This is a genomic window from Cedecea selenatireducens (assembly GCF_042138895.1).
In the GTDB taxonomy this organism is placed as follows: domain Bacteria; phylum Pseudomonadota; class Gammaproteobacteria; order Enterobacterales; family Enterobacteriaceae; genus Cedecea; species Cedecea selenatireducens.
This window is the reverse complement of the sequence record NZ_JBHIKW010000006.1, coordinates 1-230686: the sequence shown is the minus strand read 5'-3', so window position 1 is coordinate 230686 and position 230686 is coordinate 1. Positions and strand designations below refer to the sequence as shown.

Below are 230686 nucleotides of genomic sequence, written 5' to 3'. Positions count from 1 at the left end.
GAAAAGAATGTTAATTAACGCAACTCAGCAAGAAGAGTTGCGTGTCGCCCTTGTAGATGGGCAGCGTCTGTACGATCTGGACATTGAAAGCCCGGGACACGAACAGAAAAAAGCAAACATCTATAAAGGCAAAATCACCCGTATTGAACCAAGTCTGGAAGCGGCGTTTGTTGATTATGGCGCAGAAAGACACGGCTTCCTTCCTCTGAAAGAAATCGCCCGCGAATACTTCCCTTCGAATTACGCTTCCCACGGCCGTCCGAACATCAAAGACGTTCTGCGCGAAGGTCAGGAAGTCATAGTCCAGATTGATAAAGAAGAGCGTGGTAATAAAGGTGCGGCCTTAACGACCTTTATCAGCCTTGCGGGTAGCTATCTGGTTCTGATGCCAAACAACCCTCGCGCCGGCGGCATTTCACGTCGTATCGAAGGGGATGACCGTACCGAATTAAAAGAAGCGCTTTCTTCCCTTGAACTGCCGGACGGTATGGGCCTTATCGTACGTACCGCAGGCGTGGGTAAATCTGCAGAAGCGCTGCAGTGGGATCTGAGTTTCCGCCTGAAGCACTGGGAAGCTATCCAGAAAGCCGCTGAAAACCGCCCTGCTCCTTTCCTGATTCACCAGGAAAGCAACGTTATCGTTCGCGCCTTCCGCGACTACCTGCGCCAGGACATCGGCGAAATCCTGATCGACAACCCGAAAGTGCTTGAGCTGGCTCGCCAGCACATTGCCGCGCTGGGTCGCCCGGATTTCAGCAGCAAAATTAAGCTCTACACCGGTGAAATCCCGCTGTTCAGCCACTATCAGATTGAGTCGCAGATTGAGTCCGCCTTCCAGCGCGAAGTCCGTCTGCCGTCCGGTGGTTCTATCGTCATTGATACCACCGAAGCCCTGACCGCCATCGACATCAACTCCGCGCGAGCAACCCGCGGCGGCGATATCGAAGAAACCGCCTTCAACACTAACCTTGAAGCGGCCGATGAAATTGCCCGTCAGCTGCGCCTGCGCGACCTCGGCGGCCTGATTGTTATCGACTTCATCGACATGACGCCGGTTCGCCACCAGCGCGCGGTTGAAAACCGTCTGCGTGAAGCGGTGCGTCAGGACAGAGCACGTATCCAGATCAGCCACATCTCACGCTTTGGCCTGCTGGAAATGTCACGTCAGCGTCTGAGCCCGTCTCTTGGCGAGTCCAGTCACCACGTGTGCCCTCGCTGTAGCGGTACCGGCACCGTACGTGATAACGAATCCCTGTCGCTCTCCATTCTGCGCCTGATCGAAGAAGAAGCGCTGAAGGAGAACACCAAAGAAGTTCACGCTATCGTGCCTGTGCCGATTGCCTCTTACCTGCTGAACGAAAAACGTGATGCGGTAAGCGCGATTGAAAAACGCCAGGGCGGCGTGCGCGCGATTATCGTGCCAAACGATCAGATGGAAACGCCACATTACTCCGTACTGCGCGTGCGTAAGGGCGAAGAAACCCAGACTCTGAGCTACATGCTGCCTAAGCTGCATGAAGAAGAGATGGCGATGCCTTCTGAGGAAGAATACATCGAACGTAAGCGTCCTGAGCAACCGGCTCTGGCGACCTTCGTGATGCCAGAAGTGCCGCCTGCGCCGCAGGAAACCGCCGCGGTTGAACCTGCAGTAACGGCCGTGAAGCCGGCCGCAGTCAAACCAAAAGCAAACGTAGCCGAGCAGCCTGGTCTGGTTAGTCGTTTCTTCTCTGCACTGAAAAAACTCTTCGCCGGCGACAGCGCCGTGGCCGAAGTGAAAGAAGTGAAGGAAGAAAAAGCGACTGAATCTGATACCCAACGTCAGGATCGTCGCAACAATAACCGCCGTCAGAACAATCGCCGCGATCGTGGCGATCGTAATGAGCGCGGTGACCGCAACAACCGCGATCGCGATAACCGTGACAATCGTAATAACCGCGATGACCGCAGCGGTGAAGGCCGTGAAGCTCGCGAGCCGCGTGAGGGTCGTGACGACAACCGCCGTAACCGCCGTAACGGTCAGCAGCAGAATACGGAATCCCGTGAAGTTCGCCAGAACGTTGCTACTGTCGTAGACGATGCTGAAAAACAGCAGAAGTCCCGTGACGAGCAGCAGCCGCGTCGTGAGCGTAACCGTCGTCGTTCTGATGAAAAACGTCAGGCTCAGCAGGAAGTGAAAGCGCTGCAGCAGGACACTAATGTTGTTGAGCAAGAAGCCGAGCAGGAAGAGCGTTCCCCGCTGATGCAGCGCCGTAAGCCGCGCCAGCTGAGCCAAAAAGTTCGCTTTGAATCTGCTGATGCACCTGTAGTAGAAGAAACTCAGGCTGCACAGGTCATCACCGAGCAGGCTCCGATTGCACTGCCAGCGGTTGTTGAAGCTCCGGTTAATGCCGAGCAGCAGGATGAAAACGCAGAAAACCGTGAAACTACCGGCATGCCGCGTCGTTCACGCCGTTCTCCACGTCACCTGCGTGTGAGCGGGCAGCGTCGTCGTCGTTACCGTGACGAGCGTTACCCGGCGGTATCTCCAATGCCGTTAGCAACCGCCTGCGCATCTCCGGAGCTGGCGTCTGGTAAAGTGTTCATCACCTACCCTATTGCTCGTCCACACGATCAGGTTGCTCAGGAAGAAGTATTCCAGTCTCACGAAGAAGTTCAGCACACCAACGTTGCTGAGGCCGCGGCCATTGAAGCCGTAGCCCCTGTCGCCGACGTGCAGGTTAGTGAGCCTGTGAAAGCAGAAGAGACCGTTGTTGCGCCAGTCGCGGTTGAAACAACGCATCCGGAAGTCATCGATGCGCCTGTTACCGAACAGCCACAGCTGATTGCCGCTGCGGATGAAGCCGTCGCCGAAGAAACCGTTGCACAAGCTGAACCTGTCCAGGAAGAAGCTGCCCAGGCGGTTTCGCAGGCAGCTGAAGTTAGCGAACCTGCTCCGGTTGCTGAAGAAGCGCCAGCGGCAGCAGAAGCGCCGGTCGCGGTGGTTGAAGAAGTGAAGCCCGTGGTTGAAGAAGTGAAACCTGTGGTTGAAGCGGCACCTGCGGTAGAAGCAGAGCCGGTGAAACAGGCGGTTAAAACCGAAGCAGCAGTCGCCGTTAAGCACGCTACGGCGCCTATGACCCGAGCTCCGGCTCCGGTATACACCCCTGAAGCACCTCGCAATAGCGAATGGGTTCGCCCGTCCTTCGAGTTCAGCGGTAGAGGTTCTGCCGGCGGCCACAGCGCGAGCCAGCAGGCTACTGCGCCAGCGACACGCCCAGGCAAAGCGGACTAACTTCCGCGCAGCATACTAAGCCGGTCAACTGACCGGCTTTTTTTTGCCCTTAATTCAGTACTTATAACGTGGTAGCTATCTACCCACTAAAGATGCATTTGAAATGCACATTATGATAAACGCCACGCCAATTTGTATGATGTAATACCTGCGGAACTTGTTGAGGAGAAACACCATGCTCCCGATCCCCGCCAACTGCATTCACACCCGCTCGTCCCCTTTCTGGGATAAAGAGTCTGCTCCGGCAGGTCTTTTTCAACGTCATCTGGACAAAGGCACCCGTCAGGGCGTCTATCCGCGCCTGACCGTCATGCGCGGTAAAGTTCGCTATCTGGGCTATGCCGATGAGACCACGCCCGAGCCGGAAACAGAACTGATAATTGAAGCCGGCCACTTCGGCGTTTTCCCGCCGGAGAAATGGCACCACCTCGAACTGATAACCGAGGATGCGGTATTCAACATCGACTTTTTTGTGGCCCCGGAAGTTCTCCGTTCACTGTAACGACAGAAGGAACCTTATTATGCTGACCATCCCACAAACCTATCTGCATACCCGTGCAACGCCGTTCTGGACCAAAGAGACGGCGCCTGCCGCGTTGTTCACCCATCACAACACCAAAGCCGGGGTTTTTGGTCGGCTTTCGGTGATGCAGGGTGCGGTGAAATACTTTGGTTTCCCGGATGCGGATGCCACGGTTCCCGACGTGGAAATCGTGATTGAAGCCGGAGCCTTTGCTATCTCTCCGCCGCAAAAATGGCATCGTATTGAGCTTTTGACCGATGATACTTATTTCAATATCGACTTCTTTGCCGCGCCTGATGCCAAGCTGGAAGGCACCGGCCTGGGTAAAGTGGTGAACAGCCAGAGGAACGCGTAATGGGCAAAGCAACGTATACCGTCAGCGTGACCAACAACAGCAACGGCGTTTCGGTCGACTACGAGACCGAATCCCCCATGACGCTGCTCATCCCGGACGTGGCCGCCGAAGTAGTGAAAGACCTGGTAAATACCGTGCGCGCCTACGACACGGAAGACGAACACGAAGTGTGCGGCTGGTGAATTTTCGCTAAAAAAAAGCCCGCTCCGGGGTGCGGAAGCGGGCATATAAAGCGCGTTCAGTTTCATAACGCGCCCAAAACGGTAAAGCCTATCGACTATTCAACTGGAAAAGCGACATGCCTTGCATATCGGTGAAGACTTTATAAGAGGCCTGTAAGGCGGCCTGCTGCTGCACATAGTTAGACACGGTTGCGGTCCAGTCTGCGCCCACCAGTTGACTCATCTGATCGGTCTGCGCCAGCGCTCGCTCACTGCCTAAATCATCCAGCTTGCTGAGCTCATTCAGCTGGGTACCTAACTCCGCACGCACGGTCGACACATTGCTCAGGGCATTCCCCAGGCCACGGTTTGTTTTGGCGACAGCGGCATCAAGGGCTTTTTTACCCGCATCATCCAGCCCGGCTGTCGGCGTTTTCAGCGCCTTGATAGCAGAGTCCAGCATGTTGAAGATATTGGTCTCGCTCGGTGAACCATCAGGTTCAGGCGTCGCGTTACTGGAGATATGGTTAAAGACTTCATCGCCGGTATGACCGATAGTCATAGTACGCGCGGAGTCAACCTGCTGGGTAATCGGGATAGTCCCGCCGTTGTAGGTCACACTCCCCGCCGCCCCGGTAAACGGTGCTGCCTCGGTTTTATAACCGGCAAAAATATAGCGACCGTTGCCGTCAGTACTGTTAGCCAGGTTTAAGATTTGATTGCGTATACCTTCGAGATCGGTTGCCAAAGACGCCCGATCGTCATCACTCAACGTCCCGCTGTTTGCGGCATAAACAATCTTTTCCTGCGCGCTTTGTATTGAAGAGACCGTTTGCTGAAGCACGCTCTCTTCCAGGGAGACCTTCTGAGTTGCAAACGTCCTCGCCAGTTTGTACTGGTCATTCATGGACTGCGCCTGGGAAAGCACTACCGCCTGAGAAGCCGCGATCGGATCGTCCGACGGGCGGTTCACTCGGTTACCGGTGCTCATCTGCTCGCCATAGCTCAACCATAAACTCTGCGAGTCGCTAATGCCGCGCATGTTCTGGTCATACAACATTTGGGTACTGATACGCATGACGCTGGCTCCCGTTAACGAATATTCAGCAAGGCATCAAACAGCGTTGACGCAGTCTGGAGGACCTGGGCGTTGGCCATGTAGTACTGCTGATAACGCTGCAGGTTGCCGTACTCTTCGTCGAGGTTAACGCCTGAGATAGACTGCTGCTGCTTCGTTAGCTGCGTAACCACGTTGCCCTGAGTGGTGCTGGTGACCTTCAGGCTGGCCGTTTTATTCCCCACGTCGCTGACCAGGGTAGCGTAGGCGTCATTGAAGGTCTTATTGCCTTCAATCTGCTTCGAGTTTTGCAGATCAAGCATCGCCTGAGCATTACGGTTATCGCTCTTGCCCGAGGCAGGATCGCTTGCCAGCGCCAGCTTAGCTTCGTCTTTGATGGCCAGGTTCATGTTCACCACGGCATCAGAAACCGGTTTTACGGTAAAGCTTTCATTGTTGGCAGGCGTGCCGCTCACGCCAACTTTCAGCCCGTCAAAGTTCAGGCTTACGTTGCCGCCTGCGTCCGTGGTGGTGCCCGGATTGATATTGGCATTGTCAGACAGGCGGGTCACTTTCCAGCTACCGCTCACGAACTCAACCTTATAATCGCTGGCCTGTACCTGCTTGCTGTCGGTGATGGACGCCGTCAGTTGCGTACCGCTGGTATTACGGCTGTTGCTCAGTACGGTTGGGCCGCCAATCGTGAACAGGTTGGTGCCTTTGTCTCCGTTAGCATCATAACCTTGGGTATGCTGGCCGTTCATGGCCGCCGCAAAAGCCTGTGCCATCTGGCCGAGACGGTTACGCGCGCTGTCCAGGTCCTGAGAACGGAAGGTAAACAGGCCGCCAAGTGAGCCGGAGTTCAGCTGGCTTTCCGGAATTTCAACTTTACCGGCGACAGGATCGACAAACGCAACGGTCGTGCGGGAGGGATCCGCGCTGGAGTTAACCGCAGCCAGCTGGTTAGCGGTATCGCCCTGCACCAGCGTCAGGCCATTGCCGATAGACACGTTATAGGTGCCGCCGTCCTGCACGCTGACTTCGACGCCGACGATTTGGTTGAGCTGGCTGACAAGCTGATCGCGCTGATCCAGCAGGTCATTCGGCGCTGAACCCGCGCCCACGCCCTTCAGGCGCGAAATCTGGTCATTCAGGTTGGCAATCTGTTTGGCGTAGGTGTTGATTTGGTCAACGCTGCTGGTGATAGACAGGTTTACCTGCTTATCCTGATCGCGCAGATACTGGTCGGTCACCTTAAACTGGTTTACCAGGCCATCCGCTTTACCCAGCAGAGCCTGACGTGCCGCCGGATCCTGAGCATTACTGGTCAGCGTCTGCAGGCCAGAGAAGAAATCCTGCATGGTTTTGGACAACGAGTTAGTCGTCCCGGACAGGATGTTGTCAATTTTTGACATCTGCTGGTACTGCGTCGTCAGCCCGCTGCTTTGCGTTTGTGCCGCTCGCAGCTGGTTGGTGATAAACGAGTCATATTCACGCTGTATGCCGTTAACATACACGCCATTGCCCACATAGCCGCCCCCGGTCAGGGTGCTTTTTGACTGGGACAGAATCGTCGTCTGGCGGGTATAACCGTTTACGTTATAGTTAGAAATATTGTTGCCGACGGTGCTTAATGCTGCCTGGGCAGCACTCAGGCCGCTCATGGCGCTGTTAATCAGGCTATTGGACATGAAGGTTCCTTCATAGCGTGTGGTCAAAGGTTCTGCTGTTTATTATCGGCAGCAGGCCACGAGACTTGAGTCTCTTCAGAACAAATTTGACAAATCGGTGCTGTAGGCTTTGGAAACCTTGTCGCTCATTGATTTCAGCTGCTGGATCATGCCGGTCAGCTTACGGGCGTAATTAGGATCCGTGGCGTAACCGGCGTTTTGCAGCGCCTGAGCGCCCTGCTCTGCGGAAGCTGCGTTCGTCACGGCAGCGTAGCGCGGGTTTTTCGTCAGCAGGCCAACGTAGTCCGAAAGCGCTTCAAGGTACGAGCTGTAAACGCGGAACTTCGCTTTGACCTTCTTCGCCTCACCGTTTTCAAACTCGGTGGTGGTGATTTCGGTGGTCGCCCCTTTCCAGCCCGGCGTCGCTTTGACGCCAAACAGGTTAAAGCTAGGCTCGCCTTTTTCGGTACGGATTTGCCTCTGCCCCCAGCCGGACTCCAGCGCCGCCTGCGCCAGTATCAGGTGATGAGGGATGCCGCTCGCCTCACTCGCCAGACGAGCCGGGAGCGAGAGCTGCGCCAGGAAGTCTTTGCTGTCTCCGCTCATCGGCTCTTCGTTTGAAGGCGCGCGCGGCACGGCCTGACGCACCATCTGCGTCAACGTCTGATTTTGATAGCTGGTAACGGTTTGCGGATCGAGCTTCATTGGGATCTGGCCCGCCGTCTCGGACGGATCGGCCTGCTCACCGCCCATTTGTTTGACCATCGCATCCGCCAGCCCCAGCCCTTTCGCGCTAAGCTGCTGGGCAATCTGCTGGTCATACATGCTGGTGTACATACGGGTGGATTCGCTGCTGAAAATTCCGTCTTTCGGCAGCGCCTCACGCATGCTTTTCAGCATCATCTGCACGAACATGCCCTCCACCTGATGAGCCACCTCTTTCAGGTGCCCTTTCGGATCCTGTCCGGCCTTCGCCTTTAAATCATTCAGCGAGTTAGCGTCAAAAGCGGCATTGGCAAGTGAACGGGCATCAGTAAGCATCAGATGATTTCCAGTTTCGCGCGCAGGCAGCCTGCGCTTTGCATTGATTGCAGGATAGACATCAGATCGATTGGCGTGGCACCCAGCGCGTTCAGCGCGCGGACGACATTGTTCAGGTTGGCGCTGGAATTCACGCGCTGTACCGAGCCACCGCTCTGACGCAGATCGATCTGCGTTTGCGGCGTTACTACGGTCTGACCGCCGCCAAATGGCGTATTAGGCTGGCTGACCTGGTTTTGACGGTTCACCGTGACGGACAGATTTCCCTGCGCGACGGCGCAGTTATCCAGCGTCACTTCACGGTTCATGACCACCGAGCCCGTACGGGAGTTAATTACCACGCGGGCATCCTGAACCGGCATGTTGACCTCAAGGTTCTGGATATCTGCCAGCAGGCGAACCTGCGAGCTGCCGCCGCTTGGCACGCGAATTTGAATGGTACGGCCGTCCAGCGCCGTGGCGCTGCCAAAGCCGCGTGAACGGTTAATGGTGTCGGTAATCTGCTGCGCGAGGCTGAAGTCATCGTCGTTAAGCTGCAGATTAAGGGTATTGCCATTGCCAAAGGTACCGGCCAGCTCGCGCTCGACGACCGCGCCACCGGTGATACGCCCGCCGTTAAGCTGGTTCACCTGCACGCTGCTGCCGCCTGCGGCAGCGCCCGCGCCGCCGACCAGCACGTTACCCTGCGCCAGGGCATAAACCTGGTTATCAACGCCCTTAAGCGGGGTCATTAACAGCGTACCGCCGCGCAGGCTCTTGGCGTTACCCATTGAGGAAACGACAACGTCGATGTTCTGCCCCGCCCGCGCGAACGCCGGATATTTGGCGGTCACCATAACCGCCGCCACGTTTTTCAGCTGCATATTGGTGCCGGTCGGCACGGTGATGCCCAGCTGGGAAAGCATGTTGTTCAGGCTTTGGGTGGTGAACGGCGTTTGCGTCGTCTGGTCACCGGTGCCGTCGAGCCCGACGACCAGGCCGTAGCCTATCAGGGAGTTTTCACGCACGCCCTGCACGGTCGTCAGGTCGCGGATACGGTCAGCTGATGCATACGCCGTTACCAGCAGCACAACCAACCCAAATAAATATTTAACCATGGTACCCCTCGCTTACATCGGCGATACGTTAAGGAAGAAGCGCTGCAGCCAGCCCATGTTCTGCGCTTCATTAATGTAGCCGTTACCGACATACTCAATTCGGGCATCCGCCACCTGGGTCGACGCAACGGTGTTGCTGCCGCTGATGGTGCGCGGGTTCACTACGCCAGAGAAGCGGATAAATTCGGTTCCCTGGTTGATGGCTATCTGTTTCTCACCCACGACGTGCAGGTTACCGTTCGCCAGCACCTGGTCGACGGTCACCGTCAGGGTGCCGCTAAAGGTGTTGCTGGCATTGGCGCCGCCTTTGCCGTTAAAGCCATTGCTGCCAGAGGCATTCAGGTCAGCTTTCCCATTCCCCAATAGCCCTGCGGCGAAGGTCGGCACGGTATCAAAGCCAAGGGCCGATTTGCCGTCGCGGCTGGCATTCGCCGAAGAACTTTTACTGGCGCTAACATTTTCCTGAAGCTGGATGGTTAAGGTGTCGCCGATATTACGCGGGCGACGGTCTTCAAACAGCGGCTGATAGCCGTAGTTCATCGGCTGTGCGGTCTGGAAAATTGACCCGTTGATCGCTGGCGCAGGGCCAGGCACCGGCTGGGCGGTAGTCGCACCTTCAACCAGCGGTTTAGTAGGCACAAGGGCGCAGCCGCTTACGGCAAACACCAGACTCAGGACAACAGGACGGAGCACCATTGGGTTTTGCATTGCTTTCATCTTCAGGTCACGGCAGCCGGCGCGCTTTCACGCGCCGGCACACGCCTTACATTTGCGTCAGTTTTTGCAGCATCTGGTCGGTCGTGGAGACCGCTTTGCTGTTGATTTCGTAAGCGCGCTGAACCTGGATCATGTTCACCAGTTCTTCAGCAACGTTGACGTTTGAGGTTTCAACGTAGCCCTGATACAGCAAACCTGCGCCGTTCAATCCCGGCGTGGAATCGTTTGGCGCACCGGATGCCTGGGTTTCGGTGTAAAGGTTCTCACCGATACTTTCCAGGCCGGTATCGTTCATAAAGGTCGTCAGGTTAAGCTGGCCAACCTGCACCGGAGCGGCCTGCCCCTGCAAGGTTGCGCTCACCACGCCGTCACGGCCGATAGTCAGGCTCAGGGCGTTTGCCGGCACGGTTATCGCCGGCTGAACCTGGAAACCGCCCGCCGTTACCAGCTGGCCGTTCTGGTCAACCTGGAAAGAACCATCGCGGGTGTAAGCAGAGGTGCCGTCCGGGAGTAAGACCTGGAAGAAGCCTTCGCCTTTGATCGCCACGTCCTTGCTGTTGTCCGTTTTAGACAGGTTGCCCTGGCTGTGCAGACGCTCGGTTGCGACCGGGCGAACGCCGGTACCAATCTGCAAACCTGACGGCAGCGTTGTTTGCTCAGAAGACTGGGCGCCCGGCTGACGAATGGTTTGGTAAAGCAAATCTTCAAACACGGCGCGTTGACGCTTGAAACCGTTGGTGGAGACGTTTGCCAGGTTGTTGGCAATCACATCCATATTGGTTTGCTGTGCATCAAGACCCGTTTTGGCAATCCATAAAGAACTGATCATGGTTGAATCCTGTAATAAGTGAGCCGGACGTTAGGTCATTTGCAGCAGCGTGTTAGCGCGCTGTTCATTGTCATCAACGTTCGAGATAACTTTCATCTGCATCTCAAAACGACGGGCGTTGGCTATCATGTCCGCCATCGCTTCCGCCGGTTTGACGTTGCTGCCTTCCAGTACGCCGGACATCACCTTAATGGTAGGGTCCGCCTGCAGTACCGCACCGCGTGTAGCCTGGGCGGTGGCGTTTAAACGGAAAAGTCCGTCATCGCCGCGCACCACTTCCTGCTGCGTGGCTTTCACCAGCTTCAGTCGGCCAATCGGTGACACGGTATTCGGCGGGTCGCCGGGGTTCAGCGCGGAGATGGTTCCATCCGCGGCAATGGTCACCTGCGAGCCTTCCGGCACCGCGATAGGGCCACCGTCGCCGATAACAGGCCGGCCGCCGATGGTCAGCTGACCGGCAGGGCTTACCTGAATGTTACCGTTACGGGTATAGGCTTCCCCGCCCTCCTGCGTCTGCACCGCCAGCCAGCCATCCTGCTGTAAAGCAACGTCCATCGGGCGCGAGGTGTAGTCCATTTGACCCGGCGTCATATCTGCCCCTGGCGTTGAGGCAATGACGAGGGTACGGGTTGGCAGAGAAAGCCCTTCAACCGGAACCGCACGCAAAGCGTTAAGCTGCGCGCGGAAGCCCGGAGTCGAAGCGTTCGCCAGGTTGCTCGCCGTGACTGACTGTTGATTCAGCGTTTGGCTGGCAGCGCCCATGGCGGTGTAGATTGCATGATCCATTAAGCCGTTCCTTCAGGCGCTTAGCGCAGGTTAACCAGGGTGTTGAGGATCTGGTCCTGGGTTTTGATGGTCTGCGCGTTCGACTGATAGTTACGCTGCGCGACGATCATGTTCACCAGTTCTTTACTCAGATCCACGTTCGAAGACTCCAGCGCACCGCTGGTCAGCGTCCCGAAGTTACCGGTGCCCGCGAGGCCCAGCAGCGCAACGCCGGAGGAGTTGCTCGCGGTCCAGACGTTATCGCCCTGAGACTGCAAACCTTCAGGGTTAGCAAAGTTGGACAGCACAATTTGCCCCAGGAGCTGGTTCTGCTCGTTGGAGTAGTTGCCGACCACGGTGCCATCATCGTTAATCTGGTAAGAAACCAGGTCACCCGGCTTATAGCCGTTTTGCAGGGTGGCAACGATGTTGTTCGCGCCGGTGTTCTGCTGCATGGAGTTCTGGAAGCTCAGCGCAAAGCTGGCAGGCGTTGCGCCGTTGGTCACGCCGGTCGTCACGTTGATGCTGGTTGGCAGCGTGTTCGGGTTTGGAATCGGGTCGGCGGCGTTGGCAGTAATACCCTGCAGGTTGCCGTTATTGTCGAAACGCATAAACCCTGCTGGAGTTGCCGTTGAACCCGCAACAGAGGAATCCTTGGTATAAACTGCCCAGGTATTATCCGCGCTCTTCACGTAGTAAATGTCCATGCCGTGGGCGTTACCCTGGCTGTCATAGACGGTTACCGTGCCCTTCTTGTTGTAGCTATCCGCTTTGGTCGGATCAAACGGCGTAGTGGCTGGCAGTTTGTCGGTAGAGTTGAGGTTGATCTGCTGGGACGCCGTGGTGGTGGATTTTGCCGCCATCAGGGTATTCGGCACAGACAGCCCTACCGGGTTTGCGCCCTGCTGAATGGTTGGCGGGGTGCCGGTGGCCGGGTAACCGGTCAGCTGCAGGCCCTGCATGTTCACCAGGTTGCGGTTTTCATCCAGCTTGAACTGACCGTTACGGCTGTAAAAAACGGAGCCGGAGCTGTCGACCAGGCGGAAGAAACCGTTCTGGCTGATAGCCACGTCCAGGCCACGGCCGGTGCTGGTGGTTGTGCCGTCGCCAAAGTTTTGGGTCACGCCCGCAACTTTAACGCCCAGGCCCACTTTAGAGCCTGCAAACATGTCGGCAAAAGAGACCGAGCCGGATTTAAAACCGTAGGTGGCGGAGTTGGCAATGTTGTTACCAATCACGTCCAGGTTGGTGGCCGCAGCATTTAAGCCGCTGACCGCTTGAGAAAACGCCATGTCTTACTCCTGCTAAGGTTATAGGCTTAAATAATTTGCCTGATTGCATCAAGGGTCGTGGAACCGTAGGTTCCGAGATCCAGCTTCGCGCCATCTTTGCCGTTGATAACGCCGTTCACCATGGCGAAGTTCAGCGGCTGAGCCACCAGCTGCGTCCCGCCGTTGGTAGCATTGATTGCTACGGTATAAGAGCCGTCCGGCACGTTAGTGCCGTCGTTGGCGCTGCCGTCCCAGGTAAAGGTGTGAACCCCGGCGCTCAGGCCGCCAATCTCGATGGTGCGGACCACTTTGCCGTCCTTATCAGAGATCGTCGCGGTGACTTTATCCGCCGCCTGCTGCAGCTCAACGCCAAACGGCGTGGTGCTGATGGTGTTGGTTTTGGAGTCCGTGCCTGCCAGCACTTTGTTGCCGGGGATCATGACGCCGTGACCAATCAGGGCGCTCGCCTGCAGAGACTGGTTCTGGTTCAGCTGGCCGGAGACAGAACCCAGCGTGGTGTTGAGTTTTTCGATGCCGCTCACGGTACTGATCTGCGCCAGCTGCGTGGTCAGTTCGTTGTTCTGCATTGGGTTGGTCGGATCCTGGTTTTTTAACTGCGCCACCAGCAGGGTCAAGAAGCTCCCCTGCAGGTCTGCCGCGCTGTTGCCCGTCAGGCTGTTTTTGGATGCGCCAGCCGTAGGATCAACATTGTTAGTCGGATCGTTCATTTTGACTGCAAGGGACATATAGGCTCCTGTTACTGACCGAGAGTGAGCGTTTTCATCATCATGCCCTTCACGGTGTTGAGCACCTCGACGTTGGCCTGGTAGCTGCGGGAGGCAGACATGCTGTTCACCATCTCGCCGACCACGTCTACGTTAGGCATACGCACGTAGCCGCGCGCGTCTGCGAGCGGGTTGCCCGGCTGGAAAACCAGCTTGTCCGGCGCATCGCTCTCCACCACTTTGGTCACTTTAACGCCACCGGTCGCTGCACCAGGTGCTGCGTCCACCTGAAAAACGACCTGTTTTGCGCGGTAAGGCTGGCCGTCTGGCCCGGTCACGCTGTCGGCGTTGGCGAGGTTACTTGCCGCCACGTTCATACGCTTGGACTGGGCGGTCATAGCCGAACCGGCGATGTCGAAAATATTGAGTAAGGCCATCGATTATCCCTGTAGCACCGACATCATGCTTTTGATTTGCCCGCCAAGCACCGTGAGGTTTGTTTGGTAATTCAGGCTGTTATCGGCAAACTGCGTACGTTCGCGGTCCATATCGACGGTGTTGCCGTCCATTGCAGGCTGGTCTGGTACGCGGTAGAGGAGATCGAGCGACGGAGTGGAGTGGGTCTGGGCCGGAATATGGCGAGCCGAAGTCAGCGCAAGCGACATGCCGCCCCCTTCAACGCGTCCGCGCTCCATCACTTTTTTCATTTCACTGGCAAAGTCGATATCGCGCGCCTGAAAGCCCGGCGTGTCGGCATTGGCGATATTCGCGGCCAGGATCTCTTGACGCTGGGCACGCAAATTAAGCGCTTCCTGCTGAAATCGCAGTGCGGCGTCCAGTTTATCGAGCATGCTTCCTCCATGGTCCATAGAATTAGGAATCGTCCGAAAGCTTAAAGCGCCTTACGCGTACGCGATGGGTGGAATAAGCGCAAAATACGTCGCTATTTGTCGCCTTGATCAAAACGACTCACGGTTAAAATCACCGCAACCTGAGAACGGAGAAGCGCGATGATAAGCCTGAAAATCTGGAGCGGCGTAGCAAGTTTGCTGGTCAGCCAACTGGCCCTGGCGGGTACGCTCGATCTGCCGCTGACGCAGTATTTCCAGCAGCGGCTGGCGGGGATCAGCGATGACGTCAGCGTCAACGTGAAAACGCCAGACGGCCAGCTTCCCGCCTGCCCTCAGCCCGAATTCTCAACGCCGGGAAATGCAAAGCTGTGGGGTAACGTGAGCGTCATGGCGCGCTGCGGCAGCGACAAACGCTTTATCCAGGTTCAGGTCATTGCCACGGGCGATTACGTCGTCGCCAGTCGGGCAATCGCGCGCGGCGCAAGAATCGACCCCGGCAGCGTAGAGTTAAAACGGGGCCGCCTTGACCAACTCCCCCCAAGAACTATGATGAGTCTCGACCAGGCCACCGAGGCGGTGTCACTGCGGGACATTGCCCCCGGGCAGCCGGTTATTCAGTCGATGGTGCGCCAGGCCTGGCGGGTAAAAGCCGGCCAGCAGGTTCAGGTGATTGCCTCCGGCGAGGGCTTTAGCGTCAACGGTGAAGGTAAAGCGCTGAACAACGCCGCGGTGGCACAAAATGCCCGCGTTCGTATGTCTTCAGGGCAGGTGGTAAGCGGGAAGGTTGATGCTGATGGGAATATTCTGATTAATCTATAATCTTTTTAAAGATTCCGCGGCGACTGCCGATAGTACTATCAATTAATAATACTGACTGGCTCTTACGCCGCGAGCCCCTCGATGAGGAGAGAACAATGAGCATTGATCGCACGTCGCCACTGAAACCGGTAAGCACCGTACAACCGCGTGAAACCAGCGATCCACAGACGCTGAAAAGCCGTCTGGAAAAATCCGCAACCGCCAACAGCACCAGCGTAAAGTTAAGCGATGCGCAGGCTAAACTGATGCAGCCAGGCAGCGGCGATATCAACATGGAACGCGTTGAAGCCCTGAAGACGGCTATTCGTAACGGCGACCTGAAGATGGATACCGGCAAGATCGCCGATGCGCTGATCCAGGAAGCCCAAAGCTATTTGTCGAGTAATTAACGGTGAGTCGTCTGTTAGAAGTGTTGGACCAAATGACCGCAGTGCTGAATTCACTGAAAGAGGTGATGGACGCTGAACAGCTGCAGCTTTCCGCAGGCCAGATAAACAGCAATGCGCTGCAACGTATAACTGAAGATAAAAGCTCGCTGCTGGCTACGCTGGACTACCTGGAGCAGCAGCGTCGTGCGGAGCAAAATGCCGGGGCGGTCACCAGCCTGGACGTCAGCCAGCGCTGGCAGACGATTACGCAAAAAACCCTGCATTTGCGGGACATTAACCAGCACAACGGTTGGTTACTGGAAGATCAGATGGCCCGCAATGAGCAGGCTATTGCCGTGTTAAAACCGCATCAGGCGCCGGACTTCTATGGTGCCGACGGGCAGGCAACGTCGCAGGGCAACCGCGGCGGTAAAAAAATCACTATCTGATTTTCCCACCAGATGAAAACTGCTGGTCAACGCTCTCCTTGACCAGCAGATTGTTTATTTCAGCGATTTCAAGACTTTTACCGTAGCCTCAATATCAATCTCATCTTCTGAGAAGAGATGCGTTTCGCCCTGGAACGTGGTGACGGCCAGTTTTTTCACCGTACGCATTTCACCCTCTTTTTTCTCAGCCTTCGGGCGAATACTGTTCATCAGCAGGCCAACCGACAACACCGCGTTTTCTTTATCGATCTTGCCGTCTGCCGGCTGCTCTTCGCTGTACACCACGTAAGATTTGATCGAGGTGATTTTAAGACGCTCGCCGGCGATAAAGAGATGCTTGCTCTCCGGCTCAACCTTCACGGCAAAGGCCGACAGCCCTTTGTTATTGGTTCCCGGCTCGAAGGTCACCGACGCATCCTTTTTGATAAGCTCCGGATTGGCGACTTTAATCACATGGAAGTAACGGTTCTCGCCGTTTTCATCTTTGATAAATCCGAAGCCTTTGTCTTCGAACCAGGTTGTGATTATTCCTCTCATCGCTCTTTCACCTAATTAACCTTTCAACATATAAAGAATAGGGTGACCTGACGAAAGCGTCATCCACCCAGAAAAAATCAAAGCGTGCGGCGGGCGAAATCTTTCAGCCTGAAGCCCAGCAGCAGCAACGTCGCAAAATAGGCGACCACGCCCGCCACGACAACCGCCATCAGCCGCAGCAGTCGATAAGGCATATTGCCTAAATCCCAGGCAGGCATGACGTACATCAGCCCAACCAGCACCGCGGACATCACCACCACCGCTGCCACCAGGCGCAGTAGGAACGGCGCCCAGCCCGCCTGCGGCTTGAAGATATCCTGTTTACGCAGCTGCCAGTAAAGCAGCGAGGCGTTAATACAGGCCCCCAGACCAATCGACAGCGAAAGCCCGGCGTGTTTCAGCGGGCCGATAAACACCAGGTTCATCAGCTGGGTCAAAATCAGCGTCACGATGGCTATCTTCACCGGCGTTTTAATGTCCTGCCGTGAATAGAAGCCCGGCGCCAGCACTTTCACCACGATAAGCCCCATCAGGCCGACGGAGTACGCGACCAGCGCGCGCTGGGTCATCAGGGCATCAAAAGCAGAGAATTTGCCGTACTGGAACAAAGACACGGTCAGCGGTTTGGCCAGGATACCCAGCGCCACGGCGCTCGGCAGCGCCAGCAGGAAACAAAGGCGCAGGCCCCAGTCCATCAGGCGCGAGTATTCATCGTGGTTGCCGGTGGCAAAGCTCTTCGCCAGCGACGGCAGCAAAATTGTGCCTAACGCCACGCCCAGCACCCCAGAAGGGAACTCCATCAGGCGGTCGGCATAATACATCCAGGAGACCGAGCCGGACACCAGGAAAGAGGCAAAAATGGTATTGATGATCAGCGAAATCTGGCTGACGGAAACGCCAAGAATCGCCGGCCCCATCTGCTTGATAACCCGCATCGCACCGGCGTCTTTAAAGCTGATGCGCGGCAGCACAAGCATGCCGATTTTCTTCAGGTGCGGCAGCTGGTAGGCCAACTGCAATACGCCGCCCACCGTTACCGCCCAGGCCAGCGCCAGAATCGGCGGGTTAAAGTGCGGGGCAGCAAACAGCGCAAAACCAATCATGCTGAGGTTGAGGAAAGTCGGGGCAAACGCCGGGACCGAGAAACGGTTCCAGGTATTCAGGATGGCCCCCACCAGCGACGCCAGCGAAATCAGCAAAATATACGGGAAGGTGATACGCAGCAGGCTTGAGGTCAGCGCGAATTTATCCGCAGTGTCGGCAAAGCCCGGGGCGGTAACCAGAATAACCCACGGCGCGGCGAGCATGCCGAGTACGGTGACCAGCGCCAGCGCCAGGGTCAATAGTCCCGAGACGTAGGAGACAAACACGCGGGTAGCGTCTTCACCCTGTTTACTCTTGTATTCGGCCAGAATCGGCACAAACGCCTGAGAGAAAGCGCCCTCGGCAAAGATACGGCGCAGCAGGTTCGGCAGCTTAAATGCCACGAAGAAGGCGTCCGTCGCCATTCCTGCCCCAAATACCCTCGCCACAATAGCGTCGCGTGCAAAGCCAAGCACGCGTGAAAACATGGTCATCGAGCTGACGGCCGCCAGCGATTTTAATAGGTTCATTTATTCTGTTATTCCACAAACATGAACGCCTGCAATGCAGGCGTACATGGATGATGACAAGTCGGCATAGTCTACCGATACGGGGCCGAATTGCTACCGTGATATGTTACAGCTTATTCGTTAATCGCCTCGCGCCAGAGCTTGTCCACGACGCGCTGCGCCAGCAGGGCCTGCTCGCCGGAGGTTTCCGGAACCGTCTGATTCGCCACGCAGTCGATAAAGTGACGGGCGCAGCCTGCAAAACCGCGCTGTTCCAGCGTTGTTTGCCAGCCCGGAATCGGCTGTTCGACTATCCCTGCCCCACGCTCCTCCTGCCACTGGCGCATGTCGGTGACTTCATACAGCCCGCCGTCCGTCACCGCCTGAACCCACTCGCGCTGGCTCCCGGCCCGGCGATGCATGCTGGTCGTTATCGTCAGATTGCCCTGGCTGAAATGGTGCTCGGCATACAGCATCTGCCCCAGCTCGTTGGTCTGCAGCGTCCCGCTTTGCAGCTGGGCATTTCCGCCCCCAAGCCACAGCGCGGTATCCACCACGTGGAGATAGTCATCCAGCAGGGTGAAGCGCAGATCGTTCGGGCCAACGCTGTCGCTGCGATGTTTATCCATGCGAAGGGACGCTGCCCCTGCGGACAGCTTTTCTTTTAATTGCTGATAGCGCGGGGCAAAACGGCGGTTAAAGCCCACCATCAGGGTAAGTTTTTTACGTGCGGCAAGCTCCACCAGCCGCTCGGCATCGGCCAGGTTTTCCGCTAAAGGTTTATCCACGCAGACGTTAACGCCGGCGTTGAGCAGCTCGCTTACCACCGCAAAATGCGAACTGGTGGCGCTATGCACAAACACGGCATCGCACCGGGCTGCCAGGTTGCTCAGCGAGTCGATATAAGGAATGCGCCAGGTTTCACACACCGGCAATGCTTTTGCTTTGGTCGGCGAAAATGCCCCCACCAGCGACCAGTCGTTGGATGCGCCAAGAACCGGCAGCCAGGCTTTCTGCGCGATACCGCCCAGCCCCACCACGCCAACGCGTAATTTCGTCATCGTTAATCTCCCAGATGCGCGAGCAGGGAATCCAGCCGCTGTTTTAGTTCGGCAACTTCAGCCTCCAGCGCGTCCACTCTCGCATGGAGCGAGTCTGAAACCGGACTTACGTTTTGCTCCGCCATCGCAGAAGCATCGACCTCCCCGCTAAAGAGATGCATATAACGGCTTTCACGCTTCCCCGGCTCGCGAGGCAGACGCACAACAAACGGCCCGTCATCACGGCCTGCAAGCCCTTCCAGCGTGGCTTCTACCTGAGCCATATCGGTGAACTCAAACATTCTCCCGGCACGGCTGCGCAGCTCACCCGGCGTTTGCGCGCCCCGCAGCAGCAAAGTGGTGATAACCGCCACTTCCGCCGGGTTCAGCTTCAAATTACCAAACTCTGAATTGCAAAAGCGTTGTTCGTATTTGGTCACGCGGTTGCCAAACCCGCTCACGGTGCGCAGATAATGATTTTTCAGCAACACATCCAGCGTGTCCTGGACGTCGTGCTCTTTCAGCTCCATCACCGGTTCACGGTTGGTTTTCTGGTTGCAGGCGGTGACGACGCCGTTGACCGACATGGGATACTGCTCTGGCGTAGTGATTTGCTTTTCCAACAGGCTGCCAATCACGCGGGCTTCAACCGCCGTTAACTGATATTTCATTTTTAAACTCCACGACCTGGGGTCCAGTCTTTATTGACGAGCGCGGTCAGAACGTGGTCCCGCCACACGCCGTCAATCAGCAAATAATCCTTGGCGTAGCCTTCTTTCTCAAAGCCCAGGCGCGTCAGCAGGTCACCGCTTCGCTGATTATGCGGCATATAGTTGGCCATAATGCGGTGCACGTTCTGGCTACGTTGCATATAGCGAATAGCGCTGGTCAGCGCCTCATGCATTAACCCCTGCCCCTGCCATTTTTCGGCGATGGAGTAACCGAGGTAGCAGGCATGGAACGAGCCGCGCACAACGTTGGAAAAGTTAGCCACGCCGATGACTTCTTTTTCTTCCGGATCGAGCAGCGCAAAGTAATACGCGCTGCCCTGCTTGTGCATTTCATTGATCATGCCAAGCCTTGCCTGCCAGCCTGACGGATAACAGTAGCTTTCATCCCGAATGGGTTCCCAGGGTTTCAGAAATTGGCGATTTTCGGTGTAGTAATCCGCCATACGCCAGGCATCTCGCTCATAAACCAGACGCACCACCAGTCTGTCGGTCACCAGGCGAACTTTCGGTGCATTATTGCGGTAGCCAAACATGTTTATCCCACTCCTTCATCCCGCTTCTCGGGGCTCATCTTATTACTATACCTGTGCCTGGCCGCCGAGTGAAAACAACAACATGAAGCAACATCATTTTTTTCGATTAAAGAGTTAAATCAAACTCGTTGCACGATAAAAAAATATTGTCCTGCACCTTGTGTCAAAAGCTCGGACGGCAGGCGAGAATAAGTCTCTGTCACGTTTAATTAAGTTCCCTGGAGGGGAGATGTCCCGGGTGGCGCAGGCAAGGAGCCTGGGTAAATATTTCCTGCTGCTTGATAACATGTTAGTGGTATTGGGCTTTTTCGTTGTCTTCCCTTTGATTTCCATCCGCTTCGTTGACCAGTTAGGCTGGGCCGCATTGATGGTCGGGATTGCCCTGGGTCTGCGTCAGTTTATCCAGCAGGGGCTGGGCGTCTTTGGCGGCGCTATTGCCGACAGGCTCGGTGCTAAACCGATGATCGTCACCGGCATGCTGCTGCGCGCCGCCGGGTTTGCCACCATGGGGATCGCCACCGAACCGTGGATGCTGTGGCTCTCGTGCCTGCTCTCCGCCATCGGCGGGACGTTGTTTGACCCTCCCCGCTCGGCGCTGGTCGTCAAACTGGTTCGCCCTCAACACCGGGGCCGCTTCTTCTCGATACTGATGATGCAGGACAGCGCTGGCGCGGTTATCGGCGCCCTGCTGGGGAGCTGGCTGCTGCAGTATGATTTCCGCCTGGTGTGCGCCGTGGGTGCGGTGATGTTCGTGCTGTGCGCAGCGCTTAACGCCTGGCTGCTTCCTGCCTATAAGCTTTCGACCATCCGCACGCCAATGCGTGAAGGCATGGGGCGCGTATTCCGCGACAAACGCTTTATTACCTATGTGCTGACGCTAACCGGCTATTACATGCTTGCGGTGCAGGTCATGCTAATGCTGCCGCTGATGGTGAACGATATAGCCGGTACCGCATCGGCGGTGAAATGGATGTACGCCATTGAAGCGGCGCTTTCGCTGACGCTGCTCTACCCTATCGCCCGCTGGAGCGAAAAGCGCTTCCGCCTTGAGCAACGCCTGATGGCCGGGCTGGTTTTGATGACGGTCAGCCTGATGCCTATTGGCCTTACCTCGAGCTTACAGCAGCTTTTTGCCCTGATTTGTACCTTCTATATCGGCTCGATTATTGCCGAGCCCGCCAGGGAAACGCTGAGCGCCTCGCTGGCCGATGCCCGCGCGCGAGGCAGCTATATGGGGTTCAGCCGTTTAGGGCTGTCGCTGGGCGGCGCGCTGGGCTATACCGGCGGCGGCTGGCTGTTTGATGCGGGGAAAGCGCTGCAGCAGCCGGAGCTGCCCTGGGCGATGCTCGGGATTATCGGCTGTATTACCCTTGCCGCGCTCTGGTGGCAGTTCAGCCTCAAACCGGTTGAACCGACGATGTTCGAGCCCGGTGGCCAGGGGTAAATCCCCCCTTTCATCTTTTTCCTGTAGCCGCTAACGCCGGGCCGCATTATGCTGATTAACGCAAGGCACGGCATTGGAGCCGCTATTTTGAGGAAGCCTATGAAGAAGATTGTTTTTGCCGCAGCATTGATGCTTAGCGGCCTGCTGTCAGGATGCAACCAGTTAACGCAGTACAGCGTGAGTGAACAGGAGATCAACCAGTCGCTGGAAAAACACAATAACTTCGCAAAAAACATTGGCCTGCCCGGCGTGGCAGATGCCCACGTAGTGTTAACCAACTTAGTCAGCCAGATTGGGCGGGAAGAGCCGAATAAAGTCACCCTGACCGGCGACGCCAATCTGGACATGACGTCGCTGTTTGGCAATCAGAAAGCCACCCTGAAGCTGAAGCTGAAAGCGCTGCCGGTGTTCAATAAAGAACAAGGCGCTATCTACCTGCAGGAAATGGAAGTGGTGGATGCTCAGGTTGAGCCGCAAAAAATGCAAACCGTGCTGCAAACCATCGTGCCTTACCTGAATCAGTCTCTGCGCAGCTACTTCAATCAGCAACCGGCCTATGTCCTGAGTGAAGATCGCAGCAAAGGCGAGTCACTGGCGAAGAAATATGCCAAAGGCATTGAAGTGAAGCCCGGTGAAATAATCATTCCTTTAACGGACTGATAGCCTCCCTCTCAGGGCAGTTTTCTGCTCTGAGAGTTTTGTACAACATAAGTGGTGCAAACGATAACGTTTCCCCTTATCCTTAGTGCCCGGCATAAAACCAGCCCTTGATGACTGATTTTCCCTCTCACGCCGGAGCACATTCATGACCGCATTACCTCAGGTATTAAAAATCCGCCGCCCAGATGACTGGCATATCCACCTTCGCGATGGTGATATGCTGAAAACCGTGGTGCCTTACACCAGCCAGACGTATGCCCGCGCGATTGTGATGCCCAATCTTGCGCCTCCTGTTACCAGCGTGGAAGCGGCGGTCGCTTACCGTCAGCGCATTCTTGATGCCGTTCCGGCCGGTCAAAACTTCGAACCCCTGATGACCTGCTACCTGACCGACACGCTCGACCCTAACGAAATTGAGCGCGGTTTTAATGAAGGCGTGTTTACCGCCGCCAAGCTTTATCCGGCCAATGCCACCACCAACTCAGCTCACGGCGTCACCAGTACTGCCGCTATCATGCCGGTGCTTGAACGCATGCAAAAAATTGGCATGCCGCTGCTGGTGCACGGCGAAGTCACCCATGCTGACATCGATATTTTCGATCGCGAAGCGCGTTTTATCGAAACCGTCATGGAGCCATTGCGCCGCCAGCTGCCGGAACTGAAGGTCGTGTTCGAACACATCACCACCAAAGATGCGGCCCAGTATGTGAAGGAAGGCAACTCGCTGATTGGGGCGACCATCACGCCTCAGCACCTGATGTTTAACCGCAACCACATGCTGGTGGGCGGCATCCGGCCACACCTTTACTGCCTGCCAATTCTGAAGCGTAGCGTTCACCAGGATGCCCTGCGCGAGCTGGTTGCCAGCGGCTGTGATCGCGTATTCCTCGGCACCGACTCCGCGCCGCACTCGCGCCATCGCAAAGAGACAAGCTGCGGCTGCGCAGGCTGCTTTAACGCGCCGTCCGCGCTGGGCGCCTATGCCACGGTGTTTGAAGAAATGAATGCGCTGCAGCACTTCGAGGCTTTCACCTCGCTGAACGGCCCACGTTTCTACGGCCTGCCGGTGAATGAAGACAGTATCGAGCTGGTACGCATTGCCGAGAAAATGCCGGAGCTGATTGAAGCCGGTGACGACAGCATCGTCCCGTTCCTCGCCGGAGAGGACGTCACCTGGTCGGTTAAAGGCTAAATTTTTCAACGCCCCCTGTTGCTTACTGGAAATTTAACCTGTATAAATATCCAGTATATTGTACAGGGGGTCGTTATGCGTATTGAAGTGACTATAGCCAAAACCACACCGTTGCCAGCCGGGGCTATCGACGCCCTTGCCAATGAGCTTTCCCGCCGTATCAATCAGCATTTCCCGGACACCAGCAGCGAAGTTCAGGTGCGTTATGCCTCCGGCAACAACCTGTCCGTGCTGGGCGGTGCCAAAGAAGATAAAACGCGAATCAGCGAGATCCTCCAGGAAACCTGGGAAAGCGCTGACGATTGGTTTTCTGCCGACTAATACCCTCAATTATGTTGGTACTTTTTTGCCGGGTGTCGCCATCCGGTTTTTTTATTTCCGTTCTTTCTTCTGATTATTTTTTACCCTTCCAGGCACAAATCTCGCCTCTTCTTTCTATAAACTCAGCATGGCCTGTCGATTTATTGTTCATTTTTCCTAAATGATGCGGAAAAAGTGTTACCAGGTAATTATTTCGCCCCCCGGTAAGCCGTATTATTGATATACTTAACTCGCTTCACGATAAATCACGCATGAACCTCGCTAGCCGTTGTCTTTAAACACGAATAAAAGGGGTTATGATGGAAAAAAATAGTGATGTTATTCAGACTCATCCCCTCGTCGGATGGGACATCAGCACCGTCGACAGCTACGACGCCATGATGCTGCGCCTGCACTACCTGACATCCAATAATCAGAAGCACGATGAAACCGAGATCGGCCAGACGCTCTGGCTGACTACCGATGTCGCCCGGCAATTTATTTCAATTCTTGAGGCCGGAATCGCCAAAATTGAATCCAGTGATTACCAGGAAAGCGATTATCGCAAGCATTGATGACCGATGCTTAACAATAGCCACAGGCACCCAACGGGGTGCCTTTTTTATTTTAAGCTTCCGCGTTAATTGCATCGTCCCGGCGAATTAATTACCCTGCTATAGATAATTTTCCACAGAGAAAAGCTTATGAACTACGACCTCATCATCGTCGGCAGCGGCTCGATCGGTGCCGCCGCAGGCTGCTATGCAACACACTCGGGTCTGAAGGTACTGATGATTGACAGTGGCCACCCCCCTCACGACCAGGGCAGCCACCACGGCGATTCCCGCCTTATGCGCCATGCGTATGGCGAAGGCGAGAAATATGTCCCCCTGGTGCTGCGCGCGCAAAAACTGTGGGACGCGCTGGCCGAAACCAGCGGTGAAAAGCTGTTCCACCGCACCGGGGTTATCAACCTTGGGCCAGCCGACTCTCCGTTTATTCGCAACGTCGCCTCCAGCGCCGAGAAATTCTCCCTACAGCTTGAAACGCTGGATGCCGCAGCGGTAACCGCCCGCTGGCCGGAGATTGCGCTGCCGGAAAACTACGTTGGCCTGTTTGAACCAGACTCCGGCGTGTTGAAAAGCGAGCTTGCCATCGAGACGTACATCAACCTTGCGAAACAGGGCGGCAGCGCCCAGCTGTTTAACTGCAAAGTCACGGATATCCGCCACGGCGACGACGGCGTGACGGTGGTAACCGAAGAAGGCGAGTATCATGGCAGCAAGCTGCTGATCAGCGCCGGGACCTGGGTGACCAAACTGCTGCCGGAGCTTCCGGTCACGCCGGTACGCAAGATCTTTGCCTGGCACCAGGCGGACGGCCGCTACAGCGAGAACAACAAGTTCCCTGCTTTTACGGCAGAAACGCCGAACGGGGACCAGTACTACGGCTTCCCGGCCGAAGATAACGAGCTGAAGCTCGGCAAACATAACGGCGGGCAGCTGATTGATTCCCCCGAACAGCGGAAGCCGTTTGGCGCTGTCGCCAGCGACGGCGCTGAGGTATTCCCCTTCCTGCGTGAGTTTTTGCCGGGGATCGGCTGCTGCCTGCATGGCAAAGCCTGCACCTACGACAACTCGCCGGATGAAGACTTCATCATCGATACCCTTCCCGGCCACGACAACACCCTGATAATCACCGGGCTGAGCGGACACGGCTTTAAATTCGCCTCGGTGTTGGGCGAAATTGCCTGCCAGTTTGCCCTGGGGCAAAAACCTACGTTCGATTTATCTCCGTTCCTACTCTCTCGTTTCAAAACGGCGTAACATCCAGGGTGGCGGGCACTTCCGCCACTTTTACTCCGGGGCCACCATGATTCGCTTCATACAATTTTTAACCCATAATATCCGCGAGCATTTTATTTTGTATCTCATTCTCTGGGCAATTCTTGCGCTGCTCGATGTGGCTTATATCTATTTTTATTAATTAGCGACCCTCTGGTTATATTGACAAATACTGACACAAAATTAATTAAATATAGTTTTACGGCAAATAATTCAATTTGAATAAATAATTACCACCGCCACATCATGATATTAACTTTATATTTATTCGCCTCTACTGAATGCATTCCCCCGGTGTTATTCAAAAAAATAGACATACAATAAATATATGCCCAAAAGGGAATATTTATGTTGATCTGACGTTAACAGAACGCCTATGTTTTACCTTCATTGGGAATACATGGACGCATAAATATGCAATGGCGAAACTCACCCGAACGCTATGGACACCTTTCGGTTCTGCTTCACTGGCTGGTCGCCGCGACGGTGTATGGCATGTTTGCCCTCGGACTGTGGATGGTCACGCTGGGCTATTACGACGTCTGGTACCATAAGGCCCCGGAAATACATAAAAGCATCGGCATATTGTTGATGCTCGGGCTGGTGATACGTATTGTCTGGCGCTTTATTTCTCCACCACCACCTCCGCTAAAAAGCTATTCACGCCTGACGCGGATCGGTGCACTTATCGCTCATATTTTGCTGTACGCATTATTGTTCGCCATTTTGCTGAGCGGGTATCTGATTTCAACGGCTGACGGCAAACCTGTTAGCGTCTTTGGCTGGTTCGAGGTGCCCGCTACGCTAACGGACTTCGGCGCTCAGGCCGATCTCGCCGGCACCGTTCACCTTTGGCTTGCCTGGGGCGTGGTGATTATTTCCCTGCTGCACGCCCTGGCCGCCCTGAAACATCATTTTCTAGATAAAGATGCCACCCTCAAGCGCATGCTGGGGAAAGCATCCCGTTAACTATGGAGAGTAAGACAATGAAGAAAATCCTGCTGGGAGCCACCTTAAGCGCTCTGTTATTTACCACCGGCTCGGCCGTCGCCGCTGACTATAAAATTGATAAACAGGGTCAGCACGCGTTTGTGAATTTCCGTATTCAACACCTCGGCTATAGCTGGCTGTACGGTACCTTCCGTGATTTTGACGGCGGCTTTACCTTCGACGAGAAAAATCCTGCGGCGGATAAAGTGAACGTCACCATCAATACCACCAGCGTTGACACTAACCATGCCGAGCGCGACAAACACCTGCGCAGCGCAGAGTTCCTTAATGTAGCGAAGTTCCCGCAGGCCACTTTCGCCTCAACGGAAGTGAAGAAAGACGGCGAGAAGCTGAATATTACCGGCAATTTGACGCTGAACGGCGTGACGAAGCCAGTGACGCTGGCGGCTAAGCTGATTGGTCAGGGCGATGACCCGTGGGGCGGCGTGCGTGCAGGCTTTGAAGCCGAAGGGAAAATCAAGCTGAAGGACTTCAACATTACTCAGGATTTAGGGCCAGCTTCACAGGACGTTGACCTGATTATCTCTGTTGAAGGTATACGCCAGTAAAAAGCAAATCCCCCGGCAAACCGGGGGATAGCGATTACTTCTCAGGATCGGGAATACCGAGCGTGGTATTCAACATGCCGCGAGACTTATTGAAGATCTTATTCCCGTTTTCACGACCCGCGCGGCGGCGGCGCTGCTCTTCCGGAGACAACACCAGCTCTTCACGGCAAACTTCGCTGCAGCAGCCAGAGAATTTCTCCGCACAGGCCGGGCACTGAATAAACAGCAGGTGGCAGCCGTCATTTTTGCAGTTGGTGTGGCTGTCGCACGGCGTCCCGCACTGGTGGCAGTGGGCAATCACATCATCAGAGATGCGCTCCCCCATTCGCTCATCGAAGACAAAGTTTTTCCCGACAAAACGCACCGGCAAACCTTGTTCACGCGCACGACGCGCGTACTCAATGATCCCACCTTCAATGTGGTAAACGTTTTTAAAGCCGTTATGGCGCATCCAGGCGCTGGCTTTTTCGCAGCGGATCCCGCCGGTGCAGTACATGACAATTTTCTTATCTTTGTCATCCTGCATCATATCCACGGCTTTCGGCAGCTGTTCACGGAAGGTATCCGCCGGGATCTCGAGAGCGTCCTCGAAATGCCCCACTTCATATTCGTAATGGTTACGCATATCGATGAAGACCGCGCTCGGGTCGTCGAGCATGGCGTTAACATCCGCCGCTTTTAGATATTCGCCTACGTCGCTTGCGTCAAACGTGGGGTCATCAATGCCGTCGGCGACGATGCGTTCGCGCACCTTCATGCGCAGCACCCAGAAGGATTTCCCGTCATCCTCAAGGGCAATATTCAGGCGCAAATTATTGAATGCCGGATGGAAGGCATAAAGCGCCTCGCGGAAGGCATCAACACGGCTTTCCGGGACGCTTATTTGAGCGTTAATCCCTTCATGCGCCAGATAGACGCGGCCAAAAACGTTGAGGCTCAAAAACAGCTGATAAAGTGCATCACGCGTGGCCTGCGGCTGTTCAATAGTGAAGTATTTGTAGAATGAGATAGTCGTGCGCGGCTCGGTTTCGGCAAGCATGCGCTCGCGCAGCTCCTCATTCGATACGCGGTTGTGTAACACTGGCATGGTGTTCGCTCGCAATCGTTGAAAAAAAGTGGGCTGCATCATAAAGCAAATAACGTTTATTTACATCCCCGCGTTTTACGCTACATTTTGCTCACTCATCGAGAAAAACAACAACAATCGGCGAAAAATCAGGCACTCTGCCCGCGCTTATTTTGGCTGCGCGTCAAAAAATGTCACAATGGAATGATTAGAAGATCCGGCAATTGCCGTCACAAAGGTTTTACATGACGAACTTACCGCAATTCTCCCGTGCATTATTGCACCCGCGATACTGGCCTACATGGCTGGGTATTGGCTTTTTATACCTGCTTGTACAGCTTCCATACCCGGTACTTTATCGCATTGGCTGCGGGCTGGGCCGGCTGGCAAAACGCCTGATGAAACGCCGCTCACAAATAGCCTACCGCAACCTTGAACTCTGCTTCCCGGACATGAGTGCGGAAAAACGCGAGCAAATGGTGGTCGCCAACTTTGAGTCCGTCGGCATGGGGTTGATTGAAACCGGCATGGCCTGGTTCTGGTCTACCGAGCGCATCAACAAATGGTGCCACTACAAAGGTGTCGACATCGTTAAAGGCATCGAGAAAACCGGTCAGGGTATTTTGCTGATTGGTATTCACTTTCTGACGCTGGAGCTGGGTGCCCGTATTTTCGGCATTAAAACCCCAGGTATCGGCGTGTATCGGCCAAATGACAACCCCCTGCTGGACTGGCTGCAAACCTGGGGGCGGATGCGCTCCAATAAGAGCATGATTGACCGCAGAGATCTGAAAGGCATGATCCGCGCGCTAAAAAATGGCGACATCATCTGGTACGCACCTGACCACGACTACGGCCCACGCGGCAGCGAGTTTGTGCCGTTCTTCGCCGTTGAACAAGCGGCCACCACCACGGGAACCTACACGCTGGCCAAGCTCTCCGGGGCCTGCGCCGTGCCGTTTGTGCCGCGCCGACTGCCAAACGGCAAAGGCTACGAGCTGACGATTATCCAGCCTGAGCTGAACCCGCCGCTTGAAAGCCCGGCAGAAACCGCCCGCTGGATGAATACAATCGTTGAGAAGTGCATCATGATGGCCCCGGAGCAGTACATGTGGCTACACCGCCGCTTCAAGACACGCCCGGAAGGGATGCCAGACCGCTACCAATAATCGCGCAATAGCCGCCGTAACAGGCGGCTTTTTATTACCGTGCGTTTGATCGAAAAAGCCCTTCGATTTGCCAGCCCAATGCCAACAGGCGCATAATTAGCAGAGTAATAATTCCCTCTCTTTTTGGCACTGGCAACTTCGGAGCGGTATGACTCCCCCTGACAGCACTATCAACTGGAAGCGTAATCTGGCCGTCGTCTGGGTTGGCTGCTTCCTGACCGGCGCGGCCTTCAGCCTGGTGATGCCCTTCCTCCCGCTCTACGTCGAGCAGCTCGGCGTCACCGGCCACAGCCAGCTCAATATGTGGTCCGGGTTAGTCTTCAGCATTACCTTCCTGTTTTCCGCCGTGGCTTCGCCTTTCTGGGGCGGACTTGCCGACCGTAAGGGTCGAAAACTGATGCTGCTGCGTTCCGCGCTCGGCATGTCTATCGTCATGCTGTTTATGGGGCTGGCGCAGAATATCTGGCAATTCCTGGCGCTACGGGCCCTGCTCGGCCTGCTCGGCGGGTTTGTGCCTAACGCTAACGCGCTGATAGCCACCCAGATCCCGCGCCATAAAAGCGGCTGGGCGCTTGGCACGCTGTCCACGGGTGCGGTCAGCGGCGCGCTGCTTGGCCCGCTGATGGGCGGCCTGATGGCGGATAACTACGGGCTGCGCTCGGTGTTCTTTATCACCTCATTGGTGCTGTTCCTGTGCTTTGTGATGACGCTGTTCTTTATTCGCGAGTCGTTCACCCCGGTTTCCAAAAAAGACATGCTGCATGTGCGCCAGGTACTGACCTCATTGAAAAATCCGCGCCTGGTGCTGAGCTTGTTTGTCACCACAATGATTATTCAGGTGGCGACCGGCTCTATCGCACCCATTCTTACCCTCTATGTACGCGACCTGGCCGGTAACGTCAGTAACCTGGCGTTTATTAGCGGGATGATTGCTTCCGTGCCCGGCGTTGCGGCGTTGATCAGCGCCCCACGGCTGGGCAAGCTGGGGGATCGTATCGGGCCAGAGAAGATCCTTATCGGCGCGCTGGTTATCTCCGTCCTGCTGCTTATTCCCATGTCGCTGGTGCAAAATACCTGGCAGCTCGGCATATTACGTTTCTTATTAGGGGCCGCAGACGGGGCGCTGTTACCCGCCGTGCAAACGCTGCTGGTCTACAACTCTTCGAACCAAATCTCAGGCCGTATCTTCAGCTATAACCAGTCTTTTCGTGATATCGGCAACGTCACCGGCCCGCTGCTCGGGGCCGCCGTTTCCGCGAGCTACGGCTTTCGCACCGTGTTCCTGGTCACCGCCAGCGTCGTGCTGTTTAACGCGCTTTATTCGTGGATGACCCTGCGCCAGCCCGCCGAACGAGTCCGTATTCCGGGAGAGTAAATCTCAGACTTGCATCTTTGCCAACAGCGTCAACAATTAACTGGAAATCGTAACGGAGCAGCCGCTCCCTGACCTTTGCCACAAGGAGATGCCCATGAGCATGTATGCAACCCTGGAAGCAGAGTAAAGTGAAATACATCTGGAAAAGGTGGTGTGATTTTTTTCTGCGTAAAACTCAATCCAGTCAACGGGTTTGTCCACGCAGCATCCCTACCCGTTACACCACTACCCCATCAACTACAGCCAAGATCCCAACAATTTCACTCACAGTAAAAGGATGTACAGTGCTCATCTGAAATAAACAATCAGTATCACAATTATCACACCACCATAAATAAAGATTAAGTTAAAAGGCCACGATGCACTACTATTCTGTACATAATGCGACCACTCTCATCCTCTCTCACATAGGAATAAAAGTAGCATTACAAAGTGTTAATAAGCTTGGGTTTATTATATTATCTAGTGATGATGCTAAGGTAGTGGGTGCAAAGACACAATCCATCGTATAATTATAGTGTTTAATCAATTCTTGCCGTGAATGTTTCAGTAGTTTTCGACTTTTGCACAGGGGATACTGGGAAAACATCGACTTCCATTTTATTAGAAGACCTTTCAAATTTTCCTACAAAATTCTAATCAGTCCTGAACTGAAGTTTAAAATACTTTGTTAAACCCTCACTACTATTAGAAACCTTGCTGTTAATATCCTTAAGCTCGTTCAGACTATCAGTTAATTTATAAAAAGCATCATTCACTTTTGAGAAATCACCTTCATAAGCCATATCTAAATATTTCTTTTCATCATATTCTTCACTATAAAGCAAAGAAATACCAAAAGAAGAATAAAACGAACCCAATAAATCCACATAGTTATTTAAATTAAGATTAACATCGCTAAGTCTCTTGAAATATATATCAATCAATTGATTTTTTATTAAAACCCCTTCAACTACCTGAAAATTAATCAAGTCATCATTTAAATCATTACAATATTGTTTGAAAAGCGGATTTATTGAAAACACAAGAATCCTTGTGTATTCGGAAATCCATATAGAGCATCCTTTTATTGTAGTATAATGATCATCTTTTGGGCTGATTAAGTGTCCATTAAATTCATAATCAGGCTCTATATCAATGCTACGAGAATAGCAATCAATATAAGCTCTTGTTTTGTCGAGATTTGAACTTAACAATTCAAAACAAGAATCTGACTTTCTTATTTTTATATATATTTTTTTAGCAAACCCATATGAGTCTTCTTTAAATTTTTCTTGCCATATTTTTTTAGCCTGTATCCCAGCCATCAGTGCTAATGCTACTAAAGCCATATCAGCACAAGCAGACACAAAAGAAGCATCTATCCCTTTAGTAACGTACACATCAATGAACATCCAAACGACACCACCACAAAAGAAAGCTACGTAATATCTGAAGATATACGGCCTAACAAAGTTAAATACTCTCTTTATCATATTCACTACTGAATCCTTCACCTAATCCCCTGTAAGGTCTTATCTTACAACAACTGAAGCAAATATCGTATAACTCCATTACGCCGTCCATAATCGTTCCTGGAACGTTTTAGAAGGAATGGATTTGATTCTTCTATATCGTAATCACAATACCCTTGATCTGTTATCGTAAACTTGCCGATGAACTTGTGGATCTTCTTCTTAAAGGTGTTACTACTATTTTTAGTAGTTGACGCTATACCCTTACGTAGTTGTTCTCTGAAACAGTCCATAGTAAAATACTCTCCTTTTTACTTCTTGGCTTTTGGCAAATGAAAATTAAATCTAAATCAAAGAAACTTCGTGATGATTTTCAGTTATCTCATGTAGCATGGTTTTTCGTAGGAATATTGGCAACAGTAGCATTCCAATGGATTGTCTATAAAGATCCAAAACAAGTTACGGCACCCGGTATATCAACATTAGTGGCTATGTCAGCTTTCATGTTAGCTTTGTGGTCAGCGTTTAAAGTTAATAAATGGCTGAACAATAAAGTTAATGAGTCTGGTTTTAAACAAACAGAAAAAATATTAGAGTCAATATCTAAAATTCATACATCTTCGAGGATTATTTTAGAAAATTGTAAGACGTTATCATCAACAGATATAATAGATGCCCTCGCCAATCAATCAGAGGGTATTAAGAATAATTCAACAAGAGTATTAAGTGATATAAGAGAGAACATAGTAAAGCAAACAAAAACATGTGAAGAAACCAACCTTCAATTACAGGTTTTCATTTATGAACTGCCAATGTGGAATATCACATTAAAAAATAAAGCAATCGAAAATAACATTATCAATATCACCTCTGCTACAAAAATATTTACTGATAAGTGTAACGAAATAGAAGAGCAAGTAAATAAAAAGAATATACATTATGTTCTTACAATATCTAATGAGATTACCAATGAATTTCATCCTATTCTATTTGAACATCTAAAACCAGTTTTACTAAAAAATTATCATGAAATCTTCACTCCAGTCACATCACCCTCAAAAAAGGCTGATTAGTAGTAGCTATCTCCTCCTCATAAACTGCCAGCATCGGTTCGAAGTATTCAGGACTGGCAGTTTCTGTAAACCCATCTTTCATTTAGTACTTACTAATAAAACCCACTGGCAATTCACGTTTAATACGTGCTTCTATCTTTGCTACGAGTGAATGCGTTATCACAGCACAACTTTTTACCCATACGGATAAATTTTCAAAGCACTTACTCTCCCCTCTCCTCCCATCCAGCTTTAGTCTGCTTTGACAGCCTTCTTATCGCCATCTATACATTCTTTTACGCCCATTCTGATGCGATTAAAGGAGATGCCCATGAGCATGTATGCAACCCTGGAAGAAGCCATTGATGCCGCGCGGGAGCAGTATCTTGCCGAAAACCCAAGCGTGGATGAAGAGAGCGCCAGCGTCGAGCAGTTCAATTTCCAGAAGTACGTTTTGCAGGATGGCGACATCATGTGGCAGGCCGAGTTCTTTACCGACGACAGCGAGGAAGGTGAATGCCTGCCGATGCTCAGCGGAGAAGCGGCGCAAAGCGTGTTTGACGGCGATTTCGATGAGATTGAGCTGCGCCAGGAGTGGCTGGAAGAGAATACGCTGCACGAGTGGGACGAAGGTGAGTTTCAGCTCGAGCCGCCGCTGGACACCGAAGAGGGTCGCACGGCAGCAGACGAGTGGGATGAGCGCTAGCCGCTACTCATAAGGCCCGTGGCTGGCGTCTATAGGCAGCAGCAGGGTGTCAAAAATCAGCGAAAACGGCAGGTCCAGCACGGTGATATAGCGCCATGCACCTTCGCGCACGTCCCAACGCACGCCGGGGTAGTACTGGTTACCGTGTCCCTGCCCCGGCACCGTTCTGCTGATAATGCTGCCGCAGCCGCTCAGCAGAAAGGCCATCACCAGCACCGCAATTATTTTACCCACACCCGCTCTCCTGTTTATATCGCGCTGAGTATAACCATCGCCGGATAAAAGGCAAAAAAATGCCGACCCGAAGGTCGGCATCTTCAGGGCGCTACGACGTTATTTGGTCGAAAGCGCCAGCGGGTTAAGCTGCAGCTTGTTGTAGCTATCAACCCAGGAGGAATAGCGCTCCGGATTAGCCCACACGCGGTAATGCAGACGCGACATGGTCATCGGGTCGCTCAGCAGCACCAGGCGGCGGTCACGGTTGAGCTTGTCCGGCGTCTCGTTCAGCGCCTGCTCAACGTGGCGGTCACGGGCAATCTCCAGCACCAGGCTCTTACGGTGGCGAGCCGTCGCCATCGCGGTACTCAGGGCGTTAAACGACGGGTTAAACACCGCGTGCATAAAGCCATCGTCCAGCGTGCGGCTGCGGTTCAGCTCCAGATAGTTCTCGGTATCTACCAGTACCTGAGGCGGGGAATACTCTTCCGGGATCAGGAACAGCTTCCAGCGCTTAGTGCGCAGGCCGAGGGTCGCCCGGCTCGAGAGCACGGAAACGAACGGCGACAGGATCAGCGAGAACACAATCGGCGCCAGCCAGAACAGGAAGCGCAGATCCAGCCACGCCATCCCTACGGCCCAGACCAGACCCAGCAGAAGCTGAGAACCATGGCGCATAAAGGCTTCACCCCACGGCGTGGAGTCATCGTCACGCTGCGGTGAGTTCCAGACCACTTCCCAACCGAGGAACGCGCTGACCACAAACACGGTATGGAACAGCATGCGCACCGGCGCCAGCAGCACGGAGAACAGCACTTCGAGCAGCAGCGAACAGGTCACGCGCAGGAAGCCGCCGTATTCTTTGGAGCCCTTACACCAGATCAGAATGATACTCAGCAGCTTCGGCAGGAACAGCAGAACCATCGTCGAGGCAAACAGCGCTATCGCCAGCTCAGGACGCCACTGCGGCCAGACCGGGAACAGCTGGCGCGGCTGCAGGAAGTACTGCGGCTCGGTCAGAGCATGTACAACCTGCAGCGCGGTGGACAGCGCAAGGAACATAAACCACAGCGGCGCAGACAGATAGGACATAACGCCCGTCAGGAACACCGCGCGGTGAACCGGGTGCATCCCTTTCACCAGGAACAGGCGGAAGTTCATCAGGTTGCCCTGGCACCAGCGGCGGTCACGCTTGAGCTCGTCCAGCAGGTTCGGCGGCAGTTCTTCGTATGAGCCCGGCAGATCGTAGGCAATCCATACGCCCCAGCCGGCACGACGCATCAGCGCGGCTTCTACGAAGTCGTGGGAAAGAATTGACCCGGCAAAGTTACCGTCACCCGGCAGCGGCGCCAGCGCACAGTGTTCGATGAACGGCTTCACGCGAATAATCGCGTTGTGGCCCCAGTAGTGGGATTCCCCCAACTGCCAGAAGTGCAGACCTGCTGTAAACAGCGGCCCATAGACTCGGGTGGCGAACTGCTGGCAGCGCGCGTACAGCGTGTCCATACCGGACGCTTTTGGCGAAGACTGAATAATGCCTGCCTTCGGGTTCGCTTCCATCAGGCGCACAAGGTTGGTCAGGCAATCACCGCTCATTACGGAGTCGGCGTCCAGCACCACCATGTAGCTGTACTGCTTGCCCCAGCGACGGCAGAAGTCATCAATGTTACCGCTTTTGCGCTTCACGCGGCGGCGGCGGCGGCGATAGAATATTTGCCCTTCGCCCTGCACTTCCGCCACCAGCTCCATCCAGGCCTTCTGCTCGGCAACGCAGATATCCGGGTTGTAGCTGTCGCTCAGAATGTAGACGTCGAAATGAGCCTGCTGCCCGGTCGCTTTTACCGACTCCCAGGTCGCACGCAGGCCGGCAAACACGCGATCCACGTCTTCATTACAAATCGGCATGATAAGCGCCGTACGGTGTTCAGGGTTGATAGGCTCATCCCCTACCGTTGACGCAGAAATGCTGTATTTATCTTTACCCATCAGCAGCTGCAGGAAGCCCATCAGCGCGGTCCAGAAACCGGCGGAGACCCAGCAGAACAGCACGGCAAACAGAATAAGGATGCCGCTTTGCAGGATATACGGCAGCAGCTGCATGAAGGAGACCCACAAATCCTGGCCGCCCATGTCCGCCGGGTTAATCAGCGCCCAGCCCTGATACGGAAGAATCGTCTTCATGTACCAGGTCGCGACCACGGTCTGCGCCAGCGTCAGGATCAGCAGGATGTAGCGACGGATCGTGCCGACGGTACGCCATTTCTGCTCGGACGCCTCTTCTTCTTTTGACGCAAACCTAGATTTCGTTTCACGGCCAAGCAGGCGATCCCAGAAACGGCCAATGGGGTTGGTACGCCACGGATCCGGGAACATAGAAGCACGCGTCGCCTTCGGCATGGCCTGAAGCTGGGTGCGCCCTTCCTCATCGGTAATCAGCTGTTCGCCGCCGAGAGAGCCAGGCCAGCTCGCCTCGAGGCGAGCTTTTACCGAAGCAAGAGGAGAATCATCCGCACGCTCATAGTGGTGATGCTGCGCGTCAAGCGCCTCATGCACCGCCTGAAGATCGGATGCAGGAAGACCCGCCTTCTGCTCAGCAGAAAGCGGGAGTGCCTCAATGTAATCGGGCGAGAATTCAGTAGACTTATTCATTGGCAGGCAGCTGGTAGCTCCAGGTTTCACTCAATGTCTGCTCGCCGTTGACCAGCGCAGCACGCATCTCCGTCGTCTTCTTCTCGTCTTTCAGCTTCACGCGCAGCGTTAAGCGCCAGCCTTTGTTGACCGGGTTATAACGCACCTGGCTGTCAACGATTTCACCGTTATCGCCAATGCTGGTTTGCGCGGTGACCGGCGTATCGGTTGGCAGCTTTTTCATCTCTGCGCCGGTAAAGTCAACGACAAACGCAATGGTGCCGTCCGGCTGGCGAATCAGGTTGGACTGCTTAACGTCGCCGGTCGAGCGGCGGGTTTGCAGCACATACGCGTTATCCGGCGCATGCATTTTGTCTTCATCGCGGCTAAAGGTGATGGTGTACTTAAAGTTCATCTCTTTGCCCGGATCCGGCAGTTGATCCGGCGTCCAGTAGGCCACGATGTTATCGTTGGTTTCGTCGTTCGTTGGGATCTCAACCAGCTCTACCCGGCCTTTACCCCAATCCCCTACCGGGGCAACCCACGCGCTTGGGCGCTGATCGTAACGATCGTCTAAATCTTCAAAGCGAGAGAACTGGCGGCCACGCTGCAGCAGACCAAAACCAACCGGGTTTTCCGTGGCATAAGAGCTTACGGCCAGGTGTTTCGGGTTGTTCAGCGGACGCCAGATCCACTCTCCGTTGCCGGCGTGGATAGACAGACCGTTGGAGTCATGCAGTTCCGGGCGGAAGTTAGTGGTTGGAGACGGCTGGTTCGGCCCAAACAGGAACATACTGGTCAGCGGCGCTACGCCCAGCTTGCCCACTTTGTCACGCAGGTAAACCTTAGACTGCACGTTCACCACGGTGTCACGCCCTGGGGTGATAACGAAACGGTAAGCCCCGGTCGCTCGTGGGGAATCAAGCAATGCGTACAGGGTTAACGTTTTATCCGTTGGTTTCGGACGTTCAATCCAGTATTCGCGGAAGCGCGGGAACTCTTCACCAGACGGTAAGGCAGTATCAATCGCAAGTCCACGGGCGGACAGGCCATACACCTGGCCGGCGCCAATCACGCGGAAATAACTCGCTCCGAGCATGCTGACAATTTCGTCATTCTTATCTTTGCTGTTGATCGGATAGAGCACTTTGAACCCGGCAAAGCCGAGATCTTTTACGGTGTCTTTATCGTGCTTTACATCACCGAAGTTAAAATAGTCCGGATTGTATTTAATCTGGTGTACCGCAGTGGCGGTCACTTCGTTGATGGTTACCGGCGTGTCGAAGTACATACCCTGATGGTAGAACTCGAGCTTGAATGGGGTCTTGATGTTGTTCCAGTACGCTTTATCGTGATTGAACTGGATCTGCTGGTAGTCCGCGTATTTCATGTCGCGGAATTGCGAAGGCAGGTTGCTTTTCGGTGCTTCGTAGCTCTTGCCCGCTAAGGTTTTCGCCTGTTTTGCGACGTCGTCGATAGTGAAGGCCCAAACCGAGGTGGTATAAAGGGACAACATTACCGCAGCGCCAAGCCAGGACACTTTCATCATATTTGCTTTATGTTTCATATTAACCAGCACATCCCCCTTTGTGTGCTTAAATCAATCTATCCATTTTAATGGAAAGTTTTGCTTTCCGACAACCAAATCACTGCTTTGTTCAGCGTACTGGCTCAGGGTTTAAGCAAAATAAAGACAACTGCTTACGCTTTAAGAGTTCATCCTGGCGACAGGATGACATGCTTAGTGTAGGGTTGCCACGAATATGTAGACTGAACTGGACTTTTAGCCTGATGGGATAAGGTCTTAAGGATAAGACGAATAGTCTGAAAATGTCTGGAGTATTATGAGTAAAGCACCGCAACAACGTGAGTTTTTCCTGGATTCTATCCGGGCATGGTTGATGCTATTGGGCATCCCGTTCCACATTTCGCTTATCTATTCGAGCCACCACTGGCACGTGAATAGCGCGATGCCTTCTGCGAGCCTGACGCTATTTAATGACTTTATTCACGCGTTTCGTATGCAGGTATTCTTCGTTATTTCTGGCTATTTTTCCTACATGTTATTTCTGCGCTACCCGCTGAAACGCTGGTGGACCGTGCGCGTGGAGCGTGTCGGCATCCCGATGCTGACGGCCATACCGCTGCTGACGCTGCCTCAGTTCCTGATGCTGCAATACATCAACGACAAGGCAGGCCTGTGGCACACGCTCACGGGCTACCAAAAATACAACACGCTGGTGTGGGAACTGGTCTCCCACCTGTGGTTTTTACTGGTGCTGGTGATATTAACCACACTCGGCATGGTTTTGTTTCAAAAAATTAATAATTTTATAATTAGAAACGAACAGAATAATAATTCGCCAATAACGCTGGGAAAACTCTCAGTTTTATTCTTAGGCTTTGGTCTTTTATATGCCGCTATTCGGCGAACTATTTTTCTTATTCACCCGCCATTATTAAGCGACGGGCTGTTTAATTTCGTCGTGATGCAGACGCTGTTTTATCTGCCGTTCTTTATGCTCGGTGCGCTGACCTTCAAACGCGACTCGCTGAAGATCCTGTTCACCACGCCTTCACGCTGGAGCCAGGCAGGCGCCGTCCTGGCCTTTGCGGCCTATTTATTAAACCAGCGCTACGGCAGCGGCGATGCCTGGATGTACGAAACGGAAAGCGTGATCACCATGCTGATGGGGCTATGGATGGTCAACGTGGTCTTTTCGCTGGGCTACAAAATGCTGAACTTCAAATCAGCGCGGGTAACCTATTTCGTCAATGCATCGCTGTTTATTTATCTGGTGCACCACCCGCTCACGCTGTTCTTCGGCGCGTTTATTACGCCGCACATCACGTCCAATATCTTAGGGTTCTTCAGCGGGCTGGTCTTTGTGGTCGGCATTGCGCTGCTGCTTTATGAGCTGCACTTGCGCATTCCGCTTCTTCGCTTCCTGTTTTCAGGCAAGCCGAAGGAGAAAGCGGCTACGCCACAATCATTTGCTGGATAACACACGAAAGGCCGGTCATTAACACCGGCCTTTGTTATCTCTGCGCCAGGAATCTTAGCCGCCGCAGATTGAAGTTTTATGAAGCTGTCGTGATTTATTTATGACACTCAGCTGCAATCTGCTGATAAATCTGCGTGTTTTCATCATCAAAGCAGACAAACACCACGCTTTCCGGCAGCGGACGCATACCGATGTATTTATAGACGGTATCCCAGGCTATGCGCGCCGCCTGTGCCTTCGGGAAGCCATAAACCCCGGTGCTTATCGCCGGGAAAGCAATCGTTCTGTAGCCGTTGGCGGCGGCTAAATCCAGGCTGTTGCGGTAAGCCAGTTCCAGCAGTTCCGCTTCGTTCTGCTCTCCGCCGTGCCATACTGGCCCCACGGCGTGAATAACCGCTTTTACTGCAATATTCCCTGCTTCGGTGATAACCGCGTGGCCGGGGGCACATTCCCCCTGTAGCTGGCGTACCGCTTTACAGGCTTCCAGCAGCGCAGGCCCGGCGGCACGATGAATCGCCCCGTCCACTCCCCCACCGCCCATCAGCGTAGGGTTTGCCGCGTTGACGATCACATCGACCTCAATCTGTGTGATATCCCCCTGGACTACCTGTATGCGTTCACTCATTAACCATTCTCCAACTGTACTTTGCCGTAGTCTATTCTCGTCAGACGGGGCACGTACATGACTATTATCGTTTCCGGACATTTCAACTTTTAAAAATGTTCAGATATCAGCCACAAAAAGCCCCGCCTTAACGGAGCATTTGTTATTGGATTAGAAATCAACAGTCATGGAAAGTTTCAACGTGCGCGGGTCACTTTGCGTAATATACGAGCCGCTGTCGTCGATGGATGCCCAGTATTTCTCGTTGGTCACGTTTTCCACGTTGGCACGCCAGGTCAGCGTCTGGTCGTTCACCTTCGTGCTGTAACGCACGCCGAGATCGAGCCGCGTCCAGCCGTTGAGCTTCAGGCTGTTGTCGACGTTGGCATACTGGGAGCCGGTGCGGATAAGCGTCCCGGTCGCAGTCAGGTTCTGCACCCACGGCAGATCCCATTCACCGCCTACGGACCAGGAGTAGCGAGGTACGCCAATGGCGTCTTTGCCATCATTGGTGCCACCGCTGGTTTTGACCATCTCAGGCTGAAGCCACAGCGCGCTCCCCAGCAGGCGCACGCCGTACATCGGCTCGCCAAAGACGTTCAGCTCCATACCGCGGCTACGCTGCTCACCGTAGAGGCCGTAAACGTTGTTGCTGTCGATCATCCCCACCGGCTTTTTGACCTCAAACAGCGCCATGCTCCCGCCCACGCGGCCGAAGTCCATCTTCACACCAACTTCGTTCTGCTTTGACTGCACGATACCGACCACGTTACCGGCATTGGTCGCTTTCGACGTTGCCGTTGGGCCAGGCTGTAGCGCTTCAATATGGTTAGCATAGAAGGAAACAGGCTCCCACGGCTTCACCACCAGGCCATAAACCGGCGTAACTTTGAAAGCGTCAAAGCGCGACTTCGTGTCTTCGATGCCGGTATAGCTGTAGTTACGAACCCGCACTTCCTGGCGGCGAGCCCCCAGGGTCAACAGGACCTTATCATCCAGCGCAGAGAGCGTGTCGGAAAGAGAAACGCCGCCGGTAATCGTGCGGCTACGCTGGGTTGGATCGTCCATATCGCTGCCGGAAGCGACCGTCGGAAAACGACTGAGGTCGAGATAAGACGGATCGTAGATGTTATTCCCGACGGCAGTTTTACTGGACGACATGGTGTAGGCCGCACGGGTTTTGCGGTAAACGCCTGAATAGCCCAGGTTCACGCTGTGGCCGATAAAGCCGGTATCAAACTTACCTCTCACCCCGCCCATGCCGGAGAAAGCGTCGGCGATGTAGCGCGTAGAAAGGCGCGTCTGGCTGGTATTGCCCTTGTTATCAACAAACTTTGGCACGCTGTAATTGCCACGCTCGTCGGTTTCGCTGGTACCCAGCGCGCCATAAAGCGTCCAGTTGTCCTGCAGATCATACTCGCTGTGCAGGGCGGCAAAACGGCTGCTCATATCCGAATAAACCCACGGCTGCCCGTAGTTTGTCCGGTTATCCGGTACGTCAGGCATCTCCGTAATCGCCCCAACGCCAACGCCGATACGGCCATTATGCACCGTCATTTTCTGATAGCCGCCGTCGAAGGAAGTCCGCAGCTTATCGCCTTTGTAATCCAGCCCAACGCTTGCCAGCGACGTTCTGTCCTTCTGGCCGTGAACTTCGCTTTCGCCCTCGCGGTGAAGCAGGTTAACTCGCGCGCCAAACTGCTCGTTATCACCAAATCTGCGGCCGGTATCCAGCGTGCCGCCTACCTGCGAGCGCCCGGTATAATCCACGCCAAGCTGGGTATGCGGTTCACTTCCCGCCCGCTTAGGCTCGATATTGATCGCCCCGCCCACGCCAGAGCCACCCGGCGGCACGCCGTTCAGGAACGCCGTAGAACCTTTAATAACCTCCACGCGCTCCGCAATGGCCGTGCTCGTTATCTGGCGCGGCAGCACGCCGTAAAGCCCGCCGTAGGAAATATCGTCGCCGTCGAGCAGGAAACCTCGGATTCGGTAGGATTCGCCGAAGTTACCGTAGCTGCGCACGGGCTGCACGGTGGCGTCGTTGCGAATAATGTCGCTGATAGTATTGGCCTGCTTATCCTCAATCATTTTTGAGGTATAGCCGATAACGTTAAACGGCACGTTACGCGCATCCTGTTCACCGAGCATACCCAGGCGCCCGCCGTTGGCTACCTGCCCTTCCAGGTAAGCCGGGACCAGATCGTTACCGCCCGCGCTGAACTGATTATCCGGGGTAGCCGTTACGGTAATGGTCTCTTCTTTAGCGGCAGTTTTTTGTTGGGTATCTGCCTGAGTCGCGGCGACCGCAGGCAGGCAAGCGGCAGCGATCAACGCCGCAATCAGGCGAGTTTTAAACCCGGCCTGATGAGAAAATGGATGAGGCATCTAAAGTCCCTGGTAAAATTCAAAATACAATAATGAGAACGATTATGATTTTGATCGTGATTATCGTTACCTGCTACGCCTTACGCAATAGCCAGATAAAGTACGGGGCACCGCAGAGCGTGGCCAACAGCCCGGCGGGGATCTGGAACGGGAAGAGAATACTGCGGCCCAGCCAGTCGGCCACCAGCATCAGACCTGCGCCTAGCGCTATCGCCACCACGAGCTGAGGCACCGCGCGGCGGAAGCCGAGCATTCTTGCCATATGGGGAGCCATAAGACCGACAAAACTCAGCGGCCCGACGCATAACGTTGCGGCAGCAACTAATCCGGCTGCAAGGACCAAAATGCTGATACGCGAGCGGCTCAGGGCCACGCCAAGCGCCTGCGCGGCTTCGCCTCCCAGCGGCAGAATAGTCAGCCAGCGACGCACCAGCGGCGTAAGCCCTATCAGCACCAGCGCCATGCCGCCGCTCACCAAAGCCTGTTGCCCGGTGACTTTCCAGGTAGAGCCGGATAGCCACGTCAGCACCGCGCCGCTGCGAGGATCGCCGCTGGCCAGGTACAGCGTAAGCAGCGTGGCGAATACCGTACTCAGCGCAACGCCGGTCAGCAGCAGCCGGCCCGGTGCCAGCCCCGTTCGGGCTAAAACGAGCATCGCCAGCAGCGTGAGCGTCGCCCCGGCAAAACCAGCCGGAAGCTGCCACGCGCTTACGTCTCCGGGGACAAGAAACGTCAATAACACGATGGCGCAGGCCGCCCCGGAACTTACGCCCAGCACTTCGGGGCTGGCCATAGGATTACCGGTCATTTTCTGCACCAGCGTTCCGGCCGCCGCAAGCATTGCCCCGGCGGCAATCGCCGACAGCACGCGCGGCCAGCGCCACTGCCACATTTCCTGTAAGCCCACAAACCAGCCCGCGCTTTCTCGCCCCACGCCCAGCGCCAGTAAGGCGACCAGCAGTAAAGCAGCACACATCAGCAGCACGGTGCCGGGTGACAGTCGGCGTTCCGCGGCAATACTGGCATCCTGAGTGGCGGCAAGCCGCTGATGGCGCAGGCGAGGTAATAGCCACAGCATTAACGGCGCACCGACCAGCGCCGTCACCGCCCCGGTCGGCAGCTCCTGCCAGTGGCTGCCAAGCCAGATAACCAGTTGATCGCTCAAGAGCAGCAACAGGGCTCCGGTCGCCATGGAAGCCAGAAGCTTAGGCAGCAGGCGCCTTACGCCAAACATCCCGGCCAAAACCGGGGCAAACAGGCCAATAAACCCGATAACGCCCACCACGCTGACCAGCATCGAACTCAGCAGCAGCGCCAGAAACAGCCCGCCCACTCTAACCAATGCCAGCTTCATGCCCAGCCCGCGCAATACCGTGTCATCTAATGCCAGCATGCCCAGGGGGCGAATCATCAATACGATGAGTACCAGCCCGGCCAGCAGCCTTGGCCAGAGAAACTCCACGCCCGCCCAGTCATACTGGTTCAGCATCCCGCTGCTCCAGATAAACAGGTTTTGCAGGCGTTCATGATTGAACAGTACGAGGAAGCTTTTCACCGCGCCGCAATACAGTCCCAGCACAAGCCCGGCAAGGATCAGCGTGACCGGCGACATACGCTTGCCCCAGGCGGCACCCAGCACAATGCTGCCTACGACCATTGCGCCTGCCAGCGCCGCAAGCTGCCTGCCGGTTTCCCCTGCCCCCGCCAGAAAAAGCGTCGCAAGGGTCAGGCCCAGCTGCGCCCCGGCCGCAACGCCCAGGGTTGCCGGTTCGGCCAGAGGGTTACGCAGGATATGCTGAAACAGACAGCCGGCCAGCGCCAGCCCGGCACCGGTGAGCAGCGCCAGCGTTGTTCGCGGCAGCAGGCTGTAATGAAAAAGCATCTGCGAAACATCGGTGACCTGCGGTAGGGTTATCGCCTGCCACCAAAGGCCTGCGGGCAGCATTTGCTGAAAGTTGTAGCCGGTCAAAAACAGCGTGAAGGCACAGAGTAAAAGAAGGATTATGCGCACAGTGCCTCCGGCAAGAGCTGGCAGAAACGCAGCGCCGAGAAACTGCCGCCGTAAAACCATACCGCAGGCAGCAGATGCAGCTGCCCGTCACGAACAAAGGGCATCACCTGCCATAGCGCAGATTTCGCCACCGTTTTCACCGGATCGTCGTCGCCATGCATAAAACACAGCGCCGTGACATTCTCCAGCCTGACCAGCGTTTCAATCCCCACCACGGCACTCCCCCAGGCATTGGTTTTCCCGTCCCAGGCATTGCGCATCCCCAGCCGCTCCAGCAAATCATTGAACAGGCTGCTGCGGCCAAAAATCATCACCCGGCGGCTATCGAGAAACGAGAACATCACCAGCGGCCTCGGGTCAGACGGGAGTTTTTCACGCGTGGAAGCAATGCCCTGGTGAAGCTGTGCCAGATGCTCGACAGCCTGTTGCTCGCGCCCCAGGAACTGCCCGAGCCTGATTAAATCTTTCTCCAGCAGCGCCAACGGGCGCCCGCTGGCGTCATTGAACGCCGTCGACCAGCAGGGAGCGATTGGCTTTAAGTCTGACTCGGCGGGGCCAAAACCTTTGGAGATTAGAAATAGCGAAGGGTTGAGGCGCTGCATTAATTCGCGGTTAGGCTCGTTTCGCAGCCCAACGTCAACGACGGTATCAGGCAGCTTTGGCTCCCCAACCCAGCGGTGATAATTGCGTTTATCGGCGATAGCCAGCGGCATGATGCCGAGCGCCAGCAGCATTTCGACCGGCCGCCACTCCAGGGCAATAATACGGCTTGGGTCAAAACGCTGCGCCTGGGCGCGGCCCGGAAAAATTGTGGCCAGAGGCAGTAAAGCGGAAAGCGCCAGCAAACGCCGACGGCTGAGAGAAACGTCCATATAAATAGCAATAGTTATCGTTCTAATTAAGTTTTACGTATTATGCCGCCGCCCGCCGACAACGCAATCAAAAACTCAGCCGATAGCCACCGCTCGTTCTACGGAAAAATCAGCTGCAAACGCCTCAGACCCACAGCAGGCAATCAGCCATTCGCCGCAGGTAATATGCTGCAAATGCAGGTTCGACGGGCAAAGCGTTTCCAGCGGGAGCGACAGCTCCGGTATTTGCCAGACCGTCCCGCCCCGCTGCTTCACGACCGCTTCGTGGGCCGTCCACAAACGCCAGAATGCCGTCAGCTGCTGCGCTTCAGGCAGCCCTTCCAGCCAGTCATTAAGCGCCGGGGAAAAACTGTGCTTCGCCACCGCCTGCCAGCGCTTACGCGGGCGCAGCAGCTCCATGTCGCAGCCAACGGGCTTGTTGCCCGTCAGTACCGCAACGGCGTCGGCGCTGTTAGAAATATTGAATTCAGGCAGATACGGGTGCCAGGGTTTACCGTGAGAACCGTTTTGCAGCGGCGGCAAAGCGCCGTTATCCAGCAGCTGCGCTAAAAGCACTCGCCCGGCAAGCCATGCAGAGCGGCGCGCGCCCTGTGGCGCCATAGCGATCAGCGCCTCCGACAGCCAGCGCTCCACGGATTGCGGATCGCAAAGGTGCCCTACTCTCCCCACGGCAAGCCGGTAATGTGCATCAGAAGACAAAGCGTTTGCGCTCTTCCGGGGTAAGTTTGTGGGGTTCTGGCTGATAATGGCTGAAGGTTATCTCCGTCGAGTCCTCCTCAACGTCGTGAAGCTCAACACGATCGAGAGACTTCTCGCCATAAAGCGTTATGGAGCGGAACAGTCCGCTAAGCGTTTCATCAGAGGGAATCAACACCAGCCGCCATTTCCCCTGTCCGAGATCGGAAAATTCACTGATGAAGTCTTTCTCCAGCGTTTTACGGTCGATATAAAACAGCGTGCGCAACAGCTGGTTGAACTGGAACATTTGCGGGTTACTCTGTGCCGTAATGGCCTGAGGAGGCTGGTTACCCATCACCTGCACCATGCGGTTATCGCCCACGATCAGCCGCATCGGGAAAGGCTGACGCTGCTGCCACCACAGCCCTTTATTCTTCGCTACCACGACTCGCCCGCTGGAATGCAGCGGCTGGGCCATGCCTTTTATCTGGCGCTCCTGCTCAAACTGAGCCCGCATAACGGGCGCAGCGGCAAAACGCTTTTGGATTTCATCCAGCGTCACCGCGCCGGTCGCCTGAGCCACCAGCAGAAGAGAGAGAAGCAAACTTTTTTTCACAGCACTAGCCCTATACCCTGAATCTAAATCGACGTGGGCTAGTTTACTCTGCAACGTGGTCTGAAACCAAAAGGAGAAGGCCCGTCGGTGAAACGGGCCAGGAGACTATTGATAAGTCACGTGCAAAACGGCGGTTTTGTGCTGTGAGTCGAGATACTGCACGCGGGTTTGCATCGTGCTGTCGTTATGCACGGTTACGCCATCAAGGGAACTAAGGGCCACGGTTTGGGTGACAGGTTTGCCTTTTTCGGTACAGGTCATTGCAACACTGGAACTTGCAGGCGCCCACTGACAGCCGCCTTCTACTATTTCACCCCGAAAATGGATAATGCCAGAGGAAGCGGCCTGGGATAACGGCGTAACCGCCACGCTCAGCGCCAGACAAAGCAAATACTTCGTATAAATTGCTTTCACGTTCATTACTCCTCGATTGCTGTCGTCCCTGAAGGTTATCGGCAGAAAATCAAAGATAATTAAACAGTGATCGATGTTTTTTATTCTTGCAATACCTCCGTCACATATATTTATTCTTCGTCAAGGTTTGCCCGGCTCTCGCCACTGCTGTTCAAGGTGAAATGCTTTCCCGTCGCTCAACGTGACGGTCACCGTAACGCTGTCGCCGGGGTCAATGTTCAGACTGAGCTGCGACAGCGCGACCTCTTCGTGGGCTTTGATGAACAGTTCACTGCTTTGACGGCTGGTGCTTTGCCCGGACGTCCCGCTTTTATTGGCCACCAGCGTCATTGTGCACTGGCAATCTGCGGCAAGCGTGGCCACGGGCGTAATGGTGTAAATGTTCTCCTGCTGCCGGGTATTAAACGTCAGCTGGCTTGAAAGCGCGGCAAGCAACACCAGGGTATGCATACGACCTCCAAAGAAAAACAGGGCCTGAGGCCCTGTTTACACGGCTGCCTGGCTGTCTTAATACTGAGAAGCCGTGGCGTGGTTGCCGTTACCGAACTGGGTGACTGAAACCAGCGAACTTGATGCCGTCTGGTTAACCACCGCGCCGTTGTTGGTCCCGAACTGCTGAACGTCGATCTGCGCGTTTTTACCGTTCCACTGGCTGATAGTGGCGTTATTACCATAGCCGTCCTGCAGCAATTTAATATCGCTGCTGTCGGAACCCTGGCCAACTTTTGCCCCGTTTACGGTGCCCAGCTGTTTAATATCCGTCTTCGAATAGAAAGCATTCGACTGCAGTGCTGTGGCGTTATTACCGTTACCTTGCTGATATATTTTCAAGGTTGAGTGCTGAGCCTGCTGTGGGTACGTAGCCATTGCACCTGCGGAAACAACCAATGCTGCTAATGCTGCAACTTTGAAAAGATTCATACTAAAACCCCCATCGGATTGATAGTTTCAGCCCAAATGTTTTGCTTATCGCTGAATAACACGAATCGCCATTTGTGACTGGTTTTGCACAACAACTGCTGACTTCTGGGTACCGTATTGGGTAATGTTTGCTTTGTTACCAGCACCTCGCTGGATAATAAGAGCGGCATTACCAAATGAATCCTGCTTTATACTCGCATCGTTGGCGACGCCCTCTTGCGAGATATAAGCAAGGTTATAACTACCTGATTGATCGATGTTTGCCCGGTTACCCGAGCCGCTCTGTGCTATCTCAGATAATTGCCGCTGACCTCGCTGAGTCACCTCCGCATTATTATTACTGCCGTACTGGCCAACAATCGCCGTTTGATTAAATTGAGGATTACTCAATTCATTTACGGCGAAATTGTATTCGGAGACGGCAAGATCGTTCCTCTGGGCCAGGCCGTACTGAGACAGCCCCATAAACAATATCATTAACAGCCAATATTTTTTCATTCTGTCACCTTGAACCTAATAACGCCGGAACATTATGACGCGTAATGCAGTAATTATTTATAACGAACCAATGGTAATTTGTTATTGCTCCGTTACGGAAATGAGTATGTTACGGCAGGCATCTTAAATATCTCATGCACGTGTGGTATTTTGCATTATCCAATTCACACCAAAGTATTAATACGGAATCAAATACACTAATCCCTTCATTGCAACTACCTGATCCAGGGATCGGATAATCATTAGCGTACTTATTTAAAGTCGCCTTTACGGTCACTGACTTAGCACAACTTAGGCGATGCTTAGCCAGTTTATGAAAAACCTTCGTCACCAGGCATGGTTTTATTAAGCGAAGCGGGTGAATACTGGAAACGCTGTTTTTAAAAATATGAGAGGCGTTAACAAAATCAAATCACTAAGAATAAAAACATTAAAATTCAACAAAGTAGACTGACAAAAGAAAAAATAATGACTATACAATCAATTCTTAAAGTACAACTTTAGGCTTAAATCTAAATAGATAAAAAATCACATGGAAACATTTTAATATCCACAGAAACATTTGGTTACATAGTTAACACTTGCTTTAAAATGTCTAATCGCTAAATTGAAAACAGATAGTAAGACTTTAGTTAAAAATCCCTTTGCGACCGAAAACCATTATTTCGGCGATTAAAAACATTTAACACACAGCACTGTCGCGAATCTCGATATCTCAGGGAGAATTAATTTCCATTAATTCAAACGGTAGCGACAAAAACCAGGTGGAGTTTCATCATGTATAATGAAGTCCATGCCCTACAGGGCCCTACGTTATTGTTAATTACGAAACCCTCTCTCCAGGCTTCAGCTTTATTACAACATCTACGCGCCTCGTTAGAAATAAATGGGCGGGTTCACAATATTCAACGTCCACTGGATGACTTCGCCAGTAATGTTCTGATTTTATTTGATATGGCGGAAACGGATAAGAAGATCATCCTGTTTTGGCAGGAAAAATTAAGCCGTAAAAACAGTCAGATAAAATTACTGCTGCTCAACACGCCGGAAGAATATCCTTTCAGAGAGATCGAGAACTGGCCGCATATCAACGGCGTATTTTATTTTGCGACCGAAGAGCCCAAAGTCGTTGAGGGGCTGCGTGGGGTCCTGGAAGGAGAGTGCTACTTCTCGCAGAAGCTGGCCAGCTATCTCATCAGCCATTCCGGAAATTATCGTTTTAATAGCACCGAATCCTCACGCTTAACGCAGCGCGAAAAGGAAATCCTGAACAAGCTGCGCGTGGGCTCCTCGAACATTGAAATCGCCCGCTCGCTGTTTATCAGTGAGAACACGGTCAAAACGCACCTGTATAACCTGTTCAGAAAAATAGCCGTCAAAAACCGCACCCAGGCGGTTTCCTGGGCAAACGATAACCTTCGGCGATAAACACCATGAAACGCTCAGCCATTTTTTTCCTGGCGGCCTGCTGGTGCGCGATGAACAGCGTTCACGCCGAAGAAGTCGAGATCCCCGGGCTGCTGACGGACCATACCGTCACTTCGGTAGGCCACAGTTTCTACCGCGCCTTCAGCGATAAATGGGAAAGCAGCTATACCGGCAATTTAACCATCAACGAGCGCCCCAGCGCCCGCTGGGGGAGCTGGATAACCATTACCGCCGGCCAGGACGTTGTTTATCAGGCTTTTCTTTACCCCACAAAACGCGACTTCGACAAAAACGTTGAGGTGGCACTGGTCCATACCGATGAGGCGCTTAAACGCAGGCTGATTGATAAGCAATTATTGAGCACCAGCGATTTAACCCATGACGAATTCTAGGAGACGATGATGCGTATCTCTCATGCCGTTCTGCCCTTGCTGCTCTTTACGCCGCTGGCCTGGGGCGGAAATATGGTTTTCCAGTTTGTTAACCCTAACTTCGGCGGTAACCCCAATAACGGTGCCTATTTGTTAAATTCGGCCCAGGCACAAAACTCTTACAAAGATCCCAGCTACAGCAGCGATCTTGGAATTCAAATGCCCAGCGCGCTGGATAATTTCACCCAGGCGCTGCAGTCACAGGTGCTGGGCGGCCTGTTAACCAATATCAATACCGGGAAGCCGGGGCGCATGGTCACCAATGATTTCATCGTCGATATCGCCAATACCGACGGTCAACTTCAGCTCAACGTAACCGACCGTAAAACCGGCAAAACCTCGACGATTCAGGTCTCAGGCCTGCAGGCGAATTCCACGAATTTTTAGTGGCTTAAAATCATAAAACCTCTTCAAGGATAAACATTATGCAGCGCTTACTTCTGATTGTGGCGGTGTGTTTATTAAGTGGTTGTTTAACGGCTCCGCCAAAAGAGGCCGCTAAACCGACGTTACTGCCCCGCGCACAAAGCTATCTCGACCTGACGCATCTGCCAGAGGCAAAAGGAAAGCTTTATGTTTCGGTCTATAACATTCAGGACGAAACGGGCCAGTTCAAGCCCTACCCCGCCAGTAACTTTTCTACCGCCGTGCCGCAAAGCGCAACGTCTATGCTGGTCACCGCGCTGAAGGATTCCCGCTGGTTCATTCCGCTTGAACGTCAGGGGCTGCAAAACCTGCTTAACGAACGCAAAATTATCCGCGCCGCGCAGGAAAACGGCACAGTGGCGGATAATAATCGAGCCCCGCTGCACTCGCTGATGGCGGCAAATGTGATGATTGAAGGGTCGATTATTGGCTACGAAAGCAACGTGAAGTCCGGCGGGGCGGGCGCACGTTACTTTGGCATTGGCGCGGACACGCAGTATCAGCTTGACCAGATAGCCGTGAACCTGAGGGTCGTCGACGTCAGCACCGGGGAAGTCATGTCGTCGGTCAACACCAGCAAAACGATTCTCTCGTACGAAGTGCAGGCTGGAGTCTTCCGGTTTATTGATTACCAGCGCCTGCTGGAAGGTGAAATAGGCTATACCAGCAACGAGCCGGTAATGCTGTGCCTGATGTCCGCCATTGAAACCGGCGTTATCTATCTGATTAACGATGGCATCGACCGTGGGCTGTGGGATCTGCAAAACCCTGCCGATATTAACAACCCGGTGCTGGTGAAGTATAAAGAGCTCTCTACGCCGCCGGCCTCCTGATGACCGTTTCTCGCGAATAAAAAAACCAGCTTTCGCTGGTTTTTTATTCGCTAAGCAATGAGCCTGCTTTCGGTTTGAGCTTCTCTCGTCTTGCCGCCAGCCACAGCCCACTGTTTTTCATTGCGAAGCCGAAGACCAGGCCCAGCAGTAGCGAAGGCACCACGATATGCCACTCCCCCTGATTCGCAAAGGTTGCGCAGGCGCCGATAAAAGTGCCGGGGACAAACGAAAGTAAAATATGGCGAGCCTGAATACACATCAGGAATGCCACCACGCCGGTCATGATATAGCCGAGGATTTCAGCATGCGGCGCCAGCGCGCTGCCGTGAATAATCACCAGCGCCCAAAGCACGCCGCTGCACAGGGTACACAGAGAAATAAAAAGCCCCTTCATACCGCCCTGCGGACAGGCAAAATAGGCGGTACAGCCGAGGAAACCGGCCCAGCCCAACAGGCCGAGACTCACCGCAACCCAGCCCCAGAGGCCAGAGAGAATACCGGTGGTGATTGCAAGTGGAATAAGTGTCTTCATGGCGCCGTATCATAGCAGAGGCTTAGCCTCTCACTACGATCTGGCGCACATTTTTTGTAAATCAAAAATCAGCGTTGCAGTTTAATTGTGACTCAAATCACAATTATTCCTCTTCTGATTCCTGCAGCTCATCGCGCATGGCCTGCAGCGCTTCACGGCTGATCGCCGCCAGCGTGCGGTAGAACGGCGTTGTGGCATGGGCTTCAACTTTGCCGAGGAACGTCCCGCACCACGGCATCAGGTACTCATCAAACAGCGTCACCTGCGCCTCAAACTCATCCTCCTGGGACTGGTCCTCAAGCCAGGAAGCCGCCAGCAGCAGCGTCCCGAAATGGTCAGCAGGTGACTCGCCCAGCGGCATTCCACGCTGTTTCAGGAACTGACGCACTTCCCCTTCGTCACTGCCCTCTTCCCAGGCCGAGCGGAAAGGCGGCACGCTGCACTTTTCACCCACGAACAGCGCGTTAAAGTCCGCCGCCAGCAGCTGCGGGTCGCAGTTGTGCTGCAAACGCCCCAGCAGCTCATCCTGCTCCAGTGGCCAGCTTGCCGCCAGCTTCCCTTCACGGATCAGCGTAAACAAAGGCACCAGCAGAGGATCCTGCGGCTGGCGATAAAATAGCGATCCGAGTACGCGGCAAATAATTGAAAACTCATTCATGACTGGCTCTATCCATTACGGGTGTTAATTACAGTGTGGCAAATTCGGCAATTGGCGCCATGCCCCGAGCTTCAAGGAAGCCCAGCAGGCGCTGCGGAGAAACGTTCAGGATCCGCTCTTCCGGGAAATTGATTTCATCGAGGATTTTGCGGCACTCGCTAAAATCACCCAGCGTAAAGGCGGTGTGGGAGTCCGACCCTAAGGCCAGCCAGCCGCCAGCATCACGCACGGCTTCAGCAATGGCGCGGCAGTTTGGGCCGCTGCCGATGCGAGAGTGGGTAAACGAAGAGTTGTTCAACTCAAGGGCGACGTTATATTTCGCCGCCGCCGCCGCAACGGCCGGGATATCAATTTCGAATTTAGGGTTACCCGGATGGCTGATGATATGCACGTCACCGTTCGCCATCGTCGCGATCATCGCTTCGGTATGGGTAGCTTTATCTTTTGGCGGGAAGACCGGCTCGTGGAAGCCGGCAATGATCAAATCCAGCGCGTCGAGCATCGGCCCAGTGCAGTCTATTTCGCCTGCGGTGTTTTTAATATTCGATTCAATACCGCGCAAAATGCCGACGCCGTCGACCAGCCGTGGCCAGATACGCATATTAATAAAGTGCCAGTAATGCGGCGCATCCGCCATGTCCGGGCCGTGATCGGTAATAGCAAACAGCCTGATGCCCTTGCTCTTCGCAACGGCAATATAATCATGGAGGGTACTGTAGGCGTGGGTGCTGGCAACGGTATGCATATGCAGGTCAACGGGATACATGGTTTTCTCCTTTTCTATTTTAGCTAAGGATACCAGCAATCCATGACAATTTTTAGCCTGCCTGCAAGAACAGCTAGCCCGGCAAAAGCCGGGCTTCCTGCTTAATAGCCGTGCTGAAGAGAGACTTCACCGGAGACAGATTCCCCGTTTTCTAGCTGGGTAATGGTCTTTGCGATATAGGCAATGGCCTCGTCAGGACGAGTGACCGCGGCCACGTGCGGCGTAATTGCCACGCCAGGATGCGCCCAAAGCGGGCTGTTCTCCGGCAGCGGCTCTTTAGAGAAGACGTCCAGCATCGCGCCTTTAAGCTGCCCGGAATCTAACGCCGCCAGCAGATCGGCTTCAACCAGGTGCACGCCGCGCGCAAGATTTATCACGTAAGCTTCTTTAGCCAGCTGGCCCAAAAGCTCACGGTTGATAATGCCGACGGTTTGCGGCGTATTCGGCAGCAGGTTTATCAGCACTCGGGTGCCGTGCAGAAAATCAGGTAGCGCTTCGCCACCGGCAAAACTCTGTACGCCTGGAAGATCTTTTTTGCTGCGGCTCCAGCAGCGAACCGGGAAGCCCCAGGCCACGAGGCTTTCAGCCACTTTACCGCCAAGCACGCCCGCGCCGAGGATCCCAATGGTGAAATCCTCACGCCGATAATCTTCCAGTGGCTGCCATTGCCCCTGCTGCTTTTGTCGCTGGTAGTCGTCAAAACGACGGAACCAGTGCAACACCTGGCTGACAGCGTACTCCTGCATCTGCAGCCCCATGCCCGTATCTTCCAGGCGGAACAGCGGCACGCCGTCCGGCAGCATGTCCGGGTGAGCCTGAAGTTTACTGAGAATAGCGTCAACGCCGGCCCCCAGCGCGAAAACGCCCTTGAGCCCTTTACGGCCGCTAAGCATTTCCACCGGCGGGTGCCATACCAGTGCGTAATCGGCGGGCTGCTGGTCCCCCTGCCTCCACTGGCGGACTCGCGCCTGCGGCAGGGCTTGCTGAAGGCGATTCAGCCAATACTCTGTGTCAAAAGTGGGGTGATGAAAAATAATGTCCATACTGCCTCCTTTTTTTCTTAGGCTTACGCGAATCGGGATGTCATGCAAGCCCTGATGCAATAAAAAGCAGCATCTTGTGATGGTTTAAGAGTCAAGTTGGATGAAGTTTGGCTAAACGCACCAAAAACATGAAATTAGCATTGACGGCGAAGGCCATTTTCCCTAAATTAGCGCCCGTTCCAGCAGCGCTGGGGCGACAATACGGTGAGGTGTCCGAGTGGCTGAAGGAGCACGCCTGGAAAGTGTGTATACGGCAACGTATCGAGGGTTCGAACCCCTCTCTCACCGCCACATTTAAAGAAAAGCTCGCATGCAAATGCGGGCTTTTTTTTCGCATATTGCTCACGACAGAGAGTGGGTGAGAATCCTCGACAGGGTTCGACCAAACGGCAGGACAGCCGTTTGGTACCGCCTCCGGCGACCCGCAGGGCGAGCGCCATGGACGGCGCGAGTAAGCCCCTCCCTCACCGCCATATTTTATGAGAGAGCCTGAACTCACGTTCAGGCTTTTTTATTGCCCATAACCCGACGAGGGACGGATGAGAACCCTCGACCGGGTTCGACCAAACGGCAGGCTAGCGGGATAATTTTCCTCCTCCCGCCCGGAAGGATTTGCCCGGCGGGAGCTTTTTTCCGATGAATTTGCCTTAAAACCGCCCTAACCGCTCAGACCTTAACCGAACGTGGCATAATCCATAAATTAGGCTTGACCGAAGAGGGCTGACTCCCTATAGTAGCGCCCCGTTGCCCACCTAAGGTGAGCAGCAAGACAATACGGTGAGGTGTCCGAGTGGCTGAAGGAGCACGCCTGGAAAGTGTGTATACGGCAACGTATCGAGGGTTCGAACCCCTCTCTCACCGCCACATTTGAAGAAGAGCTCGCATGCAAATGCGGGCTTTTTTTCGCATATTGCTCACGACAGAGAGTGGGTGAGAATCCTCGACAGGGTTCGACCAAACGGCAGGACAGCCGTTTGGTACCGCCTCCGGCGACCCGCAGGGCGAGCGCCATGGACGGCGCGAGTAAGCCCCTCTCTCACCGCCACATTTAAAGAAGAGCTCGCATGCAAATGCGGGCTTTTTTTTCGCATATTACTCACGGCAGAGAGTGGGTGAGAATCCTCGACAGGGTTCGACCAAACGGCAGGACAGCCGTTTGGTACCGCCTCCGGCGACCCGCAGCGCGAGCGCCATGGACGGCGCGAGTAAGCCCCTCTCTCACCGCCACATTTAAAGAAGAGCTCGCATGCAAATGCGGGCTTTTTTTCGCATATTGCAGGCCTCCCATCGCTATTTTTTACGCTGGAATTTCTCAGGTAACGGCGGCACCGGACGGCGGTCGTCAATCAAATGAAGCATGGTCAGAATCGGATGATGAAACAGCATTCGTGGGCCAGCCCAGCGCATCACCTGCTTCATCTCTTCACGTTTTGCAGGCTGATAGCAGTGGATTGGGCAATGCTTGCAGGCGGGTTTTTCTTCGCCAAAGGCGCAGCGTTCCAGCCTTTTGGCGGCATACTCATAAAGCCGCTGGTAGTGGCCTGGCCCGGCGCTGGCGGAGGGATTCTGGCGCTCATAGAGAGTGAGCATTTTAGCGATGGTTTGCTTCTCGCGCTGAAGACGTTTTCCGGACATGGGCAGTACCTGATTGACCGGTAAATCGCACGGCCAATGATTGTCGATAAGATGCAATAATAATACACCTTATCGACAGCGGGCCGAAGGGAGAATTGGGGTTAGAGGTCGCGGAAGGTGCCCAGACGGTAGCCTCGTTCGGCAAGAGCGTACTTCAGCGCCGCAGAGGTCAGCACCTCCAACTCCGCCAGACGCGGGTAGCAGTAGTTGCTTTTCAGCAGCGTATTATCCACAAATGACGGGTGGCACATCACCTCAAGCGAGGCTTCCTGGCGCTGCGCAGAAGCATCCACGCTCTCCAGCAGCAGGCTTTCAGATATCGCATCACCGTAAAACTCGCTGGTAAACCCTTGGGTAGAACGCACGCCGGTCAGCGAAATGTTGTCCCGGGCGGCGGCATCGCGATCCACGCGTAGCGGGATCCCTTTCGCCTTAGCAAACGCGGCCACGATAGGAAAAATCTCCGGGATCATGTGCACGTGATGGTGGCTATCAAGGTGGGTCGGCTCAATGCCAAAAATATCAATAAAACGCTGATACTGGCTTTCAAGCTCGCGCCCGATCTCGTCCAGGTCCAGCTGACCCTGTTCCGCCATTTCCCAGATCCCTTTGCCCAGCACGCCGGTCCCACGAGTCAGCACCGGCATCCCGGTCAGCGGCTGGCCCAGCGTCAACACGAAGTGCATACCTACGCCCAGACCCGGATAACGAGCGCACAGCCCGGCGGCGTGTTTAATGGCTTCGGCATTAACCAGCGCGGTGGTCGACGTCACCACACCGTGGTGAAACGCTTCGATAATGCCGTAGTTTTGCGCCTTGCTCAGGCCAAAGTCATCGGCATTAATAATCAGTAAGCGGTCCATAGCATCCCTCTTGAGTGGCCCTCCCCGTCCGGGGAGGGCAAGACATTAAGCCAGTTTTTCGATGGCTTTGGCAAAGTTTGGCAGATACGCTTTATGGGCAAGCAGCATCTCTTTGGCAATCACCTCAGCATCCTTGTCGGAATGGATAAGCGGGCTCAGGTTCAGCGCCAGCAGCACATCGTTAAATTCACCGCTCAACGCGGCCTGGCTCGCGGCCACTTCGAAGCCTTTGATGGTGTGAATAAGCCCCATCACTTTCTCGTCAAAATGGGTCACACGCGGGTGTGGTCTGGCACCATCGCGACCGATGATGCTGGTCGTCTCGATTGCCCAGTCGGCCGGAATGTTGTCCACGTGGCCGTGGTGCGGAATATTCACATAGTGCTCGGTCTGCTTATCATTGTAGATAGCGCTGATCACTTCGCATGCCGCGTCAGAGTAGTAAGCCCCGCCGCGCAGCTCCAGCTCTTTCGGCTTCACGTCAAGATTCGGGTCTTTGTACAGCTCAAACAGCTGTTTTTCGACCTTCTGTACCACGGAGGCGCGCGCCCCGCCCTTGTAGAACTCGCCCATTTCGATAGCCAGCATCTCTTTCTGCTTGAAGTAGTACAGCAGGTAGGAGCACGGCAGCAGGTTCAGGGAACGAATCAGCCCTTCGCTAAACGGCATATCGAAGATGTTTTTCACCGAGTTCGCGCTCAGCTTGCCGCTGGCTACGCCGTCCAGCAGTTCGGCAAAGCGAGATTCACCGTTCACCAGCACGTCTTTAATGAACACCATGTGGTTCAGGCCGAACAGATCGATGCCCAGGTCATCTTCCGGGGTCAGCTTCAGCACGTCGGTAATAAACATCTTCATGCCAACAGGAATGTTGCACACGCCGATGAATTTTTTGAAGTTGGTATGGCGGAATACCGCCTCGGTCACCATACCGGCCGGGTTGGTGAAGTTGATAACCCACGCATCCGGGCAGATTTCCTGCACGTCTTTGATGATGTCGAAAATGACCGGAATGGTACGCAGCCCTTTGAACAGGCCGCCCGCACCGTTGGTTTCCTGGCCGAGATAGCCGTGGCTCAGCGGAATACGCTCATCCAGCTCACGCGCTTTCAGCTGGCCAACGCGCAGCTGGGTGGTCACGAAATCTGCATCTTTCAGCGCTTCGCGGCGGTCGAGGCTCTTGTGTACCGTCATCGGCACACCGGCGTGCTCAATCATGCGCTGGCAAAGATTAAAAATAATATCCTGCTTCTCTTTCCCGGCTTCGACATCCACCAGCCAAAGTTCGGTGATCGGTAATTCGTGGTAGCGCTTAATAAAGCCTTCGAGTAACTCTGGGGTATAGCTGCTGCCGCCACCGATAGTAACAACTTTTAATTTCTTAGTCATATAGGCTCCCGTACGGCGCCCGGCGCCGTATTTAGAAAATTGAATAAGTTAATAAAAACTCAATATTGACAGTGGTAGTTAATCAGCACCTTAATTAATGCTGTACAATTTCTTCCGATAACTGTTTGGCGTAAAAGAAGTCACTTTCTTAAAGTTCTTAATAAACATGCTGGGGCTGCTATAACCAGATTCGAAGGCAATATCGGTTACCGAAGCGTTAGTGATTTCCAGCTGTTTCTTGGCAAAGTTGATGCGGATTTCATTAATAATCTGCATCGGCGTCTTGCCATAATAGCGCTGCGTGGCGCGCGTTAAATATTCCTGCGACTTACCCGAAAGCGCGACCATGTTTAATAAGGCCTTATCGCCAAAACGCATTTTGTCATGCATCCCTTCAACGGTGGATTTTAACCACAGCGGAATATCATCCTGATTTTCCGACTCACGATAATGGCGCAGTCGATTCACGACATAAAAGCTCACCATTTCGAGAAACTCGTTAAATTCCCCTTCGCGGAAATTAAACGAGGCAATCACCGACTCCATAAACGTCAGGAATTCATCCTTAATCTGATACACCTGAGAGGCCACCAGATGGGACGGCAGCAGCGGCATATAATGCTGCTCAAAGAACTGCTGGCTGATACCTACGTTAAACAACCGGGTCGCACCAAACTCGTAAAAACTCTGATGGTGGGAACCGACGGGAATAAAGACAAAATCGCCTCGCTCCATCAGCACACGCTTACCGTTAATTTCCTGGTAATAGCGCCCGGTCAACACAATGGTAAATTCGTAGTAGTCGTGCTGATGCAGCCCGCTCACGCTCTCTTCTTTGGTGTAGATAAACGCATGGAAACACTTGCCGTTAAACAGCTGGCTTTCACGAACAATGTTGATTTCCATATTGTCTATCTCTGGCTGCATATGCTGACCTGCTACTTGTCCATTTTCTCGTGTAATTCAATCAGCTCGGTCACCAGCTCGCGAGCCAGCATCGAGGTCATCAGGTGGTCCTGAGCGTGTACCAGCACCAGGCTGACTTTGGTTTTGCCTTCGCCCTGGTCGCCTTCAATCAGCTTAGTCTGCACCAGATGCGCTTCGTTCAGCGCGGTCCGGGACTGATCCATCATCTCTTTAGCCCCGGCGAAGTCACCCTGCTTGGCCTTTTTCAGCGCACCGTAAGCCAGGCTACGGGCCTGTCCAGAGTTGATGATTAAGCCCATCACCACTTCTTCGAGATCGTCCACTTCTACTTCAGTTTCAACGACGTTGTCTAAATCAAACATAATATTGCTCCCCGGATTCTGAAAATGGGGGAGGCATTCCCTCCCCCTTTGAACTTAGAATTTCAATGCGTTAGCGATATCTTCTTCGCTTTCTTCTTCTTCAATAACCGCCTGTGCCTTGTTGGACAGGATAACGAACGGCATGTACACCAGCGTGGCGACACCCAGGTTGAACAACGCCACCAGCAGAGCAGCGACGCTGCCGTTACTGTTGAAGAAGGCGCCCAGGCCGGTAGGCATGGTCCACGGAGCCAGGTTGGTGACCGGCGGGATAATGCCCATGGAGTACGCAATCAGGGTGATGGCAGCCAGAATCGGCTGTACCGCAACGAACGGGATGAACATCACCGGGTTCATGATGATCGGCAGACCAAACAGAATCGGTTCGTTAATCTGGAAGATGCCTGACGGCAGCGCCAGCTTAGCCACCTGACGGTGATCGGCACGGCGAGAACCGATGAAGATAGCGATAATCAGACCCAGCGTCGCACCAGAACCACCCAGCAGGATGTAGGAGTCGAGCATTGGTTTCGCCCAGAAGTGGAACTGTTTGCCCGCTTCGATAGCGGCTTCTACAGAACCGTACTGCTGGTACAGCGCCACGTTTTCCAGCGCCCATGGGGTCATGATGCCGTTATCCAGTGCGGTAAGCGCCAGAGAACCATGAACACCGAAGAACCACAGCAGGGAGTTGAAAATTACGTACGCCCAGCCAACCACGCTACCCATTGACGCCAGAGGAGTCGAAATGGAGTCCATGATGATCTGGTGGAAGTTGCTGCCGTAGTGAGACAGCGCCCAGGAGATGATCCCGAAGATAGACAGAATCAGGAAGCCTGGAATTAACGCCGAGAATGAACGCGCCACCGAGGTCGGCACGCTATCCGGCAGGGTAATAACCCAGTTTTTACGTATAACAAAGGTGAACAGCTCGGCGACCACCAGACCGATAATTATACCGGAAATAATGTTCTGGCCGCCTAACCAGTTAGCGCCCACGGCATAGGCTTCGCCCACGCTATAAGGCGTAACGGTCATAAAGGCTGCTACGGATAATAAACCCGCCGCGAGAGGATCGACCTTCCTTTCTTCAGCTAACGCCATACCAATGAAAAAAGGCGCCATCAGCGACATAATGCCCAACGTACCGTTGTACACGTTGCCGCCGATAGCTTTAAACCCATTCAGGGTTTCAATGGTCTCGGGGTCTAAACGGATGCCTAACGAGTAGAAAAATGATCCTGCGCCGAAGCTCAGGAATACGTTGTTAATCAGAACAAACATTGCCCCGGTTAGGGTTAATGGCATTAATTTAATAAAACCATTTTTAATGGCATTAACGTGAGGCTGCTTTCCTATTTTTACAGCAAAAGGCAGGAGAACCTTCTCAAGTGAATCAATGACTTTACTCATATTATAAATATCCTTGAAAGCCGTAATTATTATTACGGCTGTAGGTGTAAGTCGCTCTTTGACGGAAAATTAAACAAAACAAGAATAAAAAATTAACTCTCGGCCGCTGCTTTCTTAATTGCTGCCACAGCCGCTTTCAACACACCCAGCCCATCGACTTTACCGTACAGAGCAGAATCGATAACTTCTACAGGCTTGGTGGGCAACAATTTCTTGATATCTGCCTGCATGTAGGCAATTTGTGGCCCGAGTAAAACGAGGTCCGCGTGCTTCCCTTTCTCGCTGGCTAAAGACTCAGAGAAAGCTTCAATTTCTACCGGAACTTCATACTTTTCGGCCTGCGCTCGCATTTTGGTCACTAACAGCGAGGTTGACATCCCAGCGGAGCAGAACAGGTAAATTTTTTTCTTTTGCATAAGTTGTTCCTCAAGTCTCAATACGCTGTAACGGACTTCCGTGACGTATTGTTGCTGTTCCAAAGCGGGTTTGTGGGGCGAGACTATTGTCTCTGCTTGAGGAAAGTATACGGCATGGTTTCCCTTGAGAGATAATTCCTGGCTCTCATAAATTGTCTCTCCTTGACCTGGTGTTATGACCCCCTTCACAGTTTGGCCAAATAATTCGCGCAAATAAAAAAGCCCAAACCGAAGTTTGGGCTTTTCACTAAATTGTTGAAGACCGTCAGTCGTAGGCGTTCAGCGTGCGCTGGCAGAGGGCCGAACGCACACAATCCTGTTTACCGAAGCGAACAACGCCGACCATTTCATCTTCTTCGAAACGGTTTAGTGCATCACTTAAACCGGACGGCACGCCTGCGGGTAAGTCACACTGCGTGATATCGCCATTGACGATAACCGTCACGTTTTCCCCGAGGCGGGTGAGGAACATTTTCATTTGCGCTGCGGTGACATTCTGCGCCTCATCCAGAATAACCACGGCATTTTCAAAAGTACGTCCGCGCATATAGGCGAACGGCGCAATCTCAACCTTACCAATTTCAGGCCGCAGGCAATACTGCATAAAAGACGACCCTAAACGTCGCACCAGGATGTCATACACCGGGCGGAAATACGGGGCGAACTTCTCTGAAATATCACCGGGGAGGAAGCCGAGATCTTCATCGGCCTGCAGCACCGGACGGGTAACGATAATCCTGTCGACATCCTTATGTATCAGGGCCTCAGCGGCTTTCGCTGCGCTGATAAACGTCTTGCCACAGCCGGCTTCGCCGGTAGCAAAAATCAGCTGCTTTTTCTCGATAGCATTAAGATAGTGCGCCTGAGCTTCATTACGCGCTTCGATAGGTGAATGGTCGCGGCTGTCGCGAGCCATGCCTATCGATTCTACGCCGCTCATCTGCACAAGCGTGGTGACCGATTCCTCTTCACGCTGCCGGTGGCTACGTGAATCCCGTCTCAGCACACGTTTTGCTTCGCGACGAGCTTTGATCACAGCTTTCTGTCTTCCCATGGATGGCACCTTACAGTTGGTTTCATTGCCCGCGCCGACAGGACAGGCGCGATTATGCTCACTAACGGATGAGGTTTGGCTTCCTTGTAAGCCATTAACTGCCGGTTGAGAGGGTGCATTAAGCGAACGCGAAACGTCGCCCGACGCACCGTCAGGACACTGATTTGATTCTGAATGGGGAAATTTAGCGGTGAAGATAGCGAAGCCGGAGGAGAGGCCTCCGCGCTGGGTAGTGCGGGTAAAGTGTTTAAGTAACCGTCCAGTACAGGACCCAACCATTCGCGATCTCCGTAGTGATTAAACGTCACAGCAGGGAACTACCGCTCTTTTGCTTTAAGTACAACAAACATCACCCAAAATGCAACATAAATTTCACTTTTAAGTAACGTTAAATCGAAATCCGCTGCTGTGTACCTTTTTCGCACACCAATATTACAGAAATATATCAGCGGGATAGTCATAGGGAATTGCAATGAATAATAAGGGGGTGAATTGTTAGCAAATGAAAATTTGCATCACCTACTCTCTGAAAGAATGGCTAAGGTTCCGTTCACTTCCGGCTTTTCCCTCAGTCACAACATCTCTGCTTCTTTTACCCTCACCCTGACCCTCTCCCTGAAAGGGAGAGGGGATAAAACATGTTCCCCGTCAGCTGTTTTCCCCCTCGCCCCTTCGGGAAGAGAGGATAAACCATGTTCCCCGTCAGCTGTTTTCCCCCTCGCCCCTTCGGGAAGAGGGGATAAACCATGTTCCCCATTAGCTGTTTTCCCCCTCGCCCCTTCGGGGAGAGGGCTGGGGTGAGGGGAAGATTTGTTCCCGGCTCTCATCGCCGGTACGGCAATAACTACGCCTCCATCATCCCCTGCCCCAGATAATGCTGCTTATCCGGCACGCCAGGCAGTGCGAAGAAATACCCACCGCCAATCGGCTTCACATACTCCTCCAGCGCCTCACCGTTCAACCTGCCCTGCACCGTCAGGAACCCTTTTTCGAGGTCATGCTGGTAGCAAACGAACAGCAGCCCCATATCAAGCTGGCCGGATTTGGTTGCACCGAGCGAATAGCTGTAGCCCCGGCGCATCATCAGCCCCGACTCCGTATCTTTGGTCCTCGGGTTGGCCAGGCGGATATGGGCATCAAGCGCAATCACATTGCCGTCAGGGTCGGCGGCATAGTCCGGCACATCATGCTCATTCTTCATACCCAGCGGCGCGCCGCTGTGCTTATCGCGCCCGAAGATAGTCTGCTGCTCTTTCAGCGGCGTGCGGTCCCAGGACTCAACGTGGAACTGAATAATGCGCACCGCCTGATAGCTGCCGCCGGTAGCCCAGGCAGGCTCCTGCTGCTGCTTCGTCACCCACACCACGTCATCCATCAGTGGCTTATCATGGCTGTCCGGGTTGGCCGTGCCGTCTTTGAAGCCCAGCAGGTTGATCGGCGTCTCTTTCCCACGGCTGCGTGCCGCATGGTTGGAGATAAACCCTTCCCGCCGCCAGCGCACGCTGAGGAGATCGGGCGTGTGCTTGATGATGTCGCGCAGCGCGTGGATCACCGTGTCGTTGGTGTTGGCACAAATCTGCAGCAGCAGATCGCCGTGGCACAGCCCGGCATCCAGCGAATCGTTCGGGAAGCGGGTCATTTGCTGGAGCTTTTTCGGCATCTGTTTTTGCAGGCCAAAACGCTCATCGAACAGCGAACTGCCGACGGACACCGTGATCGTCAGGTTATCCGGGTAGATTTCCGCCCCAAGAATGCCCGAGTCCATCGGCGGCAGGCGTGGATTAGGCGTATCCGGCGCCGGGCCACCGCTGGTCAGGAAGTCAAAACGCGCGGTCAGCAGGCGGAACAGGCGCTCAAGCTCGGCTTTGTCGCTGGCCAGCACGTCAAAGGCGACCAACATCATCGCGGCCTGCTGAGGCGTCAGAATACCGGCCTGGTGCTCGCCATAAAGCGGCTGGTTTTCAAGGCGACCGTCCGGCGGCAGCGTGCCGGGGGAAGAAGCAGGATTTGCCGCGTGAGCCGTCATCGGGCAACCGCCGCCCACGGCAAAAGCGCCCCCAAGGGCGCCCAGTGTTTTCAGAAGCTGGCGGCGCGCCGGTTGGTGCGCGCCGGTGTTGTCCTTATCACTCATGATGCTCAGTCCAGACCCATCACGCCACGCAGCTGGGACAGGTCTTCCGCAAGCGTGGTGATTGGCCCTTTCAGCGCTTTGCGATCGTTATCCGTCAGCTTGTCGTAGGTTTCAAACCCGTCTTTAGTGCGGTATTTCGCCAGAATGGCGTCAACTTTCTTGAAGTTAGCGTCTATTTTCGCCAGCAGCGCCGGGTTCTCTTTGGTCAGCTGAGGACGCAGCAGATCAACGATTTTCTGCGCGCCGTCAACGTTCGCCTGGAAGTCCCACAGGTCAGTGTGGCTGTAGCGATCTTCTTCACCGCTGATTTTGGTGGCCGCTACTTCTTCTATCAGACCGGCAGCGCCGCCAACCACTTTGCTCGGCGGGAAGGCCAGCTCGGAAATACGAGTTTGTAGATCCAGCACGTCGGCGTTCAGCTTGTCGGCAAACTGCGCGGCGTCTTTGGTGGTGTTATCGCCAAAGAGGATTTTCTCCAGACGGTGGAAGCCGGTGAATTTCGGGTCGTCCGCTTTTTTCTCGAAGTCGTCTTCGCGGGCATCGATGCTGCTGTCGAGATCGGAGAACAATTCGGCAATCGGTTCAATACGCTCGTAATGCTGGCGCGTAGACGCATACAGGGATTTCGCTTTCTCTAAATCACCGGCTTTCACCGCGTCGGTAAAGGCTTTGGTGCCTTTCACCAGCTCGGCGACTTCGGCGGTCACATAGGCTTTGTATTCGGTGATTGGGCCGGTCAGCGCCAGCAGATCGGTTTTAGGCGCTTCCTGCTTGCCGGAAGCTTTCACCACCAGCTTGCCTTTCGGGTTGGTCAGCAGGCCGCAGGTCATGTCGTATTCGCCCGGCTGCAGGTTGGCGGTCAGCTTCTGGGAGAAGCCCGGCGCGATGTTCTCACGCTCTTCCACCACCATCACCCCTTTCAGGATCTCCCATTCCAGCGCTTTCTGGCTATTGTTCTGGATGATGAACTGAGTCTTCCCGGCATTCACGGTGACGCTCATCGGCTCACACTGTTTATCGGTGACGGTGACTTTTACCTGGGGAATATCTGCCGCCTGCGCGGCAAACGAAGAAGAGACAAGCGCGAGCAGCGCAACGTGCAGTGCCTTCAGACGAAAATGTTTGGTCATGACCTATCCCTATTAAGCAATGAGTAGTTATCACTAAACGGCGGGCGGCCCGCCGTAAATCAATTAACGAGCCGTATTGGTCGCCTGGTTGTTCACGCGCGGCGGTATAAAGAACAGCACCAGCGCCGGAATCAGATAGATGAAGTACATCGCCACTTCGCTCACGGTTGGGGTTTCCTGATAACCGAAAATCCCCTCCAGCAGCGTGCCGGTCAGCGAGTGGGTGGAGAGCGTGTTGCTCATGTCAAAAGCGATATCCTGGAAATGGTTCCACAGTCCGGCTTCGTGGAATGCACGGACGGCACCGGCGGCAAGGCCTGCGGCCACCAGCAGAATAAACAGGCTGGTCCATTTAAAGAATGCGCCAAGGTTGAGACGAATCCCGCCCCAATAAATCAGGAAACCAAGCACCACCGCGGTAGCCAGGCCAAGCATCGCGCCCAGCGGCGGCCAAATACCGACGTCCTGCTGAAAAGCGGCCAGCAGGAAGAACACCGACTCCAGGCCTTCACGCGCCACGGCGAAAAAGACCATCATGATCAGCGCCCAGCCGTGGTTGCCTTTGCTGTGCAGCGCGTTATCAACCGCCTGCTCCAGCTGCACTTTGACGTTGCGGGACACTTTACGCATCCAGAACACCATCCAGGTGAGGATAAACACGGCAATCACCGCCACAATACCCTCAAACAGCTCCTGCTCTTTCTGCGGGAACTCACCGGTGGTTTCATTGATGAAGATACCGAGGCCCAGGCAGAGCGCGGCGGCGGCAAAGACGCCAATCCACATCACGGCTATCCACTGGCCGCGCTGGGTACGCTTCAGGTAGCTGGCAATCAGGCTGACGATGAGCGCCGCCTCCAGCCCTTCGCGTAACATGATGAGAAATGGAACAAACATGCCTGACACCTCAGATGTGAATACAAGTCAATTGACGTAAAGAAAAGTAAACCATAACGATTGTGATTATCATTAGCGCTGATAAGAAAAACAAGAGAGGGGGATGACATATTTATGACCAGATGTAAAAAGGGCCGGATTATCCGGCCCCTGTAAAACATCGTCTGTTAGTCGATCTGCAATTTGCCCGGAGGCGGAGTGTGGTACACCGCATCCGCTTCGGCAAAACGCTTCTGCATGGAGGCCGACGGCGCTTTGCCCATCAGGCTTACCACCACAATTGCAAGGCTACCGAACACGAAGCCAGGTATGATTTCATACAGGCCTAACCAGCCGAACTGCTTCCAGATAAGCACGGTGGCAGCCCCAACAATCATCCCCACCAGCGCCCCGTTGCGGGTCATGCGTGACCACATTACGGAGAACAGGACCACCGGGCCAAATGCGGCACCAAATCCTGCCCAGGCATAACTGACGAGGCCCAGCACGCGGTTTTCCGGGTTAGCGGCAAGCGCAATCGCCACCAGCGCGACCACCAGCACCATCATGCGCCCCACCCACACCAGCTCCTTCTGGCTCGCGCCTTTACGCAGGAACGCCTTATAAAGGTCTTCGGTAATTGCGCTCGAGCACACCAGCAGTTGGCAGCTCAGCGTGGACATTACCGCCGCCAGAATCGCGGAGAGAAGCACCCCGGCAATCCACGGGTTAAACAGAATTTGCGCCAGCTCGATAAACACCCGCTCGCCGTTCTGCGTCACAGCTCCGGCCTGCTCAGGGTTGTTATTAAAGTAGGCAATCCCGAAGAAGCCCACCGCGCAGGCACCCGCCAGGCAAAGGATCATCCAGGTCATGCTGATGCGACGTGCGTTAACGATGGTGTGGTGTGAGTCTGCCGCCATAAAGCGCGCCAGAATATGCGGCTGGCCGAAGTAGCCCAGGCCCCAGCCCATCAGGGAAACGATGGCGACAAAGTTCAGCCCTTTCAGCATGTCGACGTTTTCGATGCTCTTCTGCTTAATCACCAGCAGAGAGTCATCGAGGCCGCCAACCGCCGCAATCACCATCACCGGCGTCAGAATCAGCGCGAAGATCATCAGGCTGGCCTGCACGGTATCCGTCCAGCTAACCGCAAGGAATCCGCCCACAAAGGTGTAGATGATGGTCGCTGCCGCCCCGGCCCACAGCGCCGTTTCGTAGCTCATCCCGAAAGTGCTTTCAAACAGCCGCGCCCCGGCCACGATGCCGGAAGCACAGTAGATGGTGAAGAACAGCAGGATCACCAGCGCGGAGATGATGCGCAGCAGGCGGCTGGAGTCTTCAAAACGCCCGGTGAAGTAATCGGGCAGCGTCAGCGCATTGTTGTTCACTTCGGTGTGAACGCGCAGGCGCCCGGCAACCAGCTTCCAGTTAACCCAGGCCCCTAAGGTCAGGCCGATGGCTATCCAGCTTTCAGAAATACCGGAAATAAAAATCGCGCCCGGCAGGCCCATTAGCAGCCAGCCGCTCATATCGGAGGCGCCCGCCGACAGCGCGGTGACCACGCTCCCGAGGCTGCGGCCGCCAAGAATATAATCATCAAAACTGCGGGTGGATCGCCAGGCGATAAAACCGATGAGAATCATGCCAAAGATATAAACGAGAAAGGTCACCAGCATCGGTGTGCTTATTGTCATTCAGACTTCTCCATAGCTATTACGCCTGCTCTCTCTGAACAGGCTGCTTCGCGCCGGAACGAGGCGCTGTGTTGTTATCGTGATGTAATGGGGAATGCATCCTGCCGGAACCCTTTATTTTTCACAAACGATTTAACACGGCATTTACATCGTTTGCATCTGCCTTAGGTAAGCATTTTTCACCAGGTTGCACTTGCTCACATTTTTTACGGTTGCACCGTCAAAAAGTGTTAACTTCGTCGATAAATCTAGCGTTCCGCTTATCGCCCTGCCAGACGATTTTCTTATCTTACTGGCAACAAATCGCCTTTTTTGCGAGCCCATTATCGGCTTCGATTTAACAAGGTTGCACAAAGTTGCAACTTCATGGATATTGCTGGCTAACAAAGTAAAACCCCGAATAATCCTTAACCTGGAGACTGTCGTATGGGCACCACCACGATGGGCGTAAAACTGGATGAAGCGACGCGCGACCGCATTAAAGAGGCCGCCTCGCGCATTGACCGCACGCCACACTGGCTGATTAAGCAGGCCATCTTTAATTACCTGGAACGCCTGGAAAGCAGCGACGATCTGCCTGAGCTCCCTGCCCTGCTGGCCGGTGCGGCCAATGAGAGTGAAGAGTCCCCGGCGCAGCCTGAAGAAGTGGCGCAGCCGTTCCTCGACTTTGCCGAGCAAATTCTGCCGCAGTCCGTCAGCCGGGCCGCGATCACCGCCGCGTGGCGCCGCCCTGAAACCGACGCAGTCCCGATGATTCTTGAGCAGGCTCGCCTGGCTCCGGCCATCGCCGAACAGACGCAAAAGCTGGCCTGGCAGTTGGCCAACAAGCTGCGTAATCAGAAAACAGCTTCTGGCCGCGCGGGCATGGTTCAGAGCCTGCTGCAGGAGTTCTCTCTTTCCTCTCAGGAAGGCGTGGCGCTGATGTGCCTCGCGGAAGCGCTGCTGCGTATCCCGGATAAAGCCACCCGCGACGCGCTGATCCGCGACAAAATCAGCAACGGGAACTGGCACTCGCACATTGGCCGCAGCCCTTCGCTGTTCGTGAACGCCGCGACGTGGGGCCTGCTGTTTACCGGCCGCCTGGTGTCAACCCACAACGAAGCGAGTCTTTCCCGTTCACTGAACCGCATCATCAGCAAAAGCGGCGAGCCGCTGGTGCGTAAAGGCGTGGACATGGCCATGCGCCTGATGGGCGAGCAGTTTGTGACCGGCGAAACCATCGCCGAAGCGCTGGCTAACGCGCGCAAGCTGGAAGAAAAAGGCTTCCGCTACTCTTACGACATGCTGGGCGAAGCCGCGCTGACCGCCGCCGACGCTCAGGCCTATATGGTCTCTTATCAGCAGGCGATTCACGCCATCGGTAAAGCCTCCAACGGCCGCGGCATTTATGAAGGTCCGGGCATCTCCATCAAGCTTTCCGCCCTGCACCCTCGCTACAGCCGTGCGCAGTACGACCGCGTAATGGAAGAGCTGTACCCGCGCCTGAAATCCCTGACGCTGCTGGCGCGCCAGTATGACGTCGGCATTAACATTGACGCCGAAGAAGCCGATCGCCTGGAGATCTCCCTCGATCTGCTGGAAAAACTGTGCTTTGAACCTGAGCTGGCGGGCTGGAACGGCATCGGCTTTGTTATTCAGGCCTACCAGAAGCGCTGCCCGTTTGTGATTGATTACCTGGTCGACCTGGCCACCCGCAGCCGTCGCCGCCTGATGATTCGCCTGGTAAAAGGCGCTTACTGGGATAGCGAAATTAAACGCGCTCAGGTTGATGGCCTGGAGGGTTACCCGGTTTATACCCGCAAGGTGTACACCGATATCTCTTACCTCGCGTGTGCCAAAAAGCTGCTGGCCGTGCCGAACCTTATCTACCCGCAGTTTGCGACCCATAACGCCCATACGCTGGCGGCGATTTATAACCTTGCCGGGCAGAACTATTATCCTGGCCAGTACGAATTCCAGTGCCTGCACGGCATGGGCGAGCCGCTTTATGAGCAGGTGGTCGGGAAAGTGGCTGACGGCAAGCTGAACCGCCCTTGCCGCATCTACGCCCCGGTCGGCACCCATGAAACGCTGCTGGCTTACCTGGTGCGTCGCCTGCTGGAAAACGGCGCCAACACCTCCTTTGTCAACCGCATCGCCGACGCAACCCTGCCGCTGGACGAGCTGGTTGCCGACCCGGTCAGCGCGGTTGAAGCTATGGCCGTTAAAGAAGGTCAGCCTGGGTTGCCTCACCCTAAAATCGCCCTGCCGAAAGCGCTGTACGGTGCAGAACGCAGCAACTCCAGCGGCCTTGATTTGGCGAACGAACACCGCCTGGCATCGCTTTCTTCCGCCCTGCTGAACAGCGCCGCGCAGAAGTGGCAGGCCACGCCTGTGCTGGAGCAGCCGGTTGTTGAAGGCGAATTAACGCCGGTGAAAAACCCGGCTGAGCCGACCGACATCGTGGGCTACACTCGCGAAACCACGACTGAAGAGGTTTCCCTCGCGCTCGAAAATGCCGTTAACCACGCGCCAATCTGGTTTGCCACCCCACCGCAGGAGCGTGCCGCTATTCTTGAACGCGCGGCGGTGATGATGGAAAGCCGTATGCAGCAGTTGATCGGCATCCTGGTGCGCGAAGCGGGTAAAACCTTCAGCAACGCCATCGCCGAAGTGCGTGAAGCCGTGGACTTCCTGCACTATTACGCGGGCCAGGTACGTGACGACTTCGACAATGAAACTCATCGTCCTCTCGGCCCCGTCGTGTGTATCAGCCCCTGGAACTTCCCGCTGGCTATCTTTACCGGCCAGATTGCCGCCGCGCTTGCCGCCGGTAACAGCGTGCTGGCGAAACCTGCGGAACAAACGCCGTTGATTGCCGCTCAGGGCGTAGCGATTCTGCTGGAAGCTGGCGTGCCTGCGGGCGTGCTGCAGCTGTTGCCGGGCCGCGGTGAAACCGTAGGCGCGCAGCTGACGGGTGACCAGCGCGTGCGCGGAGTGATGTTCACTGGTTCAACCGAAGTGGCCTCCCTGCTACAGCGCAATATCGCTGACCGCCTCGATCCTCAAGGGCGCCCAACGCCGCTGATTGCGGAAACCGGCGGCCTCAACGCAATGATCGTCGACTCCTCCGCGCTAACCGAGCAGGTGGTTGTGGACGTGGTTTCCTCAGCGTTCGACAGCGCAGGCCAGCGCTGTTCCGCCCTGCGCGTGCTGTGCCTGCAGGAAGACGTGGCTGACCACACGCTGCAAATGCTCCGTGGCGCGATGGCGGAATGCCGGATGGGTAACCCAGGCCGCCTGACCACCGACATCGGGCCGGTGATTGACGCCGAAGCTCAGCAAAATATTGAGAAGCACATCCAGGCCATGCGCGCCAAAGGCCGCACCGTCTTCCAGGCCGTGCGTGAAAACAGCGTGGACGCGCGCGAATGGCAGTCCGGCACCTTTGTGGCTCCGACCCTTATCGAACTGGAAAGCTTCGACGAGATGAAGAAAGAGGTGTTTGGCCCGGTTCTGCACGTGGTGCGCTACAACCGTAACAACCTTGAATCCTTAATTAAGCAGATCAACGCGGCGGGCTATGGCCTGACGCTCGGCGTGCATACTCGTATCGACGAGACGATTGCCCTGGTCACCGGCTCCGCCCACGTCGGCAACATGTACGTTAACCGTAATATGGTCGGCGCCGTGGTCGGCGTTCAACCGTTTGGCGGTGAAGGCCTGTCCGGCACCGGTCCAAAAGCCGGTGGCCCGCTGTATCTGTATCGCCTGCTGGCTAATCGCCCGGAAAATGCGCTGCAAACCACCTTTAACCGCCACGATGCCCAAACCCCGGTAGATGCATCCCTGAAGAGTGACCTGCAGGTTGCCCATCAGGCGCTAAGCGAGTGGGCAGCCAACCGTGAAGAGCTGAAATCCGTTTGCCTGCAGTTTGGCGAACTGGCGCAGAGCGGGACGCTGCGCGTGCTGCCTGGCCCGACGGGCGAGCGCAACACCTACGCCCTGCTGCCGCGTGAACGCATTCTGTGCGTTGCCGACGACGAACGCGATGCGTTAGTGCAGCTTGCGGCGGTTACCAGCGTGGGCAGCCGTGCGCTGTGGGCGGATGACAGCCTGCACCGCGAGCTGGCTAAGCAATTGCCGAAAGCCGTGCAGCAGCAGATTGATTTTGCGAAGCAGGAAGAGCTGCTGAAACAGCCGTTCGACGCGGTGATTTACCATGGAGACTCTGACCAGCTGCGCAAACTCTGCGAAGCCGTGGCCGCCCGCACGGGCGCGATTGTTTCCGTCCAGGGCTTTGCCCGTGGCGAAAGCAATATCCTGCTTGAGCGTCTTTATGTGGAGCGTTCACTGAGCGTGAACACCGCGGCCGCAGGCGGCAACGCCAGCCTGATGACAATCGGCTAACAGTCTGCCAGGATACGAGGGCTCTCATCTGAGAGCCCTTTTTTATTTGAGGACAGCGAAATGAAACGCGTGTGTTTACTTGTTGGCGGGCTGCTGCTGAGCGGGGCCGCGATGGCCGATGGCTGTGATGCAGCCACCACCCAGGCCGATATGAATCAGTGCTATGCCGCAGAGTATAAAAAGCAGGACGAGCAGCTGAACAAAACCTATAAAGAAGTTATGTCCCGGGCAACCGACAAGCAAAAAGCGCAGCTTAAAAAAGCGCAGAATGCGTGGATAGCCTTCCGCGATGCGGACTGTGACTTTATGAGTTCTGGCGCTGAACAGGGATCGGTCTACCCGATGGTGCGCGCCAACTGCCTGGCGGATAAAACGCTCGAACGCACCGAACTGCTGAAGGGCACGCTGGAATGCGAAGAGGGCGACGTCAGCTGTGTCTTGCCCCCGAAATAGAGCTGATTAACGAACCCGAATACCTTCAATAATCATCCGCTGCACGTTTTCCACCGTGCGGCGGAAAAAATCCTCATCCTGCAGCGTGCTGCCGGTTACGGCCTCAACCTGGCTGGCAAAATCCGCGTAGTGCTGGGTCGTGGCCCAGAGCATAAAAATAAGATGATGCGGGTCAACGGCGGCAAGTTTACCGCTGGCAACCCAGCCGGCAATGATCGCCGACTTGTCATCCACCAGGGCTTTCAGGTCCCCCGTCAGTTCCCCTTTTAGCAGCGGCGCGCCCTGCAGCATCTCCAGGCAAAAGAGCTTAGACGCCTGCGGATAATCGCGCGAAACCTCCAGCTTGAGCCGAATGTATTCCCCAATCGCCACCAGCGGCTGCAGGTCCTCGCGAAAGGCTCGCAGCGGGGCAAGCCAGACGTCGAGGATCTGCTTGAGCACCGCAACGTAGAGCGCTTCTTTGGACGGGTAGTAATAAAGCAGGTTAGTCTTTGAAACTTCGGCCCGCTCGGCCACCTGCTCAAGGCTGGTGCCGTGGATGCCGTATTGAGAAAAGAACGCCAGCGCAGCGGCAAGAATGGCCTGTTTTTTGGCCGCTACGGCTTTCGAGCGGCGCCCAGGGGTTTTACTGTCAGTTGCGGCTTCAGCCATGCGAGCTCTCCTTGTTGATCGCTGGCATGAATTATAGCTCAGACGCCCTCGCCTTCGGTATCTTCCTGCCAGTCGCGCTCCGCGTTCGCTGCTTTCTTGCGCTTGAGCTTCAGCTCGCTAACCAGCACCCCGAGCACGATCAACGCCCCGCCCAGCAGCGCGAGTACGGGAAGCCGCTCCCCCGCCATGCGGCCAAAGATCCCCGCCCAAACCGGCTCGCCGGTATAAATTACCGTTGCACGGGTCGGCGATACGCTGCGCTGCGCCCAGTTCATCGTCACCTGAATGATGGCGCTGAAAATTCCCAACCCCAGGGCAATCATCACCAGTCCGGGGCTGAAATGCGGCACGCTTTCCCCAGCGGGCACCATCGCCACAAATGACACCAGCGATGCCGTCGCCAGCTGCACCACGGTGACGCGTTTAATGTCCACTTTTCCTGCCCAGACGCTGATCAGGATTATCTCTGCGGCAATCGCTACGGCGCCAATCAGCGTGATAATTTCCCCGGCACCCAGCGACAGGCTGGTGCCCTCCGGTCCGGCAAGAAAAATAAGGCCCACAAACGCCAGGATCACCCCAATCCAGGACATCAGGCCCGGCATACGGCCAAGGCAGATCCACTGCAAAAGCGGCACAACGGGAACGTACATCGCGGTAATAAAGGCGGATTTACTGCTGGGGATGGTTTGCAGCCCCCAGGTCTGCATGCTGTAGCCGATGGCGATAGCCACGCCAATCATTACTCCCGCCTTGATTTCAAGCCAGGTTAATCCGCGCAGCGATTTCAGCGACAGCAGCCCCACGGCCACGGCGGCGGTAGCAAAGCGCAGGCCAACAAAGAAGAACGGATCGCTCATCGTCATGGCGTACTGCACGGCCAGGAAAGTGCCGCCCCAGAACATGGTGATGAGGATAAGCAGCGCTTCCTGCGGCTTAACGGAGAATTTATAACGGCTTAATGGCGCAGACATGAGGGAGACCGGATACATCAGGGTGAAAGTCGAGGGTCTATAGTGCTTCCAGTCACATTTTGTTGCAATGGGAAAATAAAAAACCGCCGGATAAACCGGCGGTTGGGGCACCGTCGGCGCGAGGATTACCCTGCGCGCACTGAACGTAGCTACGGCTATTTATTCTTGCTGCCGTGGCTGTTTTTACCCCCTTTTTGACCAGCCTCTGAGGCGCGCTGCGGATCGTTTTTGAAGTTACCGCCGCTGTGCTGGCCACCTTTACGGCCTGCTTCTGATGCTCTTTCACGGTCTTCAGCGAAATTACCTGAACCACCACGATGGTTTGCCATTTCTAACCTCCGGATTTAGGACATCATCTTGCATTCAATAAAAGAGAAGTCTTTCATTGCGCGGCCAGACGAGCATGCCGTCAACGTTACCGCGTGGGACTAAGCTTAGTGTACCGACGCGATTAAACCTCCATTCAGAAACATCCAGAAACATGCCGGTGAGCTTGGGGTTTTATCCTGCAAACCCGAGGTCATAACACCCTCTTATAGCTGGTCAAAAAACACCCGGAAAAATGTTAGCTAATGCTACAGGGTGAAAATTTCGCCTGCGCTTGTGATGCATCAAGGAAGGAACACTCAGGTTTGCACTCTGCGCCACAGGTCATATCTTTAAAGGAGTGCAGCAAAACTGCAGTTCAACTGAGGAGTGAAGCAAGATGGCTAAAGTACTGGTGCTTTATTATTCAATGTATGGACACATCGAAACCATGGCTAAGGCCGTGGCAGAAGGTGCACAAAAGGTCGATGGTGCGGAAGTGACAATAAAGCGCGTGCCCGAAACCATGGCCCCGGAAGCCTTTGCTAAAGCCGGTGGCAAAACCCACACTGCGCCGGTCGCCACGCCGCAGGAGCTGGCCGATTACGACGCCATTATCTTCGGGACCCCTACCCGCTTTGGCAATATGGCGGGCCAGATGCGTACCTTCCTCGATCAGACGGGCGGCCTTTGGGCGTCCGGCGCGCTCTACGGAAAACTGGGCAGCGTGTTCAGCTCCACCGGCACCGGCGGCGGCCAGGAGCAGACCATCACCTCCACCTGGACAACGCTCGCCCACCATGGGATGGTGATTGTGCCTATCGGCTACGCGGCGCAGGAACTGTTTGATGTCTCGCAGGTGCGCGGCGGTACGCCTTACGGGGCCACAACCATTGCCGGCGGCGACGGTTCACGTCAGCCAAGCCAGGAAGAGCTGGCGATAGCCCGCTACCAGGGGGAACACGTCGCAGGTCTGGCGGTAAAACTCAACGGTTAACGGGAGGAGAGATGACAACGACGCAAGCAAAAGCCCATCACGTTGGCGAATGGGCAAGTCTACGCAACACCTCACCAGAAATTGCAGAAGCCATTTTTGAGCTGGCAAAGTACGACGAAAAGCTGGCCGAAAAAATTTGGGAAGAAGGGAGCGATGAGGTTTTACCGCTCGCCTTTGCTAAAACGGATAAGGACTCGCTCTTCTGGGGCGAACAAACCATAGAACGTAAAAACGTTTAAACTCTCCGCTGCCCCCTTCCGGGGGCAGCATCTTCTTACTTCACGGCCTGAGTCAGCACTTCGCTAAACTTATCCCACGAGCAGTAGCCGTTGGCGTCCGTCGGGCAGCCTTCCAGCTGCAGCGTAACGCGTTTTGGCGGATTCTTCAGGGTTAATACATCGCCATTACGCAGCTGTTCGGCGCTCTGGTAAACGTATTCCACCTTCAGCAGATCGCGGTTATTGCTCTTATCGTGCCAGCGCTGGAACAGAATATTGCCGCCAATCGGCGTGCGCTCGTACTGCCCCGGCAGCTGATAAGGCTTGAACTGCAGCGCGGTCAGCAGCGAAGCGATGTTAGAGTCATGCCCCACCATCAGCGTCACTTTCGGCCCGGAAGTCGCCTCTTTCGACGTTAACGCGCTTTGAATGTATTTCACCAGCGGGGCCGCGACGTTGCGGGCTACTTCCGGCGAAGTGAACAGGGTGTCCTGGTAGCTGTTTTTCAGCTGCGAAAGCACGCGCCACTGTTCTGCCGTCTTGATTTTTCCCCATGCCACCTGATCCATCGGGAAGCCTTCGTAGTATTGCAGCGTGAAAGCATCCACCAGGGCATTGCCCACCTTCAGCGAACCGTTTACGCCCGGCTCCTGAGTGGCGTTGGCGCTAAAGGCATCTTTCGGCCCGGACAGGTCACACAGTTGCTTCTCTTTACAGGTTGGCGAGTTTTTATAGCCGACAATTTGCTCCAGCAGTTTGTAGCTGTCAGCAAGCTTGTATTCCGTGCGCTGCTTTTCCATCGCCTGCACGGCTTTGTCTTTAAACTCAGGCGAGGTGTTGGTGATCACCGGGTTGAACACCGGGTCCATGGTGCCCATTTTTTCCTGATGATGTACCGGCACGTCACAGCCTGGGAAGGCGCCGGTAATGAAGAATTGCGCGGTGGCCACGGTACGCTGGAGGCTGTTGGCATAGGCATAAACGCTTTCCGGCGCCGGGCATTCACCGCTGGTCACCAGCTTCTGGCTCGCCAGCCATTCACGCATGTAATGCCCCATATACACTTCCAGCACGCCGCCTTTGGTGGTGAGCTGCCCGCCAGGCACGTCCCATTCCGGCCACGCCTGAGCCGTAGACTGCTCAAGCACGCTGCCGTTGTTGGCCAGCGGCGCACGCAGGTTATGACGGCTCATCAGCAGGACCTGCTGCAGCTGGTAGCCGTCAGGCACGGTTTCCGCTTTCGCCAGGCCTGGGGCAATACAGGCGACGGCCAGCAATGAGGCAACAATTTTTTTCTTCATTACTTATTCCTCAGGGAGTGATTAATAAAATGTGAAGAATATATTGTGACAGAAAAATGACAGCCGACCTGCCTGGCGGATCGCAAAAAGCCCTATTGTTCCGTTTGTTGTTTCAGCTGCGCTTCAAAGCGCTGCCGGGAGAGTTCTACATAGCGTTGTAACCCGTCCCTGTCGATAAACGCGCTGCTATCTCCGGCGGCCAGTCGGGCCTGTTTATCCGCCAGGCCGAAGCGCTCCCCTTTGTTCGCCACAAAAATGTCGACCTTCTGCGCGGCAAGTGTGGCAAAGCTATGGCGAATATCCTCCACCAGCGTTGGATAATTTTTATTCGCCACCAGATAATAGTCCGGCGTAGCCAGGCTGTCGGCGTAGATAAGCTTGCTGCCGTCGGGCAGAGTAAACAGCCATGAAGTGCTGCCCGGCAGATGCCCCGGCGTCAGCAGCGCCGTCGCGGACACACCGCCGAGGGTCAGCGTCTCGCGATCGTGAATAATTTTATCCGTGCTTACCGGCGGAAACGGCAGCGCGTCCCCAAGCGCAAAGTCCTCTTTTCCTCCTCGCGCCATTTGCTCCGCATTCGCCTTGCTGGCAATGAGCTTCGCCCCGCTCCACAGCTTTAGTCTGGCGATGCCGCCGGCCTGATCCAACCTGGCATGGCTATTGAGGATGAAACGCAGGTCGCGAATATTGAAGCCAAGTGCGGCGATATTATTTTTTATTCCCTCTGCGCTGGCATCCAGCGCGCCGTCCACCAGGATATGACCCTCAGGCGTGGTAATCAGAATGGACGAGAGATTTTCGGTCCCGACATACCAGACGTTTTCCGCCATGCGGAACGGCTTGACCGGCTTTGCCCAGCCTTCAAACAGCGAATAAGGCGGCGCGGCGGACAGCGGCTGGGTCGGGTTTAGCGCCGCAATGCTGCCGGCAGAGAAGGTCGAAATCATGCAGATAAACAACAGGCTATAACGGTTCACGGGTGGCTCCTTTTTGTCAGGAGGCGCAGTATAATGCCGGGCAATTTAGTGTGATGCAATTGAGAGCCGCGATCGTGAACATCCTGCAATTAGACATGAACTTGCTGAAAGTGCTGTACGTGATGCTCAGCACCGGCTCAACCAGCCGAACGGCACAGAAGCTCGCGCTTAGCCCGTCGGCGGTTAGCCACGCCCTCGCCCGCCTGCGTGAGGCGCTGGGCGATCCGCTTTTTCGCAGAGAGGGAAACGCCCAGGTGCCAACGCCCTTTGCGCTGGGCATTAAAGAGCGCTTAATCCCGCTGTTCGTTTCGCTCAATGAAGAACTGTTTGGTGAACAGCACGCGGAAGAGCGGCGCTTTCGCCTTGTGCTGCCTCCGGCGCTAAACGTGCTGCTAACCCCTGAACTTGCCAGCAAAGGCCATCAGGCCGGTGCCATCATCGAGTGCCTGACCTTTGAACGGCGAGCCTGGCGGGATGAGCTGCTGGAAGGCAAAATAGATTTGCTGCTTGCCGTCGGCGATCATCAAAAGCGCGTCAGCGCGCTGCAGTATGACCGCATAGGCAGCACGCGGCTGATCGCCGTTTTCGGCCAGCCGCTGTACGCCAGGCTTAGCGGGCGTGAAGCTCTGGCCTTCGACGAGCTGGCGCAGTTTGAGCACTTCTACTGCCACCCCTGGCCGCAGGACGTTAACGAGCTGGACCGCCAGCAGGCGCGAGCCGGGCTCGGGCGTCGGCTGGCGTTTACCTGTAGCGATTACGGCCAGCTTGCGCCCGCCTTGCGTCACGCCCCGCTGATGGCTATTGTGCCTGCCCCGTGGTTTGCCACGCTCAACGACAAAGAACAGCTTTTTACGCTGCCGCTTTCCGGGGACCAGGCCATCGGCAGCCTGTTTTTGCAGTACCGGACGTCAACCGTGGAATGGAAGCTCCGGCTGATAGCCAGCCTGCGCCGCGCGCTCACCGCCTGGTACCGTTGAAATTGTCGCTCAGTTTCCCGACCAAAAAGTTTTATAATAGAACCTGTAGATCCCACCAGGAGGAATGATGAAACGTAAAAGCCTTGAAGACAGCGTCTGTTCGGTTGCCCGCACGCTGGACGTGATCGGCGACTGGTGGTCACTGCTTATCGTGCGCGATGCGCTGAACGGCATGTCTCGCTTCGGTGAATTCCAAAAGAACCTCGGCATCGCCAAAAATATGCTGACCCTTCGCCTCAAACAGCTCGTCGACAACGGCATTTTTGAGCTTCGCCCGGCCTCGGACGGCAGCGCCTGGAGCGAGTACGTGCTGACGGAGAAAGGCCGGGCGCTGCAAACCGTGCTGGCCGCCCTTTCCCAGTGGGGCTGCGAAAATCTGTATGCCAAGGATGAGACACGCAGCGTGCTGGTAGACAGCCAGCAGCATCGCCCCATCCGCAAGCTAACCCTGCAGGCCGAAGACGGCCGCGAGCTGCAGCCGGGCGAAATCGTCACTCGGGCACGCCATGCCTCCTGACAAGTAAGCACCTGTTGTTCAGGTGCTTAGCAATTCCCTCTTTACCAATTCCTGCGCATAACGAAAAAACAACCTGCAAATTAGTTGCATAATAAAACCATTACCTCTACATTTTCCACAAGGTTTCATAATGAAACCAAATCAACGTTACTCTATTTCTTATGAGGTGTTTTATGGCTAACTCTCGTTCCGTCGCGGTGATTACCGGCGCGTCTTCCGGTATTGGTGCGGTTTATGCCGATCGTTTTGCAGCCAGAGGTTTTGATTTGCTGCTGGTTGCCCGGCGCGAAGATCGCCTGCGCGATCTTGCCGCGAAGCTTGAGGCTCAGCACGGCATTACCGTGGTCACGCTAAAGGCGGACCTGGTTAACGATCGGGATATTGCCGCAGTCGAAGAAGCGCTTAAAGATCCACGCATCAGCGTGCTGGTTAATAACGCCGGTACCGCGCACAGCGCGCCGTTCACCGCCGCCACCTCGGAGCAACACCAGGCATTGATCGCGCTGAACATCACGGCATTAACCCGTCTGAGCCACGCTGCGCTTATCAATTTCCAGAGCAAAAACAGCGGCACGCTGATCAATATCTCTTCTATTCTGGCGGTTCAGAGCTGGGTAGGAAGCGCGGTATACAGCGGCACCAAGGGTTATGTCCTGAACCTGACGAAGGTTCTGCAGGCCGAGGCCGCCGGCACCGGCATTCGCATTCAGGCCGTATTACCGGCGGCTACGGCAACGGAAATTTGGGACCGGGCAGGCGTCCAGATGGACTCTTTGCCGGAAGGAGCGGTGATGAAAGTCGAAGATTTGGTGGATTCAGCTCTGGTTGGGCTGGACAGCGGCGAAGCGGTGACTATTCCGCCGCTGCACGATCTCAGCCTCTGGGAAACCTACGCCACGACGGCGCAGGCCATGTTTGATGCGGCAGGAGTCGATAAACCCGCCCCGCGCTACGCCCGTTAATCATTCAGGGCAGATGTTAGGCGGCATCTGCCCTGTGCATACTTTGGCGAGCGTTGATGCATTACATAGAAGATCTGTTTAAACCCGGCGAACGCTAGCGTCGGGCAACCATCACCACAATAAACAGCCCACCAATGCCTGCGGTAATAATGCCGATGGGCAGCTCCTGCGGCGCGACCAGCACCCGGCTGACGATGTCGCCCCCGCACAGTAAACTCGCCCCCGCTAATGCGCACAACGGCAAAAGCCACACGTGCCTGATTGCCGAAAAATGTCGGCAGAGATGCGGCACCATCAGCCCGACAAAACCGATGACGCCGGTCAGCGCCACAAAAATTGCGGTCGAAAAGGCACAGCACAGGAAGATCTCGGTGCGCAGACGGTTAACGTTAATACCCAACGAAAATGCCGTGCGATCGCCCGCCAGCAGCCCGTCAAGCGAGCGCCACCGCAGCAGGCAAAACGCGGCCAGCAGCAAAAGTCCGGCCAGCGCAAAGCCCAGATTGTCCCAGCGTGCCAGCCCCAGGCCGCCGAGCGACCAGAACAACACCGAGCTGGCCGTGCGCTGATCGCCGGCAAAAATCAGGTAACTGGTTAACGCGCCGAACAAAAAGGAGATGGCCAGCCCGCAAATAATCAACGTTTCCGGCCCCCGCTCGCGCTTCAGCTGGAACAAAGACAACACCGCAACGGAAGAGAGCAGCCCGCCACAAAAGGCCGCCACCGGCAGCGTCCAGGCGCCGAAGAAGTCGCCAAAGCGGGTAAAAACCAGCACGGCCCCGGCAGAAGCGCCGGAAGATAGCCCGAACAAAAAAGGATCCGCCAGCTCATTGCGCGTGGCGGTTTGTAGCAAAGCGCCGACCACGGCAAGCCCCGCCCCGGTCATCAGGGCCAGCAGCGTTCTTGGGAGCCGGATATCAAGCACAATGCCGCGAATCATCGGGGAAACGTCCGTCGCCGTGGGCTGCAGCGCGCTTGCCACCTGATGCAGACTCAGCCGGACAGCGCCCTCAGTCAGGCTAAGCGCCGCAAAAAGTACTATCAGAAACACGGCCAGGCTCGTGGCCCGGCCATAACGAGAGGCCATCCGCATCACCGTGGAGCTTTCGCATACAGCACGTTGGCCAGCTTCTCTACAGCAGCAATGTTTGCCGGGCCGGGCGTTAGCTCAGCGTACTGCAGCTTGAGGTAGCGATGCTGTTTTACCGCCGGGGTGAGCTTCATCAGCGGGTGGCGCTCAAGGAACTGGCGGAGCGAATCAGCGCCGCCGCCGTTCTGGTAATCCAGCAGGATAATCACGTCCGGCTCAGTCGCCGCAACGCTTTCCCAGGACGTAGTGCCCCAGCTGGTATCCAGCGCTTCCATGGCATTTTTACCGCCAGCGGCTTCAATAATGGCCTGCGGCATGGCGTATTTTCCGCTGGTAAACGGCTTATCCTCACCGGAGTCGTAGACAAAGACTTTCAGCGGTTGAGTACCCTGTTTCGCTTTAGGGAGTGCCGCCAGCCGCGCTTGCCAGCCATCAACCAGCTTCCGCGCAGCCTCTTGCTTACCAAATATTTTACCAAGCGTAAGCTCATCGTTATAGAGCAAGTCCATCGTCGCTTTGGCTTTGCTCTCGCCGGAAATCGCGCAGCTTTCGCTGAGCACGAAGGTTTTGATGCCGTATTTCGCAAGGCTTTGGGGCGTGACGTCGCCCCCCACCTTCATGCCGTAATTCCAGCCGGCAAAGAAGAAGTCGGGTTCGGCGGCCAGCAGCGTTTCAAGCGAGGGATATTTCGGCGCAAGTTCGGGAATAGCCCCCATTTTCTGCTTAAACTCGGGGGTCATTTTGTACCAGCCGGAAATGCCGGTGAGGCCTACAATCTGCTTTTGCAGGTTGAGCGCAAAAGCCATCTCCGACATGTTCAGATCGTTGATCACCGCCCGCTTTGGCGCCGAGGTGAATACCACGGGTTTACCGCAGCTAGTAATGGTCACGGGGAACCCCGAGGCCAAAGCCGCGGAGGAAGCAAAAACAAGCAGCATGCCGGAGGCAATTTTTAACATCATAGCGGTCCCTGAAGGTTTACTGGTGGCGTGAAGATTCAAAAAAACGGACTCGTTTTCCTTGCTGGCCGGGATGCTCCACGGTAAAGCTATCGAGGCCAAAGACGGGGCGAAGGGTTTCGGTATTCAGAGCGGCTTCGGGAGCATTAAAAGCCCGCTGTTGGCCCGCAGACAAAATAAGCACCTTGTCGGCAAACCCTTCAATCAGGTTGAGATCGTGCAGGACGGCGATAACCGTAGTACCGCGAGCTTTCACCAGCATCAGCAGCTCTTCTCTTGCCGCCAGGTCAAGATGATTGGTCGGTTCATCCAGCAGCAGCAGCCGTGAAGTTTGCGCCAGCGTTCGCGCCAGAATAGCCCGCTGCCGTTCACCACCGGACAGGCAGGCCAGCGATTTATGCCGCAGCCCGAGAACACCAACCTCTTTCATCGCCCCACAGACAATACAGCGGTGTTCTGGCTCAGGCATATCCCGGGCAAACGGGAGCCGCCCCAGCGCGACATAATCTTCGATGGACAGGCGCAAATCAGGGAGATCGTTTTGCGACATGACCGCCACCAGCTTTGCCCGCAGCAGCGGGTTGAGCTTATTTAAGGGGCGACCCGCAAGCGTTATCTCCCCTTCAACCTTTAGCTCCTGACTCAGCGCCCGCAGCAGCGACGTTTTGCCGCTACCGTTGGGCCCAATCACCGTGAGCCGCTCGCCTTTAAGCAGCTGAAAATTTATCGCTACCGGCCAGGACTCGCCCTGCGGACGGGCAATCGACCGCAGGGCAACCTTTAATTCGGGCATAATTTTCGAGGATGAAAGAGGCATACTCAGAACTCATTGCGCAGCAGCTGGTAGCCTTCCACCAGCTTGACGTTGGTGTTCGCCACCTCTTCTGAAAACTGCACCGAGGCAGGGTCAACGCGTGAATATTGGGCTAAATCAGACTCCGGCCCCACGCGTTCGGTGGACGGAATATAGGTTTGCTTCGGCAGCGTAACGCCATCCACCACCGCGTTATACCGAATGACGCAGCCGGTTTGTACGTGGCAGTTGAACAGCACGCTGTTGAAGCCGATAAATACGCGTTCATCGACCCGACAAGGGCCGTGGACAATTGCCCGGTGAGCGATTGACGTGCCGCTGCCAATAGTGACCGGGGCACCACTTTTAGAGTGAATCACTACGCCGTCCTGAATATTCGAATGGGAATGGATAACGATAGGATCCATATCCCCTTCGGCGTTCAGTTCGTCGGCGCGGATCACCGCATAAGGCCCGACATACACATAGTCATGAATAATGACCCGGCCACAAATGACCGCCGTAGGGTCTATGTAAGCTTTGGTCGAGACCTGTGGCAGGTGGCCGGAGGGGTTTTTACGCAGCATGGTGATTTCCTGTCCAGTGAATACGAGCCACCGCGTTGTGAGCATGGAGACTTTCCTGGTGCTCAACCCGGAGGCTAAAAGCAGCGCTAAAAGGCGCGTCCAGCATTGCCTTGTTCAAACGGCGGGCGGCGTCTTCGCAAAACATCAGGTTTTGCCCGTTTGCCCAGGCGAAAGCCTGCTCATCGCCGCGCTTAACCACCGTCTGCACCGCCGTTCCAAGCGCGGCCTCGCTGCGGTCGATAAGCTCCAGAAAAGGCAGCGTGGCAACATCCGGCTTCAGCTGGCAGCTAACCCACGCCCAGCTTCTCTGGCTGTGGGGCGTGCCCGGCATCCCCTTCTCGCCCAGCCAGGCCATCATTTCTTCAACAGAGATGCTGTCGCTTCGCCCGGCAAAGTCCCGCTGAAACTGCTGCTGGGCGAGATTGCGGCTGAGCGCCGCCGATGCCGGACAGGTGGATGAATACGGGATCCCGACCCGCAGCGTGACGGTAAACGTTTCTCCACGCTCGGCCTGCACGCGGATGGGATAAGCCTTCCAGCCAAAGTGATTAGAGGTTAAAGATCGGCGGGACAGCAGCAGCTCACCCGAGATTTCAACGCTCGCGCGGTTGCTGCTGCGCTGGTGAGAAACCAGAAATTTACCCAGCAAATTTCGCAGCGTGGCAGGCGTAACCTCACCTTGAGTTAACTCATCCAGCAGCAGATAAAGTCGGGACATGTGGATCCCCTTCTCGGCTTCCGGCGTGCTGAGCAGATTAATGCCAGCATTCACTTTCGCCGCCAGCGGGCGTCCGGCAATTTCAACCGGAAGATCGATCTGTTCCATGCCGACCCAGGACAGGGCCGTGTCGAATTCGTGGCCTCTGAGTGACTGAATATCAGGCAGGGTTTTGGGGCAAAGCGCCGGGGTTACCGTCATAGGAATGCGTCATCTTATCGTTAATTTGTTACGTTATAACATAACAATAATCAGCGATGCAAAGCGACTCTTTTTCCCTCCAGGGAAAAAACGCCCACTAACAGGAGAAAACTCGGTGAAAAACCGCGGATTGACTCGATATATCTTATCGCCCGGCAAGTGTTGCTCGTCTGTTCACACAATGATAGCATCATGTAAACAGCCATTTAGACGGCTAGACAGTCAAACTAAAAAGCATTGAGGAATACCGTATGTGGCAAGAAAGACTCGCGCAACTGGTCACCACCTGTCATTGGATTGGCGCTAAGGGCTGGGCCCCGGCAACCGGCGGCAATATGTCCATTCGTCAGGATGCCGGGTGGTGCTGGCTGAGTGAATCCGGGCGCGACAAAGGCAGCCTGACCAGCGAGGATTTTCTTCAGGTAGATATCGCCACCAACCAGGCGCCATCGGGGCGTAAACCTTCTGCCGAAACCGGGCTGCACACGCTGGTTTATCGTCTCTTCCCCGAGGCAAACGTCGTGCTTCACGTCCACACCGTGAACGCCACCGTCCTGTCGCGGATTGAGAAAGGCCCGGCCCTGAACATCAGCGGCTATGAAATGCAAAAAACCCTTACCGGCCAGCAGTCGCACCTCAACACGGTGCCGATTGCCATCTTCGATAACGATCAGGACATCGACGCGCTGGCAAAACGCATTGAACAGCATGCCGAACAGACTCCCCTGAAATACGGTTTCCTGCTGCGTGGCCACGGCCTGACCTGCTGGGGCAAAGACGTCGCCGAAGCGCGCCGCCAGCTCGAAGGGCTTGAATTCCTGTTTGAATGCGAAATGCAGCGCCGCCTGTACGAGCGTGATTAACCGTCGTATTCCTGTTTCTGTTCGATAGCGTGAGGCTTGCGGTATGGAGTATTTCCTGGGTATTGATATCGGCACGTCGCGGGTAAAAGCCGTGCTGTTTGACAGCAATTTCCATGCGGTAGCCAGCGCGGCGGAAAACACCTCGCCAACCCTTTCCCCTCAGGGCTACGCCGAGCAGGACATGGAGCAACTTTGGCAGTCGGTCGTGCGAACGCTGCGGGAAGTGGCCGACAGCCCGGCATTACAACAGGGCAAACTCAAAGCAATCGGTCTGGCGGGCCAGGGCGAAGGCGTCTGGCTGAGCGACAAAAACGGTAATCCGGTTGGCCCAGGTATACTCTGGAGCGACACCCGCAGCCGGGCGCTGATGGAAGAACTTCTGCAGTCCCCGGACCTGGACAAAGCCCTGTTCGATGAAACCGGCTCTCAGCTACAGCCTTGTAACACCAGCCTGCAGCTCTGCTGGCTCAAGCGAAATCAGCCCGAACGCCTGGCCGCCGCCGACTATATTTTCTTCGCCAAGGACTGGATTCGCTTTCGCCTGACCCAGGTTGCCGCCCTTGAGCTGACCGATACCAGCGCTTCGCTGCTGAACCAGTCAACCGGCGAGATTTCCGATTTCGCTCTGCAGGCTCTGGGTATTGATCATCTGAAAACACGTTTTCCGCCCCTGCTTCGCCCTGACGCCCAGGCAGGCAGCTTAAGCGAAGCCGCCGCCCTGCTTTGCGGCCTGCCGCCGGGGACGCCGGTTGCAGCAGGCGCGCTGGACGTATGCAGCGCCGCGCTAGGCTGCGGCGCGATTCATGACGGCGATATTTACACCATTCTCGGCACTACCTGCTGCACGGGCGTGGTTTGCCACGGGCGAGAAACCGTCAGCAGCGGCACCCGTTTTGTGACCCATACAGAACGGGGCAGCTTTATTAACCTGTTCCCGATGCAGGCCGGCACGCCAAACATCGACTGGCTGCAGCAGCACATTTCTCTGACGCCAGACTTAGTGGCGCTGGAAAAAGAGATTGCCGCTATTCCACCGGGCAGCGGCGGCGTTTTCTGGCAGCCTTACCTGAACGGTGAACGCGCCCCGTTTTACAGCCCGACCGCCCGCGCAGGGTTCTTTGGCGTCGACCAGCACACGTCCCGCGCGGCGCTTCAGCGTGCCGTCTTTGAAGGGCTGGCCTATGCCATTGTGGATTCGCTGACGGGCTATGCCAGCGAAGGCGACCTGTATCTCACCGGCGGCGGCGCAGCTTCCGCCACCTGGCTGCAAATTATCGCCGACTGTACCGGGCGCACGGTCATCGCCAGCCACTTTAATGAACTCAGCGCCCGGGGTGCGGCGCTGCTTGCCGCCCGCAGCGTTGGCGCGCTGGAACGCTATCCGGCTATCGAACAAACCCGTTATCTGCCCCAGCCTCAGGCCCATGCCGCCTATCGGGCGCTGTTCCCGGTATTCCGCCTGCTGCGCGAACAGCTCCAGCCGGTCTGGCAGGCCAGGCACCAGGCCTTACAAAGTCTCTCTCAGGATAATGCACAATGAAAATCGTCTTTACCGCCGAGTATGCAGGCAGCCTTGAACCTTTTAGCCAGCTAGGCGAGCTGGTTGTCGAGGGCTGGGCCATCGGCAAACCTAAGCTTCAGACATCAGAGATTATCGACTTAGCCCATGACGCCGGGGTGATTGTCACCAGCTATGACGACATTACCGCCGAAGTGATTAACAGTTGCCCTGACCTGAAGGTTATCGCCTGCACCCGCGCTAACCCGGTCAACATTGACGTTCAGGCTGCTCGGGCACGTAACATCACCGTGCTGTACACGCCGGGGCGTAATGCCGATGCCGCAGCCGAACTCACGCTAGGCCTGATGCTCGGCCTGATGCGCCACATTCCGCAGTCGCATGCGGCCCTTAAGCGCGGGGAATTTACCCGTGAAAACCAAAGCGAGCAGCAAACCCAGTCCGGCCTGCGCAAAGACGTGGTGTGGGACGTTAGCCCGGAAAGCCCGTACGAAGTTTTTAAGGGCGGAGAATTGCGGAATAAAACGCTGGGGCTGATTGGCTACGGCAATATTGGCCGCCGCGTGGCGCGTATTGCCCGCGCTTTCGGGATGAATATTTTGGTGGTAGATCCGTTTGTCGCCGCCGAGGATATCGACGAGCCAGGCCTGCATAAAACCACGCTGGAAGCGCTGTTCCGCGAGTCAGATATTGTTAGCCTGCACCTGAGCAGCGGGCCGCACAGCGAGGGCCTGGTCAATGCGTCTCTGCTGCAAAGCATGAAGCCGGGCGCGAAGCTGATTAATACCTCCCGCGCCTCCGTGGTTGTGGAAGCCGATCTTATCGCAGCCTTACGCCATGGGCCACTCGGCGGCGCGGCGCTGGACGTTTACCATCAGGAACCGCTGTGGCGCGACCATCCGTTTATCAGCGAGCTGGATAACGTCATTATTACGCCGCACATCGCCGGAGCCACCCGCGAGAGCATCCAGAAGCACACCGCGATGATTGCCGCCGATCTTCAGCGCTTTGTTGCCGGAGAGCCGCTGCTGTACGCCTGGCGCTAACCAAAAAAACAGGCCGTAAAGGCCTGTTTTTTATTACGCCAGCAAAGGCGTGGTCGCCATAAAGTCCTGCAAATGTTCCCAGTTCACCACGCCAGCGTCGGAGCCTAATCCGGTCGCTACCAGCGCAGCGGTTGCGGAAGCCACCCTGCAGGCCTCTTTTACGGAAAGCCCCCGCACGAGCGCAGCGATAAACCCTCCGCAGTAGCTGTCGCCACAGCCGGTTGTGTCGCTGGCAATCACGCTATAGGTCGGGATAAGGTGTGTTTCCTCCCGGCTGAACAGCCAGGAGCCGCGCACTCCGTCTTTAAAAATGCAGCATCCGGCACCCAGCGAGAGGAAAAAATCGGCGATCTCTGCCGGCTCCTCCAGCCCGGAGATAAACGCCGCTTCTTCGAGCGCGGGCATAAAATAATCCACATGCGGCAACAGCGGGCGTAATAACGCCAGCGTATTTTCATCAGGGGCGATTAAATCAAAACTGGTGATGACGCCCCGCGCTTTCGCCGCGGCCAGCAAACGGACGCTCTGGCCAGCGTCCATGGCCGCCAGCAGCCCGGTGCCGCCGTGGTGCAGGTAACGCGTGTCCAGCACCTTATCGAAATCGGTCTCGGCGACGAAAAGCTCGTCTGACGCGCCACGACAGTGCAGCGCGGGCCGCTCGCCGTTGGGGCGAATGGGCAAAATCGTCGCCGACGTTTCTTTGTGTGACGTGCGCTGGATCAGCGAACGGTCAATGCCCAGCCGGCGATAGCTGCCCAGAATAAATTCGGCTTTTTCGTCCTCGCCAAGGCAGGCCACGGTTGAAGTACGAATCCCCAGTTTAGCGGCGTTCACCAGGGCCCCGGCCGCTGTCCCCGCCGGGTTCAGGCGGATTTGCTCGATAAACTGCACGCCGCCGCCCGGTGGGATCTCCACCACCGGGCGGCCAGCGATATCAAGGATGGTCAGGCCCACAAAAACGGCATCAAATTTGCTCATAGCGCCCTCACCGGTGCTGCTGACGCAGGCGAGCCTGCCAGAAGGAAACGGCCAGCGCCACCACCAGAATCACGCCCACCAGAGCGTCTTTCACCAGGTAGTTCAGCCCCATCAGGTTCAGGCCGTTATCAATAATCGCCAGGAACAGCACGCCGCCAAGCGTGCCGCCCATGCTGACGCGCCCCTGCCGCTGGAATGCGGTGCCGATAAACACGGCGGCAATGGCATCCATCAGGTAAGACTGCCCGGCGAGCGGCGTAAACTGGCGCAGGTTGGCGGACAAAATAATGCCGCCGACGGCGCACATTGCCGAGGCGGCAATCAACACCCAGAACAAGGTTCGCTTGTCGGCTATCCCGGCGATGCGTGCGGCTTCGCTGTTTTGACCAATCGCACGTACCCGCTTACCAAACAGCGTTCGCTCGGTCAGCAGCCAGGCCGCCAGCCAGACCACCAGCACGATAAGCACAGGCGTGGGGATCCCCCAAACATTGCCCACCGCTAAATCATGATATTCCGGGGCCATGCGCCGCCAGGAAATCGCCCCGCCGCCGTCGGTATAAATACGCTCGGCGCTGCTGGCAATAAACCAGGTACCGAGCGTGGCCAGAAACGGCTTGATGCGGCAGGCAAGGATAAGAAAAGCGTTAACCAGGCCTATCATCACGCCGCCCAGCAGGGCGCACAGCACCGCCACCTGCCAGGGAAGCTGCCAGGTTTTGAGGGCAATCAAGGCCAGCATGGCGCCAAAGTCGATAGCCACGCCGACGGAAAGATCGATCGCGCCGGCGCTGACAATCAGCGTCATCGCCAGCGCCACAATCAGCAGAATGGCGCTGCCCTGAAGCAAATTGCTCCAGTTATCCAGCGTCAGGAAGACCGGATTAGACCAACTGAACAGGACGATAAAAAACAGCGTGACCAGCGCAAAGCCCGCGCGCGACAGCCAGGCCAGTGGTTTTCTCCCGGACTCACCGGCCGGAAGCGTTGCCGCCAGAGCAGAAAAAACTTTCATTATTTATTGGCCCCTTTCTGCTGCAGGGCAGAAGCCGCCAGCACCACGAGAATAAGTCCGCCTTTAATGGCGCCCACCCAGAAGATATTTACCCCCAGCAGCCCCAGACCGTTAGACAAAGCGTTGACAAGGATAGCCCCCAGCAGCGCCCCCCAAACGGTGACTACGCGGCGGCGTGAAAATGCCGCGCCAAGGAAGGTGGCCAGCACCGTTTCCATCAGCAAAGGCGTGGCGGTTCCGCTGGAGCTGCCCGAGCCCTGAGCCAGCAGCGGGAAGACTGCCAGACCCGCCGCAACGGCGGCGATAAGCCAGGACGAGAGGATCAGATGGCGCACGTTAAGCCCGGACATCTGCGCCATATCTTTGCTGCCGCCCGTCGCCTGCAAATGCTGGCCAAAGCGGGTGTGATGCAGCAAAAGCTGGAAGCCAACGAACGCCAACAGCAGATAAACCAGCGCATAGGGCACGCCCAGCACGCTTCCGTCGCGAAACGCCACCATCAGCGGGTCGCTGACGCTAATCCGGCGCTGCCCGGTAAGCAGATCGGTGAGGCCGGTAAACGCCACCGACGTAGAGAGCGTGGCCAGCAGCGGCGGCAGCCCGGCGACGAGTACCAGCAGCGCGTTAATCCCCCCGCACAGCAAACTCAGGGCCGCCACCAGCAGCAATAACAGCGGCCATGGCGTTAACCACTCGGTCATACCGAGGCTGAGCAGCGCCACGCCAAACACCGCGATGGCCGGGAGCGAAAGGTCTATGCCGCCGGAGACGACGTCATCTCCCCCGGCAGCAATCACGCAAACAAGGCCGAAGCTGAGAATAGCCAGCGGAACGCTTTGCACCAGCATCAGGCTGATGTTCTGCCAGCTCAGGAACCACGGCGACTGAATGCTCAACCACACCAGCAGGCCGACAAACAGCAGCAGCGGGAATTTTTCAAACAGCGCGACGGAACGGCGTGTCGCAAAACGACGAATTTCAGTCCTCATAGCGGATTTTCCTGCCCACCGTTAATCGTCGCCAGCAGCGCGTCAAGCGTCAGCCCCTGGGTCGGTAAATTCGCCACCAGCGCACCACGCCACATCACCAGAATACGGTCGCACAGGCCAAGCAGTTCGGTCGCGTCGCTGGAAGAAACCAGCACCGAACGCCCCTGTTCGGCAAGCTGACGGGTGCGCTGATAAATGTCGCTGCGTGCGCCAATGTCGACGCCGAGCGTTGGCTCATCGAGAATAAACAGCCGGGCGTCGGTACCCAGCCAGCGGGCAAGAATCACCTTTTGCTGATTCCCTCCGCTCATAAAGCGCACCGGCAGCTCCGGGACCCCTGGGCGAATACTCAGTTGCTCAATCCAGTCCCGGGCTTTTTTCAGCGCCCGTGAGCGGTGCTCCCAGCCAAACGTTGCCGTGTCAGGCAGCGACGCAAGGTTAATGTTATCGGTAGCCGAAAACGGCAGGATCAGCCCCTGATGACGGCGATCACGCGGCACCAGCGCCATACCGGCCCGGATAGCCTGTCGCGGCGAGCGGATTCGGCGTGGTCGCCCCTCTATCACTATCTCGCCCTTTTTCGCCGTATTCAGCCCATAAAGCGTATCCACCAGCACGTCCCGCCCCGCGCCCAGCAGCCCCGCCACGCCAACAATTTCGCCTTTGCGGATCTCAAAGCTAATGTCCTGCAGCTGCTGCCCGTCAGAAAGCGATCTCACGGCAAGCAAAGGTTGCTCGCCCGCCGGGGCATCAGCCTCATGTTCGCGGGGGGTATAAAGCCTGTCGATTTCTCTGCCCACCATCATGTGGATGACGGCATCGGTATTTTGCAGTACTTCACGATCCGGATAGCCCACCACTTCACCGTTGCGCAGCACGGTGCCCGCATCGCACAGCGCGGCGATTTCGTTGAGGTAGTGGGAGATGTAAAGAATGGCGATGCCCTGCTCTTTGAGCCGCAGTATCGCATCGGACACCAGGCTTGCCTCATGAGCTTCAAGCGGGGCCGTAGGTTCATCAAAAACCACCAGCTTAGCCGCGCCGTCGATCAGCGCTCTGGCAATTTGCACCAGCTTGCGTTCGGCAAGGCTCAGCTGCCGGATCAGGCGATCGGGGTCGAGCTCCAGCTGCCAGGTGCGGAGGAAAAAGTCTTTCGTGGCCTGCCGCATACGGCGGCTGTCCAGCAGCCCACCGGCACGGCGATATTCCTGCCCCAGAAACACCGACTCGGCCACGGTAAAGTGTGGGATTAAATTGAGTTCCTGATGAATAACGCGTATTCCCTGGGCCTCAATGGCCGCGGGCTTACCAAGCGGAAGCGGGACGCCGTCGAGCGTGGCCGTGCCGCCATCGGCCTGGTAAACCCCGGCAAGAATTTTAATTAAGGTGGATTTGCCCGCGCCATTTTCACCGATAAGCCCGTGGATTTCACCTGGGCCAATCGTCAGCGTGACCGCGTTTAACGCGGTCACATTGGCAAAGCGCTTACTGATGCGGTCCATTACCAGACCGCGTTGCGTTTTTGCAGCGTTCACTACTTCAGCTCACCGTAACCCAGTTTTTTGTACACCGCTTTGGCTTCATCCGGGCCTTTCACCGGGATAACCGGGATAAAGGTCTGGGCTGGCAGCTTCTGACCTGCGAAGTAGCGCGCCACGTTCTCGGCAGAAGTCTGGCCAATCAGGTGCGGCTGCTGGGCAACGTTGGCCACCAGCGGGCTGTCTTTTTCGGCCATGATTTCCAGCGTTTCCGGGCCTGCGTCGATAGCGGTGACCTTCACGTCTTTATCACGTCCGGTCTCTTCCAGCGCCTGAACGATGCCGATAGCCGGCTGGTCCCAGCAGGCTACGTGGATAGCATCCAGCTTGCCTTTCGGATACTGGCTGAGTAACTCAAGGGTTTTCTTACGCGCATCTTCCGGCGAGTTAGCAAATTGCTCTGCCAGCTCCGGTTGAATAATTTTAATGCCAGGGTAGTCCTGCAGGACATATTTCCATTGGTCATAACGTATGCCGCAAATGCGTAATGAGTTAGAGAACGCATTAAATACCGCAACGTTACCTTTCCCGCCAAGCGCATCGGCCATATAACGGCCAATCGTTGAACCCAACGTGTAGTTGTCGGACGTAGTGTTATTCACGGAATACTGCGAAACATGGTCAACGGTAAATACCGGAATACCGGCATCACGTAATGCTTTGAATTTTGGCTCAACGGCACTGTCGCCCAAAATACTAATTACCGCATCAACCTTACGGGACAGCAGAATATCGTGGTTATTGGCATGAACCTGGTTGTCCCTGCCGCCATCAACGCCGATAACCTTCCCGCCCAGCTTTTCCACCTCTTCGGTCGCGCCCTTGTAGGCTTCACGATCCCAAAAATGCTGAGTGCCCACCACGGCAACGCCGATTGTTTTCCCCTGTAACGAAAGGGTGTCTGCGGCAAAAGCAGCGCCCGATGCCAGTGACACCAGCCCAATAGCCGCAGATAAAAGTCTTGTTTGAACCTTCATTGCTATAATTATCCTGTATTCATCGTTCACTAAAGCGACAGCATGACAACAAGCTTTATCAAGCCAAAATAAAAAATAGATATATCTTATACTTTCACAGCCATGTCATTAAGTCACTTTAGAATGCGGCGAATGAACATGAAAAAAACACATGTAAAACATACAACAAGAAAATAATTCAACCACATCAAAGACAAGGATTTAATTATTTTTTGGCGAAAACAAAACGCCTTAAAATAAAATTAAACGGCGATATATCCTCGCCAGTTAATTATAAATCCTGCCAGCCAATATAAATGAAACAGTATTCGCTAAAGTTCTGCCTGTTTACCTGATTTTTCATCGCCAGATGAATTTCCTCTTTGCTCCCACCTCCCCGTATGATGCCGCTTTAGCCCTATCGATAACGCACGGTACAAGCATGAAAGCGGAACATCAGCTGGCGGTAATGCACTGGGGAACCTACCAGGTCACCACCGAGGGCGAGCGTATTGCCGCCATTTCTCCCGTCTCCTGGGACAAAAATCCTTCCCGTATCGGCCAGTCTCTGGCTGACGCCGTTACCGGCAATACGCGCATTCGCCGCCCGGCGGTTCGTCTCGGCTATCTGCAAAACGGCCCGGCCTCTCGTGAAGGCAGAGGGAAAGAACCGTTTGTCGAGGTGAGCTGGGAGCAGGCGCTGGATCTGCTGGCGCGGGACCTCCGCTCGGTGCAGGAGCGCTGCGGCAACGAGGCGATTTTTGGCGGCTCTTATGGCTGGGCCAGCGCCGGGCGCTTTCACCATGCCCAAAGCCAGCTGCACCGTTTTCTTAAAGGCTTTGGCGGCTACACCGCCAGTACAAATACCTACAGCAGCGCGGCCGGAGAACGGATCCTGCCGCATATTCTTGGCCCGTTAAGCCCGCTGCATAAGCAACACACTCATTTCTCGGTGCTGGCAGAACATTGCGAGATGTTCGTGGCCATCGGGGGATTGCCGCTCAGAAACGCCCAGGTCAACGGCGGCGGCGCAAACGACCACATGCTGAAGCACTGGCTGGAACGCCTTGAGCAAAACGGCGTGCAGTTCGTGAATATCAGCCCGGTGCAAAACGATCTCAGCGCCGTCGAAAGCGCCCGCTGGCTGGCGATTCGCCCCGGCACAGATACGGCGCTGCTGCTGGCGCTGTGCCATACGCTGATTGCGGAGTCCCTGCACGATATGGCCTTTATCAGCAGCCATACCGTCGGCTTCGAGCAGCTGCGCCGCTATCTTTTCGGCGAGCACGACGGCGTGCCAAAAACCGCCGGCTGGGCGGCGGGCATTACCGGCATTGATGCCGAACAAATTTTAACGCTGGCTCGTACCATGGCGGGCAAGCGCACCATGATCAATATTTCCTGGTCCATTCAGCGCGCCCGCCAGGGAGAACAGGCGTACTGGGCCACCGTGGCGCTGACTTCCCTGCTTGGCCAGATAGGCACGCCTGGTGGAGGTTTGGCTTTCGGCTACGCCTGTACCAACCTTGCCGGGGCTGCACGAGTGCCTTTTTCCGGGCCTCGCCTTCCCGCCGGTGAGAACAAGATAAAAACGGCAATCCCTGTAGCTCGCTTATCGGACATGCTGCTGAATCCCGGCGGTGAATATGAATTTGATGGCAAGCTTTGCCGTTATCCCGACATCCGCCTCGTCTACTGGGCGGGCGGCAACGCCTTCCACCATCATCAGGATCTCAATCGCCTGGTTGAGGCCTGGCGTCGCCCGGAAACCGTTGTTGCCCACGAGCAGTACTGGACGGCGCAGGCGAAGTTTTCCGACATTGTGCTGCCGGTGACCACTTCCCTCGAGCGTGACGATATCGGCAGCGGCAGCCACGACGGCTTTATGATTGCCATGCGCCGGCAAATACCGGCGCTGGCTGAAGCTCAGGATGACTACACCATTTTCTGCGGGCTGGCGAAAAGGCTGGGCTTTTACGACACCTTCAGCGAAGGGCGTACAGCCACCGACTGGTTACCGCATCTGTATGAATCTTCGCGGGAGAGAGCGCAGGAAGATGGCGTGGAGCTTCCCTCTTTTGGCACCTTCTGGGAACAGGGAAAACTAGAGTTCACGCCTCCCGCTGAGCCACAAATCTTGCTGGCCGATTTTCGCGCCGATCCCGATCGCTTTCCGCTGTCCACGCCGTCGGGAAAAATCGAGCTTTATTCAGAAACCGTGGCCGGATTCGGCTACCGGGAATGTCCGGGCTATCCGTTTTGGGACGCCGAAGAGGCGGCTTATCAGCAACATCAGGCGCAAAAGTGGCCTTTGCATCTGCTTTCCAGCCAGCCACGGACCCGGCTTCACAGTCAGTACGACCACGGCAGCGTAAGCCGTGCAACCAAAATTCACGGGCGTGAGCCGCTGTGGATGCACCCCACAGATGCACAAAAGCGCGGGATCCAGGAAGGTGAAGTGGTGAAAGTCTTTAATAACCGGGGGGCGATACTGGCGGGCGTTCATATCAGCGACCAAATCCTGCCGGGCGTGGTTCAGATCTCTACCGGAGCATGGTATGACCCGATGGATCCTTCCACGCCGGGCTCTTTGGATAAACACGGCAACCCGAACGTATTGACCGAGGATCGAGGCTCTTCACGCCTCGGCCAGGGCTGCAGCGCCCAAAGTTGCCGGGTGGAAATCGAGCTTTGGCGCGAAGCGTTACCGCCGATAACCGCGTTTGATCCACCGGCTTTCGTAGCCTGAGAGATTAGGTAATATTCTCCTGCAACCTCTCGGCGAGCGCGCTTTTCAGAAAAGCAGCACAGGCGCTGACCTCGCGAGAGGCTTTATTGATCGGCGGATAAAGCAAAAAGGCGCTGAACGACGGGACGGTGTATTCCGGCAGCAGCGTGACGAGCTGGCCGCTTTCCAGCGCCTGTCGGCACACCGGGTATTGCAGAACGCCGAGGGCCTGGCCCGCCATGAGAACCGTGTAGAGCGGCCGCCAGTGATTAGCGCTGAACACCACATCCAGCCGGGCGCTAACAATCTGGTTATCTGGTGAGAAAAGAGGCAGGCGGCTGTCGTTAAACAGGCCGGATACACGCGCAAAAGCATGATGGATAAGTTCATCGGGAGAAGCTGGCGTTCCGCTTCGTGCCAGATAGTCGGGAGAAGCAACCAGAAAGCGCCGCACGGCGCCGAGCGGATGCGCCACAAAATCCCCTTCACCCGGGTCGCCAAGCCGCAACGAAATATCGACGCCTTCCGTCACCGGATCGATGACGCGGTCATTCAGGATTAGCTCAATATTCAACTCCGGATGCTTTGCCCTGAGCTTGAGCAAGGCAGGCATCAGGATCTCCTCCCCGGCGCCATAAGGTGCGGCGATACGAATAAGCCCTTTTAACGTCGCCTGGTCGCCCACGACCGCCAGCGCAAGATCCGCCGCTGAAATCACGACTTTACTGCGCTCATAGAACAAAGCGCCGCTGTCGGTCAGGGACATTCGGCGCGTGTTTCGCCGCAGCAGACGGGTGCCAAGGTGAGCCTCAAGCCGCTCTATCCTCTCACTCACCGCCGGCTGTCCGATGCCAATATCACGCGCGGCGGCGGACATACTGCCCCGCTCTACCACCCGCACATAGATGCGCATTGCCGCCAAAAGATCCATTCGCTCAGTATATCGGTTTATCCGATAGATGAAAGCAGCGGCAGAGGCCTACTGCGCCAGTACGATTTAGATAAAACTGATGCCTGGTGGTGCTTATGGCGCGCTTGTAGCCCTTATTAATCAGGAGAATAATTATGTCAGAGATCAGGCTTTATCTGTTTCAGTCCGGCACTCAACGCTGCAAGTATCACGATATCAGGATGAATCAGGGGGAAGGCAGAAGCTACGAAATCCCCGTTCCCTGGTTCCTTCTGACACACCCCAGGGGCCACGTCATTATCGATGGGGGACTTGCCGCCGAGGGGCTGGCCAATCCTCATGCATACTGGGGAGATGCGGTGGATCACTATCAGCCATTCATGACGGAGGAACAGGGATGCGTGGCACAGCTGGGTTCGCTGGGCATTCAGCCAGAAGATATTCGCTATGTCTTACTTTCCCACCTGCATTCCGACCATACCGGCGCGATTGGACGCTTCCCGAATGCTTTGCATATTGTGCAGCGCCGGGAATACGACTATGCCTTTAAGCCCGACTGGTTCGCCGCAGGCGCATACTGCCGCAATGATTTTGCCCGTCCGAACCTGAACTGGCAGCTGCTGGATGAGGACGCCTTTGATTTGTACGGCGACGGAACGCTGCGCTGTATCTCTACGCCGGGCCACTCCCCCGGCCATCAGTCATTCCTGATTACGCTTGCCAGCGGCCTGAGCTTCACTCTGGCAATTGATGCCGCCTATACGCTGGATCATTTTTACGATCGCGCGCTTCCGGGCTTTATGACTTCGGCCAGCGAGGCGGCGCGCTCAGTCGCAAAACTGCGGGCGTTAACCGAGCAACACGCGGCGAAACCGATCCCCGGCCATGATCCCGACGTCTGGCCGCAGTTCACGCTGGCGCCTGGCTGGTACGAGTAAATCAGGCTCCCTCCTCGCTAAGCGGCACGGGCAAACTGAGGGTGATTAACAGTCCGCCTTCGGCAGGCAGGCTGGCGCGAATGCTGCCGTCATGCGCGCCGCAAATTTCTCTCGCAATGGAAAGCCCCAGCCCGCTGCCGCCTGAGTCTCTGGCTCTTGAGCGCTCTCCACGCGTGAAGCGCTCGAAAATGTGGGGCAGATAATCCACGGCGACGCCTGGCCCGGTATCCTGAAACGTTATCTCAATGTGCTGCTCGAAGTGGCGAAAACGAATAAACATTCGATCGTCCCGGCCGCAATAGCGAAGCATGTTTTCGATAATGATGGTGAAAACCTGCCCCAGCCTGGCTTCGTCGCCGACGTAATAAAACTCATCCCCCGCCTCAACGGAAACAAACATCCCGGCGGCTTCCAGCTGGGGTTTTAACCATGAAACGCGTTCTATTAACGTCTCACGGAGAGTAAATACGCTGCGCTGGAGCGTTAATTGCCCCGCGCTCGCCAGGGAGAGAAAATGCAAATCGTCGGTAAGATGGCTGAGGTTTTTTAACTGCGTCATCACCATATTCAGCTGTTTTTCATCGGCAGGAAACACGCCGTCTATCATGCCCTGGAGCCGCCCCATTGCTGCGGTTAACGGTGAACGCAGTTCATGCGCGGCGGCCACGTGCGAGGCCTTAAGTTCGCGTTCGTACAGCGCCAGCTGGCTAATCATTTTATTGAAGTTGCTGGCGAAGCGAATCACCTCTTCCGGGCATTCGCCCACCAGCTTCGCCTGCTGGCTGAAGTCGCCCTGAGTGACGTTCTCCGCCACGTCCGTCAGGCTTCGAAACTGCGCCGCAAGCGGGCGCGTGGCGCGCAAGCAGCTGACGATAACAAACGGCGTCGCCATCGAAATAAAGATGAACAGCCAGCCCCAGTTAAGCGAGCTGATGGAAGGCGTACTGTACTCAATCCCCCACCGGGCATCCACGATGTCATGAAAACGGACAATGTTTAAATCAGGGTTTGCCCGCAGCGTCAGAAACTCCTGATAGGCCGCCGGGGACATATGATGCACAACCCAGTAATACTGAACCGCGTAGATACTCCACATCGCCAGCACAATGAAAAACAGCACGCTGACGGCCACCACGATGATTCGAATCGATATCCATAGCAGCAGTGATTTGCTCTTTTTGTCTTTCATGGTTTGCAGAACCGGTAGCCGATCCCGCGTACGTTCAGGATCAGGTTATCAACGCCCGCGGCCTCAAGCTTTTTTCTTAAGTTGTAGACGTGCGTGTCCACCACTCGCTCAAGGGCATCGCTTTCAGGGAGGCATTCTTCAAGCAGATACTGCCGGCTTAACGGCCTGGTCGACGCCCGCATTAGCGTCTTCAAAATAGAAAACTCGGTGAGCGTTAAGTCCAGACGCAGAGCGCCGTCGCCATTTGCCTTCACCTGCGCCACCATATTGGTAACGTCAACTTCAAGCGGCCCCCAGCGCAGCACATCTTCTACAGGACTTTGGTTGACCTGGCTACGCCTTAACACCGCCTGCACGCGGGCCATGACTTCACCGGGATTGTAGGGCTTCACCACGTAGTCATCGGCGCCGTAACGCAAAGCGCCAATCTTGTCGTAGGGCTCGCCCATCGCCGTTATCATAATGACCGGCGTGTTGCCCCTTCGCCGCACGGCGGCAAGGATTTCTGTGCCGTTCATGCCGGGTAGCATGACGTCCAGCAGGATAAGATCGGGCTTCCACGTTAACACCGTATTCATGCCCGCCAGGCCGTCACCCGCCACCGAGACGCTATACCCTTCACGCGTGAGATAGGCCTCTAACACATTTGCCGCATCGGCATCATCTTCAATGACCAGGACCCGTTTATTTTTCATTTAATGTTACCTTGACAGTTTCTTCACAAATCCCTGGCAGTTCATTGATAAGCCCTCAGCATAATCCTTTTACTTACTGAGTTAAGCATGCACGAAAATATAAACACCTGACAATGAGAATCATAATGTTAACGAAGAAAAGCACAAAATACATAATCGCACTGCTGCTAATCTCAGGTATTTCATCTGTATATGCAAGTGAATTTAATGCTGATGAAACCGCTATTACTTTTGGTCTTGGCGCCGTGTCTTCTCCGCGCTATAGCGGTGCCAATGAGCAGAGCTCTACTGTTATTCCGCTAATTCATATCCAGAAGAACAATATTTTCTTTGATTCGATGAATGGGCTTGGCATACATCTTCAAAACGATAATGGTTTATATATAGAGCCGACGCTGGGTTATGACTCCGGCCGCACGGATAAAAATTCAGGCTGGCGCAAAGGGTCCGATAAACTTAAAGGCATGGGTAATATTTCATCCACGGTTAATTCGGGTATTGCACTCGGCTGGGCGCTGGCCCCCTGGCTGGTAATAGAAGGAAAAACAACGCTGCCGCTGAACGATGGCCAGGGCGTGTCTTATTCCACTTCAGTTGATTACATCCCCATTATGAATGAAGATAATTCTATTACGTTTCAGGCCAGCGCGTTATTCGGCGATGCCCGTTACATGAATACCTGGTATGGGGTCAATGAGCAGCAGCACAGCCGTTCCGGTTTCTCGCACTACCGCAGCGCCGGTGGGTTTTACGGCACGGATACCAGCCTGACGCTAACCCATCAGTTCAGCGAGCACTGGGGAGCATGGCTCAGCCTGAGCTATGCCTGGCTGAACAAGAATGCCGCCAATAGCCCTATTGTGATGCGACGGGACGGCACAACGGGCACGCTCGCCGTCAATTATACTTTCTGACCGTTAACCTGATATCTGACAACATCATGATTGACTTGCAGAAATAAAGCACAGCTATGAAGATCGCACTTGTGATGACTTTCATTTTTGCGGCATTTTTTTCGCCCAGGTGTACCCATGACTTTAAAATGTGTTTTTATGCTAAACATGAATTTAATATCTGTAACATTTCATGCGTGAAAAAGATGAATGTGCAATGTCAAAATAGAACCATCCTGGCAAAGCACAAACACTGTCATTCACCGAAGATAACGCGGATCGATCGTTATGTTTCAGCTCGCCACCTGCGTTATTTAATAAAATCACTTACCCACTAACTCTCGCATAGAAATGCTTGTCAACAATGAAGGATAACTACGTGAACCTTTCTGCAAAGGTAATAGAAACCATCTCATATTGGATTGACAATAATATTCACCGCCGATTGCGTATCGAAGATGTGGCCCGCTACTCGGGTTATTCCAAATGGCACTTTCAGAGAATATTTTTACATTATAAAGGCGAAAGCATAGGCCGGTACATCAGGAGCAGAAAGTTACAGCTTGCCGCGCAGGATCTCAAAAACACCAAAGAGCGGATCGTAGACATTTCAGTAAAGTACGGCTTTGATTCGCAGCAGAGTTTTAACCGACTTTTTACCCGAAGCTTCAAGATGTCTCCCGGAAACTACCGAAAGAAAAAGAGTTTATGAGGGGGGGGGATGTTTGGTGCCAATTTTGCCGCGCAGATTGCCCCGCACATAAGCAAAAGGGGCTGCCTTTCGGCAACCCCTTCGAATGTTGGCGGAAGCGCAGAGATTCGAACTCTGGAACCCTTTCGGGTCGCCGGTTTTCAAGACCGGTGCCTTCAACCGCTCGGCCACACTTCCAACGAGGCGAACTATAAACATAGCCATACTTCATGTAAAGCACGATTTTGTTCAATCGCCTGAAATTTCATCACATTTGTGTTATTTGCCTGAAACAGCAGCAACATGCTCAGTTTAAAACCGCTTTTGCTGCCCCCGGGTGGAGGGCAGCATTGGCATTAGTGTTTTTTGATGTAGAGATCCTGGGTTAGATATTTACCCAGCGTGCTCGGTGCATAACCCCCAACGTAAGGTTTTACCAGTTGGACCTTCACATAGTGGTAAATAGGAATGGTCGGCACGTCTTTAGCAAGGATATCTTCAGCCTGCTGATAGTATCTGGCGCGTTCTTCCTGGCTGCTGGCCTGAGAGGCTTTGGCAATAATCTCGTCATAGGCCGGGTTGCTGTACTTAGAACTGTTCTGGCTGTCGCCGGTACGGAAGTTGTTCAGGTAGGTAGCCGCATCATCGTAGTCGGCAATCCAGCCATAACGCACCAGCTCGTAATTACCGGTACGCTTGGTGTCCAGCATGGTTTTCCATTCCTGGTTTTGCAGCTTAGCCTCGACGCCAACGTTTTTCTTCCACATCGAGCTGGCAGCAATGGCAATGCGCTGGTGAGATTCAGAGGTGTTGTAAAGCAGGTTGAACTGCAGCGGGTGTTTCTCGTTGAAGCCCGCCTCTGCCAGTAATTTTTTCGCTTCCGCAATGCGCTTATCGTGGCTCCAGCTGCCGTACTCGGCTGGTTTAAGCTCAATGCCGCCAATTTTAGGCTGACTAACCAGCCACGCAGGCTTTTGCCCCTGTCCTAATACTTTCTCGGCAATGATGTCTTTATCCAGCGCCAAATTCAGCGCGAGCCTGACACGTGGGTCATTGAACGGCGCTTTGGTGGTATTGAATTCGTAATAGTAGGTGGACAGGTAAGGCGTGATATGGACCTGATCCGGAATAGATTTTTTAAGTGAGGCAAAGAGCGTTTCCGGCACGGTATAGGTGATATCAATTTCACCCGCCTTGTAGCGGTTGATATCCGATGTACCAGAAGTGACCGGCAGGTAAGTCACCTTATTAATCACCGTGTGAGCGTCGTCCCAGTACTGTTTATTACGCTCGCCGACGACTTTCTCATTTACTACCCACTGCGACAGCTTATACGGGCCGCTGCTCACGAAATTGGCCGGCTGGGTCCATTTATCGCCAAATTTTTCTACAGCCGCTTCGCTCACGGGTACCATTGACGTGTGGCCGAGCATCAGCAGGAAGGCCGAGGTTGGTTGATCGAGCGTGACCTGCACGGTGTTGGCATCCAGCGCCTTCACGCCAAGGCTGTCTACCGGCTTCTTACCCTCGGCAATATCGTTGGCATTTTCAATGTGCATCGTGCCGGGATAAGTGGCATAAGGGGAACCCGTTTTAGGATCAACTAAGCGCTTCCAGCTCCAGACCACGTCCTGCGCGGTAATGGGCTCGCCATTGGACCATTTAAGGCCCGGGCGCAGATGGAACGTCCAGACTTTATTGTCCTGATTGTCCCACTTTGCCGCCAGATGAGGTTCGATGGTGCCATCGTTTTTGACGCGAATCAGGCCGTCAAAGAAGTCACCAATGATGTTAGCCTCAACGTCGCTCTCTACTTTATGGGGATCCAGCGATGCGGGTTCACTGCCGTTGTTACGTACCAGCTCCTGTTTGGCTGCAAGCTCGGTTCCTGGCGGAACGTCTGCTGCCCATGCGCCAGAAATAGCGCTGAGCAGACCCAGAGCGACCAATGATTTTGAAAATGTGTTGTTGTTTGCTTTCATGACCTACGCCTTATTGATGTTATTTAACGACGGTACGGCTAACACTCTTAGTCGGCTTTAGGTAATAAAGCAATATTTTTCAGCCACCTATAAGTGGGTGTTATGGCATTAATTTTGTACAATGTGATAAAGTGCACGAGGTAAAGATGGGTAAAAAGGCTTTTGTCTAATAAAGGCGGGCATTATGCTCATGACCATAAAACACCTGTAAAAGAGAGAGTTTTAGAATGGATCGCATTATTACCTCCTCGCGTGACCGTTCGTCACTGCTCAGCACCCACAAGGTGCTACGTAATACCTATTTCCTGCTGAGTTTAACGCTGGCATTTTCCGCGTTGACTGCAACGGCCAGCACCGTGCTGATGCTGCCTTCTCCAGGGTTGATTCTGACGCTGGTTGGTATGTACGGCCTGATGTTCCTGACCTATAAAACCGCGGATAAACCGGTAGGCATTTTATCTGCATTCGCCTTTACCGGCTTCCTGGGCTATATCCAGGGACCAATGCTGAATGCCTATCTGTCCGCCGGCATGGGCGACGTTATTGGCATGGCGCTGGGCGGTACCGCGCTGGTGTTCTTTAGCTGCTCGGCGTATGTGCTGACGACCCGCAAAGACATGTCCTTCCTCGGCGGTATGCTGATGGCGGGCGTGGTGGTGGTGCTGATTGGTATGGTGGCTAACATCTTCCTGCAGCTGCCTGCTCTGCACCTGGCGATTAGCGCGGTGTTTATCCTGATTTCCTCAGGTGCCATCCTGTTTGAGACCAGCAACATCATTCGCGGCGGTGAAACCAACTACATCCGCGCGACCGTAAGCCTGTATGTTTCTCTTTACAACATCTTCGTTAGCCTGCTGAGCATCCTTGGTTTTGCCAGCCGCGACTAACTAATACGGCTTTACCAAAAAAGAGAATGCCCTGCGCATTCTCTTTTTTTTGCCCTCAATTCCACCACATTCCATCCTTAAGCCCACGGAGAAAATTTGCTACACTTCGCCCGATTTGACGTAAATAGCGGATAACTATGTTGACCTTTGAAGGCAGAGAAATAGCGACAGACGCCGATGGCTACCTGAAAAATAGCCAGGAGTGGAGCGAGCCGCTGGCGGAAGTGATTGCCGCCGGAGAAGGCATTACCCTCGCGGTGGAGCACTGGGAAGTGGTGCGTTTTGTGCGCGAATTTTACCTGGAGTTTAATACCTCCCCGGCCATTCGCATGCTGGTTAAAGCCATGGCAAATAAATTTGGCGAAGAGAAAGGCAATAGCCGTTATCTCTATCGCCTGTTCCCGAAGGGCCCGGCGAAGCAGGCCACCAAAATCGCGGGATTACCTAAACCAGTGAAGTGCATCTAATAGCGGATACCAAAGTTGACCCATTCACGCTCGGGTTGGTGAGGCTCAACGAGGACTTTATCAACCCTGGCGCTACGTGGCCCGCCGGCTTTCAGCCAGGCCAGCAGCTTTTCAACCTGCTCCGTCTCTCCGCAGGCCACCACTTCGACGCTGCCGTCGTCCAGGTTACGGGCGTACCCGGTTAAGCCAAGTTTCTCGCCTTCCCGCTGCGTGCTGTAGCGAAAGCCCACTCCCTGCACCATTCCGTGAACCCAGCACTTTATGCACTGCTTTTGTGAGTCGTTTGCCATCATTTACTCCCGCACATAAACCTGACTCAAGTCTAACAGCCCGTAAGGTTTTTTCATCCGTAATAAGAACGGCCGCGCCACCGGCACGGCCATTTTGCGAGACGGAAAGCTATTTTACCTCGACTCGTCCTACCGGATAGACCCAGGCATTGGCATCGTAAAACGGCGTATGTTTATAAAACCACTCCAGCCGCGCGCTGCCGTCGGCGGCAAACGCCTTATCCGATTTCAGCTTCTGCTCGAATTCGGCTTTCAGTTTCGGGTCCTGCTCCAGCATCCTGCGGGCCATCGGCTCCATAACATACTCTTCCGGCTCTTCGGCAGAAACCAGCGTGGCGTTAAAGAATCCCCAGGCCCAGAAGGAGTCAGGGCTGGCTGGCTCAAGCAGGTCCATCGCCAGAACGCCTAACGGCTGATGGGTAGAGATAACAACCGATCCCGCAGGGAAGGTTTGCAGACGTTTGAAAGGCTCAGCCTCACCGCTCACTAACAGATGCCCTTCATAACCCGGGATCTGCCCTTTTGCCGCACGATCTGGCTCAAAGCCATCCGCAAGTTTCACGTTATTCATGCGATACAAAGTCACCTCAACAGGCGTAGCCTTCTCCAGAGTTTTCATCTGAATGCCGTGGGCCCGAAGCCGTTCAATCACCGTTCCCCATTGGGCCGGAACGATGTACTCAGTCGGGCGTGAAAGGGTTAAATCAGGTACGTCATTGGCGGTCACCGGCACGGTTATAGTTTTTGGTTTATTACTCCATTTAATCGTCTTTTGCCCGGTTATCGGAGAGACTTCGTAGTGCCAGTCACCCACAATAAACGGCACCTGCGTTGGCGCTCCCGGCTTCCATGTCAGGATGACGTCTTTGTCGGTCAGCGCTTTTTCCTTGTCCGCTGCGATAGCTTTTTTCAGCGAATCAGCATTATCGCCGATGGACTCAAACATCGCTTTTAGCATGACGTAATTGCCCAGCACCTGAGTTTTGTAGGGATGGAGCGCATGCTGCTCAATCAGGATAGAAGGCACACTACGAATATCGCCATATTGGTTAGAAAAACGAGCGAGGTCGGTGCGATACGGGTAATAGCCCTGGGTCGGGTCCTGGTTGCTGTTCAGGCTGATGCATTCATGAATGTGATGCCCGTAGCTTTGTACTTGCTGGTAAACATGAGGCTGCATCACGCTGTCCATCCAGCGCGTAGCGGCGGGTGACCAGCCCTGACCGTTGTTGCAGTATGAGCTGTCATAGGGATACATAGCGCCGTCGGTAGAATGCGTGTCGGCGAAAAAGCTCAGGTCATATTGATTGAACACCCAGGCGATATTGCGAATTTCGGCGCTGTCGAGTTTAGTGAAATCACGGTTCAGGTTAAGGTTTTGGCCATTAACCCGCCAGCCGGTGATGTCCGGGCCGTTCTGGTTAATTCTGCCATACGCGCTGGTGCGCATATCACCATCAATATTCACCGTCGGAATAAACAGAATATTGACCTTGTCGAGCAGCGCTGCCAGCGGCTTGTCGCCGGTGCTCATATCCCGCAACAGCATGAACATAGCATCTTTGCCGTTAGCTTCGCCGGGGTGAATTTCCGCCTCAATCAGCACCGTTGGTTTTCCTGAGGCCCTTAATCCTGCGGCACTTTTATCCTGCGAAGTCGAGGCTACCGCCAGCATCATCTGATAACCTTCCGCGCTTTTTTCCGGCAGCCACTCCAGCCTGATGAGGCCACCAGAGGCGTCCGCAATTTTGTTCATGTACTCCACGGTTTGCAGATAGTTGCTGGTTTTATGAAAATCACTGCTCTCAGCAAGCGTAATTAGCGGGTTTTTAGCGTCTGCGAGGAATTTAGTGCTGGTCAGAGCCTGCTCAAACATCGGAGGCAGAATGCGGGTTTTCGCCGCTGCCGTTGCGCCTGCGTCGTCAACATAACCAGGTGCCTGAGGCAGTGCTGCCAAAACAGGCAGGCTTGTCAGCAGCAGCGAGCCAGCCGTTAATGCCAGGCGACGCGCACAAAAAATAGACATGGTGTCTCTCCTTAAGAAATGAACGGTTCGAATAATACGCAGAACATTTATACCCACATTTATAAAAACAAAATGCCATGTTCATCAACCAATTAAAAATATCATAATAAATATAAATACCGAAATTAAGCATATATATTCAATTATGATCGCAGGATATTCTGTTGCAGTCCGGCGGTACTTTTCGCGTTATTCCATTGCAATTACCCGCCCTAAACCTGAAAATGGCGCCCATTTCTTAGCAAAGCAGCAAAAAAATTATGAGCGTACGTTTAGTGTTAGCCAAAGGGCGTGAGAAATCGTTATTGCGCCGTCATCCATGGGTTTTCTCCGGCGCGGTTGCGCGTCTGGAAGGTAAGGCCAGTCTCGGCGAAACGGTTGATGTGGTAGACAGCCAGGGGAAATGGTTAGCTCGCGCTGCGTTTTCACCCGAGTCACAAATTCGCGCCCGCGTCTGGACCTTTAACCAGGATGAAAGCATCGACATCGCCTTCTTCACCCGCCGCCTGCAGCAGGCGCAGCAGTGGCGTGACTGGCTGGCTAAACGTGACGGTCTGGACAGCTACCGTCTGATTGCCGGTGAATCTGACGGTTTGCCTGGCGTGACCATCGACCGTTTCGGTAACTTCCTGGTTCTGCAACTGCTGTCTGCAGGCGCAGAGTACCAGCGCCCGGCACTGGTTGCGGCCCTGCAGTCTCTCTATCCAGAGTGTTCTATTTACGATCGCTCTGACGTGACGGTGCGTAAGAAAGAAGGTATGGAGCTGACTCAGGGACCGGTGAGCGGTGAGCTGCCACCTGCCCTGCTGCCGATTGAAGAGCACGGCATGAAGCTGCTGGTTGATATTCAGGGCGGGCATAAAACCGGCTATTACCTCGATCAGCGCGACAGCCGCTTTGCAACTCGCCGCTACGTCGATAATAAGCGGGTGCTGAACTGCTTCTCCTACACCGGCGGTTTTGCCGTTTCTGCGCTGATGGGGAATTGCAGCCAGGTGGTGAGCGTGGATACCTCCCAGGACGCATTAGACATCGCCAGACAAAACGTTGAGCTAAACAAACTTGACCTCAGCAAAGCAGAGTTCCTGCGTGACGACGTATTCAAACTGCTGCGCAAATACCGCGACCAGGGCGAAAAGTTCGACGTTATCGTCATGGATCCGCCAAAGTTTGTTGAAAACAAAAACCAGCTGGCGGGTGCCTGCCGGGGTTACAAAGATATCAATATGTTAGCCATTCAGTTATTGAATCCCGGCGGCATTCTGATGACCTTCTCCTGCTCCGGACTGATGACCACAGATTTATTCCAGAAAATCATCGCCGACGCCGCCGTAGATGCCGGACGTGATGTACAATTTATAGAGCAGTTCCGTCAGGCGGCCGATCACCCGGTGATCGCAACCTACCCGGAAGGGCTGTATCTGAAAGGGTTTGCCTGTCGAGTCATGTAGCTTGAAAAAGGGGAAATTGCCCGCATATCCCTATGCAGAGTAATATTCCCGGGAGGTGACTATGATTGCCAGCAAATACGGTATTGGCCAGCAGGTTCGTCATTCTTTACTGGGCTATCTGGGCGTAGTGGTCGACATTGACCCTGAGTATTCGCTCGATGAGCCGCAGGAAGATGACCTGGCCGACAATAGCGCACTTCGCGCGGCGCCCTGGTACCACGTGGTGATGGAAGATGACGATGGCCAGGCGATTCATACCTATCTCGCAGAAGCTCAGCTCAGTTCTGAGGATGACGACGAGCACCCTGAACAGCCGTCTATGGATGAACTGGCTGCCTCGATACGCCAGCAGCTTCAGGCTCCACGCCTGCGTAACTGATTAAAAACCCCGCCGAAGCGGGGTTTTTCTTATTTCGCCAGTCCAAGCCGCGGTATTTCAATCGCCGGACATTTATCCATCACCACGCTTAACCCTGCATTCTGCGCCAGCACCGCGGCCTGCTCGTTAATCACGCCCAGCTGCATCCACAGCGTTTTCGCCCCAACGGCTATCGCTTCCTGCGCCACGCCCCAGGCCGCCTCGGAGTTGCGGAACACATCAACCATATCAATTTTCTTCGGCACGTCAGCTAGCGTGGCGTAACCCTGCTGCCCCAGTAGCATTTTACCCGCCACCTTTGGCGAGACAGGAATCACTTCATAACCCTGTTTTAGCAGGTAATCCATAACCCGATAGCTCGGGCGATCGGGCTTGTCACTTGCCCCCACCAGCGCAATGGTGCGAGTTGTTTTCAGGATATTTTCGATATCACTTTGTTTCATAGCGCCCCCTAAATTGTTGTTTGAAGTGTATGTCAAAGCCGGCCACCCGGCCATCTTTGAACTGGAAACTCAGGAGGGCAATTTCTGGAAATATGTCTATATGTTAATAGACGGTATTCTGGAAAAACGTTGAAACATCCGCTCAGCATGCTCATCAGGGAGAGTGAAATGAGAGTCGGTCTGCCAATTGCAGCGTTAATATTGATGATGCCAGCCCTGGTATGGGGGACCACGCTGCGCCTTTCGGCCGAGGTCGACTTACTGGTTCTGGACGGAAAAAGAGTTTCCAGTTCTCTATTAAAAGGCGCAGACAGCATTGAAATAGACAATGGCCCGCACCAGCTAGTCCTGAAACTAGAAAAAAGATTCAGCCCCCCTCCTCGCGGCAGGTTTCCGGGGCTGTCTTCACCGTTAATTATAAGCTTTGACACCAAAGAGATAGACCAGGTAAACATTGTTCTGTCGCCCAAAGACGCCGTGCATCCCGTCACTTCTCCTCAAATTAGGCTTCTTGATGGCCATGCGCAGCCTGTTCCCGTTCGCACCGATTCCCTGAACACTAAACCAGAATCAACCGGGAAGGATTACGAAGAAGAGACTCAACGCTATAATAAATCAGGAAAAAAGGCGTCAATGCCGGAATTCGCCGTGCTAAAAGCCGGTGACGAGGCGCAGCGCTTTGCCGCAGCTCAGCCAGACTTCCCGTCAGCTCAGCCCGAAACATTGACCGAACAGCGGCTGAAGTATTGGTTTAGCCAGGCCGACAAGCCGACGCGAGCGCGCTTTTTACGCTGGGCAAACGAGACGCCCGCGCCGTAATAAACCGACGAGCCAGTTCGCTTTTTTGATGCCGTACTCTTGCAGCATCGGGCACTTTTAGTAATCTGTCCGCAGCCTAAAACTGCCCAGGAAAAGACAATGGAATTAACAACCCGCACCCTTGCGGTAAATAAACATATCGCACTGGTTGCCCACGATCACTGTAAGGATGCACTTTTAAAGTGGGTACAGCGTCATAAAGCAACCCTTGCCAGGCACACATTATATGCCACCGGGACAACGGGTAATTTGATTCAGCGAGCGACGGGCCTTGAGGTCAATGCCATGCTCAGCGGCCCTATGGGGGGCGATCAACAGGTAGGAGCCTTAATTTCTGAAGGCAAAATTGACGTACTGATTTTCTTCTGGGATCCGCTCAATGCCGTTCCTCACGATCCCGACGTTAAAGCCCTGCTGCGCCTGGCGACCGTCTGGAACATTCCGGTCGCCACCAACCTCTCCACCGCGGACTTTATCATTCACTCCCCGGGCTTTAACGAAAGCGTTGATATTCTGATTCCAGACTACCAACGCTATCTTAGCGAACGCCTGAAGTAATCAGGGGCGATTCGCTGCCGGCACGCCGAGCCGCCTGAGCGCGTCAACAAAGACTGAAGGCTCCTGTTTATTAAACATAAGCCAGACGCGGTGGCGTGCCCGGGTCAGCGCCACATAAAGCAAACGCCGCTCCTCTGCATCCGGAAAATCCTCGGGCTGCGGCAGGAGCGCCTGTTCCATGATTGACTCCCGGGCAGGGGCAGGGAAACCTTCTTTTCCTTCCTGCAACCCAAGAATAATCACGTAGTCTGCCTGCTGCCCTTTGCTGGCATGGATGGTCATAAAATCGATATTGAGCTTTGGCCAGCGAGTGGCGGCTTTTTCCAGGCTGTCTGGCCTTAAATGGTGATAGCGCGCCAGGACCAGAATGCGCTGTTCCGGCAGTACATAGCCGCTAAGCTTGTCCAGCAAATCGTCCAGCCGGTCATCGGCAAGCAGGGTGACGGCCTTTTTATCACCTTTTGAAAGGCTGTTCAGTGGCTTACGTAGCTGGTAAGGGTTCTGCTGCACAAACCCGTTGGCTATCTCACCGATACGATCGTTGAAGCGATAGGTGGTATCCAGCGCGCAGTTGTCCCCCTCACCGAAATGCTGGTTAAATGCGGTGGTTAACGTCATTTCTGCCCCGCTAAAGCGGTAAATGGCCTGCCAGTCGTCACCCACGGCGTACAGAGAAGTATGCGAGTTTTGCCGCCGCAAAGCCGCTAACAAGGCCGCCCGCTGCGGAGAAATGTCCTGGAACTCATCCACTAAAATATGCTTCCACGGACTGATAAACCGCCCCTTTTCAAGCACATTGATCGCCTGGTGAATCAACCCGGAGAAATCAACCGCCTCTTCGGCTTTAAGGGCGGCTTTCCAGCTTTTCAGCAGCGGGGCCATCAGCTTGATTCGCTTAGTGAAAAGTTCACGAACCTGTTCAGGGGCGCTTTCTATCATTTCCGCCTGTGAACCGCCGTGCATTCGCATCAGGCCAAGCCAACGATCCAGGCGACTGGAAAGCCGTTTCGCCAGGCGTTTATCCTGCCAGTACTCGCCCTCAGGGATATCCCACCCAAGCTCTTCGCTGAGCCATTGCCGCCAGCCTTTCGCCATCGCCTTTTTCTCGCGACACTGCTGTTGCCAGCTGTCAATCAACAGCTGATGGCGAGCGGCGGTGTCGCTCTCAAGCTCGCTCACCCGAGGCACTTTTTTGCTGCCCTGCTGAATAATATGCAACGCTAATGAGTGGAACGTTCTGGCGGAAATAGCCTCGGTATGCAGGCGGCTCGCGATACGCTCATCCATTTCCTGTGCGGCCTGGCGGCCAAAGGCCAGCAGCAGGATTTGATCTTCGGTGGCTTCGCCACGCTGTAATAGCCAGCCTGCACGAGCCACCAACACCGAGGTTTTACCGCTGCCTGCCCCGGCCAATACCAGCAGCGAATCTTCCCCATTAACCACGGCACGTGCCTGGGAAGGGTTTAACGGCGAGCTTTCTACCTGCTCAAAGAAAGTGGCGTATTTTTCCAGCATACGGTCGGTATAAGCGCTATTCCGCTGATGACGGCGTTCCTCACCTTGTTCAAGCCAGGCTTTGCATATTGCCCACGCTTCGCGGCAATTTTCAAATTCACCCAACCTGGCGTGCGGAAGCGGAAGCGCTGCGATGGCGGCGCGCAGATTATCCTGTAGCGCTTGCATATCGCTGTGCCTGAACCACACCTCTTTGCGGGTGCGCTTCTCTATCTCCTCTCGCTGAGCGGCAAGCACTTCAGCGGCAACCTCGCTCATCTCCGTACTCCAGTTAAACCAGAGCGAATTCAGATGGTGGAAAAAGCGCTGGGTTTCAGCCCATTCGGTGCCGTGCAGGCGAACGACTTTGTCATCAGGGAGCACGAACTCCAGTTCGCCCCATACCAGCCCGCGCTTGCAGTTGATCGCGATTAACTGGTTGAATGGGATAAGATATTCGTGGCGATCGCCTTTGACCTCAACGCCGGCCGACAGCAGCCTGACCCGGTTATAAGGGTGCTGTGCTAAATGCTTGCCGAGAGAAGTTGCTTTGAGTTCCATTACGTTGCCCGATCCGATGAGGAGGTTGTGGCCCAAGTTTAACTGCCGATGGAATGACGCTCCAGAGTAAAAACGCGTTACAATTGCTGTGGTTAATCATTCTGTTATTTTCTGCCAGGGAAGCGTCACTATGCGTACCGTACTAAATGTTCTGAACTTCGTGCTGGGGGGCTTTTTGACCACCCTTTCATGGTTATTTGCCACGTTGGTCAGCATTGTGCTGATTTTCACCCTGCCGCTGACCCGTTCCTGCTGGGAAATCACCAAGCTTTCCTTTGTGCCTTACGGAAACGAAGCCGTTCACGTCGATGAGCTTAATCCACAGGGTAAAAATGCGCTGCTGAATACCGGCGGCACGGTGCTGAATATACTGTGGCTGATCTTCTTCGGCTGGTGGCTGTGCATTATGCACATTCTGGCAGGGATCGCGCAGTGCATCACGATTATTGGGATCCCGGTAGGCATTGCTAATTTCAAGATTGCGGCCATTGCATTATGGCCCGTTGGCCGCCGTGTTGTGCCGGTTGAAGTGGCGCGAGCCGCGCGTGAAGCTAACGCACGTCGCCGTTTCCAGTAAGGAGCATTCGTGCTGACCCTAAGCCCACTTGTACGCCGCTATACCTGGAACAGCGCCTGGCTTTATAACTTGCGCATATTTATTGCTCTTACGGGCACCGTGGCGCTGCCGTGGTGGCTCGGTGAAGTGAAGCTGACCATTCCGCTCACGCTTGGCGTTGTTGCTGCGGCGCTGGCCGATCTTGACGACCGCGTAAGCGGAAGGTTACGCAATTTACTGATAACCCTGGTCAGCTTTTTTATCGCCTCGGTATCTGTCGAACTGCTGTTCCCCTGGCCATGGCTGTTTGCATTAGGTTTAACGGTTTCAACCAGCGGGTTTATCCTCCTCGGTGGATTGGGTCAACGCTATGCCACTATTGCCTTTGGTGCGCTGCTGATAGCCATTTATACCATGCTCGGAATTTCCCTCTATGAGCACTGGTATCAGCAGCCGCTGTTCCTCCTGGCAGGCGCGGTGTGGTACAACCTGCTGACGCTGGCAGGCCACTTAATTTTCCCCATTCGCCCGCTACAGGACAATCTGGCGCGCTGCTATGAAAGCCTTGCGAGCTTTCTGGAAATTAAAGCGACGCTGTTTGACCCCGACATTGAAGATGAAACCCAGGCCCCGATGCTGCAGCTGGCCATGGCGAACAGTCAGTTGGTTACCACGCTGAATCAGACCAAGAGCTCATTGCTGACACGCCTTCGCGGGGATCGTGGTCAGAGGGGGACTCGCCGCACGCTGCACTATTATTTTGTTGCCCAGGATATTCATGAAAGGGCCAGCTCATCCCATATTCAATACCAGGCTCTGCGCGATAAATTCCGCTACAGCGACGTGATGTTCCGTTTCCAACGCCTGCTAACGATGCAATCTCAGGCCTGCCAGCAACTCTCGCGTTCTATCCTGCTGCGCATCCCTTATCAGCACGATCCTCGTTTTGAGCGCGCTTTTACCCATCTTGATTCCGCTCTGGATCGTATTCGAGCAGGCCACGCAACCGCTGCAGAAATAAAAGCGCTGGGATTTCTGATTACAAACCTGCGGGCGATTGATGCCCAACTGGCGAACATTGAGTCTGAACAGGCCATTGCCGAGCCGCAAAACGATCCGGAAAACCGCCTTGCCGACGACAGGCTGACGGGCTTCGATGATATCTGGCAGCGGCTAAAACTGAACCTCACGCCGGAGTCCGCGCTCTTCCGTCACGCGGTGCGCATGTCGCTGGTGTTGTGCGTTGGCTATGCCTTTATTCAATTTACTGGCCTGCAGCACGGATACTGGATACTGCTGACCAGCCTCTTTGTCTGCCAGCCAAACTACAGCGCTACCCGGCGGCGCTTAGCGTTGCGTATCATCGGCACGTTAGTCGGCGTGGCGATTGGCCTGCCTTTACTCTGGCTGGTCCCATCCCTGGAAGGCCAGCTAATACTGATTGTCATTACCGGCGTGCTGTTCTTCGCGTTCCGCAACGTCCAGTACGCTCATGCCACCATGTTTATTACGCTGCTGGTACTGCTGTGCTTTAACCTGCTGGGCGAAGGTTTCGAAGTCGCTCTCCCTCGCGTTTTTGATACGTTACTGGGCTGTGCTATAGCCTGGGCCGCGGTAAGTTTCATTTGGCCAGACTGGCGATTCCGTCGGTTATCGCTGGTCGTTGAACGTGCATTCAACGCCAACTGCCGCTATCTCGATGCCATTCTCGAGCAGTATCACCAGGGGCGGGATAATCGTCTTGAATACCGTATAGCCCGGCGAGATGCGCACAACAAAGATGCCGAGCTGGCTTCAGTGGTTTCAAATATGTCCTCTGAACCTCACGTATCAAAAGAGATGCGAGAAGCGGCATTCCGCCTGCTCTGTCTGAATCACTCCTTTAATAGCTACATCTCTGCGTTAGGCGCGCACAGGGAGAAACTCAGCCACGGAGATACGCTCATGCTGCTTGATGATGCCGTTTGCTATGTGGATGATGCTCTTCATCACCTGCCGGTTGATGAAGAACGCGTTCAGAGAGCGCTCGGGGGTCTTTCTGCCCGCATCTCACATCTTGAGGCCCGAGCAGAAACAAAAGAACCCCTGGTTCTGCAGCAAGTCGGACTTTTGATTGCTCTGCTGCCAGAAATATCTCGCCTTCAGCAGCAAATCTCTCAGTGCTCCGAATAGGAAGGCTGGCGCTGCTCATAGCGGCGCCACCACTCCGTCAATTCATTTCGAACCTCTAAAGGGAGTACCGCCTCATGGACACCTTGAATGGCTCCCGCGAGTGCAAGCAGTACTTTAATACCCACAGTTGCCCTCGTGCTGCGTATTTTTAACCATGACCTTTTGGCACCGAAAAGCTGCAGAGTTTGCGGATCTTTGATCCCCACTTCGCAAAGCATGACTTCTATATTTAAAGAAAGATTAGGGAGATCTTTAAGCCGCCGGGAACGTATCTTTATCTGCGTTTTCTCACGCTGGGCGTTTCGTAATGCCAGAATGGAAAGCTCGACAAGTTTGTCCGGGTTCTCCCAGAGTTCTTCATCCACATGATAGTAATTTAATGCCACAGGAAGTCCTCTTTTCCTGTACATGAGAGGTGATGACGATTTTTGGCTGAAATAATCTGCACACTGTTCACAGGCACGCAAATAAAGCTCGCCTTTCGCCACCATAGCAAAGACGACCCCTTCGACAGTCAGGCTGTAACCACCAAATAGCGGCCGACAACCAATTTTACCCAGTGAAGAAAGATATTCCTGTGATTTATGAATTCTAAGAAACGTAACATCCTTCATAATATGTCCTTATATATCAACTGTTAAATAGCTACTGTAGTTACTTCCCCTCCTACCACCAGAAAATAAGTAAGGTTAAAGGTAATGGCAACGACAATTTCATCCGGAGCGGTATTGCATGAAGAAATTGCGAGACACTTTCCGAAATTTCGGTTGATCTTTGTTCGTACAGGCATTACTGTATATTCATACAGTAACCCATTAGGCGGGACTCACTATGCACTCACATAACCTTCAAACTCACTTTCGTCATGTTGCAGTTGCTGCGCACTCCCCTGCTCAGTCATCCTCTGATAACAGCGCACCGGGGTTAATCAGTGAAATGGTCTACAGTGAAGACAACCCATGGGTTACGCAGTTTATTCTGCTACCTTTATTACAGCAGTTGGGACAACAATCTCGCTGGCAGCTCTGGCTCACGCCGCAGCAGAAGCTCAGCCGTGAATGGCTGCAGGCAGCGGGGTTGCCGCTGGCAAAAGTGATGCAGGCAAGTCAGTTAGATCCTTTATGCACCGTAGACGCGATGGTGAAAGCTTTGCAGACGGGAAATTACAGCGTTGTCATCGGCTGGTTAACGGAAGAATTAACAGATGAAGAACATTTACGACTAACGATCGCAGCCGAAACCGGGAGTGCGATGGGATTCATTATGCGCCCAACCAGCAACATGACATCCGGTCCAAGACCACGAAACGGCCTAAAAATTCATTCTAGTTTGTATCATTAAGTAAATTTAGGAGAAATCCTGGATTTTTTTACTCATGCCATATAATCCGCTGTCATGATTCAAGAATACCCGCCATATGGCGGTTTGACGGGGTTCAAGGGATAAAGCACTTGCTTAAAAAAGCATCCAATTTGTAAAAAGATATGTATGCAAGTCGTTTTTTTTCATATGCCTGACGGACTTCACACTTGTAACTTTTCAACTACGTTGTAGACTTTACCTCGCCAGGGTTGCTCTTCATAACACCGATATATCGGTAGAGTAACAATTGAGCGTAAACCCGGGCGAAGGATTTAACCCTGGGCTTTAAATTGGTTTAGAGCTCATGGCCTTTTGGATGATAATGAGGCGCAAAAAATGAAAAAGACAGCTATCGCGATTGCAGTGGCACTGGCTGGCTTCGCTACCGTAGCGCAGGCCGCACCGAAAGATAACACCTGGTATACTGGTGCTAAACTGGGCTGGTCCCAGTACCACGACACCGGTTTCTACGGTAACGGCTACGACCGTGGTATCGGCAGTGGTCCGACCCACGAAAGCCAACTGGGTGCTGGCGCATTCGGTGGTTACCAGGTTAACCCGTACGTTGGTTTCGAAATGGGATATGACTGGCTGGGCCGTATGCCTTACAAAGGTACTCCAGAAAACGGTGCTTTCAAAGCTCAGGGCGTGCAGCTGACCGCTAAACTGGGTTACCCAATCACTGACGATCTGGACATCTACACCCGTCTGGGCGGCATGGTATGGCGTGCAGACTCCACCGCAAACAACGCGGCTGGTGAGCGTCTGAAAGACCACGACACCGGTGTTTCTCCAGTATTCGCTGGTGGTGTTGAGTGGGCTGTTACCCGTGACATCGCTACCCGTCTGGAATACCAGTGGGTTAACAACATCGGTGATGCACAGACCGTTGGTACTCGTCCAGACAACGGCATGCTGAGCGTAGGTGTTTCCTACCGCTTCGGCCAGCAGGAAGCTGCTGCTCCAGTTGTAGCGCCAGCTCCGGCTCCAGCGCCAGAAGTACAGACCAAGCACTTCACTCTGAAGTCTGACGTTCTGTTCAACTTCAACAAAGCAACCCTGAAACCAGAAGGTCAGCAGGCACTGGATCAGCTGTACACCCAGCTGAGCAACCTGGATCCGAAAGACGGTTCCGTCGTTGTTCTGGGTTACACCGACCGTATCGGTTCTGAGCAGTACAACCTGAAACTGTCTGAAAAACGTGCACAGAGCGTTGTTGATTACCTGATCTCTAAAGGTATCCCGGCGAACAAAATCTCTCCACGTGGCATGGGCAAATCTAACCCAGTTACAGGCAACACCTGTGACAAAGTAGCGCCTAAAGCTAAACTGATCGACTGCCTGGCTCCAGATCGTCGCGTTGAGATCGAAGTTAAAGGTATCAAAGAAGTTGTAACTCAGCCTGCGGCATAAGTTACCCTTCCTTGAACAAAAACCCCGCCAAGGCGGGGTTTTTTATTGGCTGGAATATCGCGAGAACTTTATCGCCCCCCTTTCTTCACGACGTCACTTTTTGCTTAGCATTGCCTGCAAATCCTGCTTAAGCGTCGACATCTTATTTTCCACCTTCTCTTTACGTTCCGCGTCTTCAATCAGTTGAACAACGGTTTCTGAAAGCGTATTGCCCCGGCGCTGTGCCAGCGCGGCCAGACGCTGCCAGACAAGGTATTCAAGATCGATGGATTTCTTACGGGTATGCTGATGCTCGGCGTTAAAATGTCTTTTACGCCGGGCACGAATCGTCTGCTTCATGCGGTTATGCAGCGCTGGGTTCATATGCTGATCGATCCAGCTCTGAACCAAAACAGGCACGTTCTCAAGCGTCAGGAGCTGCTCCACAGCCTCTTGTGCTGCACTGGCTTCGATGTATCGCGTGATTAACTCTCCTTCGCGATGCTTCTTCACCAGATACTTCCACTTCCAGCCGCTCTCGAGATTTTCCAACTGTTGATATTTCATTGTGATCTCAGTGTGACCGCGTAACTTAGTTCAGAATAACAGTTTTTCCGCCATTCGCTGAACTGAAAATCAAAGCTGTGAGGGGGATAAAACTGTGATACTGCTTTATCCGTGTGCTACCCGGACGATTCTTGTATAATCGCGCCTTTGACATCTCATTAAAAAATATAGCGACTTTGACGACTAATCGACTTGACTGGCGTGCCCTTGTGCCTGATACCGAAAGCTATCAGGAAATTTTTGCACAGCCTTATGATACCGACTCTGCCCCTCTTTCTGCGGTTCAACCTCGTTTACTTTACGGGATTGAGCAACTCAACCTTTCCGTCTCTTCTGTCGATTTGATGCTGGTGAAAGCACCAGAAGAGCAAGAATACCTGGACCTTATCGCAGCAGCCGTTGAAGAAACGTGCGGTGAAGCCGAAGTGCTCACCGGCGGACATTACCTCATTGAAGGAAACCAGGTGACGCTGCGCCCTGCTGAGCACGCCGACGACAATTTCGCTTCCCGCGGAGAAGTTGTCGCTGCCGACTGGATTGAAGCAGAGCAGCTGTTCGGCTGCGTGCGCCAGTTTGCTGGCGCGGTCACCCTTGAACCCGGGCTGATTCACCGTGCCAACGGTGGTGTGCTCGTGCTGTCCCTGCGCAGCGTCCTTGCGCAACCCCTGCTGTGGCTGCGCCTTAAGCAGATGATGATCCAGGGCCGTTTTGACTGGATTTCACCAGACGAAACCCGCCCGCTGCCGGTCAAAATTCCTTCTCTGGCGCTCGACTTTAAATTGGTGCTGGTTGGCGAGCGCGATTCGCTGGCCGATTTCCAGGAAATGGAAATGGACCTCGCCTCTGCCGCTATCTACAGTGAATTTGAAGACAATCTGCAAATCGCCTCTGCAGACGAGATGGCGCTTTGGTGCCAGTGGATCTACGCCATCGCCGAAAAGAAGTCTCTGCCAGCCCCCGCTGCAGATGCCTGGCAACCGCTGATTCGCGAAGCGGTGCGCTACACGGGCGATCAGGAAACATTACCGCTTTGCCCATCCTGGATTTCACGCCAGCTGCGTGAAGTTGCGCCATTTACCGAAGAAAACAGCTTCAACGCCGAACAGCTCCAGCAGATGCTCGAACAGCGTGAATGGCGTGAAGGTTTCCTGGCCGAGCGCATGCAGGATGAAATCCTGATGGAACAGATCCTGATTGAAACCGAAGGCGAAACGATCGGCCAGATTAACGCCCTTTCGGTGATTGAGTTCCCGGGTCACCCGCGTGCCTTTGGTGAACCTTCGCGCATTAGCTGCGTAGTTCACGTAGGCGACGGTGAGTTCACCGACGTTGAGCGTAAGGCGGAACTTGGCGGTAACATTCATGCCAAAGGGATGATGATCATGCAGGCGTTTCTGATGGCTGAGCTACAGCTCGACCAGCAGATCCCGTTCTCTGCATCGATCACTTTTGAGCAGTCTTACAGCGAAGTAGACGGCGATAGCGCCTCGATGGCGGAACTGTGCGCACTGATAAGCGCCCTCGCCAATGTCCCGATTTATCAGCACATCGCGATAACCGGCTCGGTCGATCAGTTTGGCCGCGTTCAACCTGTTGGCGGACTGAACGAAAAAATCGAAGGGTTCTTCCGCATTTGCCAGCAGCGTGAGTTCAATGGAGCTCAGGGCGTAATTATTCCCTTGGCGAACGTACGCCACCTGTCGCTGCATAAAGATGTTCTGGAGGCCGTCGAGCAAAATAAATTCTCGATTTGGGCTATTGACGACGTGGCCGATGCCCTGCCGTTATTGACCAATCTCCCGTGGGATGGCGAAGGGCAAAACACCCTGATGCGTGCGGTGCAGGAGCGTATTGCTCAGGCTTCGGCGCCGGATGTTCGTCAACGCTTTCCGTGGCCGCTACGCTGGCTCAACTGGTTCAACCACAACTGATCGGACTTGTTGAGCGTACACGTGTTAGCTAACCTGCGTGCTTCATTATAAAAAGGCTTACTGTAGACATGGTAGATAAACGCGAATCCTATACGAAAGAAGATCTTCTTGCCTCTGGTCGTGGCGAACTGTTTGGCGCTGAAGGCCCACGGTTACCCGCGCCTCCAATGCTGATGATGGACCGCGTGGTCAAAATGACCGAAGACGGCGGTAACTTCGATAAAGGTTACGTTGAAGCAGAATTAGATATCACCCCTGACCTGTGGTTCTTTGCTTGCCACTTTATTGGCGATCCGGTGATGCCTGGCTGCCTGGGCCTGGATGCCATGTGGCAGCTGGTTGGGTTCTACCTCGGCTGGCTCGGCGGCGAAGGTAAAGGCCGTGCGCTGGGCGTAGGTGAAGTCAAACTGGCAGGGCAAATCCTGCCAACGGCGAAAAAAGTCAGCTACCGCATTCACTTTAAGCGCGTTATCAACCGTCGCCTGATCATGGGCATGGCCGATGGCGAAGTGCTGGTTGATGGCCGCGTGATCTACACCGCCACCGACATGAAAGTGGGTCTGTTCAAAGACACGACTGCTTTCTAATACGCCATTACCAGGCTTTACCTCTAAGGCATCCATTGTTCGCACTGGGTGCCTTTTTGTTTTTTGTTGGGGCAGATCCTTAAATTTCCGTCGTGGTTTTTATGGTGTTAATTGCTTAAACAACGTTCGAAATCACAAATCGTGAAGATAGAAAACTCGCCCTCTTGCCTGAAAAACGTTATGCGTTATGTTGATTTTTAGTTTCTCAAATGTAACTAGGGGTTAACAATAATGTCGAATAAGTTACGTGTCTCTCTCCTTGCTTCTGCCGTGCTGTTCTCTACCTCCGTGTTTTCTGCCGTGCCGCAGGGCTATCCGGCTGATTATCAGAAAATTATTGATGCCGCGACCAAAGAAGGCAAAGTGGTGCTCTACTCCACCACCGACACCAAAACCGCCTCGCCGCTGATTCAAGGCTTTGAGGCCGCTTATCCGGGTATCAAGGTGGAATATAACGACATGAACAGCACCGAGCTGTATAACCGTTATATCAGCGAGCAGGCCGCAGGCGGTACCAGCGGGGACGTAGTCTGGAGCTCTTCGATGGACACTGCTCTGAAGCTCGCCACCGACTATGCCCAGGAGTACAAATCCCCCGAACAAGGTCAGTTGCCTAAGTGGGCGGTATGGAAAGACAAGGCGTACGGCACCACCTACGAGCCGGTTATTTTTATCTATAACAAACGCCTGATCCCGGCCAACGAAGTGCCTGAGAGCCACGAGGCGCTGGCGAAACTCATCGCCAGCCAGCCGGATAAATTCAGCAAAAAAGTCACCACTTACGATATCGAAAAATCCGGTCTTGGCTTTATGCTTTCCGTTCAGGACTACAAGGCCGACCCAAACTACTTCAAAACTCTGGCCGCTGTGGCGAAAGGTGGTCTTTCGGTCCAGTCCTCAACCGGGACGATGATGGAGCGCGTTTCCTCTGGCGAGAACCTGATTGGTTTCAACATCCTGGGCTCCTACGCAGAAGCACGCGCCAAAACGGACACCTCCCTCGGCATTGCTTATCCGAAGGACTATACCCTGGTGCTGTCACGCGTATCGTTTATCAGCAGTGAAGCCAAAAACAGCAACGCGGCGAAGCTGTGGATTGACTACGTGCTGTCAGAGAAAGGGCAAAATATTCTCGCCAACCAGGCTGACATTCCGTCCATTCGCAATGATATCGACGGTGACAACGACATCGACGGTATGACTAAGAAGCTCGGTAACGCGCTTAAACCAATCCCTGTTGATGAAACCCTGCTGGAATACCTGCAGCAGAAAAAACGTCTGGACTACATCAAGCAGTGGCGCGAAGCCGCCGCGAAATAATCCTTTGATGAGGCGCACCATCCGGCTGCGCCTCGCTTAACCCGAACACATTAGGCTATTCAGGCTTACTGACCTGAGGGATCGTTACATGGATGCATTACGCAGAAAGTGGCAGAGCCTGCCGCGCGGCATCGTGGTGCTGATAACGGCGCTGGTTATCTATATTCCGCTGTCGTTTATCGTTATACAGAGTTTTCTCTCGGCCCCGTTCTTCTCGCCGTCGAAAGAGTGGAGCCTCGAATCTTTTGAGTTTATTTTCACCGACTCTGATTTTTACCTGGCGCTGAAAAGCGGTTTTATTCTGGCTTTTGGCCTGGTGATTATTGCCATCCCGCTGGGCGGCATTCTGGCTTTCCTGATGGTTCGTACCGACCTGCCCGGCAGGCGGATCATTGAGCCGCTGATTCTGGTGCCTATCTTCGTATCTCCTATGGTGCTGGGATTCGGCTACGTGGTGGCCGCAGGCCCGGTCGGTTTCTTCTCTCTGTGGGCTCAGTCGCTGCTCGGCTTCGTGCCTTGGAATATCTACGACATGTCGAGCATCGTGGTGATTGCCGGCCTGACGCACGTTCCCCACGCTTATCTCTACATCTCCTCGGCGCTGCGTAGCGTAGGGTCTGATGTGGAAGAAGCGGCCCGTACCGCAGGCGCATCACCGCTTCAGGTCATGACCGCCGTCAGCCTGCCGATGGTGCGCCCGGCGATGCTTTACGCAACCGTGCTGCTGTTCTTTCTTGGGCTGGAAGTTTTCGGCCTGATGCTCGTCCTGGGCGACCCGGAAGGCAACATGGTGCTGGCAACTTACCTCTACAAGCTCACCAATAAGCTCGGCACGCCGTCTTATCACCTGATGGCCGCCGTCGCCGTGGTGCTGATTTGTATCACCATCCCGCTGGTGATGCTGCAGCGCCGCCTGATGCGCACCGCGAACCGCTTTGTGACCGTCAAAGGCAAAGCCTCCCAGGCGCGAGCCTTGCCGCTCGGGAAATGGCGTTGGGTCGCAGGTGCAGTCGTGGCTTTCTGGCTGACCGTCACCATCGGCGTGCCGCTGATTGGCGTCATCCTGCGCGCCTTTATTTCCAACTGGGGCGTGGGCGTTTCGCTGTGGGATGAACTGTCGCTGAACACCTTCCGTACCATCTGGGAGCAGCCTAACCTGCTGCGAGCCATCGTCAACTCTATGGCGATTGGCGTCATCGGCGGTGCGCTGGCGGTGGTCTGCTACCTGTTTATCGGCATCGCCATGCACAGAAAGCCGGATAACGTCACCCGCTTCCTCGACTACAGCGTACTGGTGCCACGTGCAGTGCCTGGCCTGCTGGCCGGCCTGGCCTTCCTGTGGGTGTTCTTATTCCTGCCAATGTGGCTCGATAACGCGCTGAAATCCGGCTGGCTTTCCGGCATGCCGTGGTCCCAGTGGCTGCGGGATAATCTCATCGTCTGGTTGCGTTCACTGCGCAGCACGATATTCAGCGTCTGGCTGGCCTATACCGTCGTGTGGATGGCCTATGGCCTGCGCCTTATCTCCTCCACTCTTCTGCAGGTTGGGCCGGAGCTGGAGGAGGCCGCTCGCAGCACCGGGGCAACCCGAGGGCAAATCACCCGCCACGTCACTATACCGCTGTCGCGCTACGGCCTGATTGGCTCATGGCTGCTAATGTTCCTGATCTTCGAGCGTGAATATTCCACCGGCGTCTATCTGCTTTCACCCGGCACCGAAACCATCGGCTCAATGCTGGTTTCGCTGTGGGCCGCGGGCGCCATTGATATCGTCGCCGCACTTTCGTTTATCAATATTCTGTTCGTGGTGTTAGGGCTCGGCATTGCCCTTCGTTTTGGAGTGAAATTACATGATTGAGTTATCGGTCGAGAACCTGCACTTAACCTACGGCGACAACCCGGTGCTGAAAGGCGTTTCCATGGATCTCAAACGCGGTGAGGTCGTCTCACTGCTTGGTCCTTCGGGCAGCGGCAAAACCACGCTGCTGCGCGCCGTCGCCGGGCTGGAAAAGCCCACTCAGGGCACTATTGTTATCGGCAAAAGCAACGTTTACGACGGTGCGTCACGCAAAGAGATCCCGGCGGAGGAACGTAACCTGGGGCTGGTATTCCAGTCTTATGCCCTGTGGCCACACAAAACGGTATTCGAAAACGTCGCCTATCCGCTAAAGCTGCGTAAAGTGGCGACGGCGGAAATCAATCAGCGGGTGCAGGCGGTTTTGGATCAGCTGGGCCTGGGTCACCTCGGCCAGCGCCATCCTTATCAGCTTTCCGGCGGGCAGCAGCAGCGCGTGGCGATTGGCCGGGCGCTGGTTTATAACCCACCGGTGATTTTGCTGGATGAGCCGCTTTCCAACCTGGATGCGAAGCTGCGCGAAGAGGCTCGCGTCTTCCTGCGTGAACTGATTATCAAGCTCGGCCTGTCAGCGCTGATGGTTACCCACGACCAGAACGAAGCGATGGCAATTTCCGACCGTATCCTGCTGCTGAATAACGGCAAAATCGAACAGCAGGGTACGCCGCAGGAAATGTATGGCTCGCCGCAAACGCTCTTTACCGCCGAGTTTATGGGCAGCAACAACCGCCTGAACGGCAAGGTGACCGAGGTTCGCGACGGCAAAGCGCGTATCGAAGGCAGCGACTGGGCGCTCTGGGGCAAAGCAGGCGCCGGCGTAGTGGCCGGGCAGGAAGCCACGGCGGTGATTCGCGTTGAGCGCGTGCGTATTGCAGACCAGCCGGGAGAAAACGGCATGACGCTGCCGCTATTGACCAGCATGTATTTGGGTGACCGCTGGGAGTATTTATTCCGCACCGCTGGGGATGATTTCGTTATCCGCGCCTACGGCAATGAAATGCGTGACGCTCAACCTCATCATCTACAGCTGCCCGAACAGCACGTCTGGATTTTCCCCAAACCCTGATTGATTTTACAAGGGTCCAAAAAGGCGAAACCTCCGCATGGCGGAGGTTTCTTTTTCTAAAGAGACAGTGATTACGCAGTAACCGCCCTGTCTTCCATGGCTTCTCGCCAGCCTCCCATCCAGTAGGACCTCTGATTCAGAGTCTGATATGGACAAATCTCTTTTGAGCGTCCGGCGATGCCTGCCTGATAACCACGTTGATGTGCCCGTTCCAGGCGATCTCGTTTTTGTCTCTTCATGCCTCGTTTCCCTCATTACATTGTCTGGTGGAAAAGAAAACAGTGATTACAAAATGTGCAACCACGGATAAGCAATAACGCGAAATCCGAAGAGCGTCAATGCGCAAAATTCACGCCAATGTCATATTCCTGCGCTATTCTGGTTATCTTTTCGGCAAAAAGTCAGGCTATCCTGCGGCTAACCGGTTCACAAAAAAAGAAAAGCTGCGACCACCCGACGGTGAAAATCGCAGCTTTTTTGTACCAATCATTTTACCTATTAATTAAGGCGTGTGAGCTCCGAAGCGATACTCTTCGCTTCCTGCTGCCAGCCCTGAGCCAGGGTTTTCACCATCGCATCGTAGCCGTCATCCTGCTGCTTCAGTTCGATATGGAACGGACGTTTGATTATCTCGCCCTGGCGCTTCAGCAGCCACTCTCCGCTGACAATTACCTTGCCGTCGTAGCGGCCGTGGAAGCCGGTCACGTTCACGCTTAGCGCTTCCTGATCGTTACCTAAAGGCTGGGAAGCAACAACCCAGCCCGGCAGCGCGCTGCTGAGGTTACTCACCAGCGTATTACGTAGCTGCTGGTCCAGCGGGCTGGCCCACAGATTACTGGTTGCAATGACGTACTGCACATCGGTCGTCTGGTAAACCACCCCGGTGCCCGCCAGGAAATCAGGGACCGTAATCTGATCGACCCACAGTAAGTGGCTTCCAGGCTGGCTCACGGCCTGCATAACAGGCTGTGAGCTTTGCGGCAGCTGATAGTACGTCTTGCCGTTATCGCTGCCGCTACAGGCAGACAGCGTCAATACGGCGGCTAGCGTGAGCCACTTTTTCATGGTTGTGCCCTCTTCGGCTGCGGATCCTTTTTATCCTTCGCTTCAAATATCAGCGAATTGCTCTTGTCGTTCAGCGTGCGCAATACCGGCTGCAGCTCACGCAGCACCTGATCAAGACGCTGCATATCCGCCACCATCTTGTTGTAGGCCGCGGAGCCAGGCTGGAAGCCCTGCATGCTGCGGTTCAGCTCGCGAAGCGTTTTCTGCATATCTTCCGGCAGCTGCTGCATCGACTGGCTGGCGGTTATCTTATTCAGGTTATCCAGCGTCTGTTGCAGATGACGCATGGTTTTCTGACTTTCACCCAGCGTGTTCGTCGCCTGTTCCAGCATCGGCGAAATCGGCAGATTGTTAATCTTATTCAGCGTTTCCAGCAGCTTCTGCTGAATTTGCGCCAGGCCGCCGCTCATGGTTGGGATCACCGGATAACCGCTGATGCTCGGAATTTCTGTAACCGTTTTCTCATTCGGATAGAAATCGAGATCGATATACAGCGCACCGGTAATCAGATTTCCGGTTTTCATCGAGGCACGCAGCCCGCGCTGAATCAGCGCCTTCATATTCGATGGAATATCCGCCTCATTCCCTACCATATTTTTCAGGCGTTCCGGCTCAATACGGATCAGCACCGGAATACGGAAATCGTCGTTCAGCTTCTGACGCATGCTCTCGTTGAAGAACGGCACCTGAGCGACGGTACCCAGACGAATGCCCCGGAACTCTACCGGCGCGCCCGGCTGCAGGCCGCGAATAGAATCTTTGAAGAACATCAGGTAGTCGATATGATCGGTAAACAGCGAATCCTGAATGCTTTTCTGATCGTCAAACAGCTGGAAGTCGGTGCCGGACTCAACCGGCTTGCCCCACTCCCACCCGTCAGGCACGTCGAAGCTCACGCCGCCGCTAAATAGCGTGGTCAGCGAGCCCATTTCAACACGCATGCCCTGGGAAGACATATCCACGGCAATGCCGCTGTCTTTCCAGAAGCGAACGTTGCTGGTAATCAACCTGTCGTTCGGCGCGGCGATAAACAGCTGGTAGCTGATAGCACGTTTATTGGTATCAAAGGTGCTGGTTTCCACCGAGCCCACGCGATAGCCGCGGAACAACACCGGGTCTCCAGGGGTGAGCTGACCTGCTTTTTTGCTGTCGAGCGTGATGCGAATACCTTTGGCGTCCGGCGGCGCAAGCGGTGGCGCATCCAGCAAAGCATAGTTTTCCGGCTGCTCGCCTTTGGTACCCGGCTGGAGCTCAATGTAGGCGCCAGACAGCAGCGTCCCAAGTCCGGAAATCCCTTCCCGCCCAACCTGCGGTTTTACCACCCAGAAGACGGAATCTTTATGCAGCAGCTTTTCCATGCCGGAATTGAGCCGGGCCTTAATTTCCACGTGGTGTAAATCGTCGGTAAGCTGCGCGCTCTCGACGATGCCCACGTCCACGCTGCGGCTTTTAATGGTGGTTTTTCCGCCTTCAATGCCTTCAGCATTGGCGGTAATCAGGGTCACTTCCGGCCCCTGATGGCTGTAGTGGTAAAACAGGATCCAGGCGCCAATCAGCGCCGTTACGATGGGAAAGATCCAAACCGGCGACCAGTTTTTTACCTTCTGTACTTTCGCCTCGCCGCTCTTATTTTCCATGCTCGGAAGACTCCTCATCAGTTACATCGTCTGCTCGATCCCAGGACAAGCGAGGGTCAAAGGTCATCGCTGCAAACATCGTCAAAATAACCACAAAAGCAAACATTAATGCTCCCATAGCCGGGTAGATATTCATCAACCCGCCCATACGCACCAGCGCAGAAAGGACGGCAATCACGAACACGTCGATCATCGACCAGCGGCCAACAAATTCGACAACTTCATAAATCAGATGCATACGTTCGCTGTCACGCCTGCCGTGCCCTTTTGCATCCCAGCACAGCCAGGCAATGGCGATCATTTTCAGCGTCGGCACCATAATACTGGCGATGAAAATCACCATCGCCACCGGATAAGATCCCTCGCTCCAGAGCAGGATCACCCCGGCTAAAATCGTGGAGGGATATTTGCTACCCAGCATCTCAGTTACCATGATCGGCATAATGTTTGCTGGCAGGTAGAGCATGATAGAAGTGATCAGCAGCGCCAGCGTCCATTGCAGGCTGTGTCTGCGGCGCACGTGACCGTGTGTCCCACAGCGCGGGCAAACCAGCGTGTCAGCCTCAACAATTGCCGTACAGCAGGAGCAGGAACGCAGCCCCTGCTTGATACCCGATACGCCAACTTTTAGCGGCTGATGCACCGGCGGCATGGGCGCAATATCGTCCCAAAGCCAGCGTCTGTCGACGCACTGGAAGGCCCTTAGCTGCAAAATACAGAACAGGCACCAGGGTATAAAACTGCTGCCCACGCCAATATCGCCATAGGCCATAAGCTTAACGAAGCTGACCAGGACGCCGGCGAGGAAGATTTCCGCCATGCCCCAGCTTTTCAGCTGGAACAGGACTCGCGCCAGCCAGCGTTTAAGCCCGAAAGGTAGCTTCGCCTGGTTGACTAACAGCAGGATGGTTATCAGGCAGAAGGCCGGCACCGCCTGGACAAAAAGCAGAAAGAAGGTGCCGAGGCTGGCGTAATCCTCAGAAAACATCACGCCGGGGATTTGCATCAGCGTGACTTCGCTGCTGATCCCGGCCACCTTCATATTAATGAAAGGAAACAGGTTGGCCAGCAGTAGCATAAACAGCCCCGCCAAAGCGTAAGCCGTCGGCCGCTGGCGCGGTAAATACCACTGCGTGACCAACGGTGTGCCACAGCGCGGGCAGGAGGCTTTGTGGCCATCCTGCAGCTCCGGCAATGCCACCAGCAAATCACATTGTCGACACAAAATATGCGAGCGATGGTGGTGTGTGGCACACATCGTAACTCTCCTTAGATTACGAGCCGTTTTTCAGCGCTTCGAGATACTCCCAGCGCTCGAATGCCTCTTCCAGAGCCAGCTCCGCTGCGGACATTTCCGCGAGGACTTTCTGGGTCGTATCGTGCGGTTGGTTAAAGAAATCCGCATCGCCGACTTTTGCCTGCAGCACGCCTAAATCGGCCTCAAGTTGCTCAAGTCGTTGAGGCAGCTGCTCCAGTTCGCGCTGCAGGTTATAGCTTAGTTTGCTATTGGCACGTTTAACAGGTTCTGCTTTTTGCGCCTCGGCCTTCTCGGTTTTAACCGCAGCCGCCTGACGCAAAGGCTGGGCGGAACCCTGCTGGCCTTTGGCATCATGGTAGCCGCCGACATAGCGACCGATTTTGCCCTGGCCTTCGAAGATCCAGCACTCGGTGACGGTATTATCGACAAACTGACGGTCGTGGCTAACCAGCATAACCGTGCCCTGGTAACCATCAATCAGTTCTTCCAGCAGCTCCAGCGTTTCGACGTCCAGGTCGTTGGTTGGTTCATCGAGAATCAGCAGGTTGCTAGGTTTTAAGAATAAACGGGCCAGCAGCAGACGGTTTCTTTCCCCGCCGGAAAGCGCACGCACCGGAGTCATGGCGCGTTTTGGATGGAACAGGAAGTCCTGCAGGTAGCCCAGCACGTGGCGCGGCTTGCCGTTCACCATTACTTCCTGCTTCCCTTCCGCCAGGTTATCCATCACCGTGCGGTCAGGATCCAGCTCGGCGCGGTGCTGGTCGAAGTAGGCCACTTCCAGCTTGGTACCGCAGTGCACGCGGCCGCTGTCGGCCTGTAGCTGGCTAAGCATCAGCTTAAGCAGCGTAGTCTTACCGCAACCGTTCGCCCCCACCAGCGCAATTTTATCGCCACGCTGAACCTGAGCGGAGAAATCACGCACCAGCGTTTTGCCGGCAACCTGGTAATTAACGTCTTCCATCTCGAAGACGATTTTGCCTGAGCGGCTCGCCTCTTCGACCTGCATCTTCGCGCTGCCCATCACTTCACGGCGTTCACCGCGCTCGCGGCGCATCGCTTTCAGGGCACGAACGCGCCCTTCGTTACGGGTACGACGCGCTTTGATGCCCTGACGGATCCACACTTCTTCCTGCGCCAGCTTGCGGTCAAACTCGGCGTTCTGTAACTCTTCCACGCGCAGGGCTTCTTCTTTCGCCAGCAGATACTGGTCGTAGTCGCCAGGGTAAGAAACCAGCTTGCCGCGATCCAGGTCGACAATACGGGTCGCCATATTGCGAATAAAGGAACGGTCGTGGGAGATAAAGATAATGCTGCCCTGGAACTCCTTCAGGAAGCCTTCCAGCCAGTCGATGGTTTCGATATCAAGGTGGTTAGTCGGTTCATCAAGCAGCAGCACGCGCGGGGAGCTGACCAATGCCCGGCCCAGCGCGGCTTTACGCAGCCAGCCGCCGGACAGCGCGGAAAGCTCGGTATCCGCTTCCAGACCAAGCTGCTCGAGCACTTCGTTAATGCGGCTGTCGAGCTGCCACAGGCCCTGATGATCGAGGATCTCCTGAATGCGCGCCATCTCATTAAGATTTTTGTCGCTTGGGTCGGTCATCACTTTATGGGAGATGTCGTGGTAGGCCTTGAGGTATTCGGCCTGCTCTTCCACGCCTTCCGCCACAAAGTCATACACCGTGCCCGCAACGTTACGCGGCGGATCCTGCTGCAAACGTGCCACGATCAGATCCTGTTCATACACCATGCGCCCATCGTCCAGCGGCAGCTCGCGGTTGAGGATCTTCATCAGCGTTGATTTGCCCGCGCCGTTACGGCCAACCAGACAGACGCGTTCGTTTTCTTCGATGTGTAATTCGGTGTTATCTAACAGCGGCGCGTCGCTAAACGACAGCCAGGCACCGTGCATACTAATTAATGACATGACTATTAATCCCGGGATTCGTGAGTGACTAACCAGCAGTTATGGATCTGGCGGTTGCGCGCAAAGTCCTGCGACTGCGTTTTTTGTGTAATTTCCTGTGCAACCAGGCCAAGCTCCGCCAGGCCGGCGAAGTCCATTTTGAAGCCACGTTTATTGTTGGAGAACATAATGGTACCGCCGCGACGCAGCAGGCGCTTCAGATCCTTCATCAGCGCAATATGGTCACGCTGCACGTCGAAAGAATCTTCCATGCGCTTGGAGTTGGAGAACGTCGGCGGGTCGATGAAGATCAGGTCAAACTGCTCATCGCTATCGCGCAGCCAGCCAAGGCAATCAGCCTGGACCAGGCGATGGGCGCGGCCGGTCAAACCGTTCAGGCGCAGGTTACGCTCCGCCCACTCAAGGTAGGTACGCGACATATCCACCGTGGTGGTGCTTTTCGCCCCGCCGAGACCCGCGTGTACCGTTGCGGTACCGGTATAGGCGAACAGATTCAGGAAGTCTTTCCCTTTGCTCATCTGGCCCAGCATGCGGCGAGCGATGCGGTGGTCAAGGAACAGGCCGGTATCCAGGTAGTCGGTAAGGTTAACCCACAGGCGCGCGTCAAACTCGCTGACTTCCATGAAATCGCCCTTCTCGCCCATCTTCTGGTACTGACTTTTCCCTTTCTGACGCTCGCGGGTTTTTAGCACCAGCTTGTTGGTTGGCAGTTCAAGAACCGCAAGCGTTGCCGCGATGACGTCAAACAGGCGCTGGCGGGCTTTGTTCGGATCGATGGTTTTCGGGGGCGCATATTCCTGCACCACGACCCAGTCGCCGTAGCGGTCAACCGCAACGTTGTAGTCAGGCAGGTCGCCGTCGTACAGGCGATAGCATTCAATCCCCTCCTGACGGGCCCACTTATCAAGCTTTTTGACGTTTTTGCGCAGGCGGTTGGCATAATCTTCAGCAATCTGACCGCTTGCCGCGGCGACGCCAGCAGGGCTAACCGCCAGCTGATAGTTTTTCTGCACGCAGTCCAGCGGGCCGTTTTTGGCCTTAAACTGGCGATCGGCGCGCAGCTGCAGGCAGCTCAGCAGCTCTGGGGAAGCGCTGAACAGCGACAGATTCCAGCCGCCGAACTGATTTTTCAGATGGCGACCCAGCAGGCTGTGCAGGGCAATCAGCGCAGGCTCGCTTTCCAGACGCTCACCATAAGGTGGGTTACTGACCACCGTACCCGCAGGGCCTTCCGGCAGCGGGTTGGTCAGCTTAGCGACGTCCTTAACGTCAAAACTGATAACCTCGCCAAGACCTGCACGACGGGCGTTGGCGCGGGCGCGTTCAATGACGCGGCTGTCGTTATCTGAACCATAGAAGCGAGACGGATATTCAGTCAGGCCACGGCGAGCGCGAACCTGTGCCTCGGTCACCACCTCTTTCCAGACGTCCGCATCATGCTTCGCCCAGTTCAGGAAGCCCCAGCGCTTACGATGTAGGCCCGGCGCGCGATCGGTAGCGATCATCGCGCCTTCAATCAGCAGCGTGCCGGAACCGCACATCGGATCCAGCAGCGGCGTACCATGCTGCCAGCCGGAACGCATCACGATGGCCGCAGCCAGGGTTTCTTTTATAGGAGCGGCACCGGTTGCATCACGGTAGCCACGCTGATGCAGGCCTTCACCGCTGAGATCCAGCGCGATACTGGCGGTATCTTTGTTCAGCCAGACGTTAATACGCAGGTCTGGCTGCTCACGATCGACATCCGGACGCGGCAAATTCTTGCGGGTAAAGGAGTCAACAATCGCATCCTTCACCTTCAGCGCGCCGTACTGGCTGTTGCGGATGGTTTCGTTCAGGCCGCTGAAGTGCACGGCAAACGTTGCGCCCGGCCCGAACAGCGCCGGCCAGTCGATAGCCATCACGCCGAGGTACAGATCGAGATCGCTGTAAACTTTGCATTCGCTGAGTGGCAGCAAAATACGCGAAGCCAGGCGGCTCCACATCAGGCTTTGATAGAGTAGACGAGTATCCCCCTGGAAATGTACGCCGCCCTGAACGACCTGGCAGCCCTGGGCCCCCAGGTTTTCTAGTTCAGTTTTTAACAGCTCTTCAAGCCCACGCGCCGTACTGGCAAACAGAGAATTCATATCGTCACTTATCAGGTAAAAAGAAAATTGTGGCGCATTATAGCTAATCCGCAACGCATGTCATAAAGTTGCCCTCTTAATTTATTTCCCACGGAGGGCGCCGTGATTACTTTGTCTCAACTCTTTATTCACCCGGTAAAATCCATGCGCGGTCTGGCGCTCTCCCACGCGCAGGCAACCACCAGCGGGCTGGCCTTCGATCGCATCTTTATGATTACCGAACTGGATGGCACCTTTATTACCGCCCGCCAGCATCCGCAGATGGTATTGTTCACCCCGGCGTTCCTGCATGACGGCCTTTATTTATCAGCCCCGGACGGCAGCTCGGCCAGCATTCGCTTTGCGGATTTTACCGAGGCGCCTGCGCCAACTGAAGTCTGGGGTTCGCACTTTACCGCGCTTATTGCCCCTGACGAAATTAATCAATGGCTAAGCGGCTTCTTCTCGCGCCCGGTGCAGCTTCGCTGGGTTGGCGAGGAGCCTACCCGCCGGGTTAAGCGCCACGAAGAGGTGCCGCTTTCGTTTGCCGACGGCTTCCCTTATTTGCTGACCAACGAAGCCTCGCTGCGCGACCTGCAAAACCGCTGCCCGGCCAGCGTCAAAATGACCCAGTTCCGCCCCAATATGGTGGTCACCGGGGTGCCAGCGTGGGCAGAAGACACCTGGAAAGTGGTGCGCATCGGTGGCGTCACCTTTGATGTAGTCAAACCCTGTAGCCGCTGCATCTTTACCACCGTAAGCCCGGAACGTGGCCTGAAACATCCCAGCGGCGAACCGTTAAAAACGCTGCAGGGCTTCCGCACCGCGCAGGATAACAGCGGTGCCGTGGATTTCGGCCAGAATTTAATTGCCCGCAACAGCGGCGTTATTCGCGTTGGCGATGAGCTGGAAGTACTCGCCCACAAACCGGCCAATGTTTATGGCCCGGGTGAAGTGGTCGAAAGCCTCGAGCCGCAAAGCCAGCCTGAAAGCAGCGTTAATATCGACTGGGAAGGCACAACGTTCCAGGGCAATAACCAGCAAATTCTGCTGGAGCAGCTGGAAAACAAAGGGATTCGCGTGCCCTATTCTTGCCGGGCCGGAATTTGCGGAAGCTGTCGAATTCGGTTGCTGGACGGCGAAGTGAAGGCGTTAAAGAAAGGTGCGATTGGCGCCGATGGCACAATTTTGTGCTGCAGCTGTGTTCCTGCCGGAAACGTGAGCGTCGCGCCGCGTTAAACGGCCTGATCCAGGCTGAGGCCGCTGCTCAAAGGCTGCGGTTTCAGTCGGTCATTCATGACTTTGATAGCATCACCCAGCTGCATAGTGCGGCCGGCTAACGTTAGCCCCTGCTGAGCGAGCAGGCAAAGCGCGGCATTATCACCGGTTTCTACCACCAGCAGGTTCACCTGCTGCATATTCTCGCTTAGCCACACGCAGGCCCCGTCCCCGATCCCCGGCTGCCAACAGTCACCGTGAGAGACAAAATGCCAGCTTTTCGGCATTTGCGGTTTGAGGAAACGAATCGCCACCAGCGCGTTAAGCACCAGCTCGGCACGCTGCTCTTTACCCAACGGTAAATCACGACATTTTTCTTCAAAGGAGAAAAAGAGCGCCGCATCGTCAACACAAAAACCTGAGTTTTCAAAGGCATCCGGGGTCAGCATTTTGCGCGGAAAGCGCGAACGGAATAGCATGCCATTGGCCAAATCGAGCATCATTCGATCGTGCTCTTCATCGAAATACCAACGCCAGTTATCGTCCGGTTTTATCCGCATAATGCTTACCCTTCATTTATCCCGCTGCTGAATTGCCACTCAGATTCTTACCATATTAATAAAAGACCAATATGTTTAAATAAGCAACAGTAGCGGAATATAAAACAACCAGAGCCGAAAATAAAGCCCTGGTTGTTTGCAAAGCGTAAATGATCAGAGATGAGTAACGATTTCTTTAATCAACGGCGGGCCTTTAAAAATGAAGCCGGAGTATATTTGAACCAGTGAAGCTCCCGCCGCGATCTTCTCGCGAGCAGCGATAACTGAATCAATACCGCCGACGCCGATAATCGGTAGTCGACCATTTAATTCCTGAGACAAGCGACGAATAATTTCCGTGCTTTTTAATTGTACCGGACGACCGCTTAAGCCACCGGTTTCGTCGCAGTGCTTCATGCCCTGAACGAGGCTCCGGTCTAAAGTGGTGTTGGTGGCAATCACCCCATCAATATTATGGCGAACTAAACTGTCCGCTACCTGGATCAATTCTTCTTCAGAAAGATCCGGCGCGATCTTCACCGCCACGGGAACATATTTATGATGGATCGCTTGCAGCGCCTGCTGCTTATTTTTAATGGCGCTTAAAAGATCGTCCAGCGCTTCACCATATTGCAACGTACGTAATCCTGGCGTATTCGGTGATGAGATATTGATCGCAATATAGCCAGCATACGGATAGATTTTATCCATACAGACCAAATAATCATCTTTCCCCTGTTCAACGGGGGTGTCTTTGTTCTTGCCAATATTAATCCCGAGCACGCCGTCGAAGTGCGCTTTTTTTACATTTTCGACCAGGTTATCTACCCCAAGATTATTAAACCCCATGCGGTTAATAAGCCCCTCGGCCTCCACCAGGCGGAAGATTCGTGGTTTATCGTTCCCCGGCTGAGGACGAGGCGTTACGGTGCCCACCTCGATGGAACCGAAGCCCATCGCCCCGAAGGCATCAATACATTCCCCGTTTTTATCCAGGCCTGCGGCTAAGCCCAGCGGATTCTTGAACGTTAACCCCATGCAGGTCACCGGTTTTGACGGCACGTTCTGACGAACCAGCCACTCAAGCGGCGTACCGGTGACAAAGCGTAATTGCTGAAAAGTTAACTCATGAGCGCGCTCTGGATCGAGCTGAAAAAGGGCTTTACGAACGAAGGGGTAGTACATGAACTCTCCTGGATTCCCGGTGTGCAGACCGGGGCGCTATTATTCACGATCCGGGCGATGATTGGAATTGACCTGCCGCAAAAAAGCCTGAATAGAAGCAAACGTTTTCTTTTCCCGGCGTGCGATATGCGCTTTTTCGCAAATCTATCCCGGAAAAATCACTTAGCTGAAGAAATCATCTCTGCCAGTATCACGCTAATTGTTATCAATGTTAGATAAAAGCAAACAATTAGTTATAAGGAGTCATGATGCGTGTGATTACCCTGGCCGGAAGCCCTCGCTACCCTTCTCGTTCCAGCTCTCTGCTGGAGTATGCAAGGGAAAAACTGAGCGCCCTGGATGTTGAAGTCTATCACTGGCACCTGCAGAACTTTGCGCCGGAAGACCTGCTGTATGCGCGGTTCGACAGCCCCGCTTTACTGACGCTCATTGAACAGCTCAGCACCGCCGACGGCCTGATTATCGCCACGCCGGTCTATAAAGCCTCGTTTTCAGGCGCGCTAAAAACGCTGCTCGATTTGCTCCCTGAACGCGCGTTAGAGAAAAAGGTTGTTCTGCCTCTCGCGACCGGCGGCACCGTCGCCCATATGCTCGCCGTGGACTATGCCCTTAAGCCGGTGCTGAACGCGCTGAAGGCTCAGGAAATTCTGCACGGCGTGTTCGCCGACGACGGCCAGGTTACTGATTACCAGCATAAACCTCAGTTCACGCCAAATCTGCAAAAACGCCTTGATGAATCGCTGGAAACTTTCTGGCAGGCGCTTCATCGCCGTGACTTTGTGGTGCCTTCGCCGTTTAACGCTCGGGGAGTCAGCCATGTTTAATCTGCTTAAACGCCGCAGTCCCTGGCTTGCCTTTGCTGGCCTGCTCGCCTTTTCGACCTACAGTAATGCCTCTGAAAGCGGCCCGGAACAGCTGCGCATTGGCTATCAAAAGGGGTCGGTCAGCATGGTGCTGGCCAAAAGCCACCAGCTACTGGAAAAGCAGTATCCGAAGACCAAAGTTTCATGGATTGAATTTCCTGCCGGGCCGCAGATGCTTGAGGCGCTGAACGTCGGCAGTATTGATTTGGGCAGCACCGGAGATATTCCGCCGATCTTCGCGCAGGCCGCTGGCGCAGATCTGCTGTACGTGGGCGCCGAGCCGCCCAAACCGAAAGCAGAGGTGATCCTGGTGCCGGAGAATAGCCCGCTGAAAACGGTGGCTGATTTAAAAGGCCATAAGATAGCCTTCCAGAAGGGCTCCAGCTCGCACAATCTGGTGCTGCGAGCGCTGCAGAAAGCCGGGCTGAAGTTTTCCGATATTCAGCCTGCATACCTGACTCCTGCCGATGCGCGGGCTGCTTTCCAGCAGGGTAACGTAGACGCCTGGGCCATCTGGGATCCGTATTATTCGGCGGCGCTGTTAAACGGCGGCGTTCGCGTCCTGACTGACGGCAGCGAACTTAATCAAACCGGATCTTTCTATTTAGCCTCTCGTCCTTACGCGCAGGCCAATGGCGTATTCCTCCAGCAGGTGCTGAAAACCTTCAGCGATGCCGACGCGCTCACCCGCACGCAGCGGGCAGAAAGCGTAACGCTGCTGGCCAAAACGATGGGCCTGCCTGAAGCGGTGATCGCCACTTACTTTGACCATCGTCCTCCTTCAGAAATTACGCCGGTAAGCGAAGCTACCGCAGGCAAGCAGCAAAACACTGCGGATCTGTTTTATGAAAACCGCCTCGTGCCGAAGAAGGTCGATATTCGTACCCGCATCTGGCAACCCGCTGGCGCGACACAAGGAGCTAAGTCATGAGCCTGAATCTGTTCTGGTTTTTACCCACCCACGGTGATGGTCACTATCTCGGCAGCGAGACAGGCGCCCGCCCGGTTGACCATGGTTATCTGCAGCAAATCGCACAGGCAGCCGATCGCATCGGTTTTACCGGCGTGCTTATTCCAACCGGGCGATCCTGCGAGGATGCCTGGCTGGTTGCCGCCTCGATGATCCCCGTCACCCAGCGGCTTAAATTTTTGGTCGCGCTGCGCCCGAGCGTCGTATCCCCTACTCTTGCCGCACGCCAGGCCGCCACTCTTGACCGCCTTTCCAACGGGCGGGCATTGTTCAACCTGGTGACCGGCGGCGACGCCGAGGAACTGGCCGCCGAAGGCGTATTTCTCGATCATCAAGAACGCTATGAGGCTTCGGCGGAGTTTACCCGCATCTGGCGGCGTGTGCTCGAAGGCGAAACCGTCGACTACGATGGCAAACACATAAAAGTGAAAGGTGCGAAGCTGCTCTACCCTCCGGTGCAGCAGCCGCGCCCCCCGCTTTATTTTGGCGGATCGTCCGATGCAGCACAGGATCTGGCGGCCGAGCAGGTTGACCTTTACCTGACCTGGGGTGAACCCCCGCATCTGGTGAAGGAGAAAATAGATCAGGTTCGGGCGAAAGCGGCAGCTCAGGGGCGTGAAGTCCGCTTTGGTATCCGCCTGCACGTCATCGTGCGGGAAACTAACGAAGAAGCCTGGCAGGCTGCAAACCGGCTTATTTCACTCCTCGATGACATCACCATCGCTAAAGCACAGGCAGCCTTTGCCCGCAGCGACTCGGTCGGCCAGCAGCGCATGGCTGCCCTGCACGGCGGCAAGCGAGACAAGCTGGAGATCAGCCCAAATCTATGGGCTGGCGTCGGACTGGTTCGCGGCGGCGCAGGCACGGCGCTGGTGGGCGACGGGCCGACCGTCGCAGCCCGTATTCATGAATACGCCGACCTGGGTATCGACAGCTTTATTCTCTCCGGCTATCCACACCTGGAAGAAGCATACCGCGTGGGTGAACTGCTGTTCCCTCACCTTGATGTCGCTATTCCTGAAATTCCTCAGCCACGGCAGGTTCATGAAAAAGGGGAAGTTGTCGCCAATGACTTTATCCCGCGTAAAGTGGCGCAAAGCTAGAGAGGCAGAATGAACGCATCCATCCATAAAGTCTTGCTGCGCCTGGCGCCCTGGGCACTGCCGGTGGGCATCGTACTTGTCTGGCAGCTAGCTTCGTCCACGGGCTGGCTTTCGACGCGCATTTTGCCCTCTCCGGAGGGCGTAGTGCTGGCGTTCTGGAGCCTTTCTGCCAGCGGAGAACTCTGGCAGCACCTGGCGATCAGCTCGTGGCGGGCGGCGATCGGTTTTAGCATCGGCGGATCGCTGGGTCTGATCTTAGGTTTGATAAGCGGCCTGTCACGCTGGGGAGAACGCCTGCTCGACAGCTCCATTCAAATGCTACGCAACGTCCCACACCTGGCGCTGATCCCGCTGGTGATCCTTTGGTTTGGCATCGACGAAACGGCCAAGATCTTTTTGGTCGCGCTCGGCACCCTGTTCCCGATTTATATCAATACCTGGCACGGCATCCGTAATATCGATCGCGGTCTGCTGGAGATGGCCCGCAGCTACGGGCTTTCCGGTTTCAGCCTGTTTGTGCACGTCATTCTGCCGGGCGCATTACCGTCCATTATGGTCGGCGTGCGTTTTGCTCTGGGCCTGATGTGGCTGACGCTTATCGTGGCGGAAACCATTTCTGCGAATTCCGGGATTGGCTATCTGGCGATGAATGCCAGGGAGTTCCTGCAAACCGACGTGGTGGTGGTGGCCATCGTGCTGTATGCGCTGTTGGGCAAACTCGCCGACGTCAGCGCCCGCCTGCTGGAACGCGTCTGGTTACGCTGGCATCCGGCTTATCAATTAAAGGAGGAGACGGTATGACAACTGCTCGTCTGAATCAGGGCACGCCGCTGTGGCTTAATAACGTCGGCAAACGCTATGGCGATAAAGTCATTCTCGATCAACTTGGGCTGCGCATTCCTGCCGGGCAGTTTGTGGCGGTGGTTGGCCGCAGCGGCGGCGGCAAAAGTACGCTGCTCCGCCTGCTTGCCGGGCTGGAAAACCCAAATCACGGCGCGCTATACGCCGGCAGCGCGCCGCTACGTGAGAGCCAGGATGACACGAGGCTGATGTTCCAGGACGACAGGCTGCTGCCGTGGAAAACGGTGATAGACAACGTCGGGCTTGGGCTGAAAAACAGCTGGCGAGAGGCGGCGCTCAAGGCGCTTACCGCCGTTGGCCTTGAAAATCGAGCCAGCGAGTGGCCGGCCGCGCTTTCCGGCGGGCAAAAGCAGCGCGTTGCGCTGGCCAGAGCGCTTATCCATCGCCCACGCCTGCTATTACTTGATGAACCGCTCGGCGCGCTGGATGCCCTGACGCGAATCGAAATGCAGGAGCTGATTGTTTCGCTGTGGCAGGAGCACGGCTTCACGGTGCTTTTGGTGACGCATGACGTCAGCGAGGCGGTCGCCATGGCCGATCGCGTGCTGCTCATAGAAGAAGGAAAAATTGGCCTGGATCTGACGGTCGATTTACCGCGTCCGCGGCGACTGGGATCGGCGAAGCTGGCCGAACTGGAGGCTGAGGTGCTGGCCAGAGTGATGAAACGAGGTTTAGAAGAGCCGGCACGCACGGTGCGTACCGGCTGAGTTTATACCCTCACCCTTCGGGTGAGGGGCAGAACTTATGCCAAAGCCTTGGCAATTTTCTCGAACAGATCCCCGGACAGGTTTTCCAGCCCTTTCAACTGCTCCAGCGCGGCGCGCATCTTAGCCTGACGTTCCGCGTCGTAACGCTTCAGGCGAATCAGTGGCTCAACCAGACGAGAAGCGATCTGTGGGTTACGGCTGTTCAGCTCGGTCAGCATTTCCACCATAAACTGGTAGCCGCTGCCGTCTTTGGCGTGGAACGCTGCCGGGTTGCTTGAGGCAAATGCCCCAATCAGGGAGCGAACGCGGTTCGGGTTGCCCAGGCTGAAGGAACGGTGATTAAGCAGTTCACGCACTTTAGCCAGCGTGTTGCTTGCCGGACTGGTCGCCTGCAGGACAAACCACTTATCCATAACCAGGCCATCTTTGTGCCACTTCTCATCGTACTCGGTCAGCAGCGCTTCACGGCATGGCAGCTGTGCAGCCACCGCGGCGGACAGTGCGGCAATGGAATCGGTCATATTGTCAGCCTGCTGATACTGCTCGCGCACCAGCTGCCCGGCAAGTTCAACGTCGCCAAACGCCAGATAACGCAGGCAAGTATTGCGCAGCGCACGTTTACCGATGTCACCATGATCCACACGATAGCCGTCGAGCTTGTTGGCGTTGTAGATTGCCAGGAACTCGTCGGCCAGCTCTGCCGCCAGGGTACGAGTCAGCGCACCGTGCACTTCGGCAATGGCGATCGGATCGATAGTCTGGAACAGCTCGGCAATTTCATTCTGCGAAGGAAGCGTCAGGATCTCAGCGGCCAGCGCCGGATCGATTTTCTCATCCAGCAGGATAGCGCGGAATGCGTCAGCCACGTGCAGCGGCAGTGAGAGCGGCTGCCCTTGCTGGCTGCGGTTCACGTTGATTTTAATGTAGTTTGCCAGCAGGCTCTGCGCCGCATCCCAGCGGGAGAAGTCGTTCCGCGCGTGGCGCATCAGGAACGTCAGCTGCTGATCGCTCCATTTATAGTCAAGCTTCACCGGCGCGGAGAATTCACGCAGCAGGGACGGAACAGGCTGGAAGTAGACGTTATCGAAGACGAAGGTCTGCTCTGCCTGAGTCACGTTTAGCACGTGGTGCACCGGGTGGCCATCCTTCTGCAGCGGAATGACCTTCCCTTCGTTATCGTACAGCTCGATATCAAACGGGATATGCAGCGGGTGTTTTTCCTGCTGCTCGGCGGTCGGCGGCGTCATCTGGCTGATGGTAAGCGTGTACTGCTCGGTTTCCGGGTTGTAGTCGTCACGAACGGTTACCACCGGCGTACCGGCCTGGCTATACCAGCGGCGGAAATGAGACAGATCGACGTTGGACGCATCTTCCATCGCCTGCACGAAGTCATCGCAGGTTGCCGCGCTGCCGTCGTGGCGTTCAAAGTAAAGCTGCATACCCTTCTGGAAGTTCTCTTCACCCAGCAGCGTGTGCAGCATGCGAATAACTTCTGACCCCTTCTCATATACCGTTAAGGTATAGAAGTTATTCATTTCGATAACTTTGTCCGGGCGAATCGGGTGCGCCATCGGGCTGGCGTCTTCGGCGAACTGCATGGCACGCATGGTGCGCACGTTCTGAATACGGTTTACCGCACGAGAACCCAGGTCAGAGCTGAACTCCTGGTCACGGAACACGGTCAGGCCTTCTTTCAGGCTCAGCTGGAACCAGTCGCGGCAGGTGACGCGGTTACCGGTCCAGTTGTGGAAGTATTCGTGGCCGATAACGCGTTCGATGTCGAGGTAATCTTTGTCGGTGGCGGTTTCGGCGCGGGCCAGGACATATTTAGAGTTGAAGATATTCAGCCCTTTGTTTTCCATCGCGCCCATATTAAAGAAGTCGACGGCGACTATCATATAGATGTCGAGGTCATATTCCAGGCCGAAACGGGTTTCATCCCACTTCATTGAGGCCTTCAGCGAGGTCATCGCCCAGTCAGCACGATCGAGGTTGCCGCGGTCAACAAACAGTTCCAGCGCAACATCACGCCCGGAGCGGGTTTTGAAGCTGTCACGCAGGACGTCAAAATCGCCCGCTACCAGCGCAAACAGGTAGCAAGGTTTTGGGAATGGGTCCTGCCACTGCACCCAGTGACGGCCATTTTCCAGCTCGCCTTCGGCAATGCGGTTACCGTTAGCCAGTAAATACGGGTATTTGCTTTTGTCGGCGATGACTTTGGTCGTGAAGCGCGCCAGCACGTCCGGGCGGTCCAGATACCAGGTAATATGGTGGAAGCCTTCTGCTTCACATTGGGTACACAGCGCTTCACCGGACTGATACAGCCCTTCGAGCGCCGTATTGGTCGCCGGGCTGATTTCGTTAACAATCGTCAGCGTAAAGGTGTCCGGCAGTTGCTCCAGAATGAGCGCGCCGTCCTGCTGACGATAATGCTGCCACGGGGTCCCGTTTACGGCGATGGAGACCAGCGTCAGGTCTTCACCATCAAGATGCAGCGCCGCGCCAGCCTCGCCCTGACGGACAATTTTGCTGACCGCGGTAACCTGCGTTTTTGTGGCATCAAGGTCAAAGGTCAAATCGATATCGGTTATCGTATAATCCGCCGCGCGATAGTCGTGGCGATATTTGGCTTGTGGCTGTTGTGTCATAAAAAACCTTATACATCGTCCGTAAGATAATGGACTTCAGTCTATTCCTGTTGCCGGAATGTTGCTACGCAGAATCTTCATCTTTGGCCATCTGCGGCCAAAAAATTTTAGCGGCTCAGCGTAGTACTTTGGTGACCATGCACCTTAGAGAAGACGCGACTATCAGGGTGTAATCGCACATTTTGTTTAGTACTCTAAACATAATCATATCAACGTGTTGCTTTGTGCATAATCCCGTTATGGCACAAATTGCCCTTTCCCCCCGCCCCCCCTAATGTTGTGATCTTGCTTCAATAAACGGATAATCAAGGTATACTCCCGCGTCTTTATTTGCCCGGACTGATGGAAACGCTCCTGTGAGAGGATGCTGAAACGCGCCATGACACGACACGCTTCCCCGATTTTGCAAACGCTTCTGGATACTGACGCCTATAAGCTTCATATGCAGCAAGCGGTTTACCACCGCTATTACGACGTTAACGTCGCAGCGGAATTCCGCTGCCGCGGCGACGATCTGCTGGGCATTCATGCCGACGCCATTCGTGAGCAGGTAGCGGCTATGCAGCACCTTCACCTCAGCGATGAAGAATTTCACTGGCTTAAAAGCCTGCCTTTTTTCAAAGCCGATTATCTCGACTGGCTGCGCGACTTCCGCTATGACCCTTCGCAAGTCCAGGTGACCAATAATCACGGTCATTTAGATATCCGCCTCAGCGGACCGTGGCGGGAAGTCATCATGTGGGAAGTTCCCCTGCTGGCAGTTATAAGTGAAGTCGTTCACCAGCATCGCGCCCCGGGCGTTACGCCCCAAATGGCTCTGGACCACCTGGAAACCAAACTTCAGGAATTTAACGCGCTGACCGCGGGGGTCGATCTTTCCCATTTCCGATTGATGGACTTCGGCACTCGCCGCCGCTTCTCTCGCGAAGTACAGCAGGCTATCGTTCAGCGCCTCAAGCAGGAGCCGTGGTTCATCGGCACCAGCAACTACGATCTGGCCCGCCGTCTTGACCTGACGCCGATGGGCACGCAGGCTCACGAATGGTTCCAGGCACATCAACAGATAAGCCCCGACCTGGCGAATAGCCAGCGCGCGGCGCTGCAGGCCTGGCTGGACGAGTATCCTGACCAGTTAGGGATTGCCCTGACAGACTGTATTACCATGGACGCTTTTCTGCGTGACTTCGGGCAGGAATTTGCTACCCGCTATCAGGGGCTGCGCCACGACTCGGGTGACCCGATCGAGTGGGGTGAAAAAGCCATTGCCCACTATCAAAAACTTGGCATCGACCCACTGAGCAAGGTGCTGGTGTTTTCTGACAACCTGGATTTGAACAAGGCCGTGGAACTTTACCGCCGCTTCTCATCCCGGGTTAACCTCAGCTTTGGTATTGGCACCCGCCTGACCTGCGACATCCCACAGGTCAAGCCGCTGAACATCGTGATTAAGCTTGTAGAGTGTAACGGCAAGCCGGTCGCCAAGCTTTCAGACAGCCCGGGTAAAACCATCTGCCACGATAAAGCCTTTGTGCGAGCATTACGCAAAGCCTTCGACCTTCCGCTGGTCAAAAAAGCCAGCTGATTCAGCGATAATCGGTGAATAGAGGCTTTGCTATTCACCGCGCTTCGCTCTTTCCTTTATTTCTTCATAAGCAACGCGAATTCTGCTTGTCTGATGGCGCGTGACAGGTAACATAGATAACCCCCATCTGTGGGTTACTATTTTTTTTGTCATTGACCATTTAATAGAGAGAAAACTATGAGCGTTGTGCCTGTAGCCGACGTACTCCAGGGCCGTGCCGCCGTTGACAGCGAAGTCACCGTGCGCGGATGGGTGCGTACTCGAAGAGATTCAAAAGCTGGTATCTCCTTCCTCGCCGTCTATGACGGTTCCTGCTTTGATCCTGTACAGGCCGTCATTAATAATTCTCTGCCCAATTACAATGAAGACGTTCTGCGCCTGACCACCGGCTGTTCGGTGATTGTTACCGGCGTTGTGGTCGAATCTCAGGGCCAGGGCCAGGCGTTCGAACTCCAGGCAACCAAAGTTGAAGTTACCGGCTGGGTTGACGATCCGGATACCTATCCGATGGCGGCCAAACGCCACAGCATCGAATACCTCCGCGAAGTGGCTCACCTGCGCCCGCGCACCAACATGATTGGTGCCGTTGCCCGCGTTCGTCACACGCTGGCTCAGGCGCTGCACCGCTTCTTCCACGAAAATGGTTATTTCTGGGTATCCACCCCGCTGATCACCGCTTCGGATACCGAAGGTGCCGGCGAGATGTTCCGCGTCTCAACGCTGGATCTGGAAAACCTGCCTCGCACTCCGGAAGGCAAAGTCGACTTCGACAAAGACTTCTTCGGTAAAGAAGCCTTCCTGACCGTTTCCGGCCAGCTGAACGGCGAAACGTACGCGAGCGCGCTGTCCAAGGTTTATACCTTCGGGCCAACCTTCCGCGCAGAAAACTCCAACACCAGCCGCCACCTGGCCGAGTTCTGGATGCTGGAGCCAGAAGTGGCCTTTGCCGACCTGGACGATGTGGCCGGGCTGGCAGAAGCGATGCTGAAGTACGTCTTTAAGGCCGTACTGGATGAACGCATGGACGACATGAAGTTCTTTGCTGAACGCGTCGACAAAGAAGCGATTGAGCGTCTGGAACGCTTCATCTCCGCAGACTTCGCCCAGGTGGACTACACCGACGCGGTTGAAATCCTGCTGAACTGCGGCCACAAGTTCGAAAACCCGGTTTACTGGGGGGTCGATCTTTCATCCGAGCACGAACGTTACCTGGCCGAGCAGCACTTCAAGGCACCGGTGGTGGTGAAAAACTACCCGAAAGACATTAAAGCTTTCTATATGCGCCTTAACGAAGACGGTAAAACCGTTGCCGCTATGGACGTTCTGGCCCCGGGCATCGGCGAAATCATCGGTGGCTCCCAGCGTGAAGAGCGCCTGGATGTGCTGGACGCGCGCATGGCTGAAATGGGCCTGAATAAAGAAGATTACTGGTGGTACCGCGACCTGCGTCGCTACGGCACCGTACCGCATTCAGGTTTTGGCCTGGGCTTTGAGCGACTGATCGCCTATGTCACCGGCGTTCAGAACGTGCGCGATGTGATTCCGTTCCCACGTACGCCGCGTAACGCCAGCTTCTAAGCCAGAGAAAACCAAAAGGCCAGCTTCCGCTGGCCTTTTTTACGTTTCAGCATAAAAGGTCTATTTTCTTCAACGCTCGTTAAACAAACGTCAATTTCAACCCTCTTTCCCGACAACCCCGTTACCAACTATTTCTGCCTCACATTCTTTAACAAAAATTGCGCTTAAGTTTGCTCGCGCTTTCAAATAGTGATGGGCATAGCACATTTGTACATTTTTCACACAGCCATCCAGCCATCTAAAAACAAGTCAAAAAATGAACAATTGTGAACAAGAAACATTCACCAAATAGCTTTATGCGGATTAAACATAAGTAATTCATATATATATGATTAGAAATTGCGCATTCGGGTTGCATTAAGAGCGAAATTTGAAATGGTTCACAAAGTTCCCTGATATTAACATTTAGTTACACATATTTTCCTTTTGAAACTCAGTTTAGACATTTGTAGCACTTTCAGGCTAGCGAAACGGTTTCATGGATGGAAAGATGCCAGACAGATACAGAAAGACACCAAACTATCCTCAATAGTTCCGTAAAGAATTATTGACGGCAGTGGCAGGTGTCCATAAAAACCACAATGAGGGTAATAAATAATGATGAAGCGCAATATTCTGGCAGTGGTAATCCCTGCTCTGCTGGTAGCCGGTGCAGCAAACGCTGCAGAAATCTATAACAAAGACGGCAACAAAGTAGACCTGTACGGTAAAGCGGTAGGTCTGCATTACTTCGCTAAAGATAACGGTGCGAACGCTCAGGGTAACGGCGACAAAACTTACGCCCGTCTTGGCTTCAAAGGCGAAACTCAAATTAACAGCCAACTGACCGGTTACGGCCAGTGGGAATACAACTTCCAGGGTAACAACTCTGAAGGTGCTGACGCTCAGAAAGGGAACAAAACCCGTCTGGCCTTCGCGGGTCTGAAATTCGGTGACGCAGGCTCCTTCGACTACGGTCGTAACTACGGTCTGGTTTACGACGCAATCGGCGTAACCGACATGCTGCCAGAGTTTGGCGGTGACACCGGCAACAGCGACAACTTCTTCTCCGGCCGTAACGGTGGTCTCGCAACTTACCGTAACAGCGGTTTCTTCGGCCTGGTTGACGGTCTGGACTTCGGCGTTCAGTACCTGGGCAAAAACGATCGTGCTGGCAATGCAACCCGCTCTAACGGTGACGGCTGGGCAAGCTCCGCAAGCTACACCGTTGATGGCTTCGGCATCGTAGGTGCTTACGGCGCGGCTGACCGCACTAACGATCAGCAGGCCCTGACATACGGTCACGGCGCTAAAGCAGAGCAGTGGGCTACCGGCCTGAAATATGATGCGAACAACATCTACCTGGCCGCGCTGTACGGTGAAAGCCGCAACGCTACCCGTCTGACCATCAACGGTACCGATGGCTTCCTGAACAAAACTCAGGACTTCTCCGTTGTAGCACAGTACCAGTTCGATTTCGGTCTGCGTCCATCCATCGCTTACTACAAATCTAAAGCGAAAAATGTTGAAGGTATCGGCAGCGAAGATTACCTCAACTACATTGATATCGGCGCGACTTACTACTTCAACAAAAACATGTCCACCTATGTTGACTATCAGATCAACCAGATCGACAAAAACAACAAGCTGGGCGTGGGTGCAGACGACACCGTTGCTGTTGGTATCGTTTACCAGTTCTAATTTCAGCCATTTGTTTGTCTGAAATGTTTAAAAACAGGGCTTCGGCCCTGTTTTTTTATGGCAAAAAAGTAGAATAAACCCGATGTTATCGCTAACCGTCTCTTTTTGTCGCAAACGGTTGGCAATTCGTAAAACAGCAGTTAACCTGAAAGCGATTTCCCCCGATATCACTAATGGAACCCGTCATGTTTGAGAACATTACCGCTGCCCCTGCCGATCCTATTCTTGGTCTGGCCGACCTGTTTCGCGCCGACGATCGTCCAACCAAAATCAACCTCGGCATCGGGGTCTATAAGGACGAGACCGGTAAAACGCCGGTACTGACCAGCGTTAAGAAAGCCGAGCTGTATCTGCTGGAAAATGAGACCACCAAGAACTATCTGGGTATTGATGGTATTCCAGAATTTGGCCGCTGCACGCAAGAGCTGCTGTTCGGTAAAGGCAATGCCCTGATTGCCGACAAACGTGCTCGTACCGCGCAAACCCCAGGCGGTACCGGTGCGCTGCGCGTGGCCGCTGACTTCCTGGCAAAAAATACCTCAGCGAAACGCGTTTGGGTAAGCAACCCAAGCTGGCCTAACCACAAAAGCGTGTTTAACGCCGCCGGTCTGGAAGTGAAAGAGTACGCCTACTATGATGCGGAAAATCACAGCCTGGACTTTGATGGTCTGGTTGCCAGCCTGCAGGCTGCCGAAGCCGGTGACGTGGTGCTGTTCCACGGCTGCTGCCATAACCCTACCGGGATCGATCCTACCGCCGAACAGTGGAAAACGCTGGCAGAAATGTCACTGGCCAAAGGCTGGCTGCCGCTGTTTGACTTCGCCTACCAGGGCTTTGCCCGCGGTCTGGAAGAGGATGCGGAAGGCCTGCGTATTTTTGCTGCCGGCCACAAAGAGCTGCTGGTGGCGAGTTCCTATTCCAAGAACTTCGGCCTGTACAACGAACGCGTAGGCGCTTTCACGCTGGTTGCCACCGATGCCGACACCGCTGACCGTTCATTCAGCCAGGTGAAATCGGTTATTCGCGCCAACTATTCTAACCCACCTGCGCACGGTGCCTCCGTCGTGGCAACCATTCTCAGCAATGACGCGCTGCGTACCATGTGGGAACAAGAGCTGACCGACATGCGCCAGCGCATTCACCGTATGCGTCAGCTGTTTGTGAATACCCTGCAGGAGAAAGGCGCCAACCGCGACTTCAGCTTCATCATCAATCAAAACGGGATGTTCTCGTTCAGCGGCCTGACCAAAGAACAGGTGCTGCGCCTGCGCGAAGAGTTTGGCGTTTACGCCGTGGCATCCGGCCGCGTCAACGTGGCGGGCATGACCCCGGATAACATGGCGCCGCTGTGTGAAGCCATCGTGGCCGTGCTGTAAAACTACAGCCAGCAAAAAGCAAAAGAGCCGCATAAGCGGCTCTTTTTTTACTCGAAAACATATTTACCAGACCGGCTGCTCGTCCTGTAAGAACGGATTATGCAGACGTTCGTAGCCCAGGGTAGACATCGGCCCGTGGCCGGGAATAAAGGTCACATCATCCCCCAGCGGCAGCAATTTACGCTTGATTGAATCAATCAACGCCGCGTGGTCACCACGTGGAAAATCGCTGCGCCCCACTCCGCCTTTAAAGATGACATCACCAGAAACCAGCAAACGAGAGGCCTCATCGAAGAAGACGATATGGCCAGGCGTATGCCCCGGACAATGCAACACCTGTAAAGTCACATTCCCTACGGCGACACTTTCCCCTTCGTTTAACCAGCGATCCGGCGTCAGAGGCTGACACTCGTCGAGGCCAAACATTCGGCTTTGCTGCGGCAAGCCCTGCAGCCAGAACTCATCTTCTTTTTCCGGACCCACAACCGGCGCGCCGTAATGTGCCGCCAGCTCGGCCGCCGCGCCAACGTGATCGAGATGACCGTGCGTCAGCAAAATTTGGCTAACCTTTACGCCTTTCTGAGCCACTTCCTGCTTGATACGCGCCGCATCGCCGCCGGGATCCACCAGCGCCGCCTGCTGCGTTTCCTCGCACCAAATAAGAGAACAGTTCTGGGCAAAAGCCGTGACCGGAATAATGTGATAGTTCATGCTGCTCCATTACCGGCAACAAAGCCGGATTCCGTTGTTTTACCAGTGCCTTACCGGCCCGGTATCAATATGCACAAAGTCGCTGCTGGGGTAGTATCCTACACCACCTGCGCGCATAGATAATGCCGCTTTGCGAATATTGCTTAACGAAACCCCTTCAATATGAAAATCCATCGCCTGGCCTTTGGTGTGGTAGCTTTTTTTCGCTACGCCGCGGCTGTGAGCGCGAAGTTCGTTATTGGTGTCGATGGAGCGGTAGCCAGAAATCAACTGCACCGGTTTGTTGGTACCCAACAGCCCCTGCAGGCGATAGAGTTGGTCAAACAGTGAAGGATCGATCGATTTAATCTTGTTCGCCCGGTAATCCCGAAAGAAGTGATTAAGTCTTGCTAATTCATCCTGAATATAGCCTCTGCCATCAAAAAACTCGGCTTTCAGTGACTCTCCGGTATGCAGGTTATTGAGAGTCAAAATACGCGGGCGTGGTGTCGAGAGGGTGGCAAACGACGGCAAAGGCATGAGAGCGGCACCGAAAGCCACGCCCCCCAAAGCCAGTAGCTTGCGGCGATTAGCGTCAAATTTGTCCATGATATCCAGGTCTACAGGTAATAAAATGATGGTTTAATATGCACTTTTGCGCACTGCCATCGCACCATAGCTGCCCGAATCCGGGGAGTCAAGGCACGATAAAACCCAGCAACGGCGGGCCCTGCAACGGGCCCGGCTGGGTTTTACATTTTCTACGACCACTAATTCATTAGAAATGTTGCGTTTAGCGGATTAATAACCCTGCTTTTGCGAGGTTTTGTGCGCCAGATCGCGCGGTGAGATCATAATTGTAAATATCTGTACGAAACTCGGTTCGCCCCTCTTTCCCGACAAACGCCGTCAGATAGTAGAGATTAACCGGAATGTTATGGCGGATATTCACGTATTTGGTATTCCCTTCCTGCAACGTACTGGAAATACGTGAGTCATTCCACCCGGCATCCTGCAGTAACATGTTCGCAAGCTCCGAGGCTTTATTCACGCGCACACAGCCGGAACTCAGCGCCCTTGCATCCTTCTGGAAGAGGTTATGGTTAGGCGTGTCGTGCAAATAGATGGCATCTGAACTTGGCATATTAAACTTGTAGCGCCCAAGCGAGTTCTGCGTGCCTGGTTTTTGCTGGAAGCGGAACGGCAGGTTGTTCTCGGTAATCGTCGACCAGTCAACGCGCCACGGGTCAATCGTCTCAGCGTTATTGCTCCAGCCGCGGATCACGCTATAGCCGTGCTGCTCGAGGTAGCCTGGGTTCTGGCGGACCTTTGGCAAAAGATCTTTTCGGGCAAGCGTCGGCGGCACGTTCCAGGGCGGATTAACCACCACGTTATTTAACGCGCTGCTCATCATCGGGGTTTTACGATCCGGACGCCCAACGATAACGCGTGAAGCCAGCGCTTCATTGCCGTTAAGGTAGTAAACCAGCGAATAGTTAGGAATGTTCACCATAATGCCGGTATCGAGTTTGTCCGGCAGCAGCCGCAGGCGCTGAATGTTCAACGCTATCAGCGCCGCACGCTGCTGGGGCGTCACGTTAAGCCAGTCGCGCGTCAGCTGGCCAATCGCGCCGTCCGGGCCTAGCCCTTGCCACTGCTGGAAGCGTTTTACGCCGTCAACAAGGTCGCGGCCGTACACACCGCGCGCGGCGGCCTGCTGCTTTTTGCCGGCTGACGCGGGAATATCTTCAACGTTAATCGCTGACGGGCTTACCGTGACATCGGCAACGGTGGTAGAACCCGAGGCTTTATCCTGGAGCATACCTGTGCGGGCAAGGATCTCGCGCAGCGCGCCAACATCATTACTCCACTGCCCCGGTCTCAGCGTCTCTTTACCGGTTATTTGCGGCCACGGACGAGTATCACCCAACAGATGAATCAGAGACTGGTGAAGCTGAGCATATTGCGGATGCTGTGGCGCAAGGCTGTCAATAAAGTTCACCAGTGAACCCTGGTCGACGGCAACCTGCCACTGGTTAATCAGCGAAAGCGGCGGCGTTTTTAACTTATAAGGCGTGCTGCTATAAAGCCAGCGATTGCCGTCAATCGGGATCCCGGAGACAAACTGCAGGTAGCCCATCATGGCATCGGACAGCACCACATCACGCGCCATACCGCTCACGCCAGGATCGGTCAGCAGTTCAACCCACTGGCTAAACTGTGGCTGGATACCGGCAATGGCGACTTCCGCCAGCTGCTGCTGAAAGGCTTTTACCGCATCGCGATTTTCCCACATTGGCTTCATGTCTCGCGCGGCGTAAAAGGCCGACAGCGCGTTGAGGTAAACCGGCGTGTAGCCCGCAGGCAATCCAGAAATAAGCTGCGAGCGGCTTTGCGCGGCAGACATGGTGGAAGTGTTGGTTGGCAACGTACCGGCCATTGTGGCCGTTGCCGTAGACTGCGCCAAAGGCTGATTGAGTTCCGTAGGCCGATCGGTCTGAAAAGCAGAGCTGTCGGAGGGAACCACGGCAGGCTCGTCGGCCTGCGCCGCAAACAGTGGAGCGAAACTGAGCGCCAGGCAGTAACCGACTGCTGACAATCGAAAATCTTTACCTTTTCTAAGCAACATCCCTTGCCCCCTGTTTATTACTGTGCTCACCGTCAAAGGCGGGAAGTATTCATCACTAGTATATAAACAGTAAAAACCATTTGCCTGACAAAATGTAAAGAAAATTAAAGATTAAGACTGTTCGTGGCAAAGAAAAAGCGGGCCGGGGCCCGCTTGATAAATTGACAATCTGGATTGCTGATTTTTACGACGCGTCTGCCGTTTCCGAACCCGGCTGCGGTTCTGGCAGTACCGGGGCCGCAAAGCCACGCAGGCCAACAACGTGAACGTGTTCGCTGTTCTGGAACACCTTACGCACCAGCTTGTAGGTGGTGCCTTTTTCCGGGCTGATGTTTTCTGGCGCCGCAATAATTAATTGCATTTCCAGTCGTTCACACAGCTCAAACAGCGTGGCGATGGACTTGGCATCCAGACGTGCGGCTTCATCAAGGAACAGCAGGCGACAAGGGGAAATATCTTTCCCACGCAGGCGCTGAGACTCGTCTTCCCAGCTCTGCACAACCATCACCAGGATAGACATCCCGGTCCCGATAGCTTCCCCGGTAGACAGCGCCCCACTCTCCGCACGCAGCCAGCCGTCCGAGCCACGGTTTACCTCAACTTCCATTTCCAGGTAGTTACGGTAATCCAGCAGCTCTTCGCCAATGGTCTGCGGCGTGCGCTGGCCCATGTCTATCTGCGGGTTCAGGCGCTGATAAAGCTTCGCCAGCGCTTCTGAGAAGGTCAGGCGGTTGCTGTTAAACAGATCCTGATGCTGCTCATGCTGCTCGGAAAGGACGTTCAGCAGCGTAGCATGCGCCTCTCGCACGTTAACGTTAAGGCGAACGCTCTTCACCTGACCAAAGGAGACGCTTTGCAGCCCCTGGTTAAGCATGCGAATACGGTTCTGCTCACGCTGAATAGTCTTGCGAATGATGTTGGCCACGCTTCGGGAGCTGATAGCCAACTTCTGCTCGCGCGAGGTCAGCTCTTCCGTCAGGCGTCCCAGCTCAATTTCCATCTGCTCGATGGCTTCAACCGGGTCGTCGGTACGGATGATATCCTGACGGATACGCTCGCGCAGATGCTGGTAAACCGCAACGAAGAACTGAATCTTACGCTCAGGGCGCTTCGGATCTTCTGACATACGCAGTACATCGCGCAGATGTTCGTTGTCCGCAACGGCCAGGCGCAGGGCACCCAACGCTTTATCCGACATGGAACGCAGATCGTCCCCGGAGAGATAGGCCAGTTCACGACGGTGCAGGCGGCGCTCAACGCCGTTGTCTTTCACCATACGCATCACCGCGCACCAGCCCGCTTTCGCGGTCACAACCTGCTCGCGCATTTCAAAGTAGTTACGCTCAAGCTGCTTCAGTTTGCGGGTGAGGTTATTCATCTCCGCTTCGCAATAGGTCAGCTGTTTCTCAAGCTGATTACGGCGTGAACGGTTGTTGCTAAGCGCAGTATGCAGCTCATCCCGGCGCGCACGAGCCCTTTCTTCTGCCCCGGCATCGGCACGAACCCCGATATCCTGCAGCTCTTTGTGCAGATCGGTCAGCAGCTCTTTCTTGGTATCAAACGAACTTTTCAGCGACGCCATTAGCTGGCTGTACTGGCCTAGCTGCTGAGCATGCTGACGCAGCGCTTCACGGGAACGCGTACGCTCGACTTCAGCCTGTTCCAGACGCTGGCGCAGCTTCTCGTTCAGGTCGCTATTACCGTCCAGCATGGCCGCAGAATCGCTGTAGCTGAAGTGAGCGCGACGCTGCACGACTTCGGTCAGCGCAAAGGCACGCTGGCGGGCGTCACGTTGAATTTGCTGCGCGTGGGCATAATCGTCCTTCAGCTGCTCGAACTGTTCAGGATCGCTCTGCAGAACGTTGACGATACCTTCCAGCTTAATCAGCTGATTGCCGTGCTGCTGAATAAAGCGGGCAGACTCTTCGGCTTCGTCCAGGCGCTCCTGAATTTCGTCGCAGCGGTCGGCCAGCGTTTCGTCATTCAGCAGGCTAATGCGCGGCAGCAGGCGGTTAAGCTGGGCCACGCCCTCTTTCGCCTGGTCGAACTGCTGACGCTGCTGCTGATTGTCATTTTCGTGGTTGTTGATCGCCCGCTCAATTTCGCCACGGCGGCTGTTGAGGTGGCGAATTTCAGCTTCCGGATCGTCTTCAAACGCCACGCCCAGATGCTGGCCGATAAAGCGGCTAAAGGACTGGTGCAGGCGCTGGTTTTTCTGCACGTCAAAAGAGAGCGTGGCAAAACGTTCAGCAAGTGACTCCCGCTCGTTGTGCAGCGCTTCAAGACGGTTTTCACGCGCGGCACGGCCAAACAGCGGCAGTTCCGGCAGGCGCGAATAGCGCCACTGGCGTTCAGCGGTTTTGACAAGTACCGCCGCGCCCATATCTTCAACGGTGAACACGCTGTCATCGAACGAAGACGGATCCCCTTCAATCAGGTAAAGGTCTTCCGGGCAGTCTTCCAGATTTTCCAGCTGCTCGCGCACCAGGGAAAGATCCGGCACCACGATAGCGTGGCGGGATGGCCCGTAGAGCGCGGAGAAGTACGGCGCATCTTCGAGGCCGATGTCATCGTAAATTTCAGACAGCAGGACGCCGCCAAAGCGTTCGGCCAGCGCGTTGAGGCGCGGATCTTCTGCACCGCCAGGCTGACTGAGGCGTTCAATTTCGTCATCCACGGCACGTTTACGCGCCCCGACTTCATCACGCTCAACGGTAGACTCACGTTCACGCTCCAGCAGCTGCTGCATGTACTCAGTAACCTGCTGGCTGGCTTCGAACTGCTCACCGCTTTGCTCGCACAGCTGGGAAAGGCTAGTTTGGGCTGCAATCCATCTTGGGGCACGCAGGTTCAGCGTTTTAATACTCGCCTGCAGCTGCTCAAGCTCCTGACGCAGCGCCATACGCTGCTCGCTGGCATCGGTAACGGTTTGCTGCAGCGCACCAATTCGCTCTTCTAATTCTTCATGCAGTGCTTCAAGCTCTTCAGGATCGAACTGTTTGCCCTGGCGTTTGCAGAAATCAGCCAGCAGACGCTCGGCTTCTTGCTGCTCGCGCAGGCGCTGCTCAAGCTCATTAAGGCGCATACGCAGCGGCTGAACCTGCTCTGCCAGGTGGCGCTGATTGCTGCTGTCGCGCAGCAGTTCACGCGCAGTTTCCCACGCGTCGCTACGGCTAACCGGGCCGCTTATCGCGGTCACCAGCTGATAAGCATGTTCGAACTGGCTATGAGCGGCCTGAGCCACGCTCATTTTCTGCTCAAGAGACAGCAGCTTGTCTGTCGCTTCAATCTCTTTCGCTTTGAAGGTGTCCAACCACTCGTCGGCGCTGTCGGCGGTTAAATCCGGCAGATGACACAGTTCACGAGCGCGCTCTAACGCCTGCAATGCCTGCTGATACTGAATCGCACGCGTCTGCTGCACGTCCAGCGCCTGCTGGTAATCGGCAAGCTGGCTTTTCAGCTCATCCACTTCCAGCTCGGCGGCTTCGGCCCGGGCTTCATTTTCTTCCTGCTGCTCGTGGGCTTCAGCCACGATTTCGTTTTGCTCTTCAAGGCGAATTTGCAGCTCGTCGAGGTCAGCTTCGTAACGCTCGATCTTCTCCTGCTGGCGAATCGCCGTTTGCACCAGGTTCAGGTGATCGCTTGCGGCCTGATAATCGGTTTCAAGATCGCCTTCGGCCCCGCTGTGCTCGCCCAGCTCACGCGCCATATCAACGTGCTTATACTGCTCGGCGGACAGCTGCTGGCGGCTGGTCAGCAGTTCGCGGCGAAACTCCAGCGCTTTATCCAGATGGATACGCCGTTCGTTGGCGTGGCGCATATAGTCCGCTGCCACATAATCCGTCGCTTCCGAAATCAGGTGTTTGAACAGGTCGCGGTCGGACTGGGTAACGCGAATCGCTTCCAGCGTCATGCGGTTTTCACGCAGCGCCGCCTCCATGTCCTGGAAGGCTTTACGCACGCCGCCGTTTTCCGGCAACAGATAGTCACGCAGGGAGCGGGTAATCGCGCTGGAAATCCCGCCGTACAGCGAGGCTTCAATCAGGCGATAGTATTTACTGCGGTCTGCGGCACTGCGCAGGCGACGCGCCACGATGCCCAGATCGAACATCAGCGAGTGGTAGTCGGTGATGGAGTTAAACTGCTTGAACTGCACGCCTTCAATGGCTTCAACTTTGTCCTTCAGCTCCTGCAGACTGAGCACGCGAGCCTGTCGCTCGTTCAGCGTTTCGGTCAGCAGTTGAGTCGGCTGAATAGAGGTCGGCAGGCCCTGAATAGCAAAAGGTTTGATGTCGACTTTACGATCGCGCCCGGCAACCTGCTGCAGGCGAACGCCTACCACAACGCGCTGATGGCGGGAGTTGATCACGTCCAGCGTGGAGTAACACACGCCGGCTTTAAGCTTACCGTGCAGACCTTTATCGCGAGAGCCCGAGGTGGCACCGGCTTCGGTGGTGTTACGGAAGTGCAGCAGGGTTAAATCCGGGATAAGCGCCGTGACGAAGGCCGCCATGGTGGTGGATTTACCCGCGCCGTTACCGCCGGAAAGCGTGGTGACCAGCTCGTCGAGATCGAAGGTGCGGGCGAAGAAACCGTTCCAGTTAACCAGCGTCAGCGAGCGAAATTTTCCGCGTTCAATCATTCCTGTTCATCCTCCGCGTTATCTAGTCCTGGTTGTGGCTCATCGCTTTCATCGTTGAGCTGCAGGCGGCTTTCTACCGCCATGGCTTCGCCGTCGCGAATCATGCGCAACTGGGCTTCACGCGGGTCATCGCCGCTACGCACATCGGCGCCGAAGCGGAAGACCGACTCGGTGATGCGGAATTTGCTGCTGTCATGGCCCATAAACCAGATCATGCCGAGGCGGCGCAAACGGGTCAGAGAGGCGCGGACTTTCTCCTGCAGTTTCTGACGGTCGAGATCGGAGCCCGTAGAGCGGTTATTCACCAGCTTCAGCAGCTTGTTTTCATCCGCCAGCGTCAGCAACTCGTCGTACAGCTCCTGCTGAGTAAAGATGCCTTCGTTGGCCAGACGTTCCGGGCTGAGGTAGAGATAACAAAGGATTTTACCGACCATCATGTCCAGCTCGGAGAGCACCGAACGCGGAATGAGCGTGGTGGAGCGAGGACGCAGATAGAAAAAACCTTCCGGCGCGCGAATCAACTCAACGTTGTAGCGCGCGTAAAACTCTTCCAGATACTCCTGGAAATCCATCAAAAAGGCGTGGTTGTCCAGCTCTTCGAGGCCAATGTGGCGCCCGGCGCGCAGCTGACTGTCGAGCGCAGGAAAGAGAGGATTGGCCAGCGCCTGTGCCAGTTTAACCGGCATCACTTGTTCAATATTTGTTGATGACATGCGCCTGTACCTTGGCTCCGTAATCGTTAATGGTTTGCCACTTCGCCGGCAATCCTGTGAAATCCGCTTCCGCTACGCCCAGACGTACCGCCTGGTCTACAACAATACGTGCAACGTCGAAATGACGTGCGCGCGGGTATTGCACGAGGTAGTCACGCACTACAACCCCCAAATCAAGGGGCACTTGCTTCGTTTTGTAGACCTGCAGCGCCGCTTCAATCAGCGCCGCCAGCTGTTCACGAATTTCGTTAAATTCTTCAAACTCGAGCTCATTAGGCAACTCGCCCGTCACTTCTTCATCACGCAGCGCCATCTCTTCATCACGCATATCCAGCAGACGATCGGCGCTGGAATAGGTCAGCGCCCATGGCGCATCGAAGTAATTTTGTACCGACTGGCGAAGGCGTTGAGCAAAGACGCGGTTTTTATCCATATCGATAGCGGTACGGATAAATTTATGCACGTGGCGGTCATAGCCTATCCACAGGTCGATAGCTTGCTGACCCCAGCTGATAATGCGGTCGAGTTTGCTTTGCAGGTCAAACACCAGGCGATCAACAAAGTGAAGGTCGTCGCGCCCCAGGGTAGAGTCCTGCACTCGCAGCAGATTTGCCTGCAGCTTATCCCCCGCGGCCTCCAGCGTATCCTGCAGTTCACGCAGCGTGCCGGATGTCTCCGACAGCAGCAGCTCACAGCTCGAAATGGCCGCACGCCAGTCTTTATTCAACAGTTGGGCAATGTCATCTTTTACCTGCTGCTGCTGTTCGTCCATGATGCGTTGGGTAAGATCGATGCTGTCAAAGATCTCCGCCACGGAATATTTCAGCGGCGCGTAAACGTTACGGTGCCAGTGGAACTCGTCGCCATTTTCATCCGCAGCGTCAGCGGCGCGTTTAAGCTCACCCGCAACGATAGAAAGCTGCATAGACAGGCGCAGCGTGGAAAACTCGCGCTGGCGAATGTAGTAGTCGGTAATACCGATACCCAGCGGCGTCAGGCGATAAATAGCGTTGCCTTCGGTTAGCTCGCTTACGAAGCGGTTAAGCAGGCGCTGGCGTACCATATCGTTGATGGCGTTATTGGCGCGCACATTGATCGTTTCGCTGGTTTGTTCAAAACCGTCGCTCACGTGGCGAAACGCATCAATGAGTTCTCCCTCGCTCAGCTCACCGTCAAGACGCTCGCCGTTTAAGGTGGCAACGGCCAGCAAAAACGTCAGGCGCTCGGTGGGCAGCGAAATCGAAAAATCATTTTTCCTGGCCCAGGCAACCAGTTCAGGCACTGTCTGGGAAAAATCACTCATAATTTATCCTTGGCTCTGCGGCTTAAACGCGGTTACGTGAATATAGCGGCCGAGACTGATAAACGGCTCCTGCCGGCAATAACGCGTCTCCAGCGTCAGCAAATCGTCAAAACCATCTCGTTGTTTGTGTTTATCTCGCAGGTAGTCGTGGAACACCCGCACGCCGGTTTTACCGGTAATTTGCCAGCCAATTTGCTCCAGCCAGTGGTAAACCTGTTCTGGCTGCAGCGGATTGTCGGGCGAAAGGGTTTTGCGCTTATTTTTTTTCATCCCCTGCAGCACATATTCGAAGTTCCCGACGAACATGTTTCGCATCAGCAGGCCGTTTGCATTGTAGAACATTAGCGACAAAGTGCCGCCGGGACGCAAACAATCCCAAAGCGCTTTTAGCACGGCCTGAGGGTCAGTGACCCACTCGAGCACCGCATGAAACAATATCAGATCAACCGGGCTTTCCAAACGTTGGGCCATATCCTGAGCGGCAGATTGTACAAAATGCATGTTGTCGCTCACACCTTTATCCTGGGCGAGCATTTTTGCACGTGCAATCATCCCGGCGGACACATCACAAAGCACAACTTCATGACCCCGCTCGGCAAATCGGGTCGCCGTTTGCCCTTCACCACCGCCGGCATCCAGCACCCTTATGGCTGCAGGTTGGGTAGCAAGAAAAGCATCCAGATCCTGCCAGAGGATCGCCTGCCGCAACTGGCCTTTGGTTGTGCCATAGATATTGTGCGAAAACTTCTCGGCAATATCGTCAAAATTGCGGTCACCCATGGGTACAGCTCCGTGGCAAAAGAGGTCATCTGACAAAACCGCTATTTTGGCACAGCCGGGACGAGAATGAACCCATCTGGTGTAATATCACAGGCGTTTACCTGCCGGATGGTTAAAAAGGATCCGAAATTCATGCTTTTTATACTGAAAAAAATCATTGGCGGGATGTTGCTGCCCCTGCCTTTCCTGCTGTTGACCATGGGCGTTAGCCTGGCGCTGCTGTGGTTTACCCGCTGGCAGAAAACGGCCAAAGGATTACTTACCGCAAGCTGGCTGGTGCTTTTCCTGATTAGCCTGCAGCCCGTTGCCGACTGGATGTTAAAACCTATTGAAGACACTTACGCCACTCGCCAGCAGGGTGATAACGCGCGCTACATCGTAGTGCTGGGCGGCGGCTATACGTGGAACCCGGACTGGGCTCCCAGCTCCAACCTGATCAACAACAGTTTACCGCGACTCACCGAAGCGATTCGTCTGAAACAGCTGAATCCAGGGGCAAAACTTATCTTTACCGGAGCCAGGGCGATGACCAATGCCGTTAGCACGGCGGAGGCCGGTGCCAGGGTTGCGGAAAGTCTTGGGATTTCCAGAGAGGACATCATCACCCTCGATTCCCCCAAAGATACTGAAGAGGAAGCGCACGCCGTGGCGAAGCTGATAGGCCAGCAGCCGTTTATCCTGGTGACATCCGCTTCGCATCTTCCACGCGCGATGATCTTCTTCACCCAAGCCGGGCTACATCCGCTCCCGGCACCGGCCAATCAGCTGGCGATAACCTCTCCGCTTAATCCGTGGGAGAAGGCTATCCCCGACTCGGTATGGCTGATGCACAGCGAGCGCGTGGGCTATGAAACGCTGGGACGCATCTGGCAATGGCTGAAAGGCTCCTCAGGAGAGCCAGGGCAGTAGCGACTTCGACGCATTATCAAAGACCGGCCGGTTCAAACGGCCGGTTTGCAACAGCTGAGCCACCTCATCCCACAATACATACAGCCAGCGCCGCCACAGGAAAGACTCGGCTACCGGCGCGCGCTGCAGGTAGTGCCAAAGCAAACCCTCGGCCTGGCCCGGCTCAGCGAGGCGAAACAGTTCATATTCCCGCGGAGCCCATAGCATCACGCCGGGGTTCACCATCGCCAGCAGCTGATCGCTACGCGAATCCTTGAGCATACTGCGAAGGGAGAAGTTGCCGTGGATCAGCACGCAATTATCGCTAAAATCCTCGAACATTCGCGGCAGGCACTCGCGGGTGCGAAACAGGATGCGTTTATCCTGCATCGTTAACCCCGTGTTCTGGTACTGATTGAGCGTGCTCCAGAGCACCTCTACCCGCTGGCGATACCAGTGCGGCCAGATATTTTCCTGTGTACTGTCCACATTGCCTACACAGCCGCTGCTGTCCACGCGATGCCAGGCAAGCAGGCCTTCAACAATCTGATCTTTCAGCTGCTCCCAGCGATTGGGCGTGCGGGTTGGTGCTTCGCCGGGAACGCCGCGCAGACGCTCCATCAGCAGAACATCCGGTCCAGGATGTTCTTCGTGAGTGAGCACGCCGTAAACCACCGGCATTCTCACCGTACCGGAACGCGCCAGCATCGACATTTTCCACGCCAGCTGTGCCGCCAGGCCCGGCGAGGTAAAGCTTTTAGCCAGTAACGGCATGGCATGACCGCCGCTGTCGTAGAGCGACCAAAGCGCAGTTTCCGCATGCTCGCTAATGCACTCAATACGGCTTAGCTTCTCACCCAGCAGGTGGCTTAACTCCTTACGCAGCAATTCCATACCGATTTCCCCTGGTAATACTGTTGATTTAATAATGAGCGCACCAGGCGAAGTTGTCACCACTCCAGATCAACTGGATTTCAGAAAAAGAAAAACCGGCCTGTTTAGCCGGTTTTATGCTTCGCGCAGAAGGTGAATTAACGCATCGCGAGACGAACGCGCTCCAGATCTTCCGGGGTATCCACGCCAATGCTCGGGATGGCTTTCGCCACGGCAACGTGAATTTTTTCGCCGTTCCACAAGACGCGAAGCTGCTCAAGCATTTCGATTTGCTCGAGCTGGCTCGGCTCCCAGCTGACATAGCGGCGGATAAAACCGGCGCGGTAGCCATAAATGCCGATGTGACGCAGGAAGGTATCGCCAATCTGTTCGCGGGAAGCGGCAAAGCGTTCACGATCCCAGGGAATGGTGGCGCGTGAAAAATAGAGCGCATAGCCCTGCGCATCCATGACGACCTTAACCGCATTTGGGTTAAACGCTTCTTCGGCTGATTCGATAGGCACCGCAAGCGTCGCCATACCGGCTTTACTGTTAGCGACGTTGTTCGCAACCTGCTGAATAATCACCGGCGGGATCATTGGCTCGTCACCCTGCACGTTCACAATAACCGTGTCATCGCTGAAACCACATTTCTCGATAACCTCAGCCAGACGTTCGGTTCCGGACTGGTGATCGGGGCTGGTCAGGCAAACTTCTCCACCTGCCGCTTCGACAACGCGAGCAACTTCCGGATGATCGGTCGCGACGATAATACGCTCAGCGCCGGATTCACGAGCGCGATCCAGCACATGCAGGACCATCGCTTTACCGTTGATGTCTTTTAAAGGTTTACCCGGCAGGCGCGTGGAGGCATAGCGTGCGGGAATAATGGCGACAAAACTCATGGATTGGTCTCGTCTGAAGTCAGCGTACGGGCTTCACTTTCCAGCAAAACGGGAATACCGTCACGCAGCGGGTAGGCCAGGCCATCCGGCTTGCAGATAAGCTCTTGCTTTTCCTGATTATAGTAGAGCTTGCCGTTACAGACCGGGCAGGCAATGATTTCAAGTAAACGACTTTCCATAATTACTCCAGATGAGTGCCATCAACGGCACCAGAATAGCATAAATGACTAGCCCGCCGGGGCCATTTCCCAGCCTGTTCCCCAGCTTTCTCTCAGTTCTGCAGGCAGGACGCCGAAGGTAAGATGCGTAGCGGATTGCCAGCGTGCAAAATCGGTCAGCGCGCCACGCAGGCCTGCCTGCAAAGAGTCTGTCACCTTAATGCCCTCTTCAAGGTAGAGGCTTATCACCTCCAGTTCGCCCTGCTTGCGGTGCATTTTGGCATCCATCCTGCCGACCAGCACACCTTTATGCAGCAGCGGCAGAACAAAGTAGCCATAGCGGCGTTTTTCCGCGGGGGTATAACATTCGAGGCGGTAAGAAAAGTTAAACAGCGCCTCGGCTCTGCGGCGATCCCAAACCACCGGGTCAAACGGTGACAGCACCGCGCTGTGGGTGGCATTAAGCTGATTTTGCTGCGCTTTCTCCAGCTGTGGCAACAGCGAATGATGCACCAGCATCTCGCCCAGCTTATCTACCTGAACGCGAATAACATTGCCCGATAAGAGCCAGGCTTCAACCAGGGGCTTTAAGGCCAGATTTTTCAGTCGATAGTAATCCGCCAGCCATTCAGGGCGAAAGATCCCTAAGCTACGGGCGCTGTTTTCAAGCATCTGTCGCTCAGCCTCAGCTTGGCTAACAAGATGCAGGGCATCGTCCCAGTGCGGCATAACCCGATGGGTTAAATCATAAACGCGCTGGAAGTTTCGCCGCCCGGTAACCATAACCTCCCCTGCGGTAAACAGCCCTTCGAGGTGTTTTTTCTGCGGCTTCCATTCCCACCAGCCGCCTGCGCCTTTACGCGGATGTTCAAAGTCGGCGGAGCGTACAGGGCCGTTCTCTGCGATATAAGCGAGTAACTGCCTGATGTCTTCCGCATGCTCTTTCATCCACTCAGGACGGTATTTCCAACCCATGTTTTCAGGGCTCAGCATTCGGTGGCGGATAAGCGAAAAATCTTTTTTCGGCAGGAAACAGGCTTCATGGGCCCAGTATTCAATCAGCTCGCCGTTTGCCAGCGCCCCGTCTAACCAGCCGGGTTCAAAGTGCCCAAGGCGGCTGAATAACACCAGATACGGACTGCGGGCTACGATATTGATGGTATCAATCTGGAGCAGCGACATGCGGGAGATAGCGTCGGCAACGTCAGAGGGACGCGCCCGGCGGCGAGGTTTTTGCAGCAGCCCCTGGGCCGCAAGGTGCAGATTCCGGGCTGCTCGTACTGAAAGTTGCACAACGGTCATGGCACACCTGTAATCAGCGAACAAATAACCGGTGCCGCAAAACTAACGCACCAGCCCCAATAACTCCTTGAGCAGCGTTTCAGCAAGGGGTGAGTCTAGCTGCGCATCAACCGGCAAATACCACCAGTTTGCATGCCCTTCAGCGAAGGCACGGCATTTCACCGCATCTTTTTCCGTCATCATTACCGTTTGGTTAGCCGGCGCAATATTCAGCATATCCTGTTCGGTAATTGCCTGGTGATCGGCCAGTGCAACGGTTTTTACCGGCGTGATGCCGGCCTGTTCCAGCGTAGCAAAGAAACGCGGTGGATGGCCGATACCGGCCATAGCCACAACGTCGCTGAAATCCGCCAACGGGCGACGCTCACCGCTGAGAACGTTAATGGCAAGCCCTGGTTTAAGACGCATGGCAATTTCACCAGCCAGAGATTCACCGCCGTTAACGATAACGGCATCTACGCTGCGCAGGCGCCCTGCTCTTTCGCGCATTGGCCCTGCGGGTAACCACCAGCCGTTACCAAAACGACGTACGCCGTCGATAACAACAATTTCTTTATCACGAGCCAGGGCGTAATGCTGCAAACCATCGTCGGTGATAATAATTTGCGGAGCCGCAGACTTCAGCAAGGCTTTCACAGCCTCGCTGCGTTTTGGGGCAACGGCGACCGGCGCACCGGTACGCTGGAAGATAAGCACTGGCTCATCCCCGGCTTCAGAAGGTGTAGTTTGTGCGTTAAGCACCAGAGGATAAGCGGCGGCTTTGCCACCGTAACCACGAGACACCACGCCCACGCGAACGCCACGCTGCTGCAGTTGCTCCACAAGCCAGATGACGACCGGCGTTTTTCCGTTACCGCCCGCCGTCAGGTTCCCAACCACAACGACAGGCACCGGAGCACGCCAGGAGGTACGCAAGCCTAAGCGATAAGACAGGCGGATAGCGCCGCTGACCAGGCCATACAGCCAGGAAAGCGGCAACAGCAGCAGGTAGAGAGGCGATTTTCCCGACCAGATACGTTCTATCATTCGCCGAATTGCATCTTATGCAGCTGGGCGTAAACCCCGCGATGAGCCAGCAGCTCCTGGTGAGGGCCACGCTCAACGATGCGGCCATCTTCCACCACCACGATTTCGTCCGCCTGCTCGATAGTGGACAGACGGTGGGCGATAACCAGTGAAGTACGGTTTTTCTGCAGTTCATCCAGCGCGGCCTGGATAGCGCGTTCGGACTCGGTATCAAGCGCAGAGGTCGCTTCATCCAGAATCAGGATTGGGCTATCACGCAGCAGCGCACGGGCGATAGCGATACGCTGGCGCTGACCGCCGGAAAGCAGCACGCCGTTTTCACCAATCACGGTATCAAGCCCGTTATCCATCTTGCTGATGAAGTCCATGGCGTAGGCCATACGTGCGGCCTTTTCGATATCTTCGCGCGAAAACTGCTCGGTGCGAGCGTAGGCAATGTTATTGGCGATAGTGTCATTGAACAGATGAACGTTCTGGGAGACTAACGCAACCTGGTTACGCAGCGAGGCAAGGGTATACTCGCGGATGTCCTGACCATCAATCAGAATACTGCCTTTTTCCTGCTCGTAGAAACGGGTGATCAGGCTGGCAATCGTCGATTTACCGGAGCCAGAACGCCCAACCAGAGCAACGGTTTTGCCTGCTGGAATGATCAGGTTGATGTCACGCAGGGCAGGAACATCACGCCCTGGATAGGTGAAAGTAACATCGCGGAATTCAACATCGCCTTTAGAGCGTTCGATAACCAGTTTGCCACTGTCTTTTTCCTGCTCGGAATCGAGGATAGAGAACAGCGTCTGGCAGGCGGCCATTCCGCGCTGGAACTGGGCGTTAACGTTAGTCAGCGACTTCAGCGGGCGCATCAGCGCAATCATGGAAGAGAAGACGACCGTGATGGTCCCTGCAGTGAGCGTTTCCATCACGCTTGGGAAGCTTGCGGCATACAGCACAAAGGCTAAAGCGAATGAAGCAATCAGCTGAATAATCGGGTCAGAAATAGAGGACGCAGAAACCAGCTTCATCCCCTGGTTACGCATGCGGTTGCTGACCTTGTCGAAGCGATCGGTTTCCACCTGCTGGCCGCCGAAGATGAGCACTTCTTTATGGCCCTTCAGCATCTGCTCGGCGCTGGTTGTCACCTGCCCCATGGTGTTTTGCATATTTTTACTGATATTGCGGAAGCGCTTAGAAACAAAGCGAATAGCAAACGAGACGATTGGGGCCAGCACGATTAAAATCACCGACAGCTGCCAGCTGTACCAGAACATCAGCACAAACAGGCCGATGATAGAGGCGCCTTCACGCACCACGGTTATCAGCGCGCTTGAGGAAGAAGAAGCCACCTGTTCGGAATCGTAGGTAATGCGCGACAGCAGCGTCCCCGTAGATTGCTGATCGAAGAAGGCGACAGGCATGCCCATCATATGGCTGAACAGACGACGACGCATGTTCATGACCACCATTCCCGATACCCATGAAATGCAGTAGCTGGAGACATAGCTTGTGATGCCACGCAGCACCATCAGGGCAATAACGGCCAGCGGCATCCATATCAGCACTGACGAGTCCGTTTTACCAAAACCATCATCCAGTAATGGTTTAAGCAGCGAAAGCATGTAGGTATCGCTCGCAGCATTAAGGATTAACGCTATCCCAGCCACAATCAGACCCGTTCTAAATGGGGATATCATCGGCCAGAGCCGGCGGAAAGTCTGCCACGTGGAGAGATCTTTATCGTTCTGCATTAAGTCGAACCAGCCTTTTATGAAATAGCCGCATATTCTACCCATTATCACGGGTGACGCCAAACCACTGATGATACCAACGGCGCAATATTTGTTCTCTAAAGCCAGAGATTTGCCATTTATCACCCTTTATTTCAATTGTCAGCTGCCCCGACTGCGCGGTGTCGTGCCATTGATAACCGTATTTTCGGTAGAGATCGATTATCTTTGGCGACGGTAACCTCCAGGCGTTATAGCGCGAAGTTGAAGCCAGCGCCATGCGACCGGACACCGCCCGGAGCAGCGGCCCGCTGGATGATGTTCGGCTTCCGTGATGAGGAACCTGCAAAATATCGGCTTTTAACGTTTGCCAGCGCTTTCTCAGCATAGCCAATTCTGCACTGGCCTCTATATCTCCCGTCAGCAACAGGCTAAAGCCACCCAGGCTGACCTTCACTACGCAGGAGCGATAATTTCCGGTTCCCTCATACCCTTCCGGTGGCCACAGAACATCGAATTGAATCCCTTGCCACTGCCATTGTTGGGGGCGAAAACAGCGTTCATGCCCTTTCCAGCGCAAAGGGCTACGAATACTTAGCGCCGGCCACTGCTGCTGAAGGCTTTTTAGTCCGCCAATATGGTCAAGATGTTCGTGGCTGACAATCACCTGCTCAGGCTGCAGGTTACGCCATTTTAACCACGGGATAATCACGGCTCTTGCCGCATCACCGCCTGGCCATGCATTTCCCGTGTCGTAAAGTAATGCCTTCCCTTCTCGTTCGATAACAACCGCGAGTCCATGCCCGACATCAAGCATATGAACGGCCCAGCTATTGGCATCGTTTTTACGCCAAAAAGGAAACGTCATTAAAAGCAGCACCGTTGCCACCGTCACAGAAGAACTTCGCCAAACGCCTGTCCGCCACACCATCACGGCCCACCAGGCAATGAACGCCAAAAATTGATAGCGGCGATCTACTTCCCTCCAGCCTTGAGGTAAACCGACCAAAAGTGCAAATACGCCTGCCAGCGATTTATCCGCCAGAGACCAAATCCACTCGCCAATCCCCGGTAACTCCCCAAATACCATTCCAGCCAGTATCAAAGGAACGCTAACGAACGTAATCAAAGGCACGGCGAAGAGATTGGCTGCCAGCGAGGTCAGGCTTACGCCGTGAAATAAAACCACCTGAAGTGGAATAAGCAGTAACGTGACGCCCGTTTGTAGGTAAAGCAGATCGACAAAAGGCCGAAGCCAGCGATTGATGGCCATACGCGGCAGCGGCACCCACTGATACCAAAAGATAAGCCCGCAGACCGCAAGAGCAGACAGCCAAAAACTCTCCGCCAAAATAGCCAGCGGTTCACTAAACACAATGCCGGCCACACAGCAAAGCAGGACTTCCCACGAGGACCACTTTCTGCCGCTGAGACGTAGCACCAGCCAGATCCCCATACCGACCAGGGTTCTTACGGCAGGAGGATTCATGCCCGACAGCCAGGTATAAAATAGCGCGATGCTAAAGCTCATTAACAGGGGAAAACGATAGCCGATCAGGAAGGTCGGTAGGCAAAACTGTAGCGCCCGCGCAAACAGCCAGCCAATGCCCCCGGCTAACGCAATGTGCAAGCCAGAAATTGCCATGAGATGCGCGGTGCCGGTGTAACGCATAATTTTTTTGACATCATCGCTAACGTCTATCCGCTCACCAAACCCCAGGGCAATAATGACGCCCTGCCATGGCAGGTGCGCGGTGGCGTTTTTGGCTCGCTGTAGCCATTTCCCGCGAAGATTACAGCGTTCGGATAAGAGGTTGGCCTTCAGCACGCTGCCGTTAAACGGCAGAAGCTGTGAAAGCGCGTAACGCTGACCATTAAAACCACCCTCGTTAAGCTGCGAATGAACCGGGCGAAGCCTAAGCGTCATCTGCCAGATCTGCCCTTCGCAGGCGGACTCAGGCAGATTGCTATTTCTTAATACTACGCCAGGCGCAGGAAACAGATAGCGCTGGTCCAGCTTCACTATCTGTATCTCATGCCGTTTTTCACCATCGCTGCGCGTAATTCTCACCTGGGCAGTCAGCGGTTTTTGCCCAAAATCAGCAAACGCGTCCAGCATTTGCCTCGCGGCCAGAAGGCTCCAGCTCAGTAATAGAAGGTACAGCACCAGATAACGTACCCAGCGCAGGCGACCAAACATTCCGGCCAACCCCAGTGCAATAGCCAGAAGTAAAAGAATGCCATCTCTTTCCGGGATAACCGGTAGCCATAGCAGAGGAAGAGAACTAAACAGAACAGCGCCGGCAACCGTGGGTATTGAAAACACATCCACCTCCTTGTTACAGGCAGTGTGCGCCAGTCTTGTTGTAGAGTCAGAAAGTTATCAGGAGAATACGAGATGGATTGGGCAACTTACGCCAGGTAAACAACGTTGCGCTGCCGTTGTGGATAACGGCTCGCAAAATAGCGGTACAGGCAAAAAAAATGGCACCTCATATGAGGTGCCATTTCTGCTAAATCTAAAGAATTAGCCATAAATATTGGCGCGGTCACGCAACTCTTTACCTGGCTTAAAGTGCGGAACGTATTTACCTTCCAGATCCACTTTGTCGCCGGTTTTTGGGTTACGTCCGGTGCGAGGAGCGCGATAGTGTAAGGAGAAACTGCCGAAACCCCGGATTTCAATACGTTCACCCTCGGCGAGCGTAGAGGCCATATGCTCCAGCATTTCTTTCACCGCATCTTCTACCGCTTTTGCAGGGATGTGAGATTGCTGGGTTGCAAGTCTTTCGATCAATTCTGACTTGGTCATGATTCCTCCGGTTTCCATTCAGGAAAATTAGCTTACAGCTCTCAATCGAACAAGGGCGGCCGAAGCCGCCCTGATTTTATACCCTGGCAGAAGCCGGGATACAACGCTCGGACGATTACTCGCCTTTAGCTGCTTTGAATGCTTCAGCCATTGCGTTAGAGAAGTTGCTTTCTTCCTGTTTGTTGTTAACAGTCGCGATTGCATCTTTCTCGTCAGCTTCGTCTTTAGCACGAACAGACAGGCTCACTACACGGTTTTTACGATCAACGCCGGTGAATTTAGCTTCAACATCGTCGCCAACGTTCAGAACCAGAGTTGCATCTTCAACGCGGTCACGGGAAGCTTCAGAAGCACGCAGGTAGCCTTCTACGCCGTCTGCTAATTCAACTGTAGCACCTTTCGCGTCAACTGCCGTTACTTTACCAGTAACGATAGTGCCTTTCTTGTTCAGCGCAACGTAGTTGTTGAACGGATCTTCTGCGAGCTGTTTAACGCCCAGGGAGATACGCTCACGCTCTGCGTCAACCTGCAGAACAACGGCTGCAATTTCGTCGCCTTTTTTGTATTCACGAACTGCTTCTTCGCCTGCAACGTTCCAGGAGATGTCAGACAGGTGAACCAGGCCGTCGATGCCGCCGTCCAGGCCGATGAAGATACCGAAGTCAGTGATAGACTTGATTTTACCTTCAACGCGATCGCCTTTGTTGTGGGTCTCAGCGAACTGCTGCCATGGGTTGTTTTTGCACTGCTTCAGACCCAGGGAGATGCGACGACGTTCTTCGTCGATATCCAGAACCATAACTTCCACTACATCACCAACGTTAACAACTTTGGATGGGTGGATGTTTTTGTTGGTCCAATCCATTTCGGAAACGTGAACCAGGCCTTCAACGCCTTCTTCGATTTCAACGAAGCAGCCGTAGTCGGTCAGGTTGGTCACGCGACCAGTCAGTTTGGTACCTTCTGGATAACGCTTAGCGATAGCGACCCATGGATCTTCGCCCAGCTGTTTCAGGCCGAGGGAAACACGAGTACGCTCGCGGTCGAACTTCAGCACTTTAACGGTGATTTCGTCGCCAACATTCACGATTTCGCTTGGATGCTTAACGCGTTTCCATGCCATATCGGTGATGTGCAGCAGGCCATCAACGCCACCCAGGTCAACGAATGCGCCGTAGTCAGTGAGGTTCTTAACGATACCTTTAACTTCCATGCCTTCTTGCAGGTTTTCAAGCAGCTGATCGCGCTCTGCGCTGTTCTCAGACTCGATTACCGCACGACGGGAAACAACAACGTTGTTGCGCTTCTGGTCAAGCTTGATAACTTTGAACTCAAGCTCTTTGCCTTCCAGGTGCAGCGTGTCGCGAACTGGACGCACGTCAACCAGGGAACCTGGCAGGAACGCACGAATACCGTTCAGCTCAACAGTGAAGCCACCTTTAACTTTGCCGTTAATAACACCGACCACAGTTTCAGCTTCTTCGTAAGCTTTTTCCAGCGTGATCCAAGCTTCGTGACGTTTAGCTTTCTCACGGGACAGCAGGGTTTCACCGAAGCCGTCTTCTACTGCGTCCAGTGCAACGTCAACTTCGTCGCCAACCTGAATTTCCAGTTCGCCGGCTGCGTTTTTGAACTGCTCTGCAGGGATTGCAGATTCAGATTTCAGGCCCGCATCAACCAGAACGACGTCTTTGTCGATAGCAACAACAACACCACGAACGATGGAACCCGGACGGGTTTCGATTGTTTTAAGGGATTCTTCAAATAGTTGAGCAAAAGATTCAGTCATGTTTAATCTTCAAAAGTTAGATTAACGTCCATCTGGCCTCATGCCGGATGGGGTTGTTTTACATACCCGCTCACACTCCGTTGCAGCGGGGGTACTACTAATTCTGAGGCTTGTCTGCCTTTATCAGGCAACAGCCAGCTTTTGGCGGGCGTATTGTAGCGCTTTTTCAATCACTTGCTCAATACTCATACTGGTGGAATCCAGTACTAAAGCATCGGCAGCGGGTACCAGCGGCGCTACAGAGCGATTGCGGTCGCGATCGTCGCGTTCCTTTATCTCGGCCAAAAGGCGGTCAAAGTTAACACTAAAGCCCTTCTCCTGCAACTGTAGCATGCGCCTGTGGGCACGCTCTTCGGAGGAAGCATCAAGGAAAATTTTCACTGGTGCATCCGGGAACACCACGGTGCCCATATCACGGCCATCGGCAATCAGGCCCGGCGCTTCGCGGAAAGCGCGCTGGCGGCGCAGCAGAGCTTCGCGGACACGCGGGAACGCGGCGACCTGAGAGGCGGCGTTTGCCACTTCCTGAGTGCGGATTTCACCGCTCACATCTTCCCCTTCAAGGATCACTTCCAGATTGCCGTCGGTGGAGACAAAACGAACGTCCAGATGTGCAGCAAGAGGAACCAGCGCATCTTCGGAAGCGACATCAACATGGTGATGCAGCGCGGCCAGCGCCAGGACACGATAAATCGCACCAGAGTCCAGCAGATGCCACTGCAACGCTTCGGCCATCGCCTTACAAAGCGTGCCTTTACCGGCGCCACTTGGGCCATCAATCGTTATTACCGGGGCGGATGCCGTCATCGTTTTCTCCTCTATCGCTGGATTCGCGGGTTGTAAACGCCGCGCATTATACGCCGCAACCGCCAGGACTGTTATCTTTCCGGGCAAATATCCTCGGGAATCAGGCTGAGTGTAGAAGAATTGCGCAACGTGCGTTGTAAGGAATCGTAGAGATCGGAAAAACCGCATCAGGTGATGCGGTTTCTTAGGGGATTATGCCGGAGTACTGATACGCGCCAGCTGCTCGAAGTAGTCAGGGAAAGTTTTTGCCGTACAGCCAGGATCAAGGATAGTCACCGGCGTATCGGACAGAGCCACCAGCGAGAAACACATCGCCATACGGTGATCGTTATAGGTACCTATCTCAGCAAACGTCAGCTTAGCCGGAGGCGTAACGGTAATATAATCCTCACCCTCTTCGACTTCTGCGCCCACTTTTCGTAGTTCAGTAGCCATCGCGCTAAGACGATCGGTCTCTTTTACTCGCCAGTTATAGATATTACGTAACGTGGTCGTGCCCTTAGCAAACAGCGCCGCTGTCGCAATAGTCATTGCCGCATCCGGGATATGGTTCATGTCCATATCGATGGCGTTCAGCTCGCCGCGCTCGCAGCTAATGAAGTCATCGCCCCAGGTCACTTTCGCACCCATCTTTTCCAGTACGTCGGCAAAACGGATATCGCCCTGAACGCTGTTACGGCCAATGCCGGTCACCTTCACCACGCCGCCTTTAACCGCACCTGCAGCCAGGAAGTAAGAGGCAGATGAGGCATCTCCTTCAACCAGGTAAGCTCCCGGCGACTGATATTCCTGCGCACCACGGATGACAAAGCTGCGGTAGTCGCGGTTTTCCACCTCGACGCCAAAGGTTTTCATCAGGTGCAGCGTGATATCAATATAAGGTTTAGATACCAGCTCGCCTTTAATAGTGATTTCGGTGTCGTTTGGCGCCAGAGGAGCCGTCATCAGCAGCGCGGTCAGGAACTGGCTGGACACGCTGCCGTCGACCTCAACCTTGCCGCCGTTGAAGCCCCCACGCAGGCGCAGCGGCGGGTAATTCTCTTGCTCGAGATAATCAATCTCCGCCCCGCCCTGACGCAGCGCATCAACAAGGTGACCAATCGGACGCTCTTTCATGCGCGGCTCGCCGGTCAGCACAATGTTATTGCTGCCGAGGCACAGCGCTGCGGCCAGAGGACGCATTGCCGTACCCGCATTGCCTAAAAAGAGCTCAAGCTCGCCTTCTGCCTGCAAAGGCCCAGCCACGCCGGTGACTTCACAACGGGTGCGATCCGCCGAAAGCGTATAGCTAACGCCCAGCGCCTTCAGCGCGTTAAGCATATGGCGGACATCATCGCTATCCAGCAGATTGGTCAGCACCGTCGTCCCTTTGGCCAGCGCGGCCAACAGCAGAGCACGGTTAGAAACGCTTTTTGAACCAGGCAGATTAATGGTGCCGTCGACCAGCGCGATGGGTTGTAACGTCAGGGATTCCAGCATGGGAAAAATACTCTCAACTCAAACAGAATAAAAACCCCGCAGGCGAGCCGCGGGGCGAAATACTAGTGCAATCATTAACCGTGGCGGCGTTCGAACTCAACCATGAAATCCGTCAACGCTTTTACGCCATCAAGCGGCATGGCGTTATAGATAGAGGCACGCATGCCGCCTACGACACGGTGGCCTTTCAGCGAATGCAGGCCTGCCGCAAAGGACTCTTCAAGGAACACTTTATCCAGCGCGCTATCTGCCAGCTGGAACGGCACGTTCATCCGGGAACGGTTAGAAGCGGCCACGTCGTTACGATAGAAATCGCTGTTATCAATCACGCCATACAGCAGCTCGGCTTTGGCCTGATTAATACGATCCATTGCGGCCACGCCACCCTGCTCTTTCAGCCATTTGAAGACCAGCCCCGCGAGATACCATGCGAAGGTTGGCGGCGTGTTGAACATGGAATCGTTGTCGTTCAGCACGGTGTAATCGATGATTGACGGGCATGCTTTATGCGCTTTACCCAGCAGGTCTTCACGCACCACAACCAGCGTCAGGCCAGCCGGACCAATGTTTTTCTGCGCACCGGCATAAATCACGCCGAAGCGGCTAACGTCGATAGGACGAGAAAGAATGGTGGAAGAGAAGTCAGCGGCAACTACGGTATCGCCAAAATCAGGCGTTTCGTCGATGGAGATGCCGTCGATGGTCTCATTCGGGCAATAGTGCAGAAACGCGCTGTTGTCAGAAACCTGCCACTCGCTCATCGGCTTGATGGCGCGCTTGCCGTCCACGGTGATTTTCACGTCGTGAGCAACAGGCTGACAGTATTTTTTCGCTTCTTTTATCGCGCTGTTCGCCCAGTAGCCGCCGTCGATGTAATCCGCGCTGGTTTTGTCCCCGAGGATATTCAACGGTACGCCAGCAAACTGACCGCGGCCGCCGCCGTGGCAGAATAAAACTTTATAGTTGGAGGGGATTTGCAGCAGATCGCGAAAATCTTTTTCCGCCTCTTCCGCGACCTGAATAAACTCTTTGCCACGGTGGCTAATTTCCATTACGGAAGTGCCCAGACCGTGCCAGTCGCACAGCTCCTGTTGTGCACGACGAAGTACTTCAGCCGGTAGCATTGCCGGACCAGAACTAAAATTGTATACCTGTGTCATTTCCCCTCACCACGCCTCGAGCAATAAGTTTTTATTACATTATCGGTTTTATCATTCAGCGGCGCAGTGTTGCAACGGTTAATCCCGTGCGGGGAAGTAATGTGCGCAAAATCACACAACACAATCTCCCGGCAGGTGAAAAAATTGCCCGATTTCCGGCGGTAAGACCCAAAAACCACATCCTCACCGGGTTACAGCAATGCCACAGAGCCTGCTATGCTAGCGTCGCCTGCGCCGGGCGGAAGATAGCGTCCTACCGGTAAAACCCGTATCATTGCGCGTTTCGCGTACCATTAAAGTGAACCCCATGACCCAGACATTTATCCCCGGCAAAGATGCCGCCCTGGAAGACTCCATCGCCCGCTTCCAGAAAAAGCTGACCGACCTCGGTTTCAATATCGAAGAAGCCTCCTGGCTTAACCCGGTACCGAACGTTTGGTCAGTGCATATTCGCGACAAAGACAGCGCTCTGTGCTTCACCAACGGCAAAGGCGCGACCAAAAAAGCCGCGCTGGCATCCGCGCTGGGTGAATATTTTGAACGTCTGTCGACTAACTATTTCTTCGCGGACTTCTGGCTGGGCGACACCATCGCTAACGGCCCATTCGTTCATTACCCGAATGAGAAGTGGTTCCCACTGCCGGAAGACGATCAACTCCCTGCAGGTATCCTCGACGATCGCCTGCGTGCTTTCTACGATCCGGAGAATGAAGTTGGTGCGGGGATGCTTATCGATCTGCAGTCCGGCAACGAAGAGCGCGGTATCTGTGCCCTGCCGTTTACCCGCCAGTCAGACCTGCAAACCGTTTATATCCCAATGAACATCATTGGCAATCTGTATGTTTCCAACGGCATGTCCGCGGGTAACACGGCGAATGAAGCTCGCGTCCAGGGTCTCTCTGAGGTCTTTGAGCGTCATATTAAGAACCGCATCATCGCCGAAAGCATCAGCCTGCCGGAAATCCCGCAAGAGGTGCTGGCACGCTATCCTGGCGTCGTGGAATCCATTAAGACGCTTGAAGACGAAGGTTTCCCTATCTTCGCTTACGACGGCTCTCTGGGCGGCAAATACCCGGTTATCTGCGTGGTGCTGTTTAACCCGGCAAACGGAACCTGTTTTGCTTCATTTGGCGCACACCCTGATTTTGGCGTGGCGCTGGAGCGTACCGTTACCGAGCTGCTGCAGGGCCGTGGCCTGAAAGATCTGGATGTCTTTACGCCTCCAACCTTCGATGATGAAGAGGTGGCCGAACACGCTAACCTGGAAACTCACTTCATTGATTCCAGCGGCCTGATCTCCTGGGACATGTTCAAGCAGGATGCGGACTATCCGTTTGCTGACTGGAGCTTCGCCGGCACAACAGAAGAAGAATTCGCCACGCTGATGGCTATCTTCAAGTCTGAAGATAAAGAAGTGTATATCGCCGATTACGAACACCTGGATGTCTACGCTTGCCGTATTATCGTCCCGGGCATGTCAGATATTTATCCGGCAGAAGACCTGCTGCTGGCCAACAACAGCATGGGCAGCCACCTGCGTGAAACTATCCTTGCCCTGCCGGACAGCGAATGGGAACAGCAGGACTACCTGGATCTGATTTCTCAACTGGACGATGAAGGCCACGATGACTTCACCCGCGTGCGCGAATTACTTGGTCTGGCAACCGGGAAAGATAACGGCTGGTACACGCTGCGTATTGGCGAGCTGAAAGCCATGCTGGCGCTCGCCGGCGGTGACCTTGAGCAGGCGCTGATCTGGACCGAGTGGACCATGGAGTTTAACGCCTCCATCTTTAGCCCGGAGCGCGCTAACTACTACCGCTGCCTGCAGACCCTGCTGCTGCTGTCGCAGGAAGAAGAACGCCAGCCTCTGCAATACCTGAACGCATTTGTACGCATGTACGGTGCAGAAGCCGTCGATGCCGCGAGCGCAGCGCTGAGCGGTGAAGCAGCGTTCTACGGCCTGCAGCCGGTCGACAAAGACCTGAAAGCCTTCCCGGCGCATCAGGCGTTGTTGCAGGCTTACGAAAAATTACAGCGTGCCAAAGCCAAATATTGGCAGGTAAAGTAATTTACTGACAACTTACAGGTGCGCACTGCACCGGGTCTGAGCTATATTGTGGGGCGCTTTTTGCGCCCCATTTTATTATTGCAACAATAATATTTTACTATGTAATCTTTTGGTTAATTTAGGGTAAATGATTATTTATCGACAACGGAAATAATGTTATCGAAATATAAAAATACCCCATTGTAATTAACCATTTTTGTGCGAGGAACGGGCTGGATTCAATTTTATCTATAAATATTAAAATTTATTTTTTCATTTATAATCAATTAGTTATGCTGAAAAACAGATAAAGACCTGCTTTTTCAGTGCCTATTAGCTTGGCGAGATATGATCCACATCAATTTTTACTCTATAATGCTTTGTTAGTATCTCCTCGCCGAATTAAATAAGAGAGAGTTAGTGTGAAAGCTGACAACCCTTTTGATCTAGTACTCCCACCAGCGATGGCAAAAATTGCCGAAGATGCTGGCGTCTATAAAGCAACAAAACAGCCGCTAACGACCTTTTACTTAGCGATTACCGCAGGCGTCTTCATTTCGATTGCCTTCGTGTTCTACATCACCGCCACAACGGGCACATCCACTATTCCCTTCGGGATTGCCAAACTGATTGGCGGCACATGCTTCTCACTGGGTTTAATTCTTTGCGTTATCTGCGGTGCAGACCTCTTTACCTCCACCGTGCTGATCGTCGTAGCCAAAGCCAGCGGCCGCATCACCTGGTGCCAGCTGCTGCGTAACTGGGCTAACGTTTACATTGGTAACCTGGTCGGTGCCCTGCTCTTTGTGCTTCTTATCTGGCTGTCCGGCATGTATATGACAGCCAACGGCGCCTGGGGCCTTAACGTCCTGCAGACCGCTGACCATAAAATGCATCACACGTTTGTTGAGGCCGTCTGCCTCGGCATTCTGGCGAACCTGATGGTGTGTCTCGCCGTCTGGATGAGCTACTCCGGCCGCAGCCTGATGGACAAAATGTTTGCTATGATCCTTCCGGTTGCCATGTTTGTTGCCTGCGGCTTTGAGCACAGCATCGCAAACATGTTCATGATCCCGATGGCTATCGTGGTTCGTGACTTTGCCAGCCCGGAATTCTGGACCGCCGTAGGGTCCTCTCCGGAAAGTTTCTCGCATCTGACCGTGCTGAACTTCATTACCGATAACCTGATTCCAGTCACCATCGGAAACATTATCGGAGGAGGTTTACTGGTTGGGTTGACATACTGGGTAATTTATCTGCGCGGTGGCGATAAACACTAAGTTTAGCCAACACGTAGGTTTAAGAACTCCACATTAGAAGGTAGGTGTTACATGTCCGAGCTTAATGAAAAGTTAGCCACAGCCTGGGAAGGTTTTGCTAAAGGCGAATGGCAGAATGAAGTCAACGTGCGTGACTTTATTCAGAAAAACTACACCCCGTATGAGGGTGATGAGTCCTTCCTGGCAGGTGCTACCGACGCAACTACCACTCTGTGGGACAAAGTGATGGAAGGCGTCAAACTGGAAAACCGCACTCACGCGCCAGTTGACTTCGATACCGACCTCGCTTCCACCATCACTTCTCATGATGCGGGCTACATCAACAAGTCCCTCGAAACCATCGTGGGTCTGCAGACCGATGCTCCTCTGAAACGTGCCATCATTCCGTTCGGCGGCATCAAAATGGTCGAAGGTTCTTGCAAAGTATACGGTCGTGAACTCGACCCAATGCTGAAAAAGATCTTCACCGAATACCGCAAAACTCACAACCAGGGCGTGTTTGACGTTTACACCAAAGACATCCTGAACTGCCGTAAGTCCGGTGTTATTACCGGTCTGCCAGATGCGTATGGCCGTGGCCGTATCATCGGTGACTACCGTCGCGTTGCGCTGTACGGTATCGACTACCTGATGAAAGACAAGTTCGCTCAGTTCAACTCACTGCAGACCAAACTGGAAAACGGTGAAGACCTGGAAGCGACTATTCGTCTGCGTGAAGAAATCTCCGAACAGCACCGTGCGCTGGGTCAGATCAAAGAGATGGCCGCTAAATATGGCTGCGATATCTCCGGTCCTGCTACCAACGCACAGGAAGCAATTCAGTGGACTTACTTCGGCTACCTGGCTGCGGTTAAATCTCAGAACGGCGCTGCAATGTCCTTCGGTCGCGTATCCACCTTCCTGGATGCCTATATCGAACGCGACATCAAAGCAGGCAAAATCAACGAGCAAGACGCTCAGGAAATGATTGACCACCTGGTCATGAAACTGCGTATGGTTCGCTTCCTGCGTACCCCAGAATACGATGAGCTGTTCTCCGGTGACCCAATCTGGGCAACAGAATCTATCGGCGGTATGGGCGTTGATGGCCGTACTCTGGTGACCAAAAACAGCTTCCGCTTCCTGAACACCCTGTACACCATGGGGCCGTCTCCGGAGCCAAACATCACCATTCTGTGGTCTGAAAAACTGCCACTGAACTTCAAAAAATACGCGGCTAAAGTTTCCATCGATACCTCTTCTCTGCAGTACGAGAATGACGATCTGATGCGCCCTGACTTCAACAACGATGACTACGCTATCGCTTGCTGCGTAAGCCCAATGATCGTTGGTAAGCAAATGCAGTTCTTCGGTGCTCGTGCAAACCTGGCGAAAACCATGCTGTATGCAATCAACGGCGGCGTTGATGAAAAACTGAAAATGCAGGTTGGTCCTAAAGAAGCGCCAATCACCGCAGACGTTCTGGACTACGACAATGTGTTGGATCGTCTGGATCACTTCATGGACTGGCTGGCTAAACAGTACGTTACCGCGCTGAACATCATTCACTACATGCATGATAAATACAGCTACGAAGCGTCCCTGATGGCTCTGCACGACCGTGACGTTGTTCGCACCATGGCTTGTGGTATCGCGGGTCTGTCCGTTGCAGCTGACTCCCTGTCTGCAATCAAATACGCGAAAGTTAAACCAATTCGTGACGAAGACGGTCTGGCTATCGACTTCGAAATCGAAGGTGAATATCCACAGTTCGGTAACAACGATCCTCGCGTAGATGACATCGCCGTTGACCTGGTAGAACGTTTCATGAAGAAAATTCAGAAACTGACCACCTACCGTGGCGCTATCGCGACCCAGTCTGTTCTGACCATCACCTCTAACGTGGTTTATGGTAAGAAAACCGGTAACACCCCAGACGGTCGTCGCGCAGGTACTCCGTTCGGTCCAGGCGCTAACCCAATGCACGGCCGTGACCAGAAAGGTGCTGTTGCCTCTCTGACCTCCGTGGCTAAACTGCCGTTTGCCTACGCGAAAGATGGTATCTCCTATACCTTCTCCATCGTGCCAAACGCGCTGGGTAAAGACGATGACGTGCGTAAAACCAACCTTGCAGGCCTGATGGACGGTTACTTCCACCACGAAGCGAACATCGAAGGTGGTCAGCACCTGAACGTGAACGTCATGAACCGTGAAATGCTGCTGGACGCGATGGAAAACCCTGAGAAATATCCTCAGCTGACCATTCGTGTATCCGGTTACGCAGTCCGCTTCAACTCGCTGACCAAAGAACAGCAGCAGGACGTTATTACCCGTACCTTCACTCAGTCCATCTAATTCCTTGTTAGACTGAAGAAGCGTAATATATAAAGGCTCCACTCTTGTGGGGCCTTTTTACTCACCTCTCTGCCCCCAGCCTGCTTTGCCAGCTATCTATACTTGGGTATCTGCCAAAACAGACTTAACACAGCCGGCTTGAGCTGTGCACGACACAGGCCCTGGATGGGCCACACCTGGAGAGATCACCGCAATGTCAGCAATCGGACGAATTCACTCTTTTGAATCCTGTGGTACCGTAGACGGTCCCGGTATCCGCTTTATCACCTTCTTCCAGGGCTGCCTGATGCGCTGCCTTTACTGCCACAACCGCGACACCTGGGATACCCACGGCGGCAAAGAAGTGACGGTAGAAGAGCTGATGAAAGAAGTTGTCACCTATCGCCACTTTATGAACGCTTCCGGCGGCGGCGTCACCGCGTCCGGCGGTGAGGCTATCCTGCAGGCCGAGTTCGTGCGTGACTGGTTCCGCGCCTGCCATAAAGAAGGTATTCATACCTGCCTGGACACCAACGGCTTTGTTCGTCGCTACGATCCGGTGATTGATGAGCTGCTGGAGGTTACCGACCTGGTGATGCTCGATCTCAAACAAATGAACGACGAAATCCACCAAAACCTGGTGGGCGTTTCAAATCACCGCACGCTCGAGTTTGCCCGGTATCTGTCGAAAAAAGACATTAAAGTGTGGATCCGCTACGTGGTCGTGCCGGGCTGGTCTGATGACGACGACTCCGCGCATCGCCTTGGGGAATTTACCCGCGATATGGGCAACGTTGAGAAAATCGAGCTGCTGCCGTACCACGAGCTTGGCAAACATAAATGGGTTGCCATGGGCGAAGAGTACAAGCTGGACGGCGTCCATCCGCCGAAGAAAGAAACCATGGATCGGGTCAAAGGCATTCTGGAGCAGTACGGTCATAAAGTAATGTACTAGCCCCACTACGTGCTCCCGTTGAAGGGGGCACGGTCATTACGCTTCCTGCCAGGCGGCATCTATCGCCGCCATGACCTTCTCAAGCTGAGATTGCGCAATATGCCCGGGTTTCCAAAGCGCCACCACCGGGTGCAGCAACCCTCTATCTCCAACTTCCGTATCCAGTCGCTCAATGCCCGGCCAGTTTTCTACCCTAAAGTGCCGCGGTAAAAACGCCCAGCCTTCTCCGGCACACAGTCGCTTTTCCAGCAGAGAAAGTTCGTTGACGCGTATTACCCGATCGGCAATTTGAATGCGCTGTGCCAGTGAATCAGGAAGCTCGCGATAAGGCATCAGCTGCGTGCTGGCGGCAAGACGTAGGAGTGAGACCGGTTTGGTTTTAAAGAAGCCTGTTTTCGCCCATGCCGCCAATGCCAGGCTGCCCACCGCTCGCCACTGGAGCCTGTCGTTCACCGAGCGATTTAGCGCCTGGTAAATGCCGATATGCGCCCTGCCCTGATCCAGCCAGCTTTCGGCCTCCGGGCGTTCACTCATCAGCAGATCGAGCGTTATCTGTTCGGCCGCAAGCTTCTCCACCAGCCGCAGTAAGAAATCTCTTGGCGTGAAAGGGTCATAGCATAGCGTCAGGCGGGTCTCTATCTGGCCCGGCATCTGCCGCGCGGCCTCTGAGAAAGCCTGAGCCTCATGAAGAAATAACCGGGCCTGTCGGTACAATAGCTTGCCGGGTTCGGTTAAGGTCAAAGGACGGGTAGAACGATCGAACAGCGTATAGCCGAGGTCAATTTCGAGATAATCCAGCAGCTGGCTGACCGTGGTCCGGTCTTTATTGAGCTTTTTAGCCGCTTTGGTGAGGGTGCCGCATTCGCAAACGCAGGCAAAGGCTTCAATTTGGGCCAGCGTAAAGTTAACCGTATTCATCGTTCCCCCTTATATTAACGGGGCATTTTCCCATACAAAAACGCGTATTCCGAGTCAGGAATACGCGTCAGGGAAACAATAAAAAATCAGGATCAGGCGTGAGCCACCGGCGTAGGATGCTGACCGGCTTTGCGCAGCAGCATCATCAGGTACACAAACGACACCGCGGCCATCATGATAAACAGCACGTTGTCCGAGTAATTCTGCATCAGCAGCGCGGTGATAGTTGGCCCAATCAGGCTGCCGATGGTGTAGCTCAGCAGCAGAGCCTGGTTCATCGCCACCAGCTGATGGCGTTCAATTCTTTCGCAGGCCCAGGCCATCGCAACCGGGTAAAGCGTGAAGCCAAACGCGCCCAGGACGAACAGCGCCGGCCCCATTGCGGCATTGCTGAGCATCGCCAGGCAGCCGAGGATCACCACAAAGACCTGAACGCGCAGCACCAGCAGGCGACCGTATTTATCCGCCAGACGCCCCATCGGCCACTGGCCAACGATGCCCGCGCTTATCATCAGCGCCATCCAGAAGCCGATGCCTGCATCGCTTACGCCCTGATGGTTAAGGTAAAGCGGCATCAGGCCGTACAGCGAGCCGAGGACAATGCCGGACATGATGCAGCCGTTCACGCCCAGACGAGCCTGACGCAGGCGCAGCATCGGCCAGACCGGCGAGTTATCACGATGTTCATCGCCGTCGCTCACGATATGAGTAAACAGCAGCGGCAGGATAGCAGCCAGCACCAGCGCGGTAGCCCACGGCAGCACGTTCATCAGCTCGGTGGAGAGTTTGCTGACCATCAGCTGACCGACGACCATCCCGATGTAATAGACGGTCATATAAGCGGCCAACAGGCGGCCGCGGTTGCGTGAGGTGCCGCTGCACATCAGCGCGCTTTCAACCACTACCCAAATCATGGCGCAGCCGACGCCGGCAACAAACCGCCAGGCCATCCAGCTCCAGAAGCCCACCATCAGCCCGAGACCAATACAGCCCACCGCAAAGATAACGGAGGCCAGATAGTAGCTGCGGTTAAACCCGTAACGCTTAATCACCCACCCGGTAATCAACGTGCCCACCAGGTTACCGGTGAAGTACGCAGAGCCCACCATCCCGACCTGCCAGGTAGGAAGGTTATCGTGAGCCAGCCAAAGCGGGACGAGCGTGTTTAAAACCGCCATCGCCAGAGTCAGCAGCAGTAGCCCGCAAAGCAGCAGCAATACGGGGCGGGTATAGATGGTCATGGGTGTCGAGCCGTGAGGAAGTGAACAAATTTGTGCGCATCATGCCACCGGCAAATTGATTGTCAATCCAGCAATAATGGGGGGTGAGAGGGGTTTTGGCGGGAACGATTTGAAAAACTTATCCTGCGAATAAGTGACCGGGGTCACGTAAATTGTATCTCCCTGTTTTTGATGCGATATAGCGAAAAGCAGGCCAAAATGAGCAATGAAAAATTTCATGGATATTCAGGTGAGATTTTCTTATCTGAAAGCATGAAAAAGCGCGCCCGTAGACGCGCTTATAACTCAATGAAATGTTAACTCGCGATCGCCATACCAACCGTCATATGCAGCCCGTAGAAGACGCCCCGACCAATGAGTTCACCCGCAAGCACAAACACCATTGCCAGCGTCAACAGGCCAACGCCCGGACGATATCCTTTCAGCTGCGGCGCAATCCAGCAGACCAGCGCGAGGACCAGCAGAACCATCCGCCACGCCATCAGCGAGCCGTACTCCGGCACCAGCGCAGAAGCCTGCTGAATGGAGCTGTGCAGCGTTGCCAGCTCCATGCCCTGCATCAGCACAACAATCATGCTGACTACCAGCGCCAGCAGCGTGATGACCGGCAGAATACGCATCCCCCAGCCGCTAACGCCTGCCGCACGCAGCAGCAGGTAGCCAAGCAGCGGGCCGCCGATAAACATCGTCAGGAAGAAGTTCATCGGCGTCCAGACGCTAAACCAGGTCGGTACCGTATCGATTAAATACACCCGGCTCATCATCCAGACAAATACCACGCCCAGAATCATAGTCACCACGGCCCAGGCTTTGCTGAGCGCCTGGGGCATTTTGCCGAGTACGGTCAACAGCCACCAGAAACCGCCCACGGCAAAGAATACCGAGCCGCTGGCAATTTCATTACTCAACGCCGAGCTGCCGAGGCGATTCAGGGAGTTGAAGGCGCGCAAAGGTGAACCCAGGTGCAGTATAGAGGCGATGAAACCGACGCCCATCAGGATCCAAAGCACAACCATCATCAGCTCGGCGCGCCTGCGGGTCGCCCTGTCGTTCACGCCGTAAAGCAATGCCAGCGCCATAACGATAAACCCGCCCGCAACGCACTGGCCCAGTACCGTAAAGACCATCAGCGGCCATTCATGCCATCCGTTTCCCATCTCACACCTCCTTCGGGTTGGCCAGATAACCGCTGGTATCCCCACTTGGGCGGCTGTTGGCGTTAGGTTTAATCACGATGTTAGGTTTTGTGAAGTGCGATGCTGGCAGCGGGGCAATAGCGGCCTGAGTACCGTACTTTTTGCGTAACTCGTCGATAGGTGCTAAATCCAGCGCACGCAGCGGGCAGGACTCTACGCAGATCGGCTTTTTCCCCTCGGCAACACGCTCGTAGCAGCCGTCGCACTTGGTCATGTGGCCTTTCTCTTCGTTGTACTGAGGCGCGCCGTACGGACACGCCATATGGCAGTAGCGGCAGCCGATACACACGTCTTCGTTCACCACCACAAAGCCATCTTCGCGCTTATGCATCGCACCGCTCGGGCAGACCTTAGTACAGGCCGGATCTTCACAGTGGTTACAGGAAATAGAAAGGTAGTAGGCGAAGACATCCTGGTGGAATACGCCGTTATCCTCCTGCCAGTTGCCGCCCGCATATTCATAAATGCGACGATAGCTCACGTCCGGAGTCAGGTTCTTAAAATCCTTGCACGCCAGTTCACAGGTTTTGCAGCCGGTGCAGCGGCTGGAGTCGATATAAAAGCCATATTGGGTTGTCATTTACTGCTCCTTACGCCTTTTCAACCTGGACCAGGTTACTGTGGGATGGATTACCTTTTGCCAGCGGCGACGGGCGCTGAGTGGTCAGCACGTTGATGCTTCCCGCCCGGTCTACCTTGTTGGCATCCGGGCTATACCAGGCTCCTTCCCCTAAGGCGACAACGCCAGGAATGATGCGCGGCGTAACTTTGGCGTTAATGCGTACTTCCCCACGGTCGTTGAAAATACGGACTTCATCACCATTGGCGATGCCGCGCTGTTTTGCATCGAGCGGGTTGATCCACATCTCCTGACGACAGGCGGCCTTCAACACGTCAACGTTGCCGTAGGTTGAGTGAGTACGGGCCTTATAGTGGAAGCCGGTCAACTGCAGCGGCCATTTCTCCGCCAGCGGATCGCCCACGTTCTCGAAGCCGGCGCTATAGACCGGCAGCGGATCGATAACGTCGCCTTCCGGTAGTTCCCATGTGGCGGCAATCTCAGCCAGCTGCGCGGAGTAGATTTCAATCTTGCCGGACGGCGTGGTTAACGGATTCGCCTGTGGATTTTCACGGAAGGCTTTGTAGGCCACGTGATGCCCTTCCGGGTCACGCTTTTTGAACATTCCCTGCTGGCGGAACTCGTCAAAACTCGGCAACTCAGGGATCGCTTTCTGGGACTGAGCGTAAAGGTGACGCATCCAGCCTTCCTGAGTTCGCCCTTCGGTAAACGCAGGCTCCACGCCCATGCGCTTCGCAAGTTCGGTGGTCATCTCATAGATGGTTTTGCATTCAAACCGAGGCTTGATGGCCTGCTCAGCGAAGATAACGTAAGACATGTTGCCGCAGGAGGCATCAAGGCAGAAATCCATCTGCTCGGAAGCCGTGCAGTCCGGGAGCAGAATATCGGCGTATTTCGCAGAGGAAGTCATGTGGTTGTCGATAACCACAATCATCTCGCACTTCTTGTCATCTTGCAGAATGTCGTGGGTGCGGTTGATCTGGGAATGCTGGTTAATCAGGCAGTTGCCGGCATAGTTCCAGACCATTTTGATAGGCACATCTAACTTATCTTTGCCGCGTACGCCGTCACGTGTGGCCGTCATTTCGGCCCCGCGATCGATAGCGTCAGTCCACATAAACATTGAGATGCTGGTCTGAACAGGGTTTTCCAGCGTTGGCATACGAACGAACGGCAAACTATAGGAACCTTCGCGCGCCCCGCTGTTACCGCCGTGAATACCGACGTTACCGGTCAGGATAGAAAGCATGGCGATTGCGCGGGAAACCAGCTCGCCGTTGGAGTGACGCTGCGGCCCCCAGCCCTGGCTGATAAAGGCCGGTTTCGCGCTGCCGATTTCACGGGCGAGTTTGATAATGCGATCGACCGGTATTCCGGTTATCTGCGAGGCCCATTCAGGTGTTTTAGCTACGCCATCAACGCCCTGACCGAGTATGTAAGCCTTATAGTGCCCATTGTGCGGTGCACCCGCTGGCAGCGTTTTGTCATCGTAGCCTACGCAGTATTTATCCAGGAAAGCCTGGTCGACGAGGTCTTCATTTATCATCACCCACGCCAGCGCGGAGATCAGCGCCGCATCGGTACCTGGGCGAATAGGGATCCACTCATCTTCGCGCCCCGCGCCGGTATCGGTATAGCGCGGGTCGATAATAATCATTCGTGCGTTGGATTTCTGGCGAGCCTGCTCGAGATAATAGGTTACCCCGCCGCCGCTCATACGAGTTTCGCCGGGGTTGTTACCAAACAACACCACCAGCTTGCTGTTTTCGATATCAGACGGACTGTTGCCGTCCGCCCAGCCCCCGTAGGTGTAGTTCAGGCCCGCGGCGATCTGCGCCGTGGAATAGTCACCATAGTGGTTGAGATAACCGCCGCAGCAGTTCATCAGGCGCGCAATCAGCGTGGAGCCCGGTGGCCAGGAGCGCGTCATGGTCCCGCCCAGAGTGCCCGTGCCGTAGTTCAGGTAGATAGCTTCGTTGCCATACTCTTTGATGATGCCTTTCATGCTATTGGCAATGGTGTCGAATGCCTCATCCCAGCTGATGCGTTCAAACTTACCTTCGCCGCGAGCACCTACGCGCTTCATCGGATATTTGAGGCGGTCGGCATTGTAGACACGCCGGCGCATTGAACGGCCACGCAGGCAGGCACGAACCTGATGTAAACCTTCGTAGTCATCATCACCGGTGTTATCGGTTTCAACGTATTTAATTTCGCCGTCCACCACATGCATACGCAGCGGGCAGCGGCTGCCGCAGTTCACCGTACAGGCGCTCCAGACCACTTTCTCATCGCCACCGGGGTTTACGGCGGGCTCGGCAAAGGCGAATCTGGAAAAGGGAAGCGAGAAGGCGCTAGTTGCAGCAGCTAAACCACCGATTGCCGTGGTTTGGACCAGCTTACGACGGCTGACCTCTGCCGCGAGGATCGCGTTAGGGGTTTTATCAGTCATAGTGACCTACTTGTTTTGCTCACAGTTAAAATAAGCTGACAGCGGCAACGCGGGTTGAGAGCCCACATGCCGCTGCGCAGTTAAAGTTGAAAGGGGTGTCCGGTTAATATTTGTTGGAGGATTGACCTGGCCGCGTCACGCCTTGTGAAGCACGGTCGTCAAATGATGATTAGCTGAAAGTTTTAATTGAACTATCATCACCCGCTTTCCGGGGAGCAATAATACTTCTTTGGGAGTAGGGGTTATTGTCTGGTATCAAGAAAGGCGGTGTTGGCGGAAAGGGCCTGGCTTTCGGCATAAAAAAAGCGCCCTAAGGCGCTTTTCTGGTTGGTTACAAACGGTTGATTAACCGATGTATTCCAGATCATTCATGTACGGACGCAGCGCTTCCGGCACCTGAATACGGCCATCGGCCTGCTGGTAGTTTTCCAGCACCGCGACCAGGGTACGGCCAACCGCCAGACCGGAACCGTTCAGGGTGTGTACCAGGCGAGTTTTCTTGTCTGCCTTATTACGGCAGCGTGCCTGTAAACGACGCGCCTGGAAATCCCACATGTTTGAGCAGGAAGAGATTTCACGGTAGGTATTCTGCGCGGGCAACCAGACTTCCAGATCGTAGGTTTTAGCCGAACCGAAACCGATATCACCGCTGCACAGCAGCACCTTACGGTATGGCAGACCCAGCAGCTGAAGCACTTTCTCCGCGTGGCCGGTCAACTCTTCCAGCGCGTCCATTGAGTCTTCCGGGCGAACGATCTGCACCATCTCAACTTTATCGAACTGGTGCTGACGGATCAGACCCCGGGTATCGCGACCATAAGAACCCGCTTCAGAACGGAAGCACGGCGTATGCGCGGTAAGCTTCAGCGGAAGCGATTCATCGTCGAGAATTTCGTCGCGGACCAGGTTAGTCAGCGGCACTTCTGCGGTTGGGATCAGCGCATAGTTGCTGCTGTCAGCTTCTTCTTCCAGCGGACGGGTATGGAACAGGTCTCCGCCAAACTTCGGCAGCTGGCCAGTACCGTACAGGGTGTCCTGATTAACCAGATACGGTACATAGTTTTCCATGTAGCCGTGCTGCTCGGTGTGCAGATCCAGCATGAACTGGGTCAGGGCACGGTGCATACGAGCAATCTGCCCCTGCATCACCACAAAACGAGAACCGGTCAGTTTAACCGCAGCGGCGAAGTCGAGGCCTTTTGCCATTTCGCCCAGGGTTACGTGGTCGCGAACTTCAAAATCAAACTTGCGCGGTTCGCCCCAGCGGCTAATTTCAACGTTTTCGCTGTCGTCTTTGCCCATCGGCACGCAGTCGTCAGGAATGTTTGGCAGGGTCAGCGAGATATCGCGAATTTCCGCCAGCAGAGAATCAAGCTCGTTTTTCGCTGCATCCAGCTCTTCGCCCAGCTGGTTAACCTGCAGGCGCAGCGGCTCAATGTCTTCTCCGCGCGCTTTCGCCTGGCCGATGGATTTCGATCGCGAGTTACGTTCAGCCTGCAGATTTTCCGTTTTGACCTGCAGTACTTTACGACGCTCTTCCAGAGAGCGCAGCGTTTCTACATCCAGCTTAAAGCCTCGGCGTGCCAGTTTTTCAGCGACTGCGTCTGGCTCTGTACGCAGCAGATTGGGATCGAGCATGCTTATCCTGTGCTTATCGAATTGAATTTAAAGGGAGTGCGGCCACAGCCTGCGGCCGCTTTGGTAGTCTTGCTAACCTTACCGCAACGTCTGCATTAGCGGTAGCGTTTTGTGGGGCTTTTCTGATCCTGATCGGTAAGCCAGGCTAGCTTTTCGCCAATCTTACCTTCCAGGCCTCTGCTGGTCGGCCGATAGTAGCGCGTTTGTGCCATTTCAGGCGGGAAGTACTCTTCCCCGGCAGCATAGGCGTTCGGCTCATCGTGAGCGTAACGGTATTCCTGGCCATACCCCATTTCTTTCATCAGCTTCGTAGGGGCATTGCGCAGATGAACGGGAACGTCATAATCAGGGCGCTCACGCGCATCCGCCATTGCGGCTTTGAATGCGGTGTAAACTGCGTTACTTTTCGGCGCGCAGGCCAGATAAACAATTGCCTGGGCAATCGCTCTCTCCCCTTCCGCAGGCCCTACGCGAGTGAAACAATCCCAGGCGCTAATCGCCACCTGCATACCTCTTGGGTCGGCATTACCCACGTCTTCCGAAGCGATGGCCAGCAAACGCCGGGCAACGTAAAGCGGGTCGCCGCCTGCGCTAATAATGCGGGCGTACCAGTAAAGGGCGGCGTCAGGCGAGGAGCCACGAATAGATTTATGCACCGCCGAAATAAGGTCATAAAAACGGTCGCCTTTATTATCAAAGCGAGCGCTGCGTTCGCCGGCAATCTCGGTCAGCAACTGAGTCTGTAAAACACGATTGCCGCTGGCGTCTGTCTCGGCCATGTCCGCCATCATTTCCAGCGTATTCAGCGCCCGACGCGCATCGCCGTTCACCAGTTCAGCAATGGCTTTTCGCGTCTCGTCCGGCAGCACAATATTTTGCCCGCCGTAGCCCCGCTCTTTATCGCTCATCGCCTGCTCGAGCACCTGCTCGATGTCCGCTACGGTGAGCGATTTCAGCAGATAAACACGGGCACGGGAAAGAAGCGCCGAGTTCAGCTCAAACGAAGGGTTTTCGGTCGTCGCGCCAATAAAGGTGATGGTGCCGTCTTCAATGTGCGGCAGAAAAGCATCCTGCTGGCTTTTATTGAAGCGGTGAACTTCGTCCACAAACAGGATGGTACGCCGCCCGGCATTGCGGTTTTGCCGCGCTCGCTCGATGGCTTCGCGGATCTCTTTCACGCCAGAGGTTACCGCTGAAATACGCTCGACGTCCGCGTTTGCATAGCGGGCAATCACTTCGGCTAAGGTGGTTTTACCGGTTCCCGGCGGCCCCCAGAGGATCATGGAATGCAGATGGCCTGCTTCAATGGCCCTGGGCAGCGGTTTTCCGGCAGCCAGCAGATGCTGCTGCCCGATATACTGGGCCAGGTTTTCTGGCCGCATACGCGCGGCCAGCGGCTGGAAGGTATTATCTGAAAAATCGAGCGACAGGTTGCCCACTCAAGCCTCTATTTACGTTGGTCGTCCACCGTAACGCCTTTTGGCGGGGTGAACGTAAACTTACCGGCATCCACAGCACCGTTTTGCTGAGCCTTCAAAGTATAGCTGCTGCGCTGGTCGTCCTGCTCCACCGCGCTGAACTGATGAATTGTGCCGTCGCGGCCCACGTTAATGGTGAACTGTTTCAGGTTGCCCGAGCTGCTTTTTGGCGTTAGCACAAAATCATCGCCGTTCTGTTTGATGTTGTACTGCTTCCAGTCGCTGGACTGGTTGCGGGCAATCAGCATAAACGGCGTATTGCCGGTGGCATCTTTCAGCCAGGTTGCCGTGACCTGCTCGACAAACGGGTTGTAGAACCACAGGGTTTTGCCGTCGGACACCAGGATGCTTTCATCAGGCTGGGTCATGTGCCAGTTAAACAGGTTTGGACGTTTAACCCACAGGTCGCCCTGGCCTTCCTGCACCGCAGCCCCGCTGCCATCGGTGACTTTCTGGGTGAAGCTGGCATGGAAGCTACCGACTTTATCGAGACGACCCTGCAGATCGCCCGCAGCGTCAGCCCAGGCTCCGGTTGCGGTCATCGCGGATAATAGCGCACAGGCAATTACGATTTTTTTCATTATGTTCCCTCTGGATGCATTGACCACCTGACGATGGCGCTTCTGCTGCTCACTGTAGTGAAGTCTTTGCCTACCGCAACAGAAGAATAAGCTGATTTTCCGGTAATTTACCCATCTTTGCAAAAAGAGCCGCGTGTGCGGCTCTTATTCACTCAGTGGGTTCGCACTCAGCCGAATTACTCAAACTGAGGCGGAGCAAGAACTTCGCGGTTACCGTTGTGTCCCTGAGGACTCACGATCCCCTGCGCTTCCATTTGCTCAACGATCCTCGCCGCACGGTTGTAGCCAATGCGGAATTGGCGCTGTACGCCGGAGATGGATGCTTTACGTTTCTCAACCACGAAAGCGACTGCCTGATCGAACAGCGGATCCAGCTCTTCATCGCCGTCCATACCACCGCCGCTGCCGTCGCCGCTGCCTTCATCCTCGGTAATACCGGTAATGTATTGCGGGCGACCACGCGCTTTCCAGTCCTGAACCACCGCATGAACTTCTTCATCGCGGACAAAGGCACCGTGCACACGAATCGGCGTCGTGGAGTTTGGCGCAGAGTAAAGCATATCCCCCATGCCCAACAGTGATTCCGCACCGCCCTGGTCAAGGATGGTGCGTGAGTCAATTTTGCTCGACACCGTAAACGCGATACGGGTTGGAATGTTGGCTTTGATAAGGCCGGTAATGACGTCAACCGATGGGCGCTGGGTTGCCAGAACGAGGTGAATACCTGCCGCACGTGCTTTTTGTGCCAGACGGGCAATCAGCTCTTCAACCTTTTTGCCTACCGTCATCATCAGGTCGGCAAACTCGTCCACCAGCACCACGATATACGGCAGTTTTTCCAGCACAGGATGGGTAGCATCCATGCTGTCGCCAGGTTTCCAGAACGGATCGGGAATCGGACGCCCCATACGCTCGGCTTCCAGCACACGCTCGTTGTAGCCTGCCAGGTTACGCACGCCAAGCGCGGACATCAGCTTATAGCGGCGCTCCATCTCGTTCACGCTCCAGCGCAGAGCATTCGCGGCATCCTTCATGTCTGTAACCACTTCGGTCAGCAGATGCGGGATCCCTTCGTACACCGACAGCTCAAGCATTTTCGGATCGATCATGATGAAGCGAACTTCTTCCGGCGTCGCTTTGTACAGCATGCTGATGATCATGGCGTTCACGCCAACCGACTTACCGGAACCGGTCGTACCGGCCACCAGCAGGTGAGGCATCTTCGCCAGATCTGCGACCACCGGCTCACCGCCGATGTCTTTCCCGAGAACCACGGTCAACGGAGAGCTGTTGTCGCGGAATTTAGCGCAGTCGAGCACTTCACGCAGGTAAACGGTCTGACGTTTTTTGTTCGGCAGTTCAAGGCCAACGTACGGTTTGCCCGGAATAACCTCAACCACACGCACGGCAACGGTCGACAGCGAGCGCGCCAGGTCACGGGAAAGGTTCGAAATACGCGCAGCCTTCACGCCCGGAGCCAAATCCAGCTCGAAACGTGTGATGACCGGACCCGGAGAATAATCCACCACGTCGGCTTTAATGCGGTAATCCGCCAGACGGGCTTCCACCAGACGAGCCATCTGCTCCATCGCAAAGGTATCTACCGGCTCAACTTCAGTTGGAGGTGAAGTCAGCAGATCCAGTGACGGCAGCGGCGTAGTGGGTTTCTGAAGCGGACGATCGTCGCCGTTACGCATCAGGAACGGGTGGATCAGGCTCTCTTTTGGCTCAGGTGCGGCAGGCTGATGCTGCGTCGCCTGAGCATACTGGGCTGGCTGAGCAACCGGCTGGCTGTGTTGAACCGGCTGAGATACAGGCTCAAAGCTCGGCGTGAACAGCGGCTCGCTCGGCGTATCATCCACCAGCTCTTTCAGCGATGACTGGAAATCAAAATCATCCAGTGAGAACGGAGCGTTATTTTGCTGTGGCTGCTCGCTGTAGCGCTGCTGTTGCTGAGCAGCGAACTGACGCGCAAGTTCGGCTTCTTCCGCTTCCGCCCGATCTTCTTCAGACCAGGTTTCGTCGTCGAACTCTTCGCCATAACGCTGCTGCTGCTGGGCCGCAAACTGGCGGGCCAGCTCGTGCTGCTGCAGCGCATCGTTTTCATCGCCATAATCGTCGTCGGACTGCTGGCTCTCCGCCAGTCGGGCCTGCTCTTCGGCCATGCGCTGGGAAGGCAGTTTTATCCCATAAGACGCCAGCTCACGGCGAGTCGGGACACGTACCCGATTCGGACGCGGCAGTTGAGGACCAATGCCTTCTTTTACCTGAGGACGCGGAGCATCGCTGGCAATGCTGAATACCGGTGAAAATGCCGCCGCTCCAGCCGCAATTTTTGCCGCCTGCTGCACGCCCGATGCAGTTTGGGTCACGTCCGGCACCGGCATTTCAGGCGCCGTTAACGGGGCTGAAACTGGCGCTGGTGTCGGGATCGTTGGCTGAACAGGCTCAGGCACCGCAGGTGTTGCTGGCGCATAGTTATAAGGATCGGGCTTCGGCTCATTAACGGGCTGATACCAGGCCGCAAGCTGCTCACGTTCACGGGCGCGCTTCTCTTCCACTTCTTCAAAGTGGTACATCGGCGGGCGAACGTATTTCACCTCTTCTACCGGCTCTGGCGTCGGCTGTGGCTCTGCGAATGGCTGAGCCGCAGGCGCAACAGGTTCAGCCCAGCTTTGATGGATCTCATGCGGAACTTGCTGCTGTACGCTTGCTGGATGCGGTGCAGCGTAATGATCCGGAGCAGGGGCAATAACCGGCTCTGGCGTGACCGTTGTCGGCGCTGGTTCCCATGCAATCGCGGGAGCAGCGGGCTCGGCCTCAACGACTGGAGCCGGTGTGGATACCGGAGGCATTGGCACAACCGGCGGCACTGGTGCTGCCCACGACTGGTTAGCGGTCGTTGCCGCAGCGGCCGCAGCAATCGGCTCAACGGCAGAATGCCCGCTGAACAGCGGATCGTATTCTTGCTCTTCCGGCAGCGTCGCTTTGTGCCCGGAGAACAGCACATCGTTCGGGTCGGCCTCTACGCCACGCGCGCTGAACAGGACGTCGTCTTCTGCATCGTCCATCCGCTTGCCGGAGAACAACGCTGCATCCGTTTTGCGGCCGTTAGGGTTAGCAAACTTCTGCGACAGACGCTGCTTACGTGCAAGCGCCCCGCGTAAAATACGCGCCCGACGGGATTCACGCTTCTCGGTAGAAACGTGCTGCTGTTCGTCTGCATGGTGCTCTTCTTCGTACTCGTCCTCATCCTGCCAGGTGTTATCCCGACGGGTGCGATTGCTGGCAAACGTAAGAACGGTTAACACCGCGCTGCCGAGCTTCTCGGCAATGCTGACCCAGGACCAGCCGGTGAACAGCGTCAGACCAGCCGCCCATACGCAAAGCAGCGCAATTGTGCCGCCGCTGCTGTTAAGTAACGGCATCATAGCGGTACTGAGCAAACTGCCCAGCACGCCGCCCGAGGCGAAGTACCAGATATCGTCCGCATTGATGGCCGCCAGCCCGCACGAGGTCAGCACCATAGCAAGCACGCCGATAAGGCGCAGCGAAACGGCAAAATAATCGATGAACTCTTCACTGTCGCGCTGCCGCCAGGTGAACCAGCAGCCACCGATGATGATCACCGGAATGGTGTACGCCATCACGCCGAAAATGAAGAACAACGTATCGGCAAACCACGCTCCCGGCGCGCCACCCAGATTGTGGATAGGCTCATGCCACGCGGTTTGAGACCAGCTAGGGTCTGAGGGGTTAAAGCTTAACAAGGCAACCATCAAATAGATGGCAAATAGGGCGACAAGGATCAGCAAAGCCTCGAGTAAACGGCGCCCGCTGCTCAGTTTCCGCAATGTTACTTCTTTATCTTCGGTATATTCCTGGCTCAAGAAAGGCTCTCCAGGTCCTTAAACTCAATGGAGACAACAGCACCGGCGGCATGCCGGAGCTGTTGCTGTATGGATTCCCAGGAGTGTAACCAAAATACGCCAATTTTGCACCTGGCCCGTATTAACGGGTCTTAATGACCAAACGGTTACTCTGTTTGACCTCTTCCATGACAACATAAGTACGGGTGTCGTTAACGCCCGGCAGACGCAGCAGGGTCTCACCTAAGAGTTTACGATACGCCGACATATCCGGCACGCGTGTTTTCAACAGGTAGTCGAAATCACCGGATACGAGATGACACTCTTGAATTTCTTCAAGTTTTTGCACTGCGGCGTTAAATTGCTCAAACACATCCGGGGCGCCACGATTCAGAGTAATCTCAACAAAGACCAACAGTGAGGCATCCAGATAATGCGGGTTTAACAGCGCCGTATAGCCCTGAATAAAACCCTGACGTTCCAGACGACGAACGCGCTCAAGGCACGGCGTCGGCGAAAGCCCAACACGCTTGGAAAGCTCAACGTTAGAAATGCGCCCATCCTTTTGCAATTCGTTGAGAATATTGCGATCGATACGGTCGAGATCTTTGCCCGGGCGCTTCTTGCTATCTACCATTATTATTGTCTCTCTCTATTCCTTCCTTCACCTGCCATAACCCTGGTGACGTCAATGTTCAGGGTGTACGTGAGAAGACCGATGCCTTTCGGCTGCTATCGACATCACGCATAACGTCTGTCCACGTCATGCGTAAATTTCAATAACTCGGTAAATTTGCATCAGGTTTGCGCGAGAGCACGCGGCTTCCACATCACCAAATGTTTTTCTTCCTCGAATGTTTTCGCAAATGCTTAGGGGATTGTCAAAGCAAAACATCTATTTTTAGTGGAACGTGCCAGATATTCCTTTTGGCTGATGATTATTCATCATTTTCGCCCCGTGATTACCGTGCTATTACAATGATTATTTATGCACATGACGGTGATATTCATTGGGCTTATAGGCAGCATCGATGACACACATCGTTAACAACATTGCTGCACTCTTTTTTTAATGCAACGAATTCCCTACAATCACCCCCATTGTCTGTAAACGTTCAATGAGGATCTCATGGGCACAGCTAAACACAGTAAGCTGCTTATTCTTGGCTCCGGCCCTGCGGGCTATACCGCAGCGGTCTACGCTGCACGCGCCAACTTAAAACCGGTACTGATTACCGGCATGGAAAAAGGCGGTCAGCTGACCACCACCACCGAAGTCGAAAACTGGCCTGGCGATCCTAACGACCTGACCGGTCCGTTACTGATGGAACGCATGCACGAGCATGCGGCCAAGTTCGAAACCGAAATCCTCTTCGACCACATCACCAGCGTCGATCTGCAGAACCGTCCGTTCCGCCTGGTGGGCGACAGCGGCGAATACACCTGCGACGCGCTGATTATTGCGACCGGCGCCTCTGCCCGTTACCTGGGTCTGCCTTCCGAAGAAGCGTTCAAAGGCCGCGGCGTTTCAGCCTGTGCCACCTGCGATGGCTTCTTCTACCGCAACCAGAAAGTCGCGGTCATCGGCGGCGGGAATACCGCAGTCGAAGAAGCGCTGTATCTGGCGAACATCGCCTCTGAAGTGCATCTGATCCACCGCCGCGACAGCTTCCGCGCGGAGAAGATCCTGATTAATCGTCTGATGGATAAAGTACAGAACGGCAACATCGTGCTGCACACCCACCGCACGCTGGAAGAAGTGACCGGCGATCAGATGGGCGTCAGCGGCCTTCGCCTGCGTGATACGCAAAATACCGACATTATCGAAGAGCTGGAAGTTGCCGGCTTATTTGTGGCTATCGGCCACAGTCCGAATACCGCGATTTTCAACGGCCAGCTGGAGCTGGAAAACGGCTACATCAAGGTGCTGTCTGGTATTCACGGCAACGCAACCCAAACCAGCATCCCTGGCGTCTTTGCCGCTGGCGACGTGATGGATCATATCTATCGTCAGGCCATTACCTCCGCGGGTACCGGCTGTATGGCCGCGCTGGACGCCGAGCGCTATCTCGACGGCCTGGCCGAACAGTGTAAATAAATTAAAGATGTTAAAAAAGGCGGCCTTGCTGGTCGCCTTTCTTGTTTCTGCCATGTAACATTGCCTGTCAAAATTGCCTGAGATTTCCTTCTTCTACCAGCATCTGGCACGCGATGAATAAAACCCGTCAGCAAGAACTTAGCCTCTGGCTAAAGCAGCAAAGTCTCATCTCTCGCCGTTGGCTCGGCCTGTCACGCCTGCTCGGTTTGGTCAGTGGTTTACTGATTGTTGCCCAGGCCTGGCTGCTGGCCCGCATTCTCCAGCATATGATTATGGAAAATATTCCGCGTGAAGCACTGCTCATGCCGTTTATTTTGCTGGTCCTGGTGTTTGTTTTACGCGCCTGGATCGTCTGGCTGAGAGAAAAGGTCGGTTTTTATGCCGGACTTCATATCCGCCAGGAAATTCGCCGCAAGGTACTCGACAGGCTACACCAGGCCGGCCCAGCCTGGATTCAGGGTAAGCCAGTTGGCAGTTGGGCGACGCTGGTCCTCGAACAAATTGAAGACATGCATGACTATTACGCGCGCTACCTGCCCCAGATGTCGCTGGCGGTTATGGTCCCCCTGCTGATTATCGTCGCCATCTTTCCCATCAACTGGGCAGCGGCGCTCATTTTGCTGGGCACCGCGCCGCTTATCCCGATCTTTATGGCGCTGGTAGGCATGGGCGCTGCCGATGCTAACCGCCGTAATTTTCAGGCGCTGGCGCGCCTCAGCGGGCACTTCCTCGATCGCCTTCGCGGAATGGAAACGCTCCGCGTATTTAACCGCGGCGCTGCGGAAACCGAAAACATTCGTGCCGCTAGTCAGGACTTCCGCCAGCGCACCATGGAAGTGCTGCGCATGGCATTTCTTTCTTCCGGCGTGCTGGAGTTCTTCGCTTCTTTATCTATCGCCGTGGTTGCCGTCTATTTCGGTTTCTCTTACCTTGGCGAGCTGAATTTTGGCCACTACGGCACCGGCATAACGCTGTTTGCCGGCTTCCTGGCCCTTATTCTTGCTCCCGAATTCTTCCAGCCGCTGCGTGATATGGGCACCTTCTATCACGCCAAAGCCCAGGCCGTGGGCGCGGCAGATACCCTGATGACCTTCCTCGACTCGCCGCTGCAGCACCCCGCACAGGGAACGGTGCAGCTGTCCGGCAACGGGCCTTTTGCTATCGAAGCTCGCGAAATGACAATTCTGTCTGCCGAGGGGAAAGTGCTGGCCGGGCCGCTTAACTTTACGCTTCCTGCCGGGCTGCGCGTGGCGCTGGTCGGTCAAAGCGGCGCGGGCAAAAGCTCCCTGCTGAATGTCCTTTCCGGGTTCCTTCCCTACCAGGGCCAGCTGCTTATCAACGGCGTCGAGCTGGCGCAGCTTTCGCCAGACTGGTGGCGTGCGCAGCTTAGCTGGGTGGGACAAAACCCTCAGCTACCGGCCGCAACACTTCGGGATAACGTGCTACTGGGCTTGCCTGAGGCGGACGATACCAGCCTGCAGGCGGCGCTGGATAAAGCGTCGGTGACAGAGTTTCTGCCGCTGCTGCCTGAAGGCATCGATACCTCACCTGGCGACCAGTCTACGCGTTTGTCCATGGGCCAGGCGCAGCGAGTGGCCGTTGCCAGAGCACTGCTCGCGCCTTGCGGAGTTTTGCTGCTGGACGAACCCGCGGCAAGCCTGGATGCTCATAGCGAACAGCGCGTTATGGAAGCGCTTACTGAGGCATCCCGCCAGCAAACTACCCTGATGGTCACTCACCAGCTGGATTACATCAGCGACTGGGACCAAATATGGGTGATGCGTAACGGGCAGATTGTTCAGCAAGGAAGTTTTGCTCAGCTTTCCGCCGAAGATGGCCCCTTTGCGGTATTACTGGCCAGCCGTCAGGAGGAGATTTAATGCGCGCCCTGTTGCCTTATCTGGCACTCTATCGTCGCCATAAGTGGTTACTGTCTTTAGGCGTTGTACTAGCCATCATCACGCTGCTCGCCAGCATTGGCCTGTTGACGCTCTCAGGCTGGTTCCTTTCGGCGTCTGCCGTAGTTGGCGTTGCCGGGCTTTATAGCTTTAACTACATGCTGCCTGCCGCAGGCGTTCGCGGCGCGGCGATTACCCGCACCGCAGGCCGTTATTTCGAGCGTCTGGTTAGCCATGATGCCACCTTCCGCGTGCTGCAGCATTTACGTGTTTCTACCTTCAGCAAGCTGCTGCCGCTCTCCCCTGCCGGGCTGGCCCGCTTCCGTCAAGGTGAACTGTTAAACCGGGTCGTTGCGGACGTCGATACGCTAGATCACCTCTACTTGCGGGTTATTTCACCGCTCGTCGGCGCTTTTGTCGTCATCGTGGTGGTGACTTTTGGCCTGAGTTTTCTCGATACCACCCTGGCGTTAACCCTGGGCGGAATTTTACTCGCGACGCTGCTCCTGCTGCCGCCACTGTTTTATCGCGCCGGGCAGCCAACCGGTGAAGCTCTGACCGTCCAGCGCGGGCACTATCGTCAGCAATTGACCGCCTGGCTGCAAAGCCACGCAGAGTTAACCATTTTCGGCGCAGCAACCCGCGCGCGTGAACAGTTAGACGCTACAGAAAATAGCTGGCAGGAGGCTCAGCGCCGCCAGGCCGGGCTAACGGCGCTGTCACAGGCCGTCATGCTGCTTATCAGCGGCATTGCCGTCCTGACTATGCTGTGGATGGCGTCGGCGGGCGTCGGTGAAAGCCAGTCTCCCGGCGCGCTGATTGCCCTGTTTGTGTTTTGTGCGCTGGCAGCCTTCGAGGCAATGGCTCCGGTTACCGGCGCCTTCCAACATCTCGGTCAGGTTATTGCCTCTGCGCTACGGGTAACGCAAATCACCAGCCAGGTGCCGGAAGTTACCTTCCCTGAAGCTTCGCACCCCGAGCAACAGCAGGCTGCTCTGGAAGTTCGTGGCGTAAGCTTTACCTATCCAGGGCAAAGTCAGCCGGCGCTGAAAGATATCGCTTTGTCCGTCAACGCCGGGCAACGCATTGCTATTCTCGGCAAAACCGGCTGCGGAAAATCTACGCTGCTGCAATTACTTACTCGCGCATGGGATGCCCGGCAGGGTGAGATTCAGCTTAACGGCATCGCGTTAAGCTCGTTTGATGAAGCTACGCTGCGCAGGGCAACCAGCGTCGTACCGCAGCGTGTGCACCTGTTCAGCGCCACCCTGCGCGATAATCTGCTGCTGGCAGCCCCTGAGGCAAGCGATGAGCAGCTTAGCACCGCCCTCGGCCAGGTTGGTCTGGAGAAACTGCTGGACGACGGCGGACTCAACGGCTGGCTGGGTGAAGGCGGCCGTCAGCTGTCCGGCGGTGAGCTCCGCCGCCTTGCGATTGCGAGAGCGATATTGCACAACGCCCCTCTCATGCTGCTGGACGAACCTACCGAAGGGCTGGATGCGGAAACCGAGCGTCAAATTCTTGATTTATTAGCCGAAGTCACCAGGAATAAAACCGTGCTAATGGTCACCCACCGGCTGCGGGGGTTGAACGCTTTTGACAGCATAATTGTGATGGACAATGGGCAGATAATTGAGCAAGGTAATCACGCCGAATTGATGGCGTCCGGTGGACGTTATTATCAATTTCGCCAGCGCCTTTAGGCGTTCTGAATAGACTATTATCAATACAATATTGCTCTGGAGTTTTTGTCGTCATGCGCCTGGTGCAGCTTTCTCGTGACTCGATTGCCTTTCCTTCGCCGGAAGGGGCGTTGCGTGAACCCAATGGGTTACTGGCTCTTGGCGGCGACCTTGGCCCCGCTCGTCTGCTGATGGCCTATCAGCGCGGTATTTTTCCGTGGTTTTCTCCCGGGGACCCTATCCTGTGGTGGTCCCCTGATCCTCGCGCCGTGCTGTATCCGGAGCAGTTCCACCTCAGCCGCAGCATGAAGCGCTTTCACCGCGCTGCGCCTTATAAAGTTACGCTAAACCATGCCTTTGAACACGTGCTATACGGCTGCGCGAGCGACCGCAATGAAGGGACATGGATAACCGCAGAAATTGTAGAAGCCTATTTACGCCTGCATGAATTAGGCCATGCACATTCCATTGAGGTATGGGACGGCGAAGAGGTGGTTGGCGGCATGTACGGCGTCGCGCAAGGCGCGCTATTTTGCGGCGAATCTATGTTCAGCCGACGAGTTAATGCCTCAAAAACTGCGCTGCTGGTTTTCTGCCAACATTTTATTCGCCACGGCGGCAAATTGATCGACTGCCAGGTGCTTAATGAGCACACGGCTTCGCTGGGCGTGATAGAAATTCCCCGCCGGGATTATCTCCAGGCATTAGCGGAGCTTCGCCCGCAGCATTTAGGCCCTCACTGCTGGGTTCCGCAGACGCTGGAACAATAATGTTTAACAACACATTTTATGTGAGGGTGTTATAATTAGCGCCGCTAAGTGGCTTTTGCCTGCTACCCCGCCATCGTTTGGGATTTATTGTTTAAGGGAATACCCTCTCATTTATCTCTTTGCGTTCTTCATCGCAGACGTTGCTATGCGCAAGCTGTGACCCGGCGGGTAATAAGCAAAATGCACTTTCATTGGTGATTTCACCAACAATTCTTTACATGATAAGCGAACTTCGGCATTATCTTGCCGGTTCAAACTACGGTAGTGATACCCCAGAGGATTAGATGGCCAAAGAAGACAATATTGAAATGCAGGGTACCGTACTTGATACGTTACCTAACACCATGTTCCGCGTTGAGCTGGAAAACGGGCACGTGGTTACCGCTCATATCTCCGGTAAAATGCGCAAAAACTACATCCGCATTCTGACGGGCGACAAAGTCACCGTTGAGCTGACCCCGTACGACCTGAGCAAAGGCCGCATTGTCTTCCGTAGCCGTTGATAGTTTCGATTCCGCGGCCTGAGATGGGCGGCGTTGAGAGTTAGTCGTAATAGAAAGGCCGGGCAATGCCCGGCCTTTTTTATGCTCGTCGTACGGCGCTAGTGCGCGGCTTCCGGCTTGTGCTTTTGCGCACTCACAAAGTTGAAGGTCAGCTGCTGCTGGTCTTTATCCAGCGCCACCGTCACCTGCCCGCCGTCCACCAGGCTGCCGAACAGCAGCTCGTTAGCCAGCGGTTTTTTCAGGCTGTCCTGAATGACACGCGCCATTGGGCGAGCGCCCATCGCACGGTCATACCCCTTCTCGGCCAGCCAGTCACGCGCTTCCTGGCTAACTTCCAGCGAAACGCCTTTCTGATCCAGCTGCACCTGAAGCTCGACGATAAATTTATCCACCACCTGATGAATCACCTCGGTAGAGAGATGGTTGAACCAGATAATGTTGTCGAGACGGTTACGGAACTCTGGCGTAAAGATCTTTTTGATCTCTTCCATCGCGTCGGTGCTGTTGTCCTGACGGATAAGCCCGATGGACTTACGTTCAGTTTCCCGGACCCCGGCGTTAGTCGTCATTACCAGGATCACGTTGCGGAAGTCCGCCTTACGCCCGTTGTTGTCGGTCAGCGTCCCGTTATCCATCACCTGCAGCAGCAGGTTAAAGACATCCGGATGCGCTTTTTCGATTTCATCGAGCAGCAGAACGGCATGCGGGTGCTTAATGACCGCGTCCGTCAGCAGGCCACCCTGATCGAAGCCGACATAGCCTGGAGGCGCACCAATCAAGCGGCTCACGGTATGACGCTCCATGTACTCGGACATATCAAAGCGCAGCAGCTCAATGCCCAGCGACTTCGCCAGTTGGACGGTGACTTCAGTCTTACCGACACCGGTTGGCCCGGCAAACAGGAATGAGCCCACAGGCTTATGATCCTGCCCCAAACCAGCGCGGCTCATCTTGATAGCTTCAGTCAGCGCCTCAATCGCCTTATCCTGGCCAAACACCAGCATTTTCAGACGGTCGCCCAGGCTTTTCAGCGTATCGCGATCGCTCGCGGAAACGCTTTTTTCCGGGATACGCGCGATGCGAGCGACCACGGTTTCGATGTCCGCCACGTTAACGGTTTTCTTACGTTTGCTGACCGGCATCAGGCGGCTACGTGCGCCCGCCTCATCAATGACGTCAATAGCCTTATCCGGCAGGTGCCTGTCATTGATGTATTTCACCGCCAGCTCAACCGCCGCGCGAACGGCCTTCGCGGTGTAGCGTACGTCGTGGTGCGCTTCATATTTCGGCTTCAGGCCGTTGATTATCTGCACCGTCTCTTCAACGGTTGGCTCGGTAATATCAATCTTCTGGAAGCGACGTGCCAGAGCACGGTCTTTTTCAAAGATGTTGCTGAATTCCTGATAGGTGGTCGAGCCAATCACGCGGATTTTACCGCCGGACAGCAGCGGTTTAATCAGGTTAGCGGCATCAACCTGGCCACCGGAAGCCGCACCCGCGCCGATGATGGTGTGAATCTCATCGATAAACAGGATGCTATTTTTATCCTGCTCGAGCTGTTTCAGCAGCGCTTTAAAACGTTTTTCAAAATCACCGCGGTATTTGGTACCGGCCAGCAGAGAACCAATGTCCAGCGAATAGATAGTGCAGTCGGCCATCACTTCCGGCACGTCACCCTGCACGATTCTCCACGCCAGCCCTTCGGCAATCGCGGTTTTCCCCACGCCGGATTCACCGACCAGCAGCGGGTTATTTTTACGGCGACGGCACAGAACCTGAATAGCACGCTCCAGCTCTTTATCGCGGCCAATCAGCGGATCGATCCCGCCAACGCGCGCAAGCTGATTAAGATTGGTGGTGAAGTTTTCCATACGTTCCTCCCCGCCTGCTTGCTCTTCGTTGACCGGGTTTTCAGAGCCCGAAGACTGATTCGGTTCGTCTTTGCGCGTGCCGTGAGAGATGAAGTTCACCACGTCAAGGCGGCTCACTTCATGTTTGCGCAGCAGATAGGCCGCCTGGGATTCCTGCTCGCTGAAAATGGCCACCAGCACGTTGGCGCCGGTGACTTCGCTGCGCCCGGAGGACTGGACGTGGAACACCGCTCGCTGCAGCACACGCTGGAAGCTGAGCGTCGGCTGAGTGTCGCGCTCTTCAACGTTAGGTGGCAGGACCGGCGTGGTTTGTTCGATGAAGGCCTCGAGTTCCTGTCGCAGCGCCACCATGTCCACAGAACACGCTTCCAGCGCTTCGCGGGCAGATGGGTTACTGAGCAACGCCAGTAACAGATGCTCGACGGTCATAAATTCATGTCGGTGCTCGCGCGCTCTGGCGAAAGCCATGTTTAAACTGAGTTCCAGTTCTTGATTGAGCATAGGCACCTCCCCAAATTATCGGCCTTGTCAGGCCTTTTCTAGCGTACACAGCAGCGGGTACTCGTTCTCCCTTGCATACTGGTTCACTAACGCCACTTTGGTTTCCGCTACTTCTGCAGTAAAGATGCCACAGATAGCTTTACCCTGATAGTGAACCGTGAGCATCAACTGCGTTGCACGTTCAACATCATAAGAAAAGAACTTTTGCAGTACGTCAATAACAAATTCCATTGGCGTGTAGTCGTCGTTCATCAGTATAACTTTATACATGGAGGGCGGTTTTAGCGTTTCGCGCAGTTTATCCGCCGCCATTTGGTCAAAGTCCAACCAGTCGTTCGTCTTACCCATTTCGATTTATCATCGTTTGTTGAAGCCCAACACACTGTCAGGCAAGGCCTTATATTGAGTGTAATACGCTTTTAGCAAACGTATTGCATCGTATTCGATCCCGCTACTTTTTCCCGTAAGCGAGCTGCATCACATTAATGGCAATAGCGTTAACTGCTTCAAATTTTTGACTCATTGTTGCCCAACCAGCCCCGCCAGATGCTTGACGCAGTGTATAAAATATCTACATTGTAGCGGGGTGAGTTGGCGAGGTTTTGAACAGCCCGCCCTTACCCACCGGTTGATTCCATCTCACTATTAAGATTTACGAAGGATGTCGAAGCATGGAGACGGGTACTGTTAAATGGTTCAATAACGCCAAAGGGTTCGGTTTTATCTGCCCGGAAGGCGGCGGCGAAGACATCTTCGCCCACTACTCCACCATTCAGATGGACGGATACAGAACGCTAAAAGCCGGGCAACTTGTCAGGTTTGATGTACACGAAGGACCTAAAGGCAACCATGCCAGCCTGATCGTTCCCCACGAGGCGGAAGCCGTCGCCTAGCGCCCGGGAACCCTGGTTAATTGTGTACATCCCGCAGATAAAATGCCAGTCCGCAAGGCTGGCATTTTTTTATCGTCAGCCACTGGAGCTACTCGCGCGCTAACGCATCGATAGGATTCAGCCGAGCCGCGTTTCTGGCCGGCAGCCAGCCAAACAGCACGCCCGTCGCGGTCGAACAGCCAAACGCGGTGAGCAGCGCAACCGGGGAGAAACCTATCTGCCAGCCCGGCAGCACCAGCTGCAGCGTGAAGGCAATCAGCAGCGACAGGGAAATCCCCAACGCCCCGCCGACCAGGCACACCAGCACCGCCTCAATTAAAAACTGCTGCAGCACGTCACTGGCTCGCGCCCCAACCGCCATGCGGATCCCAATCTCTTTGGTCCGCTCGGTAACCGACACCAGCATAATATTCATAACGCCGATCCCCCCCACCAGCAGCGAAATCACCGCCACCAGCGTCAGGAACATCTGAAGAGTACGTGTGGTCTTTTCCGCCGTTTTCAACAGCCCGTCCATGTTATAGCTGAAAAAGTCTTTCTTGCCGTGACGCAGCAACAGCAGGCGATTAAGCTGCTGCTCGGCTTCATGACTGTCATAGCCTTCTTTCACCCGCACGGTAATCGAGTTAAGCCAGCTCTGACCCATCACGCGCCCGGCCATCGTGTTATAAGGCAGCCAGACGCGTAGCACCTTGCTGCTGCCAAACATCGACTGTTTTTCTTCCGCCACGCCAATCACCGTCGCCGGCATGTTGCCGACCAGCACGACTTCGCCGACCACCTCACTTTTGTTCGGGAATAGCTGTCTTTTGCTATTGGCATCGAGCACCACGACCTGCGCGCGGCCGTTCATCTGTTCGTCATTAAAGCTTGCGCCCTGGCTCATCGTCATGCCGTAAACATCGAAATAGTCGCCGCTAACCCCATTGACGCTGGCCGCCGCATCCACGTTGCCGTAGCGCAGGCGCAAATTGCTGGAAATAGAGGGCGTGGCCGAACTCACCCAGGGCTGCTGGCGGATAGCCAGCAAATCATCATATTTCAGCGCCTGCTGGAACTGCGGATCGTCATCGCCGAAGTCTTTACCGGGATAAACGTCAATAGTGTTGGTCCCGATGGAGCGAATATCTTCCAGCACCATCTGTTTGGCGGCATCACCCACCACCACGATAGAAACCACCGAGGCAATACCAATAATAATGCCGAGCATGGTCAGCAACGTGCGCATCTTGTTTGCAGCCATCGCCAGCCACGCCATACCGAGTGCCTCGCGGAAGCTGCTGATAACCTGCTGTACGGATGAGCCGCTTCTTAGCGCCTGATTTTCAACCGCCCGCGCCGCAGGCTGATGAACCGGCGGCGGGTTGCTGATAATTTCGCCGTCGCGAATTTCGATAATACGCTGAGCCTGCGCCGCAACCGCCAGGTCGTGGGTCACGATAATCACCGTATGCCCGCGCTCACGAAGCTGCTTCAGGGTTGCCATCACCTCTTCGCCGGAATGGCTGTCGAGTGCACCGGTGGGTTCATCGGCCAGAATCACCTGCCCGCCGTTCATCAGCGCACGTGCGATACTGACCCGCTGCTGCTGCCCGCCCGAAAGCTGCGAAGGAAGATATTCCACCCGCTCCTTCAGCCCAAGACGCCCCAGCAACTCGTGCGCACGCTGCTGCCGCTGGGCTCTCGTTGTCCCGGCATAGACCGCAGGAACCTCAACGTTTTGCGAAGCATTCAGGTGAGAGAGCAGATGGTAACGTTGGAAGATAAAGCCGAAATGCTCGCGGCGTAGCGTCGCCAGCGCATCGTTATCCAGCCCCGCGACATCCACGCCAGCCACCTTGTAGCTCCCGTGGCTTGGCTTATCCAGACAGCCAAGAATGTTCATTAGCGTAGACTTGCCGGAGCCGGATGCACCGACAATCGCCACCATTTCCCCGGCCTCAATCGTCAGGCTGATGCCCTTCAGCACCTCCACCTGCTCTTCACCGGAGGGATAGCTACGACGAATATCCTTTAGCTCAAGCAGCGCCGTCATTTGCTGCTCCCGGCGTTGGCGCGACCAGTCACCACCTCTTCGCCTTCTTCCAGCCCGTTCACGACCTGAACCTGGGTGTCGTTACGCATGCCGATGGTTATCTCACGCACTTTCGTTTCGCCGTTGCGCAGCACGGTGATGTTATAGCGATTATCACCAATCGGTTCGCCCAGCGCGGCCAGCGGAATGGTCAGCACATCTTTTACGCCACCCAGCTGAATATGCACCTGCGCGGTCATATCGAGACGCAGAATGCCTTTCGGATTCGGCACCTCAAAACGCGCATTGTAGAAGATAGCCTCGTTGACCTTATCCGGCGTCGGCAGGATATCCTTAAGCACGCCTTCATAGCGGGTCATCGGGTCTCCCAGCACGGTGAACCAGGCTTTCTGGCCCGGCTTAAGGTGAATCACATCGGCTTCGGACACCTGCGCCTTCACCAACATGGTGCTTAAATCCGCCAGCGTCAGGATATTCGGCGCCTGCTGAGCGGCAATCACGGTTTGCCCCTGCAGCGTCGTTATTTGCGTCACTTCGCCCGCCATTGGGGCAACAATGCGGGTAAATTCAAGATTCGTTTTCGCGGTGCTGAGTGAGGCCTGATTACGCTTGATTTGTGCATCAATGGTACCAATCTGCGCCTGTTTGACCGCCAGATCGGTTGCTGCCTTATCCAGATCCTGACGTGATACAGCCTGGGTCTTCGCCAGCGCCTGCTGACGAGAAAGCGTTACTGCGGCAAGCTTGCTTTCGGCTTCGGACTGCATGCGTTGCGCCCGCAGTTCCATCAGCGTGGCCTCCACCTCTTTAACCTGGTTTTCCGCCTGTTCCGGATCGATAACCCCCAGAAGCTGATCTTTTTTCACTTTATCGCCAATGCTCACCGACAGCGTTTTTAACTGCCCGCTCACCTGCGCACCCACGTCAACCTTGCGCACGGCATCAAGCTTTCCGGTAGCCAGAACGCTTTGCTGGAGAGAAGCCTTACGCACAATCATCGTCTGGTATTGCGGGGTTGGCGCATGCAAAAACTGCCATAGCCAGAGGAAAAATATCACCACTAATAGCGCGTAGAGCCAGTAACGTTTTTTGAATTTTCCCTTAAGTTTCATATAAGTCCTGAAATAGACAAAGCATGATTAAACAAATCTTAAACAAACTGCACAATGTGAAGAAGTGTAACAGTGATTGAATGTCGGTTGATATCCGGCGTGCTGAAATAGCGCCATCTTAGTCGAATTCAGGTTTTAATTATGTCCCAGATCGCTGCCACCCAAATCACCGAAACCCTGCCTCAAACGGGCTGGAAACTCTTCCTTTCTTTAGCAACAGGTGAGTGGCAGCCGGGAGCATCCTGGAGTAAGAAGGCTTATCGCCGCAAGTTTATTTTGCGCTCACTGGCGATGCCTGTGCATACCGCCAGCCTGATGAATAATCTTGCCAGCCAGCCGCACCTCGCCAGCATGCTAAACGCTCAGCCGGGGCTGCCTTGCCGCCTGCATCGCCCTTACCTCGCGCTGCCGCTTAACCGCAAGCATACGCGTGACACCATCGGTTACCACTACCAAAAAATTGCCGAGAAGATGCCGAAGAAGCTGCTCCACGGGCATTTCGCTACCGAAGGCTACCGCCTGGCAACGCTGGTGGGCAAGAACAACGAACTGATGTTTATCGACCTTACCTCCCATGATATCGAAGGCAAGGAAGGGGAAGCATTCCTGAACTTCTGTAATGAAGACGGCGTTCCGCTGGCGCGCATTACCTTCACCCTCAACCAGTTTGAAGGTAAAAACACCCTCTTCATAGGCTGCCTGCAAGGGGCAAAACCCTGGGTTCCTCATGAAGCAATTCAGGCTGCGACCAAAGCCTGCCACGGCCTGTTCCCGAAACGCATTCTGCTTGAAGTGGCCTGTGAACTGGCGAAGCTTCTCGACGCGGAACGCATTCTGGCGGTGAGCAACAGCACGCATATCTACCGCTCCTGGCGCTATGAGAAGAAGAAAAAAGACAGCCTACACGCTGACTATGACAGTTTCTGGAAATCCATGAGCGGCGAGCTGCGCGCCGACGGCCTGTTTGCCCTGCCGTCCAGCGTTGAGCGCAAACCACTGGAAGATATTGCGAGCAAAAAACGTGCGGAATACCGCCGCCGCTATGAGCTTCTGGACGGCATGATGAGCAATATCAACAGCCACTTCTAAACCCGAATGGCGAGCCGGGCGTTAATCCGCCCGGCCACGAGCCAGCCAAAGCACCCGGGAAAACATTTTACGAAACAGCGGTGGAACCGCATCCACGCCGCGACGCCCCGCCTCCAGCGCCACCTCAATGGCTAAATCCGGCTTTGACGAACGATGAATAGCCTTGGTAATAATCCGGCGCAAATTCATCGGCACGTTATCGGGCAGCTGTGCCACGCGATGAAACACGTCTGAAAACCCCTGCCGATACATAAAGTGCTCCATATCCAGAGCCGGAAGCGCCGTAAGATGATCGCGTTCCTGGTCGCGATCGTTATCCAGCAGGCCGCGAACCGTGGCGGCGTATTTTTTACCGGCGTCATCGCCGTCGACCAGCACGTGCCACTCAATGCCCATGCGCCGGGCGAACTTAATGAGAGGGCGCAGGCCGGACTGGGCGAATTCAATCACCTTCACGCCTTCGGCATCAAAATGGTGCCCACACTGTCGCGCCAGTTCGTTCATCACCCACACTTCGGTTTCACCTTCCACCAGCAGCCAGCAGCGGGAAAAGAGGGAAGAGGCGCGGTTAAAACGAATATGGAAAGCAATTCGCCGGCTGTCTTCCGCGTTCATGCCGCCCGGCCCTAATCGCCATGCCGCCACGCGCGAAGATTCACGCACCAGGCGACACACATGCTCAACCGGCGTCAGCGAGAGTAATTCGCCGGAATTTGTGGTGGTGATCTTTTGCAGCGGCAGCAGATTGAGCAGATGCCAGGCGACAGACAGCATGATCGGGTGCAGGCGTGTTTCCGGGTCTTCCACCAGCAGAAGCGGACGGGCATCGCGATCGAGCGCAATGCTGCCCTTCGCCTGCAGCAAGGTAGAAAACATGCCCAGCAGGATCATGCGGTGCGAACGGCTGCCCGGCTTGTCGATCATTCGGTTGATCACATCCAGATAGCGCCAGCTGCGCTGCTCATCATGGGAACGTCGCCGCATCAGGCGCTGATGAGCCACCGCGCCCTGTTCAGAAAAATAGTGCTCCAGCAGCTGCACCATGGCCGAAAGTCCCTGCCGTAGCTGCGCGTCGGTGAGGTTTTGCGGTCTCGACACCAGCTCCCGCGCCAGAAAATCCAGCTGGCGCGCCGTCAGCTCCGTATCCGGCATTTCGGGCATCCCGCCATTGCGTAGCCGCCGCATAAAGCGGGCGTCCCTGAGCCGCAGGACAGGATTCAGGCGCGTAATGTGCATCGCCATTTCGTCGATATTATCCAGCGTCAGCGGCTGGCCGTGAGCGTTGAGAAAACTGCGGAGCGTGAGTACCGTCCCTTCATCCCCAAGCTCCCCTTCCAGGCGATAATAGATACGATGAAATCCGTCGCTACCGGCAATCCAGACCGGAGCGAGATTCCTGTATCGCCGTCCTAAATGGTGGCCAGGTGCCGCCTCACGAAACGTCAGAATAATATGCAGATGGCTTTCACGCCCGTGCATCTCACCCGGTGGAAAATAGAAATCCTCGCGTACAAAATGGTACAGCTCCCGGTGCGGAGAAAGCAGCAGCGTCAGCGCATCCAGCAGGCTCGATTTACCCCAGGCGTTTTCGCCAATCAGCACATTGTTTTGCTCAAGCATTAACGACAAACGGTTAATACCACGAAAGCCAACAACCTCAACCCGCTCGAGAAACATACCGCCTCCTGTGCATCCGCCTTAAATTCCATCGTTCTTTTCGAGTATAGCGGCAAGCGGGAGAGCAATGTAACTACACGATGTCAAAGCGTTAAGGGATAAAACACGCCGCAATTATCATAATCAATTCATGCTGGGGAGCTATTTTTTGTTATCCAGAATATTCTTACTTCATTCAAAGATAATCTATACTTCCGACACCTCTCCTCATAAAAGGAATAACACCTCATTGCCCTAAATCAAAAAACAGGAATTTATTGTGCTGGTGGCGAATTGGCGAAATACCTAATATTAACGCGTATTTAATATTACTTTCGTCATTCACTTAATGACGGTGAATTAGCGACAATCGGGTTCGTGTGATTTAGCGCGTGAGCCGTAAGTTGTTTCTTGCTTTTAGAAGAGGTGGTTATGTTTAGAAAATTAGCAGCCGAGTTCTTCGGGACATTCTGGCTGGTATTTGGTGGCTGCGGTAGCGCGGTATTAGCGGCAGCATTCCCTGAATTAGGCATTGGTTTCGTGGGTGTGGCACTGGCATTTGGTTTAACCGTGCTGACCATGGCATTTGCCGTCGGTCATATCTCTGGCGGGCACTTTAACCCCGCGGTTACCCTTGGCCTGTGGGCCGGTGGTCGCTTCCCGGCAAAAGAAGTGATTGGCTACATCATTGCCCAGGTCATTGGCGGTATTGTTGCTGCGGGTATTCTGTATTTAATCGCCAGCGGTAAAACCGGCTTTGATGCTGCGGCCAGCGGTTTTGCCTCCAACGGCTACGGTGAACATTCACCGGGTGGATATTCCATGCTGTCCGCCATTGTTATTGAAATCGTATTAACCTGTGGTTTCTTAATTGTTATTCATGGCGCTACGGACAAATTCGCAGCCCCAGGTTTTGCCCCGATTGCCATTGGTCTGGCATTAACCTTAATTCACCTGATTAGCATTCCAGTCACCAACACTTCTGTAAACCCGGCGCGCAGTACCGCAGTCGCTATTTTCCAGGGCGGTTGGGCATTGGATCAGCTGTGGTTATTCTGGGTCATGCCAATTATTGGTGGGATCCTGGGCGGCGTTATTTATCGTACGCTGCTGGAAAAACGTAGCTAAGTCATTATGCAGGCTTACCCCGGTGAGCCTGCCATTTCCCCCATCCTCTCCCGCGTAAACCTTTTTCTTCGTCTCTACTCGACTCGTTTCCTTTCTTTCGGTAGTGTGACATCCGTCGTAACATTTTAACTACAAGGACTGTCCCACCCATGCTCTCAGGATTGCTTATTATCCTGGTGCCGCTGATCGCCGGCTACCTGATCCCACTGAAACAAACTCACCTGCTTAAGCTTATTAACCGCCTGCTGAGCTGGATTGTTTACGTGATCCTGTTCCTGATGGGCATTAGCCTGGCGTTTCTCGATAACCTCGCCAGCAATCTGCTGACCATCCTGCATTACTCTGTCATCAGCGTGGCCGTGATTATGCTGTGTAACGTAGCCGGCCTTTTACTGCTGGAACGTTCTCTGCCCTGGCGGCACCAACATAAACAGGAAAAACTGCCATCACGCCTGGCGATGGCGCTGGAGTCTTTGCAGCTTTGCGGCGTGGTCGCCCTCGGTTTCCTGCTGGGGCTGAGCGGGTTCGAAGTACTGCAACATGCCACCGAGGCAAGCGAATACACGCTTATCTTCCTGCTGCTGCTGGTCGGTATTCAGCTGCGTAACAGCGGCATGACCATCAAGCAAATCGTCCTCAACCGTCGCGGTATGATAGTCGCCGTCGTGGTCGTCCTGAGCTCGATGGTCGCCGGGGTGATAAACGCCATGATTCTCGGCTTGCCGATCAAGACCGGCCTGGCCATGGCTTCCGGGTTTGGCTGGTACTCGCTGTCCGGGATCCTGATGACCGAGTCTTACGGGCCGGTTATCGGCAGCGCCACCTTCTTTAATGACCTGGTGCGCGAACTGCTGGCGATTATGCTGATCCCGGCCCTGGTTCGCCGCAGCCGCTCTACGGCGCTTGGCCTTTGCGGTGCGACCTCGATGGACTTTACCCTGCCGGTTCTGCAGCGCAGCGGCGGCGTGGAAATTGTGCCTGCCGCCATCGTGCACGGCTTTATTCTTAGCCTGCTGACGCCGCTGCTGATGGCCTTCTTCGCCTCCTGATACCTCTCTGGCGGTAGCCTGCTGCCGCCAAAGTTGAGCTATATCAATCTCCCTTTAAGTTGCGCCAAAAAGTCCTTTAAACCTGTTCTGCTGAGGCCTAACCTTAAACATGTATTTAAAATATAACTTTAAGGTGAGATCATGTTTTGTGTGCAATGTGAACAGACCATCCGTACCCCGGCCGGCGATGGCTGTGCCTATGCCCAGGGCGTTTGCGGTAAAACGGCCCAGACTTCCGACCTGCAGGACCTGCTGATTGCGACATTGCAGGGGCTTTCCGCCTGGGCGGTCGCCGCTCGTGAACGCGGTATTATCGACCACGAAATTGATAACTTTGCCCCACGCGCCTTCTTCTCTACGTTGACCAACGTCAACTTCGACTCCGCCCGCATCGTAGGCTATGCCCGCGAAGCAATTACGATGCGTGAAGATCTGAAAGCCCGCACTCTGGCTATCAGTCCTTCGGCAGCCGTAACTAACCCAATGGCAGAGCTGCAGCTGGTCAGCAGCGACCTCGGGGAGCTTCAGCGTCAGGCCGCCGAATTTACGCCCAACCGCGATAAAGCCGACATTGGCGAAGACATTCTCGGCCTGCGCCTGCTGTGCCTGTACGGCATGAAAGGCGCTGCCGCGTATATGGAACACGCGCACGTGCTGGGCCAGTACGACAATGACATCTATGCCCAGTACCATAAAATCATGGCGTGGCTCGGCACCTGGCCTGCGGACATGGGCGCCCTGCTGGACTGCTCCATGGAAATCGGCCAGATGAACTTCAAAGTGATGAGCATTCTGGATCTCGGGGAAACCGGTAAATACGGCCACCCAACGCCAACCCAGGTTAACGTGCGTCCCGTGGCCGGGAAATGCATCCTGATTTCCGGCCATGACCTGAAGGATCTTTATAACCTGCTCGAGCAAACCGAAGGCACCGGCGTGAACGTCTATACCCACGGGGAAATGCTGCCGGCGCACGGCTACCCAGAGCTGCGTAAATTCAAGCATCTGGTCGGCAACTACGGCAGCGGCTGGCAGAACCAGCAAACCGAATTCGCCCGTTTCCCTGGCCCGATTGTGATGACCTCCAACTGCATCATCGACCCAACCGTGGGCGCGTACGATGACCGAATCTGGACCCGCAGCATCGTCGGCTGGCCGGGCGTCAGCCACCTGGAAGGCGACAACTTTGGCCCGGTGATTACCCAGGCTCAGCAAATGGCGGGCTTCCCGTACAGCGAAATCGAGCACCTGATCACCGTCGGCTTTGGCCGTCAGACCCTGCTGGGGGCGGCAGACACGCTTATCGATCTGGTCAGCCGTGAAAAACTGCGCCACATCTTCCTGGTCGGCGGCTGCGACGGGGCGCGTGGCGAACGTAACTACTTCACCGACTTCGCCACCAGCGTGCCTCAGGACTGCCTGATCCTGACCCTGGCCTGCGGGAAATATCGCTTTAACAAACTGGACTTCGGCGACATCGAAGGGCTGCCGCGTCTGGTAGATGCGGGCCAGTGTAACGACGCCTATTCGGCGATTATTCTGGCCGTGACGCTCGCAGAGAAACTGGGCTGCGGGGTGAACGATCTGCCGCTGAGCCTGGTGCTCTCCTGGTTCGAGCAAAAAGCGATTGTCATTCTGCTTACCCTGCTCTCACTTGGCGTCACGAATATCGTCACCGGCCCAACCGCGCCGGGCTTCCTCACGCCAAACCTGCTGGCGGTGCTGAACGAGAAATTTGGCCTGCGCGCCATCACTACCGTTGAGCAAGATATTCAACAGTTAATGAGCGCGTAAGGAGTCCCCATGACCATGCCAACGCCGCTGTGCCCGTATCGTATGCAGGTGCACCATATTCACCAGGAAACGCCGGATGTCTGGACGCTGTCGCTGATCAATCACGACTTCTACCCTTACAAAGCCGGGCAATATGCGCTGGTGAGCATTCGTAACGGCAGCGAGACTCTGCGGGCCTACACCCTCTCTTCCACACCGGGCATCAGCGAATTCATCACGCTGACGGTGCGGCGCATCGACGGCGGCGCTGGCTCCGGCTGGCTTACCGGCGAGGTGAAAGTGGGTGATTACCTGTGGCTGTCTGAAGCACAAGGGGAGTTTAGCTGCGAGAACCTGTCGTCAGAGCACTATCTGCTGCTGGCGGCGGGCTGCGGCGTCACGCCGATTATGGCCATGCGCCGCTGGCTGGCAAAGCATCGCCCGCAGGCGGACGTGCAGGTTATCTACAACGTGCGCTCTCCGCAGGACGTGATTTTTGCTGACGAATGGCGGCATTACCCGGTGACCCTGGTGGCGGAAAACAATGCTACTCAAGGCTTTATTGCCGGACGGCTGAGCCGCGAGATCCTGGCCTCGGTGCCGGATATCGCCGGCCGGACGGTAATGACCTGCGGGCCCGCGCCTTATATGGCCCAGGTTGAAAAAGAAGTGAAAGCGCTGGGGGTAACGGCGTTTTATCAGGAAGTGTTCTTTACGCCATCCGCTGCACCGTCAACGGGCGGCCTGAAGTTCACCACGCTGCAGCCGATGCGTGAGTTCTACTCACCGGTGGGCAGTACGCTGCTTGCCGCGCTCGAAAGCAACAGCGTGCCGGTGAATGCCGCCTGCCGCGCAGGCGTGTGCGGCTGCTGTAAAACGAAAGTGGTGTCAGGCGACTACACCGTCTCCAGCACCATGACGCTGACGGATGAGGAAATCGCCAGTGGCTATGTGCTGGCCTGCTCCTGTCATCCTCAGAGCGACCTGGTGCTCGCTTAAATCTGAAAAGGCACCTCGCGGTGCCTCTTCTTTTTCTACCGCCAGGCAGCCTTGCCAAACGCGTAACGCCCCGCACCACAAAAGACTATCGCCAGCGCGCCGAGGAAAAAGTACATCAGGCTCTCAATGCCCCAGGCCCCGGTTTTATCCAGCATAAAGGTTTCCCCCACGCCCACCAGCAGCCACGCCACGATCATGGTGAATACCAGCCCAATCGCGGACAGCCGCGTCAGGATCCCTAAAATAATCAGCAGCGGGGCAAGCACCTCACCCAGCAGCACGCCGTAGGCCACAAATTCCGGTATGCCGTGCGCAGCCAGCATCCCTTTAATGCCGCCCACGCCCCCAAACAGCTTATGCAGGCCGTGAAACAGCATCAGGCCACCTACCGCCAGGCGCAGGAATAATTTGCCCAGATCGTCTTTGCTTAGTGCGCCATTCACTGCATTTAACATTTTAGTAACCATATGAATTGCCACCCTTTTAAAATGATAACGAGAATAATTTACACTTAATATTCAGCAACAAATAGCCCTAATTTTAGGGAGGCTTTTACCTGCCCTTACGTGGAATTGAACTAAGCTTGTAAGCGCTATCACACTGGACAAGGAAAACCGATGAAACAATCCGTAGCGGCCTGGCTGGCCAAAACGCTTGAAAGCGCGGGCGTGAAACGTATCTGGGGCGTCACCGGCGATTCACTGAACGGCCTCAGCGACAGCCTCAATCGTATGGGGACCATCAAGTGGATGCCGACCCGCCATGAGGAGGTTGCCGCTTTCGCCGCCGGGGCAGAAGCGCACCTTACCGGAGAGCTTGCGGTTTGTGCTGGCTCGTGTGGGCCAGGCAACCTGCACCTCATTAACGGCCTGTATGACTGCCACCGAAACCACGTGCCCGTGCTCGCTATTGCCGCCCATATTCCTTCAAGCGAAATCGGCAGCGGTTACTTCCAGGAAACCCACCCCGAAGAGCTGTTCCGCGAGTGCAGCCACTACTGCGAGCTGGTCTCTAACCCGGAACAAATCCCGCAGATACTGGCGATAGCCATGCGTAAAGCCATCCTGAACCGCGGCGTTTCGGTCGTCGTCCTGCCGGGCGACGTGGCGCTTAAGCCTGCGCCGGAAAACGCGACCACTCACTGGTACCCGGCCCCTCAGCCCGTCGTGGTGCCGCATCATGACGAGCTGAAAAAACTCGCCCAGCTGCTGCGCTATAACGACAACATCGCCCTGATGTGCGGCAGCGGCTGTGCCGGCGCCCACGATGAACTGGTACAGCTGGCGGCCACGCTGAAAGCGCCTATTGTTCACGCCCTGCGCGGTAAAGAGCATGTCGAGTACAACAACCCCTATGACGTGGGCATGACCGGATTAATCGGCTTCTCGTCCGGCTTCCACACCATGATGAACGCCGACACGCTGATCCTACTCGGCACCCAGTTCCCGTACCGTGCGTTCTACCCGACGGATGCAAAAATTATCCAGATTGATATTAATCCCGGCAGCATCGGCGCGCACAGCAAGGTCGACATGGCGCTGATTGGCGATATCAAAGCCACGCTGGCCGCCCTGCTGCCGATGCTGGAAGAGAAAGCCGATCGCAGCTTCCTCGATAAAGCGCTCGAGAATTACCGCAAAGCACGTGAGGATCTGGACGATCTGGCAAAAGCCACCGAAGGCAAGCCAATCCACCCTCAATATCTGGCGCAGCAAATCAGCCATTACGCCGCCGATGATGCCATTTTTACCTGCGACGTAGGCACGCCGACCGTCTGGGCCGCACGCTATCTAAAAATGAACGGCAGGCGCCGTCTGCTGGGCTCGTTTAACCACGGCTCGATGGCTAACGCCATGCCGCAGGCGCTGGGCGCAAAAGCCACCGCCCCCGATCGTCAGGTCGTCGCCATGTGCGGCGACGGCGGCTTCAGCATGCTGATGGGTGATTTCCTGTCCGTCGCGCAAATGCAGCTGCCGATTAAAATAGTGGTCTTCAACAACAGCGTGCTGGGGTTTGTGGCCATGGAGATGAAAGCCGGGGGCTACCTCACCGACGGCACCGAACTCCACGACACCAACTTCGCCCGCATCGCCGAAGCCTGCGGCATCACCGGCATTCGCGTTGAAAAACCCGAAGAGCTGAACGCCGCGCTGGAACAGGCTTTTAGTACGGATGGCCCGGTGCTGGTGGACGTGGTTGTCGCCAAAGACGAGCTGGCTATTCCCCCGCAAATCAAACTGGAACAGGCTAAAGGATTCAGCCTGTATATGCTGCGCGCCATCATCAGCGGGCGCGGAGATGAAGTTATCGAGCTGGCGAAAACCAACTGGTTCCGGTAAAAAAGAAGGTTGCCCCAGGCGCCCGGATACTTGTCCGGGCGCAGCCTCTCGATAAAGGACCCGTCATGATCGATTTACGCAGCGATACCGTTACCCGCCCTTCCCGCGCCATGCTTGAGCAAATGATGGCCGCGCCGACCGGAGATGACGTTTACGGCGACGACCCGACCGTTAACGAGCTTCAGGAGTACGCGGCAAAAATCAGCGGGAAAGAAGCTGCCCTGTTTTTACCTACCGGCACTCAGGCTAACCTGGTGGCGTTGCTCAGCCACTGCGAGCGTGGCGAAGAGTACATCGTTGGCCAGGCCGCACATAACTACCTCTATGAAGCCGGTGGTGCAGCGGTACTGGGCAGCATTCAGCCTCAGCCTATCGAAGCGGATCGCGACGGCTCCCTGCCGCTGGACAAAGTGGCGGCCAAAATTAAGCCGGACGACATTCACTTCGCCCGCACTAAATTATTGAGCCTTGAGAACACCCATAACGGCAAAGTGCTGCCGCGCGAATATCTCCAGCAGGCCTGGGAGTTCACCCGCAAGCACAACCTGGCGCTGCACGTTGACGGCGCGCGTATCTTCAACGCCGTGGTTTCCTATGGCTGCCAGCTGGAAGACATTACCCGCTACTGCGACAGCTTCACCATCTGCCTGTCGAAAGGCCTGGGCACGCCGGTTGGCTCCCTACTGGTGGGCAGTAAAGAGTACATCAAACGTGCCATACGCTGGCGCAAGATGACCGGTGGCGGCATGCGCCAGGCCGGGATTCTGGCGGCGGCTGGCCTGTATGCGCTGAAAAATAACGTTGAGCGCCTGAAAGAAGATCACGATAACGCTCACTGGCTGGCTGGCGAGCTGCGTGAAATTGGCGTTGACGTAATGCGCCAGGATACCAACATGGTGTTCGTGCGCATGACGGCGGAAGAAGCGGAAGATTTAGGCCCCTACATGCGTGAGCGCGGCATCATCATCAGCGCGGGCCCGGCAACGCGCCTGGTCACCCATCTGGACGTCACCCGCAGTCAGCTGGCTGAAGTCGTCGCCCACTGGCGCAGCTTCCTGCAAAACTAACGGGAGTCAGGGACGATGGCAGAACCCCAAAGGATACTGGTCCTCGGCGCCAGCGGCTACATTGGCCAGCACCTGGTGCCTTTACTCGTGGCGGCGGGACATCACGTCACCGCCGCCGCACGCCGTATTGACTGGCTGAAAAAGCAGCCGTGGCCGGGCGTCGAATGTCGGCACGTTGACTTACACTGGCCGCACCGCCTGGGTGCCTTGCTGGAAAGCGTGGATACGGTTTATTACCTGATCCACAGCATGGGCGACGGCGATGATTTTCTGGAGTTCGAACGCCAGGCGGCGCTGAACATGCGCGACGCACTGACCGAGCATCCGGTCAAGCAGGTTATTTTCCTGAGTTCATTGCAGGCAAAAAGTGGGCAAACAAATTCGAAACACCTGAAGGCGCGGCAAATCACAGCAGATATCCTGCGCGATTCCGGCGTTCCGGTCACCGAACTGCGGGCAGGAATTATTGTTGGCGCAGGCTCGGCGGCCTTCGAGGTCATGCGTGATATGGTTTACAACCTGCCGGTGCTCACGCCACCGCGCTGGGTGCGCTCCCGCACCTCACCTATTGCCCTGGATAACCTGCTGCATTACCTGGTCGCGCTGTTAGATAATCCTGCGACAGGCCACCGCCTGTTTGAAGCCGCAGGCCCGGAAGTGCTCAGCTACCAGCAGCAGTTTGAGCGCTTTATGGCTATCAGCGGCCGCCGTCGTCCGTTGATTCCCGTCCCTCTGCCCACCAGCTGGATTTCCGTGTGGTTTCTGAACGTCATCACCTCCGTGCCGCCCGGCATCGCCAAAGCGCTGATTCAGGGGCTTGAACACGATCTGCTGGCGGATGACCGCAGCCTGCGAGAGCTCATCCCGCAGCAGCTCATCAGCTTTGACGACGCCGTACGCCTGACGCTGGCGAACGAACACCAGCTCGCCAACTCGCAGGACTGGGGCTATGACGCTCAGGCGTTTGCCCGCTGGCGGCCAGATTACGGTTTTTTTGCCAAACAGGCGGGCTGCACGCTCACCACCCACGCCGATCTCCGTTCACTGTGGCAGGTCATTAACCAGCTCGGCGGCAAAGAAGGCTACTTTTTTGGCAATGCCCTGTGGAAGACCCGCGCGCTGATGGATTTGCTGGTCGGGCATCGGCTTGCTAAAGGGCGGCCTGAAAAAGCCATGCTGGAAGTGGGCGACACCGTGGATAGCTGGAAAGTGATTATTGCCGAGCCGGAAAAAGAGCTGACGCTGCTGTTCGGCATGAAAGCGCCGGGGCTCGGGCGGCTTTCCTTCACATTGCAGGATGACGGCAACCAGCGCACGCTCGACGTCAGGGCCTGGTGGCATCCTCACGGCTGCGCCGGTTTGCTCTACTGGCTGGTGATGATCCCCGCCCATTTATTTATCTTTAAGGGAATGGCGCGGCGAATTGTTCATTTAGCGGAACAAAACTCGATCAAAAAGAGATGTTAGCTCTTAATCTTTCAGTATTCCCATTGCATGCGCTGCCGTTTCACGGAAAAATGCGCAGCGTTAATCTCAAATATAACGAGTTGGTCACATGAAGGTACTGGTCACCGGCGCAACCAGCGGTTTAGGCCGAAACGCGGTCGAATATTTACGCGCCAGGGGCGTCAGCGTCCGGGCAACCGGGCGCAACGAAGCGATGGGCAAGCTGCTGCAAAAGATGGGCGCAGAATTTGTCCATGCCGACCTGACGGAGCTGGTCTCTTCCCAGGCTAAAGTGATGCTCGCGGATGTCGACACGCTGTGGCACTGCTCCAGCTTTACCTCGCCGTGGGGAACCCAGCAGGCCTTTGACCTCGCCAACGTCCGCGCCACCCGCCGCCTGGGCGAATGGGCCGTGGCCTGGGGCGTGCGCGACTTTATTCACATCTCGTCGCCGTCGCTCTACTTCGACTACCACCACCACCGCAACATCAGCGAAGATTTCCGCCCGGTGCGCTTTGCCAACGAATTTGCCCGCAGCAAAGCCGCCAGCGAAGAGGTTATTCAGCTACTGGCGCAGGCCAACCCGAACACCCGCTTCACCATCCTGCGCCCGCAAAGCCTGTTCGGGCCGCACGACAAAGTGTTTTTCCCGCGCCTGGTGCAGATGATGCGCCACTACGGGAGCGTGCTGCTGCCGCGCGGCGGCGATGCGCTGGTGGATATGACCTATCTGGAAAACGCGGTGCATGCGATGTGGCTGGCGACGCAGCAACAGAACTTACCGTCCGGCCGCGCGTACAACATCACCAACATGGAAGCTCGCCCGCTGCGGACCATCGTGCAGAAGCTTATCGACGAGCTGGGCATCAAATGCCGCATCCGCTCGGTGCCGTACCCGATGCTGGACATCATCGCCCGCAGCCTGGAGCACTTTGGCAATAAATCGGCCAAAGAACCGGTGCTCACGCACTACGGCGTCTCCAAGCTGAACTTCGATCTGACCCTGGATACAACACGAGCGGAAACGGAGCTGGGCTACCAGCCTATCATCACCCTTGATGAAGGCATTCGGCGCACCGCGCTGTGGCTTAAAGATCACGGCACGCTGCACCGCGGCTAGCCCTGCCCGTATTTCTCCAGGAGTGCTTCGGCTATCGCCTGGCTTTCTGCATCCGCTTCGCCGCTATAATTCGCCGGGCGGAAATGCATCTGGAAGGCGGTAATCACCCTTTTCTGCTGCGCATCGGTCATGCCCGGCAACACTTCGTAGCCATAGCGGGAAAGTAAATCCAACAGCTCCGCCTTATCCACCGGTTGATAAGGGCCACGGCCATTGAGATAAAATGCCACCCGCGCCGCATCTGGCCATGCGCCAATCCCTTTTTCCGCAAAGTGCTTCCAGGGGAACAGCGGACCCGGGTCAACCTTGCGCTGCGGGGCAATGTCTCCGTGAGCCACCACATTCTGCGGCGCGATGTTATAGCGCGCAACAATCTGCTTCGCTAAATCTTCAAGTACCGCAATCTGCGGCTGGCTGAACGGATAGAAGCGCTGAACGCCCCCGATTCGCGTGTAGCCCTGGTTTTCCAGCTCAATCCCCACGGAAGTATCATTGATGCGCGTAGCGCCTCGCCAGAAGCTTATCCCCGCGTGCCAGGCCAGCTGTTCTTCTGGCACCAGCTGCCAGACAACGGGTTTCCCACCGGACAGCGGTGGCTTAGCCGGAATCAGATAGTGAGCGCTGACGTTACGATCTGTGAGCGTGGAGAGCGACCCTGAAAAATCATCCGCGGTGTAGTGGATAACCAGGATTTTCACCCGTGGATAAGCGGCCTGAGCCTGGTGTCTGGTGTCTACTTTAAAGCTGCCCCGATCGACAATCCCTTTTTGGCCGGCGCAGCCCGCCAGCAGCAGCGCCAGGGCAAGCGCTAAGATCCTGGCTTTCATTTCCGTGTTTTCACCGCCGTGCCGCTGACGCAAACCATCAGCATACTGCCGTCCTTACCCACGGTTTCGTAATCGATATCTATCCCGACTACCGCATTAGCCCCCAGGCTTTCGGCCTGCTCCTGAATTTCGCGGAACGCGATATCCCGCGCTTTACGTAATTCTTTTTCATAAGCACCGGAACGCCCGCCGACGATGTCGCGAACCCCGGCAAAAAAATCGCGGAAAATATTAGCCCCCAGGATAGCTTCCCCGGTCACTACACCGCAGTATTCAGTAATGATGTGGCCTTCCAGGCCCGGCGTCGTTGTAAACTGCATCTCGTTCTCCTCTCTTTGCCATCAACATGTTAGCCCGGCAATCGCCACGCGATTTTGAGCCAATACGCTATGCTAAGGTAGTCCTCCTGAGAAAATAAGGAAATAAAAATGCGCAGCTCAGCTTTGGCTCTTCTCCCCTGTGCGCTGGTTCTGTCGGCCTGTACTACCGTAACGCCAGCCTTTAAAGACATCGGCACCCGCAGCGGCCCCTGCGTCAGCGGCGGCCCGGATGACGTCGCTCAGCAGTTCTATGACTACCGCATCGCCCACAAAGGTGAAGGCCTGAGTTCCGTCGCCGCGCTGCGGCCTTACCTGAGTGATTCCCTGCTCCAGCTGCTGCAAAAATCCAGCACCTCACCGGCCGCACAAAACGCGTTTACCCGCAGCGATATCTTCTCCAGCCAGTCCGAAGGGCCAGATAAAGCAAGCGTTGCCTCTGCGTCAACTATCCCTAATACCGACGCGCGCAATCTTCCGCTGCGGGTCGAGCTCACTCGCGGCAGCCAGACCTGGAAAGATGAAGTGCTGATGGTGCGCGAAGGCCAGTGCTGGGCGGTGGACGATGTGCGTTATCTCGGTGCAGCAAGCCACGCGCCAACCGGCACGCTGCGGCAGGCGGTTGAAGGGAAATAGCGGCAATTTTGGCTTACGCTATGCGGGTGGAAAAAACGTAACCCCTGTAAATAGTCTGGCATTTTCAGGGAATGCGGTTTTTTATACTTAGCCACCACCCGCCTCGCTATTTTGTGCTAACTTTACGCCATGAAAGCAGTTATTTTTAAGTTTTAACGCACAAAGATTGCATAACTATTCTGTTAAAGGTACCCTTTGCGGCCTCAATTGCTATTCAACTTCAGCGCATGAGTATTCAACTAGACAGCATTAATTGCTTTTACGGTGCCCATCAGGCGCTGTTCGACATCACACTACATTGCCCGCAGGGTGAGACGCTGGTATTGCTGGGCCCAAGCGGCGCCGGCAAGAGTTCACTTTTGCGCGTGCTTAACCTGCTCGAGATGCCGCGTTCCGGCAAACTCAGCATCGCAGGCAATAATTTCGACTTCTCCAAAGCCCCCGGCGACAAAGCGATTCGCGAACTGCGCCAGAACGTCGGCATGGTCTTCCAGCAATACAATCTGTGGCCGCACCTCACCGTGCTGCAAAACCTGATTGAAGCGCCGTGCCGCGTGCTGGGCTTAAGTAAAGATAAAGCCCGCGAACGCGCCGATAAGCTGCTTGAACGCCTGCGCCTGAAGCCGTATATGGATCGCTATCCGCTGCACCTTTCCGGCGGTCAGCAGCAGCGCGTGGCTATTGCCCGCGCACTGATGATGGAGCCGCAGATTCTGCTGTTTGATGAGCCTACTGCCGCCCTCGACCCGGAAATCACCGCGCAGATCGTCAGCATTATTCGCGAGCTGGCGGAAACCAACATTACTCAGGTCATCGTGACCCATGAAGTAGAAGTGGCGCGTAAAACCGCCAGCCGCGTGGTGTATATGGAAAACGGCCACATCATCGAACAAGGTGATGCCAGCTGCTTTGCTAACCCGCAAACCGATGCGTTTAAATTCTATCTCTCTCACTGATGTTGAACGGGAAAACGACAATGAAAAAAGTTTTGCTGGCCACTCTTTTAGCCACTCTGAGCCTTTCTGCTACCGCCGCACAGACTATCCGTTTTGCTACCGAAGCCTCTTACCCTCCGTTTGAGTCTATCGACGCCAACAACAAGATCGTCGGCTTTGACGTTGACCTGGCTAACGCCCTGTGCAAACAGATCGATGCCACCTGTACCTTTACCAATCAGGCGTTCGACAGCCTGATCCCAAGCCTGAAATTCCGCCGTATTGACGCGGTAATGGCGGGGATGGACATCACGCCTGAGCGTGAAAAACAGGTGCTGTTCACCAAGCCTTACTATGACAACTCCGCGCTGTTTGTTGGCGTGAAGGGCAAGAACGCTGATATCAGCGCGCTGAAAGGCAAGAAAGTGGGTATCCAGAACGGGACCACGCACCAGAAATACATCACCGATAAGCACCCGGAAATCACCACCGTGCCTTATGACAGCTATCAGAACGCTAAGCTTGATCTGCAGAACGGCCGTATTGATGCCGTCTTCGGCGATACCGCCGTGGTGACCGAATGGCTGAAAGCCAACCCGGAACTGGTTGCCGTGGGTGATAAAGTGACCGACAAAGATTACTTCGGCACCGGCCTCGGCATCGCCCTGCGCCAGGGCAACACTGACCTGCAGAGCAAATTCAACGCCGCGCTGGATAAAGTGAAACAAGATGGCACCTACAAAGCCATCTACGACAAATGGTTCCAGAAGTAATCGACTCGATGAACGAATTGTTTCCATTAGCAAGCGCCGCCGGGATGACCGTCGGCCTTGCCGTTTGTGCCCTGATAGTCGGCCTCGTGCTGGCGATGATCTTTGCCGTCTGGGAGTCCGCCAAATGGCGCCCGTTGGCATGGATTGGCTCAGGGCTGGTCACGCTTTTCCGTGGCCTGCCTGAAATTCTGGTGGTGCTGTTTATCTACTTCGGCTCCTCCCAGCTGCTGCTGATGCTCTCTGACGGCTTTACCATTAACCTCGGTTTTGCCGCGATTCCGGTCAAAATGGAGATTGAGAACTTTGACGTCAGCCCGTTCCTCTGCGGCGTGATTGCCCTCTCCCTGCTCTATTCCGCCTATGCGTCGCAGACGCTGCGCGGCGCGCTGAAAGCGGTGCCGGTTGGGCAATGGGAATCAGGCCAGGCGTTGGGGTTATCCCAAACCGCGATTTTCTTCCGGCTGGTGATGCCGCAGATGTGGCGCCACGCGCTGCCGGGTCTGGGTAACCAGTGGCTGGTATTGCTGAAAGACACCGCCCTGGTGTCGCTTATCAGCGTGAACGACCTGATGCTGCAAACTAAAAGCATTGCCACCCGCACCCAGGAGCCGTTTACCTGGTACGTGATTGCCGCGGCAATTTACCTGGTTATCACCCTGCTGAGCCAGTACATCCTGAAACGTATCGACCTGCGCGCCACGCGCTTTGAACGGAGACCTGACTGATGCTCGAGTACTTACCGGAGCTGATGAAAGGTCTGCACACCAGCCTGACGCTCACCGCCGCTTCTATTGCCGTAGCGCTCGTGCTGTCGCTGCTGTTCACCATCGTTCTGACGCTGAAAACGCCGGGGCTGGTGCACATTGTGCGCGTCTACATCACGCTGTTTACCGGCACGCCGCTGCTGGTGCAAATCTTCCTCATTTACTACGGGCCGGGGCAGTTCCCGTCGCTTCAGCACTATCCGGTGCTGTGGCATCTGCTTTCCGAACCCTGGCTGTGCGCCTTGATTGCGCTGTCGCTCAACAGCGCCGCGTACACCACGCAGCTATTTTACGGCGCTATCAGAGCCATTCCTGAAGGCCAATGGCAGTCCTGTAGCGCTCTGGGGATGAGCAAGAAAGACACGCTGGCTATCCTGCTGCCGTATGCCTTCAAGCGTGCGCTCTCTTCCTATTCAAACGAAGTAGTGCTGGTCTTTAAAAGTACCTCGCTTGCCTACACCATCACGCTGATGGAAGTGATGGGCTACGGGCAGCTGCTGTACGGACGTACCTATGATGTGGCCGTTTTTGGCGCAGCCGGGCTGGTCTACCTTATTGTTAACGGACTTCTCACACTGCTGATGCGCTTTATCGAACGCCGGGCGCTGGCCTTCGAGCACCGAAGCTAGAAAGGTTAATAGGAAAGCGGGGAAAACCCCGCTTTTTTTACGCCCAAATAAATATAATTATACATTTTTATTGCATATAAATTCACATTTTGGCATGGTTGTTTGACGTCGGGAAACGACGATTTAAAACAATATTGACAGACGGGAGCAACACGCATGAAAAAGTTACTGTTAGCCGCAATCCTGGCTACAACCGCATTTGGCGCGGCTGCAGCGGAAAAAATCAGCTTCGGATCTTCGGCAACATATCCTCCTTTTGAATCTCTGGACGCCAGCAATCAGATCGTCGGTTTCGATATCGATCTGGCGAAAGCGCTATGCAAACAAATGCAGGCTGAATGTACCTTCACCAACCACGCCTTCGACAGCCTTATCCCATCGCTGAAGTTCCGCAAATACGATGCGGTCATTTCCGGTATGGACATCACGCCGGAGCGTGCAAAGCAGGTCGCCTTTACCAACCCGTACTATGCCAACTCGGCGGTGGTGATTGCGAAAAAAGGCCAGTTTACGTCGCTGGACGACCTTAAGGGCAAACGCATCGGGATGGAAAACGGCACCACGCACCAGAAATATCTGCAGGATAAACATCCTGAGATCAAAACCGTCTCTTATGACAGCTACCAGAACGCGATCATTGACCTGAAAAATGGCCGTATCGATGGCGTGTTCGGCGATACCGCCGTAGTGAACGAATGGCTGAAAACCAACCCGCAGCTGGCTACCGTGGGCGAGCATGTGACCGACGCGCAGTACTTTGGCACCGGTTTAGGGATTGCGGTTCGCCCGGATAATCAGGCGCTGCTGAAGAAACTCAACGATGCGCTGGCGGCAATTAAAGCAGACGGGACTTACCAGAAGATTAGCAATCAGTGGTTCCCGCAGTAAGTTTGTTCTCATCGCGATCCTCTGGGGAGTGAAAGTACAGCGATAGAGTCGTCACAAAATACCCTCTATTATGAAGGATTAGCTACAG

209 protein-coding genes and 3 tRNA genes (1 of these 212 cut by a window edge) are annotated in these 230686 nt (G+C 55.0%); 93 read left to right on the top strand and 119 right to left on the bottom strand.

Annotated elements, in window-relative coordinates; all coding sequences use genetic code 11:
• The 4 genes from rne to ACE38U_RS12435 form a co-directional block, all read left to right on the top strand.
• Positions 1-3271, top strand: the 3' portion of a protein-coding gene (gene rne, locus ACE38U_RS12450; protein ID WP_375529839.1) for a ribonuclease E. The gene continues 2 nt to the left of window position 1, outside the view; 3271 of the gene's 3273 nt are visible here — the last part of the coding sequence; the start codon is cut by the window's left edge — 1 of its three bases falls inside, at position 1; its stop codon occupies positions 3269-3271.
• Between the two features lie 175 nt (positions 3272-3446).
• Complete coding sequence (locus tag ACE38U_RS12445; RefSeq protein WP_038473658.1) at positions 3447-3773, top strand: TehB family protein; 327 nt, start codon at positions 3447-3449, stop codon at positions 3771-3773.
• Between the two features lie 19 nt (positions 3774-3792).
• Positions 3793-4149, top strand: a complete 357-nt coding sequence (locus ACE38U_RS12440; RefSeq protein WP_038473660.1) for a TehB family protein — start codon at positions 3793-3795, stop codon at positions 4147-4149.
• A complete protein-coding gene (locus ACE38U_RS12435; protein WP_038473663.1) occupies positions 4149-4331 on the top strand; it encodes a DUF1869 domain-containing protein in 183 nt (60 codons plus the stop codon). Before ACE38U_RS12440 ends, ACE38U_RS12435 begins: the two co-directional genes overlap by 1 nt.
• Positions 4332-4419: 88 nt before the next feature.
• On the opposite strand, the gene flgL is transcribed toward ACE38U_RS12435, so the two are convergent.
• The 11 genes from flgL to flgB all read right to left on the bottom strand — a co-directional run bounded on the left by flgL (position 4420) and on the right by flgB (position 14333).
• Positions 4420-5388 (bottom strand): flagellar hook-associated protein FlgL, encoded by a 969-nt coding sequence (flgL, locus tag ACE38U_RS12430; protein WP_375529838.1) that lies wholly within the window; start codon positions 5386-5388, stop codon positions 4420-4422.
• Between the two features lie 14 nt (positions 5389-5402).
• On the bottom strand, positions 5403-7058 hold the full coding sequence (gene flgK, locus ACE38U_RS12425; protein WP_038473668.1) for a flagellar hook-associated protein FlgK: 1656 nt from the start codon (positions 7056-7058) through the stop codon (positions 5403-5405).
• A gap of 75 nt (positions 7059-7133) precedes the next feature.
• Positions 7134-8078 carry a flagellar assembly peptidoglycan hydrolase FlgJ gene (flgJ, locus tag ACE38U_RS12420; protein WP_038473670.1) on the bottom strand — a complete coding sequence of 315 codons (945 nt, stop codon included), beginning with the start codon at positions 8076-8078 and terminating at the stop codon, positions 7134-7136.
• Entirely contained in the window at positions 8078-9175 is a 1098-nt protein-coding gene (locus tag ACE38U_RS12415) for a flagellar basal body P-ring protein FlgI (RefSeq protein WP_038473673.1), read from the bottom strand. Before ACE38U_RS12415 ends, flgJ begins: the two co-directional genes overlap by 1 nt.
• A 12-nt stretch (positions 9176-9187) precedes the next feature.
• Positions 9188-9883, bottom strand: a complete 696-nt coding sequence (locus tag ACE38U_RS12410) for a flagellar basal body L-ring protein FlgH (RefSeq protein WP_144244084.1) — start codon at positions 9881-9883, stop codon at positions 9188-9190.
• Between the two features lie 55 nt (positions 9884-9938).
• Positions 9939-10721, bottom strand: coding sequence for a flagellar basal-body rod protein FlgG (gene flgG / locus ACE38U_RS12405; protein ID WP_038473679.1), 783 nt, complete (start codon positions 10719-10721; stop codon positions 9939-9941).
• Positions 10722-10751: 30 nt separating this feature from the next.
• The gene (locus tag ACE38U_RS12400; RefSeq protein ID WP_038473683.1) at positions 10752-11507 is read right to left on the bottom strand and encodes a flagellar basal-body rod protein FlgF; all 756 of its coding nucleotides are present in this window, start codon (positions 11505-11507) and stop codon (positions 10752-10754) included.
• 20 nt (positions 11508-11527) lie between these two features.
• Positions 11528-12778 (bottom strand): flagellar hook protein FlgE, encoded by a 1251-nt coding sequence (gene flgE / locus ACE38U_RS12395; protein ID WP_038473686.1) that lies wholly within the window; start codon positions 12776-12778, stop codon positions 11528-11530.
• Positions 12779-12804: 26 nt separating this feature from the next.
• The gene (flgD, locus tag ACE38U_RS12390; RefSeq protein WP_038473689.1) at positions 12805-13503 is read right to left on the bottom strand and encodes a flagellar hook assembly protein FlgD; all 699 of its coding nucleotides are present in this window, start codon (positions 13501-13503) and stop codon (positions 12805-12807) included.
• A gap of 11 nt (positions 13504-13514) precedes the next feature.
• Positions 13515-13919 carry a flagellar basal body rod protein FlgC gene (gene flgC, locus ACE38U_RS12385; RefSeq protein WP_038473694.1) on the bottom strand — a complete coding sequence of 135 codons (405 nt, stop codon included), beginning with the start codon at positions 13917-13919 and terminating at the stop codon, positions 13515-13517.
• A 3-nt stretch (positions 13920-13922) separates the two neighbouring features.
• A complete protein-coding gene (gene flgB, locus ACE38U_RS12380) occupies positions 13923-14333 on the bottom strand; it encodes a flagellar basal body rod protein FlgB (RefSeq protein WP_038473701.1) in 411 nt (136 codons plus the stop codon).
• Between the two features lie 159 nt (positions 14334-14492).
• Here flgB and flgA point away from each other — a divergent pair, with 159 nt between their 5' ends.
• The 3 genes from flgA to flgN all read left to right on the top strand — a co-directional run bounded on the left by flgA (position 14493) and on the right by flgN (position 15969).
• Positions 14493-15152, top strand: a complete 660-nt coding sequence (gene flgA, locus ACE38U_RS12375) for a flagellar basal body P-ring formation chaperone FlgA (RefSeq protein WP_176981120.1) — start codon at positions 14493-14495, stop codon at positions 15150-15152.
• 95 nt (positions 15153-15247) lie between these two features.
• Positions 15248-15541 carry a flagellar biosynthesis anti-sigma factor FlgM gene (gene flgM, locus ACE38U_RS12370; RefSeq protein WP_038473707.1) on the top strand — a complete coding sequence of 98 codons (294 nt, stop codon included), beginning with the start codon at positions 15248-15250 and terminating at the stop codon, positions 15539-15541.
• A gap of 2 nt (positions 15542-15543) precedes the next feature.
• Positions 15544-15969, top strand: coding sequence for a flagella biosynthesis chaperone FlgN (gene flgN, locus ACE38U_RS12365; protein WP_038473709.1), 426 nt, complete (start codon positions 15544-15546; stop codon positions 15967-15969).
• A gap of 54 nt (positions 15970-16023) precedes the next feature.
• Here the strand turns inward: flgN and ACE38U_RS12360 are convergent, their stop codons facing one another.
• The 5 genes from ACE38U_RS12360 to rimJ all read right to left on the bottom strand — a co-directional run bounded on the left by ACE38U_RS12360 (position 16024) and on the right by rimJ (position 20402).
• Complete coding sequence (locus tag ACE38U_RS12360; protein ID WP_038473712.1) at positions 16024-16506, bottom strand: cold-shock protein; 483 nt, start codon at positions 16504-16506, stop codon at positions 16024-16026.
• A 77-nt stretch (positions 16507-16583) separates the two neighbouring features.
• Complete coding sequence (gene murJ / locus ACE38U_RS12355; RefSeq protein WP_038473714.1) at positions 16584-18119, bottom strand: murein biosynthesis integral membrane protein MurJ; 1536 nt, start codon at positions 18117-18119, stop codon at positions 16584-16586.
• A 113-nt stretch (positions 18120-18232) separates the two neighbouring features.
• The gene (locus tag ACE38U_RS12350) at positions 18233-19159 is read right to left on the bottom strand and encodes a Gfo/Idh/MocA family protein (protein WP_375529837.1); all 927 of its coding nucleotides are present in this window, start codon (positions 19157-19159) and stop codon (positions 18233-18235) included.
• 2 nt (positions 19160-19161) lie between these two features.
• Complete coding sequence (locus ACE38U_RS12345) at positions 19162-19809, bottom strand: YceH family protein (RefSeq protein ID WP_038473719.1); 648 nt, start codon at positions 19807-19809, stop codon at positions 19162-19164.
• 2 nt (positions 19810-19811) lie between these two features.
• A complete protein-coding gene (gene rimJ / locus ACE38U_RS12340; protein WP_038473722.1) occupies positions 19812-20402 on the bottom strand; it encodes a ribosomal protein S5-alanine N-acetyltransferase in 591 nt (196 codons plus the stop codon).
• Positions 20403-20631: 229 nt separating this feature from the next.
• On the opposite strand from rimJ, the gene mdtH reads away from it, so the two are divergent.
• From mdtH to ACE38U_RS12295, 9 genes are all read left to right on the top strand, one after another.
• Complete coding sequence (gene mdtH, locus ACE38U_RS12335) at positions 20632-21846, top strand: multidrug efflux MFS transporter MdtH (RefSeq protein ID WP_038473725.1); 1215 nt, start codon at positions 20632-20634, stop codon at positions 21844-21846.
• Positions 21847-21945: 99 nt separating this feature from the next.
• Positions 21946-22506 carry a lipoprotein gene (locus ACE38U_RS12330; protein WP_375529836.1) on the top strand — a complete coding sequence of 187 codons (561 nt, stop codon included), beginning with the start codon at positions 21946-21948 and terminating at the stop codon, positions 22504-22506.
• A gap of 145 nt (positions 22507-22651) precedes the next feature.
• A complete protein-coding gene (gene pyrC / locus ACE38U_RS12325; protein ID WP_375529835.1) occupies positions 22652-23698 on the top strand; it encodes a dihydroorotase in 1047 nt (348 codons plus the stop codon).
• A gap of 75 nt (positions 23699-23773) precedes the next feature.
• Complete coding sequence (gene dinI, locus ACE38U_RS12320; protein WP_038473733.1) at positions 23774-24019, top strand: DNA damage-inducible protein I; 246 nt, start codon at positions 23774-23776, stop codon at positions 24017-24019.
• Between the two features lie 299 nt (positions 24020-24318).
• Complete coding sequence (gene bssS, locus ACE38U_RS12315) at positions 24319-24573, top strand: biofilm formation regulator BssS (RefSeq protein WP_008453527.1); 255 nt, start codon at positions 24319-24321, stop codon at positions 24571-24573.
• A 129-nt stretch (positions 24574-24702) separates the two neighbouring features.
• Positions 24703-25824 carry an N-methyl-L-tryptophan oxidase gene (gene solA / locus ACE38U_RS12310; RefSeq protein ID WP_375529834.1) on the top strand — a complete coding sequence of 374 codons (1122 nt, stop codon included), beginning with the start codon at positions 24703-24705 and terminating at the stop codon, positions 25822-25824.
• 46 nt (positions 25825-25870) lie between these two features.
• Complete coding sequence (locus ACE38U_RS12305; protein ID WP_375529833.1) at positions 25871-25984, top strand: DUF2770 family protein; 114 nt, start codon at positions 25871-25873, stop codon at positions 25982-25984.
• A gap of 272 nt (positions 25985-26256) precedes the next feature.
• Complete coding sequence (locus ACE38U_RS12300; RefSeq protein ID WP_375529832.1) at positions 26257-26811, top strand: cytochrome b; 555 nt, start codon at positions 26257-26259, stop codon at positions 26809-26811.
• Positions 26812-26828: 17 nt separating this feature from the next.
• Positions 26829-27401 (top strand): YceI family protein, encoded by a 573-nt coding sequence (locus ACE38U_RS12295; protein ID WP_176982334.1) that lies wholly within the window; start codon positions 26829-26831, stop codon positions 27399-27401.
• 34 nt (positions 27402-27435) lie between these two features.
• Here ACE38U_RS12295 and trhO read toward each other — a convergent pair whose 3' ends face one another.
• Positions 27436-28488 (bottom strand): oxygen-dependent tRNA uridine(34) hydroxylase TrhO, encoded by a 1053-nt coding sequence (trhO, locus tag ACE38U_RS12290; protein WP_176982333.1) that lies wholly within the window; start codon positions 28486-28488, stop codon positions 27436-27438.
• Positions 28489-28712: 224 nt separating this feature from the next.
• Between trhO and ACE38U_RS12285 the strand changes: the two genes are divergently transcribed.
• Positions 28713-29636 (top strand): Kdo(2)-lipid IV(A) acyltransferase, encoded by a 924-nt coding sequence (locus tag ACE38U_RS12285; RefSeq protein ID WP_375529831.1) that lies wholly within the window; start codon positions 28713-28715, stop codon positions 29634-29636.
• Between the two features lie 148 nt (positions 29637-29784).
• A complete protein-coding gene (gene mdtG / locus ACE38U_RS12280) occupies positions 29785-31011 on the top strand; it encodes a multidrug efflux MFS transporter MdtG (RefSeq protein ID WP_375529830.1) in 1227 nt (408 codons plus the stop codon).
• A 635-nt stretch (positions 31012-31646) separates the two neighbouring features.
• On the opposite strand, the gene ACE38U_RS12275 is transcribed toward mdtG, so the two are convergent.
• Positions 31647-32492 carry a hypothetical protein gene (locus tag ACE38U_RS12275; protein ID WP_375529829.1) on the bottom strand — a complete coding sequence of 282 codons (846 nt, stop codon included), beginning with the start codon at positions 32490-32492 and terminating at the stop codon, positions 31647-31649.
• A gap of 305 nt (positions 32493-32797) precedes the next feature.
• On the opposite strand from ACE38U_RS12275, the gene ACE38U_RS12270 reads away from it, so the two are divergent.
• Together ACE38U_RS12270 and ACE38U_RS12265 are read left to right on the top strand one after the other, a co-directional pair.
• Complete coding sequence (locus tag ACE38U_RS12270) at positions 32798-33538, top strand: hypothetical protein (RefSeq protein ID WP_375529828.1); 741 nt, start codon at positions 32798-32800, stop codon at positions 33536-33538.
• Between the two features lie 310 nt (positions 33539-33848).
• On the top strand, positions 33849-34223 hold the full coding sequence (locus tag ACE38U_RS12265) for a MysB family protein (RefSeq protein ID WP_038473752.1): 375 nt from the start codon (positions 33849-33851) through the stop codon (positions 34221-34223).
• Between the two features lie 3 nt (positions 34224-34226).
• Here the strand turns inward: ACE38U_RS12265 and ACE38U_RS12260 are convergent, their stop codons facing one another.
• The 3 genes from ACE38U_RS12260 to mdoG all read right to left on the bottom strand — a co-directional run bounded on the left by ACE38U_RS12260 (position 34227) and on the right by mdoG (position 38616).
• A complete protein-coding gene (locus ACE38U_RS12260) occupies positions 34227-34448 on the bottom strand; it encodes a YceK/YidQ family lipoprotein (RefSeq protein ID WP_370527394.1) in 222 nt (73 codons plus the stop codon).
• Positions 34449-34556: 108 nt separating this feature from the next.
• Positions 34557-37088, bottom strand: a complete 2532-nt coding sequence (mdoH, locus tag ACE38U_RS12255; RefSeq protein ID WP_038473754.1) for a glucans biosynthesis glucosyltransferase MdoH — start codon at positions 37086-37088, stop codon at positions 34557-34559.
• Positions 37081-38616: a glucans biosynthesis protein MdoG gene (mdoG, locus tag ACE38U_RS12250; protein ID WP_144244085.1), complete on the bottom strand. Its 1536-nt coding sequence runs from the start codon at positions 38614-38616 to the stop codon at positions 37081-37083. Before mdoG ends, mdoH begins: the two co-directional genes overlap by 8 nt.
• Positions 38617-38911: 295 nt before the next feature.
• On the opposite strand from mdoG, the gene mdoC reads away from it, so the two are divergent.
• Positions 38912-40072 (top strand): glucans biosynthesis protein MdoC, encoded by a 1161-nt coding sequence (gene mdoC, locus ACE38U_RS12245; RefSeq protein WP_038473756.1) that lies wholly within the window; start codon positions 38912-38914, stop codon positions 40070-40072.
• Positions 40073-40166: 94 nt separating this feature from the next.
• On the opposite strand, the gene ymdB is transcribed toward mdoC, so the two are convergent.
• From ymdB to csgB, 10 genes are all read right to left on the bottom strand, one after another.
• Positions 40167-40697 carry an O-acetyl-ADP-ribose deacetylase gene (gene ymdB, locus ACE38U_RS12240; RefSeq protein ID WP_038473758.1) on the bottom strand — a complete coding sequence of 177 codons (531 nt, stop codon included), beginning with the start codon at positions 40695-40697 and terminating at the stop codon, positions 40167-40169.
• A 150-nt stretch (positions 40698-40847) separates the two neighbouring features.
• The gene (locus ACE38U_RS12235) at positions 40848-43064 is read right to left on the bottom strand and encodes a TonB-dependent receptor (protein ID WP_375529827.1); all 2217 of its coding nucleotides are present in this window, start codon (positions 43062-43064) and stop codon (positions 40848-40850) included.
• Positions 43065-43137: 73 nt separating this feature from the next.
• Positions 43138-45135: a Fe(3+)-hydroxamate ABC transporter permease FhuB gene (gene fhuB, locus ACE38U_RS12230; RefSeq protein WP_375529826.1), complete on the bottom strand. Its 1998-nt coding sequence runs from the start codon at positions 45133-45135 to the stop codon at positions 43138-43140.
• Positions 45066-45947: a Fe(3+)-hydroxamate ABC transporter substrate-binding protein FhuD gene (gene fhuD, locus ACE38U_RS12225; RefSeq protein WP_375529825.1), complete on the bottom strand. Its 882-nt coding sequence runs from the start codon at positions 45945-45947 to the stop codon at positions 45066-45068. The genes fhuB and fhuD overlap by 70 nt, the downstream gene beginning before the upstream one ends.
• A 75-nt stretch (positions 45948-46022) precedes the next feature.
• Positions 46023-46646, bottom strand: a complete 624-nt coding sequence (locus ACE38U_RS12220) for a 4'-phosphopantetheinyl transferase superfamily protein (protein WP_375529824.1) — start codon at positions 46644-46646, stop codon at positions 46023-46025.
• Complete coding sequence (locus tag ACE38U_RS12215; protein ID WP_375529823.1) at positions 46636-47241, bottom strand: outer membrane lipoprotein carrier protein LolA; 606 nt, start codon at positions 47239-47241, stop codon at positions 46636-46638. Before ACE38U_RS12215 ends, ACE38U_RS12220 begins: the two co-directional genes overlap by 11 nt.
• A gap of 105 nt (positions 47242-47346) precedes the next feature.
• Positions 47347-47655, bottom strand: a complete 309-nt coding sequence (locus ACE38U_RS12210; RefSeq protein ID WP_038482776.1) for a YmdA family protein — start codon at positions 47653-47655, stop codon at positions 47347-47349.
• A gap of 120 nt (positions 47656-47775) precedes the next feature.
• Entirely contained in the window at positions 47776-48105 is a 330-nt protein-coding gene (gene csgC / locus ACE38U_RS12205) for a curli assembly chaperone CsgC (RefSeq protein WP_176983340.1), read from the bottom strand.
• Between the two features lie 57 nt (positions 48106-48162).
• A complete protein-coding gene (gene csgA / locus ACE38U_RS12200; protein WP_038473771.1) occupies positions 48163-48576 on the bottom strand; it encodes a curli major subunit CsgA in 414 nt (137 codons plus the stop codon).
• Between the two features lie 45 nt (positions 48577-48621).
• On the bottom strand, positions 48622-49074 hold the full coding sequence (gene csgB / locus ACE38U_RS12195; RefSeq protein WP_375529822.1) for a curli minor subunit CsgB: 453 nt from the start codon (positions 49072-49074) through the stop codon (positions 48622-48624).
• Between the two features lie 777 nt (positions 49075-49851).
• Between csgB and csgD the strand changes: the two genes are divergently transcribed.
• Genes csgD through csgG form a run of 4 tightly spaced genes read left to right on the top strand, consistent with a single transcriptional unit; the run spans position 49852 to position 52192 of the window.
• Positions 49852-50502 carry a biofilm master transcriptional regulator CsgD gene (gene csgD, locus ACE38U_RS12190; RefSeq protein ID WP_375529821.1) on the top strand — a complete coding sequence of 217 codons (651 nt, stop codon included), beginning with the start codon at positions 49852-49854 and terminating at the stop codon, positions 50500-50502.
• Between the two features lie 5 nt (positions 50503-50507).
• Complete coding sequence (csgE, locus tag ACE38U_RS12185) at positions 50508-50894, top strand: curli production assembly/transport protein CsgE (protein ID WP_038473780.1); 387 nt, start codon at positions 50508-50510, stop codon at positions 50892-50894.
• 9 nt (positions 50895-50903) lie between these two features.
• Entirely contained in the window at positions 50904-51320 is a 417-nt protein-coding gene (gene csgF / locus ACE38U_RS12180; RefSeq protein ID WP_038473783.1) for a curli production assembly/transport protein CsgF, read from the top strand.
• Positions 51321-51358: 38 nt separating this feature from the next.
• On the top strand, positions 51359-52192 hold the full coding sequence (gene csgG, locus ACE38U_RS12175) for a curli production assembly/transport protein CsgG (protein ID WP_038473786.1): 834 nt from the start codon (positions 51359-51361) through the stop codon (positions 52190-52192).
• 43 nt (positions 52193-52235) lie between these two features.
• Here the strand turns inward: csgG and ACE38U_RS12170 are convergent, their stop codons facing one another.
• The 4 genes from ACE38U_RS12170 to ghrA all read right to left on the bottom strand — a co-directional run bounded on the left by ACE38U_RS12170 (position 52236) and on the right by ghrA (position 55191).
• A complete protein-coding gene (locus ACE38U_RS12170; RefSeq protein WP_375529820.1) occupies positions 52236-52724 on the bottom strand; it encodes a DUF1097 domain-containing protein in 489 nt (162 codons plus the stop codon).
• Positions 52725-52827: 103 nt separating this feature from the next.
• A complete protein-coding gene (locus tag ACE38U_RS12165; protein ID WP_038473792.1) occupies positions 52828-53382 on the bottom strand; it encodes a TorD/DmsD family molecular chaperone in 555 nt (184 codons plus the stop codon).
• A gap of 28 nt (positions 53383-53410) precedes the next feature.
• Positions 53411-54148, bottom strand: a complete 738-nt coding sequence (locus ACE38U_RS12160) for a phosphatase (RefSeq protein WP_038473795.1) — start codon at positions 54146-54148, stop codon at positions 53411-53413.
• A 101-nt stretch (positions 54149-54249) separates the two neighbouring features.
• A complete protein-coding gene (gene ghrA, locus ACE38U_RS12155) occupies positions 54250-55191 on the bottom strand; it encodes a glyoxylate/hydroxypyruvate reductase GhrA (RefSeq protein WP_375529819.1) in 942 nt (313 codons plus the stop codon).
• Between the two features lie 203 nt (positions 55192-55394).
• Here ghrA and ACE38U_RS12150 point away from each other — a divergent pair.
• Positions 55395-55482, top strand: a tRNA-Ser gene (locus ACE38U_RS12150).
• Positions 55483-55967: 485 nt separating this feature from the next.
• A tRNA-Ser gene (locus ACE38U_RS12145) sits at positions 55968-56055 on the top strand.
• 426 nt (positions 56056-56481) lie between these two features.
• On the opposite strand, the gene ACE38U_RS12140 is transcribed toward ACE38U_RS12145, so the two are convergent.
• From ACE38U_RS12140 to putP, 12 genes are all read right to left on the bottom strand, one after another.
• On the bottom strand, positions 56482-56826 hold the full coding sequence (locus ACE38U_RS12140) for a nitrous oxide-stimulated promoter family protein (RefSeq protein ID WP_038473801.1): 345 nt from the start codon (positions 56824-56826) through the stop codon (positions 56482-56484).
• Between the two features lie 101 nt (positions 56827-56927).
• A complete protein-coding gene (gene chbG / locus ACE38U_RS12135) occupies positions 56928-57689 on the bottom strand; it encodes a chitin disaccharide deacetylase (protein WP_375529818.1) in 762 nt (253 codons plus the stop codon).
• Positions 57690-57734: 45 nt separating this feature from the next.
• The gene (locus tag ACE38U_RS12130; protein WP_038473808.1) at positions 57735-59078 is read right to left on the bottom strand and encodes a 6-phospho-beta-glucosidase; all 1344 of its coding nucleotides are present in this window, start codon (positions 59076-59078) and stop codon (positions 57735-57737) included.
• A 90-nt stretch (positions 59079-59168) separates the two neighbouring features.
• Complete coding sequence (gene chbR / locus ACE38U_RS12125) at positions 59169-60005, bottom strand: transcriptional regulator ChbR (RefSeq protein WP_038473811.1); 837 nt, start codon at positions 60003-60005, stop codon at positions 59169-59171.
• An 11-nt stretch (positions 60006-60016) separates the two neighbouring features.
• Complete coding sequence (chbA, locus tag ACE38U_RS12120) at positions 60017-60367, bottom strand: PTS N,N'-diacetylchitobiose transporter subunit IIA (protein WP_008455638.1); 351 nt, start codon at positions 60365-60367, stop codon at positions 60017-60019.
• A gap of 54 nt (positions 60368-60421) precedes the next feature.
• Positions 60422-61780, bottom strand: coding sequence for a PTS N,N'-diacetylchitobiose transporter subunit IIC (gene chbC, locus ACE38U_RS12115; RefSeq protein WP_375529817.1), 1359 nt, complete (start codon positions 61778-61780; stop codon positions 60422-60424).
• Between the two features lie 92 nt (positions 61781-61872).
• Positions 61873-62196, bottom strand: coding sequence for a PTS sugar transporter subunit IIB (locus ACE38U_RS12110; protein WP_008455640.1), 324 nt, complete (start codon positions 62194-62196; stop codon positions 61873-61875).
• A gap of 265 nt (positions 62197-62461) precedes the next feature.
• On the bottom strand, positions 62462-63250 hold the full coding sequence (gene phoH, locus ACE38U_RS12105; RefSeq protein ID WP_016535779.1) for a phosphate starvation-inducible protein PhoH: 789 nt from the start codon (positions 63248-63250) through the stop codon (positions 62462-62464).
• 844 nt (positions 63251-64094) lie between these two features.
• Positions 64095-65381: an iron uptake transporter deferrochelatase/peroxidase subunit gene (gene efeB / locus ACE38U_RS12100; protein WP_375529816.1), complete on the bottom strand. Its 1287-nt coding sequence runs from the start codon at positions 65379-65381 to the stop codon at positions 64095-64097.
• Between the two features lie 5 nt (positions 65382-65386).
• Entirely contained in the window at positions 65387-66511 is a 1125-nt protein-coding gene (efeO, locus tag ACE38U_RS12095; RefSeq protein WP_038473822.1) for an iron uptake system protein EfeO, read from the bottom strand.
• A 63-nt stretch (positions 66512-66574) separates the two neighbouring features.
• Positions 66575-67408, bottom strand: coding sequence for an iron uptake transporter permease EfeU (gene efeU, locus ACE38U_RS12090; protein ID WP_038473824.1), 834 nt, complete (start codon positions 67406-67408; stop codon positions 66575-66577).
• Between the two features lie 167 nt (positions 67409-67575).
• The gene (putP, locus tag ACE38U_RS12085; RefSeq protein ID WP_375529815.1) at positions 67576-69084 is read right to left on the bottom strand and encodes a sodium/proline symporter PutP; all 1509 of its coding nucleotides are present in this window, start codon (positions 69082-69084) and stop codon (positions 67576-67578) included.
• A gap of 426 nt (positions 69085-69510) precedes the next feature.
• On the opposite strand from putP, the gene putA reads away from it, so the two are divergent.
• Positions 69511-73473: a trifunctional transcriptional regulator/proline dehydrogenase/L-glutamate gamma-semialdehyde dehydrogenase gene (gene putA / locus ACE38U_RS12080; RefSeq protein WP_375529814.1), complete on the top strand. Its 3963-nt coding sequence runs from the start codon at positions 69511-69513 to the stop codon at positions 73471-73473.
• A 60-nt stretch (positions 73474-73533) separates the two neighbouring features.
• The gene (locus tag ACE38U_RS12075; RefSeq protein ID WP_038473834.1) at positions 73534-73926 is read left to right on the top strand and encodes a lysozyme inhibitor LprI family protein; all 393 of its coding nucleotides are present in this window, start codon (positions 73534-73536) and stop codon (positions 73924-73926) included.
• Between the two features lie 6 nt (positions 73927-73932).
• Here the strand turns inward: ACE38U_RS12075 and rutR are convergent, their stop codons facing one another.
• The 3 genes from rutR to ACE38U_RS12060 form a co-directional block, all read right to left on the bottom strand.
• Positions 73933-74577 (bottom strand): HTH-type transcriptional regulator RutR, encoded by a 645-nt coding sequence (rutR, locus tag ACE38U_RS12070; RefSeq protein ID WP_038473837.1) that lies wholly within the window; start codon positions 74575-74577, stop codon positions 73933-73935.
• Between the two features lie 38 nt (positions 74578-74615).
• On the bottom strand, positions 74616-75551 hold the full coding sequence (locus ACE38U_RS12065) for a DMT family transporter (RefSeq protein ID WP_176981369.1): 936 nt from the start codon (positions 75549-75551) through the stop codon (positions 74616-74618).
• 155 nt (positions 75552-75706) lie between these two features.
• Entirely contained in the window at positions 75707-75880 is a 174-nt protein-coding gene (locus ACE38U_RS12060; RefSeq protein ID WP_008455651.1) for a con-10 family general stress protein, read from the bottom strand.
• Between the two features lie 377 nt (positions 75881-76257).
• Between ACE38U_RS12060 and wrbA the strand changes: the two genes are divergently transcribed.
• Both wrbA and ACE38U_RS12050 read left to right on the top strand, forming a co-directional pair.
• A complete protein-coding gene (gene wrbA / locus ACE38U_RS12055) occupies positions 76258-76854 on the top strand; it encodes an NAD(P)H:quinone oxidoreductase (RefSeq protein ID WP_176981368.1) in 597 nt (198 codons plus the stop codon).
• A gap of 11 nt (positions 76855-76865) precedes the next feature.
• The gene (locus ACE38U_RS12050) at positions 76866-77093 is read left to right on the top strand and encodes a YccJ family protein (protein WP_038473842.1); all 228 of its coding nucleotides are present in this window, start codon (positions 76866-76868) and stop codon (positions 77091-77093) included.
• Positions 77094-77128: 35 nt separating this feature from the next.
• Here ACE38U_RS12050 and agp read toward each other — a convergent pair whose 3' ends face one another.
• Both agp and ACE38U_RS12040 read right to left on the bottom strand, forming a co-directional pair.
• Positions 77129-78373, bottom strand: coding sequence for a bifunctional glucose-1-phosphatase/inositol phosphatase (gene agp / locus ACE38U_RS12045; protein ID WP_038473844.1), 1245 nt, complete (start codon positions 78371-78373; stop codon positions 77129-77131).
• Between the two features lie 92 nt (positions 78374-78465).
• Positions 78466-79350, bottom strand: a complete 885-nt coding sequence (locus ACE38U_RS12040; RefSeq protein ID WP_375529813.1) for an HARLDQ motif MBL-fold protein — start codon at positions 79348-79350, stop codon at positions 78466-78468.
• Positions 79351-79424: 74 nt separating this feature from the next.
• Here ACE38U_RS12040 and ACE38U_RS12035 point away from each other — a divergent pair, with 74 nt between their 5' ends.
• The 3 genes from ACE38U_RS12035 (at position 79425) to ACE38U_RS12025 (ending at position 81806) form a co-directional block, all read left to right on the top strand.
• Positions 79425-80327, top strand: coding sequence for a LysR family transcriptional regulator (locus ACE38U_RS12035; RefSeq protein WP_176981381.1), 903 nt, complete (start codon positions 79425-79427; stop codon positions 80325-80327).
• Positions 80328-80394: 67 nt separating this feature from the next.
• Positions 80395-80844, top strand: a complete 450-nt coding sequence (locus tag ACE38U_RS12030; RefSeq protein WP_176981380.1) for a winged helix-turn-helix transcriptional regulator — start codon at positions 80395-80397, stop codon at positions 80842-80844.
• A 173-nt stretch (positions 80845-81017) separates the two neighbouring features.
• On the top strand, positions 81018-81806 hold the full coding sequence (locus ACE38U_RS12025) for an SDR family NAD(P)-dependent oxidoreductase (RefSeq protein WP_375529812.1): 789 nt from the start codon (positions 81018-81020) through the stop codon (positions 81804-81806).
• Positions 81807-81900: 94 nt separating this feature from the next.
• On the opposite strand, the gene ACE38U_RS12020 is transcribed toward ACE38U_RS12025, so the two are convergent.
• The 5 genes from ACE38U_RS12020 to folE2 are packed head-to-tail and all read right to left on the bottom strand — an operon-like array spanning position 81901 to position 86154.
• Positions 81901-82899, bottom strand: coding sequence for a FecCD family ABC transporter permease (locus tag ACE38U_RS12020; protein ID WP_176981364.1), 999 nt, complete (start codon positions 82897-82899; stop codon positions 81901-81903).
• Entirely contained in the window at positions 82899-83855 is a 957-nt protein-coding gene (locus ACE38U_RS12015) for an ABC transporter substrate-binding protein (protein WP_176981379.1), read from the bottom strand. Before ACE38U_RS12015 ends, ACE38U_RS12020 begins: the two co-directional genes overlap by 1 nt.
• 19 nt (positions 83856-83874) lie before the next feature.
• The gene (locus ACE38U_RS12010) at positions 83875-84648 is read right to left on the bottom strand and encodes an ABC transporter ATP-binding protein (protein ID WP_255483328.1); all 774 of its coding nucleotides are present in this window, start codon (positions 84646-84648) and stop codon (positions 83875-83877) included.
• A 26-nt stretch (positions 84649-84674) separates the two neighbouring features.
• A complete protein-coding gene (locus ACE38U_RS12005) occupies positions 84675-85235 on the bottom strand; it encodes an LbetaH domain-containing protein (protein WP_038473860.1) in 561 nt (186 codons plus the stop codon).
• Positions 85225-86154 (bottom strand): GTP cyclohydrolase FolE2, encoded by a 930-nt coding sequence (gene folE2, locus ACE38U_RS12000; protein WP_176981362.1) that lies wholly within the window; start codon positions 86152-86154, stop codon positions 85225-85227. Before folE2 ends, ACE38U_RS12005 begins: the two co-directional genes overlap by 11 nt.
• A 251-nt stretch (positions 86155-86405) precedes the next feature.
• On the opposite strand from folE2, the gene ACE38U_RS11995 reads away from it, so the two are divergent.
• The 3 genes from ACE38U_RS11995 to ACE38U_RS11985 are packed head-to-tail and all read left to right on the top strand — an operon-like array spanning position 86406 to position 89582.
• Positions 86406-87017: a methylthioribulose 1-phosphate dehydratase gene (locus ACE38U_RS11995; RefSeq protein WP_038473865.1), complete on the top strand. Its 612-nt coding sequence runs from the start codon at positions 86406-86408 to the stop codon at positions 87015-87017.
• A gap of 43 nt (positions 87018-87060) precedes the next feature.
• Entirely contained in the window at positions 87061-88557 is a 1497-nt protein-coding gene (locus tag ACE38U_RS11990) for an FGGY-family carbohydrate kinase (protein ID WP_375529811.1), read from the top strand.
• On the top strand, positions 88554-89582 hold the full coding sequence (locus ACE38U_RS11985) for a 2-hydroxyacid dehydrogenase (RefSeq protein WP_375529810.1): 1029 nt from the start codon (positions 88554-88556) through the stop codon (positions 89580-89582). Before ACE38U_RS11990 ends, ACE38U_RS11985 begins: the two co-directional genes overlap by 4 nt.
• A gap of 33 nt (positions 89583-89615) precedes the next feature.
• Here ACE38U_RS11985 and ACE38U_RS11980 read toward each other — a convergent pair whose 3' ends face one another.
• Genes ACE38U_RS11980 through ACE38U_RS11960 form a run of 5 tightly spaced genes read right to left on the bottom strand, consistent with a single transcriptional unit; the run spans position 89616 to position 95079 of the window.
• Positions 89616-90560 (bottom strand): carbohydrate kinase family protein, encoded by a 945-nt coding sequence (locus ACE38U_RS11980; protein ID WP_375529809.1) that lies wholly within the window; start codon positions 90558-90560, stop codon positions 89616-89618.
• Between the two features lie 7 nt (positions 90561-90567).
• Positions 90568-91575: an ABC transporter permease gene (locus ACE38U_RS11975; protein WP_038473877.1), complete on the bottom strand. Its 1008-nt coding sequence runs from the start codon at positions 91573-91575 to the stop codon at positions 90568-90570.
• The gene (locus ACE38U_RS11970) at positions 91575-92564 is read right to left on the bottom strand and encodes an ABC transporter permease (RefSeq protein ID WP_375529808.1); all 990 of its coding nucleotides are present in this window, start codon (positions 92562-92564) and stop codon (positions 91575-91577) included. The genes ACE38U_RS11975 and ACE38U_RS11970 overlap by 1 nt, the downstream gene beginning before the upstream one ends.
• A complete protein-coding gene (locus ACE38U_RS11965; RefSeq protein ID WP_176981378.1) occupies positions 92561-94066 on the bottom strand; it encodes a sugar ABC transporter ATP-binding protein in 1506 nt (501 codons plus the stop codon). The genes ACE38U_RS11970 and ACE38U_RS11965 overlap by 4 nt, the downstream gene beginning before the upstream one ends.
• A gap of 32 nt (positions 94067-94098) precedes the next feature.
• Positions 94099-95079: a sugar ABC transporter substrate-binding protein gene (locus ACE38U_RS11960; RefSeq protein ID WP_176981358.1), complete on the bottom strand. Its 981-nt coding sequence runs from the start codon at positions 95077-95079 to the stop codon at positions 94099-94101.
• Positions 95080-95500: 421 nt separating this feature from the next.
• Here ACE38U_RS11960 and ACE38U_RS11955 point away from each other — a divergent pair, with 421 nt between their 5' ends.
• Positions 95501-97807, top strand: coding sequence for a molybdopterin-dependent oxidoreductase (locus tag ACE38U_RS11955; RefSeq protein WP_375529807.1), 2307 nt, complete (start codon positions 95501-95503; stop codon positions 97805-97807).
• A gap of 4 nt (positions 97808-97811) precedes the next feature.
• Here the strand turns inward: ACE38U_RS11955 and ACE38U_RS11950 are convergent, their stop codons facing one another.
• Positions 97812-98699 carry a LysR family transcriptional regulator gene (locus ACE38U_RS11950; protein WP_176981377.1) on the bottom strand — a complete coding sequence of 296 codons (888 nt, stop codon included), beginning with the start codon at positions 98697-98699 and terminating at the stop codon, positions 97812-97814.
• Positions 98700-98851: 152 nt separating this feature from the next.
• Here ACE38U_RS11950 and attM point away from each other — a divergent pair, with 152 nt between their 5' ends.
• Positions 98852-99634, top strand: coding sequence for an AttM family quorum-quenching N-acyl homoserine lactonase (gene attM / locus ACE38U_RS11945; RefSeq protein WP_176981356.1), 783 nt, complete (start codon positions 98852-98854; stop codon positions 99632-99634).
• Position 99635: 1 nt separating this feature from the next.
• On the opposite strand, the gene ACE38U_RS11940 is transcribed toward attM, so the two are convergent.
• Together ACE38U_RS11940 and ACE38U_RS11935 are read right to left on the bottom strand one after the other, a co-directional pair.
• Positions 99636-100823, bottom strand: coding sequence for a sensor histidine kinase (locus ACE38U_RS11940; RefSeq protein WP_375529806.1), 1188 nt, complete (start codon positions 100821-100823; stop codon positions 99636-99638).
• Positions 100820-101518, bottom strand: coding sequence for a response regulator (locus ACE38U_RS11935; RefSeq protein WP_038473897.1), 699 nt, complete (start codon positions 101516-101518; stop codon positions 100820-100822). Before ACE38U_RS11935 ends, ACE38U_RS11940 begins: the two co-directional genes overlap by 4 nt.
• Before the next feature lie 125 nt (positions 101519-101643).
• On the opposite strand from ACE38U_RS11935, the gene ACE38U_RS11930 reads away from it, so the two are divergent.
• Together ACE38U_RS11930 and ACE38U_RS11925 are read left to right on the top strand one after the other, a co-directional pair.
• Positions 101644-102432, top strand: a complete 789-nt coding sequence (locus tag ACE38U_RS11930) for a MipA/OmpV family protein (RefSeq protein WP_176981354.1) — start codon at positions 101644-101646, stop codon at positions 102430-102432.
• A gap of 358 nt (positions 102433-102790) precedes the next feature.
• On the top strand, positions 102791-103123 hold the full coding sequence (locus ACE38U_RS11925) for a RamA family antibiotic efflux transcriptional regulator (RefSeq protein ID WP_176981353.1): 333 nt from the start codon (positions 102791-102793) through the stop codon (positions 103121-103123).
• An 89-nt stretch (positions 103124-103212) separates the two neighbouring features.
• Here ACE38U_RS11925 and ACE38U_RS11920 read toward each other — a convergent pair.
• A tRNA-Ser gene (locus ACE38U_RS11920) sits at positions 103213-103300 on the bottom strand.
• A 158-nt stretch (positions 103301-103458) separates the two neighbouring features.
• On the bottom strand, positions 103459-105084 hold the full coding sequence (locus ACE38U_RS11915) for an ABC transporter substrate-binding protein (protein ID WP_176981352.1): 1626 nt from the start codon (positions 105082-105084) through the stop codon (positions 103459-103461).
• A gap of 227 nt (positions 105085-105311) precedes the next feature.
• Here ACE38U_RS11915 and yccA point away from each other — a divergent pair, with 227 nt between their 5' ends.
• Positions 105312-105971, top strand: a complete 660-nt coding sequence (gene yccA / locus ACE38U_RS11910) for an FtsH protease modulator YccA (RefSeq protein WP_375529805.1) — start codon at positions 105312-105314, stop codon at positions 105969-105971.
• Between the two features lie 137 nt (positions 105972-106108).
• Entirely contained in the window at positions 106109-106438 is a 330-nt protein-coding gene (gene tusE / locus ACE38U_RS11905; RefSeq protein ID WP_375529804.1) for a sulfurtransferase TusE, read from the top strand.
• On the opposite strand, the gene yccX is transcribed toward tusE, so the two are convergent.
• Together yccX and ACE38U_RS11895 are read right to left on the bottom strand one after the other, a co-directional pair.
• Positions 106435-106731, bottom strand: a complete 297-nt coding sequence (gene yccX, locus ACE38U_RS11900; protein WP_176981350.1) for an acylphosphatase — start codon at positions 106729-106731, stop codon at positions 106435-106437. The genes tusE and yccX overlap by 4 nt on opposite strands.
• Positions 106732-106837: 106 nt before the next feature.
• The gene (locus ACE38U_RS11895; protein WP_176981349.1) at positions 106838-108754 is read right to left on the bottom strand and encodes a M14 family metallopeptidase; all 1917 of its coding nucleotides are present in this window, start codon (positions 108752-108754) and stop codon (positions 106838-106840) included.
• Between the two features lie 260 nt (positions 108755-109014).
• On the opposite strand from ACE38U_RS11895, the gene rlmI reads away from it, so the two are divergent.
• The gene (gene rlmI, locus ACE38U_RS11890) at positions 109015-110205 is read left to right on the top strand and encodes a 23S rRNA (cytosine(1962)-C(5))-methyltransferase RlmI (protein ID WP_038473912.1); all 1191 of its coding nucleotides are present in this window, start codon (positions 109015-109017) and stop codon (positions 110203-110205) included.
• Between the two features lie 61 nt (positions 110206-110266).
• The gene (gene hspQ, locus ACE38U_RS11885; RefSeq protein ID WP_038473914.1) at positions 110267-110584 is read left to right on the top strand and encodes a heat shock protein HspQ; all 318 of its coding nucleotides are present in this window, start codon (positions 110267-110269) and stop codon (positions 110582-110584) included.
• Between the two features lie 29 nt (positions 110585-110613).
• On the opposite strand, the gene ACE38U_RS11880 is transcribed toward hspQ, so the two are convergent.
• Positions 110614-111027, bottom strand: a complete 414-nt coding sequence (locus tag ACE38U_RS11880; RefSeq protein WP_038473916.1) for a CoA-binding protein — start codon at positions 111025-111027, stop codon at positions 110614-110616.
• A 129-nt stretch (positions 111028-111156) separates the two neighbouring features.
• Between ACE38U_RS11880 and ACE38U_RS11875 the strand changes: the two genes are divergently transcribed.
• Both ACE38U_RS11875 and mgsA read left to right on the top strand, forming a co-directional pair.
• The gene (locus ACE38U_RS11875) at positions 111157-111846 is read left to right on the top strand and encodes a DUF2057 family protein (protein WP_370527343.1); all 690 of its coding nucleotides are present in this window, start codon (positions 111157-111159) and stop codon (positions 111844-111846) included.
• A 99-nt stretch (positions 111847-111945) separates the two neighbouring features.
• Positions 111946-112404, top strand: a complete 459-nt coding sequence (gene mgsA / locus ACE38U_RS11870; RefSeq protein ID WP_038473919.1) for a methylglyoxal synthase — start codon at positions 111946-111948, stop codon at positions 112402-112404.
• Here mgsA and helD read toward each other — a convergent pair whose 3' ends face one another.
• A complete protein-coding gene (gene helD, locus ACE38U_RS11865; RefSeq protein WP_375529803.1) occupies positions 112405-114459 on the bottom strand; it encodes a DNA helicase IV in 2055 nt (684 codons plus the stop codon).
• Positions 114460-114589: 130 nt separating this feature from the next.
• Here helD and ACE38U_RS11860 point away from each other — a divergent pair, with 130 nt between their 5' ends.
• Together ACE38U_RS11860 and yccS are read left to right on the top strand one after the other, a co-directional pair.
• The gene (locus ACE38U_RS11860; RefSeq protein ID WP_038473925.1) at positions 114590-115036 is read left to right on the top strand and encodes a YccF domain-containing protein; all 447 of its coding nucleotides are present in this window, start codon (positions 114590-114592) and stop codon (positions 115034-115036) included.
• Between the two features lie 9 nt (positions 115037-115045).
• Complete coding sequence (gene yccS, locus ACE38U_RS11855) at positions 115046-117187, top strand: YccS family putative transporter (RefSeq protein WP_176981347.1); 2142 nt, start codon at positions 115046-115048, stop codon at positions 117185-117187.
• Here the strand turns inward: yccS and ACE38U_RS11850 are convergent.
• Positions 117172-117801, bottom strand: a complete 630-nt coding sequence (locus ACE38U_RS11850) for a TfoX/Sxy family DNA transformation protein (RefSeq protein WP_176981346.1) — start codon at positions 117799-117801, stop codon at positions 117172-117174. The two genes, yccS and ACE38U_RS11850, sit on opposite strands and share 16 nt — an antisense overlap.
• A 217-nt stretch (positions 117802-118018) precedes the next feature.
• Between ACE38U_RS11850 and sulA the strand changes: the two genes are divergently transcribed.
• The gene (gene sulA / locus ACE38U_RS11845) at positions 118019-118528 is read left to right on the top strand and encodes an SOS-induced cell division inhibitor SulA (protein ID WP_038473934.1); all 510 of its coding nucleotides are present in this window, start codon (positions 118019-118021) and stop codon (positions 118526-118528) included.
• Positions 118529-118885: 357 nt separating this feature from the next.
• Positions 118886-119962, top strand: coding sequence for a porin OmpA (ompA, locus tag ACE38U_RS11840; protein ID WP_038473936.1), 1077 nt, complete (start codon positions 118886-118888; stop codon positions 119960-119962).
• 93 nt (positions 119963-120055) lie between these two features.
• Here ompA and matP read toward each other — a convergent pair whose 3' ends face one another.
• Positions 120056-120508, bottom strand: coding sequence for a macrodomain Ter protein MatP (gene matP / locus ACE38U_RS11835; RefSeq protein WP_038473939.1), 453 nt, complete (start codon positions 120506-120508; stop codon positions 120056-120058).
• A gap of 176 nt (positions 120509-120684) precedes the next feature.
• On the opposite strand from matP, the gene ACE38U_RS11830 reads away from it, so the two are divergent.
• The 5 genes from ACE38U_RS11830 to ACE38U_RS11810 all read left to right on the top strand — a co-directional run bounded on the left by ACE38U_RS11830 (position 120685) and on the right by ACE38U_RS11810 (position 127267).
• A complete protein-coding gene (locus ACE38U_RS11830; RefSeq protein ID WP_176981345.1) occupies positions 120685-122439 on the top strand; it encodes an AAA family ATPase in 1755 nt (584 codons plus the stop codon).
• Between the two features lie 68 nt (positions 122440-122507).
• Positions 122508-123026, top strand: coding sequence for a bifunctional 3-hydroxydecanoyl-ACP dehydratase/trans-2-decenoyl-ACP isomerase (gene fabA, locus ACE38U_RS11825; protein WP_016535664.1), 519 nt, complete (start codon positions 122508-122510; stop codon positions 123024-123026).
• A 231-nt stretch (positions 123027-123257) separates the two neighbouring features.
• A complete protein-coding gene (locus tag ACE38U_RS11820) occupies positions 123258-124346 on the top strand; it encodes an ABC transporter substrate-binding protein (protein ID WP_375529802.1) in 1089 nt (362 codons plus the stop codon).
• Between the two features lie 88 nt (positions 124347-124434).
• A complete protein-coding gene (locus ACE38U_RS11815; RefSeq protein ID WP_176981343.1) occupies positions 124435-126204 on the top strand; it encodes an ABC transporter permease in 1770 nt (589 codons plus the stop codon).
• Positions 126197-127267, top strand: a complete 1071-nt coding sequence (locus ACE38U_RS11810) for an ABC transporter ATP-binding protein (RefSeq protein ID WP_176981342.1) — start codon at positions 126197-126199, stop codon at positions 127265-127267. Before ACE38U_RS11815 ends, ACE38U_RS11810 begins: the two co-directional genes overlap by 8 nt.
• 71 nt (positions 127268-127338) lie before the next feature.
• On the opposite strand, the gene rmf is transcribed toward ACE38U_RS11810, so the two are convergent.
• The 6 genes from rmf to rlmKL all read right to left on the bottom strand — a co-directional run bounded on the left by rmf (position 127339) and on the right by rlmKL (position 135280).
• Positions 127339-127506 (bottom strand): ribosome modulation factor, encoded by a 168-nt coding sequence (gene rmf / locus ACE38U_RS11805; protein WP_008461244.1) that lies wholly within the window; start codon positions 127504-127506, stop codon positions 127339-127341.
• Between the two features lie 259 nt (positions 127507-127765).
• Positions 127766-128332 (bottom strand): membrane integrity-associated transporter subunit PqiC, encoded by a 567-nt coding sequence (gene pqiC, locus ACE38U_RS11800; protein WP_176981341.1) that lies wholly within the window; start codon positions 128330-128332, stop codon positions 127766-127768.
• Positions 128329-129969, bottom strand: coding sequence for an intermembrane transport protein PqiB (gene pqiB / locus ACE38U_RS11795; RefSeq protein ID WP_038473954.1), 1641 nt, complete (start codon positions 129967-129969; stop codon positions 128329-128331). Before pqiB ends, pqiC begins: the two co-directional genes overlap by 4 nt.
• Positions 129959-131227, bottom strand: a complete 1269-nt coding sequence (gene pqiA, locus ACE38U_RS11790; RefSeq protein ID WP_038473957.1) for a membrane integrity-associated transporter subunit PqiA — start codon at positions 131225-131227, stop codon at positions 129959-129961. Before pqiA ends, pqiB begins: the two co-directional genes overlap by 11 nt.
• 16 nt (positions 131228-131243) lie before the next feature.
• Positions 131244-133151 (bottom strand): ABC transporter ATP-binding protein, encoded by a 1908-nt coding sequence (locus tag ACE38U_RS11785; RefSeq protein WP_038473960.1) that lies wholly within the window; start codon positions 133149-133151, stop codon positions 131244-131246.
• Positions 133152-133156: 5 nt separating this feature from the next.
• Positions 133157-135280: a bifunctional 23S rRNA (guanine(2069)-N(7))-methyltransferase RlmK/23S rRNA (guanine(2445)-N(2))-methyltransferase RlmL gene (rlmKL, locus tag ACE38U_RS11780; RefSeq protein ID WP_038473963.1), complete on the bottom strand. Its 2124-nt coding sequence runs from the start codon at positions 135278-135280 to the stop codon at positions 133157-133159.
• A gap of 102 nt (positions 135281-135382) precedes the next feature.
• Between rlmKL and ACE38U_RS11775 the strand changes: the two genes are divergently transcribed.
• Positions 135383-136498 carry a YcbX family protein gene (locus ACE38U_RS11775; RefSeq protein WP_375529801.1) on the top strand — a complete coding sequence of 372 codons (1116 nt, stop codon included), beginning with the start codon at positions 135383-135385 and terminating at the stop codon, positions 136496-136498.
• On the opposite strand, the gene zapC is transcribed toward ACE38U_RS11775, so the two are convergent.
• Complete coding sequence (gene zapC, locus ACE38U_RS11770) at positions 136495-137037, bottom strand: cell division protein ZapC (RefSeq protein ID WP_038473969.1); 543 nt, start codon at positions 137035-137037, stop codon at positions 136495-136497. The two genes, ACE38U_RS11775 and zapC, sit on opposite strands and share 4 nt — an antisense overlap.
• A 153-nt stretch (positions 137038-137190) precedes the next feature.
• Positions 137191-138201, bottom strand: coding sequence for a quinone-dependent dihydroorotate dehydrogenase (gene pyrD, locus ACE38U_RS11765; RefSeq protein ID WP_038473971.1), 1011 nt, complete (start codon positions 138199-138201; stop codon positions 137191-137193).
• Here pyrD and ACE38U_RS11760 point away from each other — a divergent pair.
• From ACE38U_RS11760 to ssuB, 6 genes are read left to right on the top strand one after another with little or no spacing between them, the layout of a single operon-like run.
• Positions 138145-138420: a hypothetical protein gene (locus ACE38U_RS11760; RefSeq protein WP_375529866.1), complete on the top strand. Its 276-nt coding sequence runs from the start codon at positions 138145-138147 to the stop codon at positions 138418-138420. The two genes, pyrD and ACE38U_RS11760, sit on opposite strands and share 57 nt — an antisense overlap.
• A 29-nt stretch (positions 138421-138449) precedes the next feature.
• Positions 138450-139025, top strand: coding sequence for an NADPH-dependent FMN reductase (gene ssuE, locus ACE38U_RS11755; RefSeq protein ID WP_038473977.1), 576 nt, complete (start codon positions 138450-138452; stop codon positions 139023-139025).
• The gene (locus ACE38U_RS11750; protein ID WP_375529800.1) at positions 139018-139995 is read left to right on the top strand and encodes a sulfonate ABC transporter substrate-binding protein; all 978 of its coding nucleotides are present in this window, start codon (positions 139018-139020) and stop codon (positions 139993-139995) included. Before ssuE ends, ACE38U_RS11750 begins: the two co-directional genes overlap by 8 nt.
• The gene (gene ssuD / locus ACE38U_RS11745) at positions 139992-141137 is read left to right on the top strand and encodes an FMNH2-dependent alkanesulfonate monooxygenase (protein WP_375529799.1); all 1146 of its coding nucleotides are present in this window, start codon (positions 139992-139994) and stop codon (positions 141135-141137) included. Before ACE38U_RS11750 ends, ssuD begins: the two co-directional genes overlap by 4 nt.
• Positions 141138-141146: 9 nt before the next feature.
• Positions 141147-141938, top strand: coding sequence for an aliphatic sulfonate ABC transporter permease SsuC (ssuC, locus tag ACE38U_RS11740; protein ID WP_038473986.1), 792 nt, complete (start codon positions 141147-141149; stop codon positions 141936-141938).
• Positions 141935-142705: an aliphatic sulfonates ABC transporter ATP-binding protein gene (ssuB, locus tag ACE38U_RS11735; protein ID WP_375529798.1), complete on the top strand. Its 771-nt coding sequence runs from the start codon at positions 141935-141937 to the stop codon at positions 142703-142705. Before ssuC ends, ssuB begins: the two co-directional genes overlap by 4 nt.
• A 35-nt stretch (positions 142706-142740) precedes the next feature.
• On the opposite strand, the gene pepN is transcribed toward ssuB, so the two are convergent.
• Positions 142741-145353 carry an aminopeptidase N gene (gene pepN, locus ACE38U_RS11730; protein WP_375529797.1) on the bottom strand — a complete coding sequence of 871 codons (2613 nt, stop codon included), beginning with the start codon at positions 145351-145353 and terminating at the stop codon, positions 142741-142743.
• A gap of 379 nt (positions 145354-145732) precedes the next feature.
• Between pepN and pncB the strand changes: the two genes are divergently transcribed.
• From pncB to ACE38U_RS11710, 4 genes are all read left to right on the top strand, one after another.
• Positions 145733-146935 carry a nicotinate phosphoribosyltransferase gene (gene pncB / locus ACE38U_RS11725; protein ID WP_038482803.1) on the top strand — a complete coding sequence of 401 codons (1203 nt, stop codon included), beginning with the start codon at positions 145733-145735 and terminating at the stop codon, positions 146933-146935.
• Positions 146936-147112: 177 nt separating this feature from the next.
• On the top strand, positions 147113-148513 hold the full coding sequence (asnS, locus tag ACE38U_RS11720; RefSeq protein WP_038473995.1) for an asparagine--tRNA ligase: 1401 nt from the start codon (positions 147113-147115) through the stop codon (positions 148511-148513).
• A gap of 597 nt (positions 148514-149110) precedes the next feature.
• Positions 149111-150193, top strand: a complete 1083-nt coding sequence (gene ompF / locus ACE38U_RS11715) for a porin OmpF (RefSeq protein WP_038473998.1) — start codon at positions 149111-149113, stop codon at positions 150191-150193.
• 185 nt (positions 150194-150378) lie between these two features.
• Complete coding sequence (locus tag ACE38U_RS11710; RefSeq protein ID WP_038474000.1) at positions 150379-151569, top strand: amino acid aminotransferase; 1191 nt, start codon at positions 150379-150381, stop codon at positions 151567-151569.
• Positions 151570-151632: 63 nt separating this feature from the next.
• Here ACE38U_RS11710 and ACE38U_RS11705 read toward each other — a convergent pair whose 3' ends face one another.
• The 7 genes from ACE38U_RS11705 to cmoM all read right to left on the bottom strand — a co-directional run bounded on the left by ACE38U_RS11705 (position 151633) and on the right by cmoM (position 162326).
• Positions 151633-152280, bottom strand: coding sequence for an MBL fold metallo-hydrolase (locus ACE38U_RS11705; protein WP_176981338.1), 648 nt, complete (start codon positions 152278-152280; stop codon positions 151633-151635).
• Positions 152281-152319: 39 nt separating this feature from the next.
• Positions 152320-152868 (bottom strand): peptidoglycan L,D-endopeptidase MepK, encoded by a 549-nt coding sequence (gene mepK / locus ACE38U_RS11700; RefSeq protein WP_038474005.1) that lies wholly within the window; start codon positions 152866-152868, stop codon positions 152320-152322.
• Between the two features lie 184 nt (positions 152869-153052).
• Complete coding sequence (ldtD, locus tag ACE38U_RS11695) at positions 153053-154888, bottom strand: L,D-transpeptidase LdtD (protein WP_375529796.1); 1836 nt, start codon at positions 154886-154888, stop codon at positions 153053-153055.
• Between the two features lie 184 nt (positions 154889-155072).
• On the bottom strand, positions 155073-159530 hold the full coding sequence (gene mukB, locus ACE38U_RS11690; protein ID WP_375529795.1) for a chromosome partition protein MukB: 4458 nt from the start codon (positions 159528-159530) through the stop codon (positions 155073-155075).
• Positions 159527-160243 carry a chromosome partition protein MukE gene (mukE, locus tag ACE38U_RS11685; protein WP_038474013.1) on the bottom strand — a complete coding sequence of 239 codons (717 nt, stop codon included), beginning with the start codon at positions 160241-160243 and terminating at the stop codon, positions 159527-159529. Before mukE ends, mukB begins: the two co-directional genes overlap by 4 nt.
• The gene (mukF, locus tag ACE38U_RS11680; protein ID WP_038474015.1) at positions 160224-161546 is read right to left on the bottom strand and encodes a chromosome partition protein MukF; all 1323 of its coding nucleotides are present in this window, start codon (positions 161544-161546) and stop codon (positions 160224-160226) included. The genes mukE and mukF overlap by 20 nt, the downstream gene beginning before the upstream one ends.
• Positions 161547-161549: 3 nt before the next feature.
• Positions 161550-162326, bottom strand: a complete 777-nt coding sequence (gene cmoM / locus ACE38U_RS11675; protein ID WP_038474017.1) for a tRNA uridine 5-oxyacetic acid(34) methyltransferase CmoM — start codon at positions 162324-162326, stop codon at positions 161550-161552.
• 132 nt (positions 162327-162458) lie between these two features.
• Here cmoM and elyC point away from each other — a divergent pair, with 132 nt between their 5' ends.
• On the top strand, positions 162459-163235 hold the full coding sequence (gene elyC / locus ACE38U_RS11670) for an envelope biogenesis factor ElyC (protein ID WP_038482806.1): 777 nt from the start codon (positions 162459-162461) through the stop codon (positions 163233-163235).
• Here the strand turns inward: elyC and ACE38U_RS11665 are convergent.
• The 12 genes from ACE38U_RS11665 to serC all read right to left on the bottom strand — a co-directional run bounded on the left by ACE38U_RS11665 (position 163215) and on the right by serC (position 177249).
• Positions 163215-164108, bottom strand: coding sequence for a YcbJ family phosphotransferase (locus ACE38U_RS11665; RefSeq protein ID WP_038474019.1), 894 nt, complete (start codon positions 164106-164108; stop codon positions 163215-163217). The genes elyC and ACE38U_RS11665 overlap by 21 nt on opposite strands.
• Positions 164109-164245: 137 nt before the next feature.
• Complete coding sequence (kdsB, locus tag ACE38U_RS11660) at positions 164246-164992, bottom strand: 3-deoxy-manno-octulosonate cytidylyltransferase (protein WP_176981335.1); 747 nt, start codon at positions 164990-164992, stop codon at positions 164246-164248.
• Complete coding sequence (gene ycaR, locus ACE38U_RS11655) at positions 164989-165171, bottom strand: protein YcaR (RefSeq protein WP_008461191.1); 183 nt, start codon at positions 165169-165171, stop codon at positions 164989-164991. Before ycaR ends, kdsB begins: the two co-directional genes overlap by 4 nt.
• A 48-nt stretch (positions 165172-165219) precedes the next feature.
• Positions 165220-166452 (bottom strand): winged helix-turn-helix domain-containing protein, encoded by a 1233-nt coding sequence (locus ACE38U_RS11650; RefSeq protein WP_375529794.1) that lies wholly within the window; start codon positions 166450-166452, stop codon positions 165220-165222.
• A 42-nt stretch (positions 166453-166494) separates the two neighbouring features.
• Complete coding sequence (gene lpxK / locus ACE38U_RS11645; RefSeq protein ID WP_375529793.1) at positions 166495-167478, bottom strand: tetraacyldisaccharide 4'-kinase; 984 nt, start codon at positions 167476-167478, stop codon at positions 166495-166497.
• A complete protein-coding gene (gene msbA / locus ACE38U_RS11640; RefSeq protein WP_375529792.1) occupies positions 167475-169223 on the bottom strand; it encodes a lipid A ABC transporter ATP-binding protein/permease MsbA in 1749 nt (582 codons plus the stop codon). The genes lpxK and msbA overlap by 4 nt, the downstream gene beginning before the upstream one ends.
• A gap of 37 nt (positions 169224-169260) precedes the next feature.
• Entirely contained in the window at positions 169261-171528 is a 2268-nt protein-coding gene (locus ACE38U_RS11635) for a ComEC family protein (protein WP_375529791.1), read from the bottom strand.
• Between the two features lie 201 nt (positions 171529-171729).
• On the bottom strand, positions 171730-172014 hold the full coding sequence (gene ihfB, locus ACE38U_RS11630) for an integration host factor subunit beta (RefSeq protein ID WP_008461182.1): 285 nt from the start codon (positions 172012-172014) through the stop codon (positions 171730-171732).
• Between the two features lie 115 nt (positions 172015-172129).
• Positions 172130-173803: a 30S ribosomal protein S1 gene (rpsA, locus tag ACE38U_RS11625; RefSeq protein WP_038474035.1), complete on the bottom strand. Its 1674-nt coding sequence runs from the start codon at positions 173801-173803 to the stop codon at positions 172130-172132.
• 123 nt (positions 173804-173926) lie between these two features.
• The gene (gene cmk / locus ACE38U_RS11620) at positions 173927-174610 is read right to left on the bottom strand and encodes a (d)CMP kinase (RefSeq protein ID WP_038474038.1); all 684 of its coding nucleotides are present in this window, start codon (positions 174608-174610) and stop codon (positions 173927-173929) included.
• Positions 174611-174802: 192 nt separating this feature from the next.
• Entirely contained in the window at positions 174803-176086 is a 1284-nt protein-coding gene (aroA, locus tag ACE38U_RS11615) for a 3-phosphoshikimate 1-carboxyvinyltransferase (RefSeq protein ID WP_176981376.1), read from the bottom strand.
• A gap of 77 nt (positions 176087-176163) precedes the next feature.
• A complete protein-coding gene (gene serC, locus ACE38U_RS11610; RefSeq protein ID WP_038474040.1) occupies positions 176164-177249 on the bottom strand; it encodes a 3-phosphoserine/phosphohydroxythreonine transaminase in 1086 nt (361 codons plus the stop codon).
• 307 nt (positions 177250-177556) lie between these two features.
• Between serC and ycaO the strand changes: the two genes are divergently transcribed.
• The 4 genes from ycaO (at position 177557) to pflA (ending at position 183847) form a co-directional block, all read left to right on the top strand.
• Complete coding sequence (gene ycaO / locus ACE38U_RS11605) at positions 177557-179320, top strand: 30S ribosomal protein S12 methylthiotransferase accessory factor YcaO (protein ID WP_375529790.1); 1764 nt, start codon at positions 177557-177559, stop codon at positions 179318-179320.
• Between the two features lie 401 nt (positions 179321-179721).
• Positions 179722-180579, top strand: coding sequence for a formate transporter FocA (gene focA / locus ACE38U_RS11600; protein ID WP_038474043.1), 858 nt, complete (start codon positions 179722-179724; stop codon positions 180577-180579).
• A gap of 51 nt (positions 180580-180630) precedes the next feature.
• Positions 180631-182913, top strand: a complete 2283-nt coding sequence (gene pflB / locus ACE38U_RS11595) for a formate C-acetyltransferase (RefSeq protein ID WP_038474046.1) — start codon at positions 180631-180633, stop codon at positions 182911-182913.
• Positions 182914-183106: 193 nt separating this feature from the next.
• Positions 183107-183847, top strand: coding sequence for a pyruvate formate lyase 1-activating protein (pflA, locus tag ACE38U_RS11590; protein ID WP_038474049.1), 741 nt, complete (start codon positions 183107-183109; stop codon positions 183845-183847).
• A gap of 36 nt (positions 183848-183883) precedes the next feature.
• On the opposite strand, the gene ACE38U_RS11585 is transcribed toward pflA, so the two are convergent.
• From ACE38U_RS11585 to lrp, 10 genes are all read right to left on the bottom strand, one after another.
• Complete coding sequence (locus ACE38U_RS11585) at positions 183884-184765, bottom strand: LysR family transcriptional regulator (RefSeq protein ID WP_176982752.1); 882 nt, start codon at positions 184763-184765, stop codon at positions 183884-183886.
• Between the two features lie 92 nt (positions 184766-184857).
• The gene (locus ACE38U_RS11580) at positions 184858-186006 is read right to left on the bottom strand and encodes an MFS transporter (protein WP_375529789.1); all 1149 of its coding nucleotides are present in this window, start codon (positions 186004-186006) and stop codon (positions 184858-184860) included.
• Positions 186007-186302: 296 nt separating this feature from the next.
• A complete protein-coding gene (locus ACE38U_RS11575; protein WP_375529788.1) occupies positions 186303-187163 on the bottom strand; it encodes a dimethyl sulfoxide reductase anchor subunit family protein in 861 nt (286 codons plus the stop codon).
• Between the two features lies 1 nt (position 187164).
• A complete protein-coding gene (locus tag ACE38U_RS11570) occupies positions 187165-187782 on the bottom strand; it encodes a DMSO/selenate family reductase complex B subunit (protein WP_038474060.1) in 618 nt (205 codons plus the stop codon).
• A gap of 10 nt (positions 187783-187792) precedes the next feature.
• A complete protein-coding gene (gene dmsA / locus ACE38U_RS11565) occupies positions 187793-190234 on the bottom strand; it encodes a dimethylsulfoxide reductase subunit A (protein WP_375529787.1) in 2442 nt (813 codons plus the stop codon).
• 345 nt (positions 190235-190579) lie between these two features.
• Positions 190580-191872: a serine--tRNA ligase gene (serS, locus tag ACE38U_RS11560; protein WP_038474067.1), complete on the bottom strand. Its 1293-nt coding sequence runs from the start codon at positions 191870-191872 to the stop codon at positions 190580-190582.
• 95 nt (positions 191873-191967) lie between these two features.
• Positions 191968-193311 (bottom strand): replication-associated recombination protein A, encoded by a 1344-nt coding sequence (locus tag ACE38U_RS11555; RefSeq protein WP_375529786.1) that lies wholly within the window; start codon positions 193309-193311, stop codon positions 191968-191970.
• 8 nt (positions 193312-193319) lie between these two features.
• Entirely contained in the window at positions 193320-193931 is a 612-nt protein-coding gene (gene lolA, locus ACE38U_RS11550; RefSeq protein WP_038474073.1) for an outer membrane lipoprotein periplasmic chaperone LolA, read from the bottom strand.
• Between the two features lie 176 nt (positions 193932-194107).
• Positions 194108-197821 (bottom strand): DNA translocase FtsK 4TM domain-containing protein, encoded by a 3714-nt coding sequence (locus tag ACE38U_RS11545; protein WP_375529785.1) that lies wholly within the window; start codon positions 197819-197821, stop codon positions 194108-194110.
• A gap of 121 nt (positions 197822-197942) precedes the next feature.
• Positions 197943-198437 (bottom strand): leucine-responsive transcriptional regulator Lrp, encoded by a 495-nt coding sequence (lrp, locus tag ACE38U_RS11540; protein ID WP_000228469.1) that lies wholly within the window; start codon positions 198435-198437, stop codon positions 197943-197945.
• Positions 198438-198929: 492 nt separating this feature from the next.
• Here lrp and trxB point away from each other — a divergent pair, with 492 nt between their 5' ends.
• From trxB to infA, 5 genes are all read left to right on the top strand, one after another.
• The gene (gene trxB, locus ACE38U_RS11535) at positions 198930-199898 is read left to right on the top strand and encodes a thioredoxin-disulfide reductase (RefSeq protein WP_375529784.1); all 969 of its coding nucleotides are present in this window, start codon (positions 198930-198932) and stop codon (positions 199896-199898) included.
• A 113-nt stretch (positions 199899-200011) separates the two neighbouring features.
• Positions 200012-201778 carry a heme ABC transporter permease/ATP-binding protein CydD gene (gene cydD, locus ACE38U_RS11530; protein ID WP_375529783.1) on the top strand — a complete coding sequence of 589 codons (1767 nt, stop codon included), beginning with the start codon at positions 200012-200014 and terminating at the stop codon, positions 201776-201778.
• On the top strand, positions 201778-203499 hold the full coding sequence (gene cydC, locus ACE38U_RS11525) for a heme ABC transporter ATP-binding protein/permease CydC (RefSeq protein ID WP_375529782.1): 1722 nt from the start codon (positions 201778-201780) through the stop codon (positions 203497-203499). The genes cydD and cydC overlap by 1 nt, the downstream gene beginning before the upstream one ends.
• A 53-nt stretch (positions 203500-203552) precedes the next feature.
• Positions 203553-204248 (top strand): leucyl/phenylalanyl-tRNA--protein transferase, encoded by a 696-nt coding sequence (gene aat, locus ACE38U_RS11520; protein ID WP_375529781.1) that lies wholly within the window; start codon positions 203553-203555, stop codon positions 204246-204248.
• Positions 204249-204532: 284 nt separating this feature from the next.
• Positions 204533-204751 carry a translation initiation factor IF-1 gene (infA, locus tag ACE38U_RS11515; protein WP_002211347.1) on the top strand — a complete coding sequence of 73 codons (219 nt, stop codon included), beginning with the start codon at positions 204533-204535 and terminating at the stop codon, positions 204749-204751.
• Between the two features lie 98 nt (positions 204752-204849).
• On the opposite strand, the gene clpA is transcribed toward infA, so the two are convergent.
• Both clpA and clpS read right to left on the bottom strand, forming a co-directional pair.
• On the bottom strand, positions 204850-207123 hold the full coding sequence (gene clpA / locus ACE38U_RS11510; RefSeq protein WP_038474097.1) for an ATP-dependent Clp protease ATP-binding subunit ClpA: 2274 nt from the start codon (positions 207121-207123) through the stop codon (positions 204850-204852).
• A gap of 27 nt (positions 207124-207150) precedes the next feature.
• Positions 207151-207471: an ATP-dependent Clp protease adapter ClpS gene (gene clpS / locus ACE38U_RS11505; RefSeq protein ID WP_008461103.1), complete on the bottom strand. Its 321-nt coding sequence runs from the start codon at positions 207469-207471 to the stop codon at positions 207151-207153.
• Positions 207472-207794: 323 nt separating this feature from the next.
• Between clpS and cspD the strand changes: the two genes are divergently transcribed.
• Positions 207795-208016, top strand: coding sequence for a cold shock-like protein CspD (gene cspD, locus ACE38U_RS11500; RefSeq protein WP_038474100.1), 222 nt, complete (start codon positions 207795-207797; stop codon positions 208014-208016).
• A gap of 88 nt (positions 208017-208104) precedes the next feature.
• Here cspD and macB read toward each other — a convergent pair whose 3' ends face one another.
• Together macB and macA are read right to left on the bottom strand one after the other, a co-directional pair.
• On the bottom strand, positions 208105-210051 hold the full coding sequence (macB, locus tag ACE38U_RS11495; protein WP_375529780.1) for a macrolide ABC transporter ATP-binding protein/permease MacB: 1947 nt from the start codon (positions 210049-210051) through the stop codon (positions 208105-208107).
• Complete coding sequence (gene macA, locus ACE38U_RS11490; protein ID WP_038474106.1) at positions 210048-211163, bottom strand: macrolide transporter subunit MacA; 1116 nt, start codon at positions 211161-211163, stop codon at positions 210048-210050. The genes macB and macA overlap by 4 nt, the downstream gene beginning before the upstream one ends.
• Positions 211164-211304: 141 nt before the next feature.
• On the opposite strand from macA, the gene ACE38U_RS11485 reads away from it, so the two are divergent.
• The gene (locus ACE38U_RS11485) at positions 211305-212252 is read left to right on the top strand and encodes a VirK/YbjX family protein (protein WP_375529779.1); all 948 of its coding nucleotides are present in this window, start codon (positions 211305-211307) and stop codon (positions 212250-212252) included.
• Between the two features lie 21 nt (positions 212253-212273).
• Here ACE38U_RS11485 and ACE38U_RS11480 read toward each other — a convergent pair whose 3' ends face one another.
• Entirely contained in the window at positions 212274-213929 is a 1656-nt protein-coding gene (locus ACE38U_RS11480) for an ATP-dependent endonuclease (protein WP_375529778.1), read from the bottom strand.
• 411 nt (positions 213930-214340) lie between these two features.
• Here ACE38U_RS11480 and aqpZ point away from each other — a divergent pair, with 411 nt between their 5' ends.
• The 4 genes from aqpZ to hcr all read left to right on the top strand — a co-directional run bounded on the left by aqpZ (position 214341) and on the right by hcr (position 218857).
• Entirely contained in the window at positions 214341-215036 is a 696-nt protein-coding gene (gene aqpZ / locus ACE38U_RS11475) for an aquaporin Z (RefSeq protein ID WP_038474115.1), read from the top strand.
• A gap of 149 nt (positions 215037-215185) precedes the next feature.
• Positions 215186-216085 carry a LysO family transporter gene (locus ACE38U_RS11470; RefSeq protein WP_038474118.1) on the top strand — a complete coding sequence of 300 codons (900 nt, stop codon included), beginning with the start codon at positions 215186-215188 and terminating at the stop codon, positions 216083-216085.
• A 141-nt stretch (positions 216086-216226) separates the two neighbouring features.
• Positions 216227-217879 carry a hydroxylamine reductase gene (gene hcp / locus ACE38U_RS11465; RefSeq protein WP_038474121.1) on the top strand — a complete coding sequence of 551 codons (1653 nt, stop codon included), beginning with the start codon at positions 216227-216229 and terminating at the stop codon, positions 217877-217879.
• Between the two features lie 9 nt (positions 217880-217888).
• Positions 217889-218857 (top strand): NADH oxidoreductase, encoded by a 969-nt coding sequence (hcr, locus tag ACE38U_RS11460; protein WP_176982762.1) that lies wholly within the window; start codon positions 217889-217891, stop codon positions 218855-218857.
• Positions 218858-218892: 35 nt separating this feature from the next.
• On the opposite strand, the gene ACE38U_RS11455 is transcribed toward hcr, so the two are convergent.
• Positions 218893-219324, bottom strand: a complete 432-nt coding sequence (locus ACE38U_RS11455) for a DoxX family protein (protein WP_038474127.1) — start codon at positions 219322-219324, stop codon at positions 218893-218895.
• A gap of 150 nt (positions 219325-219474) precedes the next feature.
• Here ACE38U_RS11455 and poxB point away from each other — a divergent pair, with 150 nt between their 5' ends.
• From poxB to ACE38U_RS11435, 4 genes are all read left to right on the top strand, one after another.
• On the top strand, positions 219475-221196 hold the full coding sequence (gene poxB, locus ACE38U_RS11450) for a ubiquinone-dependent pyruvate dehydrogenase (protein ID WP_375529777.1): 1722 nt from the start codon (positions 219475-219477) through the stop codon (positions 221194-221196).
• A 65-nt stretch (positions 221197-221261) separates the two neighbouring features.
• A complete protein-coding gene (gene ltaE / locus ACE38U_RS11445) occupies positions 221262-222263 on the top strand; it encodes a low-specificity L-threonine aldolase (protein ID WP_038474133.1) in 1002 nt (333 codons plus the stop codon).
• 15 nt (positions 222264-222278) lie between these two features.
• Complete coding sequence (locus ACE38U_RS11440; RefSeq protein ID WP_375529776.1) at positions 222279-223730, top strand: SDR family oxidoreductase; 1452 nt, start codon at positions 222279-222281, stop codon at positions 223728-223730.
• Between the two features lie 88 nt (positions 223731-223818).
• Positions 223819-224829: a 3-beta-hydroxysteroid dehydrogenase gene (locus tag ACE38U_RS11435; RefSeq protein ID WP_038474139.1), complete on the top strand. Its 1011-nt coding sequence runs from the start codon at positions 223819-223821 to the stop codon at positions 224827-224829.
• Here ACE38U_RS11435 and ACE38U_RS11430 read toward each other — a convergent pair.
• Both ACE38U_RS11430 and ACE38U_RS11425 read right to left on the bottom strand, forming a co-directional pair.
• A complete protein-coding gene (locus ACE38U_RS11430) occupies positions 224826-225656 on the bottom strand; it encodes an N-acetylmuramoyl-L-alanine amidase (protein WP_038474142.1) in 831 nt (276 codons plus the stop codon). The two genes, ACE38U_RS11435 and ACE38U_RS11430, sit on opposite strands and share 4 nt — an antisense overlap.
• Positions 225653-225976 (bottom strand): heavy metal-binding domain-containing protein, encoded by a 324-nt coding sequence (locus tag ACE38U_RS11425; RefSeq protein WP_038474145.1) that lies wholly within the window; start codon positions 225974-225976, stop codon positions 225653-225655. The genes ACE38U_RS11430 and ACE38U_RS11425 overlap by 4 nt, the downstream gene beginning before the upstream one ends.
• Before the next feature lie 108 nt (positions 225977-226084).
• On the opposite strand from ACE38U_RS11425, the gene ACE38U_RS11420 reads away from it, so the two are divergent.
• The 6 genes from ACE38U_RS11420 (at position 226085) to artJ (ACE38U_RS11395) (ending at position 230598) form a co-directional block, all read left to right on the top strand.
• Positions 226085-226609 carry a lipoprotein gene (locus ACE38U_RS11420; RefSeq protein ID WP_375529775.1) on the top strand — a complete coding sequence of 175 codons (525 nt, stop codon included), beginning with the start codon at positions 226085-226087 and terminating at the stop codon, positions 226607-226609.
• 227 nt (positions 226610-226836) lie between these two features.
• Positions 226837-227565 (top strand): arginine ABC transporter ATP-binding protein ArtP, encoded by a 729-nt coding sequence (artP, locus tag ACE38U_RS11415; RefSeq protein WP_375529774.1) that lies wholly within the window; start codon positions 226837-226839, stop codon positions 227563-227565.
• 20 nt (positions 227566-227585) lie between these two features.
• Positions 227586-228317 carry an arginine ABC transporter substrate-binding protein gene (artJ, locus tag ACE38U_RS11410; protein WP_038474155.1) on the top strand — a complete coding sequence of 244 codons (732 nt, stop codon included), beginning with the start codon at positions 227586-227588 and terminating at the stop codon, positions 228315-228317.
• An 8-nt stretch (positions 228318-228325) separates the two neighbouring features.
• Positions 228326-229042: an arginine ABC transporter permease ArtQ gene (gene artQ, locus ACE38U_RS11405; RefSeq protein ID WP_038474157.1), complete on the top strand. Its 717-nt coding sequence runs from the start codon at positions 228326-228328 to the stop codon at positions 229040-229042.
• Positions 229042-229710, top strand: a complete 669-nt coding sequence (gene artM / locus ACE38U_RS11400) for an arginine ABC transporter permease ArtM (RefSeq protein WP_038474160.1) — start codon at positions 229042-229044, stop codon at positions 229708-229710. Before artQ ends, artM begins: the two co-directional genes overlap by 1 nt.
• A gap of 156 nt (positions 229711-229866) precedes the next feature.
• Positions 229867-230598 (top strand): arginine ABC transporter substrate-binding protein ArtJ, encoded by a 732-nt coding sequence (artJ, locus tag ACE38U_RS11395; RefSeq protein ID WP_176982768.1) that lies wholly within the window; start codon positions 229867-229869, stop codon positions 230596-230598.
• Positions 230599-230686: the final 88 nt, after the last annotated feature.

What these genes read in the sequence shown, in the direction of transcription:
- ACE38U_RS12445 (WP_038473658.1), top strand. Translation starts at nt 3,447, where the DNA reads ATGCTCCCGATCCCCGCCAACTGCATTCACACCCGCTCGTCCCCTTTC.
- ACE38U_RS12440 (WP_038473660.1), top strand. Translation starts at nt 3,793, where the DNA reads ATGCTGACCATCCCACAAACCTATCTGCATACCCGTGCAACGCCGTTC.
- ACE38U_RS12435 (WP_038473663.1), top strand. Translation starts at nt 4,149, where the DNA reads ATGGGCAAAGCAACGTATACCGTCAGCGTGACCAACAACAGCAACGGC.
- flgL (WP_375529838.1), bottom strand. Translation starts at nt 5,388, where the DNA reads ATGCGTATCAGTACCCAAATGTTGTATGACCAGAACATGCGCGGCATT.
- flgK (WP_038473668.1), bottom strand. Translation starts at nt 7,058, where the DNA reads ATGTCCAATAGCCTGATTAACAGCGCCATGAGCGGCCTGAGTGCTGCC.
- flgJ (WP_038473670.1), bottom strand. Translation starts at nt 8,078, where the DNA reads ATGCTTACTGATGCCCGTTCACTTGCCAATGCCGCTTTTGACGCTAAC.
- ACE38U_RS12415 (WP_038473673.1), bottom strand. Translation starts at nt 9,175, where the DNA reads ATGGTTAAATATTTATTTGGGTTGGTTGTGCTGCTGGTAACGGCGTAT.
- ACE38U_RS12410 (WP_144244084.1), bottom strand. Translation starts at nt 9,883, where the DNA reads ATGCAAAACCCAATGGTGCTCCGTCCTGTTGTCCTGAGTCTGGTGTTT.
- flgG (WP_038473679.1), bottom strand. Translation starts at nt 10,721, where the DNA reads ATGATCAGTTCTTTATGGATTGCCAAAACGGGTCTTGATGCACAGCAA.
- ACE38U_RS12400 (WP_038473683.1), bottom strand. Translation starts at nt 11,507, where the DNA reads ATGGATCATGCAATCTACACCGCCATGGGCGCTGCCAGCCAAACGCTG.
- flgE (WP_038473686.1), bottom strand. Translation starts at nt 12,778, where the DNA reads ATGGCGTTTTCTCAAGCGGTCAGCGGCTTAAATGCTGCGGCCACCAAC.
- flgD (WP_038473689.1), bottom strand. Translation starts at nt 13,503, where the DNA reads ATGTCCCTTGCAGTCAAAATGAACGATCCGACTAACAATGTTGATCCT.
- flgC (WP_038473694.1), bottom strand. Translation starts at nt 13,919, where the DNA reads ATGGCCTTACTCAATATTTTCGACATCGCCGGTTCGGCTATGACCGCC.
- flgB (WP_038473701.1), bottom strand. Translation starts at nt 14,333, where the DNA reads ATGCTCGATAAACTGGACGCCGCACTGCGATTTCAGCAGGAAGCGCTT.
- flgA (WP_176981120.1), top strand. Translation starts at nt 14,493, where the DNA reads ATGATAAGCCTGAAAATCTGGAGCGGCGTAGCAAGTTTGCTGGTCAGC.
- flgM (WP_038473707.1), top strand. Translation starts at nt 15,248, where the DNA reads ATGAGCATTGATCGCACGTCGCCACTGAAACCGGTAAGCACCGTACAA.
- ACE38U_RS12360 (WP_038473712.1), bottom strand. Translation starts at nt 16,506, where the DNA reads ATGAGAGGAATAATCACAACCTGGTTCGAAGACAAAGGCTTCGGATTT.
- murJ (WP_038473714.1), bottom strand. Translation starts at nt 18,119, where the DNA reads ATGAACCTATTAAAATCGCTGGCGGCCGTCAGCTCGATGACCATGTTT.
- ACE38U_RS12350 (WP_375529837.1), bottom strand. Translation starts at nt 19,159, where the DNA reads ATGACGAAATTACGCGTTGGCGTGGTGGGGCTGGGCGGTATCGCGCAG.
- ACE38U_RS12345 (WP_038473719.1), bottom strand. Translation starts at nt 19,809, where the DNA reads ATGAAATATCAGTTAACGGCGGTTGAAGCCCGCGTGATTGGCAGCCTG.
- rimJ (WP_038473722.1), bottom strand. Translation starts at nt 20,402, where the DNA reads ATGTTTGGCTACCGCAATAATGCACCGAAAGTTCGCCTGGTGACCGAC.
- mdtH (WP_038473725.1), top strand. Translation starts at nt 20,632, where the DNA reads ATGTCCCGGGTGGCGCAGGCAAGGAGCCTGGGTAAATATTTCCTGCTG.
- ACE38U_RS12330 (WP_375529836.1), top strand. Translation starts at nt 21,946, where the DNA reads ATGAAGAAGATTGTTTTTGCCGCAGCATTGATGCTTAGCGGCCTGCTG.
- pyrC (WP_375529835.1), top strand. Translation starts at nt 22,652, where the DNA reads ATGACCGCATTACCTCAGGTATTAAAAATCCGCCGCCCAGATGACTGG.
- dinI (WP_038473733.1), top strand. Translation starts at nt 23,774, where the DNA reads ATGCGTATTGAAGTGACTATAGCCAAAACCACACCGTTGCCAGCCGGG.
- bssS (WP_008453527.1), top strand. Translation starts at nt 24,319, where the DNA reads ATGGAAAAAAATAGTGATGTTATTCAGACTCATCCCCTCGTCGGATGG.
- solA (WP_375529834.1), top strand. Translation starts at nt 24,703, where the DNA reads ATGAACTACGACCTCATCATCGTCGGCAGCGGCTCGATCGGTGCCGCC.
- ACE38U_RS12305 (WP_375529833.1), top strand. Translation starts at nt 25,871, where the DNA reads ATGATTCGCTTCATACAATTTTTAACCCATAATATCCGCGAGCATTTT.
- ACE38U_RS12300 (WP_375529832.1), top strand. Translation starts at nt 26,257, where the DNA reads ATGCAATGGCGAAACTCACCCGAACGCTATGGACACCTTTCGGTTCTG.
- ACE38U_RS12295 (WP_176982334.1), top strand. Translation starts at nt 26,829, where the DNA reads ATGAAGAAAATCCTGCTGGGAGCCACCTTAAGCGCTCTGTTATTTACC.
- trhO (WP_176982333.1), bottom strand. Translation starts at nt 28,488, where the DNA reads ATGCCAGTGTTACACAACCGCGTATCGAATGAGGAGCTGCGCGAGCGC.
- ACE38U_RS12285 (WP_375529831.1), top strand. Translation starts at nt 28,713, where the DNA reads ATGACGAACTTACCGCAATTCTCCCGTGCATTATTGCACCCGCGATAC.
- mdtG (WP_375529830.1), top strand. Translation starts at nt 29,785, where the DNA reads ATGACTCCCCCTGACAGCACTATCAACTGGAAGCGTAATCTGGCCGTC.
- ACE38U_RS12270 (WP_375529828.1), top strand. Translation starts at nt 32,798, where the DNA reads ATGAAAATTAAATCTAAATCAAAGAAACTTCGTGATGATTTTCAGTTA.
- ACE38U_RS12265 (WP_038473752.1), top strand. Translation starts at nt 33,849, where the DNA reads ATGAGCATGTATGCAACCCTGGAAGAAGCCATTGATGCCGCGCGGGAG.
- mdoH (WP_038473754.1), bottom strand. Translation starts at nt 37,088, where the DNA reads ATGAATAAGTCTACTGAATTCTCGCCCGATTACATTGAGGCACTCCCG.
- mdoG (WP_144244085.1), bottom strand. Translation starts at nt 38,616, where the DNA reads ATGATGAAAGTGTCCTGGCTTGGCGCTGCGGTAATGTTGTCCCTTTAT.
- mdoC (WP_038473756.1), top strand. Translation starts at nt 38,912, where the DNA reads ATGAGTAAAGCACCGCAACAACGTGAGTTTTTCCTGGATTCTATCCGG.
- ymdB (WP_038473758.1), bottom strand. Translation starts at nt 40,697, where the DNA reads ATGAGTGAACGCATACAGGTAGTCCAGGGGGATATCACACAGATTGAG.
- ACE38U_RS12235 (WP_375529827.1), bottom strand. Translation starts at nt 43,064, where the DNA reads ATGCCTCATCCATTTTCTCATCAGGCCGGGTTTAAAACTCGCCTGATT.
- fhuB (WP_375529826.1), bottom strand. Translation starts at nt 45,135, where the DNA reads ATGGTTTTACGGCGGCAGTTTCTCGGCGCTGCGTTTCTGCCAGCTCTT.
- fhuD (WP_375529825.1), bottom strand. Translation starts at nt 45,947, where the DNA reads ATGGACGTTTCTCTCAGCCGTCGGCGTTTGCTGGCGCTTTCCGCTTTA.
- csgC (WP_176983340.1), bottom strand. Translation starts at nt 48,105, where the DNA reads ATGCATACCCTGGTGTTGCTTGCCGCGCTTTCAAGCCAGCTGACGTTT.
- csgA (WP_038473771.1), bottom strand. Translation starts at nt 48,576, where the DNA reads ATGAATCTTTTCAAAGTTGCAGCATTAGCAGCATTGGTTGTTTCCGCA.
- csgB (WP_375529822.1), bottom strand. Translation starts at nt 49,074, where the DNA reads ATGAAAAAATATTGGCTGTTAATGATATTGTTTATGGGGCTGTCTCAG.
- csgD (WP_375529821.1), top strand. Translation starts at nt 49,852, where the DNA reads ATGTATAATGAAGTCCATGCCCTACAGGGCCCTACGTTATTGTTAATT.
- csgE (WP_038473780.1), top strand. Translation starts at nt 50,508, where the DNA reads ATGAAACGCTCAGCCATTTTTTTCCTGGCGGCCTGCTGGTGCGCGATG.
- csgF (WP_038473783.1), top strand. Translation starts at nt 50,904, where the DNA reads ATGCGTATCTCTCATGCCGTTCTGCCCTTGCTGCTCTTTACGCCGCTG.
- csgG (WP_038473786.1), top strand. Translation starts at nt 51,359, where the DNA reads ATGCAGCGCTTACTTCTGATTGTGGCGGTGTGTTTATTAAGTGGTTGT.
- ACE38U_RS12170 (WP_375529820.1), bottom strand. Translation starts at nt 52,724, where the DNA reads ATGAAGACACTTATTCCACTTGCAATCACCACCGGTATTCTCTCTGGC.
- ACE38U_RS12165 (WP_038473792.1), bottom strand. Translation starts at nt 53,382, where the DNA reads ATGAATGAGTTTTCAATTATTTGCCGCGTACTCGGATCGCTATTTTAT.
- ACE38U_RS12160 (WP_038473795.1), bottom strand. Translation starts at nt 54,148, where the DNA reads ATGTATCCCGTTGACCTGCATATGCATACCGTTGCCAGCACCCACGCC.
- ghrA (WP_375529819.1), bottom strand. Translation starts at nt 55,191, where the DNA reads ATGGACATTATTTTTCATCACCCCACTTTTGACACAGAGTATTGGCTG.
- ACE38U_RS12140 (WP_038473801.1), bottom strand. Translation starts at nt 56,826, where the DNA reads ATGTCCGGAAAACGTCTTCAGCGCGAGAAGCAAACCATCGCTAAAATG.
- chbG (WP_375529818.1), bottom strand. Translation starts at nt 57,689, where the DNA reads ATGGACCGCTTACTGATTATTAATGCCGATGACTTTGGCCTGAGCAAG.
- ACE38U_RS12130 (WP_038473808.1), bottom strand. Translation starts at nt 59,078, where the DNA reads ATGACTAAGAAATTAAAAGTTGTTACTATCGGTGGCGGCAGCAGCTAT.
- chbR (WP_038473811.1), bottom strand. Translation starts at nt 60,005, where the DNA reads ATGCAGCCAGAGATAGACAATATGGAAATCAACATTGTTCGTGAAAGC.
- chbA (WP_008455638.1), bottom strand. Translation starts at nt 60,367, where the DNA reads ATGTTTGATTTAGACAACGTCGTTGAAACTGAAGTAGAAGTGGACGAT.
- chbC (WP_375529817.1), bottom strand. Translation starts at nt 61,780, where the DNA reads ATGAGTAAAGTCATTGATTCACTTGAGAAGGTTCTCCTGCCTTTTGCT.
- ACE38U_RS12110 (WP_008455640.1), bottom strand. Translation starts at nt 62,196, where the DNA reads ATGCAAAAGAAAAAAATTTACCTGTTCTGCTCCGCTGGGATGTCAACC.
- phoH (WP_016535779.1), bottom strand. Translation starts at nt 63,250, where the DNA reads ATGGGAAGACAGAAAGCTGTGATCAAAGCTCGTCGCGAAGCAAAACGT.
- efeB (WP_375529816.1), bottom strand. Translation starts at nt 65,381, where the DNA reads ATGAGTGATAAGGACAACACCGGCGCGCACCAACCGGCGCGCCGCCAG.
- efeO (WP_038473822.1), bottom strand. Translation starts at nt 66,511, where the DNA reads ATGACCAAACATTTTCGTCTGAAGGCACTGCACGTTGCGCTGCTCGCG.
- efeU (WP_038473824.1), bottom strand. Translation starts at nt 67,408, where the DNA reads ATGTTTGTTCCATTTCTCATCATGTTACGCGAAGGGCTGGAGGCGGCG.
- putP (WP_375529815.1), bottom strand. Translation starts at nt 69,084, where the DNA reads ATGACAATAAGCACACCGATGCTGGTGACCTTTCTCGTTTATATCTTT.
- putA (WP_375529814.1), top strand. Translation starts at nt 69,511, where the DNA reads ATGGGCACCACCACGATGGGCGTAAAACTGGATGAAGCGACGCGCGAC.
- ACE38U_RS12075 (WP_038473834.1), top strand. Translation starts at nt 73,534, where the DNA reads ATGAAACGCGTGTGTTTACTTGTTGGCGGGCTGCTGCTGAGCGGGGCC.
- rutR (WP_038473837.1), bottom strand. Translation starts at nt 74,577, where the DNA reads ATGGCTGAAGCCGCAACTGACAGTAAAACCCCTGGGCGCCGCTCGAAA.
- ACE38U_RS12065 (WP_176981369.1), bottom strand. Translation starts at nt 75,551, where the DNA reads ATGTCTGCGCCATTAAGCCGTTATAAATTCTCCGTTAAGCCGCAGGAA.
- ACE38U_RS12060 (WP_008455651.1), bottom strand. Translation starts at nt 75,880, where the DNA reads ATGGCAAACCATCGTGGTGGTTCAGGTAATTTCGCTGAAGACCGTGAA.
- wrbA (WP_176981368.1), top strand. Translation starts at nt 76,258, where the DNA reads ATGGCTAAAGTACTGGTGCTTTATTATTCAATGTATGGACACATCGAA.
- ACE38U_RS12050 (WP_038473842.1), top strand. Translation starts at nt 76,866, where the DNA reads ATGACAACGACGCAAGCAAAAGCCCATCACGTTGGCGAATGGGCAAGT.
- agp (WP_038473844.1), bottom strand. Translation starts at nt 78,373, where the DNA reads ATGAAGAAAAAAATTGTTGCCTCATTGCTGGCCGTCGCCTGTATTGCC.
- ACE38U_RS12030 (WP_176981380.1), top strand. Translation starts at nt 80,395, where the DNA reads ATGAAACGTAAAAGCCTTGAAGACAGCGTCTGTTCGGTTGCCCGCACG.
- ACE38U_RS12025 (WP_375529812.1), top strand. Translation starts at nt 81,018, where the DNA reads ATGGCTAACTCTCGTTCCGTCGCGGTGATTACCGGCGCGTCTTCCGGT.
- ACE38U_RS12020 (WP_176981364.1), bottom strand. Translation starts at nt 82,899, where the DNA reads ATGCGGATGGCCTCTCGTTATGGCCGGGCCACGAGCCTGGCCGTGTTT.
- ACE38U_RS12015 (WP_176981379.1), bottom strand. Translation starts at nt 83,855, where the DNA reads ATGTTAAAAATTGCCTCCGGCATGCTGCTTGTTTTTGCTTCCTCCGCG.
- ACE38U_RS12010 (WP_255483328.1), bottom strand. Translation starts at nt 84,648, where the DNA reads ATGCCCGAATTAAAGGTTGCCCTGCGGTCGATTGCCCGTCCGCAGGGC.
- ACE38U_RS12005 (WP_038473860.1), bottom strand. Translation starts at nt 85,235, where the DNA reads ATGCTGCGTAAAAACCCCTCCGGCCACCTGCCACAGGTCTCGACCAAA.
- folE2 (WP_176981362.1), bottom strand. Translation starts at nt 86,154, where the DNA reads ATGACGGTAACCCCGGCGCTTTGCCCCAAAACCCTGCCTGATATTCAG.
- ACE38U_RS11995 (WP_038473865.1), top strand. Translation starts at nt 86,406, where the DNA reads ATGTGGCAAGAAAGACTCGCGCAACTGGTCACCACCTGTCATTGGATT.
- ACE38U_RS11990 (WP_375529811.1), top strand. Translation starts at nt 87,061, where the DNA reads ATGGAGTATTTCCTGGGTATTGATATCGGCACGTCGCGGGTAAAAGCC.
- ACE38U_RS11985 (WP_375529810.1), top strand. Translation starts at nt 88,554, where the DNA reads ATGAAAATCGTCTTTACCGCCGAGTATGCAGGCAGCCTTGAACCTTTT.
- ACE38U_RS11980 (WP_375529809.1), bottom strand. Translation starts at nt 90,560, where the DNA reads ATGAGCAAATTTGATGCCGTTTTTGTGGGCCTGACCATCCTTGATATC.
- ACE38U_RS11975 (WP_038473877.1), bottom strand. Translation starts at nt 91,575, where the DNA reads ATGAAAGTTTTTTCTGCTCTGGCGGCAACGCTTCCGGCCGGTGAGTCC.
- ACE38U_RS11970 (WP_375529808.1), bottom strand. Translation starts at nt 92,564, where the DNA reads ATGAGGACTGAAATTCGTCGTTTTGCGACACGCCGTTCCGTCGCGCTG.
- ACE38U_RS11965 (WP_176981378.1), bottom strand. Translation starts at nt 94,066, where the DNA reads ATGGACCGCATCAGTAAGCGCTTTGCCAATGTGACCGCGTTAAACGCG.
- ACE38U_RS11960 (WP_176981358.1), bottom strand. Translation starts at nt 95,079, where the DNA reads ATGAAGGTTCAAACAAGACTTTTATCTGCGGCTATTGGGCTGGTGTCA.
- ACE38U_RS11955 (WP_375529807.1), top strand. Translation starts at nt 95,501, where the DNA reads ATGAAAGCGGAACATCAGCTGGCGGTAATGCACTGGGGAACCTACCAG.
- ACE38U_RS11950 (WP_176981377.1), bottom strand. Translation starts at nt 98,699, where the DNA reads ATGCGCATCTATGTGCGGGTGGTAGAGCGGGGCAGTATGTCCGCCGCC.
- attM (WP_176981356.1), top strand. Translation starts at nt 98,852, where the DNA reads ATGTCAGAGATCAGGCTTTATCTGTTTCAGTCCGGCACTCAACGCTGC.
- ACE38U_RS11940 (WP_375529806.1), bottom strand. Translation starts at nt 100,823, where the DNA reads ATGAAAGACAAAAAGAGCAAATCACTGCTGCTATGGATATCGATTCGA.
- ACE38U_RS11935 (WP_038473897.1), bottom strand. Translation starts at nt 101,518, where the DNA reads ATGAAAAATAAACGGGTCCTGGTCATTGAAGATGATGCCGATGCGGCA.
- ACE38U_RS11930 (WP_176981354.1), top strand. Translation starts at nt 101,644, where the DNA reads ATGTTAACGAAGAAAAGCACAAAATACATAATCGCACTGCTGCTAATC.
- ACE38U_RS11915 (WP_176981352.1), bottom strand. Translation starts at nt 105,084, where the DNA reads ATGAAAGCAAACAACAACACATTTTCAAAATCATTGGTCGCTCTGGGT.
- yccA (WP_375529805.1), top strand. Translation starts at nt 105,312, where the DNA reads ATGGATCGCATTATTACCTCCTCGCGTGACCGTTCGTCACTGCTCAGC.
- tusE (WP_375529804.1), top strand. Translation starts at nt 106,109, where the DNA reads ATGTTGACCTTTGAAGGCAGAGAAATAGCGACAGACGCCGATGGCTAC.
- yccX (WP_176981350.1), bottom strand. Translation starts at nt 106,731, where the DNA reads ATGATGGCAAACGACTCACAAAAGCAGTGCATAAAGTGCTGGGTTCAC.
- ACE38U_RS11895 (WP_176981349.1), bottom strand. Translation starts at nt 108,754, where the DNA reads ATGTCTATTTTTTGTGCGCGTCGCCTGGCATTAACGGCTGGCTCGCTG.
- rlmI (WP_038473912.1), top strand. Translation starts at nt 109,015, where the DNA reads ATGAGCGTACGTTTAGTGTTAGCCAAAGGGCGTGAGAAATCGTTATTG.
- hspQ (WP_038473914.1), top strand. Translation starts at nt 110,267, where the DNA reads ATGATTGCCAGCAAATACGGTATTGGCCAGCAGGTTCGTCATTCTTTA.
- ACE38U_RS11880 (WP_038473916.1), bottom strand. Translation starts at nt 111,027, where the DNA reads ATGAAACAAAGTGATATCGAAAATATCCTGAAAACAACTCGCACCATT.
- mgsA (WP_038473919.1), top strand. Translation starts at nt 111,946, where the DNA reads ATGGAATTAACAACCCGCACCCTTGCGGTAAATAAACATATCGCACTG.
- helD (WP_375529803.1), bottom strand. Translation starts at nt 114,459, where the DNA reads ATGGAACTCAAAGCAACTTCTCTCGGCAAGCATTTAGCACAGCACCCT.
- ACE38U_RS11860 (WP_038473925.1), top strand. Translation starts at nt 114,590, where the DNA reads ATGCGTACCGTACTAAATGTTCTGAACTTCGTGCTGGGGGGCTTTTTG.
- ACE38U_RS11850 (WP_176981346.1), bottom strand. Translation starts at nt 117,801, where the DNA reads ATGAAGGATGTTACGTTTCTTAGAATTCATAAATCACAGGAATATCTT.
- sulA (WP_038473934.1), top strand. Translation starts at nt 118,019, where the DNA reads ATGCACTCACATAACCTTCAAACTCACTTTCGTCATGTTGCAGTTGCT.
- ompA (WP_038473936.1), top strand. Translation starts at nt 118,886, where the DNA reads ATGAAAAAGACAGCTATCGCGATTGCAGTGGCACTGGCTGGCTTCGCT.
- matP (WP_038473939.1), bottom strand. Translation starts at nt 120,508, where the DNA reads ATGAAATATCAACAGTTGGAAAATCTCGAGAGCGGCTGGAAGTGGAAG.
- fabA (WP_016535664.1), top strand. Translation starts at nt 122,508, where the DNA reads ATGGTAGATAAACGCGAATCCTATACGAAAGAAGATCTTCTTGCCTCT.
- ACE38U_RS11820 (WP_375529802.1), top strand. Translation starts at nt 123,258, where the DNA reads ATGTCGAATAAGTTACGTGTCTCTCTCCTTGCTTCTGCCGTGCTGTTC.
- ACE38U_RS11815 (WP_176981343.1), top strand. Translation starts at nt 124,435, where the DNA reads ATGGATGCATTACGCAGAAAGTGGCAGAGCCTGCCGCGCGGCATCGTG.
- ACE38U_RS11810 (WP_176981342.1), top strand. Translation starts at nt 126,197, where the DNA reads ATGATTGAGTTATCGGTCGAGAACCTGCACTTAACCTACGGCGACAAC.
- rmf (WP_008461244.1), bottom strand. Translation starts at nt 127,506, where the DNA reads ATGAAGAGACAAAAACGAGATCGCCTGGAACGGGCACATCAACGTGGT.
- pqiC (WP_176981341.1), bottom strand. Translation starts at nt 128,332, where the DNA reads ATGAAAAAGTGGCTCACGCTAGCCGCCGTATTGACGCTGTCTGCCTGT.
- pqiB (WP_038473954.1), bottom strand. Translation starts at nt 129,969, where the DNA reads ATGGAAAATAAGAGCGGCGAGGCGAAAGTACAGAAGGTAAAAAACTGG.
- pqiA (WP_038473957.1), bottom strand. Translation starts at nt 131,227, where the DNA reads ATGTGTGCCACACACCACCATCGCTCGCATATTTTGTGTCGACAATGT.
- ACE38U_RS11785 (WP_038473960.1), bottom strand. Translation starts at nt 133,151, where the DNA reads ATGTCATTAATTAGTATGCACGGTGCCTGGCTGTCGTTTAGCGACGCG.
- rlmKL (WP_038473963.1), bottom strand. Translation starts at nt 135,280, where the DNA reads ATGAATTCTCTGTTTGCCAGTACGGCGCGTGGGCTTGAAGAGCTGTTA.
- zapC (WP_038473969.1), bottom strand. Translation starts at nt 137,037, where the DNA reads ATGCGGATAAAACCGGACGATAACTGGCGTTGGTATTTCGATGAAGAG.
- ACE38U_RS11760 (WP_375529866.1), top strand. Translation starts at nt 138,145, where the DNA reads ATGAGCGCGCTCTGGATCGAGCTGAAAAAGGGCTTTACGAACGAAGGG.
- pyrD (WP_038473971.1), bottom strand. Translation starts at nt 138,201, where the DNA reads ATGTACTACCCCTTCGTTCGTAAAGCCCTTTTTCAGCTCGATCCAGAG.
- ssuE (WP_038473977.1), top strand. Translation starts at nt 138,450, where the DNA reads ATGCGTGTGATTACCCTGGCCGGAAGCCCTCGCTACCCTTCTCGTTCC.
- ACE38U_RS11750 (WP_375529800.1), top strand. Translation starts at nt 139,018, where the DNA reads ATGTTTAATCTGCTTAAACGCCGCAGTCCCTGGCTTGCCTTTGCTGGC.
- ssuD (WP_375529799.1), top strand. Translation starts at nt 139,992, where the DNA reads ATGAGCCTGAATCTGTTCTGGTTTTTACCCACCCACGGTGATGGTCAC.
- ssuC (WP_038473986.1), top strand. Translation starts at nt 141,147, where the DNA reads ATGAACGCATCCATCCATAAAGTCTTGCTGCGCCTGGCGCCCTGGGCA.
- ssuB (WP_375529798.1), top strand. Translation starts at nt 141,935, where the DNA reads ATGACAACTGCTCGTCTGAATCAGGGCACGCCGCTGTGGCTTAATAAC.
- pepN (WP_375529797.1), bottom strand. Translation starts at nt 145,353, where the DNA reads ATGACACAACAGCCACAAGCCAAATATCGCCACGACTATCGCGCGGCG.
- pncB (WP_038482803.1), top strand. Translation starts at nt 145,733, where the DNA reads ATGACACGACACGCTTCCCCGATTTTGCAAACGCTTCTGGATACTGAC.
- asnS (WP_038473995.1), top strand. Translation starts at nt 147,113, where the DNA reads ATGAGCGTTGTGCCTGTAGCCGACGTACTCCAGGGCCGTGCCGCCGTT.
- ompF (WP_038473998.1), top strand. Translation starts at nt 149,111, where the DNA reads ATGATGAAGCGCAATATTCTGGCAGTGGTAATCCCTGCTCTGCTGGTA.
- ACE38U_RS11710 (WP_038474000.1), top strand. Translation starts at nt 150,379, where the DNA reads ATGTTTGAGAACATTACCGCTGCCCCTGCCGATCCTATTCTTGGTCTG.
- ACE38U_RS11705 (WP_176981338.1), bottom strand. Translation starts at nt 152,280, where the DNA reads ATGAACTATCACATTATTCCGGTCACGGCTTTTGCCCAGAACTGTTCT.
- mepK (WP_038474005.1), bottom strand. Translation starts at nt 152,868, where the DNA reads ATGGACAAATTTGACGCTAATCGCCGCAAGCTACTGGCTTTGGGGGGC.
- ldtD (WP_375529796.1), bottom strand. Translation starts at nt 154,888, where the DNA reads ATGTTGCTTAGAAAAGGTAAAGATTTTCGATTGTCAGCAGTCGGTTAC.
- mukB (WP_375529795.1), bottom strand. Translation starts at nt 159,530, where the DNA reads ATGATTGAACGCGGAAAATTTCGCTCGCTGACGCTGGTTAACTGGAAC.
- mukE (WP_038474013.1), bottom strand. Translation starts at nt 160,243, where the DNA reads ATGTCATCAACAAATATTGAACAAGTGATGCCGGTTAAACTGGCACAG.
- mukF (WP_038474015.1), bottom strand. Translation starts at nt 161,546, where the DNA reads ATGAGTGATTTTTCCCAGACAGTGCCTGAACTGGTTGCCTGGGCCAGG.
- cmoM (WP_038474017.1), bottom strand. Translation starts at nt 162,326, where the DNA reads ATGGGTGACCGCAATTTTGACGATATTGCCGAGAAGTTTTCGCACAAT.
- elyC (WP_038482806.1), top strand. Translation starts at nt 162,459, where the DNA reads ATGCTTTTTATACTGAAAAAAATCATTGGCGGGATGTTGCTGCCCCTG.
- ACE38U_RS11665 (WP_038474019.1), bottom strand. Translation starts at nt 164,108, where the DNA reads ATGGAATTGCTGCGTAAGGAGTTAAGCCACCTGCTGGGTGAGAAGCTA.
- kdsB (WP_176981335.1), bottom strand. Translation starts at nt 164,992, where the DNA reads ATGAGTTTTGTCGCCATTATTCCCGCACGCTATGCCTCCACGCGCCTG.
- ycaR (WP_008461191.1), bottom strand. Translation starts at nt 165,171, where the DNA reads ATGGAAAGTCGTTTACTTGAAATCATTGCCTGCCCGGTCTGTAACGGC.
- ACE38U_RS11650 (WP_375529794.1), bottom strand. Translation starts at nt 166,452, where the DNA reads ATGACCGTTGTGCAACTTTCAGTACGAGCAGCCCGGAATCTGCACCTT.
- lpxK (WP_375529793.1), bottom strand. Translation starts at nt 167,478, where the DNA reads ATGATAGAACGTATCTGGTCGGGAAAATCGCCTCTCTACCTGCTGCTG.
- msbA (WP_375529792.1), bottom strand. Translation starts at nt 169,223, where the DNA reads ATGCAGAACGATAAAGATCTCTCCACGTGGCAGACTTTCCGCCGGCTC.
- ihfB (WP_008461182.1), bottom strand. Translation starts at nt 172,014, where the DNA reads ATGACCAAGTCAGAATTGATCGAAAGACTTGCAACCCAGCAATCTCAC.
- rpsA (WP_038474035.1), bottom strand. Translation starts at nt 173,803, where the DNA reads ATGACTGAATCTTTTGCTCAACTATTTGAAGAATCCCTTAAAACAATC.
- cmk (WP_038474038.1), bottom strand. Translation starts at nt 174,610, where the DNA reads ATGACGGCATCCGCCCCGGTAATAACGATTGATGGCCCAAGTGGCGCC.
- serC (WP_038474040.1), bottom strand. Translation starts at nt 177,249, where the DNA reads ATGACACAGGTATACAATTTTAGTTCTGGTCCGGCAATGCTACCGGCT.
- ycaO (WP_375529790.1), top strand. Translation starts at nt 177,557, where the DNA reads ATGACCCAGACATTTATCCCCGGCAAAGATGCCGCCCTGGAAGACTCC.
- pflB (WP_038474046.1), top strand. Translation starts at nt 180,631, where the DNA reads ATGTCCGAGCTTAATGAAAAGTTAGCCACAGCCTGGGAAGGTTTTGCT.
- pflA (WP_038474049.1), top strand. Translation starts at nt 183,107, where the DNA reads ATGTCAGCAATCGGACGAATTCACTCTTTTGAATCCTGTGGTACCGTA.
- ACE38U_RS11585 (WP_176982752.1), bottom strand. Translation starts at nt 184,765, where the DNA reads ATGAATACGGTTAACTTTACGCTGGCCCAAATTGAAGCCTTTGCCTGC.
- ACE38U_RS11580 (WP_375529789.1), bottom strand. Translation starts at nt 186,006, where the DNA reads ATGACCATCTATACCCGCCCCGTATTGCTGCTGCTTTGCGGGCTACTG.
- ACE38U_RS11575 (WP_375529788.1), bottom strand. Translation starts at nt 187,163, where the DNA reads ATGGGAAACGGATGGCATGAATGGCCGCTGATGGTCTTTACGGTACTG.
- ACE38U_RS11570 (WP_038474060.1), bottom strand. Translation starts at nt 187,782, where the DNA reads ATGACAACCCAATATGGCTTTTATATCGACTCCAGCCGCTGCACCGGC.
- dmsA (WP_375529787.1), bottom strand. Translation starts at nt 190,234, where the DNA reads ATGACTGATAAAACCCCTAACGCGATCCTCGCGGCAGAGGTCAGCCGT.
- serS (WP_038474067.1), bottom strand. Translation starts at nt 191,872, where the DNA reads ATGCTCGATCCCAATCTGCTGCGTACAGAGCCAGACGCAGTCGCTGAA.
- lolA (WP_038474073.1), bottom strand. Translation starts at nt 193,931, where the DNA reads ATGAAAAAAATCGTAATTGCCTGTGCGCTATTATCCGCGATGACCGCA.
- lrp (WP_000228469.1), bottom strand. Translation starts at nt 198,437, where the DNA reads ATGGTAGATAGCAAGAAGCGCCCGGGCAAAGATCTCGACCGTATCGAT.
- trxB (WP_375529784.1), top strand. Translation starts at nt 198,930, where the DNA reads ATGGGCACAGCTAAACACAGTAAGCTGCTTATTCTTGGCTCCGGCCCT.
- cydD (WP_375529783.1), top strand. Translation starts at nt 200,012, where the DNA reads ATGAATAAAACCCGTCAGCAAGAACTTAGCCTCTGGCTAAAGCAGCAA.
- cydC (WP_375529782.1), top strand. Translation starts at nt 201,778, where the DNA reads ATGCGCGCCCTGTTGCCTTATCTGGCACTCTATCGTCGCCATAAGTGG.
- aat (WP_375529781.1), top strand. Translation starts at nt 203,553, where the DNA reads ATGCGCCTGGTGCAGCTTTCTCGTGACTCGATTGCCTTTCCTTCGCCG.
- infA (WP_002211347.1), top strand. Translation starts at nt 204,533, where the DNA reads ATGGCCAAAGAAGACAATATTGAAATGCAGGGTACCGTACTTGATACG.
- clpA (WP_038474097.1), bottom strand. Translation starts at nt 207,123, where the DNA reads ATGCTCAATCAAGAACTGGAACTCAGTTTAAACATGGCTTTCGCCAGA.
- clpS (WP_008461103.1), bottom strand. Translation starts at nt 207,471, where the DNA reads ATGGGTAAGACGAACGACTGGTTGGACTTTGACCAAATGGCGGCGGAT.
- cspD (WP_038474100.1), top strand. Translation starts at nt 207,795, where the DNA reads ATGGAGACGGGTACTGTTAAATGGTTCAATAACGCCAAAGGGTTCGGT.
- macB (WP_375529780.1), bottom strand. Translation starts at nt 210,051, where the DNA reads ATGACGGCGCTGCTTGAGCTAAAGGATATTCGTCGTAGCTATCCCTCC.
- macA (WP_038474106.1), bottom strand. Translation starts at nt 211,163, where the DNA reads ATGAAACTTAAGGGAAAATTCAAAAAACGTTACTGGCTCTACGCGCTA.
- ACE38U_RS11485 (WP_375529779.1), top strand. Translation starts at nt 211,305, where the DNA reads ATGTCCCAGATCGCTGCCACCCAAATCACCGAAACCCTGCCTCAAACG.
- ACE38U_RS11480 (WP_375529778.1), bottom strand. Translation starts at nt 213,929, where the DNA reads ATGTTTCTCGAGCGGGTTGAGGTTGTTGGCTTTCGTGGTATTAACCGT.
- aqpZ (WP_038474115.1), top strand. Translation starts at nt 214,341, where the DNA reads ATGTTTAGAAAATTAGCAGCCGAGTTCTTCGGGACATTCTGGCTGGTA.
- ACE38U_RS11470 (WP_038474118.1), top strand. Translation starts at nt 215,186, where the DNA reads ATGCTCTCAGGATTGCTTATTATCCTGGTGCCGCTGATCGCCGGCTAC.
- hcp (WP_038474121.1), top strand. Translation starts at nt 216,227, where the DNA reads ATGTTTTGTGTGCAATGTGAACAGACCATCCGTACCCCGGCCGGCGAT.
- hcr (WP_176982762.1), top strand. Translation starts at nt 217,889, where the DNA reads ATGACCATGCCAACGCCGCTGTGCCCGTATCGTATGCAGGTGCACCAT.
- ACE38U_RS11455 (WP_038474127.1), bottom strand. Translation starts at nt 219,324, where the DNA reads ATGGTTACTAAAATGTTAAATGCAGTGAATGGCGCACTAAGCAAAGAC.
- poxB (WP_375529777.1), top strand. Translation starts at nt 219,475, where the DNA reads ATGAAACAATCCGTAGCGGCCTGGCTGGCCAAAACGCTTGAAAGCGCG.
- ltaE (WP_038474133.1), top strand. Translation starts at nt 221,262, where the DNA reads ATGATCGATTTACGCAGCGATACCGTTACCCGCCCTTCCCGCGCCATG.
- ACE38U_RS11440 (WP_375529776.1), top strand. Translation starts at nt 222,279, where the DNA reads ATGGCAGAACCCCAAAGGATACTGGTCCTCGGCGCCAGCGGCTACATT.
- ACE38U_RS11435 (WP_038474139.1), top strand. Translation starts at nt 223,819, where the DNA reads ATGAAGGTACTGGTCACCGGCGCAACCAGCGGTTTAGGCCGAAACGCG.
- ACE38U_RS11430 (WP_038474142.1), bottom strand. Translation starts at nt 225,656, where the DNA reads ATGAAAGCCAGGATCTTAGCGCTTGCCCTGGCGCTGCTGCTGGCGGGC.
- ACE38U_RS11425 (WP_038474145.1), bottom strand. Translation starts at nt 225,976, where the DNA reads ATGCAGTTTACAACGACGCCGGGCCTGGAAGGCCACATCATTACTGAA.
- ACE38U_RS11420 (WP_375529775.1), top strand. Translation starts at nt 226,085, where the DNA reads ATGCGCAGCTCAGCTTTGGCTCTTCTCCCCTGTGCGCTGGTTCTGTCG.
- artP (WP_375529774.1), top strand. Translation starts at nt 226,837, where the DNA reads ATGAGTATTCAACTAGACAGCATTAATTGCTTTTACGGTGCCCATCAG.
- artJ (WP_038474155.1), top strand. Translation starts at nt 227,586, where the DNA reads ATGAAAAAAGTTTTGCTGGCCACTCTTTTAGCCACTCTGAGCCTTTCT.
- artQ (WP_038474157.1), top strand. Translation starts at nt 228,326, where the DNA reads ATGAACGAATTGTTTCCATTAGCAAGCGCCGCCGGGATGACCGTCGGC.
- artM (WP_038474160.1), top strand. Translation starts at nt 229,042, where the DNA reads ATGCTCGAGTACTTACCGGAGCTGATGAAAGGTCTGCACACCAGCCTG.
- artJ (WP_176982768.1), top strand. Translation starts at nt 229,867, where the DNA reads ATGAAAAAGTTACTGTTAGCCGCAATCCTGGCTACAACCGCATTTGGC.